Origin of the sequence: Pseudomonas sp. ef1 (assembly GCF_007293365.2) — a bacterium.
GTDB classification, from domain to species: Bacteria; Pseudomonadota; Gammaproteobacteria; order Pseudomonadales; family Pseudomonadaceae; genus Aquipseudomonas; species Aquipseudomonas siliginis.
On sequence record NZ_CM129815.1, the window covers coordinates 972,619 to 1,203,304 of the forward strand.

A 230,686-nucleotide genomic window follows, 5' to 3' on the forward strand; every position below is an offset into this window, starting at 1 on the left:
ATTGCTGGAGCGCGAGGATCAAGTCTTGGAAGGTACGCACGGCTGGCGTAGGCTGGCTCACGAAATTCACCTGTTTCTTGGGCTGCGATTTAAAGAGCGGGAGTATACCCGATTCGTTGCTGCGCACGCCCCCTGGAGCCTTATGCCACGCTGCTTTTGGTGTACCGAAGATCCGCTGTACATGGCTTATCACGATCAGGAGTGGGGCACGCCGCTGCGCGATGCGCAGGGTTTGTTCGAGTTGCTTTTGCTCGAAGGGTTCCAGGCCGGGCTGTCGTGGATCACTGTGCTGCGCAAACGCGAGCGTTACCGTCAGGTGCTGTTCGGCTTCGATGTGCAGCGCGTGGCGCAGATGAGCGATGCCGAAATCGACGAGCTCATGCTCGACTCGGGCATCATCCGCAATCGCCTGAAACTCAACGCCGCCCGGCGCAATGCCCAGGCGTGGCTGGCGCTGGAGGATCCGGTGGCGTTGCTCTGGTCATTCGTGGGCGACCAACCGATCATCAATCATTTCAAGGATCGCAGCGAAGTCCCGGCGATCACCCCCGAAGCGCTGGCAATGAGCAAAGCGCTGAAAAAAGCCGGCTTCACCTTCGTCGGTCCGACCATTTGCTACGCGCTGATGCAGGCCTCGGGCATGGTCATGGACCACACTCAGGATTGCGACCGCTACGCGCAGCTCGCCAACGCCGGTTAGAATGCCCGCCTCGCGCACAGCACAAAGATCAGGAGTGACCTGTGGAAAAGTTTAAAGGCGCCTTGCTGGTAGGCGCTCTGCGGCTGTTTGCCCTGCTGCCATGGCGGGCCGTGCAGGCCGTGGGTTCGGCGATCGGCTGGATCATGTGGAAGACCCCCAATCGTTCCCGCGACGTGGTGCGGATCAACCTGTCCAAGTGTTTTCCGCAGATGGATGCGGCCGAACGTGAGCGTCTGGTCGGACAGAGTCTGAAGGACATCGGCAAGTCGCTGACCGAAAGCGCCTGCGCGTGGATCTGGCCGGCGCAGCGCTCGATCGATCTGGTCCGTGAAGTCGAAGGCCTCGATGTGTTGAAAGACGCGCTGGCTTCGGGCAAAGGCGTGGTCGGCATCACCAGTCACCTCGGCAACTGGGAAGTGCTCAACCACTTCTATTGCAGCCAGTGCAAACCGATCATTTTCTACCGTCCGCCGAAGCTCAAGGCAGTGGATGAATTGCTGCGCAAACAGCGCGTGCAGCTGGGCAACAAGGTCGCGGCCTCGACCAAGGAAGGCATTCTCAGCGTCATCAAGGAAGTGCGCAAGGGTGGTGCCGTGGGCATTCCCGCCGACCCGGAACCGGCCGAATCCGCCGGGATTTTCGTGCCGTTTTTCGCCACCCAGGCACTGACCAGCAAATTCGTGCCGAACATGTTGGCCGGCGGCAAAGCGGTCGGTGTATTCCTGCACGCCCTGCGCCTGCCCGACGGCTCGGGCTACAAAGTGATTCTCGAAGCCGCGCCAGAAGCGATGTACAGCACCGATACCGCAGAGTCCTGCGCGGCGATGAGCAAGGTAGTGGAACGTTATGTTGCGGCGTATCCGAGCCAGTACATGTGGAGCATGAAACGCTTCAAGAAGCGTCCGCCGGGCGAGGCGCGCTGGTACTGAGCAACTTCGATGGGGTGACGGTTGATGCAGACGGGCTCGCCTTGCTCAATCGGTAGCTCAAGGCGCCTGCCGCTCAAGCTTTTTCAGGAATACCGTCATCTCCTTCTCGGCCTGTTTGTCACCGTGGGCGCGGGCCGCTTCCAGGCCTTGTTCCCAGGCCTGACGCGCAGCGGCGTGATCGCCTAGCGCCAGCTGCGCCTTGCCCAGCAGCTTCCACGCTGCCGAGTATTTCGGATCGAAAGCGACACAACGCTGAAAATGCTCGGCAGCCTTGGCGTTTTCACCCAAGTCCAGATAACCCTTGCCCAGACCGAAGCGCAGAAGCGCGTTATCCACACCCTTGGCGAGCATTTTTTCCAGGGATTCGAGCATTGGCGGATTCCTTTCTATTGTTCGTCAGAGAACCTGCGAGTCTGTCAAACCGCTTTCGCGAGCAGGCTCGCTCCCACATTTGGAATGCATTCCACTGTGGGAGCGAGCCTGCTCGCGAAGGGGCCATCACGGGCAACGCTGTCTTCAGGTCAGAAGAAGCTCAACCCCACATGAAACAGCTTCTCCACATCGCGAATATGCTTTTTATCCACAAGGAACAGAATCACATGGTCACCTGCTTCGATCACCGTGTCGTCGTGGGCGATGATCACGTTCTCGTTGCGGATCACCGCGCCGATGGTGGTGCCTGGTGGCAGGCCGATCTTCTCGATCGGTTTGCCGATGACCTTGCTCGATTTCGCATCACCGTGGGCAATCGCCTCGATCGCTTCCGCCGCGCCGCGCCGCAGTGAGTGCACGCTGACGATATCGCCACGGCGCACGTGGGCGAGCAAGGTGCCGATGGTCGCCAGTTGCGGGCTGATGGCGATATCAATGTCGCCGCCCTGGATCAGGTCGACGTAGGCCGGGTTGTTGATGATCGTCATGACCTTCTTCGCCCCCAGCCGTTTCGCCAGCAGCGACGACATGATGTTGGCTTCGTCATCGTTGGTCAGGGCGAGGAAGATATCGGCGTCGGCGATGTTCTCTTCCAGCAGCAGATCGCGGTCCGAGGCACTGCCCTGCAACACTACAGTGCTGTCGAGGGTATCGGAGAGGTAGCGGCAGCGCGCCGGGCTCATCTCGATGATCTTCACCTGATAGCGGCTTTCGATGGCCTCGGCCAGGCGCTCGCCGATCTGCCCGCCCCCGGCGATAACGATGCGTTTGTAGGTTTCGTCGAGGCGGCGCATTTCGCTCATTACCGCGCGAATGTCCTCACGGGCAGCGATGAAGAACACCTCGTCATCGGCCTCGATCACCGTGTCGCCCTGCGGCAAAATCGGCCGGTCACGGCGGAAGATCGCCGCTACGCGGGTTTCGACGTTCGGCATGTGCTCACGCAACTGGCGCAGTTGCTGGCCCACCAGCGGCCCGCCGTAATAGGCGCGCACCGCCACCAGTTGCGCCGCGCCTTCGGCGAAGTCGATCACCTGCAAGGCGCCGGGATGCTGGATCAGGCGCTTGATGTAGTTGGTCACGACCTGCTCGGGACTGATCAGCACGTCCACCGGAATCGCTTCGTTCTGGAACAGCTGTTCCTCGCGATTGAGGTACGACGCTTCGCGCACGCGAGCGATCTTGGTCGGCGTGTGGAACAGCGTGTGGGCGACCTGGCAGGCAACCATGTTGGTTTCGTCGCTGTTGGTCACCGCTACCAGCATGTCGGCGTCGTCGGCACCGGCCTGACGCAGCACCGACGGCAGCGAGCCCCGGCCCTGCACGGTGCGGATGTCGAGGCGGTCGCCGAGGTCGCGCAGGCGCTCGCCATCGGTGTCGACCACAGTGATGTCGTTGGCCTCGCTGGCCAGATGTTCGGCCAGCGAACCGCCGACCTGTCCCGCACCGAGGATGATGATTTTCATCCAGTCACTCCATGAATCCGTTTAGCCGCGCGCGGCGGCGATCTTGATCAGCTTGGCGTAGTAGAACCCGTCATGCCCGCCCTGCTGGGCCAGCAACTGGCGACCATGGGGCTGCTTGATGCCGGCCGCTGTGGCCAGGTCCAGTTCACGGGCACCGGGGGTGCGCGCGAGGAACGCGGCGATGACTTCGGTGTTCTCGGTCGGCAGCGTCGAGCAGGTGGCGTAGAGCAGGATGCCGCCGACTTCGAGGGTTTTCCACATGGCGTCGAGCAGTTCGCCTTGCAGTTGCGCGAGGGCGACGATGTCGTCCGGCTGGCGGGTCAGCTTGATGTCCGGATGGCGGCGTATCACGCCGGTGGCCGAGCATGGCGCGTCGAGGAGGATGCGCTGGAACGGTTTGCCGTCCCACCATTTGTCGATATCGCGACCGTCGGCAGCGATCAGTTCAGCGTTGAGGCCGAGGCGCTCGAGGTTTTCCTTTACGCGCACCAGACGCTTGGCTTCCAGATCCACCGCCACCACCCCGGCCAGTGCCGGTTCGGCTTCAAGGATGTGGCAGGTCTTGCCGCCAGGGGCGCAGCAGGCGTCGAGTACGCGCTGGCCCGGCGCCAGATCAAGCAGGTCGGCGGCCAGTTGCGCGGCTTCGTCCTGCACGCTGATCCAGCCTTCGGCGAAACCCGGCAGGCTGCGCACATCGGCAGCAGCTTCGAGGACGATGCCGTCGCGGCTGTAAACGCACGGCGTCGCGGCGATCCCGGCTTCGCCCAGCAACGCAAGATAAGCATCGCGGCTGTGATGACGGCGGTTGACCCGCAGGATCATTGGCGGATGCGCGTTGTTCGCTGCGCAGATCGCTTCCCACTGCTCGGGCCAAAATGCCTTCAGGGATTTTTGCAGCCAGCGCGGGTGGGCCGTGCGCACCACCGGGTCGCGTTCCAGTTCGGCGAAGATCGTCTCGCTTTCGCGCTGGGCATTGCGCAGCACGGCGTTGAGCAGACCTTTGGCCCAAGGCTTTTTCAGCTTGTCTGCGCAGCCGACGGTTTCGCCGATCGCGGCATGGGCCGGTACCCGGGTGTAGAGCAGTTGATACAGACCAACCAGCAGCAGCGCCTCGACATCGGCGTCTGCGGTTTTGAATGGTTTCTGCAGGAGTTTTTCCGCCAGTGCCGACAGGCGTGGCTGCCAGCGTGCGGTGCCGAAGGCCAGGTCCTGAGTGAAACCGCGATCGCGATCCTCGACCTTGTCCAGTTGCGTCGGCAGGGAGCTGTTCAGCGAGGCTTTGCCGCTAAGCACGGCGGCGAGCGCCTTGGCGGCAGCCAGACGCGGGTTCATTGCGCTTCCACCGCAGCGCCGAGCACGCTGCCGACGGCGAATTTCTCACGGCGGCTGTTGAACAGGTCACTGAAGTTCAGCGCCTTGCCGCCGGGCAATTGCAGGCGGGTCAGGCACAGCGCTTGTGCACCGCAGGCGACGATCAGCCCGTCTTTGCTGGCGCTGAGGATTTCACCCGGGGCGCCAGTGCCTTCGGCCACGGATGCGGCAAGCACTTTCAACGCTTCGCCATTGAGCGTGCTGTGGGTGATCGGCCATGGATTGAAGGCGCGGACCAGACGTTCCAGCTCCACCGCCGGACGTCTCCAGTCGATGCGTGCTTCGTCTTTGTTGAGTTTGTGTGCGTAGGTGGCGAGTTCGTCATTCTGCACCTCACCTTGCAGGGTGCCGGCAGCCAGACCGGCAATCGCCTGCACCACGGCGGGCGGCCCCATCTCGGCGAGGCGATCATGCAGGGTGCCGCCAGTGTCTTCAGCGCTGATCGGCGTGACGACCTTGAGCAACATCGGCCCGGTATCCAGCCCGGCCTCCATGCGCATCACCGTTACACCGCTTTCGGCATCGCCGTGTTCGACCGCGCGCTGGATCGGCGCCGCACCGCGCCAGCGCGGCAGCAACGACGCATGGCTGTTGATGCAACCCAGACGCGGAATATCCAGCACCGCTTGCGGCAGGATCAAACCGTAGGCGACCACCACCATCAAGTCCGGCTTCAGCGCGGCCAGCTCCGCCTGGGCGTCGGCATTGCGCAACGTCGGCGGCTGCAACACCTGGATATTATTTTCTAGGGCGAGTTGTTTGACCGGGCTTGGCATCAGTTTTTGCCCACGGCCGGCCGGGCGATCCGGCTGGGTGTAGACCGCGACGATCTCGTACGGGCTGCTCAGCAGGGCCTTGAGGTGTTCGGCGGCGAATTCCGGGGTACCGGCAAAAACAATGCGCAGTGGCTCAGTCATGAAAGGCGTCTCATATAAAGAAAAAGGCTTGCCGCAGCAAGCCTTTGAAGAGGGGCATCAAGCGTTCTGGCGGTGCAGCTTTTCCAGTTTCTTCTTGATCCGGTCGCGTTTGAGCGTGGACAGGTAATCGACGAACAATTTGCCGTTGAGGTGGTCGCATTCGTGCTGGATGCACACGGCGAGCAGGCCTTCGGCGATCAGTTCATAGGGCTTGCCGTCGCGGTCCAGCGCCTTGATCTTGACCTTTTGCGGGCGGTCGACGTTTTCGTAGAAGCCCGGTACCGAGAGGCAGCCTTCCTGATACTGGTCCATCTCCTCGGTCAGCGATTCGAACTCGGGGTTGATGAACACCCGTGGCTCGGTACGGTCTTCGGACAGGTCCATCACGACGATACGTTTGTGCACGTTGACCTGGGTCGCGGCGAGGCCGATGCCCGGCGCTTCATACATTGTTTCAAACATGTCGTCGACCAACTGACGCACTTCGTCGTCCACTACAGCCACTGGTTTGGCGATAGTGCGCAGACGCGGGTCCGGAAATTCGAGGATGTTTAAAATGGCCATAGGCTTCGATTGCTGCACACGTTGAGTAAAGTCGGGTCGATGGCCTGGCGGGTCCGAAGATGCAGGCTACCGTTGTGAAGCGTAGCTTCTGAAAAACAGAAGCGAGCCACGGGGGCTCTGACGATTCACGCGAATGCACATGATAAAGGGATTCACTGCATGAGGAAAACACTACTCGCCCTGATGCTTCTGGCTTCGGCCGGCGCCGCGCAAGGGCAAGTGCAACTCAGGGATGGTTTTCCACAGCAATACACGGTGGTTTCCGGGGACACGCTCTGGGATATCTCCGGCAAATACCTGCGCGAGCCCTGGCAGTGGCCACAACTGTGGCGGGCCAACCCGCAGATCGAAAACCCCAACCTGATCTATCCCGGCGACACGCTGACCCTCAGCTACGTCAACGGCCAGCCGCAGCTGACCGTCCATCGTGGCGAGTCGCGCGGCACCATCAAGCTCTCGCCACGGATTCGCACCAGCCCGGTGGCCGAGGCGATTCCGAGCATTCCGCTGAAATCGATCAACAGTTTTCTGCTGAGCAATCGCATCGTCGACAAGGCCGAAGATTTCGACAAGGCGCCGTACATCGTCGCCGGCGATGCCGAACGGGTGCTCAGCGGTACAGGCGATCGCATCTTCGCGCGCGGCCATTTCGATCCGGAGCAGCCGGTGTACGGCATCTTCCGCCAGGGCAAGGTCTACACCGACCCGCAGACCAAGGAATTCCTCGGCATCAACGCCGACGATATCGGCGGCGGCGAGGTTGTTGCCACCGAAGGCGACGTTGCCACTCTCGCCTTGCAACGCACCACCCAGGAAGTGCGCCTCGGTGACCGCTTGTTCGGCGGTGAAGAACGCTCGATCAATTCGACTTTCATGCCCAGCGCGCCGAAGCGTTCCATCGACGGCCTGATCATCGACGTGCCACGCGGCGTCACGCAGATCGGTGTGATGGACGTGGTTACCCTGAACAAAGGCAAACGTGACGGTCTGGCCGAAGGCAATGTCCTGGCGGTGATGAAAACCGGCGAAACGGTGCGCGACCGGATTACCGGCCAACCGCTGAAGATTCCCGATGAACGAGCCGGCCTGCTGATGGTGTTCCGCACCTACGACAAACTCAGTTACGGCCTGGTGCTCAACGCTTCGCGCTCGCTGGCGGTGCTCGACAAGGTGCGAAATCCGTAAGCTTGCTTAACAAGTTACCAACAGAGTTATCCACAGCTTGTTCCGAATGGTTCGGAGCATCGAACGATCAAGGATGATCCATTCATGTTGTCTGTCAGTACAGCCATTTCCCCGGCGGAACTGGAGGCGCGTCTGCGCCTGCACCGCATGCCGGATATCGGTCCCAAGCGTTTTGCCAAATTGCTCGAAGCCTTCGGCTCGGCGTCGAAAGCCCTCAGCGCGCCGGCCAGTGCATGGCGCTCGCTGGGGTTGCCGGCGGCGTGCGCCGAGGCACGGCGTTGTCCGACGGTGCGCGACGGCGCCAGCCACGCAATGCGCTGGCTAGAGCGCCCCGATCAACATTTGCTGATGTGGGACCAGGCGGACTATCCAGCGTTGCTGGCGCAGATTCCTGACCCGCCGCCAATGTTATTCGTCGCCGGCGATCCGTCGATTCTGGAAAAACCGCAACTGGCGATGGTCGGCAGCCGCCGCGCTTCGCGCCCGGGCATGGACACGGCGGCGGCGTTTTCTCGCAGTCTGGCCGGGGCCGGTTTTGTCATCACCAGTGGTCTGGCGCTGGGCATCGATGCCGCTGCCCATCAGGCTGCTCTGGACGTTGGCGGGTTGACCGTGGGGGTGCTTGGCACGGGCCTGGAGAATTTTTATCCACAGCGCAATAAACGCTTGGCTGAGGCGATGATTGCTTCGGGAAGCGCGGTGCTCTCGGAGTTTCCGCTGGACGCCGGACCAACCGCGAGCAACTTCCCCCGGCGCAATCGCATCATCAGCGGGTTATCCCTTGGCGTGCTGGTGGTCGAGGCCAGTGTTGCCAGCGGTTCGTTGATTACCGCGCGGCTGGCGGCAGAGCAAGGGCGCGAGGTTTATGCCATTCCGGGCTCTATCCATCACCCCGGCGCGCGCGGTTGTCATCAGTTGATTCGCGACGGGGCGGTGTTGGTGGAGACTATTGAACATATCCTCGAAGCGCTGCGCGGCTGGCAGCAACCGTTGTTATCCACAGCGCCGCCGCAGGCCGATCACCCGTTGCTGGCGCTGCTTCACGCCGCGCCGCACACCAGCGAGGCGTTGGCCGCGAGCTGTGGCTGGGCGTTGCCGAAAGTGCTGGCAACGTTGACCGAGCTGGAAATCGAAGGCCGTGCGGTATGCGAAAACGGTCGCTGGCTGGCGCGGTCGAGCTAGGTTTTACGATGAAGATCGGTAAACTGCGCGAAACCTGTTTGTGGAGAGTTTTTTCATGGTCAACAGTTGGCGTGTGCAACAAGCCGCGCGTGAAGTTCGCGCCGGCGCGGTGATTGCCTATCCAACCGAAGCCGTCTGGGGGCTGGGTTGCGACCCGTGGAATGAAGACGCGGTGGACCGCTTGCTGGCGATCAAGAATCGCTCGGTGAGCAAAGGGCTGATCCTGGTCGCCGACAATATCCGCCAGTTCGATTTCCTCTTCGAGGACTTCCCGCAGGACTGGATCGACCGCATGGCCAGCACCTGGCCGGGGCCGAACACCTGGCTGGTGCCGCATCAGAACCTGTTGCCGGAATGGGTCACAGGCGTGCATGACACCGTGGCGCTGCGAGTCAGCGATCACCCGCAGGTGCGCGACTTGTGCTCGCTGGTCGGGCCGCTGATCTCGACATCGGCCAATCCACAGGGGCGACCGCCGGCGCGCACGCGTTTGCGCATCGAGCAGTATTTCCGTGGGCAGGTCGATCTGGTGCTCGGCGGCAGCCTTGGCGGGCGCAAGAACCCCAGTGTGATCCGCGACCTGGCCACCGGTAACGTCGTTCGTCCTGACTGACGCCATTCTTTTTATTTTTTGCGGACTCCTCGGCGCTATTGACGAGGAGTTTTGCGCATGCCCGCAGTTTATTCCTGCACTCGTTTAAAACTTATCCGTTGCCATTGTTCTTGCATGCGTCAGACGGTTCTTCGACTCTGCAATATCTGTAAGTTTTCCCACGCGATTATCAGAACGCGTGCAGTGGCGAGATTTTCAAAAGCATCCATTCTTTCAATGTGCTTGATACAACTTCGAAATGTTAATGGCTGCGGAGAAGTAATGGATATTACGGATTTACACCTCAAGGATTATCTGCAGGGCTTTCAGGAGACACTCAAGAATCAACAGGCCGACTATCGTGTGGCCATTCTTGAGGCGGGGTCGGACGCCGGAGAATTCGAGCGTTTCATTGGTCGGCAGTTTCGCCTGCGATTGCAGCATTACATGCTCACTTCCAGAGCCCGGGCGCTGGAAACCCGTTTGGCGATCACCTCGCGCAGTACGCACTTCTTGCTCTACCAGCGAGATCAACTCATTGCAGTGCTGCGGGCAACCCCGGCGCCGTTCGAATGGGCCTCACTGGCGCAGCATCATGTGTCTCCCACTGTGGCATTGGCTCGGCATGTCGAATTCAGTCGCTTGATTACCCATTCCCAGCAGCACCGGCCGGTGTCGATCAATGGCCTGCTCGCCACCGCCGCCGAATGGGCGATCGATCGCGGATATCAGGGGGTAACGGCCTTGTGCAGATCGCCACAGCGGCAACTGTTTCAGCGCTTCGGCCTGACACCGATCGCTTCGCACGCTATGCATATCGAGCAGCGTGCCCGGGGCGATTATTGGCTGTTGTCCGCCGAATGGCGGCAAATCCTGATGGCCCTGGATCAGCCTGTGAACATGAACGTGCATCAGCCGGAGTATCGTGATGTTCATAACCGTCAGTATTGATCCGCCAATAATCGAAGAGTGGGCAGAGAAATGGCTTGTATACGAGTCGAAGAAGTTGCGCAGGAAGTTTTCCGGTCGTAGGCCAGCGGCGAAGAAACTTCACCGGAAGATGTACTTGATATAGCTGAAAGATACTCGGCGAACTCATGGAAGAGTTCACCGAGTATCAACTTGAAGCGTTATGGCAACAGAATCGTGGAACCGGTAGTGCGCCGTGCCGACAGTTCGGTTTGTGCTTTTGCCGCATCGGCCAATGCATGGCGCTGGCTGATGTCGACCTTCAGCTTGCCGCTGATGATCATCTCGAACAGCTCGTCGGCCATGCGCTGCAGGTTCTCGGCGTTGTTGGCGTAGGTCGCCAGCGTAGGCCGGGTGACGTACAACGAGCCCTTCGCGGCAAGAATGCCCAGGTTGACGCCGTCGACTGCGCCCGAAGCATTGCCGAAACTCACTACAAGGCCACGTGGTGCCACGCTGTCCAGGGACGTGAGCCAGGTGTCCTTGCCGACGCCGTCATACACCACCGGGACTTTCTTGCCGTCAGTCAGCGCCAGCACGCGCTCGGCAACGTTTTCATGGCTGTAGTCGATGGTCGCCCAGGCGCCGTTGGCCTTGGCCAGTTCGGCCTTCTCCTTCGAGCTGACGGTGCCGATCAGCTTCACGCCCAGCGCTTTGGCCCATTGGCAGGCCAGAGAGCCGACGCCACCGGCTGCGGCGTGGAACAGAATGGTTTCGCCGCCCTGCAGTTGGTAGGTCTGGCGCAGCAGGTATTGCACGGTCAGACCCTTGAGCATGACCCCGGCGGCAGTTTCGAAACTGATTTCATCGGGCAGATGCACCAGATTGTCCTGCGGCAGCACATGCAGCTGGCTATAGGCGCCGAGCGGGCCGCTGCCGTATGCCACGCGATCGCCGACCTTGAAACGGGTGACTTCGCTGCCCACCGCATCGACCGTGCCGGCGCCTTCCGAACCCAGGCCGGACGGCAACGCGGGCGGTGCATAGAGGCCGCTGCGGTAATAGGTGTCGATGAAGTTCAGGCCGATTGCCTGATTGGCCACGCGCACCTGATTCGGCCCGGGCGCAGCGGGTTCGTAGTCTACATATTCGAGCACTTCGGGACCGCCGTGGGCGCGGAACTGGATACGCTTTGCCATCTGTCTGCTCTCCTTGGGTCGTTGCTAAGCCCTCTATCCAACTCCCCTGCTTGATCTTCGTCAACTGCGGCGCGCCGGTCTGCGATGGTATGCTACGCGCCCATTTGCGCCGCCCGCCTGCCGGGGCGCCGCCCGATTCAAGGTGAAGCCATGACGACCCGCACCGACGCCGTAAAGGCCTATCTGCTCGATCTGCAAGACCGCATCTGCGCTGCACTGGAAACCGAAGACGGCGGCAAATGCTTCGTCGAAGACGCCTGGACCCGGCCGGCGGGCGGTGGCGGGCGTACCCGTGTGCTGGAAAACGGCACGCTGATCGAAAAGGGCGGCGTCAATTTCTCCCACGTGTTTGGCAGCGGCCTGCCGCCATCGGCCAGCGCCCATCGGCCGGAATTGGCCGGGCGTGGTTTCGAGGCGCTCGGTGTGTCGCTGGTGATCCACCCGCACAACCCGCATGTGCCGACCTCCCACGCCAACGTGCGCTTTTTCATCGCTGAAAAAGAAGGCGAAGAACCGGTCTGGTGGTTTGGCGGCGGTTTCGACCTGACCCCGTATTACGGCGTTGAGGAAGATTGCATTCATTGGCACCGCGTCGCCGAGCAAGCCTGTGCGCCGTTCGGTGCGGACGTCTATCCGCGTTACAAGGCCTGGTGCGACACCTATTTCCATATCAAGCATCGTCATGAGCCACGGGGCATTGGCGGTCTGTTCTTCGACGATCTGAACGAGTGGGATTTCGACACCAGTTTCGCCTTCATGCGCGCCATCGGCGATGCCTATATCGAGGCCTACCTGCCGATCGTGCAACGGCGCAAGATCGACGCCTTCACTGCCCAGCAGCGCGAATTCCAGGAATTCCGCCGAGGCCGCTACGTCGAATTCAACCTGGTTTACGACCGTGGCACGCTGTTCGGTCTGCAATCGGGTGGCCGCACTGAATCGATTCTGATGTCGCTGCCACCGCAAGTGCGTTGGGGCTATGACTGGAAGGCCGAGCCGGGCAGCGCAGAAGCGCGCCTGACCGATTACTTCCTGCAGGATCGCGACTGGCTGGCCGAGGCCTGAGGACGGGTGATGGATCGTTACGTCGTTTTCGGTAATCCGATCGGCCACAGCAAGTCGCCGATGATTCACCAGTTGTTCGCCGAACAGACCGGCCAGCGCCTCGACTACAGCACGCTGCTGGCGCCGCTGGATGATTTTGCCGGCTGCGCCAAGGCGTTCTTTCGCGAAGGGCGCGGCGCCAATGTGACGGTGCCGTTCAAGGAAGATGCCTACCGTCTGGCCGACAGCCTGACCGCCCGCGCGCAGCGCGCCGGTGCGGTGAACACCTTGAGCAAACTGGACGATGGCTCACTGCTCGGCGACAACACCGATGGCGCAGGCCTGGTCCGCGATCTGACGGTGAATGCCGGGTTCAGCCTGACCGGTAAGCGCATCCTTTTGCTCGGCGCTGGCGGCGCGGTGCGCGGTGCGCTGGAGCCATTGCTGGCGGAGAAGCCGGCCTCGGTGATCATCGCCAATCGCACCGTGGACAAGGCTGAACTGCTGGCCGAGTTGTTCTGCGACCTCGGGCCGGTGTCGGCCAGTGGTTTCGACTGGCTGCGCGAGCCGGTGGACGTGATCATCAACGCCACCTCCGCCAGCCTGACCGGTGACGTGCCGCCGATTGCGCCAAGCCTGATCGAGCCAGGCCAGACGCTGTGCTACGACATGATGTACGGCAAGGAACCGACCGCGTTCTGCCGCTGGGCCACTGAGCACGGCGCGGCGCTGGCGATGGATGGTCTGGGCATGCTCGCCGAACAGGCAGCCGAGGCATTCTGGCTGTGGCGTGGCGTGCGCCCGGATACCGCGCCGGTACTCGCCGAGCTGCGACGCCAACTGGCCCTTTAAGCTTTGCTCCCACATTGAAATACGATCAATGTGGGAGCGAGCCTGCTCGCGAATCGCATCACCACCGCGATATCAGATCAATCCTCAAACCTGATCGGGCACTTCTCCGCCCCCTCCAGCTTCCTCAACTCCTCCACCACCGGCGGCCGCGCCCGGCGTAAGGTCAGGCTGCGACCCTGGCCCAGCAGGCGTCGCGCTTCCTGATGCAGCATCTCCACCCCCGAATAATCGATGAAGTTGATCTGCTCTGCCTCGATCACCACCCGTGCGCCATGCAGGCGTTGCAGGCGCACTTGCAGGTAATGGCTGGCGCCGAAGAAGATCGAACCACCCACGCGCAACACATCGTCGTCACCATCGCGCCAATGCTGCACCCGTGGTTGCGAGGTGCGCTTGAGGTAGAAAAACAACGACGCCAGCACCCCGGCGTAGATCGCCGTCTGCAATTCCAGCAGCAAGGTCGCAAGACAGGTCAGGGCCATCACCACGAACTCGGCGCGGCTGACCCGTAGCAAAGCGCGAATGCCCCGGTGATCGACCAGACCCCAGGCAATCAACAGGATGCTGCCGGCCATGGCCGGGATCGGAATGTGTGCGATCAGCCCGGCGCCGAACACCGCGAACAGCGCCACCCAGATCGCCGAGAATACCCCGGCCAGCGGCGAGCAGGCCCCCGCCTCATAACTCAATCCCGAACGGGTAAACGATCCGGCTGAGAGCGACCCGGAAAAGAACGCACCGACGATGTTCGACAAACCCTGTGCGCGGACTTCCTGATTGGCATCGAGCAACTGCTGCGACCGCGCCGAAATCGAGCGGGCAATCGACAGGCTGGTGACCAGCCCGAGCATGCCCACTGCCACCGCGCTTGGCAGCAGGCGCAGGATAACCTCCAGATCCAGCGGCAGCGTACTGAACGGCGGCAGGCGTCCGACGAAAGCGCTGACCAGATGCACATGGCCGAACATCGCGGGCCAGATCCACACCAGCAGACTGGCCAGCACCAGCGTGATCAACAGCGTCGGCCAGCGCGGCAGGAGTTTTTTCAGGGCCACGCCGACGATCACTGTAGCGACGCCGAGCATCAGCGAGGGCTTATCCACAGCCCCCAGATGTCGCAGCAGATCCATCAGGCTGGCGAGCGCCGTGGTGTTGGGCGGCAATTCCAGCCCGAGCAGATTGGGCAATTGCCCGATGGCGATCACCACGGCGGCGCCGAGGGTGAAGCCGAGCACCACCGAATGCGAAACGAAATTCACCAGTGCGCCAAAGCGCAGCAAGCCGAGCAACCACTGGAAAATCCCCGCAAGGAACGTCAGCAGCAGGATCAGAGTGATGTAGTCCTCGGACGCCGGCACCGCGAGCGGGCTGACGCTGGCGTACAGGACAATCGAAATCGCCGCCGTCGGGCCGCAGATCAGATGCCATGACGACCCCCACAGGCAGGCGATCAACACCGGGATGATCGCCGCATACAGGCCGTATTCCGGTGGCAGTCCGGCAATCAGCGCGTAGGCAATCGACTGGGGCAAGGCGAGAATCGCACCGCTGAGGCCGACGATCAGGTCCCGCCCGACGCTGGCGCGGGTTTGCCGTGGCAACCAGCTCAGGAAAGGAAAAAGTGAACGGCGGCTGGGGAAGGCCATGGGTCCTCGCGGTTGGGGTTTTTCAGGCAAGCCTATCAGGACACAGCAATCATTGTGGCGAGGGGATTTATCCCCGATGGGCCGCGAAGCGGCCCCAAACCCAGAGTTCTCGGTGAGTCAGGTATATCGAGTTCATGGATCTTGCGACTGCTTCGCGGCCGATCGGAGCTACATCCCCTCGCCACAGGTAAGTGGTCGGCAGTCAGATAGCATTACAGTTTGGCCTTCACCGCCACCAACGCATCCTTGCCATCCACCGTTTTCACCCCGTCCAGCCACTTGTCCAGCACCGCCGGATTGGCCTTGATCCATGCCTTCGCCGCTTCGGCATTGCTGATCTTCTTGTTCACCACCTCGGCCATGATGCTGTTCTCCATGTCCTGGGTGAATGCCAGATTGGTCAGCAACTTGCCCACATTCGGGCAGGCCTCGGCGTAGCCCTTACGGGTCAGGGTGAATACGCTGCCGGTGTCGCCGAAGTATTTTTCGCCGCCCTTCAGGTAACGCATTTTCAACTGCACGTTCATCGGGTGCGGGGTCCAGCCGAGGAAGGTGACGAATTTCTGTTTCTTCACCGCCCGCGACACTTCGGCGAGCATCGCCTGTTCGCTGGACTCGATCAGCTTCCACTGGCCCATGTTGAAGTCGTTCTTCTTGATGATCTCCTGCAGCGAAATGTTCGCCGGCGCGCCTGAGCCGATGCCGTAGATCTTCTTGTCGAACTTGTCGGCGAATTTGTTCAGGTCGGCAAAATCATGCACACCCGCTTCCCAGACATAGTCGGGGACGGCGAGGGTGAATTCGGTGCCTTCCAGGTTCTTGGCCAATTGCGTCACATCACCGGTGGCGACGAACTTGTCATAGAAGCCCTGCTGCGCCGGCATCCAGTTGCCGAGGAACACGTCAACCTGGCCATCCTTCAAGCCGCCGAAGGTGATCGGCACCGCAAGGGTGTCGACTTTGGCCTTATAGCCCATGCCGTCCAGCAGAAACCCGGTGATGGCATTGGTCGCGGCGATGTCGCTCCAGCCCGGATCGGCCATCTTCACGGTTTCGCAGCTTTGCTCGGCGAACGCCGAGGCGCTGCTCAATGCGATCAGGCCGACAGTGACAGCTGTGGATAACTTGCGCATGGACTTCCCCTTAACATTTTTGGTTTTGGCAGGGTTGTGGATAACGGGCCTTGCGCTCCAGATCATCAAGGTCGATGTGGTTGCGCATGTACTGCTGACTGGCATCGACCAGCGGCTGGTGATCCCAGCTCTTCAACTTGCCGATGGTTAACGCATCGGCGACGAAACGGCGTCGGCGCTGGCTGGCCAGTACGTCCCGATGGATTGCCGGAATGTCCCACTTGGCCCGCGCTTCGGCGAGAAAGTCTTCGAACAGCTGACGATGTTGCGGCGATTGGCTCAGTTCCTCTTCCTCGCGCGGATCGTTATCCACATCGAAGAGTAGGCACGGGTCGCTTTCGCTGTAGATAAATTTGTAGGCGCCCCGGCGAATCATCATCAGCGGGCTCACAGTGCCTTCGGCCATGTATTCGCCGAACACCTCGTCATGCCCGCCCTGCCCTTGCAGGTGCGGCAGCAAGGAACGGCCGTCCAGCGGCAGGCCCGGCTCAAGCGTGCCACCGGCCAGATCCACGAAGGTCGGCAGCAGGTCGGCGGTGGATACGGCGGCGCTGACCCGGCCGGCCTCGAATTGTCCCGGTGCGCTGATCAGCAGCGGCACCCGCGCGGCCATCTCGAACCAGTGCATTTTGTACCAGAGGCCTTTCTCACCGAGCATGTCACCGTGGTCACCGGAGAAGACGATGATGGTGTCATCGATCAACCCGGTTTCCTCGAGGGTTTGCAGCAGTTTGCCGACATTGGCATCGATATAGCTGCAAGCGCCGAAGTAGGCGCGACGGGCATCGCGGATCTTATCCACAGGCAGAGGCTTGTCCCACAGGTCGTAAACCTTGAGCAGACGTTGCGAGTGCGGATCGAGTTCGTCCTGGTTCAAGGCTGTAGGCAACGGGATATCGGCATCGTCATACAGATCCCAGAAAGCCTTGGGAATCGTGTACGGATCGTGAGGGTGGGTCATCGACACGGTCAGGCAGAACGGTTGCTCGCCGTCCTCGCGAATGTGATCGAAAAGATATTGCTGCGCCTTGAACACCACCTCTTCGTCGAAATCCAGCTGATTGGTGCGCACGCACGGCCCGGCCTGCAGTACCGAAGACATGTTGTGATACCAGCTCGGCCGCACGTCCGGCTCGTCCCAGTTCACCGCCCAACCGTAATCGGCCGGGTAGATATCGCTGGTCAGGCGTTCTTCATAACCGTGCAGCTGGTCCGGCCCGCAGAAATGCATCTTGCCCGACAGCGCGGTGCGGTAGCCGAGACGCCGCAGGTAATGCGCGTAAGTCGGAATGTCGGCAGGGAAATCAGCGGCGTTGTCGTAGGCGCCGATCTTGCTCGGCAACTGGCCACTGACCAGGGTGAAGCGCGACGGCGCGCACAGCGGGCTGTTGCAATAGGCAGCATCGAACACCACGCCTTGGGCGGCGAGGCGGGACAGATTCGGCAGTTTGATCGGCGATGGGCCGTAGAACGGCAACATTGGCGCGGCCATTTGATCGGCCATGATGAAAAGAATGTTCTTGCGCTTCATGTGATCGCGTCATTCCATGTTGAATATTTATGCGAGAGTGCTGCGATCGAGCATGGATTCCATGCCTGTTCCGGTAAAGCCCGCGCCGGACAATGACTAGGATAAGTACAGCTTATGTATGACGCCCTCGGTGACCTCTCCCTCGATCTGCTGCGCACCTTTGAAGCGGCGGCCCGCTATCGCAGTTTTACCGCTGCTGCGGTGGAGCTTGGCACCACGCAGCCGGCGATCAGCCAGCAGATAAAACGTCTGGAGGAGCAGATCGGCACACGCCTGTTCGATCGGATCTACCGGGGCATCGAATTGACAGAGGTTGGCGCCCTGCTTTTCGAGCAAGTTAGCCTGGGTTTGCAGAATATCGACGCAGGATTAAGCGCAATCTGCGCTCAGCAGCAACATGAAGTGCTGCAAGTGGCCACGGATTTCGCTTTCGCCGCTTATTGGCTGATGCCGCGCCTGCATCGCTTCCATGAGGCCAATCCGCACATTGATGTCAGCCTGGTCACCAGCGAGCGCAACCACAACATGCTGCGCACCGACATCGACGTGGCGATCCTGTTTGGCGATGGTCGATTCAAGCAGGGTGAGAGCCATTGGCTGTTCAGCGAAGAAGTGTTCCCGGTGTGCAGCCCGCTGCTGCTCAAGGAGCGTTCATTGCCGTTGCCCGCGCAGGCCCTGCTGGAATTGCCGCTGCTGCATCTGCGTGGTGAAAACAGCAGCAACTGGTTCGACTGGAGCGGGCTGTTCCGTCAACTTGGCCTGACCACGCCGCCAGCGCCGGGGCAATTGCGCTTCGACAATTACACGCTATTGATCCAAGCGGCGATCGGCGGGCAAGGCGTGGCAATCGGTTGGCGCCACCTTGTGGATAACTTGCTGGTGCAGGGTTTGCTGTGCCGACCGCTGGCGGAAACCACGCTGTCGCGGCTGGGGTATTACGTGGTGTTACCGCAACGCAAACGTCGAGGTTTGTTGATTCAAGAATTTGTTGATTGGTTGATGGCGGAACAGGCCAGCAGTGCCGAATCGCTTAACGGTCTGGCCCTGCCCTCGATTGCGGTGTGAAGAGCAAAAGATCGTCCGATCTTTTACGAATCAGAAGCCGCCACAAAATTCACATGCTGCCCCACATGCAGGTTCAACCGCAGTTCATCGGCAATCCCCACCGCGACACGGTTCAAGCGTTCCAGCGGTTCGGCCAATCCCGGTTCGAGATTGCCGCCGACCTGACTGAAGTGCTCGATGGTCAATCCGGCCACGCCATGGGGCGCATTGACCAGGGTCCAGCGCAGTGAGCTGCTTTGTACCGCCTCAAGGATTTCTTCGGCGGCGTGACGCTGCAGACGCTCGTCATTGTCAGGCTCGTCGAGCACACCGAAGTTGCCGACCAGAAACAGGCGCGGCACGCTGGCCAGTTGCAAACCTTCGACCAAGGCGTCGACTGCCAGCACCTGTTCGACCGGCCCCAGCGTTACCGAGCGCTCGACATGATCGCTGCTGAACGGCAACCCCGGAGCATCGAGCAGGCAGATCACCGCCGAGCTGCCGGCGACGCTCTGATTGACCCGCTCGGCATCGAACAGATCGCCGGTCTTGGTGCGCAATCCCGGACGCGGCGCGAGTGCAGTGAGATCGTCGAGAATGGCTATGACTTCGTGTTGGCGGCGCAGCAATTCAGCCATCAACGCACCGCCCAGGCTGGCCATGGCACCATAGAGCACCACTTTCACCACTGGGGTCTCGGCATTTTTCATGGCTGTTTTCCTTATTGTTGTCCTATATGACCTGTGACGGTGTAAACAGCCAAGGGTTCGAACCGATTGAGAGGCGACACGATGCAAGGGATCAAGGGTTATCACGCCCATGTCTATTTCGACGCACAAAGCATCGACCAGGCGCGGGCCTTGTGCGAGCAGGCCGCGCAGTTGTTTGCGCTGAAAATGGGCCGCGTGCATGAACGCCCGGTGGGGCCGCACCCCGACTGGAGCTGCCAACTGGCTTTCGGTTCCGAGCTGATCGGCGAGGTGCTGCCGTGGCTGGCGCTTAACCGCAAGGGGTTGGTGGTGTTCCTGCATCCGGACACTGGCAACGACCTGCTCGACCACACCGAACGGGCGATCTGGATGGGCGCGGTGCGGCCGCTGGATCTGTCGATTTTTTAACCAGGTGCTTGGACTGAACTGATAACGAATATGTCCAGACTGCCAGCCAGCGTTGTCTATCCGTTCCCTCGTATCGCTTCTCGTCCCGTATTCATTGGCTGTCGCTGCATCCGACCGCCGGTTGACCATTCATTCATCGCTTTCGGTCGCGAAAGGTAGCTGAAAGCTTCCCCGATTAGGATCGCCCCACTCCCGGCAACAGACCGGTTGGCCCAAGCCCTGTGTTTTTTCCACAGGCCCGGCCCAATTAACAACAACAATGGTGATTCTGATGTCTTCTGCAACCCGCCGTTTCTCCCGCTTCCTGCTGGTCACTCCGCCCGTACGCCTCGCGCCTCCCGTTCTGCGCTGATCCTGCCCGATCCGCTCATTCAACTAGCCGCGCTACGCCTGGAGTATTCCCATGCTGACTTTCCTTGGCTTCGCCATGGTCATCACGTTCATGTTCCTGATCATGACCAAGCGCCTGTCCGCGCTGATCGCCCTGATCATCATCCCGATCCTGTTCGCCCTGTTCGGTGGTTTCGCGCCGAAGATCGGCCCGATGATGCTTGAAGGCATCACCAAACTGGCGCCGACCGGCGTGATGTTGATGTTCGCCATTCTGTATTTCGCCCTGATGATCGACTCCGGCCTGTTCGACCCGGCCGTGCGCAAGATCCTCAAACTGGTCAAGGGCGACCCGCTGAAAGTTTCGGTCGGTACCGCCGTTCTGGCGCTCGTCGTTTCCCTCGATGGTGACGGCGCGACCACTTACATGATTTGTGTGGCTGCGATGCTGCCGCTGTACAGCCGCATCGGCATGAGCCCGCGAATCATGGCCGGTCTGATCATCCTCGCCGGTGGCGTGATGAACATGACCCCGTGGGGCGGTCCGACCGCCCGCGCGGCGAGTGCCCTGCATGTCGATCCGTCGGACATTTTCGTACCGATGATCCCGGCGATGGCCGCCGGTGTCTTGGCGATCCTGGTCATTGCCTACTTCTACGGCAAGCGTGAACGTGCCCGTCTCGGCGAGTTGCACCTGGTTGGCGACGAGATCGATCACAGTGAAATCAGCGTCTCGCAATTCCCCGACGCACGCCGTCCGAAGCTGATCTGGTTCAATGGCGCACTGACTTTCGGCCTGATGTGCACGCTGATCGGCGGCCTGTTGCCGCTGCCGGTGCTGTTCATGGTGGCGTTCAGTATTGCGATGATCGTCAACTACCCATGCCTGCAAATGCAGAAGGATCGCGTCGCCGCGCATTCCGGCAGCGTGCTGGCAGTGGTCGGGCTGATCTTTGCGGCCGGTATCTTCACCGGTATCCTGTCGGGCACCGGCATGGTCGATGCGATGTCGAAGAGCCTGTTGGCGGTGATTCCGGAATTCCTCGGCCCGTACCTGGCGGTGATTACGGCGCTGGTGAGCATGCCCTTCACCTTCTTCATGTCCAACGATGCGTTCTATTACGGTGTATTGCCGGTGCTGACCGAAGCGGCCAGCCACTATGGGATCACTGCGGTGGAAATGGCCCGTGCCTCGATCGTCGGCCAGCCCGTCCACTTGCTGAGCCCGTTGGTGCCGTCGACCTATCTGTTGGTGGCGCTGGCCGGCATCGATTTCGGTGATCACCAGCGTTTCACCCTGAAATGGGCGATCCTGGTGTGTATCTGCATTCTGATTGCTGCACTGCTGTTGGGGACTTTCCCGCTGTTCAGCACTCTATAAGCCCAAGACTCACCGTTACGGGTCCCGGCTTCGCGGTTTGAAGCCCGGACCTGTTTCGGTTTAACACTCGCTCAAAGGAATACACATGGATTGGCTGACCAACCCCGAAATCTGGGTTGCCTTTTTTACCCTGACCGCCCTGGAAATCGTCCTCGGTATCGATAACATCATCATGATTTCGATCCTGGTCAGCCGCATGCCGAAACACATGCAGCAGCGCACGCGGATCTTCGGTCTTGGCCTGGCCATGGTCACCCGGATCCTGTTGCTGCTGTCGATTACCTGGGTCATGCGCCTCACTGCCGACCTGTTCGAAGTGTTCGGCCAGGGCATTTCCGGCCGCGACCTGATCCTGTTCTTCGGTGGCCTGTTCCTGTTGTGGAAGAGTTCGCAGGAGATGTACCACGCGCTGGAAGGTGAAGATGAAAGCGACGACGCGCCATCGGGCAAGGGCGGCAACTTCCTCTACACCATCATCCAGATCGCGATCATCGATATCGTCTTCTCGCTGGACTCGGTGATCACTGCCGTCGGCATGGTTTCCCACGTGCCGGTGATGGTCGCGGCGATCATCGTGGCGGTGCTGGTGATGATGCTGGCGTCGGGCAAGATCAGCGAATTCATCGACAAGCACCCGTCGCTGAAAATGCTCGCGCTGTCGTTCCTGCTGGTGGTCGGTACCGTGCTGATCGCCGAATCGTTCGACGTGCACGTGCCAAAAGGCTACGTCTACTTCGCCATGGCGTTCTCGCTGGCGGTTGAGGCTATCAACATCAAACTGCGCGGCGCGATGGCCCGGAAAAAGAAACAGCAGGATCCGGTGAAACTGCGCAAGGATGTCCCGGGCCAATAACCCGGTAGTCCCGGCAGCACGCTACACCCCTGTGGGAGCGAGCCTGCTCGCGAAGACGGAGTGCCAGTCGACAACAATGTTGGCTGGCCCACCGCTTTCGCGAGCAGGCTCGCTCCCACATTTGTTTGTGCAGCATTCAGGCACCGCGGACCCTGTGGGAGCTGGCTTGCCAGCGATAGCGGAATGTCAGGCGACATCAATGTTGGTTGTGCCGACGCCATCGCTGGCAAGCCAGCTCCCACAGGGGCGGCGTTGATTTAAATGGGAGTGTATGAAGCGCTTCTCATGACACTTTTGTTTCAATCCACGCTTTAGCTGTGCAATGCTGGCGCCGAGACCGTTCGCCAACTACAGCTTAAGTATCAAGAACGTAGAAACCGCGCGGTGCCTTCCACTTGCCCCTCTGGGGCGCTGCTACTACAGGGGGTCTGCATGCTCACCCTGCTCAATCTGCTGTCCGCCGTCGCCCTGTTGATCTGGGGCACGCACATCGTCCGAACCGGCATCCTGCGGGTTTATGGCACCAATCTGCGACATGTCATCGGCCAGAACATGTCGAAGAAATGGCTGGCGTTCATCGCCGGTATTCTCGTCACCGCCATGGTGCAGAGCAGCAACGCCACGGCGATGCTGGTCACTTCGTTTGTCGGTCAGGGTCTGATGGCGCTGACCCCGGCGCTGGCGACCATGCTTGGCGCAGACGTCGGAACCGCTTTGATGGCGCGGGTGCTGACCCTCGATCTGTCGTGGCTGTCGCCGCTGCTGATCTTCCTCGGGGTGATCTTCTTTCTGTCGCGCAAACAGACGCGGCTCGGGCAGATGGGCCGAGTGTCGATCGGGCTGGGGCTGATCATTCTCGCCCTGCAGTTGATCGTCGAGGCCGCTGCGCCGATCACTCACGCGCAAGGGGTGAAGGTGATTTTCGCCTCGCTGACCGGCGACATCCTCCTCGACGCCCTGGTTGGCGCCCTGTTCGCGATGATTTCCTACTCCAGCCTCGCCGCCGTGCTGCTCACCGCCACGCTGGCCGGGGCTGCGGTGATCAGTTTGCCGGTGGCGATCGGTCTGGTGATCGGCGCCAACATCGGCAGCGGCATTCTCGCCTTCATGAGCACCAGCATGCAGAACGCCGCCGGCCGCCAGGTCGCGCTGGGCAGTCTGCTGTACAAATTGATCGGCCTGCTGCTGATCATCCCGGTGCTCGACCCGCTGGTGCACTGGATCGACAGCCTTGATTTCAGCCCGCAGGAAATGGTCATCGGCTTCCACCTGCTCTACAACACCGCGCGCTGCCTGATCCTGCTGCCGAGCGTCGGGCCGATGGCGCGGCTTTGTGCGTGGCTGCTGCCGGAGCGGCCGGAGGCCAACGGCGCCGCCAAGCCGCGCCATCTCGACCCGACCGCGCTGGTCACGCCGAGCCTGGCGCTGGCCAATGCCGCGCGGGAAACCCTGCGCATGGGCGATCTGCTCGACAACATGCTCGACGCCTCCCTCGATGTGTTGCGCGGCAAGCAGACCGCCGTCACCCAGGAGATGCGCCGACTGACCGACGACATCGAAGCGCTGTACAGCGCGATCAAGCTGTATCTGGCGCAGATGCCCCGCGAGGATCTCGGCGAGCACGACAGTCGGCGCTGGGCCGAGATCATCGAACTGGCGATCAACCTCAAACTCGCCGCCGACCTGATCGAGCGCATGCTGCGCAAGATCCAGCAGCAGAAGACTTCGCAGCGCCGTTCGTTTTCCGAAGAAGGCCTGGAAGATCTTGCCGGGCTGCAACAGCAACTGATCGCCAACCTGCGCCTGGGCCTGTCGGTGTTTCTCAGCGGCGACCGCGAAAGCGCGCGGCAGTTGTTACGGGAGAAACGCCGCTTTCGTGCGCAGGAACGGCGTCTGGCCCACGCCCACGTCAGCCGTTTGCAGCGCAAAATCGTGCAGAGTCTGGAGACCAGTTCGCTGCATCTGGAATTGATTGCCGACATGAAACGGCTCAATTCACTGTTCTGCAGCAGCGCCTATGTCGTGCTGGAAACGGCGGACACTGGCGCGCTGGCGGTGGATGACATGGCCGACATTACGCATTCGCCTTGAACGTCTGGGGCTGGGGCCAGTCAGTTACAGTGGTTCAGCCTTGAGACCGTCATCGCTGGCAAGCCAGCTCCCACAGGGTTTTACAAGCGCCGCAGATCCTTGTGGGAGCTGGCTTGCCAGCGATGGGGCCCTGACTGACGACACGGATCTCCAAATCAGCCGTATGGAAGCCTGTTATGCGTTGCCTGTTGTTTGCCTGTCTGTTGCTCGGTTCCCTGCCCGCTTTTGCCCTGGATCGGTTTCAGGTTGAAGGCTATGCGCTGCCCAATGGTTTGCAGCTGATGCTCAAACCCGGCACCGAGCGTGGACATGTGGCGATCCGGCTGGTGGTCGGCGTCGGCCTGGATGACTTCGACTGCAACGAGAAAGAGCTGCCGCATTTGCTCGAACACCTGCTGTTCAGCGGTATCGACGCCACTGGCGAAGGCGGCCTGGAAGAACGCATGCAGGCGCTGGGCGGGGACTGGAATGCGTTCACCAGCAATGCCGACACCACGTTCGTCATCGAGGCCCCGGCGAAAAACCAGCGCAAGGTGCTCGACCTGCTGCTCGCGCTGCTGACCCAGACACGCATCGACGACAACGCAATCAACGCGGCGAAACGAGTGGTCGAGCGTGAGGACGGCGGGCATTACACCAAACTGCAACGTTTCCTCGACCGTCAGGACCTCGGTCATACCGCGAGCAATCAACTGGCTGTCGAGCTGGGACTGAAATGCCCGCAGCGCGCCGAGGTCGGCCATCTGACCCAGGAGCAACTGGAGAAGGTGCGCAAGGCCTGGTACGCGCCGAACAACATGACCCTGATCGTCGTCGGCGAACTCGACAAACTGCTGCCGGCCTATCTTGAGCGTACCTGGGGTGAGCTGGAGCCGGTCGAGCCGAGCGAACATCGGCCGCTGCCGGACATCCGCACCAGTGCCGCCCATGAACGCACCCTCACCCGTGGCTTTATCGGCGACAGCGCCAAGCTGCACTGGCTGGTGCCGGAACCGGTGCTCGACGATCAGTACGATCAGACGTTCGACATTCTCAAGGATTACCTCGACTGGGCGCTGTACCGGCAGATTCGTCTCAACCATGGCTTGTCGTACGGGCCGTGGGCCGAGCGCGAAGTGTTCGGCGGTGTCGGCTTCATGAGCCTCAACGCTGACCTGGATCGCGATGACGTCGACGAAGCCATCCAGGTGCTTGAAGACCTCAAGGCCGACCTGCTGCAAAACGGTCTCGACCCGAGCACCTTCGCCCGCATCAAGCAAGCCGCCATCGCCCACCAGGCCTGGGCCGTGCAGGGCAACAGCGCACTGGCGGACTATTACTGGAGCGCGCTGGCCGACTATCAGGATGGCCGCTTTGCCAATCCCGCGCGGGAGCTGCAAGGGGTGACGCTGGAAGCGGCGAACAAGGCGATGCGCGAGCTGCTGTTGCAGCCGGGGTATATCCGGATCGAGAAGCCGTTGATCAGTGATGATCAGGTGTTGTGGCTGGCTGCAGGCGGGGTCGGTCTGGTGCTGCTGATGTTGATCGGCTGGCGTGTGTATCGCCGCCACAAAATTGCTGGAAGCCATTAATCCTGTGGTGAGTGAGCACTTGTGGCGAGGTGATTTATCCCCGATGGGCTGCGCAGCAGCCCCAATAAGGGCAGCTCGGTATATCCAGACAAAATTCGCTCGCAGGATCTACGACGGCTGCGCCGCCGATCGGGGGTAAATCCCCTCGCCACAGGGGGTCATGCGGCGTTAACCTTTCCGGGATTTTCCCCATATCGTCGTGAACCGCCAAAATGCCAAAACTGACCCTCCTTATCCAGCGCCTTCTCGAGCTGATGAAGCGCTACCCCGGGTTGATCGCGGCGGGTGGTTTCATTTCCGGGGTCGGCAGTTTCATCCTCGTCGATCGCCAACAGGGCCTGGCCAGCTGGATCACGGTGATCATGCTGCTCAGCTGGATCTGGCTGATGCTGGAAAACACCCTGACCGGCCTGTTCACACGGATCTTCAAGCGCGAGATTCCCCAGCCGCTGCTGCGCTACGCGACGCAGATGATCCATCAGGAAAGCCTTTTTTTCGTTCTGCCGTTCTTTTTCATCACCACCACGTGGAACAGCGGCCAGTTTGTCTTCACGGGGCTGCTCAGCGTTGCCGCACTGATCTCCATCGTCGATCCGCTGTACTACAAATGGCTGGCGCCACGGCGCTGGGCGTTTCTCGCGCTGCACACCCTGACCCTGTTCGCCGCCCTGCTCACTGCGTTGCCGGTGATCATGCACCTGACCACTGCGCAGAGTTTCAAATGGGCGCTGGGGATTGCCGTGCTGCTGTCGTTCCCGAGCCTGGCGTCGATCTTCCCGATCCGCACGGTGCGTAATGCCCTGGCGATTCTGTTCATTACTTTCGGCATCGGCGGCGTCGGTTGGGCGCTGCGTTCGTGGGTGCCGCCGGCAACGCTGTGGATGACCGACGTAGCGATCAGCACGCAGTTGCAGGATCGCACCCCCGGCGCCAGCCTCGACACCGTCAGTGCCGAGCAGATCCGCAGCGGCGGGCTCTACGCCTACACTGCGATCAATGCGCCGCGCGGACTCGATGAGCGGATTTATCACGTGTGGACCTTCAACGGCAAAGAGGTCGACCGCATCGCCCTCGACATCCATGGCGGGCGCAAGGAAGGCTACCGGGCGTGGACGCACAAGCAGAATTTCCCCGGCAACCCGGCGGGCAAGTGGCAGGTACGGGTGCTGACCGAGGATGGGCAGTTGATCGGCGTGCTGCGTTTCGCAATTACCGACAGCACACCGGCCAAAGAAAAGTAATCCGGTTCGTGCTATTACGTAGGATCTCGTAACGGCCGTACAAGCACGGAGCTTATGACCAGCAGCCCAACCCCCGGCAGTGCCCACCTGGACACCGCGCTCAGCCCTGCCCGCCTGCGGGTCAGCGGCGACTGGACGCTCGCCCACTACACCGCGCTCAAGCATCTGAGCGAAAAGCTCCGCGGCCAGTACGACGCCAACACTTCCATCGATCTGAACGGCCTCGGAGCCCTCGACACCGCCGGCGCCTCGTTGCTGGTCGAGCTGCTCGGTTCCGAGCGCTTGGGCAAAACCGCCGAACACCCCGATTGCACCCTTTCGACGGCTGATCGCGCCTTGCTGCAAACCGTGTATTGCTCGCTGAGCGATTTCTGCGTGCCTATCAAGGAGCCGGAAGTCAGCGTCAGCGTGCAACTGCTGACGCGCATCGGCCGCGCAGTGGATACGGTGTGGAAAGACACGATGCAGCTGCTCGGCTTCGTCGGCCTGATCCTCGAAGTCATCACCCGTGGTCTGTTGCGGCCCAAGCGCTGGCGTATCACGCCGATGATCGCGCACATCGAGCAGACCGGTCTCGATGCCGCGCCGATCGTGGCCCTGCTGACGTTCCTGGTCGGCGCGGTGGTGGCATTTCTCGGCGCCACGGTGCTGGCCAGTTTCGGCGCGACGATTTTCACTGTGGACCTGGTCGGCTTCTCGTTCCTGCGCGAATTCGGCGTGTTGCTCACGGCGATCCTGATGGCCGGGCGCACCGCCAGTGCATTCACCGCGCAGATCGGCTCGATGAAGGCCAACGAAGAAATCGACGCGATCCGCACCCTTGGCCTCGACCCGATCGAGTTGCTGGTGGTGCCGCGCGTGCTGGCGCTGCTGGTGGCGCTGCCGATGCTGACGTTTCTGGCGATGCTCTCGGGGATCGTCGGCGGCGGTGTGGTCTGCGCGGTGTCGCTGGACATCTCGCCGGCGATGTTCCTCTCGCTGCTGCAATCGGACATCGGCATTCAGCATTTTCTGGTCGGGCTGGTGAAGGCGCCGATCTTCGCCTTCCTGATCGCGGCAATTGGTTGCCTGGAAGGCTTCAAGGTCAGCGGCAGCGCCGAATCGGTCGGCGCGCACACCACCTCCAGCGTGGTCCAGTCGATTTTCGTGGTGATCGTGCTCGATGCGGTGGCTGCGCTGTTTTTCATGGAGATGGGCTGGTGAGTCGTCTACCCCGCGCGCCCTCGGAGGCGGTGATCGAAGTCCGTGGCCTGTGCAATCGCTTCGGCCCGCAGAGCGTGCACGAGAACCTTGATCTGGACGTGTACAAGGGCGAGATCCTCGCCGTGGTTGGCGGTTCCGGTACCGGCAAATCGGTGCTGCTGCGCAGCATTGTCGGACTGAATCGGCCCAGCGAAGGCATGGTCAAAGTCTTCGGCCAGAACCTGCCGAACCTGGCCGAGCATGAACGCTCGCTGATCGAAAGGCGCTTTGGTGTGCTGTTCCAGAAAGGCGCGCTGTTCTCGTCGCTGACCGTGACCGAGAACGTCGCCCTGCCCCTGATCGAACACGCCGGCCTCAGCCGTCACGACGCCGAGCATCTGGCGGCGGTGAAACTGGCGCTGGCCGGGCTGCCGTTGTCGGCGGCGGATAAATACCCGGCGTCGCTGTCCGGCGGCATGATCAAGCGCGCGGCACTGGCGCGGGCCCTGGCGCTGGATCCGGACATTCTGTTTCTCGACGAACCCACCGCCGGCCTTGATCCGATTGGCGCGGCGCAGTTCGATCAATTGATCCTGACCCTGCGTGATGCGTTGGGGCTGAGCGTGTTTCTGGTGACCCACGACCTCGACACGCTGTACACCATCACCGATCGCGTGGCGGTGCTGGCGCAGAAGAAAGTGCTGGTCGCCGGCCCTATCGACGACGTCTCGGAAACCGCCGACGCGTGGATTCACGAATACTTCCACGGCCCGCGCGGCCGCTCGGCGCTGGACACCGCCAAACTGCTCAACGAGGTCTGATATGGAAACCCGAGCCCATCATGTGTTGATCGGCCTGTTCACGGTGATCGTCGTGGCCGGCGCCCTGCTCTTCGGCCTGTTTCTGGCAAAGTCCAGCGTCGACACCGAGTTCAAGGATTACGAAGTGGTATTCAACGAGGCGGTCAGCGGTCTGTCCAAGGGCAGCTCGGTGCAGTACAGCGGCATCAAGGTCGGTGACGTGGTCAGCCTGCGCCTCGACCCGCAGGACCCGCGCCGGGTGCTGGCGCGGATTCGTCTGGCGGGCGACACGCCGGTCAAAGAAGACACCCAGGCCAAGCTGGCACTGACCGGCATTACTGGCACGTCGATCATCCAGCTCAGCGGCGGCACACCCGAGAGCCCGAAATTGCGCGGGCACGACGGCAAGCTGCCAACGCTGGTCGCCTCGCCCTCGCCTATCTCGCGTCTGCTCAACGACAGCAGCGACTTGATGACCGGCATCAGCGCCCTGCTGCAGAACGCCAACCACATGTTCTCCGCGGAAAACGTCGAGCGCGTGAGCAAGACCCTCGCCCATCTGGAACAGACCACCGGCACCATCAATGACCAGCGCGGCGACATCAAGCAAGCCATGCAGCAACTGGCAACGGTCGGCAAACAGGCCGGCAGCATGCTCGAGCAGACCTCACTGCTGATGCGCAACGCCAACGGCCTGCTCAACGATCAGGGCAAGCAGGCTTTGGGCAGTGCCGAACAGGCGATGAAGTCGCTGGAGCAAAGCAGCGTGACCATCAATGGCTTGCTCAGCAAAAACCAGAATTCGCTGGATAACGGCATGCAGGGCCTCAACGGCCTGGCCCCGGCGATTCGCGAACTGCGCGAGACGCTGACCTCGCTGCGCGCCATTTCCCAACGCCTTGAGGCCAACCCCAGCGGCTACCTGCTGGGCAGCGACAAGAACAAGGAATTCACCCCATGAAGCTGACTCGAATCGCCCTGCTCGGCGCTGGCCTGACCCTGATCGGCGCGTGCTCGATCTTGCCCAAGTCGGAACCTTCGGATGTCTACCGCCTGCCCGCTGCACCGGCGCCCGCCTCGGCCAGCCCGGCGACGGTTCAGTCGTGGTCGCTGCGCTTGAATAAATTGCAGGCCAGCGAAGCGCTGAACCGGCCGAGCATTGCCGTGATTCCGCAGGGCGATGTGATCAGCAGCTACAAGGGCTCGCGCTGGAGCGATCCGGCGCCGGTGCTGCTGCGCAATCGCTTGCTTGATGGCTTCGCGCGGGATGGTCGGGTGACGCTGCTGAGCACCGACGACAGCAACTTCCAGGCGGATCTTGAACTGGGCGGTAGCTTGCAGGCCTTCCAGACCGAATATCAGGGCACCCAGGCCGGCGTTGTGGTGCGGGTTGATGCGTTGCTGGTGCGTGGTTACGACCAGCGCATCCTCGCCAGCCGCCGTTTTGAAGAGCGCCAGTCGTTGAATGATGTGCAGGTGCCAGCGGTGGTCGCCGGGTTTGGCCAGGCCAGTGATCGCCTGACCACCAAGGTCGTCGCGTGGGCCGTCGACCAAGGCCAAAAGCTCGCCCCCCAAAACCTTAAGCCCGACACAACCCCTGTGGGAGCGAGCCTGCTCGCGAATGCGGAGTGTCATTCACATTGATGTGGCTGACACGACGCCTTCGCGAGCAGGCTCGCTCCCACAGTGGATTTGTGGTTAGCCGAAGAACCAGTAGCAGACGCCGATAGCGCCAACCACACCAGCAAACTCCGCCAGCAACGCACACCCCACTGCATGCCGCGCGCGCTGAATCCCCACCGCGCCGAAGTACACCGCCAGCACATAGAACGTGGTTTCGGTACTGCCCTGCACCGTCGCCGCGACCAGCGCCGGGAAGCTGTCGACGCCGGAGGTCTGCATGGTCTCGATGAGCATCGCCCGCGCGGCGCTGCCGGAAAACGGTTTGACCATCGCCGTCGGCAGCGCATCGACGAAGCGCGTGTCCCAGCCGGCCCACTCGACCAGATGACGAATACCGTCCAGGCCGAAATCCAGCGCACCAGAGGCGCGCAACACGCCAACCGCACAGAGCATCGCCACCAGATACGGCAAGAGGTTCTTCGCCACATCGAAGCCCTCTTTCGCGCCTTCGACGAACGCCTCGTACACCTTGACCTTGCGCAGCGCGCCGATCAGCAGAAACAGCATGATCAAGCCGAACAACGTGAGATTGCCGAGGATCGACGACAATCCCGCCAGCGCCGTTGCAGATAGTGTGCCGAGCAGGGCCATGAAGCCGCCGAGAATCAGCGCGCCGGGCACCAGATAGGCGAGCACCACCGGGTCCCAGATGCGCAGGCGTTGCATGAAGGCAACGGAGAGGAAGCCGACGATGGTCGAGCAACTGGTCGCCAGCAGAATCGGCAGGAACACCAGCGTCGGATCCGGCGCGCCTTGCTGGGCGCGGTACATGAAGATGGTCACGGGCAGCAGGGTCAGCGACGAGGCGTTGAGCACCAGAAACAGGATCTGCGCGTTGCTGGCGATGGTGGCGCTGGGGTTGAGCTCCTGCAGCGCTTTCATGGCTTTCAGGCCGATCGGTGTGGCGGCGTTGTCCAGGCCCAGACCGTTGGCGGCGAAGTTCAGCGTGATCAGGCCAAGGGCAGGGTGGCCGGCCGGGACTTCCGGCATCAGCCGCAGAAACAGTGGGCCGAGCACCTTGGCCAGCCACTCGACGATCCCGGCCTTTTCGGCGATGCGCAGAAAGCCCAGCCACAGGGTGAGGGTGCCGAACAGCAGCACCATGACTTCGACCGACAGCTTGGCCATGGCGAAAATGCTTTCCACCATCGCCGCAAAAATCCCGGCGTTGCCGCCGATCAGCCACTGCGCCAGTGCCGACACGGCTGCCACGATGAAGAAGCCAAGCCACAGGCCATTAAGCATCAGTCAAATCCCCCGAAGAATGCGGCGAATGATAGCGGGGTCACCAGAAACGACAAACCCCGGATTTCTCCGGGGTTCGTATGGATCTGCCGCCCCCCGATTTACTGGGTGGCCTCAATCTACTGTAGGAGCTGCCGAAGGCTGCGATCTTTTGATTTTGTTTTTTAAAAGCAAGATCAAAAGATCGCAGCCTGCGGCAGCTCCTACAGGGGGGTGTCAGTTCTTGGAGATTTCGCCAGACGGCAGTTTTTCCTTGCTGCGCCAGTGCGGCAGGGAATTCCAGTAACGCTCGCCCTTGGCGTCGTCGTACATGCCTTCCCAGCGCGCGATAACCAGCACTGCCAAGGCATTACCGATCACGTTCAGTGCAGTACGCGCCATGTCCATGATGCGGTCGACACCAGCGATGAACGCCAGGCCTTCAAGCGGGATGCCGACGCTGCCCAGAGTCGCCAGCAGCACCACGAAAGACACGCCCGGTACACCGGCGATGCCTTTGGAGGTGACCATCAGCGTCAATACCAGCAGCAGTTGCTGGCTGATCGACAGGTCGATGCCATACAGCTGGGCAATGAAGATCGCCGCGATCGACTGGTACAGGGTCGAGCCGTCGAGGTTGAACGAGTAACCGGTCGGTACCACGAAGCTGCAGATGGCTTTCGGCGCGCCGTAGGCTTCCATCTTCTCGATGACACGTGGCAGCACGGTTTCCGAGGAAGCAGTGGAGTAGGCCAGCACCAGCTCATCCTTGAAGATGCGCATCAGCTTGAGCACCGAGAAGCCGAACAGCTTGGCGATCAGGCCCAGTACCACGAAGGCGAAGAAGGCGATGGCGACGTAAACCAGAATCACCAGTTTCGCCAGCGGCAGCAGCGAGGCGAAGCCGAAGTTGGCCACGGTCACCGCGATCAGTGCGAATACGCCAATCGGAGCGTAGTTCATGATCATGTGGGTGACTTTGAACATGCTTTCCGAAACGCCCTGGAACATCTTTACCAGCGGCTCGCGCAGGTCCGACTGCAGGCTCGACAGGCCGAGACCGAACAGTACGGAGAAGAAGATGATCGGCAGCATTTCGCCGCGAGCCATGGCCGCGAAGATGTTCGACGGGATCAGGTTGAGGATGGTCTCGATGAAGGCATGTTCATGCTGCACTTCGGCGGCGGTCGCCTGGTACTTGGAGATATCCACCGTGCCCAGGGTGCTCATGTCGATGCCGGTGCCCGGATGGAACACGTTGGCCAGCACCAGGCCGACGACGATGGCGATGGTGGTGACGATTTCGAAATAGATGATGGTCTTCAGGCCGATACGCCCAAGCTTCTTGGCGTCGCCGACGCCAGCGATGCCGACGATCAGCGAGGAAATGACGATCGGGATCACGATCATCTTGATCAGACGGATAAAGATATCGCCTGCCGGTTGCAGGACGTTGCTGATCCACCAGGCCTTCTCGGCGCTGAAGTGGTTGAGCAACGCACCCAGTGCAATCCCCAGAACCAGACCGATGAGGATCTGCCAGGCGAGGCTGATTTTTGCCTTCTTCATTATCTTTACCCTTACTTGCGTTTGACTCAGGCACATGCAGGAACTGGAACGCTCATCAGCGGAAAAGTCTGTGCATCTGCCTCCGTATAAGGTGCCCCGAAGCGCGTGTTTACGGCTCTTCGGCAGGCGAAAAAAGGCGCAACTATTCCGATGCAAGGTGGCGCCGTCTAATGCCGTAAACGCCTACCCTATGCCGAATCGGCATGAGCTTTTTCAATTGAAACTGGCGTCCCAAGCGGTTCGATTGTGACATTTCAGCCGGCATAAGTGCCGTGAACCGGCCATTACAGCTTAGGGTGGTCAAATTTTGTACAGCGGGAATTGGCGGAAATTTCCAGAAAAACTCCAAATCGAAAGACTAGGAGTCACACGAATCGAGCGCGATCTTTGTCGATATACGGTCGTCAGGAAACACCGCGAAATGTTTTTCCGCACAGTGTCGACGATTCAAAGAAGGGGATTGGCGCGCTGGATCAATGGTTTAGCTGATTCAAAGCCCAGCGCAGATTCGTCAGACCATCGGGTCGACGAACCTGCGGCGCAGCTTTTACCCTGACCCGGCCCTTGCGCAGGTACTCCCTGTACCCGTAGGTCACTCCGACCCTGCATCAGTCAGAACGTCCCGGCCCCCTGGTCATGCGCCGACCCTCATCGGGCGGCGCAATGGAAAGCAGCGGGGCGCTGCTTTCGTGTTCGAAACCTTTGCGCGTCCTGCGTCAGTACCACTTAGGATCTTTCTTCAGGGTTTCCATCAGCAGATCCTGCATGCCCTGATCAGGTTTACCAAAGAAGCGATAAGTCGCGTGGCGCGTCGGCGACTTGTCCTGCGGCAGACCTTCCGGCACATCGACCAGCATGGCGTAGGCGTCATCCTTGTCGAAGCTGAAGGCCACGATCAACCGGTGATTCAGGCACTTGTCCTGACTCTCGCAGAGCGGGCCGACCAGATACTGATCACCATCTTCCGTAACGGCGTGCATCTGTTGCTCGGAAGTGCCGGACAGGTTGATCACCCATTCCGGTACGCGCTCTTCCTTTTTGATCACGCCTTCCCAGGTTTCACGGTACTGCGCGTCGGAGGCGAGCAGTTCGTTGACCCGGGTCTGGCCGTCATTGGCCGCCATGGCCATGGCACTGCCGCCCAGAAGCAGGGCGGCGGCCAATGTCTTGAGACCGATCATCGTTAACCTCGGCCGCGACGGCCAAAGAAGAAGGAAGCGATGAACATCACCAGGAACACGACAAAGAGAATCTTGGCGATACCCGTGGCGGTGCCCGCGATACCACCGAAGCCCAGAACGGCGGCGATGATGGCAATGATCAAGAATGTAATTGCCCAGCTCAACATGGTGATTCTCCTTACTTCTCTATTTAGGGGTGTTTCCGGTTTCCGGCGCTACGCGCCCGAATGTATTCAATGACTTAGAAAACCCAGCGCTCTTCCCGTGGCAATTGATCCAGAGGTTGCGCCTGGTCGACATCGATCATGTGCATCGAAGCGTTCTCGGCCTGGCTGCTGCTCACGGCACTGAAGTGCGTCTGAGTGCTGTGCTGCATCGAAATCAGCGGCTCGGGTTTACGGCTGTTTTCCCAGCTCATGTACTGCTGGCAGACGATCAGGGTGATCAGCAACGCCAGTACACCGAACAGACCTTGCTGGATCTGCAGTGGCGAAATACGTACTTGGGCGGCGATTGGGCGAGTCATCCTGTGTTCCTCACGCTTGTTCTGTTGGGGCAGTGCTGTTCTGCCCGGGCTGAGTGAGGTATTGCAGCCTGCATGCCAGTTTTTTGATGTCAGAAAATATCAATAAAAACAATAAGTTACGCACTCTTCGGAATTTTCCTGCGACGCATCCTGCACGATGGCTCTTCTGCGGTCGTGCGCAATGCACGATTATTTCGTGGGAAATTTCGATGATATGGAATTGCTACCGGTACGCAGATGTCAGAAGAGGACGCAGGATCTGCCCTGCAAAACGCCGAATGTTTTAAAACTCAACGAAATCAACGAATTGGCCGTTATGGCAGTAGAGAGCTACCCTCCTATGGCTGGTATCGTTCAGAATCAACCATGCAACTTGCCCGATTTTTCCGGGACTAACCCAAGACTAATCACTATGGAGCGTAGGAAAAATGGAATCTGCCACTGAGCAACAAGGCCGCATTCTGCTGGTGGACGATGAATCCGCCATCCTGCGTACGTTTCGTTATTGCCTCGAAGACGAAGGCTATACGGTAGCCACCGCCAATAGCGCGGCCCAAGCCGATGCTTTGCTGCAACGTCAGGTCTTCGACCTGTGCTTCCTCGATTTGCGTCTGGGCGAGGACAACGGTCTCGACGTTCTTGCACAGATGCGCATTCAGGCGCCGTGGATGCGCGTAGTGATCGTCACTGCCCATTCGGCGGTCGACACCGCTGTTGATGCCATCCAGGCTGGCGCCGCCGATTATCTGGTCAAGCCGTGCAGCCCTGATCAACTGCGCCTGGCCACCGCCAAGCAGCTGGAAGTACGCCAGCTCTCCGCGCGCCTTGAAGCGCTGGAAGGCGAGATCCGCAAACCGAAAGACGGCCTCGATTCCCACAGCCCGGCGATGAAAGTCGTACTGGAAACCGCACGGCAGGTCGCAAGCACCGACGCCAACATTCTTATCCTTGGCGAGTCCGGCACGGGTAAAGGTGAACTGGCCCGTGCGATCCACGGCTGGAGCAAGCGCGAGAAGAAGTCCTGCGTCACCATCAACTGCCCGTCGCTGACTGCCGAGTTGATGGAAAGCGAGCTGTTCGGCCATAGTCGTGGCGCGTTTACCGGTGCCAGTGAAAGCACCTTGGGGCGTGTTAATCAGGCTGATGGCGGCACGCTGTTTCTCGACGAGATCGGCGACTTTCCTCTGACTTTGCAACCAAAATTGCTGCGCTTCATCCAGGACAAGGAATACGAGCGGGTCGGCGATCCGGTCACTCGCCGCGCCGATGTGCGCATCCTCGCCGCCACCAACCTCAACCTCGAAGACATGGTCCGCGACGGACGTTTCCGCGAAGACCTGCTCTATCGTCTCAACGTCATCACCCTGCATCTGCCGCCATTGCGCGAGCGCGCCGAAGACATCCTGACCCTTGCCGATCGCTTCCTCGCACGCTTCGTCAAAGAGTACGCACGCCCAGCGCGCGGCTTCAGCGATGAGGCGCGCGAAGCATTGCTCGGTTATCGCTGGCCGGGCAACATTCGCGAGCTGCGCAACGTGGTCGAGCGAGCAAGCATCATCTGCCCGCAGGAACGCGTGGAAATCAGCCACCTGGGCATGGCCGAACAACCGGCCAACAACGCGCCACGGGTCGGCGCGGCACTGAGCCTGGACGAGCTGGAGAAAGCGCACATCGGCGCGGTGCTGGCCACCGCCGGCACCCTGGACCAAGCGGCGAAAACCCTCGGCATCGACGCCTCGACCCTGTATCGCAAACGCAAGCAGTACAACCTGTGAGCACTGCGCGATGAAACTGGCGATCAAGCTGCGCACGCGCCTGTTCCTGAGTATTTCTGCGTTGATCACCGTGGCCTTGCTCGGGCTCTTGCTCGGGCTGGTCAGCGTGATGCAGATGGCCGGGTCGCAGGAAGCGCTGGTGCGCAGCAACTTTGTCACTCTGGATCTGGGCCTCAAGCTGCGCCAGACCCTCGGTGATCAATTGATCATCATGCTCGCCGAGAAGCCCGATCCCGTCGCGTTCGAAGCGTCCAAGCAGCACTACTTCGAGTTGCTCGACCAAGGCATCGCCCAGCAGCAGGAGGGCGATGGCCAGCCTTACGGTTTCCGCCAGGCCAAGGCCGATTACCTGAACTTCCTCGCCTCATTCGATGTGACTGCAGAAGCGGCGAAGAACGCCAGCACCAGTGCGGATTTCCGCGAGCGCTTCAATATTCTCCGTAATGGGTTGATTGCTGAGCACAAGCACGCGCTGGACAGTATCAATAAGGTGCAGCACGCCGCTCGCGAACGCGCCCTGCTGATAGCCGGGCTGCTTGGCCTGGTCGGGCTGGCAGTGCTGATCATCGGTTTTGTCACGGCGCAGGGCATTGCTCGGCGCTTCGGCGCACCGATCGAAGCGCTGGCCAAGGCTGCCGACAACATCGGCCAGGGCAACTATGACGTGACTCTGCCGATTTCCACGGCCATGGAAGTCAACCTGCTGTCGCGACGCTTCGGCCTGATGGCCGAGGCGTTGCGCGAACACCAGGCGATGAATGTCGACGAACTGTTGGCCGGTCAGCAGCGCTTGCAAGCGGTGCTCGATAGTATCGACGACGGTTTGTTGATGATTGACCGCCAGGGTCAGCTCGAACACCTCAACCCGGTGGCTCAGCGCCAGTTGGGCTGGGAAGATGATCGACTGGGCCAAGGCTTGGGCACCGCGCTCGGCCGCCCGGAACTGGATGCGCAACTGCAATTGGTCCTGCGCGGCGGCACGCTGGAGCGGGCGCCGGAAGATCTGAGCATCGAAGTCGATGGCGAATCGCGCCTGCTGACTTACAGCCTGACGCCGGTCAGTCATACCCAAGGGCATATTCTCGGTGCGGTGATGGTGCTGCACGACGTCACCGAGCAACGCGCGTTCGAGCGCGTGCGCAGTGAGTTTGTCTTGCGCGCTTCCCATGAACTGCGCACGCCGGTCACCGGCATGCACATGGCCTTCGGACTGTTTCGCGAGAGGGCGAAATTCCCGGCTGAATCGCGCGAAGCTGACCTGCTGGATACGGTCAACGAAGAAATGCAGCGGCTGATGCAATTGATCAACGACTTGCTGAATTTCTCGCGCTACCAGAACGGTCTACAGAAACTCACCCTGGCGCCATGTTCCATTGAGGACCTGCTGGAGCAGGCGCAGCTGCGCTTTGCTGACGTGGCTGCGGCCAAAGGTGTTGCGCTGAACGTCGAGATTCAAGGCCCGCTGCCGAGGTTGCAGGCTGATCAGGCGCAACTCGATCGCGTCCTCGACAATCTGATCGACAACGCCTTGCGCCATACCGCCCGCGACGGCCAGATCCGTCTGCAGGCGCGCCGCCATGGCGAGCGGGTGATCATCAGCGTCGAAGACAATGGCGAGGGCATTGCCTATGGGCAGCAGGGGCGGATCTTCGAACCGTTCGTGCAAGTTGGACGCAAGAAGGGCGGTGCCGGCCTTGGCCTGGCGCTGTGCAAGGAAATCGTCCAGCTGCACGGCGGGCGCATGGGCGTCTACTCGCGGCCTGGGCAGGGCACCCAGTTCTACATGGCGCTGGCCGTTTAAGCCTCGTCGTCCATACGCCGCCCGGCCAGGCGTCGACCTCGGGTGATCAGTTCGATGAATTGCACGGCGCTCAAGGCGTGGGCGAACAGCCAGCCCTGACCGAACTTGACCCCCTCACTGCTGAGCAGCGCTGCCTGGGATTCCAGCTCGATGCCTTCGGCAATCACTTTCAGATCCAGCGCCTGCGCCATGTGAATGATGTGCGGAGCGACGCCGCTGCTCGCCGCGTCATGGCCCAGCGCATCGATGAACGCCTTGTCGATCTTCAGGCAGTCCACCGGCAAGGTCTGCAGATAGGCAAGGCTGCAATAGCCGGTGCCGAAATCATCAATCAGCACCTGATGGCCAACGTCGCGCAAGGCTTGCAGGTTTTCCCGCGCCACCACTACATCGATCAGACCGCGTTCGGTGACTTCGAAGGCTATCTGCCGCGCGGCGACACGGTGCAGCGCCAGCAGTCGCGCCATGACCTGGCCGATGCGCGGCACCATGACGTCGCATGCCGCGAGGTTCACCGAGATATACAGCTGCGGATTGGCGCGCAGTAACTGGCCCAGTTGTTCGAGCAGACGCTGCAACACGAAGTCGGTCATCTGCCGGATCTGCCCGGTGTTCTCCGCCATCGGAATGAACAGGTCGGGGCTGGTCAGGGTGCCGTCCGGGCGCCGCCAGCGCAGCAGCGCTTCGGCGCCGACGCAGTTGCGGCTGTCGAGGTCGAAGATCGGCTGATACAGCACCTGCAACTCACCCCGGCGGATCGCTCCGTGCAGCTCGGCATCCAGTGACTGGCGCTGACGCACCAGCAGCAAGGTCAGAAAGCCGACAACGGCGCCGGCGATCAGGCACACCGGCAACAGCCACCACCACACAGCCGGGACGTGCATGCCCGTGCGCGGCGTGATCAGCACCAATTGATATTCCGGGTTGTCGGTGGGCATGCGATAGATCAGCCGCGTTTGCGTGACTTGCAGCGCATCACGGCTCTTCGGGGGCCAGGGTTCGGTCGGTGGCCAGGTCTGTGCGGTGCCGAGCACCGGAATCGCGCGAGTGCCGTGATCGAGTACCACCAGCAGGCTGCTGCCGGGCGACAGATCGACCATGTCGGTCAAATGTCCGCGCGAGGTAGCGACACGGAAGTTACCGCGCCCGAGCATCAGTGCCGCGCGGTTTTCATCGGGTTCGGTGGTGGTATTCAGCCAATAGCTGTAGGTCGGGCCCTGAATGTCCGGCGCGCGCACCAACGACAGACCTTCCTGGCGCGGACGGTTGGAGCAGAATCGCGAAGCGTCCATATATGCCGCTTCATAGACGAAGCGGTAGTTGAAGGTGACTTGCTGCAGGGTCGCGATCATTTCTTCGTCGCAGCCACGCAAGGGCTGGGCTTCAAGATCGTCGAGACTTTCGCGCAACTGGCCGAACAATTGTTCGAGGCGAGCGAGGAAACGCTCGCCCTGGGCGTTCATTTCCTGGCTCTCGCGCATTTCCATCTGGCGTATCGCTGCGAACATACCGCCGGCGATCAACAGGCTGGCGCTGAGGACAGCCGCGATCATCGCCAAAAAAGCAGGGCGATAAAACCAGCTACGCAGCGTCTCTCGGGTCGCAGCCATCAAGGATTTTCCGAAGAATTACCATGAGTTATAGCTGCTGATTGCGATTTCGCCCTGACCGTCGGGCGGGCGTCATTATTTTGTCTGATTGAGGACCAGAAGAAGTGCTGCGGTTTGCGCATCCGGCGTCCCGTCGAAGCGAGCAGGGCGGTAATGCATCTGGAACGCGGCGAGGACATGGCGCGTGGCGACGTCCAGTTCGCCGGTTTGCGGCGTGTCGTAACCCAGGCGCGCAAGTTGCGCCTGGAACCAGCCGATCTCCGGCAACGGGTTGCTGTTGAACACCGCCTGCTGACGCGCCACAGCTTGCTCGTTCGGCCACAGGCCAAGGCCTTCGGCGGCGAGACGTTTCCAGGGGAACAGTGGCCCCGGATCAAGCTTGCGCAACGGCGCGATGTCGCTGTGACCGATGATGTGCCGCGGGCTGATGCCGTTGCGCTTGCTGATGTCCTTGAGCAGCGTAATAAGCGACTGGATCTGCGCTTCGCTGTACGGATACCACAGGCGCCCGGTCGGGGTGTCCTTGTAGCCGGGATTGACGATTTCGATGCCGATGGAGCTGGAGTTCAACCAGGTGCGGCCTTGCCATTGACTCTCGCCGGCGTGCCAGGCCCGTTGGTTTTCGTCCATCAGCTTGTAGATTGTGGCGTTCTTGTCATCGCCGATCAGGTAATGGCTGCTGACGTCGCCATGGGTCAGCAATTGCAGCGAACGCTCCAGCGACGCCGAGGTGTAATGCACCACGACAAACTGGATGCGGCTGTCGTAATTGGCCGAAGGGTGGCTGGTGTCATAGCGCGGGCCGCTGGCGCAACCAGCGAGGACGAGCAGCGAGGCAACAAGGGCAAAGAATTTCATGGCAGAGGACAATACGCAGAAGACAGTAATGCAACAGTGTAACGTACCGGTTTGGCCAGCGTCCGCCAGCGGGCGGAATTAAACAAAATGGAACAATTGCGTTAGCCGAGCTCCACTCGGTTGCGTCCGGCGTTTTTTGCCCTATACAGCGCCTGATCGGCTCTTTTCAACACAAGATCGCTGTGTTCTCCGACCCTGAACGATGCCAGTCCCATGGAAATCGTAATGGTCACTCGCTCGCCCTTGAAATGAAACGGGCAGGCTTCGATCGCCGCGCGCAGGGTTTCCAGCAGTTTTGCGCCAACCGCTGGCGGCGTCGCCGGCAGCAACAGCACAAACTCTTCACCGCCGAAACGAGCGATGAAATCCGAGCCGCGCAGGCGTTTGCGCAATACCGTGGCGATGATCTTCAGCACTTTGTCGCCCGCCAGGTGGCCGTAGCTGTCGTTGATGCGCTTGAAATGATCGAGGTCGAGCATGGCCAGGCTAAGGGTGTTGCCGTGCTGCTGCCATTGCTGGATTTCATGCTCCAGGCGTTCACTCCAAGCCGCGCGGTTAGGCAGGCCGGTCAACGGATCGATAAGGGCTTTCTGCCGCTGTTCCTCAAGGTGTTCGCGGAAACCCAAGGCTTCCTGCTCCATATGCGCGACCCGCTCCGACAGGCTCTTCAGCCTGGCGGCGACTTCCTGCTCGCGGGCGTCGCGCTGCTTCTGGTGCTGATCCATCGTTCCCAGCAGGCCTTCCAGATGATTCTCCAGCACATGCTTGAGGTCATCGAGGTCGGCTGCTTGCTGGACGCTGCTCTGCAAGCCGTCGACCTGCTCGCGAATCTGCGTGTCCATGGCCCGCGCCGCCGAGCTGTTGTCGGCATGCCCTTCGCTGGCCGCTTGCAGGTTGCTCTGGAACGCTTCAAGGCGTTCGTTGAGCTGTTGCAGATAGGCTTCGAATTCATGCTGCCCGCTGTCGGTAATCGCCAGCATCAAGGTCGCCAGATCGTCGAGGATCGGCAACAGTTCGTACCAGTTCAACCCGTGTTTGAGCCGTTCGCGCATGGCTTCGGCTTGCGGCCGGTGACGCTCGGGCAGGGTCAGGTCATCGAGCAGGCCGATCAGCGTGTCTTCGATGTGTCTGGCCACGGAGCTGTAGGACGGCTCCGGGGAATCCGGCAGCGCGAAGAGGATGTCGTGTTCCGACTGCTCCGGGTCGATGGCGGCCAAGGCCTGAGCGATCGGCTCGGGCAGGGGCAGGCTGTCGAGAATCAGCGGCGACGTATCGCCGGGATGGATCAATTCATCGGGGTTGAACGCCTCGGCTGCTGGCGCAGCGACGGTCATCTCGGCGTCCGCGGCGGGTTCAACTCGCGCTGGCTCGGATTCAACGACGACCACAGGCGCAGCGAACGCAATGACTTGCGGCTCATCAGGCGGCGTCTGGGCGGGCGTTTCGATGATGGTCTCGGGCGCTGCGATCGCTGGCTCCGCGTTGGCCACCGGTGCCGATTGCGCAGGCTCCGGTTCAGGCTGCTGAGCTTCGACCAGCTGCGGCACTGGTGTTGCTGGTATGTCGGCCGCCGGTGCAACGGTTTCTTCACTGTCGCGACTACCAAACAAACGCTGCAACAACCCCGGCCGCCCCGGCTCGGCAGGCGTTTCCAACTGACTCAAGGCCTTGCCCTGCAAGCCACTGAGTTCGCTCAGCAGCAGTGGCATTTCCCGCGCCTGACCGACGCGGCTGTCCAGTTGTTTGGCAAATTTCTTCAGCGGTTGCGCGACTTCGCGCGGCAGCGGCAAAGCCTGCAACTGGGTGACCAGCGCGGTCAGCGCGGTGCTGACCTGATCAATGCGGGTCTCACGGCGCTGCTCGGAGTCGAGCACGGCTTTTTCCAGGCGCGGCAGCAGGGCGGCGAGGCCGGCGTCCATGTCATCGGTACGCACCACTTCGCGCATTTCTTTCATGCACTGATCGACGACCTTGTCGGTGCCCTCGGCCGCCAGCGTGCTGCGCACCAGACCGCGCCGCAGCAGGTCCAGTCGCGCGGCCCAGCGGCGTTCGAGCTTGTCCTGCTGTTCGATGCTCTTGAGGTACTTCTCTTTCCAGCGCTGGGCGTCGTCGCTCATTCACAGGTTCCGCGAGGGGCAGGGCTCAACGCGGGCAATGCGTCGGCCGTGAGCGAACCCGGCAGACGAATTTCCACCGCGACCGGCAGGTGATCGGAAATGGGCTGGGCCAGTACCTCGACCTTTTCCAGGGTCAGGGTCGGGCTGAGCAGAATATGATCAAGGCAACGCTGTGGGCGCCAGCTGGGGAAGGTCGCTTCCACCTGCGGGGCCAGCAGGCCGAGATCGCGTAATGGCGAGTGTTCGAGCAGGTCGCTGGCATGGGTATTCATGTCGCCCATCAGCACCTGATGCTTGTAACCGCTGATCAAATCACGAATGTAGGCCAGTTGCAGGCTGCGCGTCCGCGCGCCGAGGGCCAGGTGCATCATTACCACCACCAGCGCTTCCGGACCTTCGCCGAAACGCAGCAGGATCGCGCCGCGACCTTTCGGGCCGGGCAGCGGATGATCCTCGATCGCCCACGGCTTCAGGCGACTGAGCACGCCATTGCTGTGCTGGGCCAGTCGACCGAGGTTGCGATTGAGTTGTTGATACCAGTAGGGAAAGGCGCCGAGATGGGCCAGATGTTCGACCTGATTGACGTAGCCCGAACGCAGGCTGCCGCCATCGGCTTCCTGCAGCGCGACCAGATCGAAGTCGCCGAGCAGGTCACCGATCTTCTGCAGATTGCCGGAACGCCCGGTGTGCGGCAGCAGATGCTGCCAGCTGCGGGTCAGGTAATGCCGATAGCGCTCGGTGCTGATGCCGACCTGAATGTTGAAACTGAGCAAGCGCAGACGCTGGTCTGCGGGCAGGCCCGTAGACGCCAGATGATGCTCGTTGACCTGCGGATCATGCAGGCCAACGATGCGTTCGGACTTCCAGCGGCGCATGGCGAATGCCGCGCTTAGTTGGCAGCAGCCTTGTTCGCCGCTCGCTCTTTGGCGACCAGATCGTCAGCCAGCTTCAATGCTTGCTCGGCACCACCGGCAGAGCCGATGTCGAAGCGGTATTTACCATTGACGATCATGGTTGGCACGCCAGTGATTTCGTACTTCTTCGCCAGCTCACGGGCCTTGACGATCTGGCCTTTGATAGCGAACGAGTCGAAAGTGGCGAGGAACTTGTCCTTGTCCACGCCTTGAGTGGCGAGGAAGTCAGCCATGTCGTTCTTGTCGGTGAGCTTCTTGTGTTCTTTCTGGATCGCGTTGAACACGGCGTTGTGCACCTGGTGCTCGACACCCATGGCTTCCAGAGTCAGGAACATCTGGCCGTGAGCGTCCCATGGGCCGCCGAACATGGCGGGAATGCGCACGAAGTTGACGTCGGACGGCAGTTTTTCAACCCATGGATTGATCACTGGCTCAAAAGCGTAGCAATGCGGGCAGCCGTACCAGAACAGCTCGACCACTTCGATCTTGCCAGGCTTTGCCACCGGCACCGGATTGGCCAGTTCGACATAAGGGGCGGCAGGGGCTTCAGCGGCCTGGGCGGTGACGCCGAACAGGCTGGCAGCGACGAGGGCGGCGCTGATGATCAGATTACGCATGCTTTACTCCTGAACAATTTGGGTCGCCTCGCTCGACCTGTTGCGACACAGATCCTGGCGGGCATGAGTGCTGTAGTGTAACGGCAGCGGCCACAAAAAAGGGCGGCCAAAGCCACCCTTTTTATACTTGCTGCGAAGGATTAATCGAGCGTTAACGTGGCCGGCGCTGCGCGCCTCGTTCAGCCCTCGAATCAGGGCCTCAGTGCAGGCCCTGGATGTAGCTGGAAACCGCAGCGATGTCTTCGTCGCTCAGCTTGCGCGCGATGGTGCGCATGGTCATTGCGTCGCCGTCGTTGGCGCGACCGCCTTCTTCCTTGCGGAAATCGGTCAGTTGCTTGGCGATGTATTGAGCATGCTGGCCACCCAGATGCGGGAAGCCTGCTGCAGCATTGCCGGCACCGTTCGGCGAATGGCAGCCGGTGCAGGCTGGCAGGCCTTTTTCCAGGTTGCCGCCACGGAACAGCGCTTCACCGCGAGCGACGATCTTCGGATCGGCGGCGCCGACACTGCCTTTCTGACTGGCGAAGTACGCAGCGATGTCGGCCAGATCCTGATCATTCAGGTTGGTCAGCAGCCCGGTCATTTCCAGCACCACGCGCTTGCCCGACTTGATGTCGTGCAATTGCTTGTCGAGGTAGCGTTCACCCTGACCTGCCAGTTTCGGAAAGTTTGGCGCCATGCTGTTGCCGTCCGGGCCATGGCAGGCCCCGCAAACGGCAGCTTTGGCCTGGCCTGCTGCGGCATCGCCGGCAGCATGGGCGATACCTGAAATTCCCACGGTCAACAGCAGACTCACGATCAATTTGTTCATCAGCTAATCCAACTACGGCTAAGGGTTAAGTTATGGACCGGGCTTACTCTCGCTCATCCACAGGATGATGGCCTGGTAATCCTCGGCACTGCAGTCCATGCACAAACCACGCGGCGGCATCGCCTTGAAACCCTGGGTCACGTGTTGCACCAGCGTCCCCATACCTTTCGCCAACCTCGGCGTCCAAGCTTCCTGATCGCCTCTTGCGGGCGCCATGGGTAGTTGGCCGGAATGACAGGCACCACAAACACGGTTGTACACAGCTTCCGGATCCTGTGTAGCCTGTGCGCTGTAAAGCGGCATCAAGACTCCGGCAGCCAGCAGCCATTTCGTCATAAAACGACCTTTTCAGGGTTGAGAGCGTTCTGCGTTCTAATGCGCAATCAAAGTCTGTCGCTCTCGTGAGCTTCATCCTTCGCTGGGACAAAGCACACACAAAATCTGCGGCATTATATACTGGCGTCACTGAAACGGAAGCGACACCGCGTTCCGCGCCCAATCCCGGCGCCGCCCACATCGGAAATCCCATGCAACTCAAGAATCCCATCCTCGGCCTGTGCCAACAGTCCACGTTCATGCTCAGTGCCGCCAAAGTCGATCAATGCCCTGACGACGAAGGCTTCGAAGTGGCGTTTGCCGGTCGTTCCAACGCCGGCAAATCCAGCGCGCTGAACACCCTGACTCACGCCAGCCTGGCGCGCACCTCGAAAACTCCGGGTCGCACACAGCTGTTGAACTTCTTCAAGCTAGACGAAGATCGCCGTCTGGTCGACCTGCCGGGCTACGGTTATGCAAAAGTACCGATCCCGCTCAAGCAACACTGGCAGCGCCACCTTGAGGCTTACCTCGGTGGTCGGGAGAGTTTGAAAGGTCTGATTCTGATGATGGACATCCGCCATCCGATGACCGACTTCGACCTGCTGATGCTCGACTGGGCCGTCGCCGCCGGCATGCCGATGCACATTCTGCTGACCAAAGCCGACAAGCTCACCTACGGCGCAGCCAAGAACACCCTGCTGAAAGTACAGTCGGAAATCCGCAAGGGCTGGGGCGACTCGATCACCATCCAGTTGTTCTCCGCACCAAAACGCATGGGCCTGGAAGAGGCCTACACCGTATTGGCCGACTGGATGGAACTGGCAGACAAAAACACCGAGACCGCAGCCGAGTAAGACAATTTCAAAACTGACTGTGGTGCTGTCAGGCAAGGCGAAAGCACCGCTAAAAAGCGGAGTTTAGGGTACCTAAATGAGCATTTTTAGCGGTGCTTTTAACGCAGCATGACGGCATCACAGCCAGTTTTGGGGCAAAAAAAGCCCCGGACTTCATTGGGGAGGGAGAAGTTCCGGGGTTTAAGTTCCGAACCGCTAGGGCGGGGTTCAGATATCTGCCAACACTTAACACAACATAGGAGCATCGAAGGGCTTCACCAGCCATTCAGTACCTCTGAGTGTTCGGTCGACAGATTAGTTCAGATTTTTTTCAAAAAGCTTTGGAATAGCCTCAAGCATTTATCGTTCTAAGCCGGTTTACGGGGCTTGCCGCGACCTCGCGTCGCGGCACCTCTACAAACTCAGTGCGCCTCATCCCAGTTGTTGCCCACGCCAACTTCCACCAGCAGCGGCACATCCAGTTTCGCCGCTTCGCTCATGTGCGTACGAATTTCGGCACTGACCTGCTCGACCAGATCCTCGCGAACCTCCAGCACCAGTTCGTCGTGCACTTGCAGGATGACCCGCGCATCCAGCCCCGACGTGGCCAGCCAGTTATCCACAGCCACCATGGCTTTCTTGATGATGTCTGCTGCCGTGCCCTGCATCGGCGCGTTGATCGCTGTGCGTTCTGCAGCGGCGCGTTCCTGCGGCTTGTTCGAGTTGATCTCCGGCAGGTACAGGCGACGACCGAAAAAAGTTTCGACGTAACCCTGATCCGCCGCCTGCGCGCGGGTGCGCTCCATGTATTCGCGAACGCCTGGATAACGAGCGAAGTAAGTGTCGATGTAAGCCTTGGCGGTCTTGGTGTCGACGCCGATGTCCTTGCCGAGCTTCTGCGCGCCCATGCCGTAGATCAGACCGAAGTTGATCGCCTTGGCGCTGCGGCGCTGGTCCGAGGTCACTTGATCAAGCTCGACCTTGAATACTTCGGCAGCGGTTGCAGTGTGCACGTCGAGATTGTTGCGAAAGGCGTTCATCAGGCCTTCGTCGCGGGACAGGTGCGCCATGATCCGCAATTCGATCTGCGAGTAGTCCGCCGCCAGTAGTTTATAGCCCTTCGGCGCGACGAACGCCTGACGAATGCGCCGGCCTTCGGCAGTGCGTACCGGGATGTTCTGCAGGTTCGGATCACTGGAGGACAGGCGTCCGGTCGAAGCCACGGCCTGGTGATACGAGGTGTGGATGCGCCCAGTGCGCGGGTTGATCTGTTCGGGCAGGCGATCGGTGTAGGTGCTTTTCAGCTTGCTCATCGAGCGGTGCTCCATCAGCACCTTCGGCAAGCGGTGATCGTCTTCGGCGAGTTTCGCCAGCACTTCTTCAGCGGTGGACGGCTGGCCTTTGGCGGTTTTCTTCAGCACCGGCAGGCCGAGCTTTTCATAAAGAATCACGCCCAGCTGCTTCGGCGAGCCGAGGTTGAATTCTTCCCCGGCGATTTCGAAGGCTTCACGCTCCAGCGCGACCATTTTGTTGCCCAGCTCGATGCTCTGAATGCCGAGCAGTTCGGCATCGACGAACGCGCCCTGGCGTTCGATGCGCGCCAGTACCGGTACCAGCGGGATTTCGATGTCGGTCAAGACGCTGGCCAGGCTCGGAATCGCGCTGAGCTTGTCGAACAGGATCTGGTGCAGGCGCAGAGTGATGTCGGCGTCTTCGGCGGCATACGGCCCGGCCTGTTCCAGGGCGATCTGGTCGAAGGTCAGTTGCTTGGCACCTTTGCCGGCGATGTCCTGGAAGCTCACCGTGGTGTGGTCAAGGTACTTCTGCGCGAGGCTGTCCATGTCATGGCGGGTTGCGGTGGAGTTGAGTACGTAGGACTCAAGCATCGTGTCGAAGGCGATGCCGCGCACGCTGATGCCTTCACTCTGATCGCCGCCAATGGCGCAGTTGGCCAGAATGTTCATGTCGAACTTGGCGTGCTGGCCAACCTTGAGTTTGCTCGGGTCTTCCAGAATCGGCTTGAGTGCGCGCAGCACGGTGTCGCGATCCAGCTGCTCCGGCACGCCGATGTAGGAGTGGGTCAGCGGGATGTACGCAGCTTCGTTGGCCTGTACGGCGAACGACAGACCGACCAGTTGCGCTCGCTGCGCGTCGATGCCGGTGGTTTCCGTGTCGAAGGCGATCAGCTTGGCGTTGCGCAGTTTTTCCAGCCAGACGTCGAAGCGGGCCTGATCAAGGATGGTTTCGTAGGCGGCCTCGGCAGGGGCAGCAGATGCCTCGGCTTGCGGGGCGCTGAACAGATCATGGGCGGGCGCAGGTTCGGCCGCCGCGCTCAGTTCCAGACGCTTGGCATCGCGATCCAGATCATTGAGCCAGCTCTTGAATTCCAGCAGGGTGTACAGCTCGTAGAGTTTGGCCGGATCTTCCTGGCCCATCTGCAGATCATCGAGGCCGATATCCAGCGGCACGTCGACCTTGATGGTCGCCAGTTGATAGGACAGGAAAGCCATTTCCCGATGCTCTTCGAGCTTGGCCGGCAGGGTTTTTGCTCCACGGATCGGCAGGGTCGGCACGATGTCGAGGTTGGCGTACAGCTCGGTCAGACCGCCGTTGACGCCGACCAGCAGGCCGGACGCCGTCTTCGGGCCGATGCCCGGAACGCCCGGAATGTTGTCGGAGGAATCGCCCATCAGTGCCAGATAATCGATGATCTGCTCCGGTGCGACGCCGAATTTCTCCTTCACGCCTTCCACATCCATCGAGCTACCGGACATGGTGTTGACCAAGGTAATGTGGCCGTCGACCAGTTGCGCCATGTCCTTGTCACCGGTGGAGATGATCACCGGGCGATCTGCTGCCGCACTGCTGCGGGCGAGGGTGCCGATCACGTCGTCGGCTTCGACGCCGTCGACGCACAGCAGCGGGAAGCCGAGGGCGATCACGCTCTGGTGCAGCGGCTCGATCTGCACGCGCATGTCATCGGGCATGCTCGGCCGATTGGCCTTGTATTCGGCGTACATCTCATCGCGAAATGTTCCGCCCTTGGCGTCGAACACCACGGCGAAGGGGCTGTCCGGGTACTGCTTGCGCAGACTCTTGAGCATGTTCAGCACGCCTTTGACCGCACCGGTCGGCAGGCCTTTGGACGTGGTCAGTGGTGGCAGTGCATGAAAGGCGCGGTACAGGTAAGACGAACCGTCCACCAGGACGAGGGGGGCTTGGCTCATGAGCAGGATCAACCTTTTCGGCGGGTCCGGCGCTAGAATAGCGGGACCGTTGACGACAAAGGGACAAGGTTATCATGCGTACGTTAAATCGCTTGCTGCTGGTCGGGTTGATCGCTGTCTCACCACTGGCCGCGATCGCGGCGGATGATGCGCCGGGCGGCGACCCCGAGGTCACCATCCGCACGGAGGGCGACAAGACTATTCAGGAGTACCGTCAGAACGGTTTCCTGTATGCGATCAAGGTCACGCCGAAGGGCGCGCCGCCGTACTTTCTGGTGCGCGCCGACGGAACGGATGCCAACTTCATCCGCTCGGACCAGCCGGATATGCTGATCCCGTCATGGAAGATCTTCGAATGGAAGTAGGTTTTTAATTCACCCGGCGCCGCCGTTGCGGCGCCCGTACTGGCAGTCAAGACATGTCTGTGTTCACTCCCCTGGCTCGGCCCGAGCTGGAAACCTTTCTCGCCCCTTACGGGCTCGGCCGCCTGCTTGATTTCCAGGGGATCGCCGCCGGCAGCGAAAACACCAATTTCTTCATCAGCCTGGAGCAGGGCGAGTTTGTCCTGACCCTGGTCGAACGCGGCCCGGTGCAGGAGATGCCGTTCTTCATCGACCTGCTCGACGTGCTGCACGAAGCCGAACTGCCCGTGCCTTACGCCCTGCGCACCACCGACGGCTTGGCCCTGCGTGAACTCAAAGGCAAACCGGCGCTGCTGCAACCGCGTCTGTCGGGCAAGCACATCAAGGTCGCCAACGCCCAGCATTGCGCCCAGGTCGGTGAGTTGCAGGCGCATCTGCATCTGGCAACCCAGGGCGAGCGCATGATCAAGCGCAAGACCGATCGCGGCCTGGACTGGATGCTGGAGGAGGGCACTGAATTTCTCTCGCACCTGAGCGATGAGCCGCGTGCCTTGCTGCAAAAGGCGCTGGATGAGATCACCGAGCGCAAAGAGAAGATTCTTGCGCTACCTCGCGCCAATATTCACGCCGATCTGTTCCGCGACAACGCCATGTTCGAAGGCACCCACCTGACCGGGCTGATCGACTTCTACAACGCCTGCTCGGGGCCGATGCTGTACGACGTGGCGATCGCGTTGAATGACTGGTGTTCGGACGAGGAGGGCGTGATCGATGGCCCGCGCGCCCGGGCATTCCTCGGTGCCTACGCGGCGCTGCGGCCGTTCACGGCGGCGGAGGCTGAGCTCTGGCCAACGATGTTGCGTGTGGCTTGTGTGCGGTTCTGGCTGTCACGCCTGATCGCCGCAGAGCAGTTCGCCGGGCAGGACGTGTTGATTCACGATCCGCAGGAATTCGAGCAGCGCCTGGCGCAGCGGCAGCAGGTCAATACACCGTTGCCCTTCGCCCTCTGAGTAGATTCGCCAAGCAAACACGAACCTGTGGGAGCGAGCCTGCTCGCGAAGGCGGCGGCCCGTTCAGCATTTTTGCTGACTGACCAACCGCTTTCGCGAGCAGGCTCGCTCCCACAGGGTTTGTGTTGTTACAGCGACTCCAGGCACCCGGCCAGATCATTGCCCAACTTTTCCAGCACCTGCTCATAGCCCTGAGCCGTCGCCGGCGTATAACCACCCAACGCATCCAGCTCGGCGAGTTTCACCGGCAAACCGGCCACCAGGGTTTCCGCCAGGCGCGGACGCAACGGCGGTTCGCTGAACACACAGGTCTTGCCTACTTCCTGCAAACGCTTGCGCATCGCCGCGACATGCTGGGCGCCGGGCTGTACTTCGGCGGCCACCGCGAACACGCCCGCGTGCTTCAGGCCGTAAGCGTCTTCGAAATAATCAAACGCCTCATGAAACACGAAGTACGGCTTGCCTTCGACATTGGCCAGACGCGTCTTCAAGCGCTGATCCAGCGCATCCAGACGTTCATCGAAGGCTTTGGCATTGCTCTGATAGCGCTGGGCATTGGCCGGGTCGGCGGCGCTGAGGTCGGCGGCCATTTTGTCAGCGATCACCCGCGCATTGACCGGTGACAGCCACAAATGTGCATCCAGCGAGCCGGGGCGATGATCGTGATCATGCTCGTCGGCTTCTTCGGCATGGGAATGGTTGTCCGCGCCGAAATGCCGCAGCTTGAGCCCCGGCAGATCCTGCACAGCGACGCTCGGCAGGCTGCGACCGCCGAGTACGCGCGGCAGGAAACCTTCCATGTCCGGGCCGATCCAGTAGAGCAGATCGACCGACTGCACCTTCCGTACGTCGGATGGGCGCAGGGCGTAATTGTGTGGGGAGGCACCCGGCGGCAGCAGCACCTCGGGAATCGCCACGCCGTCCTGCACGGCAGCGGCAATCAGCTGCAACGGTTTGATACTGGTGAGCACTTTGACCTCGGCCTGAGCCGTACCGATCAGCAGAAAACTGGCAACAAAAGCCACAAAAACAGAAAAAAGTCGGGACACGATGACCACTCAAGGAAGCGAGAACGGGTAACATAATAACGTCTCCAGCAAATCTCGTCGCCGCTCATGCCTATTACACCGATTGCCAGCCGTCCCCACGACCACTCCCATTGCGTGCACAGCGCTCTGTCCGAGGCCGATACCTTGTGCGCGCAGAAAGGTTTGCGTCTGACTGCCCTGCGCCGCCGTGTGCTGGAACTGGTCTGGCAAAGCCACAAGCCGCTGGGTGCCTACGACATCCTCGCGGTGCTCAGCGAGCAGGACGGCCGCCGCGCCGCGCCGCCTACCGTGTACCGCGCACTGGATTTCCTGCTCGAAAACGGCCTGGTCCATCGCATCTCGTCGCTCAACGCCTTCGTTGGCTGCGTGCATCCTGAACACGCGCATCAGGGCCAGTTCCTGATCTGCCGCGAGTGCCACGCCGCCATCGAACTTGAGCAAAAAGTGATCAGCGACGCGATCATCAGCAGCGCCAAAGACGTGGGTTTCATCGTCGAAGCGCAGACGGTCGAAGTGGTTGGTCTGTGCGCCGGTTGCCAGGGGGCCTGATGAGCAACGCGCTGATCCGTCTGGAGCAGGTCGCCGTCACGTTTGCCGGGCAGACCGTGCTGGACAACATCGAGCTGAGCGTCGAGCCGGGGCAGATCGTCACCCTGATCGGCCCCAATGGCGCCGGCAAGACCACGCTGGTACGCGCCGTGCTCGGGCTGTTGAAGCCGAACAGTGGCAGCGTCTGGCGCAAGCCGAAATTGCGCGTCGGTTACATGCCGCAGAAACTGCATGTTGACCCGACGCTGCCGCTGTCAGTGCTGCGCTTCTTGCGCCTGGTGCCTGGCGTCGATCGTTCGCGTGCCTTGGCCGCGTTGAAGGAAGTTGGCGCCGAACACGTGATTGACAGCCCGGTGCAGAGCGTTTCCGGCGGCGAAATGCAGCGCGTGCTGCTGGCTCGGGCACTGCTGCGTGAGCCAGAGTTGCTGGTGCTCGACGAGCCGGTGCAGGGCGTCGACGTGGCCGGGCAGGCCGAGCTGTACAGCCTGATCACCCGTCTGCGCGACCGCCACGGTTGCGGCGTGCTGATGGTGTCCCACGATTTGCATCTGGTGATGAGCACCACCGATCAGGTGGTCTGCCTCAATCGTCACGTCTGCTGCTCCGGGCATCCCGAGCAGGTCAGCGGCGATCCGGCATTTGTCGAGTTGTTCGGCAAGAACGCGCCGAGTCTGGCGATCTATCACCACCATCACGACCACGCCCACGACCTGCACGGTTCGGTGGTCAAAGGTCCGCTCGGCGGGCAACCTCATGTTCATGGAGACGGCTGCAAGCATGGCTGATTTTCTTTTGTATGCCCTGCTAGCAGGTCTGGCCCTGGCGCTGGTGGCCGGACCGCTCGGCTCGTTTGTGGTGTGGCGGCGCATGGCCTATTTCGGCGATACGCTGTCCCACGCTGCGTTGCTTGGCGTGGCGCTGGGCTTTCTGCTGGACGTCAGCCCGACGGTGGCGGTGACGGTCGGTTGCCTGCTGCTGGCGGTGCTCTTGGTGACGCTGCAACAGCGTCAGCCACTGGCGTCCGACACCCTGTTGGGAATTCTTGCACCGAGCACCCTCTCTCTCGGCCTGGTAGTACTAAGCTTCATGCATGAAGTGCGGATCGACCTGATGGCCTATCTGTTCGGCGACTTGCTGGCAATCAGTCCGAGCGATCTTGCGTGGATTCTCGGTGGCACCGCGGCGGTGCTGGTGTTGCTGGTGACGCTGTGGCGACCGCTGCTGGCGGTCACCGTGCACGAAGAATTGGCGCGGGTCGAAGGCCTGCCGGTTGCGGGTTTGCGCTTGGCGCTGATGCTGTTGATCGCGGTGGTGATCGCCGTGGCGATGAAAATCGTCGGTGTGCTGCTGATCACTTCTCTGCTGATCATTCCGGCGGCTGCGGCACAGCGTCACGCCCGTTCGCCGGAGCAGATGGCCTTGGGCGCGAGCCTGCTGGGCATGCTCGCGGTGTGCGGCGGGCTGGCGTTGTCGTGGTTCAAGGACACCCCGGCGGGGCCGTCTATCGTTGTGACGGCAGCCGCGCTGTTTCTGTTGAGTTTTGTTCTGCCCCGTCGTGGGGTGTAGACTTGGCCGCTTTTTGCGCAATTAGAGAGTCGCAGGAATGAAGCCGTTCGCCTCCCGTTATCTGCTCCTTGTCGCATTTTCAGTGCTGCTGGGCGCCTGCCAAAGCACGCCGCCGGTGGCTCAAGTCCCGGACGCGCGGGCTACGGCCATCGCGCAGCTGGAGCAAAGCCTGGCCAGCAGCGAACTGGCCACCGCCGAAGACCAGTTGGCCGCCTTGCAGGCCGCTACCCCCAACGATCAATCCCTTGAGCAGTACCAGCGGCAACTGGCCGAGGCGTATTTGCGCCGCAGCCAGATCGTCCTGCAGAAAGGCGATGTCAACGCTGCCGCCACCGCGCTCAGCCGCGCCCGTGCTCTGATGCCCAAGGCGCCAGCGCTGACCGGCGGCGTCAACGGCGCGATCACCGAAGCGCGCAAGGCCGAGCTGGAAAAGGCCGAGGCCGCGTTGCTGGCTGCCGAAGCCAGGCCGAAAGCCAAGGTCATCGACCCGACCGCCGAGAGCACCACTGTTGCGTTGAACATCGGCGATATTCACAAGTTGCAACGACAACTCGATGCGATCGCCGCCGATGTGGTGAATTACGAATGTGCCGTCAGCATTCAGGCGCCGCGCACCGCGGATTATCCGTGGCTGGCGACGTTGCTGAGCAAGCGAGTCAAGAAGCTCGATCCTGATTTTGATTTGCAGATCGAGAAGCAGATCTTGCGCACAGTGCCGGCGCAGATGGTTTTAAGCCCGCGCAAGCCATAAAAAGCTTCGCGAGCAGGCTCGCTCCCACAGGTGCAACAGCGTACCTGTGGGAGCGAGCCTGCTCGCGAAAGCGTCCTCTCAACCAATAAAGATCTTAAGCCGGAATAGCCTTGGCCTTAGGCTCGCGCGCCCACACCCGGTGCTCGCCGATCGCGGCGAAGAACGGTTTGGTCAGCGCCCCTACATCCGCGCCCTGCAACAACCCCGCATCCGCGTCGAGCTTCAACAAGTCCTGCAACTGCTTGGCCTCGCCGTGCAGCGCGATCGCCTTGAGATGCTTGTAAGCTTCGAGCAGATAATGCAACGCCACGCCGTCACCGCTCAACGCGGTAATCGACGCCGCGCCACCCGGTACGAACACCGCATCGAACGCAATTGAAGGCATGCCTTCCATCGACGCATCCACCGGCAATGCCTTGCCGTCAGCGGTCTTCACTGGCGCCGAGGTCGGGCCGAGCAGTTTCGCGTGGGCGCCTTCGGCTTCAAGTGCTTTCTTCATCGCATCGATGGCTGCAGCATCAACGCCGTTGGCCGCGAGAATCGCCACTTTGCGCGTCTTGATGTTGCCCGGCAGCAGGTTGGCCTGGCTCAGCGCTGGCGATTGCTCCAGCGAGGTCTTGCGCACTTCGACCGTGCCTTTGGCGGGTGCCGGCAAACCAAGGTTTTCAGCCACGCGTTTGGCCAGGGTCAGGTCGATATTGGCGAGGATCTCGTTCACTTCACGGGCACGGATGAACTCACGTTCGACCTTGCCCAGCTCGAAGCTGTAGGCAGCGATGATGTGCTCTTTCTCGTGGTCGCTCATGCTGTTGAAGAACAAGCGGGCCTGGGAGAAGTGATCGCTGAACGACTCGCTGCGCTGACGGATCTTCGCTGCGTCGATGCGCTCCGGGTAGCTCTCGAAACCACCGTCCTGTGCCGCTGGCGGGGTTTCTTTTGGCCAACCGCCGTCGATCGAGTTCGGCTCGTACGAGGCACGCCCCTTGTCGATGGTGGTGCGGTGTTGCGCATCGCGCTGGCCGTTGTGGAACGGCGCCACCGGACGGTTGATCGGCAACTCATGGAAGTTCGGCCCGCCGAGTCGGCTGATCTGCGTGTCGGTATAGGAAAACAGCCGACCTTGCAGCAACGGGTCATTGGAGAAGTCGATACCCGGCACAATGTGGCCAGGGCAGAAGGCGACCTGCTCGGTTTCGGCGAAGAAGTTGTCCGGGTTGCGGTTCAGGGTCATTTTGCCCAGCGGCGTAATCGGGACGATTTCTTCTGGAATGATCTTGGTCGGGTCGAGAATGTCGAAGTCAAAATCGTGTTCGTTCTCTTCTTCGACGATCTGCACGCCCAGTTCCCATTCCGGGTAATCACCCATCTCGATCGCTTCCCACAGGTCGCGGCGGTGGTAGTCGGTGTCCTTACCGGCGAGCTTCTGCGCCTCGTCCCACACCAGCGAACAGGTGCCGGCGGTAGGGCGCCAGTGGAATTTGACGAAGCGTGATTTGCCCTCGGCGTTGATCAGGCGGAAGGTGTGTACGCCAAAGCCCTGCATGCTGCGCAGGCTTTTCGGGATCGCCCGGTCGGACATCGCCCAGATGACCATGTGCGCCGATTCCGGTACCAGCGAGACGAAGTCCCAGAACGTATCGTGAGCCGAGCCGCCGGTCGGGATTTCGTTGTGCGGCTCGGGTTTCACCGCGTGGACGAAGTCCGGGAACTTGATCGCGTCCTGAATGAAGAACACCGGCATGTTGTTGCCGACCAGGTCGAAGTTGCCTTCGTCGGTAAAGAATTTCACCGCAAAGCCACGCACGTCACGCACGGTATCGCCGGAACCACGTGGCCCTTGCACCGTAGAAAAGCGCACGAACACTGGCGTCTTCTTGCCCGGATCCTGTAGGAAACCGGCCTTGGTCAGCGCTGCATGGTTCTCGTAGGTCTGAAAGAACCCGTGCGCGCCAGTACCACGCGCATGGACGATACGCTCCGGAATGCGCTCATGGTCAAAGTGCGTGATCTTTTCACGCATGATGAAATCTTCCAGCAGCGAAGGCCCGCGCGGCCCGGCTTTGAGGGTGTTCTGGTTGTCCGCGATCTTCACGCCCTGATTGGTGCGCAGCGCCTGACCGGTGGCGTCGGAACGGAATTCTTCCAGGCTGTCGAGCTTGGCATTGGTGTTGGCGCGATCCGGGGTATCGGTCCCGGCCATTTCGCTTTTAGCAGGTGCAGGCTTTTTGATGCTCATCAGACGTAAACTCCTCGTTTGGCCCCGGATGCCTTCCGAAGACCCTTGAGTGATTCCCGGGCACGGCACCCAGGGGTTTCAAGTCGCTTAAGTAGTGACTGATGAGCGTTTCAGCCGTTCCGTTTATCTGACCTTTGATCGCGTTATTGCCAAATTGAAGGTTAATTGCGAAATAAATGCTAAGAACCTCTATACGGACAGGCTAAAATGCGCGCCCGGCTAACCGCTGATCCTTTTCCAACGCGCCCCACAAGGTTCGCTACGTGATCGAGTTTCAAAACGTCCACAAGACTTACCGCGTTGCCGGTAAGGATATTCCCGCGCTGCACCCGACCAGTCTCGCCATCGAGAACGGCCAGGTGTTCGGCCTGATTGGCCATTCCGGTGCGGGCAAAAGTACCCTGCTGCGTCTGATCAATCGCCTGGAAGATTCCAGTGGCGGCAAGATCATCGTCGACGGCGAAGAAGTCACCGCACTGGACGCCAACGGCCTGCGCCGTTTCCGCCAGCAGGTCGGGATGATCTTCCAGCACTTCAACCTGCTCGCCTCCAAGACCGTCGCCGACAACGTGGCCTTGCCGCTGACCTTGGCCGGTGAGTTGTCGAGCAGCGAAATCAACCAACGCGTGGCCGAGTTGCTGGCGCGGGTCGGTTTGTCCGACCACGCGAAAAAGTACCCGGCGCAACTGTCCGGCGGTCAGAAGCAGCGCGTCGGCATCGCCCGTGCGCTGGCGACCAAGCCGAAGATTCTGCTGTGCGACGAGGCCACCAGCGCCCTCGACCCGCAGACCACCGCATCGGTCCTGCAACTGCTGGCAGAAATCAATCGCGAACTGAAACTGACCATTGTCCTGATCACCCACGAAATGGACGTGATCCGGCGCGTCTGCGATCAGGTCGCGGTGATGGACGCTGGCGTGATCGTCGAGCAGGGTCCGGTGGCCGATGTGTTCCTGCATCCGCAGCACCCGACCACCAAGCGTTTCGTCCAGGAAAGCGAGCAGATTGACGAGAGCGAGCAGCGTGACGATTTCGCCCACGTGCCCGGGCGCATCGTGCGTCTGACCTTCCAGGGCGAGGCGACCTACGCGCCGTTGCTCGGTACCGTCGCCCGGGAAACCGGCGTCGACTACAGCATCCTCGCCGGTCGCATCGACCGCATCAAAGACATTCCGTACGGGCAACTGACCCTCGCTGTCACCGGCGGCGACATGGAGGCGGCGTTTGCCCGCTTCACCGCCGCTGACGTTCACATGGAGGTGTTGCGCTAATGGCTGATCTGATGAGTTTCTTCGCCAATATCGACTGGTACGAAATCTGGCTGGCGACTGGCGACACCATGCTGATGCTCGGCGGTTCGCTGCTGTTCACCGTGCTGCTCGGCCTGCCGCTGGGCGTGCTGCTGTTTCTCTGCAGCCCGCGTCAGTTGCTGGAGAACCGTGGCCTCTACGCCGTGCTGTCGCTGGTGGTGAACATCTTGCGTTCGCTGCCGTTCATCATTCTGCTGATCGTGATGATCCCGTTCACCGTGCTGATCACCGGCACCTCGCTGGGTGTGGCCGGGGCGATCCCGCCGCTGGTGGTGGGTGCTACGCCGTTCTTCGCGCGTCTGGTAGAAACCGCGCTGCGCGAAGTCGATCGCGGCATCATCGAAGCGACCCAGTCGATGGGCGCGACCACGCGGCAGATCATCATGAACGCCCTGCTGCCGGAAGCCCGTCCCGGCATCTTCGCAGCGATTACGGTGACAGCGATTACACTGGTGTCCTACACGGCGATGGCCGGTGTGGTCGGCGCCGGTGGTCTGGGCGACCTGGCGATCCGTTTCGGCTACCAGCGTTTCCAGACCGACGTGATGATCGTCACCGTGGTGCTGCTGTTGATTCTGGTGCAGGTGCTGCAAATGGTTGGCGATCGCCTGGTCGTGCATTTCTCGCGCAAATAAGCGGTTTTTTAATCAAGAGGCGCGGGCCATTCGCTGGCGGGCGCCCTCACAAGGAGTTAGCTGAATGAAAAAACTGATCGCTGCTTTCGCCGCTGTTGCGGCGTTTTCGGCCCACGCCGAGACCCTGACCGTTGCCGCCACTCCGGTGCCGCACGCGGAAATCCTCGAGTTCGTCAAACCGGCCCTGGCCAAGGAAGGCGTGGATCTGAAGGTCAAGGTCTTCACCGACTACATTCAGCCGAACGTACAGGTCGCGGAAAAGCGTCTGGACGCGAACTTCTTCCAGCACCAGCCGTATCTTGATGAGTTCAACAAGGCCAAGGGCACTGATCTGGTCGCTGTGACAGGCGTGCATCTGGAGCCACTGGGCGCATATTCGAGCAAGATCAAGGATCTGAAAGACCTGCCCGGCGGTGCCAACGTGGTGATCCCGAACGACGCCACCAACGGCGGCCGTGCGCTGTTGCTGCTGGCCAAGGCTGGCGTGATCACTTTGAAGGACCCGACCAACATTCTGTCGACCCTCAAAGACATCGAGCAAAACCCGAAAGACCTGAAATTCCGTGAACTGGAAGCCGCGACCATTCCGCGCGTGCTGACCCAGGTCGATCTGGCGCTGATCAACACCAACTATGCGCTGGAAGCCAAGCTCGATCCGTCCAAGGATGCGCTGGTGATCGAAGGCAACGACTCGCCATACGTGAACATCCTCGTGTCCCGCCCGGACAACAAGGACAGCGATGCGATGAAGAAACTGGCGGCTGCGCTGCACAGCCCGCAAGTGAAGCAGTTCATTACCGAGAAGTACAAAGGCGCGGTATTGCCGGCGTTCTGATTCAGGTTGCTGCAATGAAAAAGGGGCGCATTTGATGCGCCCCTTTTTTTGCCTGGAATATGATCTGTGTGGGAGCGAGCCTGCTCGCGAATACGGTGTGTCAGTCAAAACAGATGTTGAATGTGCTGGCCTCTTCGCGAGCAGGCTCGCTCCCACATTGGACTGGTGTTGATCCTATTTTCGCTCAAGCATCGCCGGCAACTGCGCCACCAGCTTGGCATTGTTCAACGGCGCGCGAATAAACCCGCGCTGCGTGCCGTCCGGGCCGATCACCGCAAGGTTGCCGCTGTGGTCCACGGTGTAATTCGGCTTGCTGGTATCGGCGGGAATAAACGGAATGCTCACCGCATTCGCCACCTTCTGCAGCTCTTCGATAGATGAAGGCGTCAGGCCAATGAACTGCGGATCGAAGTAGCCCAGGTACTGTTTCAACTGCTTCGGCGTGTCGCGGTTGGGGTCGACGCTGACCAGTACGATCTGCAATTTATCCACAGCCTCTTTCGGCAATTCACTCTTGATCTGCCGCAGTTGCGCCAGGGTGGTCGGGCAGATGTCCGGGCAGAAGGTGTAGCCGAAGAACAACAGACTCCACTTGCCTTTCAACTCATCGATTGCAACCGGTTTGCCGTCCTGATCGGTCATGGTCACGTCCGGCAGGTTGCGGCTCTGCGGCAGCAGGATAATGCCGGCGTCGATCAGCGCAGTCGGGTCGCCCTGGCCTTTGCCGCTGAGCACTTTGTTGACGGTAAGCCCGAGGATCAGCGCGATCACGGCGACGAGGATGAAGACGGTTTTCTGGGTTCGGGTCATAGGTTCAACAGTAAGTAGTGGTCTACGAGCAGGGCGATGAACAACAGGAACAAGTAATAAATAGAGTACTTGAAGGTATTGATCGCCGCGTGCGGCCGAGTGCCACGGTACAGCACCACGGCCCATTGCAGAAACCTTGCACCCAACGCCAGCGCACAGACCAGATACAGCACGCCGCTCATGTGAATCACGTAGGGCAAGAGGCTCACTGCCAGCAACACAAAGGTGTACAGCAGAATGTGCACTTTGGTGTAGTGCTCGCCATGGGTCACCGGCAGCATCGGAATGTCGGCCTTGGCGTATTCCTCCTTGCGATGAATCGCCAGCGCCCAGAAATGCGGCGGGGTCCAGGCGAAGATGATCAGCACCAGCAACAGCGGTTCGGCGCTGACATGGCCGGTGGCGGCGGTCCAGCCAAGCAGCGGTGGCGCGGCGCCAGCGAGGCCGCCGATGACGATGTTCTGCGGCGTCGCGCGTTTGAGAAAACCGGTGTAGATCACCGCGTAACCGAGCAGCGAGGCGAGGGTCAGCCACGCGGTCAATTGATTGGTGAAAGTCAGCAGCAGGGCTTGGCCGAGCAGCGCCAGCACCAAGGCGAAGGTCAACGCCGCCGCAGGTGAAACCCGGCCTTCGGCCAAGGGACGTTTGTGCGTGCGCGCCATTACCGCATCGATGCGCCGATCGACCACATGATTGACCGCCGCCGCACCACCGGCACACAAGGCGATGCCCAGATTGCCAAACACCAGCACTGTCCACGGTACGCCCGCGCGGGTGGCGAGGAACATGCCGACCAGCGAGGTGATCAGCATCAGCACCACGACTTTCGGTTTGGTCAGCTCCAGATAATCGCGCCACAGCGCTTGCGCCGCACGCTCGCCGATCAGACTCGCCATGGCGTTTCTCCTTTCAATGCGATGGGCGCAACGGCAGGTTTGTGCGCACTCAAGCGCCAGCGCGCCAGCACCGGTTGGCTCACCCGCAGCAGGCTGGTGCGGGCGTGGTAATTGACCAGTACCAGCGTCAGCAATAACGCCGCACCGCCAGCGTTATGGGCGACGGCCACCGGCAGCGGCAGATGAAACAGCACGTTGCTGATGCCGAGGGTGATCTGCGCCGCAAGGGCGATCAGCAGCAAACCGGCCAATCGGGTCATGCCTACCGCTTTCAACTGCCAGGCCAGACCGAGCAGTACGACCGTCACCAGCAGAGCGCCGATGCGGTGGGTCAGATGAATCGCCGTGCGCGCGTCGCTATCGAGTTGTCCGCCGAGATAATTCGGGCCGATGTGCTGGGTCAGGTGGAAACCATTGGCGAAGTCCGCCGGCGGCAGCCATTGACCATGGCAGGTGGGGAAGTCGATGCAGGCCACCGCTGCATAGTTGGAACTGACCCAGCCGCCCAAAGCGATCTGGCCGATCACCAGCAGCAGCCCCGCTGTCGCCCAGTATTGCAGGCGTTTGGGTACCGTCAGCGCCGGCAGCACGCCGGACAACCTCAGCGTCAGCAGGAACAGCAGACTCAACGTGGCAAAGCCGCCGAGCAAGTGCCCGGTGACCACTTGCGGCCAAAGCTTGAGCGTCACCGTCCACATACCGAACGCCGCTTGGGCGATGACCACCGCCAGCAGAAACAGCGGCAGTTTCAGCGGCTGGCCCGGATGGCGCCGGTTGACCCAGGCGCGCCCGGCCAGCACTGAAATCAGCAAACCGAGGGTGCCGGCGAAGTAGCGGTGAATCATCTCGTTCCAGCCCTTGTGCGCCTCCACTGGCGCGTCAGGGAAGTGCAGTTCGGCATGGGCCAGTTGCGCCTCGCTTTTCGGCACGCTGATAAAGCCGTAGCAGCCTGGCCAGTCCGGGCAGCCGAGGCCGGCGTGGGTCAGGCGGGTGTAGGCGCCGAGCAGCACTACAATCAGTGCCAGCAGGGTGGCAAACAGCGCGAGGCGAAATCCAGGTTTGGCCATGACGATGCCCTCATCCGATGTTCGACAGTTTCAGCAGATGCCGCAGGTCGTTAAGCAGATCCTTGCCCTTCACATTCGGCTCGTAGCGCAGCACCAGATTGCCGTGCGGATCGACGATCCACAGCTGCGGCACGGCTTTGTCGCCGGTGGTCCTGATGAATACGCCGGCATCCAGCGGATAGCGCTGCAACTGCGGATATTCACGGTCGAGCTTGGCGGCGTAATCGGCGCTCAACGGTTGCGCGGCGGCGAGGGCGTGGCTGGCGCGGCCGGCTTCGCGGCCGAGGCTGATCTGGATCTGCCGCGCCAGATAAACCAGTTGCTGGCAATCGACGGCGCAATCCTTCGGCGCCGTGACCAGAATCTGCCAGCGCTGCTCATCGGCCTGCACGCCGAGGTCGGCGCGGGTCTGGCCGTTGCCGATCAGCTCGCCGTGATAGCTGCGTCCTTCCGGCACCCAGAACTGCAATTTGTACATGCCGGTGGCGAGCAACATCGGCCCGACCACGCCAAGCACGATCAGCAACAACTGAATGCGCCCGCGCCGGCGGCTGGGAACGGGTTTGGCCTCAGACATGCTGGGTGGATTCATGGCGCTTCCCATGGCGTTTCTCCTTTGCGTTGTGCCAGCCCAAATAGAGGTAAAGACCGAGCAGGGCCGTGGCCATGGCGAACCATTGCACGGCGTAGCCGAGGTGTTTTTCCGGCCCCATCGCGACCACCGGCCAATCGGTCTGATAGCTGACCGGGCCGGGTTCGGCGCGTAATTCGTAGGCGAAGCCGTCGCGCTCCAGGGTTCGCCACAATTTGCCCGGCTCGACGGCGGTGATGGTCTGCGGCCAGACACTGCTGACCGGATCGGCGTGCAACTGGAACGTTGCGCCGGGGGCGACATAGACCCAGGCGTCGAGCGTCAGCGCCTCGGCGGGTGTCGTGAATTGCGGCGGCACACGCCGGTCGGGCCAAGGCAGCCAGCCGCGATTGACCAGCAGCCACAGACCGCTGCGTTGATCCTGAAACGGTTGCAGCAATTCAACGCCGACCTTGCCGCCACGCTGGCGGTTGTCGAGCAACAGGGTATGGGCGGGGTCGAACTGGCCGTGCAGGCGCACGCGGCGGTAAGCCGGGTCGGCGCTGGCGAGCAGTTCACTGCTCGCCAGCGGTTCGGCCACGCGACGTTCGGCATAACTGGCCAGCAGCGCGGTTTTCTCCGCGCCCCGGCCCAGTTGCCAGAAGCCCAGCGCAACCATCAGCGGCAGCAACAGCGCCACCACGACAGTGGGAATCACGCCCGGGCGAAAGCGCTTCATGGGCGCGCCATAAAGTCAGTCATCGCGATCGCTATACTCAATTGCATCGCCTGTCCCCCGGAGCCTTGCCATGTTCAAAGCAGCGATCGTCCTGATGCTGATTGCCACGGTCGTCAGCCTGTTCAGCGGCCTGTTTTTCCTGGTCAAAGACGACAGCAGCTCCAATCGCCTGGTCATCGCCTTGAGTGTTCGGGTGGCACTGGCCGTGGTCACCGTCGGCCTGATGGCCTGGGGTTTCTACAGCGGCCAGTTGGTGTCCCATGCGCCGTGGTAGACGCGAGCGGCAAGCTGCAAGCGGCAAGCTACAAGTTGGAAGCCATCCCGCTTTGACTTGAAGCTTGCCGCTCGCCACTTGCAGCTGCTGTCAAAGCACATAAACGAAGAAGAACAAACCGATCCACACCACATCGACGAAGTGCCAGTACCAGCTCGCCGCCTCGAAACCGAACTGGTGCTCGTTGTCGAAGTGGCCCTTCATGATCCGCATCAGCATCACGAACAGGATGATCGTGCCGATGGTCACGTGGGCGCCGTGGAAGCCGGTAAGCATGAAGAACGTCGCGCCGTAGATGCCCGAGCCGAGGGTCAGCCCCAGCTCTTGGTAGGCGTGGATGTATTCCTCGGCCTGGAAACCGAGGAACGCGATGCCCAGCAGTACGGTGATCGCCAGCCACAGTTTCAGTGCACCGCGATGGCCTTTCTTCAGCGCATGGTGGGCGATGGTGATGGTCACGCTGGAGCTGACCAGCAGGATCGTGTTGAGCAGCGGCAGGCCCCACGGGCTGATGACTTCTTTTGGCGGCGGGAACAGTTTCGGATCAGGTGTGTGCAGCAGCGGCCAGACAAATTCGAAGTTCGGCCAGAGCATGTGCGCGATGCCTTTCGGCCCCTCACCGCCCAGCGCCGGCCCGGACACATGGCGCACATAGAACAGCGCGCCGAAGAAGGCGACGAAGAACATCACCTCGGAAAAGATGAACCAGCTCATGCCCCAGCGGAACGAGCGGTCCAGCTGCGGGCTGTACAGCCCCGCGCGACTTTCCTTGATCACCGCACCGAACCAGCCGAACAGCATGTACGCCAGCAGCAGGCCGCCGACGAAAAAGATCAGCGGGCCGTGGGAATCCGGGCGTGCAGCCTTGAGATCGTTGAACCAGGTGGCGAGGCCGTACACGGTGACGAACATCCCGAGCGTGGCGATGATCGGCCATTTGCTCTGGGCCGGGACGTAATAATGCTCATGAGTTGCCATTTATTGTTCTCCTTATCGGCCACGCTCAACCGCCAGTGTTAACAGCCACCGGCGGATGTCGGGCGGTGATATCGAACAGCGTGTAGGACAGCGTCAGGTGCTTCACTTCCTTGGGCATGTCGCGGTCAACGATGAAACGCACCGGCATCTCGATCTGTTCACCGGGCTGCAGCACCTGCTGGGTAAAACAAAAGCATTCGGTCTTGTGGAAAAACGCCGCGGCGTTGCTCGGCGCAATACTCGGCACCGCTTGCGCACTCATCGGTTTGTCGGTGGGATTGCGTGCGATGAACACCATCTCGTTGACCGCCCCAGGGTTGGCGGTCAGCTCGTCGTGTTTCGGGTAAAAGTCCCACGGCATGTCGGCAGTGTTGGTCGAGAGAAACTGCACGCGCACCTGGCGCGAGGTGTCGACCACTTGCTCGCCCGCATACTGGCCGCCGGTCTTGCCGTTGATGCCGAAGGCTTTGCACATCACGTCGTAGATCGGCACCAGGGCGAAACCGAAGATGAACATCGCCACTACCACCAGCAGCAGGCGGGTGACGAGCTTCTTCAGCGAGATCGAGTCAGCCATGGTTCATGCCTCCCTCGTGTTCCCTGGTGGCCGGTGATGCTGTGGTGAGGGGATAAATCCCCTCGCCACGGGGGATCTGTGTACATCCACAGAAGATCTGTGAGCATCCACTGGGGATCTGTGCCTCTGCACACATTGCAAAAAACAGGAGGTGTTCATTTCACTTCCGGTGGCGTGGTGAAGGTGTGATACGGCGCCGGCGACGGCACGCTCCACTCCAGCCCTTCGGCACCGTCCCACGGTTTGGCCGGGGCCGGTGCGCCGCCACGGATGGTCTTGATGACGATGAACAGGAAGAAGATCTGCGTGGCGCCAAACATGAACGCGCCGATCGACGAGACCATGTTGAAATCGGCGAACTGCAAGTTGTAATCCGGAATCCGTCGCGGCATCCCCGCAAGGCCGACGAAGTGCATCGGGAAAAAGGTCAGGTTCATGCCCACGAACGACAGCCAGAAATGCAGCTTGCCGAGGGTTTCGTCGTACATGTGCCCGGTCCACTTCGGCAGCCAGTAATAGGCCGAGGCGAAGATGCCGAAGATCGCCCCGGGCACCAGCACATAGTGGAAGTGCGCGACGACGAAGTAGGTGTCCTGGTACTGGAAGTCCGCCGGGGCGATTGCCAGCATCAGCCCGGAAAAACCACCGATCGAGAACAGGATGACGAACGCCACGGCAAACAGCATCGGCGTCTCGAAGGTCATCGAACCCTGCCACATGGTGCTTGCCCAGTTGAACACTTTCACACCCGTCGGCACGGCGATCAGCATGGTCGCGTACATGAAGAACAACTCGCCCACCAGCGGGATGCCGACCACGAACATGTGGTGCGCCCAGACGATGAACGACAGGAACGCGATGCTCGCCGTGGCGTAGACCATCGAGGTGTAGCCAAACAGCGGTTTGCGCGCGAAGGTCGGGATGATCTGGCTGACCGCGCCGAACGCCGGCAGGATCATGATGTACACCTCGGGGTGGCCGAAGAACCAGAACACGTGCTGGAACAGCACCGGGTCACCACCGCCGGCAGCACTGAAGAAACTGGTGCCGAAGTGGATGTCCATCAGCATCATCGTCACGCAGCCGGCGAGCACCGGCATTACTGCGATCAGCAGAAACGCGGTGATCAGCCAGGTCCACACGAACAGCGGCATTTTCATCAGGGTCATGCCGGGAGCGCGCAGGTTGAGGATGGTCGCGACTACGTTGATCGCGCCCATGATCGAACTGATGCCCATCAAGTGGATGGCGAAGATGAAGAACGTCACGCTTTCCGGCGCGTAGGTCGTCGACAGGGGCGCATAAAAGGTCCAGCCGAAATTCGGTCCGCCGCCCGGGGTGAACAGCGTCGACACCAGCAGCAGAAACGCCGCCGGCAACAGCCAGAAACTGAAGTTGTTCATCCGTGGCAGGGCCATGTCGGGCGCCCCGACCATCAGCGGGATCATCCAGTTGGCGAGGCCGACGAAGGCCGGCATCACTGCACCAAAGACCATCACCAGACCGTGCATGGTGGTCATCTGGTTGAAGAATTCCGGCTGGACGATCTGCAGGCCGGGCTGGAACAGCTCGGCGCGAATGACCATGGCGAACGAGCCGCCGAGCAGGAACATGCAGAAGGCAAACCACAGGTACAGCGTGCCGATGTCCTTGTGGTTGGTGGTCAGCACCCAGCGCATCAGGCCTTTGGCGGGGCCGTGGGCGTGGTCGGCGTGACCGTGGTCATCGATGACAGCGCTCATGGCCGGTCTCCTTCACGAAAGTGGACGGGGCAGGCCAGGGCGCGCTGCCCCGACCGGTTCACTGAATACGCAATTGACCGGCTCATTTGCTTTCCGCCTGTTTCAGCTCCAGCACTTCTTTTGGCGTGACCATGTCGCCCTTGTTGTTGCCCCAGGCGTTACGTTCGTAAGTCACGACCGCTGCGATATCGACTTCCGACAGCTGTTTGCCGAACGCCGCCATGGCGGTGCCCGGTTTGCCGTGGTAGACGATGCTCAGGTGATCCTTGATCGGCCCGGTGGCGATTTTCGAGCCCTTGAGTGCCGGGAACATCGGCGGCAGGCCCTGGCCTTCGGCCTGGTGACAGGCCACGCAAGTGGTGTGGTAAACCTTGTCGCCGCGCTCCTTGAGCTCGTCGAGGGTCCATTCCTTGCTGGTCAGTTCTTTGAGCTGTGCGGCTTCGGCCTTGCGCTCGGCGAGCCATTTTTCGTAGTCGGCCTGCTCCTTGACCTCGACCACGATCGGCATGAAGCCGTGATCCTTGCCGCACAATTCGGCGCACTGGCCACGGTAGAGGCCGGGTTTGTCGATGCGCGTCCAGGCTTCGTTGACGAACCCGGGAATCGCATCGCGCTTGACTGCAAATGCCGGCACCCACCATGAGTGAATGACGTCAGCCGAGGTCACCAGAAAGCGCACCTTGGCGCCGATCGGCAGCACCAGCGGCTTGTCGACTTCGAGCAAGTAATGCTCGCCCTTGGCTTCTTTGTTGTGAATCTGTTCGGCGGGGGTGGCCAGGTTACTGAAGAACTCGACGTCCTGGCCCAGGTATTTGTAGTGCCACTTCCACTGATAACCGGTGATCTGGATATCGATGTCCGGCTCGCTGGTGTCGTACATCTTGATCAGCGTCGCAGTGGCCGGGACGGCCATGGCCACCAGAATCAGCAGCGGCACGATGGTCCACATGATCTCGACGCCGGTGCTTTCGTGGAATTTGGCCGCGACCTGGCCGGTAGAGCGGCGGTGCACCATCATCGACCAGAACATGGCGCCGAAGACGATGATCCCGATCACCACACAGATCCAGAAAATGGTCATGTGCAGGTCGAATACTGCGTGACTGATTTCAGTCGCTCCAGGCGCCATATTCACAGTCCATGCCGCGTTGGCCGGGCTGAAAATCGACCACAACAGGAGGCCCATCCAGACATGTGGATGTCGCATCATTGCGGGTTCCCCTTATCGTTCTTGTTATCCCGCCGGCGTATCGCCTGCGGCAAGGGAGCGGCTGCATCAGACTACGAACTTGAATCGCCGGGCCTTGCTGCGGGTGCAGTCGGGCGTCATCAGCTAACTCCATTCATTGGCGAGTATAGACAGCGCCCGGGATTTGCAACCCGGGCACGTAAATGAGCTGAAACACCCGGCGCTTGCGTTCAAGTGCCCGAATGGAGAAGGATGCAGACGAGTGGTGGCGAATGGATATAACGCAGCTGCATCAAGGATGAAATAATTATGACAAATGCGTCTTAGCGTTTTTCGTAAGCCAGCTAAGTTATGTCTTCCCTATTTCATTGCCTTGTTTCCTGGAGTTTTCATGAACACCGCCGCATTGCGCGAGCAGATCCAACAAGCCCAACAGCACGAAAAAGACACCGGCCTGCTGACCCGTCAGCTGGAAAGCAAGTTGCCTCACCTGCACCCGGCGATCCAGTTGCCGGAAGCCGACGCCCAGGGCGTGCTGACACGTTTTGTCGCCGCCTACATCGATGAAGTACCCGATCTGCTGGATGCAGCCAATGAAGTCGCCAGGGAAGCCGGCATCGAATCGCAGATCAAACCGGTGCTGAAGATCGCCGAGCAGTATTTCCTCCAGCCGCCGGCGATCATGGCCGGACATGTCGGCCTGGACAGCCTGCTCGACGAGGCCTATCTGGCACACCGTTTTGTCGAAGAGGTCAACGACCTGTACATCAAGCACTTCGGCCAGCCATTGATCCCCTTGGACATGACGGTCGCCAACCTGATTGCTCACCAATTGATCGGTGAGGAATTTGCCAACCAACTGGACGAAGCGGTGCATCACGCGATTGACGAGATGCTCAACGAGGAAAGTTTTGCCCTGGAATCGGTAGAAGCCTACCGCGAAAAACTCAGCAGCCCGGACACTGGCGCGGCGTGGAAACGCTGGCCGTGCATGAGCCGCCGGTTGGGTGTGGGGCTTGAGCTGGATCAGCCTGCTGCCTGAGTCATACACAATCCAATGTAGGAGCTGCCGCAGGCTGCGATCTTTTGATGTTGTTTTTAAAAATCAAGATCAAAAGATCGCAGCCTGCGGCAGCTCCTACAGGGGTCGAGTCAACCCGGAGATTTAAGCGGCTGAGCCAATCCCGGTATTGGTCCGCACCCGCCCCTCAAGCCGTCGCTTCAACCCACGCGATTCGATCAACAGCTTCGACCCCTTCGCCGCATTCGCCCGGCCCCATTCCTCAAGCAACTCCAGACACGAATGGTCGATGTAGCTCAGGTTGTTGAGCGGCACATGCACTGTGGTGCCGTGAGGAATGCTGCCCAGCACCTGGGTCAGCGCCGGCACTTTGAGGAACGTCGCCGCGCCGACCAGACGCAGTTCCATCTCGCCGTCCTGCGGCAGGTCGATCAGGCTGATCTTCAAGCGCGAAGCCTTGAACGCCAGCTTCAACATCGTCAGGCCGAAACCGATCAGCACACCGGTGAGCAGATCAGTGAAGATGATCGCCAACGCTGTAGCGGCGTAGGTGAACATCGGCATCCGCCCGTACCGACCCAGACTACGGAAGGCTTTCAGGTCGACCAGTTTGAAACCGGTATACACCAGCACGCCCGCCAGGCTCGCCACCGGAATGCTTTGCAGCACGCTCGACAGCAACAGCACGAATGCCAGCAGCCACAGGCCATGGAAAATCGTCGAGTAGCGTGTGGTCGCACCGGCCTGGACGTTGGCCGAGCTGCGCACGATCACCCCGGTCATCGGCAGCGCGCCGACCAGACCGCAGAGCATGTTGCCGACACCTTGCGCCGACAGTTCACGGTCGAAGTCCGAACGCACGCCGCTGTGCATGCGATCCACCGCCGCAGCGGACAGCAGGGTTTCGGCACTGGCGATGAACGCTACGGCGAACGCGGCGATCAGCAGCGTCGGGTCGGCCAGATTCATCAGGTCGGCCGGCTTGAGCCAATCGATCGCTTCGGCCAGGTTCGCCGGTACCTCAACGCGCTTGACCTGCAACGCCAGCATCAGGCTCGCCACCGTCGCCAGACCCACACCGAGCAATGCGCCGGGAATGAAGCGCAGCGAATGCGGACGGAATTTTTCCCACAGCCACATCACCGCAATCGTCGACAGACCGAGCAGACCCGCCTGCCAGCCCAACGATGGCAAGGCCTGCGCCACGGCCGCCGGGAACGCCGTGAGGTTGTCCAGCCCGGAAGGCTGCGGCTTGGCATCGAGCATCACATGGATTTGCGAGAGCACAATCAACACGCCAATGCCCGCGAGCATGCCGTAAACCACCGCTGGCGCCGTGACCCGAAACCAGCAGCCAAGCTTCAGCCGCCCGGCGACCAGTTGCAGAAAACCGGCGAGCAGCAGGATCGGTCCGAGCATCTCGACGCCATGCTGGCGCACCAGCTCGAAAACCAGCACCGCCAGACCCGCCGCCGGACCGCTTACCTGCAACGGCGAGCCCGCCAGCCAACCGACCACCAGTCCGCCGATGATGCCGGTGATCAGACCTTTTGCCGGCGGCAGCCCTGAGGCAATCGCGATGCCCATGCACAGCGGCAGGGCGACCAGAAACACAACCACGGAAGCGAGCAGCTCCCGTGGCAACACAGCTTTCAATTGAGCCGCACGCATGGCGATTCTCCCGAAGTTTTCTTCAGGCGTGGCGAGGCCGGACCGCTGAATCAGCGGCCGGCGTCATACCACACAGATTGTTGGGAAGATTTAGAAGCGCGCTTTGGGCGTCGCCACAGGAATCGGATGGCTGCCGTCGAGAGGCAGGAAACGACCCTGGTCCGCGTCGTAAGCTTTGATTTCGCTGGTTTCGATGTTGTAGACCCAGCCATGGATGAACAGATGACCGTTCGCCATGCGCGAGGCTACCGAAGGATGGGTACGCAAGTGCTGCAGTTGGGCGATGACGTTTTCCTCGGTGAGGATCGGCATGCTGTCTTTTTCGTCGGTGCAGTTGCAGTTGTCGTGCACCATGGTTTTTGCGACTTCAGCGTGGCGCAGCCAGGCTTTGACCGTCGGCATTTTTTCCAGGCTGTCGGGGTTGAGTACCGCGCGCATGGCGCCGCAATCGGAGTGGCCGCAAATGATGATGTGCTGCACGCCCAGCGCCAGTACCGCGTATTCGATCGCGGTGGAGACGCCGCCGTTCATCTGACCGTAGGGCGGCACCACGTTGCCGACGTTACGGGTAACGAACAGATCGCCCGGTGAGCTCTGGGTGATCAGCTCTGGAACGATGCGCGAGTCGGCGCAGGTGATGAACATCGCCTTGGGCGCCTGAGCGGTGGCGAGCTTCTTGAACAGTTCTTCCTGCTGCGGAAAAACGTCATGGTGAAAGCGTAAAAAGCCATCAACGATCTGTCGCAGTGCTGCATCGGCGGATTGTGCTTCAGGGCTTTGCGCCGAGGCAGCCAACGACTGTTTATCCTTGTCACTCATGATTCATCCTCTTGTGCGGATTCAGGGAGTCTTCCCCGGTATTCCGGTATGAAGCCAGTGGCTGTTTAAACCATCCGGGTCATCCCGACCCGTCAGTCACTCGATGAACAAGGTAGCCGCCGAAACTTAACTGAAACTGAATCAAACGCTCTAGAACGTGTGTTCCAGGTCACAAAAAACGTGACTGGCGTGTTTCGGCGGAAGGATTCCAACCCGTCAACCCAAAGCCAATTGTCGCTAAATCAACGACATCTGGCGACCCGGCGGACAGAAGGCCGAGCAGTCGAGGTTATAGCCCTCGCGTTTGTTCAGGCCAAGCTTTTTGATGGCCTTGGCAAATCTTTGTGCGAGCAGGTCTGCAAACGGTCCTTCACCGCGCATGCGCGCACCGAAACGGCTGTCGTAGAGTTCGCCGCCGCGACTCTGGCGGATCAGGCTCAGCACATGGGCGGCACGTTGCGGATAGTGCGCCTGCAACCACTCCTCGAACAGCGGCGCGACTTCCAGCGGCAGGCGCAGCATCATGTAGGCAGCGCTTTGCGCACCGGCCGCGTGGGCCTCGTTGAGCAGGCTTTCGATTTCACTGTCATTGATCATCGGAATCATCGGCGAACACAGCACGCCGACTGGAATGCCTGCTTCGCGCATCACCCGGATCGCGCGCAAGCGTGCCTTGGGTGCAGCGGCGCGCGGTTCGAGGGTGCGTTTGAGTTCATCGTCCAGGGTGGTCAGGCTGATCATCACCGACACCAGCCGTTGCTGCGCCAACTCGGTCAGCAAATCGAGATCGCGCAGAATCAGCGAACCTTTGGTGACAATGGTCACCGGATGCCGGTAACGCAGCAGCACTTCCAGAGTCTGACGGGTGATTTTGTATTCGCGCTCGATGGGCTGATACGGGTCGGTATTGGAGCCGAGATTGATCGGCGCACATTGATAGCCGGGTTTGCTCAGCTGTTCCTCAAGGACCTGGGCGGCATTGGTCTTGGCAATCAGGCGGGTTTCGAAATCCAGGCCCGGTGACATGTCCCAATAGGCGTGGCTGGGGCGTGCGTAGCAATAGATGCAGCCGTGTTCGCAGCCGCGATAGGGATTGAGCGAACGGTCGAAGGGCAGATCCGGCGAGGTGTTGCGGCTGATGATCGATTTGGCCTTCTCGATGATCACTTCGGTGTTTTGCGTCTCTGGCACTTCCTGATACCAGCCATCGTCCTCGGCCACCGAACGACTGGGCGCAAAGCGGTTGTGCGGGTTGGTCGCGGTGCCGCGACCGCGAGGTGGCAATGGAATAGACATGAAAACGCCCCGATACTGTATATGCGCACAGTATCGGGGCGATCGTCATCTGGCTAGTGCCATCGGGCGAGTGGTCAGTTGTGTTGCGTCACTTGGCCAAGATCGTCACCGGAGGTCTGCTTCATATCCTCCGTACGCAACTCGGCAACATCGGCAGCTTTCACTGGCGCACCCTTGTTGCCCCAGCTGCCACGAATGAAGCTCACCACATCCGCGACTTCCTGATCCGACAGGCGCCAGGCGAAACCGGGCATGGTGAAGGTCGATGGCGCGGTGTGCGTTGCCGGCAAAGTCCCGCCCTTGAGCACGATGTGGATCAGCGATGTCGGGTCATCCGTCTGCAGCACCGGATTGCCCGCCAGCGCCGGGAACACCCGGGTGTAGCCATGACCATCGGTACGGTGGCAGGCTGCGCAGTTGTCGATGTACACCGACGCGCCGCGTTGGCTGTCGTCGCCGTTCCACAGCGCTTTGGCCACTTTCTCGTCGTACTGATGCGGCTGATCCGCCGGGTCATTGGCCGGCAGTGATTTGAGATAACGGGCAATCGCGGTGAGGTCGGCGTCGCTCATGTACTGCATGCTGTGGGTGACCACATCGCTCATGCCGCCGAACACTGCGCTGCGATCACTGCGCCCGGTCTTGAGGAACTGCACCAGTTGTTCTTCGCTCCAGCTGCCGAGGCCATCCTTGTGATCGCCGCGCAGGCTCTTGGCGATCCAGCCTTCCAGCGGCGCACTGCCGGCGAGGAATTCGCTGCCGTCCGCCGCGCTCAGGGATTTTTCCTGCATGGTCAGCGCGCGCGGGGTATGACAGGCACCGCAGTGGCCGAGACCTTCAACCAGATATGCCCCGCGATCGATCACCGGATCGTCCGACGTGGCCTGGTAATCCTCGACCTTCGGCGCGAACAGCCAGCGCCAGCCCATCAGCGGCCAGCGCATGCTCAACGGCCAGGGAATATCGCTGGCCTTGTTCTCCTGCGCCACCGGTTCGACGCCGTGCATGAAGTAGGCGTACAGCGCCTGCATGTCGGCCTGGTTGACCCGCGCGTAGGACGGATAAGGCATCGCCGGGTACAACGTGCTGCCGTTTTTGGCCACACCGTGGCGCACGGCCTGATCGAAGTCTTCGAAGCTGTAGTCGCCCAGACCGGTCTTGTCCGGGGTGATGTTGGTCGAGTAGATCGTGCCGATCGGCGTCTCCATTGGCAGACCGCCGGCGAACGGCTTGCCGCCCTTGGCCGTGTGGCAGGCCACGCAGTCACCGGCGCGGGCAAGGTATTCGCCTTTTTTGATCAAGGCTTGATCAACTTCAGCCGCATGGATAGCGGCGCTGCCAAGCAGCGCCAGGGTCGCGATAACGAAAGTTTTCATGGTCATCGCTCCTTAAGCCTGCACCAGCGGGCCGGGGTTTTTCAGGTACTGCTCGCGGATCGCTTTTGCCGACCAGTAGGTCAGCGCCGCCACCAGCCCGGTCGGGTTGTAGCCCAGGCCCTGCGGGAACGCCGAGGCGCCCGGGACGAACACGTTGTGCACGTCCCAGCTCTGCAAATAGCGGTTCAGGGCGCTGGTCTTCGGATCGGTGCCCATGATCGCGCCACCGTTGAGATGGGTGGTCTGGTACGAAGCGGTGTTGAAGTGGTCGCCGACCTGCTTGCCGATCACTGCAATGGCTTTCGGGCCCATGGCTTGGGCGATCTTGCCCATTTTCTCGACCATGAAGCGGTTCATCTTGATGTCGTTTTCCTGCCAGTCGAAAGTCATGCGCAGCAGCGGCAGGCCGTAGGCATCGCGGTACACCGGATCGAGATCGAGGTAGTTGCCACGGTAGGACTGATGCGCGCCGTGGGCGTCCATCGACACCTGGTGGGTGTAGTAATCGGCGGTGGCGCGTTTCCATGCGCTGCCCCAGGCCGGTGTGCCCGGCGGGTTCGAGGTGCCGGCAATCGGTCGACTGCCAGCCTGGTTGACCCACATCGGCGAACCGCCGACGAAGCCGTGCGGGCCGTGGTCGAAGTTGTCGGCGTTGAAATCGTCCACCGCCACGCCGTTGCCGCCAGCGCCGATGAAGTTGTTGGTGTGGGTGTCCTTGTCGAAGAACGCCTTGATGGTCGCCATGTTCTGGTAGGCGAAGTTACGCCCGACCACGCCTTCGCCGCTGATCGGGTCGTACGGTTTGCCGATCCCGGACAGCAGCATCAGACGCACGTTGTGCAACTGGAATGCGCCGAGGATCACCAAATCCGCCGGCTGCTCGATCTCGCGGCCCTGGCCATCGATGTAGGTGACGCCGGTGGCTTTGCTTTTCGTGCTGTCGAGATTGACCCGCAGCACATGGGAGTTGGGCCGCAGCTCGAAATTCGGCAGGGGCTTGAGCGCCGGCAGAATGTTCACGTTCGGCGAGGCTTTGGAATACATGTAGCAGACGTAGCCGCTGCAGAAACCGCAGAAATTGCACGGCCCCATTTGTGCGCCGTAGGGATTGGTGTACGGCCCCGAAGTATTAGCCGAAGGCAGGTTGTAGGGTTTGTAACCGACTTCTGTGGCCGCTTTACCAAACAGCTGTGCGGATACGGTGTTTTTCTGCGCTTCAAGCGGGAACGGATTGGAGCGATCCGCCGCATAAGGGTTACCGCCCTTGCCCTGACCGACCAATTGGCCCTTCACCGTCCAGGCCTGGCCGGAGGTGCCGAAGACTTTTTCCGCGAAGTCGAAAAACGGTTCCAGCTCTTCATAGCTGACGCCGAAATCCTGAATGGTCATGTCTTTGGGGATGAAGCTTTTGCCGTAGCGTTCTTCGTAGTGGCTGCGCATACGCAACTCGATCGGGTCGACACGAAAGTGCACGCCCGACCAATGCAGCCCGGCGCCGCCGACGCCATTCCCCGGCAGGAACGCGCCCAGCTGGCGGTTGGGCAGGGCGATGTCGTTGACGCTGTGGCGAATGGTCACCGTCTCTTTGGAGATGTCCTGAAAGAGTTTCTTGCGCACGCTGTAGGTGAGTTCGTCGATCACCTGCGGATAGTTGCCGTCGGGGTAGGTGTCCTGCATCGGCCCGCGCTCCAGCGCCAGCACGTTCAGACCCGCCTCGGTGAGCTCCTTGGCCATGATCGCGCCGGTCCAGCCAAAACCGACGATGACTGCATCAACCTTCTTCATTACCGTTGCCATGCTTACGCCCTCTCGCCGCGAATCGACACTGCCGGGAAGGGGTATTGCTCGTTGCGTTCCACCCAATCCATGAAATCGGCGCGGGCGCCGGGGAAACCGATCATGGTCCAGCCGACCATGCCTTTATTGCCACCGTGGATCGGGTCGCAGAAGAAACCTTCCTTGGTGTTTTGCAGCAGCAGATTGAAGAAGATCTTCGCCGGCACCGCATCGAACTGCGGCTTGCCGGCTTCCAGTTGCTTGAGCAAATCGTCTCGGGTAGCGCTGTCTTGCCCGGCAAATGTTTTACCGCTCAGACCTTTTACCCACTGATCCGTGGCGGCGATGCCGAGGCGATAGATGTCTTTGGGCACCAGTTTGCTCTGCCAGCCCATCTCGGGTGCGGCGTCGGCATTGAACGGGCCTTGCATGTACCACAGGGCACCGGCGGCGTACGGGGTGTTCATCTGGCGGTCGATGTATTCCGGCACGCCGGCTTCAAGCGCGCCCGGGCCTTGCGCGTCGTTGGGGATCAACTGGGCGACGGCGGCGTTGATGAATGCCCATTCTTCAGCGGTGAAAAAGCTCGGCTGATAGTCACCAGCGACAGAGGCCGGTTTTGCTGCGGCCGGCGCCGGTGTGCTTTCAGGTGCGGCTTGCAGCACGCTGCTGCCCAGGCCGGTACCGGCAAGCGTGACCACCGGAATCAGGGTCAGGGATTTGCGCAAGAACTCACGCCGCGGGTTGTCTCGATCTTGATCAGACATGGGGGGCACCTCATCAGGCATAGAAGTCAGCCGCTTCTGCGAGCAGCTCGAGGAATTTTGCGTTGCGACGATCAGGGTCCGGTCGGGTAAAAGCCGTTCCCTCTGCAACATCATGTGACAAATGGTAGCAGGCTAAGCATCAAGAAAAACCGTTTGCACGGAAAAAAGCCCGGCGAGGCGCCGATTCACGTTTCTTTGACGGCCGGCTCACGGCGTATTGACCGCTTGATAGCGAAGATGCAATTCCTCCCATGAAGATTGCCGAAACGGTCAGCCCAGCATGTCTCGAGTGCGCTTTTTCCCCGCGTTATGTTTTTCGCTTGTTGCACTGTTGCATGGCATTGCCGCCCGGGCGGCCGACGCCACGCCCACTCGCCCGGCCGAGTGGGCGCAGCCGGTTGAGGCGCAGTTCAACCTGTTCCGCATGTCACCGACGCTGTATCGCAGCGCCTTACCCAGCCGCAGTGCGGTGCCGCTGTTGAACGATCTACATGTCGTCACGGTGATCAACTTCCTGCCTGACGCTGATAGCGACTGGCTCTCCGCGCCGGGCATCAAGCAGGTGCAACTGCCGTATCGCACCAATCACGTCGACGACAGCGATGTGCTCAAGGCTCTGCGCGCGATTCAGTCCGCCGAAGCCGACGGCCCGGTGCTCATGCACTGCAAGCACGGTTCTGACCGCACCGGTCTGATGGCGGCGATGTACCGCGTGGTGGTGCAGGGCTGGAGCAAAGAGCAGGCGCTCAAGGAAATGACCGAGGGCGGTTTTGGTGACAGTCAGCATTTCCACGACAGCGTGCGCTACGTGATGCAGGCCGATGTCGATCGGTTGCACGAAGCCTTGATCAATGGCGAATGCAGCACCAGTGCATTCGCCATGTGTTCGATGAAGAGCTGGTTCGACTCGGCCCACGTTCAGCGTTGATCAGCTCAAGCGGCTGGCGCAGGAAACAGTGCGCTGTCGATGGGTTTTCCGAGAAAGGCTTGCAGTGCGGCGGGCAGTGCCTGCCTGTCCCCCGAGAGCAGGTGTTCGCGCATGTCGCGGCCCGTCTGTTCGTTGAACAGACCTTCACGTTCGAAGCGCTTGAACGCCTCGCTCGCCAGCACACCCGACCATTTGTAGGCGTACAGCGAAGCCTCATAACCGGTAACCAGATAATCGCAGCTGTTGGCGAAGCGGCAGTAGGCCGGGATGGACAGGTGCGCGAACTCACTTTGCACATCCTCGACTACTTGCTGAACGGTGCGACCGTCACCGTGACAGCGGTGCAGTTCGAAGTCGACCAGCGCGTTCAGCAACAGCATTGCCGTCTCCCGGCTGCGCTGGATGCCTGTGGCGGAAAACGCGGTATTGGCCTGCGCTTCGGACAGACGCTCACCGCTCTGGTGATGCGTACCCAGCCAGCGCAGGAATTGCCCGGATAACGCCCATTTTTCGAACAGTTGCCCGACAAACTCGGCAGCGTCGCGGCTCAGATGCGAAATGCCGGCCAGGTTGTAATGCGGCGAACGCGTCAGCACGTGATGCAGGCAATGGCCGAATTCGTGTAGCAGAACGCGCAGATCCTGCGGATCCAGCAGGTAAGGTTGCCCGTTTTCCGCTGCCGGGTAATTGCATTGAAGCGAGGCAATCGGCAGTAATGGTCGGCCTTCGGCGGTGATCCGTCGATTGCGCAGTACACCGGTCCAGGCATAGTCGTTGCCCGCGTCGCGGTGGAACGGGTCGATGTAGATGTAGCCAACCGGTTGCTGACGCTCGCTGATTTCGAACAGGCGAACATTTTCTGCGAAACGCTCGTGGACGGTATTTTCGCTGATGCTGATGCCGAACATATGCTCGCTGAAGCGGCAGAGGCTATGCAGTGTGGCTTGCAGCGCGAAGAACTCGCGCAGGTCCTGCTCCGCGCCGCCGGACTGCTTCAGGCGTAATTGCTCGGCGAGGAAATCGTGATCCCACGCTTCTAGCTGTTCAACCCCGTGCTCGCGGGCCAAGGCCTGCAAATCATCGGTCTCGCCCGCCAGTGACACGGCATTGCGGGCGATCTGCTGGCGCAGAAAACGGCCAACCTGATCGGTACCGGTAGCCATACGGTTGTGCAGCCGCAGGTGGGCAAAGTTGTCAAAACCCAAGAGCCGGGCTTTGGCATGACGTGCGGCCAGCAGCGTCTGCAAAACCGGCCCGTTATCGAAGCGACCGGCCTGTGGCCCCTGATCCGAAGCGCGGGTGCACCAGGCTTTGAAATACTCCTCGCGCAGTGCGCGGTGTTGTGCCCGCTTCATGACCTGCTGGTAAGTGTTCTGATCCAGGGTCAGCCGCCACCCGGGCAGGCCGGCCTTGTCGGCATTGGCGGCCAGATGCGCCTGCGTTTCGGCCGGCAGTCCCGCCAATAGCGCGGCATCGTCGATGTCTTTGCTCCATGCAGCGTTGACCGATTTGAGGTTGCTCATGAAGCGCTTTTCCAGCAGATCGATTTCGCCGTTCAATCGCGCCAGATCCTTGCGCTGCGCACTCGACAATTCGCTTCCCGCCAAGTGAAACCGGCGCAGGATTTTCGCCAGCGAGGCTTTGCGTGCATCACTGAAGCTGGCGGCTATGGAGCTCTGTGCCAATCGTTGATAAACCTGGAGCAACTGTCGATTGCCGGCCTTCGCAGTCTTGTAACGCTGCGCGGCGTGCGTACTCAGGGCTTCCTGCATCAACCACTGGGGCTCATCGGCATGACTGATCGAGAGGAATTCGATGATCGCCATGGTTTCATCCAGGCGCGCATCGGCTTCATCGATGGCAATTACCACGTCGTCCCAGTTGGGATGATCGACCTGAGTGGCGATGACGTTTTCGATGATCAGCAGGTTGTCGGCAACGATGCGCTCGACTGCTGGCAGCAGATGTTCGGCGCGTATCGCCGCCCAGGGCGGCAACTGCCAATGTTGCAGGAGTGGGTTGGTGTCAGGCATGGCGTCTTCCGTGAGAGAGGGCTGGATTGGCCAGCCTAATCAGGAAGCGCAGAGGCAAGGTGGTGGATAGATACCGCCACCTGCCGACGATGATCGGCAGGCAGCGGTCGTTGTCATTGTTGCTCGTCGGGCTTTTTCTTCAACTTCGGGTTGGGGAAGAACTGCACCGCCTGAACCTTTTTGTCGGCGGCAGGCTTCAGCGCGCTGGTATTGACCCGCGTGCCCAGCTCTTTGGGCACCGACAGGCCTTGCTCGTTGAGCGTGTCGGAGTAACCGCAGGCCACGCATTCGCGGTGCGGCACGCCGTCTTCGTTCCACATCATCAACTTGTCCGGCTCGCTGCACGCCGGGCAGACCGCCCCGGCGATGAAGCGCTTCTTGGTGATCACAGGGCCGTCGCTCATGCTGCCGCGTCCTCACTCAGCCCGCTGTGGCGCAGCAGCGCGTCGATCGACGGCTCACGGCCACGGAAGTCGACGAACAGCACCATCGGTGCCTGCGAGCCGCCGCGCGCCAGAATCGCTTCGCGGAACGCACGACCGGTTTCAGCGTTGAGCACGCCGTCCTCCTCGAATTTCGAGAAGGCGTCGGCGGACAACACTTCGGCCCACTTGTAGCTGTAGTAACCGGCTGCGTAACCACCGGCAAAAATGTGCGCGAAACTGTTGGGGAAGCGGTTGTAAGCCGGTGGACGCATGACCGACACCTCGTCACGCACGCCATCGAGCACTTGCGCCACGCTGCGGCCATCGCCGTGGGTGGCGTGCAGTTCGAAGTCGAACAGCGAAAACTCCAGCTGACGCACCATCATCAGCCCGGACTGGAAATTCTTCGCCGCGAGCATTTTTTCCAGCAGGTCCTGCGGCAGTGGCTCGCCGGTCTCGTAGTGGCCGGAGATCAGCGCGAGGCCTTCCGGCTCCCAGCACCAGTTTTCCATGAACTGGCTTGGCAGCTCGACCGCATCCCAGGCCACGCCATTGATGCCGGATATGCCAGCGTGTTCGACGCGGGTCAGCAGGTGATGCAGGCCGTGGCCGAACTCGTGGAACAGGGTGGTCACTTCATCGTGGGTCAGCAGCGCAGGCTTGCCGCTGTCGGCCGGGGTGAAGTTGCACACCAGATTGGCCACCGGGCTTTGCAGCACACCGTCGACGGTGCGACGACGGTCGCGGGCGCCGTCCATCCATGCGCCGCCACGCTTGTTGGCGCGGGCATACAAGTCGAAAAAGAAGCGGCCGACGTGCTGACCGTTTTCCTTGATCTCGAACAGGCGTACGTCCGGATGCCAGGTGTCGAAGCCTTTCTGCTCTGCGATCTCGATACCGTACAAACGCTGAACGATGGCGAACAGGCCGCTCAGGACTTTATCGATCGGGAAGTAGGCACGCAGGGTTTCCTGAGCAACGCTGTAACGCTGCTCGCGAAGTTTTTCACCGTAGAAACCGCTGTCCCAACTTTGCAGATCGGCGCAGCCCTGTTCGGCGGCGTAAGCGCGCAGCTGTTGCAGATCCTGCGCGGCGAACGGCTTGCTGCGCTGGGCCAGATCCCGCAGGAAACTCAGCACCTGATCACTGGATTCGGCCATTTTCGTCGCCAGGCTCAGTTCAGCGAAACTGGCGAAGCCCAGCAGTCGGGCCAGTTCCTGGCGCAGGTCGAGGATCTCTTCCATCACCGGACCGTTGTCGTTCTGCCCGGCATTCGGGCCTTGATCCGAGGCACGGGTGCAGTAGGCGGCGTAGACTTCTTCGCGCAGCGCGCGGTCTTGCGCGTAGGTCATCACCGCGTAATAGCTGGGGAATTCCAGAGTGATCAACCAGCCATCCAGACCTTTGGCCTGGGCGGCGGCAGCCATTTGTGCCTTGGCCGAATCGGTCAGGCCGGCGAGGGCGGCTTCATCGGTAATGTGTTTGGTCCACGCCTGAGTGGCGTCGAGCAATTGATTGGAGAAGCGGCTGCCGAGCTCGGACAGCTTGCTCTGCACTTCGGCGTAACGTTTCTGCTCGGCTTCCGGCAGGTCGATACCCGACAGGCGGAAATCGCGCAGGGCGTGTTCCAGAATGGTTTTTTGCGCGACGTCGAAACTGGCAGCTTCCGGACTGTTGGCCAGCGCTTCATACGCCTGGAACAGTTCGCGGTTCTGGCCCATTTCGGTGGAGTAGGCGCTCAGGGCCGGCAGGCACGACTCGTAGGCTTCACGCAATTCGGCGCTGTTGCACACGGCGTTAAGATGGCTGACCGGGCTCCATGCCGCACCGAGGCGATCGTTGAGTTCGTCCATCGCCAGCACCAGACCGGCCCAGGTAGGGTTCTTGCCCTGGGTCTTGAGAATTTCGGCGATGGCGGCGCGGTTGTCCGCGAGGATGGTTTCGATGGCGGGCAGGACGTGTTCGGCACGGATCGTGGAGAACGGCGGCAGGTCGTAGGACTGCAAAAGAGGGTTGTTCACGCTCACGGTTGGCACCTTGGCTGGAAGAAACATGCGCCCATCTTAATTACAATCGACACTCACCGCAGCTATCGGCGACAGAGAGAGAACTAATCGTGTCCCTTCGCAAATATCAGAATCACACCCCCCGCTTGAGCAACGGCGCATTCGTCGACGGTTCGGCGGTGGTGATCGGCGACGTCGAAATTGGCGCAGACAGCTCGGTCTGGCCGCTGACGGTGATCCGTGGCGACATGCACCGCATCCGCATCGGTGCGCGCACCAGCGTGCAGGACGGCTGTGTGCTGCACATCACCCACGCCGGCCCGTTCAACCCGGACGGTTTTCCCTTGCTGATCGGCGATGACGTGACCATCGCCCACAAGGTCATGCTGCACGGCTGCACCGTTGGCAGCCGCGTATTGATCGGCATGGGCAGCATCGTCATGGACGGTGCCGTGGTGGAAGACGATGTGATCATCGGCGCCGGCAGCCTGGTGCCGCCGGGGAAGCGCCTGCAGAGCGGCTTCCTGTATGTCGGCAGCCCGGTCAAGCAAGTGCGGGCGCTGACCGACAAGGAAAACGCCTTCTTCACCTACAGCGCGGCGAATTACGTCAAGCTCAAGGACCTGCATCTGGCCGAAGGCTACGACCAGCTCTGAATCGCCTTACACCTGCTCGGGAATTTCCATGCATTACCAGACTGTACTGTTCGACCTCGATGGCACCCTGACCGACCCGCGTGAGGGCATCACCCGCTCAATTCAATTTGCCTTGGCCAATCTCGGCATCGACGAGCCGGACCTGAGCAAACTCGAACATTTCATCGGCCCGCCGCTGCTGCAAGCGTTCATGCAGTTTTACAACTTCGACGAGGCCAAGGCCTGGGAAGCGGTGAATTTCTATCGCGAGCGCTTCAAGGTCACCGGCCTCTATGAGAATCGGGTGTTCGACGGGGTCACGCCGTTGCTGGAAACCTTGAGCGGGCAGGGGCGGCAGTTGTACATCGCCACCTCCAAACCGTGGGTGTTCGCCCGCGAGATCGCCCGGCACTTCGACTTCGCCCGGCATTTCAAAGTGATCTACGGCAGCGAGCTGGACGGCACGCGGACTAACAAGGTTGAGCTGATTGCGCATCTGCTTGAGGAAGAACGCCTGGACCCGGCGCAGACCCTGATGATCGGCGATCGCAAGCACGACCTGATCGGCGCGCGCAGCAATGGTCTCGATGCAGCGGCGGTGGGCTATGGGTTCGGCAGTTTTGAAGAGTTGAATGCCGAGGCGCCGGCTTATCACTTTGAAACTTTGGAGGCGTTGCATCAGGCGTTTTTGCAGCGCTGATGAAATAGCCTTCGCGAGCAGGCTCGCTCCCACAGAGGCACCGCGATCCAATGTGGGAGCGAGCCTGCTCGCGAAAGGGCCGTTATGCCGAAGGATTCCTTAGGACTTGGCCAACGTTTTCAGCGCCGCCTTACGCTCATCAACCGGCAATCGCCCCAACCGCTCAACCTCGGCATAAAACCTCAGCCAATCCTCACCCACTTGGTTGAACAGCGCCGCAAACGCCGGCACCCACTGGTCATACAGCCCGAACGGCAACAGTCGCGCGTTGTTCAGCGGCGCATTGACCCAGGCGTCATAGCGCTTGTCCCCGGCCCACTGACTGTCGCGCGTTACCCGATACTCCCGGCGCAAGCGCTCGAATTCAGCTGCTTTGCGCTCACGCATCTGCTCAACCGACAGCGGCTGCGCATACAGCTTCTCCAGTCGTGAACGCGTGGCGAGTACCAGTTCGATGAATTGGTCACGCTGCTTGAGCCTCGCATCCGACTCTGCCGGTAGCCCGCGAAAGGCGCGCCATTGCCGCGTACCTTCCTGCTCGACAAACGTGGCGAATGACTCGTTGAACTCGGTGTCGTCCTTCACATAGAACTTCTGGTGCGCCAGCTCATGAAAGATCAGCGTGGCCAGTCGCTCATCGCCCCAGCCCATCATCGAATTGAGGATCGGGTCATTGAACCAGCCGAGCGTCGAGTACGCCTCGACCCCGCCGATCGACACGTCCATGCCCTGCAAGCGTTGAATCGCCGCTTCGCCACGGGCGGCGCTCTGGCTGTAGTAGCCGCGATAGGCCACGCAGCCGGCAATCGGGAAGCAGTGATTTTGCGGCGTGAGGGAAAATTCCTTGGTGGCGAACACATTCCACACCACGAACGGGCGACCGAGGTCGGCGTACAGACGATAGCTCCGGTTGTCCGGCAGGTGCAGATGCTCGCTGGCGAACGCGCGGGCCTTTTGCGATTGAGCCAGATGCGCGCGCAATCTGGCATCGCGGCTTGGGTCGGCAATGACCTTTTCCACTGGCTCCCGCGCGCGCAGCAATTGCAATTGTCCGCTGGCCAACTGGCTGTAGTAGCTGACGCTGGCGCAACCGTTGAGCAACAAAACCAACACACCCGGAAACAAAATCGGAAAAACGCGATCAAGTAACCCAAGGCTGGAAAACGGCCTGATCAAAATAAGAAATTCCCCGGAAAGTCTGCCCCAAGACTATCCCGCCTCAAGGAGCACCGCTATGCGCATGTTCATGCTGACAGGAGGCCTGCTGACGCTGGCCGGTTGTGCCGGATTCGGAATGCCCGACCCCGACCCTTCGCAAGCCTGGATCGATCTTGACGCTCGCCAACACGACACGGCGCTGCAAGCCGTTCAAGTCGATGCCACCCAGGCCATCGACAAACGCTATTTCGAAGTGCAGCCCGGCAGCCATGAGCTGAAGGTGCGCTATCAATTCCCGGTCGAGGCCACCAATATCGGCCCGAATGCCGAACCGTTGTGGCGCGATTGCCAGATGAGTGTGAAATTCAAGGACTTCAACGCCGGCCAGCGCTATCAGCTGCAGGCTGGCAGCATCGGCTTCCGGCCTTGGGCCAAGCTGTATGACGAACAGCGCAAGGTTGTCGGTCAGGGCACACCGGCGGGCTGTCAGAGCAGTTGATCGGCGCTATGCTGGAAATCCCGTCTAAGGATATCGATCATGCGCAAGTTGACGACATTGCTGGCCGCCAGTGTGCTCGCCGGTTGTCAGAGCCCGTTGCCGGCGGCCGATCCAGACAAAGCCTGGGTCGACTTCGCCATGCCTACCCCCGGCGGCAAAGTGCTGATGGCCGAGCGCCTGGATAAACAGCGCTTGCGCGACGGACGGTTTTTTCAGGTGACGCCCGGTAGTCATGAGCTCACCGTGCGCTTTGACTTCGAAGTATTCGGGGGTGGTCAGGGCATGGATACCGATCCGCAAGAGCGGCTGTGTTACATGACCGTGCCCTATGAACACTTCGAGGCCGGGCAGCGTTACCGCCTTGAGGCCCGATCGCTGGCCTTCACGCCAAGTGCACGCTTGATCAATCGTCAGGGGCAGATCGTTGCCAACGAGCGGCAGATCAATTGCGTGCCGTGATAGGCAATCAGCTATCGTTTCTCTGATAGATGATCCGCTTGGTGCCGTTCTCGCAGGTACCGACGATCATGGCCGAGTCGTGCTGCTTCGCCTCTTCTGCCGTGATGATTTCCAGGGTGTACGAGGGGATCGCCTTCGCCTGAATTTTGACCTCGATTTCCTTTCTGAGCTTTTCGCAGTCCTTGGGGGCTGCGAAAGCGGAAGTGGCCAGTGCACTGCAAAGGATCGCCAAGCCAATACGTTTCATCGATGAAGCTCCTTGAGGCAGCGCGCACGGGCGTGCGCTGAAGCTGCTGTCGATTATTCGACCACAATTCTGCAGAGCGGGTTCTGACTTTGCTCACACCTTGTATTAATTGCCGGCCGCTGAGCTGGTTTCGAGACTGCGTTCGCGAGCAGGTTCGCTCCCACACTGGATCTGCGCCGTGCACAAATCCCCTGTGGGAGCGAGCCTGCCCGCGAAAGCGTCAGCCCTGCAAACGCCCAATCAGCTGACCAGCGAAGATTCGAGGGTGATCTTCGCGTTCAGCACCTTGGAAACCGGGCAACCTTCCTTGGCCTTGTTGCTCAGTTCTTCAAACTGCTGCTGAGTTGCGCCTGGAATCTTCGCCTTGAGAATCAGCTTTACCGCAGTGATTGCGAAGCCGCCGTCAACCTGATCGAGGGTGACTTCAGCGTTGGTATCGATGCTGTCTGCCTTCAGGCCGGCATCGCCGAGAATCATCGAAAACGCCATGGAGAAGCAGCCGGCGTGAGCCGCGCCGATCAGTTCTTCCGGGTTGGTGCCCTTGCCGCCCTCAAAGCGCGCCTTGAAGCCGTACGGTGCTTCCCGCAGTACGCCGGTTTCGGTGGAGATCGAGCCGAGACCGGTTTTCAGATCGCCTTCCCAATGCGCCGATGCCTTTTTCACGATAGCCATGTCTGCCTCCTCAAATGTGGCGCGGAACGCCGCGCCGTCGCGGTTTTTACTAGCAAGGCTTCTGAGGATAGACGGCGGAACAAAGTTCAGCCTGGCTGAATCGTTGACTTTTTTAGTAGGAAATTTCGTCGCCGCTATTGAATCTCGGGTATATGCCCTCATTCCATAAAACACGCTTATGGATTTGGCAGGTTTTCGCTCGCAAGAAAAACCTGCCTCCCCACCCGGAGATGCAGGTTCATGAAAAAACTGTCCGACGTAAAATTTTCCACCCTCGACTTGGTGCCGGTACGCGAAAACGGCAGCGCTGCGCAATCGCTGCGCAACTCGCTGGACCTGGCGCAGCATGCCGAGAAATTCGGCTACACGCGCTTCTGGGTCGCCGAACATCACAACATGGACGGCATCGCCAGTTCGGCAACTTCGGTGTTGCTCGGCTATCTGGCCGGAGGCACGTCGACGATCCGCGTCGGTTCCGGCGGGGTAATGCTGCCCAACCATGCGCCGCTGGTGATCGCCGAGCAGTTCGGCACCCTCGAGAGCCTGTACCCGGGACGGATCGACCTGGGTCTGGGTCGCGCGCCCGGCTCTGACCAGATGACCGCCCGCGCCTTGCGCCGTGAGCGCTCGGGCAGCGCTGACGACTTCCCTGAAGACGTTGCCGAACTGATGCGCTACCTCGGCCCGCGCACCCCGGAGCAACGGGTGATCGCCATGCCCGGCACCGGCACCAACGTGCCGATCTGGCTGCTCGGCTCAAGCCTGTTCAGTGCGCAATTGGCGGGTGAGCGCGGCTTGCCTTACGCCTTCGCCTCGCACTTCGCGCCGCGCTTCATGCACGAGGCGATCCGCATCTACCGTAACCACTTCAAACCGTCGGCGGTGCTCGACAAACCGTACGTAATGCTCGGCGTGCCGCTGGTGGCAGCGGATACCGATGAGCAAGCCGATTATCTGGCGACGTCGGTGTACCAGCGCATTCTTGCACTGATGCGTGGCCAGAGCCTGGTGCAGCGTCCGCCGGTGAAAACCATGGACGGTCTGTGGCTGCCCCATGAACGTGAAGCGGTGGGCGATTTCCTCGGCCTCGCCATGGTCGGCGGCCCGCAGAAGATCCGCGCCAAACTGGAAGTGTTGATCGAGCAGACCCAGGCGGATGAGCTGATTTTCACCAGTGATCTTTACGAACACGCCGATCGCATCCATTCCTACGAATTGCTGGCCCAAGTCATGAAGGGATAACGCGAACCCTTGTAGGAGCTGTCGAGTGCAACGAGGCTGCGATCTTTTGATTATGATTTGAAATCAAGATCAAAAGATCGCAGCGTCCCGCAGCTCCTACCCGGAAAATCATCGTCCACAAAAAAAGCCGACGCATCCGCGTCGGCTTTTGTATTTCAGGCGCGCTCAACCTCGCTTGTAGACGATTTCCTTGCTGCCGCCTTCGCAACTGCCGACGACGTCGCCATCAGCCGCCGCACCCTTGTCGACAACTTCCAGCGAATAACCGGATACGCCTTTGGCGTCGAGCTTCGCGGCGATTTCGCTTTTCAGCTCTTCACATGGCTTGCCGGCTGCAAACGCACCACCCGCAAGGCTCAACAAACCTACTGCCAACATGAACTTCTTCATCGGTCGCACTCCCTGGTCGGATTGAATGAGGCGGGCATCGGGTCATCCACCCGATGCGCTCACCTTGTAGCGCTTTGCCATTCCCTATGGCACTCGGCCAGCGCGCAAGTTCAGAAGACTAGCTCAAACTCAGCTGGCGGCAATCTTGAAGCCGACTTTCAGCGTTACCTGAAAGTGCGCCACCTGGCCGTTTTCGATGTGGCCACGGGTTTCGGTCACTTCAAACCATTCCAGATTGCGCAGGGTTTTGTTGGCTTCGGCCAGTGCGTTGTTGATGGCGTCTTCGATGCTGGTGGTGGACGAACCGACCAGCTCGACTTTCTTGTACGTGTGATGCTCACTCATGGCGTTCTCCTTGGGTTGGAATGGCGTGTGAAATTGAGCCTAGCAGGCAATTGCACTGTTGATTTCGGCGCCTCTGCGCTGCCGAAGTTCAGAATTTCTGCACTTTCTCGAAGTGGTGAAGTCCCAACCAACACACGCCACTCATCACCAATGCAGGAGAGCCACCATGGCCAACACCTCTTTACGTAAAGCCTCGTTGCAAAGCATGGAAGCCGAGATCGAGAGTCTGCTCAAATCGTTGGAAAGCTTGAAAGACGATGCTTCGGACGAGTCGCGCAAGACCCTCAAGGCGCTGAAAAGCAATGCCGAAAGTGCACTGAAACATTCCCGTCATCTGCTCAGCGACGCGTACGAAGAAGTCAAAGTGAAAACCCGCGAGACCGGCATTGCCACTCGTGACTATGCGCAGGAACACCCATGGACCACGGCTGGCGTGGCTGTCGGTGCAATCGGTCTGCTCGCTGCCTACTTTTTGTTCAAGCGCGGTGAGTGATCAGGCTGGCGCAGCTCGTTTTTGAGCCACTGCGCCAGTTGCCGGGCGCGCCCGTCCGCGGCGCGCTTGGGTAGCCACAACGCCAGTTGCGCCGGGGTTTCGCAGAAGCCCCATGGCGCAACCAGGCGTCCTGCCTTCAGATCTTCCATTACCAACGGCTCCGGTGCGATTGCCACGCCGAGACCTGCAACAGCCGCCTCCAGCAAATAATACAAATGCTCAAAACCTTGCCCGAGCTTCAACGCCTTGGGATCGAGGTGGTTTTGCTGCGCCCAGCTGGGCCAGGCTTGTGGGCGAGAGGTGGTGTGCAGCAAGGGCTGCTTGAGCAATTCTGCGCCAGGAGCGTCGTGCAGGTTCTGATAACCGCTGAATAACGGGCTCATCACCGGGCCGATGCGTTCTGCCGCCAGCTCGTAGACCTGCATATCGGCCGGCCACGGTGGCTCGGCGAACAGCAACAGCGCATCAAGGCCCGGGCGCCGAGGGTCGAGATCGCCTTCACCGGCCGACAGGTGCAGTCGCAGATCAGGCAAATCGGCATTCAACCGCCCCAGGCGGGGAATGAACCAGCGCGCCAGCAGGCTCCCGGAACAGCCAAGCACGAATGGCGCATCGGCAGTGCTTTGCGTGAGTTCGGCGCAAACACTGCGCAACCGATCGAACGCCTCTGCGCTGGCATCGCGCAGACGCACGCCGGCATCTGTGAGTTTCAAGCCGCGTCCGTCCTTGACAAACAGGCTCACGCCGAGATGTTCTTCAAGCGCTTTCAGCTGGCGGCTGACCGCGCCGTGAGTGACATGCAGCTGCTCGGCAGCCTGACTGACGCTGTTCAGACGGGCGGTGGCCTCGAAGGCGCGCAAGGCATTAAGCGGGGGAAGGTCGTGGCTCATGGTATCTGTGAGTTTTCCTGACAGGTTGCGGCGATCTTATCGGTTTTCAGCCTGGAAAGTCAGGGGTAGAGTGGTCGTCATTGTCTTCTGACCGAATTCACCTGGAGCGACCCATGACCCAGACTTCGAATACCTCTGATCTGCGTAACGGCCCTGACGCCAACGGCCTGTTCGGTGCGTTCGGTGGCCGTTATGTAGCGGAAACCCTGATGCCGTTGATCCTCGACCTAGCCCGCGAATACGAAGCGGCCAAGGAAGATCCGGCATTCAAAGAAGAATTGGCCTACTTCCAGCGTGATTACGTCGGACGTCCAAGCCCGCTGTATTTCGCCGAACGCCTGACCGAATTCTGCGGCGGCGCGAAGATCTACCTCAAGCGTGAAGAGCTGAACCACACCGGCGCGCACAAGATCAACAACTGCATCGGCCAGATTCTGCTGGCACGGCGCATGGGCAAGAAGCGCATCATCGCCGAAACCGGCGCCGGTATGCACGGCGTGGCTACTGCCACCGTTGCTGCGCGTTTCGGGCTGGACTGCGTGATCTACATGGGCACCACTGACATCGAACGTCAGCAGGCCAACGTCTTCCGCATGAAGCTGCTCGGCGCTGAAGTCATTCCGGTCGTGGCTGGCACCGGCACCCTGAAGGATGCGATGAACGAAGCCCTGCGTGACTGGGTGACCAATGTCGACAACACTTTCTACCTGATCGGCACCGTAGCCGGCCCACACCCTTATCCAGCAATGGTCCGCGACTTCCAGGCCGTCATCGGCAAGGAAACCCGCGATCAGCTGCAGGCTCAGGAAGGTCGTCTGCCGGACAGTCTGGTGGCGTGCATCGGTGGCGGTTCCAACGCCATGGGCCTGTTCCACCCGTTCCTTGATGACAAGAGCGTGGAGATCATCGGCGTCGAAGCGGCGGGTTATGGCATCGAAACCGGCAAGCACGCGGCCAGCCTGAACGGCGGTGTGCCGGGCGTGCTGCACGGCAACCGCACCTTCCTGCTGCAGGACGACGATGGGCAGATCATCGACGCCCACTCGATTTCAGCTGGCCTCGACTATCCGGGCATCGGTCCTGAACACGCCTGGTTGCATGACATCGGCCGCGTCCAGTACACCTCGGTAACCGATGACGAAGCGCTTGAAGCGTTCCACAAATGCTGCCGTCTGGAAGGGATCATTCCTGCCCTGGAAAGCGCCCACGCTCTGGCCGAAGTGTTCAAACGTGCACCGAAGCTGCCGAAGGATCACCTGATGGTGGTCAACCTCTCGGGCCGTGGTGATAAGGACATGCAAACCGTAATGCACCATATGCAACAGTCGCAGCAGGAGAAACACTGATGAGCCGCCTGCAAACCCGCTTTGCCGACCTCAAGCAACAGAACCGCGCCGCGCTGGTGACCTTCGTCACCGCTGGTGATCCTGACTACGACACTTCGCTGGCAATCCTCAAAGGCCTGCCTGCCGCAGGTGCCGACGTGATCGAACTGGGCATGCCGTTCACCGATCCGATGGCCGATGGTCCGGCGATCCAGTTGGCCAACATCCGTGCACTGGGCGCCAAACAGAATCTGGCGAAAACCCTGCAAATGGTTCGCGAATTCCGTGAAGGCAACAGCGACACGCCGCTGGTGTTGATGGGTTACTTCAACCCGATCCACAAATTCGGCGTCGAGCGTTTCATCGCAGAAGCCAAGGATGCCGGCGTCGATGGCCTGATCGTGGTCGACATGCCACCAGAGCACAATGAGGAACTGTGCGACCCGGCGCAGGCTGCTGGCCTGGACTTCATCCGCCTGACCACGCCGACCACCGACGACGCGCGTCTGCCGCGTGTGCTCAACGGTAGTTCCGGTTTTGTCTACTACGTGTCGGTCGCGGGTGTCACCGGCGCCGGTGCAGCGACTCTGGAACACGTGGAAGAGGCGGTTGCACGTCTGCGTCGGCATACCGACCTGCCGATCAGCATTGGCTTCGGTATCCGTACACCGGAGCAGGCTGCGGCCATCGCGCGTCTGGCTGACGGTGTGGTGGTGGGCTCGGCGTTGATCGATCACATCGCCAGTGCCGATACGCCTGAGCAGGCCATCGATGGCGTGTTGAGTCTGTGTTCGGCGCTGTCCCAAGGCGTGCGCAAGGCTCGCGTCTAAAGCCGCAGGGGAAAACCAAAAGGCTTCAGAACATGGGTTCTGAAGCCTTTTTTGTGCTCAGGGCAATTGCAGTCCGCCCGAAGCCTTGTGCAGTTTGCGCAGATGCTCGCCAATCTGCTTGACGTTGGCCTCGCTGGCGGCAATCTCGGCGGCGCGCTTGGGTTCAAGCAGCTTGCGCACTTCGGTATCGAGATCGCCGGACAGGGCGAGCAGCTTCTTCTGCCGTTGGCTGCTTTCCGCTTCCAGTCGGCCAAACTCGCTCGGCTGCGGTAGTCCGTAACCTTTGGAGTCGAGCAGTTCCGCCGGGCGGCTGAGGAAACCACTGTTGGCGAGGATTTCCTGCAAGGTCGCGTTGGCCTTGTCCATGCCGCCGTTCTCCAGCTCGCGGGCGCCGAGGTAGCGTTGCTTGACCTCGTCCTGGGCCAGCAACAACTGCCGGCGGAAACTGGCTTGCTCCAGCAGCAACAGCGCCGCGCTGGTGCGCAGGTCGGCGCGGTCGAACCATTCGCGGCGTTGCTCAGCGCTGAGTGACAGCCAGTCTTCGACAGTGGTCTGCTTGATCGGCAGCTGCTTCTTCAATACATCGAACATCGCTTGATAGCGATCGCGGAACGAGTCGAAGCGGTAACCCAGACGCAGCGCTTCTTTCGGATCGTCGAGCACACTGGTGTCGGCCAGACCACGGCCCTTGAGCACTTCCAGCAAGCCGTTGGGCATGATGCTGTCGAGGCCGACCAGTTGGCTGTTATTGCTACCGCTGCGCAACAGTTTCAAGCCTTCCACCGCGCAGTTGTTGGAGAGGAAGAAGTAATTGCCGTCGTAACTCCAGTGCATCTCGGCGGCATGTTCGACCACGCCCTCGATCTCCTCGCGAGACAGGTTCAGCGGCACTGAAGCGAGGCTGCGCAGCTCGGTCTTGGTGTATTCGTCGATCACCTGTGCCAGCGGCAACACGAACAGCCGCGACGGGTATTTGCCGACCAGTCCGTCCCAGCTCGACAGCTGCACATCGCCAACGAAGGCGCGATAGGACAGCACCAAGTGTTGATCGAGATCGAGGCGGCAATCCGGGCCGCGCGGGCGACCGGGGGCGCAGATCACCAGGCGCAACATGCTGTGGCCCCAGCGACTGACCCAGTTCTGATTGGCCTCGGCCAGCAGGTAATCGACAGCGTAGACGCGCTCCGGATCGACTTGCCCCAGAGGCTGCTTGGCGAAGTCATTGCCCGCATTGAGAAAGGCAAAGCTCTTGCTGCAGGTGTCCTGCGCTGGCGGCGCCCAGCCGAAATGTTCCTTGTAGTAGCGATACAACGCCGGGCGGCGGCAGGCGTAGCTCGGGTCGAGGAGGAAGTACTCCATGTTGACCGCAACGAACTCCTTGGGGCTGGAAATCTCGTAGAGATCCGGGCTGCGCGCGATCTGGCGGTTGTGTTGTTCACGCTCGCCACGGCGGCCGACGTACTGTTGCCACCCGGCCAGGTCAAGCAGGCGCGGGTCGTCGCTGATGGTGAAGCGCCGACGGTTCTGCCCGCGACACTCATCGGGAATACCGATCAGCCCGGCGCTGTTGAAGCGTCGGGTGCAGCGCTGGATCAACGTGCGTTCGGCGCTTGGCCATAAACGCGCGCGGTCGTAGATATGCGTGATTTCGTGCAGCACTGTGGCTAGCAGTTCCTGGCGCACAGTGCCGTGGGGGCGATTTGTTTTCTCTTTCGCCGCGCTGCCATCGGTGAGAGCTGCGAGAAGCTTGCGATTCAGATCAAGTTCGGCAACCAGCGTCGCCTGCCCGTAAGCATTGGCCGGCATGTCGTCGGTCCAGCCGACATCGATACGCCGATCCAGCCGCTCGATGAAGCTCGGCGGCAGTTTCGCCATGGCCTCATCAATCAGCGCCTGACTGGCCTGTTGTTGAGCGGGGCTCAGACCCTCGGTCTTGAGCCGCAATTGCAGGCCGGCGTGGGCGCTGTTGCCAAGCAGCAACAACGCCCCGGCCAGCAGCCAGGCGCCAACGGACCTCACAGTGCGAGGATGGCTTCGGCGAGTACCTGATCACTGGCGTCGCGCGCTTCCGGCACCCGTGTACGCAATGTGTTGAGAGCGGCCTCGAGGTGCGCGCCACGGATGTCGCCGTTGCTGGCGACGAAACTGGCGGCGTCGTCGTGGGCTTCGCGGATGATTTTCGAATCGCGAATCGACGTGGTGGTATCGGAAGTGAAATCGATGCTGCGCTGGGAGGCACGAACGATGATGTTACTGGTGGCTACCAGGGTGTGCGCCTGGGCCACATCGGCCAACACAAACAGGCCAAGGGCGGCAGCAATCAGCGGGCTACGCATGGAACGACTCCGGAAGGACAAGGATAACTATTGGACGAGAATTGCCTCTGCCAGTTCAAGGTCGCTGGCATGAAGTTTCGGCCGGGTTTTGCGCAGGTAATGCAGCGCGGACTCCAGCCGTGCGCCTCGCCATTCACCGTCACTGGCGACGAAGGCGGCCGCGTCATCATGGGCGGCGCGCAGCAGTTTACGGTCGAACGGCGCAGAAGACACCATGCTGGTGGCGTAACCGCTGACAACCGTGCCTTGGGTCGATGCATTGAAAGCATCGAAGGCGTTGACAGACATCGCCCAGCAGGCGGTGAATAGAGTAGAAGAGATGAGCAAAGTTGGAAGAAAGCGCATGGGACTCGACAACTGTTAGCGAGCCTGAAGGCTAGCGCAAATGCCCGGGCCAGAGCCAGCGTTGAAACATCGGGACACGGCTGGCGTGTCCCGCAATACCGCAAGCGATCAGAGCGTCAGAATGGCCTGAGCCAATTGGGCATCGGTGGCATTGAGTTGTGGCGCCTGATGGCGGATGTGATCGAGCGCGCTTTCCAGTTTCACACCACGGATATCGCCTTCGCTGGCCACGAAGCTGGCGGCATCGTCGCGGGCGGCGAGGACGATCTTGTCGTCACGGAACGAGGAGGTCACATCGGAAGTGGCGTCGGAAGTGGCTTTCAGCGCGCCGACGATCGAGTCGGTGGTGACGATGAAACTGGTAGCACTGGCGTTGGCAGCCACGGCCAGCAGGGCGGCGGCACTGAGCAGGCGAAGACGGGTCATGATGTAACTCCTTTGGATAAACCGTAGTGAGAGGTGGCTCGGTATCTGAGGAGTCAGACGCCTGTTGCGCAACGTTCGCCACGTTCTGCATGGATATTAGGCTGCCAAATCCGGTTCGCCCAGTGGTGGCCAGTGATACTCCAAAGGTTCTGCATAACTGTACTGGTGTTATTTGAGGCTTTCGTGAATTGTACCTGTACTCATTCAGTTATGCGTTTTAGAGCATTCAAGGCCCTGAAACGACAAAACCCGTCGTGGTTGCCCACGACGGGTTTTGCTTGTGCAATTCGGGCTGCTGGCGGTGGGTCTGACGACCAGAGCCAGCGACGCTGCTTAGCGCCAGAACGGCTTGCTCAGCTCTTCGTAGCGTTGTGCTTCGCTGATACCGGCGTCGGCCAGCAGACGCGAATCCAGACGGGCCAGTTGGTGGCGGCTGGAGATGCGGCGCTGCCACAACATCAGGTTGGCGATAACGCGCAGAGGCAGGGAAGCCTGGGTGTTTACAGCTTTGTCTTCGAAGAACAGTTCGGAACTGAGTGTACGTTCCATGGTTGACATCCTTCCGCTTGTGGCGGGATCAGGTAGTGGTTTGACTGGTGCCCATGATCCTCTCGTTTGGATAGTCTCTGTAGATACAGTTCATTTGTATTGTGAGTGAGCAGTTAACTGTTTATGGATGGTGTACGGGTCGAAATTGGGCAAACTGTACCTGTCTGCACTTGATTGGTGCATTTCGGCTCGTATCAGGGGGTTGGGTAGGAGTTTGCGGTAGGAAAAGACCGGTACAGCAGTACAGTTTTTGGTGATCGTGTTCTTTGCGAACATCCACCGACGCAAAACTGTGTTTGCCTCGGTGGTTATCTGTGTGAATCACACCGTCAGCATGCGCCCGGTTTCTTCCAGGTTCATATGCCAGCTCAGGGCTTCGCGCAGAATATGCGGGGTGTGACCGCCGATTGCACAGGCAGCGCTGAAGTAATCATTCAGTGCCTGGTGGAAGTCCGGATGCACGCAGTTGTCGATGATCACTCGTGCACGTTCCCGTGGCGCCAGGCCACGCAGGTCGGCGAGGCCGACTTCGGTCACCAGAATGTCGACGTCATGCTCGGTATGGTCGACGTGGCTGACCATCGGCACCACGCTCGAAATCGCGCCACCCTTGGCAATCGATTTGGTCACGAATACCGCCAGATGCGCATTGCGTGCGAAGTCGCCGGAACCGCCGATGCCGTTCATCATCCGCGTACCGCAGACATGGGTGGAGTTGACGTTGCCATAGATGTCGAACTCCAGCGCGGTGTTGATGCCAATGATGCCCAGGCGCCGCACCACTTCCGGGTGATTGGAGATCTCCTGCGGCCGCAGAATCAGTTTGTCCTTGTACTTCTCCAGGTTGCCGAACACGTCGCTGTTGCGGCGCTCGGACAGGGTGATCGAACTGCCCGAGGCGAAGCTCAGCTTGCCGGCATCGATCAGGTCGAAGGTCGAGTCCTGCAGCACTTCCGAGTACATGGTCAGGTCTTCGAACGGCGAGTCGATCAAGCCGCACATCACCGCGTTGGCGATGTTGCCAATCCCGGCTTGCAGCGGGCCGAGCTTGTTGGTCATGCGCCCGGCCGCGACTTCCTGCTTGAAAAAAGTGATCAGGTGTTCGGCAATGGCATTGGTGTCAACGTCCGGTACCGATACTGTGGATGGCGAGTCCGATTGCTGAGTGATGACAATCGCAACGATCTTCTCCGGTGGAATCGGGATCGCCGTGCTGCCGATGCGATCGTCGACTTTCACCAGCGGGATTGGCGTCCGCGTCGGGCGGTACGTCGGGATATAGATGTCGTGCAGGCCTTCGAGGTTGGCGTTGTGGGCCAGGTTGATCTCGACGATCACTTGTTTGGCGAAGATCGCGAAGCTGGCCGAGTTGCCCACCGAAGTGGTCGGCACGATATGGCCTTGTTCGGTGATGGCGACTGCCTCGATGACGGCAATGTCCGGCAGCTTCAATTGCTGGTTGCGCAACTGCTCGACCGTTTCCGAGAGATGCTGGTCAATGAACATCACTTCACCGGCGTTGATTGCCTTGCGCAACGTGCTGTCGACCTGAAACGGCATGCGCCGCGACAGCACACCGGCCTCGGTCAGTTGCTTGTCGAGGTCGTTGCCCAGGCTGGCGCCAGTCATCAGGCTGATCTTCAGCGGCGTGACCTTGGCGCGCTCGGCCAGTGCGTGGGGAACGGCCTTGGCTTCGCCGGCGCGGGTGAAACCGCTCATGCCGACGGTCATGCCGTCCTCAATCAGAGCAGCGGCGTCGGCAGCGCTCATCACTTTATCCAACAACGAAGGCAGGCGAATACGGTCACGGTACATGGATTATTATCTCGGGCAACGAGTAGCAGGATGCGCAGTCTAGTGAATTTGGCCGGCGCCTGTCCCGCTACCAAGGTCGCAAACGAGGCCTCTATTTCGCGGGTTTGCAGTAAAACACCGTTACCGGATCTGCAACAACGCGGCAAATTGTCCAGCGTCTGGCGCAAACAAAAACGCCCCGACAAGTCGGGGCGTTCGCTATTGCAGTGGTGAATTACTCGACCGCTTTGACCATGTCTTCGATGACTTTCTTCGCATCGCCGAAAACCATCATGGTTTTGTCCAGATAGAACAGTTCGTTGTCCAGGCCGGCGTAGCCGCTGGCCATCGAGCGCTTGTTGACGATGATGGTCTTGGCCTTGAACGCTTCGAGAATCGGCATACCGGCAATCGGTGACTTCGGATCGTTCTTCGCGGCCGGGTTGACCACGTCGTTCGCCCCGAGCACCAGCACCACATCGGCCTGACCGAACTCGGAGTTGATGTCTTCCATCTCGAACACCTGGTCGTAAGGCACTTCGGCCTCGGCGAGCAGGACGTTCATATGCCCAGGCATCCGACCGGCCACCGGGTGAATCGCGTACTTCACGGTTACGCCGCGATGGGTCAGCTTCTCGGTCAATTCCTTCAGTGCGTGTTGTGCACGGGCCACTGCCAGACCGTAACCCGGGACGATGATCACGGTGTCGGCGTTGGTCAGCAGGAAGGTTGCGTCGTCAGCCGAGCCGGATTTCACCGGGCGGGCTTCCTGCGCACCGGCAGGACCCGCATCTGCCGTATTGCCGAAACCGCCGAGCAGTACATTAAAGAAGGAGCGGTTCATCGCCTTGCACATGATGTACGAGAGGATCGCACCGCTCGAACCCACCAGCGAGCCGGCAATGATCAGCATCGAGTTGTTCAGCGAGAAGCCGATCCCCGCCGCCGCCCAGCCGGAATAGCTGTTGAGCATCGACACCACCACTGGCATGTCAGCGCCGCCGATCGGGATGATGATCAGCACGCCCATCACGAACGCCAGCGCCAGCATCAGTGCGAACGCCGTAAGGTTGCCGGTGAACATGAAAGTCAGACCGAGAACCAGCGTTGCCAGACCCAGAATCGCATTGAGCTTGTGCTGGCCACTGAACTGTACCGGTGCGCCCTGGAACAGGCGGAACTTGTACTTGCCCGAGAGCTTGCCAAAGGCAATCACCGAACCGGAGAAAGTGATCGCACCGATTGCCGCACCGAGGAACAGCTCCAGACGGTTGCCCGCCGGGATCGCATCGCCCAGCTGTTTGACGATACCCAACGACTGCGGCTCAACTACCGCCGCAATGGCAATGAACACCGCCGCGAGGCCGATCATGCTGTGCATGAACGCTACCAGTTCCGGCATCTTGGTCATTTCAACGCGCTTGGCCATGATCGAACCGGCGGTGCCGCCGACCAGCAGGCCGACGATCACATAACCGATGCCAGCCGTGGCCAGTTCAGCGCCCAACTTATAGATGAGGCCGACCGTGGTGATGATGGCCAGTGCCATGCCAAGCATGCCGAACAGGTTGCCGCGCCGCGAGGTGGTCGGGTGCGACAGGCCTTTGAGGGCCTGGATAAAGCAGATCGACGCGATCAGGTAGAGCGTCGTCACGAGATTCATGCTCATTACTTCGGCGCCTCTTCTTTTGCTTTCGGGGCTTTCTTTTTGAACATCTCAAGCATGCGGCGAGTGACCAGGAAGCCACCGAACACATTGACCGCCGCCAGTGCCACAGCCAGCGTGCCCATGGTCTTGCCCAACGGCGTGACTGTCAGCGCAGCGGCGAGCATGGCGCCGACGATCACGATCGCCGAGATCGCGTTGGTGACTGCCATCAACGGCGTGTGCAGCGCAGGTGTAACGTTCCAGACCACGTGGTAACCGACATAAATCGCCAGCACGAAGATGATCAGGTTGTAGATACCGGGGGAGATAAGCTCTTCCATCGTCTGAATCCCTGCTTAGGCGTTTTTGCGGATGACTTGGCCGTCGCGGCACATCAGGCACGCGGCGACGATGTCGTCTTCGAGGTTGACGTCGAACTGGCCTTCCTTGGTGAACACCAGCTTGAGGAAGTCCAGCAGGTTGCGTGCGTACAGCGCCGAAGCATCGGCAGCGACTTCACCGGCGAGGTTGGTCGGACCGACGATCGTCACACCGTTTTCCACAACGACCTGATCGGCGACGGTCAGCGGACAGTTGCCACCCTGAGCGGCCGCGAGGTCGATGACCACCGAGCCCGGCTTCATCTGCGCCACGGTCTCGGCGCTGAGCAGCGTCGGCGCCTTGCGGCCCGGAATCAGCGCAGTGGTGATGACGATATCGGCCTGCTTGGCGCGCTCGTGCACGGCCTGGGCCTGACGCTGCATCCAACTCGCCGGCATCGGCCGCGCGTAACCGCCGACACCGACGGCGCATTCGCGCTCTTCATCGGTCTCGTAAGGCACGTCGACGAACTTCGCGCCGAGGGATTCGATCTGTTCCTTCACCGCTGGGCGCACGTCGGACGCTTCGATCACCGCACCCAGGCGTTTCGCCGTGGCAATCGCCTGCAAACCGGCCACGCCTGCACCAAGAATCAGCACCCGCGCCGCTTTCACGGTACCCGCAGCAGTCATCAGCATCGGCATGAAGCGTGGGTAATAGTGAGCCGCGAGCAACACCGCTTTGTAGCCGGCGATATTCGCCTGCGACGACAACACATCAAGACTCTGCGCCCGCGAGGTGCGCGGCGCCGCTTCGAGGGCGAACGCGGTAATGCCGCATTCGGCCATCTTCGCGATGGTCTCGTTGTTGAACGGGTTGAGCATGCCCACGAGCACCGTGCCGCGCTTGATCAGCGGCAGTTCGGCATCGCTTGGCGCGACCACTTTGAGAATCAGCTCGGCGCCAAACGCGTCATTGGCGCTGCCAATGCTTGCGCCGGCCGCTTCATAGGCACTGTCGACGACACTGGCTTTGACGCCAGCGCCGCTTTGCACAGTGACCTTATGGCCTTGGCTGATCAGCTTCTTGATGGTTTCCGGGGTTGCAGCAACCCGTGTTTCACCGGTCTGGGTTTCGAGAGGAACACCAATGTGCACGTCAAATCTCCTGCGTGATCTTATTGAGTAAACCCATGCACTACGGATGGTGCGACTGGGGCGGCCGATCAGCACGATCCCGCCGAATCAGGACGGGGCGCGGCATTTTGCAGGCGAACTTTATGCCCTTCAAGGGATTATGACGGGTGACGGAAAATTAACTACAAGTCATGCCGTGACCGAATGTCGCAGATGGCCGGTTGAACCCCTTGCAGGCCGTGCCCTGCAAGGATTCTGGCTGAATTTGAAAAAATTTCGCATCGGTGGCGTGAATAGGCAGCAATGAGTCGCCATTAGAGGCTCAAAGCCACGTGTTTGGCTGCTTGTGGGACGTCTGTACGACTTTCGGATACAGTCTGCTCAGAAGCGACAAATAGTTATATCTGTAGGTCTTTGGTTTTTCTGACTACGGGGTTAGGTATTGCGCAAAGCCTTTATTCTTCTAGGCTGTAGCTCTGCGCTTGATTTACCAGCCAGTCACGAAATGCCTTCAGCGATGCCGATTCGACCTTTCGCTCCGGAATCATCAGGTAATAGGCCTTGATGCTGGAGAGCGCTTGAGAGTTGGCAACCACCAGACGTTTCTCTGTCAGCTCGCGCTGAATCAGAAACGGCGGAATCAGCGCAACGCCCATGTCGTGCATGGCTGCCTGGGCAAGCATGGAGAAAAGCTCGTAGCGTGGACCTGTCATGTCGCGAGGGATATTCAGTTGCTGCGAGTTGAACCATTGGCGCCAGGCGTAAGGTCGGGTGGTTTGCTGCAGCAGCGGTAGTTCAGCGATGGCTTGCGCTGTCAGATGCTTGCGATCGCCGAGTAGGGCGGGGCTGCACACCGGCATCGGATTCTCGCCCATCAATCTGTGGGATTCGGTACCCGACCAATCGGCATCGCCGAAGTAGATCGCGGCATCGAATTCGGTGTCGGCAAACAGGAAAGGTCGGGTGCGGTTCGTCAGGTTGACGGTCACTTCCGGGTGCTTGAGCTGGAAATCCTTGAGCCGTGGCAGCAGCCATTGCGTGCCGAAGGTCGGGACGACGGCGAGCTCGATAACGTTGGTGCCCTGCTGGCCCATCACCGAGAGGGTGTCGCGCTCCACTGCATCGAGCTGAGTCGCCACCCGACGGCTATATGAAAGACCCGCCTCGGTCAGTTTCACTCCACGTCGCGAGCGTCGGAACAGTTCCACGCTGAGGAAATCTTCCAGGCTGGCGATCTGTCGGCAAATGGCGCCTTGGGTGAGCGACAGTTCTTCAGCAGCACGGGTAAAGCTCTCATGGCGGGCGGCAGCTTCGAAACTGATCAGGGCGGCGGTGCTGGGGATCTTCCTGCGCATGTACGTCAACCTCACTAATGCGCCGCATAAAAGGCTATTCGCGACGGTACGGAGTGAGAAATTAGCACAACAGAATGCGAAATCCTCGTTTGCCCCGACGGCGAACCGCGCCTAGGATCAATGCCACGTTAATTCATCCGATTGCGAGGGCACACTCATGGGCGGTAAAGCTAGCTTCAACTGGATCGATCCCCTGCTGCTGGATCAACAGCTCACTGAAGAAGAGCGGATGATCCGCGACACCGCCGCGCAGTTCGCTCAACAGAGTCTCGCCCCGCGTGTGCTCGAAGCTTTCCGTCATGAGAAGACCGACCCGGCAATCTTCCGCGAGATGGGTGAAGTCGGCCTGCTCGGTGCGACCATTCCAGAGCAATACGGTGGCAGTGGTCTGAATTACGTCAGTTATGGCCTGATTGCCCGTGAGGTCGAGCGCGTCGACTCTGGCTATCGCTCGATGATGAGCGTGCAATCCTCACTGGTGATGGTGCCGATCAACGAATTCGGTACCGAAGCACAGAAGCAGAAGTATCTGCCGAAACTGGCTTCCGGCGAATGGATCGGTTGCTTCGGTCTGACCGAGCCGAACCACGGTTCCGATCCGGGCGCGATGATAAGCCGGGCGCGCAAAGTCGATGGCGGCTACAGCCTGACTGGCGCGAAGATGTGGATCACCAACAGCCCGATTGCTGACGTATTTGTGGTCTGGGCCAAGGATGATGCCGGCGATATCCGTGGATTCGTTCTGGAGAAAGGCTGGAAAGGTCTGAGCGCTCCGGCGATTCACGGTAAGGTCGGCCTGCGCGCTTCCATCACCGGCGAGATCGTCATGGACAATGTGTTCGTGCCGGAAGAAAACATCTTCCCGGACGTCCGAGGTCTGAAAGGTCCGTTCACCTGCCTCAACTCCGCACGCTACGGCATTTCCTGGGGGGCGCTGGGCGCGGCCGAGTTCTGCTGGCACACCGCGCGTCAATACACTCTGGATCGTCAGCAATTCGGTCGACCGTTGGCCGCGACTCAACTGGTACAGAAGAAACTCGCCGACATGCAGACCGAGATCACTCTGGCGCTGCAAGGTTGCCTGCGCTTGGGCCGGATGAAGGACGAAGGTACCGCCGCCGTTGAAATCACTTCGATCATGAAGCGCAACTCCTGCGGCAAGTCGCTGGATATTGCGCGGATGGCGCGCGACATGCTCGGTGGCAATGGTATCTCCGATGAGTTCGGCGTGGCCCGCCATCTGGTCAACCTGGAAGTGGTGAATACCTATGAAGGTACCCACGACGTTCACGCGCTGATCCTCGGGCGTGCGCAAACCGGTCTGCAGGCGTTCTATTAATAGGAGAGCGGACCATGGGCGCGCTGTCGCATCTGCGGGTACTGGATTTATCGCGAGTGCTGGCCGGGCCTTGGGCCGGGCAAATCCTCGCCGACCTTGGCGCCGAAGTGATCAAAGTCGAGCGCCCGGGCAATGGTGATGATACCCGCGCCTGGGGTCCGCCCTTCCTTAAAGACGCTTACGGCGAGAACACGTCGGAAGCGGCTTATTACCTCTCGGCAAACCGCAACAAGCAATCGGTCACCATCGACTTCACTCGCCCTGAAGGGCAGAAGCTGGTGCGCGACCTGGCGGCGAAGTCGGACATCCTGATCGAGAATTTCAAGGTGGGCGGTCTGGCGGCCTATGGTCTGGACTATGAGTCGCTGAAGGCGCTCAACCCGAATTTGATCTATTGCTCCATTACCGGCTTCGGTCAGACCGGGCCTTATGCCAAGCGTGCGGGCTATGACTTCATGATCCAGGGGCTCGGCGGCTTGATGAGTCTGACCGGCCGACCCGAAGGAGACGACGGTGCCGGTCCGGTGAAAGTCGGTGTCGCTCTCACGGATATTCTTACTGGGCTGTATTCAACGGTGGCGGTTCTCGCGGCGTTGGCTCATCGCGATCACGACGGTGGTGGCCAGCACATCGATATGGCGTTGCTGGATGTGCAGGTCGCGTGTCTGGCGAACCAGGCGATGAACTACCTGACCACGGGCAATGCGCCAAAGCGTCTGGGAAATGCGCATCCCAACATCGTGCCTTATCAGGACTTTCCTACGGCGGATGGTGACTTCATTCTTACCGTGGGTAATGACGGGCAGTTCCGCAAGTTCGCAGAGGTGGCTGGCCAACCGCAGTGGGCGGATGATCCGCGCTTCGCGACCAACAAGCTGCGGGTAGCGAACCGCGCGGTGCTGATCCCGTTGATCCGCCAAGCTACGGTCTTCAAGACGACGGCCGAGTGGGTTGCACAACTGGAACAGGCGGGCGTGCCTTGTGGGCCGATCAATGACTTGTCGCAAGTGTTTGAAGATCCCCAGGTGAAGGCGCGCGGTCTGGCTATCGAGCTACCTCATGCATTGGCGGGGATGGTGCCTCAGGTGGCCAGCCCGATTCGATTGTCGGAGACGCCCGTTGAATATCGTCATGCGCCTCCTTTATTAGGTGAGCACACATTAGAAGTTCTGCAGCGGGTGCTGGGTCTGGGGGCCGGCGCGGTGGCTGCATTAAAGGAGGAAGGCGTCCTTTAAGTCTTCTTCTATATAGAAGAAGCTCTTTTCTCATTTGATTGGATGTTTTTTAACCAATACGCAAGTTATTGAAAGAAAAGCGAAATTAACGGTTGACGGCAGATTCCAGAGGTCTATAATTCGCCCCACTTCCGGCGCAGTCGAAACGGAAAACTCCTTGAGATTCAAAGAGTTACGCAGTTTTCGACAGCGGCTTGCTTCAGATCATCGAAGCCTGGAAGGAGTTGAAAGAGCAGTGATGTGTAGCTCTTTTAACGGTTCGATCTTCTCGGTCGAAAGCGGAGAAAAAGAGGTGTTGACAGCAGCGATTAACGCTGTAGAATTCGCCTCCCGCTAACGAGAGATCGGAAGCGCAAGTGGTTGAAGTTGTTGAAGAATTCTTCGAAACTTCTGAAAATAATCACTTGACAGCAAATGAGGCTGCTGTAGAATGCGCGCCTCGGTTGAGACGAAAGATCTTAACCAACCGCTCTTTAACAACTGAATCAAGCAATTCGTGTGGGTGCTTGTGCAGTCAGACTGATAGTCAACAAGATTATCAGCATCACAAGTTACTCCGCGAGAAATCAAAGATGTAACCAACGATTGCTGAGCCAAGTTTAGGGTTTCTTAAAAACCCAAAGATGTTTGAACTGAAGAGTTTGATCATGGCTCAGATTGAACGCTGGCGGCAGGCCTAACACATGCAAGTCGAGCGGATGAGAGGAGCTTGCTCTTGGATTCAGCGGCGGACGGGTGAGTAATGCCTAGGAATCTGCCTGGTAGTGGGGGACAACGTTTCGAAAGGAACGCTAATACCGCATACGTCCTACGGGAGAAAGCAGGGGACCTTCGGGCCTTGCGCTATCAGATGAGCCTAGGTCGGATTAGCTAGTTGGTGAGGTAATGGCTCACCAAGGCGACGATCCGTAACTGGTCTGAGAGGATGATCAGTCACACTGGAACTGAGACACGGTCCAGACTCCTACGGGAGGCAGCAGTGGGGAATATTGGACAATGGGCGAAAGCCTGATCCAGCCATGCCGCGTGTGTGAAGAAGGTCTTCGGATTGTAAAGCACTTTAAGTTGGGAGGAAGGGTTGTAGATTAATACTCTGCAATTTTGACGTTACCGACAGAATAAGCACCGGCTAACTCTGTGCCAGCAGCCGCGGTAATACAGAGGGTGCAAGCGTTAATCGGAATTACTGGGCGTAAAGCGCGCGTAGGTGGTTTGTTAAGTTGGATGTGAAATCCCCGGGCTCAACCTGGGAACTGCATCCAAAACTGGCAAGCTAGAGTATGGTAGAGGGTGGTGGAATTTCCTGTGTAGCGGTGAAATGCGTAGATATAGGAAGGAACACCAGTGGCGAAGGCGACCACCTGGACTGATACTGACACTGAGGTGCGAAAGCGTGGGGAGCAAACAGGATTAGATACCCTGGTAGTCCACGCCGTAAACGATGTCAACTAGCCGTTGGGAGCCTTGAGCTCTTAGTGGCGCAGCTAACGCATTAAGTTGACCGCCTGGGGAGTACGGCCGCAAGGTTAAAACTCAAATGAATTGACGGGGGCCCGCACAAGCGGTGGAGCATGTGGTTTAATTCGAAGCAACGCGAAGAACCTTACCAGGCCTTGACATCCAATGAACTTTCCAGAGATGGATTGGTGCCTTCGGGAACATTGAGACAGGTGCTGCATGGCTGTCGTCAGCTCGTGTCGTGAGATGTTGGGTTAAGTCCCGTAACGAGCGCAACCCTTGTCCTTAGTTACCAGCACGTAATGGTGGGCACTCTAAGGAGACTGCCGGTGACAAACCGGAGGAAGGTGGGGATGACGTCAAGTCATCATGGCCCTTACGGCCTGGGCTACACACGTGCTACAATGGTCGGTACAAAGGGTTGCCAAGCCGCGAGGTGGAGCTAATCCCATAAAACCGATCGTAGTCCGGATCGCAGTCTGCAACTCGACTGCGTGAAGTCGGAATCGCTAGTAATCGCGAATCAGAATGTCGCGGTGAATACGTTCCCGGGCCTTGTACACACCGCCCGTCACACCATGGGAGTGGGTTGCACCAGAAGTAGCTAGTCTAACCTTCGGGGGGACGGTTACCACGGTGTGATTCATGACTGGGGTGAAGTCGTAACAAGGTAGCCGTAGGGGAACCTGCGGCTGGATCACCTCCTTAATCGACGACATCAGCTGCTGCATGAGCTCCCACACGAATTGCTTGATTCATTGAAGAAGACGATAGAAGCAGCTTTAAGCTCCAAGCTGATAGCTCTGAGCTAACAGTTACAAGCTCGAAATTGGGTCTGTAGCTCAGTTGGTTAGAGCGCACCCCTGATAAGGGTGAGGTCGGCAGTTCGAATCTGCCCAGACCCACCAATTTTGTTATGGGGCCATAGCTCAGCTGGGAGAGCGCCTGCCTTGCACGCAGGAGGTCAGCGGTTCGATCCCGCTTGGCTCCACCATAAACTGCTTCGAAGTTTGAGAGTTTAGAAATGAATATTCGCACTGAATATTGATTTCTAGTCTTTTGATTAGATCGTTCTTTAAAAATTTGGGTATGTGATAGAAAGATAGACTGAACGTTACTTTCACTGGTAACGGATCAGGCTAAGGTAAAATTTGTGAGTTCTCTTAGTTGAGAAATTCGAATTTTCGGCGAATGTCGTCTTCACAGTATAACCAGATTGCTTGGGGTTATATGGTCAAGTGAAGAAGCGCATACGGTGGATGCCTTGGCAGTCAGAGGCGATGAAAGACGTGGTAGCCTGCGAAAAGCTTCGGGGAGTCGGCAAACAGACTTTGATCCGGAGATGTCTGAATGGGGGAACCCAGCCATCATAAGATGGTTATCTTGTACTGAATACATAGGTGCAAGAGGCGAACCAGGGGAACTGAAACATCTAAGTACCCTGAGGAAAAGAAATCAACCGAGATTCCCTTAGTAGTGGCGAGCGAACGGGGACTAGCCCTTAAGTGGCTTTGAGATTAGCGGAACGCTCTGGAAAGTGCGGCCATAGTGGGTGATAGCCCTGTACGCGAAAATCTCTTAGTCATGAAATCGAGTAGGACGGAGCACGAGAAACTTTGTCTGAATATGGGGGGACCATCCTCCAAGGCTAAATACTACTGACTGACCGATAGTGAACTAGTACCGTGAGGGAAAGGCGAAAAGAACCCCGGAGAGGGGAGTGAAATAGATCCTGAAACCGTATGCGTACAAGCAGTGGGAGCAGACTTTGTTCTGTGACTGCGTACCTTTTGTATAATGGGTCAGCGACTTATTTTCAGTGGCGAGCTTAACCGAATAGGGGAGGCGTAGCGAAAGCGAGTCTTAATAGGGCGTCTAGTCGCTGGGAATAGACCCGAAACCGGGCGATCTATCCATGGGCAGGTTGAAGGTTAGGTAACACTGACTGGAGGACCGAACCGACTACCGTTGAAAAGTTAGCGGATGACCTGTGGATCGGAGTGAAAGGCTAATCAAGCTCGGAGATAGCTGGTTCTCCTCGAAAGCTATTTAGGTAGCGCCTCATGTATCACTGTAGGGGGTAGAGCACTGTTTCGGCTAGGGGGTCATCCCGACTTACCAAACCGATGCAAACTCCGAATACCTACAAGTGCCGAGCATGGGAGACACACGGCGGGTGCTAACGTCCGTCGTGAAAAGGGAAACAACCCAGACCGTCAGCTAAGGTCCCAAAGTTATGGTTAAGTGGGAAACGATGTGGGAAGGCTTAGACAGCTAGGAGGTTGGCTTAGAAGCAGCCACCCTTTAAAGAAAGCGTAATAGCTCACTAGTCGAGTCGGCCTGCGCGGAAGATGTAACGGGGCTCAAACCATACACCGAAGCTACGGGTATCACCTTCGGGTGATGCGGTAGAGGAGCGTTCTGTAAGCCTGTGAAGGTGAGTTGAGAAGCTTGCTGGAGGTATCAGAAGTGCGAATGCTGACATGAGTAACGACAATGGGTGTGAAAAACACCCACGCCGAAAGACCAAGGTTTCCTGCGCAACGTTAATCGACGCAGGGTTAGTCGGTCCCTAAGGCGAGGCTGAAAAGCGTAGTCGATGGAAAACAGGTTAATATTCCTGTACTTCTGGTTATTGCGATGGAGGGACGGAGAAGGCTAGGCCAGCTTGGCGTTGGTTGTCCAAGTTTAAGGTGGTAGGCTGAGATCTTAGGTAAATCCGGGATCTTAAGGCCGAGAGCTGATGACGAGTTACCCTTTGGGTGACGAAGTGGTTGATGCCATGCTTCCAAGAAAAGCTTCTAAGCTTCAGGTAACCAGGAACCGTACCCCAAACCGACACAGGTGGTTGGGTAGAGAATACCAAGGCGCTTGAGAGAACTCGGGTGAAGGAACTAGGCAAAATGGCACCGTAACTTCGGGAGAAGGTGCGCCGGTGAGGGTGAAGGACTTGCTCCGTAAGCTCATGCCGGTCGAAGATACCAGGCCGCTGCGACTGTTTATTAAAAACACAGCACTCTGCAAACACGAAAGTGGACGTATAGGGTGTGACGCCTGCCCGGTGCCGGAAGGTTAATTGATGGGGTTAGCTAACGCGAAGCTCTTGATCGAAGCCCCGGTAAACGGCGGCCGTAACTATAACGGTCCTAAGGTAGCGAAATTCCTTGTCGGGTAAGTTCCGACCTGCACGAATGGCGTAACGATGGCGGCGCTGTCTCCACCCGAGACTCAGTGAAATTGAAATCGCTGTGAAGATGCAGTGTATCCGCGGCTAGACGGAAAGACCCCGTGAACCTTTACTATAGCTTTGCACTGGACTTTGAATTTGCTTGTGTAGGATAGGTGGGAGGCTTTGAAGCGTGGACGCCAGTTCGCGTGGAGCCATCCTTGAAATACCACCCTGGCAACTTTGAGGTTCTAACTCAGGTCCGTTATCCGGATCGAGGACAGTGTATGGTGGGTAGTTTGACTGGGGCGGTCTCCTCCTAAAGAGTAACGGAGGAGTACGAAGGTGCGCTCAGACCGGTCGGAAATCGGTCGTAGAGTATAAAGGCAAAAGCGCGCTTGACTGCGAGACAGACACGTCGAGCAGGTACGAAAGTAGGTCTTAGTGATCCGGTGGTTCTGTATGGAAGGGCCATCGCTCAACGGATAAAAGGTACTCCGGGGATAACAGGCTGATACCGCCCAAGAGTTCATATCGACGGCGGTGTTTGGCACCTCGATGTCGGCTCATCACATCCTGGGGCTGAAGCCGGTCCCAAGGGTATGGCTGTTCGCCATTTAAAGTGGTACGCGAGCTGGGTTTAGAACGTCGTGAGACAGTTCGGTCCCTATCTGCCGTGGACGTTTGAGATTTGAGAGGGGCTGCTCCTAGTACGAGAGGACCGGAGTGGACGAACCTCTGGTGTTCCGGTTGTCACGCCAGTGGCATTGCCGGGTAGCTATGTTCGGGAAAGATAACCGCTGAAAGCATCTAAGCGGGAAACTTGCCTCAAGATGAGATCTCACTGGAACCTTGAGTTCCCTGAAGGGCCGTCGAAGACTACGACGTTGATAGGTTGGGTGTGTAAGCGCTGTGAGGCGTTGAGCTAACCAATACTAATTGCCCGTGAGGCTTGACCATATAACACCCAAGCAATTTGCTGACCTGAAAAGGCACCAGATTGCGGTGTGTGAAGACGAAACGAACCGAAAGTTCGAAGTTCACAAACACCAGCTGTCACATACCCAATTTGCTGAAGCGAGGCCATCTGGTCACGAGTCAGTACCCGAATTTCTTGACGACCATAGAGCGTTGGAACCACCTGATCCCATCCCGAACTCAGCAGTGAAACGATGCATCGCCGATGGTAGTGTGGGGTTTCCCCATGTGAGAGTAGGTCATCGTCAAGATTAAATTCCGAAACCCCAATTGCGAAAGCAGTTGGGGTTTTGTTTTAGTAGAAGTTCCTGTTTTTGCTGGCTTGTTACCGTGTTGACGGGCCAGATAAAGAATTTCTTGACGACCATAGAACATTGGAACCACCTGATCCCATCCCGAACTCAGAAGTGAAACGATGTATCGCCGATGGTAGTGTGGGGTTTCCCCATGTGAGAGTAGGTCATCGTCAAGATTGAATTCCGAAACCCCTGTCTGCTAACGCAGACAGGGGTTTTGTCATTTAAGCGTGTACGAAAGATCATGCCGTTCTGCGAGTCTTGCTGCTGCGTCTTGCCCGCCACTTGCGCCACCAGATATAAACGCCCGTCCCTGACAACCCCGCAATCAACACACCCAGTACCGCGATCATTACCTGCCCTGTCACCCCGATGATCCGTCCCCCATGTATGGGCAACTGAAGTCGATAGAACTGCTCTCCGAGCGTGCCCTGTCCCGCGATCTCCTGTCCCAATAATCGGCCATCGGTACCGTGAAAGAACAACCAGGATTTTCCATGTGCGTCCGTATCGTGCTCTCCAAACCCTGCGCCGTAGAAGTTGTATTCAAAGCTGTAATACAACTCGCCGATTGCCGCCGTCAGTCCTAATCGTTTCCCTTGCTGCAATGCCCTTTCGTACGCTTGTTGATAACTCAACTGTGTCGTCCCCAGTTGATTGGCGGGCATTCGTCCTCTGGCTTCATAAACGCTCGGCTCGATGGGCGAAAACAACGAAACTGCAGGCTTGAACACCTGGCTCGGCAAGTTCATCGCCACGCTGCTGACGGCGATCGGTAACAGCAGCAGCCACAACCACAATCCTCCGGCGCGATGCAGGTCGAAGTTCAAGCGGTAGGCATGCCCGCCTTTGACCTTCCAAGCAGTCGCCCACTTCTTCCAGAAGGGCTTGCCGCGCGGCAAGGTCAGGAACAATGCGACAAAGCAGTCGATCACCCACGCGATCGCCACCCCACCCATCAACAGCAATCCCCAGTTACCCTGCAATGTCAGGTTGTAGTGAAACTCCAGAATGAACGGGATGAAGTTCTCCCGCTGAAAACAGCATTCACCCCAGTAGCGCGCGCCTTTTTGCTCCGCGCTGATCGGGTCCAGATAGAACACCTGATTGCGCTCATCGAACGGCTGGCCCGTCGCCGGATCTTTACGCGGAACGGCCGCCAGCAGCGCCGTATGCCCCGTCTCATGGGGATACTCCATGTACCAGACTTGCAGTTTCGGATGTGCAGTCTGCACCGCTTCTACCAACGCGCCGGGCGGCAGGCGCTCACCCACTGACGTCGCTTTATAGAATTGCGGATTCAGCCATTCATCCAGTTCATGATTGAACGCCAGCACACTGCCTGTAAGGCCCGCCAGCAATAGAAACACCGCAATGGTCAGGCCGATATATCGATGCAATAAAACCAGAAACGCACGCATACAGAACACCCCCGAAGAAACGACAAAGCCAGCCCCTGATAGCATGGGCTGGCTTTTTTATGCACAGGACACGGCTTTAGAACTGATAGCTAACGGTCGCCGCTACGTTGCGTTCTTCGCCCATGTAGCAGAAGTTCAGACTGGCGCAGGACGCGACATAGGATTCATTGGTCAGGTTGTTTGCGTTGAGTCGTACATCCACACCTTTCAAGCCGACCTTGCCTAGGTCATAACCAATCGAGGCGTCGAACAGCGTGTAAGACGGCACCCTCATCGTGTTTTCCGCATCGGCCCAGCTGTAGCCGATATATCGCACGCCGCCGCCCAGGCGAAGACCATCAAGTGCGGCGCTGTCGAATTTGTAGTCAGCCCACAGCGAGGCCATGTGACGCGGCGCCTGAGTCGGTGAGTTGCCCTTGTTCTCGATGACATCGGTCGGCGTGCTCAAGGTGCTGATCATCGATTTGGAATATTCGATATCAGTGAAGGTGTAACTGCCGAGCACTTTCAAGTTATCGGTCAGTTGCATGTGCGCTTCCAGCTCCAGACCTTGCGAGCGCACAGCGCCGACCGAGCGATAGAAGTTTTCCTGCGGCAGTTTGGTCGCGAGGTTTTCCTGGTCGATGCGGAACAGCGAGGCGCTGAACAGATTGTCGGTGCCCGGCGGCTGGTACTTCAAACCGACTTCCCACTGTGTGCCATCGGTAGGAGCCAGTGGGTTGCCGGCGCTGTCGGCATAGGAGTTCGGGTTGAAAGACTCGGAGTAGCTGATGTATGGCGCCAGACCGTTATCAAACAGATATAAAGCGCCGGCACGCCCAGTGAGTTTCGTGCGCCGATCATTGATCTCTGTACCAACCGGACGCCCCGCTTCGGCGATGCGGTTTTCATCGGATGTCTCGACCCAGTCCTGACGCAGGCCCAGCGAGAAGCGCCACTTGTCCATCTCGATCAGGTCTTGCAGGTACACACCGGTCTGTTCGAGGCGACGCAGATAGCTGGTCTCGCCGTACATTTCGATCGCCGAGTTGCCGTATACCGGATTGAACGCATTGATCGGCGCCAGTCCACCACTGGTCCAGTCGACCACGGTTTTGCGCCGTTGATAATCCGCGCCCATCAGGACTGTGTGCTTGGTCGCGCCGGTGAAGAATTCGGCCTGCAGCATGTTGTCGACGATAAACGCATGCAGGCGCTCATCACCGCCGGTGTAATAACGGTTCAGTTCATTGCTGGTCGGAGTGGTCCAGCCATAGGCGTAGACCTGATCCATGTTCACTTTGGAATCGAGATAGCGGAAGTTCTGCCGGGCGGTGAAGACATCGTTGAAGCGATGTTCGAACTGATAGCCAAACGACTGCTGGTCACGGGAGTAGCCATCGATCCCCGGCTCGCCCTCGAAGAAGCGCGGCGAGATGCGCTCGCCATTGCGCTGATGGACTGTGCCGTCCGCCGGAACGCCGCCGTGATAGCCGCCGTCCGGATCGTGCTGCAGATAGGCTTGCAGAGTCAGCGAGGTGTCTTCGCTGAAATCGACGCTCAGCGTCGGCGCAAGGGCGAAGCGTTTTTCCTTGTTATGGTCGAATTGCGTGTCGGACTGATCGCTTAGTCCGGTCAGACGATAGGCAATGCGCTTGTCGTCATCGACCGGACCGCTGAAGTCAAAACCAACCCCACGCTGGCCTTGCGTCCCCACTGTCGCCTGCACCTGATGGTAGGCCTCATACAACGGCTTTTTGCTGGTCAATGCGACCAGGCCTCCGGGCGAGCTGCGACCGTACAGCACCGATGACGGGCCTTTGAGAATGTCCACACGCTCAAGGAAATACGGATCGACCTGCATGGTGCTGTAGGTGCCGCTGTCGCCCATCGACTTGAGGCCGTCGAGGTAGATGTTGTCCACCGAGCCGTCGTTGAAACCGCGCATCGCCACGTAGTCGTAACGGTGCGTAGCGCCATACGGGTTGGTCAGCACGCCCGGGGCGTAGCGCATCGCTTGCGAGACGGTCTGCGAGCCTTGGTCATCCATTTGCTCGCGCGTGACCACCGATACGCTTTGCGAGGTTTCCAGCAATGCGGTACTGGTCTTGGTGGCGATCTGGCTGTGCGTGGCGTTGTAGCCGGCCATGCTGCCCAGCGCGTTGCCGAGGGCAAAACCTTTGATATCAGTGGTCGGCAAGGCCAGTGCTTCGCTTTCAGCCAGCGGGCGCAGAATGTAGCTGCTGCCGTCCTGGCTGACGGCTTCCAGTCCGGAGCCGCCGAGCAAATGGCTCAAGGCCTGGTCGGTCGAATATTCACCCTGCACGCCGGGTGATTGCTGACCTTGAGTCTGTTGCGGTGTCATCGCCAGGGTGATACCGGCCTGCCGGGCAAACTGATTCAACGCCTCGCCCAATGGCCCGGCAGCAATGTTGTAGCGGTGGCTGATCTCGGTGCCGGTGTTGGCGGCCAGACTCAGGCTCGGTAACACGCTGACGCCCAGCGCGGTGGTCAGCAGTGCCGCCCGAACCGCATGGCGCAGCAGTGTCGATTCTGCAGTGAAATTCAGAGGGTTCTTACAAGTGGCGCGGACAGTCATTGTGGATTTCCGTAGGCAGTCGCGGGGGCTGAGTTGAAGTGCTTACTGACTAAGCCGGACTGCCTGCGAAAACCCGCCAAAAAATGTTCAGACCGCACGCTCCAGAGTCACCCACCAACGGGTGCGATAACGCAATTGCACCGGCAGCGTCTGCGGCAGGACCGCCAGCAGCCTGTCGGTGTCCTCCAGACGGAACACCCCAGAGAGGCGCAAGTCTGCGATATCCGCCGCGCAACTCAGAAACCCCGGGCGATAACGGGCGACTTCAGCAAGAAAATCACCCAGGCGCATATTGCGCGTGACGATCAAACCGTCGAGCCAGGCGCCCGCATCCATATCCGGCGTCGGCGCAGCGCGCAAACCGCTTTGGTCGACCAGAAAACTTTGCCCGGCGAGTGCTTCGAGGGAATGCCCACCTGCGTGAACCACCACCCGCCCACGGGTTACGCTGAGCCGCGTGCACTGATCTTCCTGACGCAAAATGAAACGCGCATCGACCGGCGCATAAGTGCCGTGGCGATTCTGTATGCGCAGCGGTCGATCGGCCGCCGCGCCTTCGTCAGAGCCACCGCAGGTAACGATGATCTCGCCACGGGTCAGTTTGATCAGGCGCTGCTGCGCGGTGTAATCCAGGTCTACGGCGCTGGCGGTGTTGAGTTCGATGCGCGTGCCGTCGGGCAACTGGAAACCGCGCCGTTCGCCGGTCGCCGTCGCGTAGTCGGCGCGCCATTGCTGCCAAGCGGCGCTGTCCTTGGCCAGCCACGCGGCGGAGCCCATCAACAGCGCGCCCGACAACAACTTCAAGGCCTGGCGTCGGCCCAGCCCCTGCGCACTGTTTTCCAAGGTATTGAAAGCGACCTGCGCACCCGGCACGGCGCGCAGACTGGAGCTCAATTCGGCTTGCAGCGACTGTACCCGCTGCCAGGCGATTTCATGTTCGTGATGCTCGGCGCGCCACTGCTCGCATTGGCGAGTCAGCCGCGAATTGCCGTGGTTATTGCGCAGCCGCAGCAGCCAGTGAATCGCTTGCTTGACCACGTGGTGACGCGGTTCGACGCGGCGACCGAGTGAGAGATTATCCACAGGCATCAGCTTTCATATCGCAACACATAGCAGTGATACAGCGCATCGGCGACGTATCGTTCCACTGAACGTACCGACACGCCCAACTGCTCGGCGATCTGTTTGTGAGTCAAACCTTCGCACTGCGCCAGGAGAAACGCCTGACGCACTTTCGGCTTCAACCCCTCAAGCATGCGCGCAATGCTTTCCAGCAGTTCCAGCACCAACGCGCGCGATTCGGCGTCAGGTACTTCGCCTTCAGGCAAATGAGCAATGGTTTCCAGATAGGCCCGCTCGATTTCCTCGCGACGCCAATGATCGATCACCAGGCCGCGCGCGATGGTCCGCAGGAAAGCGCGAGGCGCTTTGAGTTCGAGGCGTTCAGTACGTTGCAGCAGGCGCAGGAAAGTGTCCTGAGCCAGATCCGCCGCATCCGCTGCGTTGCCCAGCCGCGCGCGCAACCAGGCATTGAGCCAGCCGTGATGACTACCGTAAAGCGCCTGTACGACCAACTCAGGTGAAGACATGACACGCCAGCCCGAACGTCACAAATGATAATTAGTCGCATTGTCATCAAGGGTTACAGATTTTGCAACCGTCGTCCCTATGGCGGTTGTGAAAAATTCCCTCGCAGCCGCTCTGGCACGCCGTTCGGCGGGAATCCTGTCCTAAATCCGTCCATTTCTCACGCGGCCCTAAGATTTCTCCGCCGTTGGCCGACAGACTGGTGAGAAATGCGTGCACCAAAGTAGAGCGGCCAGAAGAACGCTGCCTGCGCTGTACATGGAATGTTGCAACCGGAACGCATCCCCACTTTTGGCATAAGAAGTCCCATGAAATGAATCTCAAGTTCAGCCATAAAATCCTCCTGGCCGCTTCGGGCGTCGTCGTCCTGGCGTTCGCGTTGTTCACGCTCTACAACGATTACTTGCAGCGAAACACCATTCGCCAGAACCTGCAGTCTTCCGTGCAGCAGGCCGGTGACCTCACCGCCAGCAGCGTGCAGAACTGGATGAGCGGACGGATTCTGGTGCTGGAAAACCTCGCGCAGAACGTTGCCCATCAAGGCAGGAATGCCGACTTGCCGGGTCTTGTCGATCAGCCGGCCTTCACGTCGAACTTCCAGTTCACTTACGTCGGCCAGGCCAACGGTGTCTTCACCCAGCGCCCTGATGCGAAGATGCCGGACGGTTACGATCCGCGTCAGCGGCCTTGGTACAAGCAGGCCGTGGCCGCCGACAAAACCATGCTGACCCCGCCGTACATGGCGGCCGTCGGTGGCCTGGTGGTGACCATCGCCATGCCGGTGAAAAAGGACGGTGAATTGCTCGGTGTGGTCGGTGGTGACCTGAGCCTGGAAACCCTGGTGAAGATCATCAACTCGGTGGACTTCGGTGGCCTCGGCCATGCGTTTCTGGTCAGTGCTGACGGTCAGGTGATCGTCAGCCCGGACAAAGATCAGGTAATGAAAAACCTCAAGGACATCTACCCGAACACCAGCGTGCGCATCGAGAAGGGCAACCAGAACGTCGTGCTCAACGGTCAGGAGCGCATTCTTTCGTTCACCCCGGTCAGCGATCTGCCGAATGCGCAGTGGTACATCGGTCTGTCGATCGATCGCGATAAGGCCTACGCCGCACTCAGCCAATTCCGCACTTCGGCGTTGATCGCCATGTTTGTCGCGGTCGCGGCGATTGCTTTGCTGCTGAGCCTGTTGATCAACGTGTTGATGCGTCCGCTGACCACCATGGGCCGCGCGATGAAAGACATCGCCCAAGGCGAGGGCGATCTGACCCGGCGTCTGGTGGTCGAGAGCAAAGACGAGTTCGGTGAACTGGGCAGCGCGTTCAACCAGTTCGTCGAGCGCATTCACGCTTCGATTTCCGAAGTGTCGTCGGCGACTCGTCACGTTCACGACTTGTCGCAACGGGTGATGGCGTCGTCCAACGCTTCGATCGTCGGTTCCGACGAGCAAAGTGCGCGCACCAACAGCGTGGCGGCGGCGATCAATCAGCTGGGCGCGGCCACTCAGGAAATCGCGCGCAACGCGGCGGATGCTTCGCAGCACGCCAGTGGCGCCAGCGAGCAAGCTGACGACGGTCGTCAGGTGGTCGAGCAAACCATTCAGGCGATGACCGAGCTGTCGCAGAAGATCAGCCTGTCGTGCACGCAGATCGAAACCCTGAACGCCAGCACCGACAATATCGGCCACATTCTCGATGTGATCAAAGGCATCTCGCAGCAGACCAACCTGCTGGCGCTCAATGCCGCCATCGAAGCCGCGCGTGCCGGTGAAGCCGGGCGCGGTTTTGCCGTGGTTGCCGATGAGGTGCGCAACCTTGCGCATCGCACCCAGGAATCGGCGGAAGAGATCCACAAGATGATTACCTCGCTGCAGGTCGGCTCGCGTGAGGCGGTCAGCACCATGAACGCCAGCCAGGCGTCCAGCGAGCAGAGCGTGGAAGTGGCGAATCAGGCCGGTCTGCGTCTGGTCAGCGTGACCCAGCGCATCGGCGAAATCGACGGTATGAACCAGTCGGTGGCCGCTGCGACTGAAGAGCAGACTGCGGTGGTGGAAACGCTGAACGTCGACGTCAACCAGATCAACCTGTTGAACCAGCAGAGCGTGGCCAACCTCAACGAAACGTTGAAGGATTGTGATGCGTTGTCGCAGCAGGCGAACCGGTTGAAGCAGTTGGTCGACAGCTTCAAGATCTGATTCACAGATCGCAGACCGCGTTATCGTTCTTCGCAAGCAGGCTCGCTCCCACAGGGAAATGCATTCCAAATGTGGGAGCGAGCCTGCTCGCGAAAGCGGCGGTTCAATCACCGCCAAACCGATGCCTTAAACAAACAACTTCAAGACATTCCCCATCGCATCATCGGCAAACCCCTGCACGAATTCACTGAATCCCGGCAACGCCTCTTCCCCACCGCAAGCCGGTTCGGCAATGATCGTCCAGGTCGCTCGCGACTTCCCTTCGCTCAGCGATTCCACCTGCATTGCCGCCCACAGATTCGCCACCCCCAGGGTGTTGTAAATCGTCGTCCAGGTCATGCGCTGTGCCTGTTCATCGCGCGAGTTGAGCTGTTCGACCACGACGTTGCCGTCCTTGAAGATTTTCTTGCGCAGCGAAGACACGCCCTCGCCGGTCATTTCGGTGTGTGACAGCGCCGGAATGAATCGATCGAAGCCAGCGAAATCGCCAACGATCGCCCAGACTTTTGCCGCGTCCGCCGGCACTTCCACCGACGACACAACGTGGCAGCCTTGCGGGTTTTTGATCAGGGTGTCGGGTTGCAGATTGCTCATGGTGTTGCTCCTTGTGGATGAGTCAGATGAAGTTGATTTGTTTCAGGTAGTCGCAGCCGCGACGCAGCAGCGCCGGGGATTTCTGCGGGTAGTGCGCGCCCATCTGCTGCACGCCGGCCTCGGCGTTGGCGTGGCCGATCAGCGAGATGTCGCCGATGTCTTCTTCAAAGCCGTTGAGGTAGAAACCGAGCACGCCGAACAGCGCGTTGTCGGCGTCGACCCGACTCAGTTGCTGTTGCCAATCGGCGACGCTGACCAGCGCAAACTCGCTGCCGGTTTCGCGGAACGACGCGACGTAGGCATCCCAGCTCAGCGGCTCGGGATTGTGCAGATTGAACACCGCGCGATCCGCTGAATAACGGCTGGCATGGAAGGCGATGAAGCGGGCGAGAAAGTCCACCGGCATCAAGTCGAAATTCAATGCAAAGGCCGGCACCTGACCGAGCTGGATCGAGCCCTTGAGCATCAGCATCAAACGGTTCTTGTGAGGCTGGCAAACGCCGCTGAGGCTGTTGAAGCTGATGTTGCCGGGGCGATATAGATTGACCCGAACACCCCGCTCGCGCGCCCGTTCGAGAATGCGTTCGCCGACCCATTTCGACAGGTTGTAGCCGTTGCGAATGTAGATCGGCGGCGTCGCGGCGGCGGGCAGTTCCAGCACCCGACCGGCATCATCCACGGTGCTGGATGCCGATAGCGTCGAGACAAAATTGAAGACCTTTTTGCGCTGCCCTTCGCACAGCTTCAGCAGGGCGAAAATCGGCTCGACGTTGTCCGCCGCCAGGGACTCGTAATCGAGCACGTGGTTGACGTTGGCGGCGTTGTGCACCAGTGCGCCGAACTCGCGGTCCAGGCGCTGATAATCCTCGTCGCCCAGGCCCAGTTGCGGACGGCTGATATCAGCTGCGTAAACTCGCACACGGCTCAGGTCGAGGTGCTCCTGCCGGTTCTCGCGCAGTGCCTGAGCGAAGCGTTGCGCCGCCGTTTGCCCGGCGCTATCACGTACCAGACAGGCGACCTCGCTGGCGCCCCAACCGAGCAGCGCTTCGACGATGTGCACGCCGACAAAACTGTTGGCACCGGTGACGATGACCTTGTGCACATCGCCCATGCGGCTGATCGGTAACGGTTCGATATCCAGCTCGCGCTCGGCGTCGGCCATGGCCTGAGCGCTGAGCACGGCGCTGTCATCGCTGCCGCGCACCAGCGTCGCCAGTTTGCTGATGGTCGGCTGTTCGATGAAGCGATTGATCGAAATGCTTCGGCCGAATTCCTCACGCAAGCGCAGCAACATCCGCGACAGCAGAATCGAATGACCGCCGAGATTGAAGAAGCTTTCGTCAGTGGAAATGTCGCTGGTCGGCAGTTCCAGCAATTCGGCCCAGATCTCCAGAAGCAGCGCTTCGTCAGCATTGGCCGGCAGGCATCTCGCAGCGTTGTCCTGTACCGTCACCGGCAATGCCAACAGCGCCTTGCGATCGACTTTGCCGTTGCTGGCGAACGGCATCTGCGCCAGTTCAGTCCATGCCACCGGCTGCATGTAGTCCGGCAGAAATTGCCGGGCATGCGCCTTCAATTCATCGCGGGCAGTCTCGGTTTGTGGCTGGGCGAGGAACGCCAGAATGCGCCGCTGATTGTCGATGACCACGGCAATCTGCCGATACAAGCGGCTCTCGCGCAGGCAGCGCTCGATCTCTTCCGGCTCGACGCGAAAGCCACGGATTTTCACCTGATTGTCGCGCCGCCCGCACAGCTCGATACCGTGCTCGCCCCACTTGGCCATGTCGCCGCTGCGGTAGGCGCGCAAGGTCTCGCCGCCGGGCAGCGACAGGCTCAGATAACGCTCGGCGGTCTGTTGCGGATTGTTCAGGTAACCGAGGCAGACACCGGGGCCGACGATGAACAGCTCACCGACGGTTTGATCGGGCACCGGTTGCAGATCGTCGTCGAGAATCAGCACCCGACTGTTGGCGATTGGCCCTCCCAGCGTGCGGTTGCTGTCGCTCGGTTTGAGCTGGCGCGCGGTGATCAGCACGGTGGCTTCGGTCGGGCCATACAGGTTGTGCAGGGTGCCTTGGCGGGTCAGTTGCTCGATGACGTACGGCTCGCAGACATCACCGCCGGTCATCACCTGCACGCCCTCCAGTTGCTCCAGTGGCAGGATGCTCAACAATGCCGGCGGCAGGAAGGCGTGGGTCAGTTGCCGTCGGCGAATCAGAGCAACCAGCTGCAATGGATCGCGGCGCTGGGTGTCGTCGGGCACGACCAGTTCCGCCCCTGCGAGCAGGCTGGGGAAGATGTCGATCAGCGACGAATCGAAGCTCAGCGATGAAAACTGCAACACCCGACTCTCGGCGCGCAACTGCACGTAGTCGGCGTACCACGCGGTGAAGTGGGCGAGATTGGCCTGGCTGAGCAGCACGCCTTTCGGATGCCCGGTGGTACCCGAGGTGTAGAGCGCCATGCACGGCGCATCGAGCTCCGGGCGGTGCTGCATCAGCGGCCGGTCGAGAGCGGCGTTCGGCGCTTCGATGCCACTGACATCCAGCCCCGCCATCGATTCGCTGAGCGCCTGCTGTCCATCGTGAAGCAACAGCACCGCGCCGGCGTTTTCCAGGATGTATTGCTGACGCGGCAATGGATGGCTCGGCTCCAGCGGCAAGTACACCGCGCCGCTTCCGAGAATCGCCAGAATCGAGGCGAACAGCGCCGGGCTTTTACCTTGGCAGACAGCGACCACCCACGGCTGCGGATGTTGCTCGAGCAAGGGCAGCAGGCGCTGTTGAATCGCGCGGCTGTGGGCGTGCAACTGGCGGTAGTTGATGGACTGTCCGCCGTGGTGCAGGGCAGGTCGTTCGGCATGCTCGATCAGGCTCTGTTGCAGGCGCTTGATCAGCGGGATTTGCGCCTGCTCCAGCAGCGCCGGGTTTGCCGTGTCATTGAGACGGTGGACATACGCCAGTTTGTCGATAAACAGCAGGTCTTCCAGGCGTTCGAAATCCGGCGCGATCAGCGCAGGAGCATGGCGGAAATAATCGGCATCGCGGGAAAAGCGGCTGACCAGCAACGCCACCTCATCGACCACATGGGCAAGCGCTCGTTGGCGTAGCGACTGACCGTTGCCGGACGGATCATCGCCAATCGGCACACGGCTGATCAGCGACGAGCCGAGAAAGCACAGCAAGTCGAGGGTCGGCAGGCCGCCATGGTCTTGCGCGGCGACACCCAGGCGCAGGTGCAGATGCGGGATCGCGCAGAAGTCGCCGGCAGCGATAAAGCCATCGTCGATGATCAGATCCACCGCCGTTTGAGCCACGCCGCTGCGGGTCACAGCATGGCCATGCTGTTCGAGCTCCCGGGCCAGATCGGTCATGGCCTGGCTGGCGCCGGTGAGCAAAATGTCGAGACGTTTCATGTCAGCCTCCTCAAACCAGATAGTCGCGCAGGGCGTGCTGCACGCACGGTGTGTCGAGCAGCGAGCTGTTGTGGAAAAACCTGACGATGTTGCCCACCAACGGGTGGTGGCGATTGATCGGGAAGGCCAGTCCGGCGATTTCTTCGCGCAGACAATGGCGCGTGGTTTCGCTGACCGGCAGCGCATCGATCAGGCGCAAATCGAAGGACTTCTGGATGTCGTTGGTCAGGTAATGGCCGATGAACACCGGCAGAATCTGCGCGATGGTTTCGCGGTCCGCGTCGCTGGCGGTGTGCCAATAGATGCGCACCATCCGCGCCCAGAAACTCGAGTGGCGACCTTCGTCGAGCAAGTGGTCAGCCATCAGGCCCTTGATCGACGGCTTGACCGAATCGTCGCGGGCGAACGCCGCGACATCACCGGTCACGGTGTTTTCGGCGATCGCCACGCAGATCAATTCGACCGCGCTGCGCAGGTGTTGCGGGGCCAGCGCAACGGCGGCGGGAATCGCCCGGCTCAGCTCGATTTCATCGGGCAATTGAATCGGCTCGATACCGGTCAGCGCGACCGTCTGCTGCATGAAGTCCATGGCCACCAGCGCGTGGTAATCCTCATCGACCACTACGGTCATCGCGTCGTAGCGACAGGCGAACGGGAATGCCACGGCGAAGCGATTCTTGGCAATGCTGCGGGCGGTCTTGTCGACGATTTCCGTCTCGAAAATCACTACGTCGTTGATGAATTTGTACAACGTCTGCACCAGGGCGAAATCACGTTGTTGCGGGCATTCACGCAGGAAGGTTTCGCTGAGCACCAGCGGCTGGCGGCTGAGTGGATAGATCAAGCGCTGATCGTCTTCGAGCAACCGCCGGGGACGGGTGCGGATGGTCGCGCGGCTTTCCCAGGCGTCGGCGAAGGATTGATAGTCGGCAGCGTTCATTGGGCCACCTCGGCAACTTCCACGCCCATGCTCAAGCGCAGCCCGTCCCACAAGGCGATGCGGCTTTCCACGGCAGCGATCGCGCTGGCGTAAACCTCGGCTGCGCGCTGCGGATCGCCGTCCACCAGACGCTCCAGCAACTGTTCGGCGGCGGGGCCGTGATCTTCGGAATCGACTTCGATATGCCGTTGCAGGTAGTAGCGAAAGGTCGGTGCCTGTTCGATGCCGATGCCCCAGTCATCGAGGATGCGCTGGAACATTGTCGGAATGACGCTCTCGCGACCATGCAGGAACGCGGCGGCGACGCTGTGTCCCGGCGCCTCCAGGGCAATGCGCAAGGTATCGCGGACAAACTGCGCGGCCGCCGGGTCGACGTCGACGCTCTGCAACGCGACGTCATAACTCACGCCTTCCTGCTGCAGGGCGACAAAGCGCTCTACCGCCGTGGTGCTCGCGCCGACTTCGCGCATCGCATCCAGGTACAACTCGAAGTGGCTGTAGTGGCCGGCATCGAGGCGATCGTCTGATTCCTCGCCCAGCACGATCTCGTTGATCAACCGAGCGGCGTGGGGATCGCGCGGTGGCAACCAGGGTAAACGCGTACAGGTCAGTTCCTGTTGCAGGCGCTTGGTCAGCGACATGAAGTCCCATACGGCAAATACATGGGTTTCCATGAAACGACGTAATACCGATAACGAAGTAATCTCGGAAAAGATCGGGTGAATACTCAGTTCGGCTTTCTTCAGGGCGAGTTGCTGCTTAGTAGGCATCATGATGTCCTTTATCATTGATATGAAGTGCACGGTTCTTTGTAATTGCTTTAAACGGTCGAGCAAGTTGGGTAGGAACTTGTCCGGGCAATAGCTTGATTGCGCTGTAACGCCGTTGCGGCGCCACGGTTGCTACATCTGCTGCGTAAGGTATGCCGCGCTGAACGGCGACGTTCAAACCTGGCGAGAGAAAAACTAATACAGGGCAAATGTATTTAACAAGTTTATTTTCAATTATTTTAAGTTGGTTGTTTTTTGAATATGAGAGTTGCCGATAAAACTTTCGGATCAAGTTTTATTTGGGCGTGGTTACTCCTTTCGGCTAATAACGGCCAAAATCGATAACAAGAGTGAATGCCTCACTCGAAGCAACTTTTAATTAAGGGAAGTTTATGAATTCAAAGGGGGCGAAAGTTGGCCGGGACCGGCGCCATGACTTCCTGTTTCCCGTGACAAGGCTCCTTCCGTAGGTTCCTGTTGCGGGGACTGTGCCGTCAGGGCGGCGCGTCCCCGTTCTGTAGGGGTGGCGCTGGAAGAGTGCGGGTAAATTGCCGTCAGGGCTATTACCGATTGGTCATCGGCGGGCAGCGGAAACGCGTCGGCAGGGTCGGGGCGGGCGCCAGCGGGCACGCCGATCCGCTGCCAGAGCCGGCAGCAGAGCGGTCGCGAAGATTTGTAAGGGGATTATTCGACGTACGAGATATCAGCGCGCGGTGTGGCGCTTCTGTGCGGCGGGAGTCGCGAGGTAGCGGGTGATGACCTCAACGCCACGGTTGAGGTGCTGCTCCAGCATTTCGAGCGAGCGCGGGATGTCCCGCTCGATCACGGCCTGGAGCATGGCGCGATGGTCATCCTGGGACAGCTTGCCCAGGCCCATGGCTTCCAGATTGAAACGCAGAAAACGTTCTTCTTCGTTCAGACCGTCTTCCACCAGACGCAGCAGTCGCTGATTGGGCGCCTTGCTGTACAGGGCCATGTGAAACAGACGGTTGAGGCGGCCGATTTCGTTGTAGTCGCGCTGCGTTTCCAGTTCTTCGATGTAGCCGGCGGCGAGTTGATGCTCGGCCTCAGTCAGCAGCGGAATGGACTGCCGCAATGCCTCGGATTCGAGCAAAATGCGCAACTCGTAGGTTTCAGCGGCATCGCCCTGGATCAGCGGTGCGACTACGGCGCCTTTGTGCGTGGTGACGCTGAGCAGCTCTTGCGCTTCGAGCTGACGCAAGGCTTCGCGCACCGGCATGCGGCTTACCCCGAACAGATCGGCCAGATCCTGCTGGCGCAGCGCAGTGCCACAGGGCAGGCGGCCATCGAGAATGGCCGAGCGCAGGGTTTCTTCAATCACCGACCGGGCCAGATGCGCAGGAATCGGTCCTTCGACTTTGATGCTGTGCAGCGGTTTGGGCTTCTGAGTCACGACAACACACCCTGTAGGTCGCAATATTTGGATCCAAATGACACTAGTGATTGCTCTACAGGTTGTCAAACCTTGTAAAACGTTGCGCGGCAATCTCAAGTCTAGCGGGTCTTCGATGATCTCACGGTGCCATTGTTTTTTGCCGGGCTAAGCTTCACCATCAAACGCTTCCTTTCTGTCCTTCTGGAAACCTGCAGTGGCGGTACGTTTCGCGATCCCTCGGACCTTGCGCTGGCTTGGCTGCGCATTGCTGCTGGCCGGCGTCATGCTGGGCGGTCTGCACGCCGATTGGGATTTTTCCGCGATCAGCCGCAAGGCCACTGCTCTTTATGGGCCACTGGGCGCCGGGCAGCAGCGCATCGATGCCTGGCAGAATCTGCTGGCGACGCAGAAGCAGGCCAGTGAGATGGACAAGCTCAAAGTGGTGAACCTGTTCTTCAACAAGCAGGTGCGTTACGTCGAAGACATCGATCTGTGGCGCGAAGTGGATTACTGGGAAACCCCGATCGAAGCGCTGTGGAAGGGCGCCGGCGACTGCGAAGACTACGCCATCGCCAAGTATTTCAGCCTGCGCCATCTCGGCGTTTCCAGTGACAAGCTGCGCATCACCTACGTCAAGGCGCTGCGGCAGAACCGCGCGCACATGGTGTTGACGTACTATGCGACCCCCGATGCCATGCCGCTGGTGCTCGACAGCCTGATCGATCCGATCCAGCCGGCGTCGCAGCGGACCGATTTGCTGCCGGTCTACTCTTTCAATGCCGAAGGTCTGTATCTGCCAGGCGCCAAGGGTAATAAAAAGGTCGGCGACACCAAACGCCTGTCGCGCTGGCAGGATGTGCTGAAAAAAATGCAGGCCGAAGGTTTCCCGGTCGAGACGACTAACTAGGAGCACGCGCTCAGATGTCTTTGTTCAAACAGCTGTTGATCGCTATCTGTCTGTTCCTGGTCGTGGCCTTCACCGGCAGCTTCATGGTCAGCCTGGAGAGCTCGCGCACCCAGTACGTCAACCAGTTGCGCTCCCACGCACAGGACGCGGCGACGGCGCTGGCGTTGTCGCTGACGCCGAATATCGACGACCCGGCGATGGTCGAGTTGCTGGTCAGTTCGATTTTCGACAGCGGTTATTACGCGAGCATCCGCGTGGTCGACGTGAAGACCGAGCAGACCATTGTCGAGCGCAGCGGTACCCCGGCGGTGAGCAATGTGCCGGACTGGTTCGTCAAACTGATCGGCCTCGAGCCGGCCGGTGGCGATGCGCTGGTCAGCCGTGGCTGGGAGCAGGCGGCGCGGGTCGAGGTGGTCAGCCATCCGATGTTCGCCGTGGCCAAGCTATGGCAGAGCGCACTGGGCAGCCTTGGCTGGTTGCTGATCTGCGGCGCATTGAGTGCGGTGCTCGGCGCGCTGTTGCTGCGTCGGCAGTTGAGGCCGCTCGATTACATGGTCCAGCAGTCCCATGCGATTGCCCGCCGCGAGTTTCTCAGCCTGCCGGATCTGCCGCGCACGCCTGAATTGCGTCGCGTGGTGCAGGCGATGAATCAGATGGTCGAGAAGCTCAAGACGCTGTTTCAGGAGCAGGCCGAGCGCAGTGAAAAACTGCGTACCGAGTCCTATCAGGACAACCTCACCGGCCTGGCCAACCGTCGTTATTTCGAGATGCAACTGAACAACCGTGTGAGCAACCCGGAGCAGGCCAGTTCCGGTTATTTGCTGCTGTTGCGGGTCAAGGATCTGGCCGGGCTCAACCAGCGTCTCGGCGGCCAGCGTACCGACCAATTGCTCAAGGCTGTCGGTGAGCAACTGACCCGCGAGTGCGCCAGATATCCACAAACCCAGGACTTGGTCACGCGCATTCGCGGCGGTGAATTCGCCGTGCTGGCGCCGGGGCTGGTGCGTGAGGAAGCGCTGCAACTGGCGCAGAATCTCGACAATGCATTGAGCAGCCTGCATGCCACTGGCGCGACCGATGTGCCGGCGGTGGCTTCGATCGGGCTGGCGCCCTTCGCTCACGGCGACTCCCCGCAAGCGGTGCTGACACTGGGCGATCAGGCACTCGCGCAGGCCGAAGGGCAGGGCGAGCAGAATTGGGCGTGCATCGATCAGAGTCTGGTGGCGGAGGTCGGTGACGACCATCACGCTTGGCATCGACTGCTGGATCAGGCTTTGAGTCAGCAGCGTTTCGAGTTGTATTTCCAACCGGTGGTCGCCGCGCAGGACACGCAACTGGTGCTGCATTACAAGGTCCTGTCGCGCTTGCTCGACGAGCAGGGCCAGACCATTCCCGCCGGGCGCTTTCTGCCGTGGCTGGAGCGCTTCGGCTGGACCGCGCGACTCGATCGGCTGATGCTCGAACGCGTGCTTGATCAGATGAAAGGGCACGAGGATTCGCTGGCGCTGAACCTGTCCTCGGCGACGCTGGCCGACCCGCAGGCGCTGAACAAGGTCTTCGAGATTCTGCGCGCGCATTCCAATCTCGGCGCGCGTCTGACTCTGGAAATTGGCGAGGAGCAGTTGCCTGAACAGGCGGTGCTGGAGCAGTTGACCCGACGCCTGCGCGAGCTCGGTTTCTCGCTGAGCCTGCAACGCTTCGGCGGGCGCTTCAGCATGATCGGCAACCTGGCGCGGTTGGGTCTGGCGTACTTGAAGATCGATGGCAGCTACATTCGGGCGATCGATCAGGAGAGCGACAAGCGCCTGTTCATCGAAGCGATCCAGCGCGCGGCGCACAGCATCGATCTGCCGTTGATTGCCGAGCGGGTCGAGACTGAAGGCGAGCTGTCGGTGATTCGCGAGATGGGCTTGTATGGCGTGCAGGGGCAGTTGCTCGGTGAGCCGAAGCCCTGGAAGTAAACCTGGAGCGTGATCGTTTCCACGCTCTGCGTGGGAATGCAGCCCGTGACGCTCTGCGTCACAACGGTGACGGGCCGTGATAACTGAGTTGCGGTCGGAACGCGGAGCGTCCCTTGATGCATTCCCACGCGGAGCGTGGGAACGATCAGTGTGGGAGCGAGCCTGCTCGCGAAAGGGCCAGTCCAGTCGGTGAAGATCCAGGATCAGATCAACCCGCCCTCATCCTCATCGATCAACTGGCTCAACCCGCCCAGCGCTTCACGTGCCTGGGTACGATCCATCAGTTTGGCCTGGGCCGCCGCTGGCAGGTCAGTGACGCGGATCACGCCTTTCTGGGTCAGCACCTGAATCAGGTCGTCGAGTACCCGAATCATTTCAAAGTCGCTCTGCTTGAGCTGTTTGAGGCTGTTTTCCACGGCTTCGTTGGCGTACCACGCCTGAATCTCATGGTTATCGGCGGGCAGCGTTTCCGTGGCCTCGGCGTACGCCGCAGCTTCCACGCGAATCAACTGGCCTTGCGCATCGCGTTGCACGTAAAACATTGAGCATCCCTCACAAATGAACAGCGTCATGCTGTCAGCAGCATAGCCAACTGCGCGCCAGTATGCGGGGCGCCGATCAAATCGTCACCGCTGCGTTGCCAGCAAACGCGACGGCCGCCTCACAGGAGGCGGCCGTCGTTGTTTCAGCCTCAGCTGTTGTTGTGATCGACCTTGATGGTCGGATCGCTGCCGGCAATCAGGTTGTGCAGGTTGGCGCTCGCCCAGTTGTTGCCTTCCAGTTTGATCGTCACGTCCGGCGTGGCCGCAGCGGCATCGCCCGAGTTGAATTTGCCCGCCGAGCTGACTTGCAGCGACGACGTGCCATCCACTGTGGTGATCTTCAGGAAGTTGTCGATCGTGCTGCCGGTCTCGCCCTGCAACAGGTCGCGCAGGTCGATGCGGTCGCCTTCGCTGGCTTTGAAATCCTTGATCACATCGCTACCGGTGTCGCCTGATTTCCAGACGAAGGTGTCGCCACCGGAACCGCCAATCAGGATGTCATTGCCCTGACCGCCGATCAGCGTGTCGTTGCCGGTGCCGCCGAGCAGGATGTCATTGCCTTTGCCGCCGTCGAGCAGGTCGGTGCCGCCCGAGCCGAACAGGATGTCATTGCCTGCGCCACCCAGCAGCGTGTCGTTGCCATCGTGCGCGCCGGATACATCGAACGCCTGATAGTGCTCGGTGATGTACTGGTGCACGTTGCTGGTGGTGACTTTGCTGACATCGACGCCGGTCTCTTTGGCGACGAACGCCTGCATCGCCTGGTAACCCTCGCCGGCAATGCCGTTGAAGCTGACCAGATCGCCGAACAGGATGTCGTTGCCTTCGCCACCATTGACGGTGTCGTTACCCGGCATCGTCGCTTCGGTATGGCCGATGATCGAGTTGGCCAGATCCTTCGGATCGATGTTGGTTTGCGGCGTTTTGTCCGAATCGTACGGCTTGAGGTCGTTGAGGCTGACGTCGTTGTTCAGGCCAATGGCTTCGACGCTCGACAACCCGCTCAACAAGGCAAAGCCGCTGGTCGAGTTGCTGGTCGTCGACGAGTTGGTGCTGTTGCCGGTACCCGCGAGGTTCGACAATTCATAAGTACCGTCGCCCTGCGCATGAATCGTGCCCAGAGTCTCGCTGCTCCAGCCCCACCACGAGTTGTAGGTTTGCAGCACAACGCTGCCGGCACTGTTGATGGTCAGGTAGTGCGAGTTGTCGATGTAGGTGCTGAACGTGTCGCCCTGCTTGTAGTTGCTGGTGTTCACCACGCTGTCGAGTTTCACGTTGCCATACAGCGTCGGGTTGGTCTGCTCGCCGGTCTGGTAGTAAGTCGGCTGGCCGTCGGTGATGAAGTACGTGAGGTTCTTCGCCCCGGTGTTGGCCACTGCGTCGGCGCTCTGGAACCAGTTGGCCGTGGTCTTGAACACGTCCTCATAGTTGGTACCGCCGCCGGAGCCCATCGAGTTGAGTACGGCTTTGAGCAAGGTCAGCGCATTCGGGTCGTTGAGATTCACCGACACCGACTTGTTGACCTGGGTATCGAAGTCCACCAGGAAGATGTTCACCGTGCCCGAGTTGCTGCCGCCCAGGCTTTGCTTGAGGCTGTTGAACACCGAGGTCAGCGAGTCTTTCGCGGCGTTCAGCGACGAAGTGCTCATGCTGCCCGAGCTGTCGACCATGAACGCGATGTTGTAGTTGGTGCCCGGCACCACGGTCAGGCCGCCGATGTCAGCGACGATGATGTCGTTGGCGTCGGTGCCGATGACGTTGTCATCACCCGAGGTGGCGGTGACCGCGTTGTACACCGCAGGCACTACCGTGACCGGAATGGTCGCGGTGCTGCTCGCGGAGCCACCGACCTGTTCGGTGGACGTCGAGGTCACGGTCAGGTTGAACTGGCCGTTGTAGTAGGTCGGCGGAGTCACGGTCAGAGAGCCGAGGTTCCAGCCGGTGACGTTGGCTTCGCCATTGCTCGCGGTAACGGTGAAGGTATGCCCCGCGCCATCGCTGAGCACCGAACCGACCGGTGCGCCGCTGATCTTCACGCTCAGGGTTTCCGAGCCGTCGGTGTCGGTCAGCGCGGTGCTGATTGCCGACAGTTTCACCGTGGTGCCTTCAGCGCCGGTGTTGAGCTTGTAGCCGTCGTAATAACCTTCGCCGTTGGTGCCGTGCAGATCGGAGACGGTCACGCCCGAGTTGATCAGATCCTGCACACCGGTGTAGATCGGCACGCCGGCGTTGCTGAGGTCAATCGGCGTGCCGCCGTTGACCGACAGGTTGACGTCGTAGCTGCCCGGGCCGCTCTGATTGTGGTGGTAGATGTCGAGCGTGTAATAACCGCTGGTGGTCGGGGTGAACGAACCATTGATCGCACCGCCCGCGCCCCAGGTACCCGACGCCACGTTCTTGCCGCCGATGGTGATCAGTAGGCTGTCATCGGCCACGCCGCTGAAGCTGTAGGTCTTGCCGGCTTCCAGGTAGATCAGGCCAGAGGTCTTCGACGCCGTACCGGCGGCGACACTGCCGTCAGACTGCACGTTGGTGACGTTGCCGCTGGAGTTCGGTTTGCCGGCGGCGTCGATCACGTTTTTCAGGGTGGTCGAATTCGCCCCGCTGCCGTCAGTGCCCAGCCCCGAGAGACCGGTCCAGACTTCCTTGATCAGGCCGGTGGATTTAACGCTGTTATCAGCCACGGCTACGGTCGGCGCATCCGCCACTGGCGTGATGTCGATCTTCACCGTGCCGGTGCTGCCCAGCGCCTGGCCATCGGTAGGCTGGAACTTGATCTGTGCGTAGTCCGCCTGATTGTTGCCCAGACCGGTGCCGCCGTAACCGTTGGTGCCCGACTCGTTGGCATCCGGCAGGAAGCGCAGCTTGCCGGCGTCGATGTCGGCCTTGCTGAAGGTCTGGTTGTTGGCAACATCCTTCCAGGTCGAGCCGTCCAGATACTGCAGTTTGCCCTCGCCCGGCAGCTGCGTGATCTTGATACCAAGGCTGCTCGCCGGGCTGTCGACATCGCTGACGCCAAAGGTCGACCAGCCGAGTACCAGCGGCGTGTCTTCGGTGCCGGTGACATTGTTTGGCGCAGCGACCGGTGCATCGTTGACCGCCACCACGTTGACCGTAGTCGTCGCGGTGTTGGAGTAATTGCCGCCATCAGTCACCGTCACGGTGATGACGCGTGGCACGGTGCTCGGGTTTTCGCTGCTGTTGGTGAAGCTGATGTTCTTGATGGCCTGCATGTAGTCGGCCAGGGTCGCGTTACCCGAGAGGGTCAGGGTCACCGTGCCGTTGGTGCTGTTGGCATTGATGGTGATGCCGTTGACGCTGTTGCCCAGATTCAGCGCATCGCCGTCCTGACGGTTGGTCAGAACCACAGTGGCGCCGGTCAGCATCGTGCTGTCCGGGTCGGTGATGCTGATGTCGGTGTCAGCGATCGACACGCCGGCGCCCGGGGTGTTCTCGGTGAACGTCACCTTGTAATCGGCACCGGTCGCACCGCTGGAGTTGTTGGCGTCCAGATCGAGCACCGGTGGCGCATCGTTGTCGATGATCGAGGTGCTGACGCTGCCATTGGTGCTGCTGACCGCGAGGTTCTCGAAGTTGCCGCCGGTAGCCGAATCGATCTTGACCACGAAGTTCTCGGTGCCTTCGGTGATCTTGTCATCGAGGGTGGCGACGTTGAACTGCGCGCTGCTGGCGCCCGCCGGGATCTTCACGGTGTACACGCCGGTGAAGTCCGAACCGTCGGCAGCAGTGCCGCTGTAGACGATTTTCAGGGTCACTTCGGTCTGCGCCGGGTGATTGAGGCTCACGGTATAGCTGGCGGTCTGGCCTTCGGTCACCGAGCTGCTGCCAGTGATGCTGACGGTGGTGGTGTCGACGGTGTCGGTGACGCTGGTCACCGCTGGCGTGGTGCTCGGTACCAGTTTTTCGAAGTTGCCACCGGTGGCGCTGCTGATGGTCGCCTGCACGGTGCCGGCGTCTTTGTAGACGTCGTCAGCTGGCGCTGGAACGTTCACGGTGCCGGTGGTTTCGCCCGCTTTGATGGTGATCACGGCACCGTTCGACAGGGTCACGGTCACAGGCGATCCTGCGGCGTTGGTCAATGTCGCGGTGTAAGTGATCTGGCCACCTTCGGCCACGGAGCCGGTTGCGCTCAGTGACAGATTGGTGGTGTCGACGGTGTCGGTCACGGTGGTGCTGACCGGAGTCTTGTCGGCGACGAGATTTTCGAAGTTACCGCCGCTGACGTTGGTGATCGAGTTGGTGATCGGAGCGTTGCCGGTCAACGCATCGTTCGGTGCGACGGCAGTTACCGTGCCGGTGGTCTGGCCGACGGCGATGGTGATGTTCTGGCCGTTGGCCAACGTCACGACAACTGGCGAACCGGTGACTGGCGCGCCGACGGTCGCGGTGTAGACAACGTTGCCGCCTTCGGCCGCTGTGGCGGTTGCGCTCAGTTTTACGGTGGTGGTGTCGATGGTGTCGGTGACGCTGGTCACTGCTGGCGTGGTGCTCGGTACCAGGTTTTCGAAGTTGCCACCGGTAGCTTTGCTGATGGTCGCCTGCACGGAGCCGGCGTCTTTGTAGACGTCGTCGGACGGGGCCGGAACGGTTGCGGTGCCGGTGGTTTCGCCAGCCTTGATGGTGATCACGGCGCCGTTCGACAGGGTGACGGTCACAGGCGAGCCAGCGGCGTTGGTCAGTGTCGCGGTGTAGGTGATCTGGCCACCTTCGGCCACGGAGCCGGTTGCGCTCAGTGACAGATTGGTGGTGTCGACGGTGTCGGTCACGGTGGTGCTGACCGGAGTCTTGTCGGCGACGAGGTTTTCGAAGTTGCCACCGGTTACGCCAGTGATCGAGTTGGTGATCGGAGCGTGGCCGGTCAGTGCATCGTTCGAAGCAACAGCGGTTGCAGTGCCGGTAGTCTGGCCGACGCCGATGGTGATGGTCTGGCCGTTGGCCAAAGTGACCACCACTGGCGAACCTGTGACTGGCGCGCCGACGGTGGCGGTGTAAGTCACGGTGCCGCCTTCAGCCACCGAAGTATCGGCGGTCAATTTGACGGTCGAGGTATCGATGGTGTCGGTGACAGTCGTCACCGCTGGAGCAGTGCTCGGTACGAGGTTCTCGAAATTGCCACCGGTAGCGCTAGTGATCGTCGCCTGGACGGAGCCGGCATCTTTGTAGACGTCATCGGAAGGTGCCGGAACAGTTGCGGTGCCGGTGGTTTCGCCAGCCTTGATGGTGATCACAGCACCGTTCGACAGGGTCACGGTTACTGGCGAGCCAGCGGCGTTGGTCAGTGTCGCGGTGTAAGTGATCTGGCCACCTTCAGCCACCGAATTGCTGGCACTGAGCGACAGATTTGTCGTGTCGGTAACGTCGGTGACAGAAGTCGAGACCGGAGTTTTGTCGGCCACCAGATCTTCGAAATTGCCGCCGCTGACGTTGGTGATCGAGTTGGTGATCGGAGCATTACCGACCAACGCATCGTTCGCAGCAACAGCGGTTGCGGTGCCGGTAGTCTGACCGACGCCGATGGTGATGGTCTGGCCGTTGGCCAGAGTCACGACCACAGGCGAGCCAGTAACTGGCGCACCAACGGTGGCGGTGTAAGTCACGGTGCCGCCTTCAGCCACCGATGTATCGGCGGTCAGTTTGACTGTCGAGGTATCGATGGTGTCGGTGACAGTCGTCACGGCTGGAGCAGTGCTCGGTACCAGGTTCTCGAAGTTGCCACCGGTGGCGCTGGTGATCGTCGCCTGCACGGAGCCGGCATCTTTGTAGACATCATCGGACGGGGCCGCAACGGTTGCGGTGCCGGTGGTTTCGCCTGCTTTGATGGTGATGACAGCACCGTTCGACAGGGTCACGGTTACAGGCGAGCCTGCGGCATTGGTCAGGGTCGCGGTGTAGGTGATCTGGCCACCTTCCGCCACCGAATTGCTGGCGCTCAAGGACAGATTTGTCGTGTCGGTAACGTCGGTGACAGAAGTCGAAACTGGAGTTTTGTCCGCCACCAGATCTTCGAAATTGCCGCCGCTCACGCCAGTGATCGAGTTGGTGATCGGAGCGTTGCCGGTCAGCGCATCGTTCGCAGCAACAGCAGTTGCAGTGCCAGTAGTCTGGCCGACGCCGATGGTGATGGTCTGGCCGTTGGCCAGAGTTACCACAACTGGCGAGCCGGTGACCGGAGCGCCGACGGTGGCGGTGTAAGTCACGGTGCCGCCTTCAGCCACCGAAGTATCGGCGGTCAGTTTGACGGTCGACGTATCGATGGTGTCGGTGACTGTCGTCACGGCCGGAGCAGTGCTCGGTACCAGGTTCTCGAAGTTACCGCCGGTAGCGCTTGTGATCGTCGCCTGCACCGAACCGGCATCTTTGTAGACGTCATCGGACGGTGCCGGAACGGTCACATTACCGCTGGTTTCGCCAGCCTTGATGGTGATCACAGCACCGTTCGACAGGGTCACGGTCACTGGCGAGCCAGCGGCGTTGGTCAGCGTAGCGGTGTAAACGATCGAGCCACCTTCGGCCACGGAGCCGGTCGCGCTCAGCGACAGGTTGGTGGTGTCGGTAATGTCCGTGACAGAAGTTGAAACTGGAGTTTTGTCCGCCACCAGATCTTCGAAGTTGCCGCCGCTGACGTTGGTGATCGCATTGGTGATCGGCGCATGGCCGGTCAGCGCATCGTTCGCAGCAACAGCGGTTGCAGTGCCAGTAGTCTGGCCGACACCGATGGTGATGGTCTGGCCGTTGGCCAGAGTTACCACAACTGGCGAGCCGGTGACCGGAGCGCCGACGGTGGCGGTGTAAGTCACGGTGCCGCCTTCAGCCACCGAAGTGTCGGCGGTCAGTTTGACGGTCGAGGTGTCGATGGTGTCGGTGACCTGGGTGATCGCAGGCGTAGTGCTCGGAACGAGGTTCTCGAACTTGCCACCGGTAGCGCTAGTGATCGTCGCCTGCACAGAGCCGGCGTCTTTGTAGACGTCGTCGGACGGTGCAGGAACGGTTGCGGTGCCGGTGGTTTCGCCAGCCTTGATGGTGATCACAGCGCCGTTCGACAAGGTTACGGTCACTGGTGAGCCAGCAGCATTGGTCAATGTCGCGGTGTAAGTGATCTGGCCACCTTCAGCCACCGAATTGCTGGCGCTGAGCGACAGATTGGTGGTGTCGTTAACATCCGTAACAGTGGTCGAAACCGGTGTTTTGTCCGCCACCAGTTCTTCGAAGTTGCCGCCGCTCACGCCTGTGATCGAGTTGGTGATCGGCGCGTTGCCGGTGAGCGCATCGTTCGGAGCAACAGTGGTTGCGGTGCCAGTGGTCTGGCCGACGCCGATGGTGATGGTCTGGCCATTGGCCAGAGTCACAACCACTGGCGAGCCGGTGACTGGCGCGCCGACGGTGGCGGTGTAAGTCACGGTGCCGCCTTCGGCGACCGAAGTATCGGCGGTCAGTTTGACGGTCGAAGTGTCGATGGTGTCGGTGACCTGGGTGATCGCAGGCGTAGTGCTCGGAACGAGGTTCTCGAACTTGCCACCGGTAGCGCTAGTGATCGTCGCCTGCACAGAGCCGGCGTCTTTGTAGACGTCGTCGGACGGTGCAGGAACGGTTGCGGTGCCGGTGGTTTCGCCAGCCTTGATGGTGATCACAGCGCCGTTCGACAAGGTTACGGTCACTGGTGAGCCAGCAGCATTGGTCAATGTCGCGGTGTAAGTGATCTGGCCACCTTCAGCCACCGAATTGCTGGCGCTGAGCGACAGATTGGTGGTGTCGTTAACATCCGTAACAGTGGTCGAAACCGGTGTTTTGTCCGCCACCAGTTCTTCGAAGTTGCCGCCGCTCACGCCTGTGATCGAGTTGGTGATCGGCGCGTTGCCGGTGAGCGCATCGTTCGGAGCAACAGTGGTTGCGGTGCCAGTGGTCTGGCCGACGCCGATGGTGATGGTCTGGCCATTGGCCAGAGTCACAACCACTGGCGAGCCGGTGACTGGCGCGCCGACGGTGGCGGTGTAAGTCACGGTGCCGCCTTCGGCGACCGAAGTATCGGCGGTCAGTTTGACGGTCGAAGTGTCGATGGTGTCGGTGACCTGGGTGATCGCAGGCGTAGTGCTCGGAACGAGGTTCTCGAAGTTACCGCCGGTAGCGCTTGTGATCGTCGCCTGGACGGAACCGGCGTCTTTGTAAACGTCATCGGACGGTGCCGGAACGGTCACATTACCGCTGGTTTCGCCAGCCTTGATGGTGATCACAGCACCGTTCGACAGGGTCACGGTCACTGGCGAGCCAGCGGCGTTGGTCAGCGTAGCGGTGTAAACGATCGAGCCACCTTCGGCCACGGAACCGGTCGCACTCAGCGACAGGTTGGTGGTGTCGGTAACGTCCGTGACAGAAGTTGAAACTGGAGTTTTGTCTGCAACCAGATCTTCGAAATTGCCGCCGGTCGCGTTAGTGATCGAGTTGGTCAGCGGAGCATTACCTGCCAACGCGTCGTTCGGCGCGGTGAAAGTCGCAGTCCCGGAAGTCTGACCAACAGCGATAGTGATGTTCTGACCATTGGCCAGAGTCACAACCACAGGCGAGCCGGTGACTGGCGCGCCGACGGTGGCGGTGTAAGTCACGGTGCCGCCTTCAGCCACCGAAGTATCAGCAGTCAGTTTGACGGTCGAAGTGTCGATGGTGTCGGTGACTGTCGTCACGGCCGGAGCAGTGCTTGGTACCAGGTTCTCGAAGTTGCCACCGGTAGCGCTGGTGATCGTCGCCTGCACGGAGCCGGCGTCTTTATAAACGTCGTCGGACGGTGCAGGAACGGTTGCGGTGCCGGTGGTTTCGCCTGCTTTGATAGTGATGACAGCGCCGTTCGACAAGGTGACTGTCACAGGCGAGCCTGCGGCATTGGTCAGGGTCGCGGTGTAAGTGATCTGGCCACCTTCCGCCACCGAATTGCTGGCGCTCAAGGACAGATTTGTCGTGTCGGCAACGTCGGTGACAGAAGTCGAAACTGGAGTTTTGTCTGCAACCAGATCTTCGAAATTGCCGCCGGTCACGCCAGTGATCGAGTTGGTGATCGGAGCATTCCCGGCCAACGCATCGTTCGCAGCAACAGCGGTTGCGGTGCCAGTAGTCTGGCCGACGCCGATGGTGATGGTCTGACCGTTGGCCAGAGTCACGACCACAGGCGAGCCGGTGACTGGCGCGCCGACGGTGGCGGTGTAAGTCACGGTGCCGCCTTCAGCGACCGAAGTATCGGCGGTCAGTTTGACCGTCGAAGTGTCGATGGTATCGGTGACATTGGTCACCGCTGGAACCGCGCTTGGCACCAGGTTCTCGAAGTTACCGCCGGTCGCACCCTCGATGGTCACTTCGACTTTGCCGGCATCTTTATAGACGTCATCTTTCGGTGCGTCGACGGTCACGGTGCCGGTGGTTTTGCCTGCATCGATAGTGATCGTGGCGCCGTTCGACAGGGTCACGGTCACCGGTGTGCCGGCCGGGTTGGTCAGCGTTGCGGTGTAGGTGATCTGGCCGCCTTCGGCGACCGAATCGCTGGCGGTCAGGTTCAGATTGGTGGTGTCGGTGGTGTCGGAAACCACGGTGTCTGCGGACTTGCCGTCGACCACCAGTTTTTCGTAATTGCCACCCGTGGCGCCATCAATGGTCACGCTCAACGAGCTGCCGCCCGCCAGCGGGCTGTTCGGCGCGACGTAGTTGACGCTGCCGGTGGTTTCGCCAACGGCGATGGTGATGGTCTGGCCGTTGGACAGGCTGACGGTGACCGGCGAACCGGTCACTGGCGCGCCCACGGTCGCGGTGTAGACCACGGTTTCGCCTTCAGCGACGTTCGCAGTGGCGCTCAGCGACACGGTGGTGGTGTCGATGGTGTCGTTGACCGTGGTCACCGCCGGCGCTGTGCTGGTGACGAGGTTTTCGAAGTTGCCGCCGGTTGCGCTCTGGATGGTCGCTTCAACGCTGCCGGCGTCTTTGTAGACGTCGTCTTTCGGTGCATCGACGGTCACGGTGCCGGTGGTTTTGCCGGCCTCGATGAGGATAGTCGCACCGTTCGACAGGGTCACGGTGACCGGTGTGCCGGCGGCGTTACTCAGGGTTGCGGTGTAGGTAATCTGGCCGCCTTCGTTCACCGCGCCGGTCGCGCTGAGCGACAGGTTGGTGGTGTCGACGGTGTCGGTCACGGTGGTGCTGACCGGGGTCTGGTCGGCGACAAGATTTTCGAAATTACCGCCGCTGACGTTGGTGATCGAGTTGGTCAGCGGCGCGTGGCCGGCGAGGACGTCGTTCGGCGCGGTGGTGCTCACGCTGCCGCTGGTCTTGCCGACTTCGATAGTGATGTTCTGACCATTGGCCAGGGCGACGACCACAGGCGATCCGGTGACCGGCGCACCGACGGTGGCGGTGTAGGTGACGGTGCCACCTTCGGCCGCGGTTTCGGTGGCGGTCAGTTTGACCGTCGAGGTGTCGACGGTGTCGGTGACATCGGTGACCGCTGGCGTGGTGCTTGGCACCAGGTTTTCGAAGTTGCCGCCGGTGGCGTCCTTGATCGTGACTTCAACTTTGCCAGCGTCTTTATAGACGTCGTCGGCAGGTGCCGGAACGGTGACGGTGCCGGTGGATTTGCCGGCCTCGATGGTGATCACCGCGCCGTTGCTCAGATTAACGGTCACCGGGGTACCGGCCGGGTTGCTCAGGGTCGCGGTGTAGACAATCGAACCGCCCTCGGCCACGGAACCGGTCGCGGACAGCGACAGGTTGGTGGTGTCGGCGACGTCGGTTACCGAGGTCACCGCCGGGGTTTGGTCGGCGACGAGATTTTCGTAATTGCCACCACTGGCGCCGTCGATTTTCACGCTCAGAGTGTTGCCGCCGGCCTGTGCATCGTTCGGCGCGGTGAAGTTGACGCTGGCGCTGCTGGCGCCGACCGGAATAGTGATGGTCTGGCCGTTGGACAGAGTCACCAGCACTGGCGAACCGGTGACCGGTGCGGTCACGGACGCGGTGTAGACAACCACGCCGCCTTCTACCGCGCTGGCGCTGGCGGTCAGCGCAACGGTGCTGTTGTCGATGGTGTCGGTGACATCAGTTACCGCAGGCGTCTTGTCGATCACCAGATTTTCAAAGTTGCCGCCGCTGGTCTTGGTGATGCTCGCATCGACCTTGCCGGCGTCCTTGTACACATCATCGCCAGGCGCAGCGACGGTCGCAGTGCCAGTGCTCGCACCCTTGGCAATGTTGATCACCGCGCCGTTGCTCAGGGTCACGCTCATGGCGGTGCCGGCCGGATTGCTCAGGGTGGCGGTGTAGACGATCGAGCCGCCCTCGGCAACGCTGCCGGTGGCGCTCAGGCTGATGTTGGTGGTGTCGACGGCGTCGGTGACTTTGGTCACCACAGCCGAACGATCGGCCTCGACGCGCTCGAAATTGCCGCCGCTGTGGCTGGCGATCGCCGTCCGCACGTTGCTGCCATCGATGTACGGGGTGTTGGCGGGCGCCGGGAAATTCACCGAGCCGCTGGTCGCGCCAGCGGCAATGTTGATCACCGCGCCGTTGGCCAAGGTCACGGTCATGGCCGAGCCGGCCGGGTTGCTCAGGGTCGCGGTGTAGGTGATCTGGCCACCTTCGCTGACGGTATCGCTGGCAGTCAGGGTCAGTGCGGTTGTGTCGACGGTGTCGTTGACCGTGGTGCTGACCGGGGTCTTGCTGACGTCGAGTTTCTCGAAGTTGCCGCCGCTGGCATCGGTCATGGTTACGGTGAGCTTGCTGACGTCCTTGTAGACGTCATCGCTCGGTGCGGCAATCGTCACCGAACCGCTGGTCTTGCCGGCTTCGATGGTGATGGTCTGGCCATTGCTCAGGTTGACGGTCACCGGCGTCTGCGCGGCGTTGGTCAGCGTTGCGGTGTAAGTGATCGTAGAGCCTTCGAGCACATAGCTTTCTGCGCTGAGGGTCAGGTGCGTGGTGTTGACCGTGTCGGCAACATTGGTCACCGCAGGCGTAGTATCCGGCACCAGATTTTCGAAGTTGCCACCGGTGGCGTCCTTGATGGTCACTTCGACTTTGCCGGCGTCTTTGTAGACGTCATCGGCAGGTGCCGGAACGGTCACGGTGCCGGTGGTCTTGCCGGCTTCAATGGTGATGACCGAGCCGTTGCTCAGATTCACGGTCACAGGCGCGCCGGCCGGGTTGCTCAGCGTAGCGGTGTAGGTGATCTGCCCGCCTTCGTTGACGTTGCCGGTGGCAGTCAGCGCGACGCTGGTGGTGTCGACGGTGTCGGTCACAGTGGTGCTGACCGGGGTCTTGTCGGCGACCAGATTTTCGAAGTTGCCGCCGCTGACGTTGGTGATCGAGTTGGTCAGCGGTGCGTGACCGATCTGCACGTCATTCGATACCGGGGCGGTAACGCTGCCGGTGGTCTGGCCGACGGCGATGGTGATGTTCTGGCCGTTGGCCAGGGTCACGACAACTGGCGAGCCGGTGACGGGTGCGCCGACAGTGGCGGTGTAGGTGACGGTGCCGCCTTCAGCGACCGAGGTGTCGGCGGTCAATTTGACCGTCGAGGTATCGATGGTGTCGGTGACTTGAGTGACCGCTGGCGTGGTGCTCGGAACGAGGTTCTCGAAGTTGCCGCCGGTGGCGCTGGTGATGGTGGCCTGCACGGAACCGGCGTCTTTGTAGACGTCGTCGGACGGAGCCGGGAAGATCACATTACCGCTGGTTTCGCCTGCCTTGATGGTGATGACGGCGCCGTTCGACAAGGTCACGGTCACTGACGAACCAGCAGCATTGGTCAAAGTGGCGGTGTAAGTGATCTGGCCGCCTTCAGCGACGGAAGCGGTCGCACTCAGCGACAGATTGGTGGTGTCGGCAACGTCGGTGACGGTGGTCGAAACTGGAGTTTTGTCCGCCACCAGATTTTCGTAGTTGCCACCGCTTACGCCAGTGATCGAATTGGTCAGCGGAGCGTTGCCGGTCAAGGCATCGTTCGGTGCGGTGTAGGTGATGGAGCCAGTGGTCTGGCCGACGCCAATGGTGATGTTCTGGCCGTTGGCCAACGTCACGACCACAGGCGAACCGGTGACTGGCGCGCCGACGGTGGCGGTGTAAGTCACGGTGCCGCCTTCGGCAACCGAGGTGTCTGCGGTCAGCTTCACCGTCGAGGTATCGACGGTGTCAGTGATTTCGGTCACTGCTGGCGTAGTGTTCGGCACCAGATTTTCGAAGTTGCCGCCGGTGGCGTCCTTGATGCTGACTTCGACCTGGCCGGCGTCTTTGTAGACGTCATCGGCAGGCGCTGGAACGGTAACGGTACCGGTGGTTTTGCCGGCATCAATGGTGATCACCGAGCCGTTGCTCAGGGTCACGGTTACCGGGGTGCCGGCCGGATTCGTCAGCGTGGCGGTGTAGGTGATCTGGCCACCCTCGGCCACGGAACCGGTGGCGCTGAGGCTCAGGCCAGTGTCATCCACCGAATCGGTGATGGTGGTGACCGCAGGCGTGTTGCTTGGCACCAGGTTTTCGAAATTGCCACCGGTAGCGCCAGTGATCGTGGTGCTGACGGTGCCGCCATTGTTGTAAACGTCATTGGCCGCAGTCGGCACGTTCACGGTGCCAACGGTTTCGCCGGCCGCGATGGTGATGGTCGAACCGTTCGACAGGGTGACGGTCACCGGCGTCTGCGCCGGGTTGGTCAGTGTCGCGGTGTAAGTGATTTGACCGCCTTCAACGATATTGTTGGTCGCAGTCAGGGTCAGGCCGGTGTCATCAACCGAATCAGTGATAGTGGTGACTGCAGGCGTGTTGCTTGGCACCAGGTTTTCGAAATTGCCACCGGTTGCACCAGTGATCGTGGTGCTGACGGTGCCGCCATTGTTGTAGACGTCATTGGCCGCAGTCGGCACGTTGACGGTGCCCACGGTTTCGCCAGCCGCGATGGTGATGGTCGAGCCGTTGGACAGAGTGACGGTTACCGGGGTTTGCGCCGGGTTGGTCAACGTTGCGGTGTAAGTGATCTGACCGCCTTCAACGATATTGTTGGTCGCTGTCAGGGTCAGGCCAGTGTCATCCACCGAATCGGTGATGGTGGTGACCGCAGGCGTGTTGCTTGGCACCAGGTTTTCGAAATTGCCACCGGTAGCGCCAGTGATCGTGGTGCTGACGGTGCTGCCATTGTTGTAGACGTCGTTGGCCGCAGTCGGCACGTTGACGGTGCCCACGGTTTCGCCGGCCGCGATGGTGATGGTCGAACCGTTCGACAGGGTGACGGTCACCGGCGTCTGCGCCGGGTTGGTCAGTGTCGCGGTGTAAGTGATTTGACCGCCTTCAACGATATTGTTGGTCGCAGTCAGGGTCAGGCCGGTGTCATCAACCGAATCAGTGATAGTGGTGACTGCAGGCGTGTTGCTTGGCACCAGGTTTTCGAAATTGCCACCGGTGGCGCCTGTGATCGTGGTGCTGACGGTGCTGCCATTGTTGTAGACGTCATTGGCCGCTGTTGGCACGTTGACGGTACCGACGGTTTCGCCGGCCGCGATGGTAATGGTCGAGCCATTCGACAGCGTGACGGTGACCGGAGTTTGCGCCGGGTTAGTCAGCGTCGCGGTGTAAGTGATTTGACCGCCTTCAACGATGTTGTTGGTCGCGGTCAGGGTCAGGCCAGTGTCATCGACCGAATCTGTGATCGTGGTCACGGCTGGTGTGGTGTTAGGCACCAGGTTTTCGAAGTTGCCGCCAGTTGCGCCAGTGATGGTGGTGCTGACGGTGCTGCCATTGTTGTAGACGTCATTGGCCGCTGTGGGCACGTTGAGGGTGCCGACGGTCTCGCCGGCAGCAATGGTGATGGTCGAGCCGTTGGACAGAGTGACAGTTACCGGGGTTTGCGCCGGGTTGGTCAGGGTGGCGGTGTAAGTGATCTGACCGCCTTCAACAATGTTATTGGTCGCAGTCAGGGTCAGGCCGGTGTTGTCGACCGAATCGGTAATCGTGGTGACCGCAGGCGTGTTGCTTGGCACCAGGTTTTCGAAATTGCCGCCGGTTGCGCCAGTGATCGTGGTGCTGACGGTGCCGCCATTGTTGTAGACGTCGTTGGCCGCAGTCGGCACGTTGACGGTGCCGACGGTTTCGCCGGCTGCAATGGTGATGGTCGAACCGTTGGACAGAGTGACGGTTACCGGGGTTTGTGCCGGGTTGGTCAACGTCGCGGTGTAAGTGATCTGGCCGCCTTCGACGATGTTGTTGGTCGCGGTCAGCGTGAGGCCGGTGTTATCAACCGAATCTGTGATGGTGGTAACGGCTGGTGTCGGGTTCGGCACCAGATTTTCGAAGTTGCCGCCGGTAGCCCCGGTGATCGTGGTCGTAACGGTGCTGCCATTGTTGTAAACGTCATTGGCTGGGGTCGGCACGTTGACGGTGCCGGTAGTCTGGCCAGCGCCAATGGTAATGGTCGAGCCGTTCGACAGCGTGACGGTTACCGGAGTTTGCGCCGGGTTGGTCAAAGTCGCCGTATAGGTAATCTGGCCGCCTTCGGTCACGCTCGAACCAGCCGTCAACGTGACGGTAGTGGTGTCGACGGTGTCGGTGACTTGCGTGGTCGCCGGGATAGTCGGCGGGGTCACGGTGATGCCGTTGCCGCCGCTGGTGCCAGTGACGGTCACGTCGATCTGGGTCGGGTCGTTATAGACAGTGTCGTTCGGTGCCAGCGGCACGTTGACGGTGCCGGTGGTGGCGCCGGCGGGAATGACGATTACTGCGCCGTTGGACAGGGTGATGATCAGGTCGGTCAGCGGCGCCTGGGTCAGGGTCGCGGTGTACACCAGCACGCCGCCGGCTTCGGTGATGGTCGGCGTGGCGCTGAGGCTCAGGGTCGAGTCACGCAGTGCGTTGGTGGTGGTGTCGGTGGTCAGGCCGCCGGTGGTGTCCTGCGCGACTTGCCCGGCAGAATTGATGCCCGCCGTGGGGAAGCCAATGGTCGGATCGACGCGGCCAGCGGTGGCGTCGAGCATGACGAAGCTGTGACCACCACCGGCCGCACCGCCGGTACCTGCGGCGGTCGGGCCGGCCGCGGTGGATTCGAGTGCGGTGGTCGGGTCGACACCGGCGGCGATGGCTTGCTGCAGTTCTTCTACAGAAGGCGCAGCCTGCGCCGTGGCTTCGGCCAGGTCAGTGCTGGAGTCAGGCGAGCTGGCGCTCCACTGGGTGTCACGGCCCAGATCGAGCATGCGGCCATCGGCCAGTTCCAGCGACACCGCGCCGGACAGACCGGTATCGATCTGGTCGCCGACATACAGGCGATCGCCTTCAACGAGTACGCGACGCACGCCCTCTGGGGACACCACGAAAACCTGACCGACAATGCTTTTGACGACGGCAACAACACTGCTCATTGAAGACTCTCCGGGGTGTCACATTCAGTTGACTTCCATGGACCTGACGGGCGTCGGCGCCACTTCAGTCTGGACGTACTTTCTATAAATGGATAACTTATTGACGCTGTATTTCCGTCAATAATCTGGCTATAAATTATCGCGATTAACTTTATGCCAAACTATTGACCTTCTGGGAGCCATCCTAAACAATCGCCCCACTAATGTCACATTGATATTTCCGCGGCGACCTGTCCTTCAGCCTGTCATCCAGTTCCTGTTTTGAACTTTCCGACATACGGTCTTTCGGGTTGCCATCATCCGACGCAGCACCACGTTTCTGCTGTGATTCAAGACAAGAAGTTCCGGGAAAATTCCAACCATGCGTTCGCTTTTGCTCCTTGCCGCTCCCTTCGCTCTCGCCGCCTCTTTTGTACAAGCACAATCCTTACCAGAAGCCATGCAACAAGCGCTGGATGTCCATCCGGAGATTCAGGCGGGGGTCAACAGTCGATTGGCGGCGGATTATCAGTTAAAGGCTGCGAAAGGGGGATACCTGCCCAAGGTCGATCTGCTGGGCGGTTATGGCCGTGAAGGCACTGACAGTGTGACCACGCGAGCGAACGGTGGAAGCAATCACTGGGAGACGTTGAACCGCAGCGAGTCAAGTTTACGTCTCTCGCAAATGGTTTTTGACGGTTTCGCGACGTCTAACGAAGTTGCGCGTCAACAAGCCAACGTCAGCTCCCGTGCTTACTCACTGCTGGGCACTTCCGAGCGTACTGCACTGACTGTCGCCCAGGTGTATCTGGACGTGCTGACCCGTCGCGAATTCGTGCGTCTGGCCGAGGAAAACCTCAAGAGCCACCAGCGCATCTACGATCAGATCCAGCTACGCACCCAGCGCGGTGTCGGCAGCGGTGCCGACCTTGATCAGGCCGAAGCCCGTATGGCCCAGGCCCGCAACAACCTGATCACCGAGCAGACCAACCTCGCCGATGCGGAAACCAACTTCCTCAGCGCCGTCGGCCAGATGCCCGACCAGCTCGAGCGCCCGGCGCCGTTCATGGCGATGATGCCGGCCAACCTCAATGAAGCCCGCGCGCAAATGCTGGAAAACAGCCCGATCCTGCGTTCCGCCGAGTCGGACATCGCCGCTGCCGAGAAGCAGTTCGCCACCGCCAAATCGACCTTCTACCCGCGTTTCGACGCCGAACTGGGCCGCTCCGCCGACAACGATCTCGATGGTCAGAACGGCCACAACAACGAATGGCAGGCCATGCTGCGCATGCGTTTTAACCTGTATTCCGGCGGCAGCAACAGGGCCGATCTGGAATCCAAGTCGTACCTGGCCAACCAGGCGCTGGACATCCGCAACAACGCCCTGCGTCAGTTGAATGAAGAGCTCGGCCTCGCCTGGAACGCGCTGAACAATGCCAACGCCCAAGTGCCGATCGCCCAGCAATACGTCGATCGCAGCACCTCGGTGCGTACCGCCTACCAGCGTCAATTCAGCCTCGGCGAACGCACCCTGCTGGACTTGCTCGACAGCGAGAACGAGCTGTTCACCGCCTCGCGACGTCTGGCGGAAATCAAGAACATTCAGTTATTTACTCAGTACCGAATCAAGGCGACCATGGGCCAATTGCTCAAAAGCCAGGGAGTGGTCGCGCCGTTGGCATCCGTTGTGCAGAACGACGTGAAGCCCAAGGTCCAGCTGCCTGGGATGAACTGAGTTATCCCTTCCAACTGTTAAAGAGTGTCGAGCGTGGAATCAGAAGTCAGTCGAGTTCAACTCAGCCATGATCCACGCGCGTTGCATGACGATCCGTTGCTGGATGGTCTGCTCGCCCTGTGCATGCTGCACCAGAAGCCTGCCAGCGCGGCGATGCTGACCACCGGCCTGCCGCTGCCCAAACAACGTTTGAGTGTCGAGTTGCTGCCGCGCGCAGCGGCTCGCGCCGGGCTGCAGGGGCGGGTGTTGCAGCGCAAACTCGAAGAAATTCCGGCGATCGCCATGCCCGCGCTGTTGCTGCTCAAGGATGGCCGCAGCGCCGTTCTGCTCGGCTGGCAGGGCGACAATGAAGCACGCGTGCTGCTCAGCGAAAGCGATGGCGGCGAATCGGTGGTCAGCCGCGAACTGCTGAGCGACGATTACACCGGCAAAGTGTTCTTCGCCCAGCCGCAGCACAAATTCGACGTCAATCACGGCACGCTGATCCCGCGTGCACGCTCCTGGTTTCGCGACACCCTCAAGCGTTCGCGCTGGCTGTATGCCGATGCGATCGCCGCCAGTTTTCTGATCAACATCATCGCCATGGCCGCGCCGCTGTTCGTGATGAACGTCTACGACCGCGTAGTGCCGAACCAGGCCGAAGCAACCCTTTGGGTGCTGGCGCTGGGCATCACCGGCGCTTACATCTTCGACTTGATCCTCAAGAGCCTGCGCAGCCTGTGCCTGGATCTGGCCGGGAAGAAAACCGACCTGATCATCTCCGCCACGCTGTTCGAGCGAATTGTCGGCATGGCGATGAAATACCGCCCGGCGCGGGTCGGCAGCTTTGCCCAGAACATCCATGAGTTTCAGAGCCTGCGCGACTTTCTCGCGTCGCTGACCCTGACCAGCCTGATCGACCTGCCGTTCACCATCCTGATTTTCATCGTCATCGCCATTCTCGGCGGGCATCTGGTGTGGATTCCGGTGCTGGCTTTCCCGATTGCCCTGCTGATCGGCTACGCCTTGCAGAAGCCGTTGATCGCGACCATGGAACGGACCATGGCGCTGGGCGCCGAGCGCCAGTCGAGCCTGATCGAAACCCTCGCCGGTCTGGACGCGGTCAAGGTCAACAACGCCGAAAGCGAGCGCCAGTATCAGTGGGAGCAGACCATCGGCACCCTCAGCCGCCTAGAGCTGCGAGTGAAAATGCTCTCCGGTCTGGCGATGAACATCACCTTGCTGATCCAGCAACTGGCCGGGGTGATCATGATCGTCTTCGGCGTTTACCAGATCATCGCCGGCAACCTGAGCATGGGCGGGCTGATTGCCTGCTACATGCTCAGTGGTCGTGCGCTGAGCCCGCTGGCGTCGCTGTCCGGCCTGCTCACGCGCTATCAACAGGCGCGGGTGACCATGACTTCGGTCGACCAGATGATGGAGCTGCCGCAGGAGCGCAATTTCGAAGAGCGTCCGCTAAGCCGCAAGGTTTTGCAGGGTGCGATCGAATGCCGTCAGCTCAGCTTCACCTACCCGGACCAGCAGAACCCTGCGCTCAAGAACATCAACCTGGTCATCCGTCCCGGCGAGAAGATCGGCATCATCGGCCGCAGCGGCTCGGGCAAGAGTTCGCTGGCGAAACTGCTGGTGGGCCTGTACCAACCGGACGACGGTGCCTTGCTGGTCGACGGCGTGGACATCCGCCAGATCGACGTCAGCGAACTGCGCTACAACATCGGCTACGTACCGCAGGACATTCAGCTGCTGTCCGGCACCCTGCGTGACAACCTGGTGTCCGGCGCGCGTTACGTCGAAGACGAGCTGGTGCTGCAAGCCGCCGAACTGGCCGGCGTCCACGAATTCGCCCGTCTGCACCCGCAAGGCTACGAGCTGCAAGTCGGCGAGCGTGGGCAAAACCTCTCCGGCGGTCAGCGGCAGAACGTCGCCCTGGCCCGGGCGCTGTTGCTCAATCCACCGATCTTGCTGATGGATGAGCCAACCAGTGCGATGGACAACACCGGCGAAGAACGCCTCAAGCACCGCCTCGCAGCAGTGATTGAAAACAAGACCGTGGTGCTGGTCACGCATCGGGCATCGCTGTTGTCGCTGGTCGATCGCCTGCTGGTGATCGATCGCGGGCAGATTCTCGCCGACGGCCCGAAAGCCGCCGTGATGGAAGCGTTGAAGAAGGGGCAGATCAGTGTTGCTTAAGTCCGGTGTCAAGGAGTCGATCCGTCGCTACTTCAAGGGCTCTGCCTCGCTGCAGGGCCAGCCGCTGCCGGAGGTCAACAAGGCGCTGATCGAAGACGCCCCGCGCGTCGTGCGCCTGACCATCTGGGCGATCATCGGCTTCTTCGTGTTCCTCATGCTCTGGGCCAACTTCGCCGTAATCGACGAAGTGACCAAGGGCGACGGCAAGGCGATTCCGTCGTCGAAGATTCAGAAAATCCAGAACCTGGAGGGCGGTATCGTCTCCGAGCTGTTCGTCAAGGAGGGCCAGATCGTCGAGGCCGGCGCGCCGCTGATTCGTCTCGACGACACACGTTTTGCTTCCAACGTCGGCGAAACCGAGGCTGATCGCCTGTCGATGTTGCTGCGGGTCGAGCGTCTGAGCGCGGAAGTCGATGATCGTCCGCTGAATTTCCCCGAGGACGTGCTCAAAGCCGTGCCGGGCCAGGCGAAAAGCGAAGAGTCGCTGTACATCAGCCGCCGTCAGCAGTTGCACGATGAAATCGGAGGCTTGCAGGAGCAGTTGATCCAGCGTCAGCAGGAGCTGCGTGAGTTCAGCTCCAAGCAGGCGCAGTACCGTCAGCAGCTCGGCTTGCAGCGTCAGGAAATCAACATGTCCGAGCCGCTGGTGGCGCAGGGCGCGGTCTCGCCGGTGGAAGTGTTGCGCCTCAAGCGTGCCGAAGTGGAAACCCGTGGCCAGCTCGACGCGACCACGCTGGCCATTCCGCGCGCCGAATCGGCGATCAAGGAAGTGCAGCGCAAGATCGACGAAACCCGCGGCAAATTCCGCAGCGAAGCGCTGACCCAACTCAACGAAGCGCGCACCGATCTGAACAAGGCCCAGGCCACCGGCAAGGCGCTGGAAGACCGCGTCAGCCGTACGCTGGTCACCTCACCCGTGCGGGGTATCGTCAACAAGTTGCTGGTCAACACTATCGGCGGTGTGATCCAGCCGGGCAGCGACATGGTCGAAATCGTGCCGCTGGACGACACCCTGCTGGTCGAAGCCAAGATCCGCCCGCAGGACATCGCGTTCCTGCATCCGGGTCAGGAAGCGATCGTCAAATTCACCGCCTATGACTACACCATTTATGGCGGCCTGAAGGCACAGCTGGAGCAGATCGGTGCGGATACCATCACCGACGAAGACAAGAAAACCACTTATTACGTGATCAAGGTGCGCACCGAGCGCAGCCACTTGGGCACGGATGAAAAGCCTTTGCTGATCATTCCCGGGATGGTCGCTTCGGTGGATATCATCACTGGCAAGAAATCGGTGTTGAGCTATTTGCTCAAGCCGATCATTCGCGCGCGGGCTGAGGCGTTGCACGAGCGCTAGATCTTCGGTGGCCTTGCTGGCCTCATCGCTGGCAAGCCAGCTCCCACAGTTATGTGTGTTGAACAAATATCTGGAGTCCATATTAGGACCCTGTGGGAGCGGGCTTGCCCGCGATGGCGTTCGCTCAGACCCTACATATCTGTCGGTAAGTGACACAAATCGTCACTCCACCCCCTCACCATTCGCCATATCGTTATTCATTAACGGTATTTAATTTCCAATTCTTATAGCTATAAAGTCACCCACCTGCGTACCTGCCGACCAATCGGCGCGCCGCACGACCTGAACCGACACGCAATCCAGCGTGAGTGTCTGATCGACGAGCGCGTCCGTGAGCGCGCCGTGCGTGGGAGATGATTGATGTCCGCCGCTACTGCCACCGAAAGCGCCGCAACTGCCGCGCCGCAAATCTTCGAAATTCGCCCCTTCAGCGGTGCCGTCGGCGCCGAGATCGTTGGCCTTGACCTCAGCCGGCCGGTCAATGATCAGGACTTCGCGCGCATTCACCGCGCGCACCTGGATCACCACGTCGTGGTCTTTCGCGATCAGCAGATCACCCCGCAACAGCAAATCGATTTCAGCCGCCGTTTCGGCGTGTTGCAGATCCACGTGCTCAAACAATTCCTGCTGGCCAATCACCCGGAAATCCTCATCGTTTCCAACATCATCGAGAACGACCAGAACATCGGTCTCGGAGACGCCGGCAAGTTCTGGCATTCCGATCTCTCCTATAAAGAGCTGCCAAGTCTCGGCTCGATGCTGCACGCCCAAGAACTGCCCGCCGAGGGCGGCGACACGCTGTTTGCCGACATGCACAAAGCCTGGGACAACCTGCCGGCTGCGTTGCGCAATGCGGTTGAAGGGCGCTTTGCCGCGCATTCCTACACGGCGCGCTACAGCGAAACCAAGTTCGAAGGCAACTGGCGCCCGACCCTGACCCCAGAGCAACTGGCTCAGGTCGCCGAAGTGGTGCATCCGGTGGTGCGCACCCATCCGGAAAACGGCCGCAAGGCCTTGTTCGTCAGCGAAGGCTTCACCACGCGCATCATCGGTCTGCCGGAAGACGAAAGTCGTCAGTTGCTCGGCGAACTCTTCGCTCACAGCGTGCTGCCGCAAAATATCTACCGCCATCAATGGGAGCCGCATGATCTGGTGTTCTGGGACAACCGTTCGCTGATCCATCTCGCCGCCGGCTGTCCTGCGCACCTGCGCCGCAAGCTGTATCGCACGACCATTCAGGGCGATGCGCCTTTCTGATTTGCCGGAGATCGACCATGAACGCCCCTTTGCCAGGCCACGCGGCCAGCAACCCGATCGCCCACAGCGAAGCGTTGCTGGCCGTCGATCACGTCAGCCTCGAATACCGCACGCCGCAGCGAGTGGTGCGCGCTACCCATCAAGTCAGTTTCGCCGTCGACCCGGCTGATCGGTTCGTCCTGCTCGGCCCGTCCGGTTGCGGGAAATCGACCTTGCTCAAAGCGGTCGCCGGATTCATCCAGCCCTGCGAAGGCGAGATCCGCCTGCAAGGCCAGCGTGTCGATGCGCCGGGGCCGGATCGCATTGTGGTGTTTCAGGAATTCGACCAGTTGCCGCCGTGGAAAACCGTGAAGCAGAACGTGATGTTCCCGCTGCTGGCCTCGCGCACCTTGAACAAGAAAGACGCCGAAGAGCGTGCGCTACACTACCTGGAAAAGGTCGGTCTGGCGGCGTTTGCCGACGCCTATCCACACACCTTGTCCGGCGGCATGAAGGCGCGGGTGGCGATCGCCCGGGCGTTGGCCATGCAACCAAAAATTCTTTTGATGGACGAACCCTTCGCTGCACTCGATGCGTTGACCCGCCGCAAGATGCAGGAAGAGTTGCTGCTGCTCTGGGAAGAGGTGCGCTTCACCTTGTTGTTCGTCACCCATTCGATTGAAGAAGCCCTGGTGGTGGGCAATCGCATCCTCTTGCTGTCACCGCATCCAGGCCGGGTGCGCGCCGAAGTGCACAGCCATCAATACGATCTGCACAGCCTCGGCGGCGTGGCGTTTCAGGAGTCGGCGCGGCGCATTCATCGTCTGCTGTTCGATGAGGGCCAGGCGCCGGAGACCGAACGTGATCACGACTTCAACGACATTCGCATCGCCTATTGAGCGGCCAGGAGGACTACCCGATGAGCCATTCATCATCCGTGCGTGAAGAATTCGAAACCGTGCTCGAGCCGCTGACCGCAGTGCCGGTCGAGCGCGAGTTGCCGCTTGGCACGCGCCTGTGGCAACAGGGCTGGTTGCGCAAAAGCCTGATCCTGATTGTGCTGGCGATCATCTGGGAGGTGGTCGCGCGGATTCAGAACAATGACCTGATGCTGCCGAGTTTTCTGCAAACCGCGCAGGCCCTGTTCGACGGGCTGCTCAGTGGCGAGTTGCTGGCCAAGGTGTGGATCTCGCTGGTGGTGCTGATCAAAGGCTACCTGATCGGCATTGTCCTCGCCTTTGCCCTGACAACATTGGCGGTCTCGACCCAGTTGGGACGTGATCTGCTCAGCACCATGACTTCAATGTTCAACCCGTTGCCGGCGATTGCCCTGCTGCCGCTGGCGCTGCTCTGGTTTGGCTTGGGGCAGAACAGTCTGATTTTCGTGCTGGTGCATTCAGTGTTGTGGGCGTTGGCGCTGAACACCTATGCCGGATTTCTCGGTGTGTCCGAGACGCTGCGCATGGCCGGGCGCAACTATGGCCTCAAGGGTTTGCGCCTGGTCTTGTTCATCCTGATCCCGGCGGCACTCCCGTCGATTCTCGCCGGTTTGAAGATTGGCTGGGCGTTTGCCTGGCGTACGTTGATCGCGGCCGAATTGGTGTTTGGCGCGACCAGCGGCAAGGGCGGGCTGGGCTGGTACATCTTCCAGAATCGCAATGAGCTGTACACCGACAAGGTGTTTGCCGGGTTGGCGGTGGTGATCCTGATTGGCCTGTTGGTGGAGAATCTGGTGTTTGCCACCCTTGAGCGGGTGACGGTGAAGCGCTGGGGTATGCAGCGCTGAGGTCTTCGTTGGCTGGGCCGGCCTCTTCGCGAGCAGGCTCGCTCCCACATGAGAACGCATTCCAGGGTGGGAACGAGCCTGCTCGCGAAGAGTCCAGCGCTGGCCTCGTCCCTCTTATGGGATGTTTGTTAGCATTGCGCCCGGATCAATCCAGATCAGCCAAGAGTGCTCAGCATGCAACTCCCGGACATGAACCTTCTGGTCGCCCTCGATGCTTTGCTCGACGAGGGCAGTGTGGTCGGCGCGGCGCGGCGGATGAACCTCAGCCCGGCGGCCATGAGCCGCACGCTGACGCGGATTCGCGAAGCCATCGGCGATCCGATTCTGGTGCGCGCCGGGCGTGGCCTGGTGCCGACCCCCAAAGCCCTCGAACTGCGCGAACAGGTGCGCGACGTGGTCGAGCAGGCGGCGCTGCTGTTTCGTTCCGCCGACAGCGTCGAGCTAGGCACCTTGCGTCGACGTTTCAGCATTCGCGCCAATGATTTCTTCGTCGGCGTTTACGGCGGCAAGCTGTTCGATACCCTCGACCAACTCGCCCCGCATTGCGAATTGCGCTTCGTCCCGGAAGGCGACGGCGACGATGAGGCACTGCGCGAAGGGCGCATCGATCTGAGCGTCAGCAACACCCGTCCGCTTACGCCGGAAGTGAAAGTGCAGAACCTGTTCTCCACGCATTTCGTCGGCCTGGTGCGCGAGAATCATCCGTTGCTCGATGGCGAAATCACCGCTGAGCGCTACGCCGGTTTTTCCCACATCAGCATGTCGCGCCGGGGCATCGCTCGCGGCCCGATCGATACGGCGTTGAACGCACTGGGGCTGGAGCGCCGGGTGGCGGTGATCGCGCCGAGTTTCCATGCAGCGATGTTTGCCTTGCCCGACTCCGACCTGATCCTGCCGGTGCCCAAGGAAGCCCTGCTCAGCGTGCGGCGGCTGGGCCTGAAACTGCGTTCATTCGACCTGCCGATTCCACTGCCCATGCTGATGCTGACCCAGGCCTGGCACCCGCGCTTCGACAAGGACCCGGCCCACCGCTGGCTGCGCGAAACCCTCAAGACCTGCTGCGATGAAACATGGCTGGCGGCACAGCCGTAAATCATCAGGCACCATCGAATCCCTGTGGGAGCGAGCCTGCTCGCGAAGGCGTCGAGTCAGTCACCTCAATGGCGGCTGGTCCACCGCTTTCGCGAGCAGGCTCGCTCCCACATAGGCATTCACCGTTGTGTCTGATGCACTTATAACCTGCCAATAAGTCAATTTTCGTCAGCATCAAGCCCCACTAAAATGCTCCGGTATTTCACCCCCGGAGCTTTTCATTCATGACATCCCTGACGGTCACGGCGCCTCTCGCCGCGACCAGCCCGGCGGCGGCGGCTGCGCCACCGGTGTTCGGGGCGCGGATCATCATTGGTCTGGTCGGCGTGCTGTTGGCCGTGCTGGTCTCGGGCCTCAACGAGATGGTCACCAAAGTCGCACTCGCCGATATTCGCGGCGCGCTGCACATCGGTTACGACGAAGGCACCTGGCTGGTCGCCAGCTACACCGCCACGTCGGTCGCAGCCATGGCCTTCGCGCCGTGGTGTGCGGTGACCTTCTCGCTGCGCCGCTTCACGCTGTGCGCCATCGGTCTTTTTACCGTGCTCGGCGTGCTGTGCCCGTTCGCGCCTAATTACGAAAGTCTGTTGTTGATGCGCATCCTCCAGGGCCTCGCCGGTGGTGCATTGCCGCCGATGCTGATGACCGTCGCGCTGCGCTTTCTCCCGGCCAACATCAAACTCTACGGACTGGCCGGCTACGCACTGACTGCGACTTTCGGCCCGGGACTCGGCACGCCGCTGGCCGGTCTGTGGACTGAATACGTCGGCTGGCAATGGACCTTCTGGCAGATCATCGTGCCGTGCCTGATCGCCATGGCCGCAGTGGCTTACGGATTGCCCCAGGATCCGCTGCGCTTGGAGCGCCTCAAGTCGTTCAACTGGAAAGGCCTGCTGCTGGGCTTTCCAGCGATCTGCATGCTGGTGATCGGTCTGTTGCAGGGCAATCGACTGGACTGGTTCGAGTCGAACCTGATCTGTGGATTACTCGGTGCCGGTTCGCTGCTGCTGGTGGCTTTTATGATCAATGAATGGTCGCAGCCGATTCCGTTTTTCAAGCTGCAGATGCTCGGCATCCGCAACCTGCTGTTCGCCCTGATCACCCTCGCCGGGGTGTTGATCGTGCTGCTGGCGGTGGTGTTGATTCCGTCGAGTTATCTGGCCCAGGTGCAGGGTTATCGTCCGGCGCAAACCGCGCCGATCATGCTCATTGCCGCGCTGCCGCAGTTGATCGCGCTGCCATTGGTGGCGGCGCTATGCAACTTGCGCTGGGTCGATTGCCGCTGGGTGCTTGGCATTGGTTTGAGCATGCTCGCGCTGTCCTGCCTCGGTGGTTCGCACCTGACTTCGGCGTGGATTCGCGATGACTTCTACGTCCTGCAATGGCTGCAGATTTTCGGCCAGCCGATGGCGGTGTTGCCACTGCTGATGTTGTCGACCGGTAGTATCACGCCGATGGAAGGGCCGTTCGCGTCGGCGTGGTTCAACACCGTCAAAGGTCTCGCCGCAGTGGTCGCCACCGGCGTGATCGAAGCGCTGACCACCGCGCGCCTGCATTTCCATTCGACCATGTTGGTCGACAGCCTGGGCAATTCGCCGCTGGCCGATCACAGCGATTCGGGCCTCGCTCACCGCGTGCACGAGCAGGCGGTGGTGCTGACTTCGTCCGATTTGTACCTGTGCATGGCGGGCGTCGCCGTGGCTTTGATCCTGCTGATTTTCTGGCTGCCGACGCGGATTTATCCGCCGCGCGCGCCGACCTGATCGCTGTACTGAAACTGAAGGTTTTTTATGACTCAATCCAAGCAAAAACTCGCGGTGGCCGTGGCTGCCGCGCTGGCGGTGGGCGTGCTGGTGTACCTGGCGATGCCCGGGCTGTTCGGCCAACGCACCGAGCAAACCACCAATGACGCCTTCGTCTCCGCCGACTACACGCTGGTGGTGCCGCGCGTGGCCGGGTTCATCAAGCAGGTGCTGGTCGAAGACAACCAGCAGGTCAAGGCCGGGCAATTGTTGGCGCTGATCGATGACCGTGATTTGCGCGCAGCGGCGCAAGCGGCGGACGCGCAAACCCTGGTCGCGCGGGCGCAATTGCAGAACGCCAATGCGACCCTTGAGCGGCAGGCGTCGCTGATCGCTCAGGCGCAGGCCGCTGTGGTTTCGGCCAAAGCGCAAATGGCCTTTGCGCAGCAGGAACTGAACCGCTACAACCACCTCGCCGGAGTCGGTGCCGGCACCGTGCAGAACGCGCAACAGGCGCGCACGCGCATTGATCAGGCTTCGGCGCGTCTCGATACCGCGACGGCGAAACTGGCGGCCGAACGCAAACAAGTCGAAATCCTCACTGCCCAGCGCAACGCCGCTGAAGGCAATCTGAAACACGCGCAGGCGGCACTGGAAATCGCCAGTTTCAACCTCTCTTACACGCGCATCACCGCGCCGCAGGACGGCATGATCGGCGAGCGTGCGGTGCGCGTCGGCGCCTACGTCACCCCGGGCAGCAAATTGTTGGCGGTGGTGCCGTTGCAGCAGGCCTACGTGGTGGCCAATTTTCAGGAAACCCAGTTGACCGACGTGCAGCCCGGGCAGGATGTGCAAGTCCGAGTGGATAGTCTCGGTGGCGAAGCCCTGACCGGCCGCGTCGAGAGCATTGCGCCGGCAACTGGCGTGACCTTTGCGGCGGTGAAACCGGACAACGCGACGGGCAACTTCACCAAGGTTGTGCAGCGGATTCCGGTGAAGATCGTGCTGGAACCGGGCCAGCCACTGGCCGAGCGGTTGCGGGTGGGGATGTCCGTCGAGGCGAGTATTGATACCGCCAGCTCAAAGGCGTCCGGACGCGAGGTGACGCAGCGATGATCGGTGTTGAATCGGTTGGCCTCATCGCTGGCAAGCCAGCTCCCACAGGGGTCATTGGCAGGCCGAACCATTTTGCACAACCTGCACAATCCTTGTGGGAGCTGGCTTGCCAGCGATGGGCGCATAGGCAGCAGCTCACCCTGAGTGCCTTGCTTGCAGTCAGCCTCAGCGCCTGCACCGTCGGCCCGGACTTCCAGAAACCCGAAGCCACCCAGCCTGCCGACTGGGCCAAACCGAGCCAATCCGCCCCGAGCCAGGCCGTGAGCGAACCCCTGAACGAACGCTGGTGGGAAACCTTCCACGACCCGCAACTTTCCGCGCTCACCCAGCGCGCGCTGAACAGCAACCTCGACCTGCAACTGGCCAGCAGCCGCCTGCAACAAAGCCGCGCCGCGCGCCAGGTGATCACCGCCGAGCGTTATCCGAACAGCACCGCCACCGGCAGCTACGCACGTAAACGCAACAGCGGCGAAGGCTTGAACGATCCATCGGGAAACAACGGCGATGAGGCTTTCAACCTGTGGGATGCCGGCATCTCGGCGTCATGGGAACTGGACTTCTGGGGCCGCGTGCGCCGTGAAACCGAAGCCGCTGATGCCAATCTCGAAGTGGCAGAAAACGACCGTCGTGACGTACTGCTGACCGTGCTCGCCGACACCGCGCAAAACTACATTCAGCTGCGCGGCGTGCAGAACACCCGCGCCGTCACCGCGCAGAACCTCGACGTCGCTCGCCACAGCCTGAAACTCTCGCAGCTGCGGCTGGCCGATGGCGTGGCGACCGACCTGGACGTCGCTGAAGCCGCCGCGCAAGTCGCAGCCATCGAGGCACGGCTGCCGGCGCTTGAGCAGCGTCAGGCGCAACTGATCAACGCGATCAGTCTGTTGATGGGCGAGCCACCGCAAACTCTCGCTCAAACGTTATCCACAGACGCGGCAGTACCGCAGTCGCCACTGCAAGTCGCCATCGGCCTGCCGTCGCAATTGGCCGAACGCCGCCCCGATATCCGCCAGGCCGAAGCGCGTCTGCACGCCGCCACCGCCAACATCGGCGTGGCCAAGGGCGATTTCTATCCGCGCATCACCCTGTCCGGCAACCTCGGTTCACAGGCCATGCAGCTGAACGATTTCGGTTCATGGGGCTCGCGTGCCTTTGCCATCGGCCCGCAATTCAGCTTGCCGTTGTTCGACGGCGGTCGCCTTCGCGGCATGCTGCAACTGCGCGAAGCCCAGCAACAAGAAGCGGCCATCGCCTACCAGCAGACTGTGCTGCGTGCCTGGCATGAAATCGACGACCAGCTGACCGCCTACAACGCCAGCCAGCGCCGTCGCGACAGCCTCGCCGAAGCCGTGCATCAGAACCAGATCGCCCTGCGTACTGCGCAACAGCAATACGTCGAAGGCGTGGTCGATTTCGTCAACGTCCTCACCGTGCAAAGCGCCTTGCTCGCCACGCAGGAACAATGGGTGGAAAGCTCGACCGGCGTCTCCCTGGCGATGGTCGGTTTGTACAAGGCGTTGGGCGGCGGGTGGCAATCGGTCTATCCGGCAGCGCAACTGGCCGCAGGCTCACCTGACGTCGCCAGACCCTGAACCCGCAGAGCCAGCTATGATCAACTCCATTGCAGCAAACGGCGCAACGCCGGACCTGAATTGCAGAGGAGTTGCATCATGGAAAATCCGCAGCACAGCCTGCCGGCCCTGTTCAAACAACTCGGCCTCGCCGACGACCCGACCGGCATCGACCAATTCATCGCCAGCCATTCGCCGCTCAAACCGGATTTGCATCTGGCTGACGCGTTTTTCTGGACGGAAAGTCAGGCGCAGTTTCTGCGCGAGGAGATTCTGGATGATGCGGATTGGGCGGAGGTGGTGGATCAGTTGAATGTGATGTTGCGGAAGGGGCGGGTGGGGTGATCATTGCGAAGTTTGTATCCTCGTCCAACGCCGCAGTTGTCCATTGGGTATAAATAGACCAAAATCACGTCCTAATTTGAGGTCCTTATTATGCAAAGCGTTCTTGCCGATATGGCTGTCAGTGTCTCTGAACTAAAAAAAAATCCTACTGCCGTGTTGAACGGTGCACATGGGGGGGCCGTCGCTGTCCTCAACCACAATCGCGTCATGGGTTATATGGTGCCGGCCGAAGTTTACGAAGCGATGATGGAGCGGCTTGATGATCTTGAACTGGCTGACATTGTTCGTTCGCGTCTCCACGAAACGCCCATTTCGGTAAGCCTGGATGACTTATAAGCTTGAGTTCCTGCCGTCTGCACACAAAGAGTGGAACAAGCTGGGTCATACATGCGTGAGCAATTCAAAAAGAAGCTAGGTGAGAGGCTGAAGCTTCCCAGAATCCCGGCTGACGCACTCCACGGCATGCCCGACTGCTACAAAATCAAACTCAAAGCCTCGGGGTATCGATTGGTTTACCAAGTCATCGACGAACGAGTCGTGGTTTCCGTGCTAGCGGTTGGCAAGCGCGAACGCAGCAGTGTTTACGATGCTGCCAGGAACCGTTGAACGAGCCCCCGCTTTATTCAAGTGGCCGATGTTTGTCGATGAGATTCTTGAGTGACCGGACTGGGCCACCAAAGTGTGGGATCAGTTGATGTATCGTCTGGCATGAGGCGCAGCATGTAAAAAAAATTGCGCGAAAAGGCTCAGATGTAAAAAAAACCTCCTTACTGTAAAAAAAATTTCGTTTTGTCCGTCGCATTAGATTTTTTCTTCGAAAAATTACAAATCCAACTCGTGGTACGCCTCGGCCAAGCGTGGGGAGATTTGTTTCAAAACTTGACTGAAATTCCCCTCCAATGCGATATTGATAGTTAGCAAACTAACAGTGTCCGTTATCCCGTGTCCGATTCCCTCGACAGTCTCCAGATGAACATCAGCAGCGCCATGGTGGTGGCCGCCCGGCATTGGCGGAAGATCTGCCAGACCACGCTGGTCAACTATGGAATTTCCGAAGCCTGCGCCGTGCCCTTGTTGATGATCGGGCGTTTGGGTGAGGGCGTGCGTCAGGTGCAAGTCGCCCAGGCTGCGGGGATGGAGAGTCCTTCGCTGGTGCGTTTGCTCGATCAGCTGTGCCACGCCGGTTACGTCTGTCGCACCGAAGATGCCCAGGATCGCCGGGCCAAGTGCCTGAGCCTGACCGATACCGGCCGCGAGCTGGTGCAAGCGGTGGAGGCCGAGCTGGTGCGCTTGCGGCATGAGGTGCTGGAAGGCATCGAGCGCAGCGATCTGGAAGCTACGCTTCGGGTACTCAGGGCTTTTGAGGCGGCGAGTTCGCCTGTGGTGGTCAATTCTTGAACGGTTTTTTCACTGGCATGCCGCCGGCCCGTGACTGGTTTTACGGGGTCCGTACCTTTGCAGCGTCGATGATTGCGCTGTACATCGCCTTGCTCATGCAAATGCCGCGTCCGTATTGGGCGATGGCCACGGTGTATATCGTCTCCAGCCCGTTTCTCGGCCCGACCAGCTCCAAAGCGCTGTACCGCGCGGCCGGTACATTTCTCGGCGCAGCGGCGGCGGTGCTGTTCGTGCCGATGTTCGTGCAGAGCCCGTATGTGCTGGTGGTGGTGATTGCCTTGTGGACGGGGATCTTGTTGTTCATATCCCTGCATCTGCGCACCGCCAACAGTTATGCGCTGATGCTGGCCGGCTACACCTTGCCGCTGATTGCCCTGCCGGTGGTCGATAATCCGCTGGCGGTGTGGGACGTGGCCGAGGCGCGTACCGAAGAGATTTTCCTTGGCATCGCCGTCGCGGCGGTGGTCGGTGCGATGTTCTGGCCGCGTCGGCTGGCGCCGGTGTTCAATGATGCCGTGAGCAAGTGGTTCGCCGATGCGACGAGCTACAGCCTGAAGTTTCTCAGCCGCGATGTGCAGCCGGAAGAAGTCACCGCGCTGCGCATGGCCATGGTCGCCAATTTCAACAGCCTCGAGTTGATGATCGGCCAGTTGCCCCACGAAGGCGCGCGGCCACAAACCGTGCGTAACACCAAGGAACTGCGCGGCCGGATGATTCACCTGTTGCCAGTGATCGATGCCCTAGAGGATTCGCTGTACGCCCTCGAACGCCGCACCCCGGAACTGGTGGAAAAATTCCAGCCATTGCTGACTGCGACCCGGGAATGGCTGGACCACGCAGACGCCAATCTCGAGCGCTGGCAAGCACTGAGAGATCAACTCGACGCGTTGCAACCGAGCGCCGAAGCGCTGGAGGAGCGCAAACAGTTGCTGTTCTCCAACGCGATTTACCGCCTCGGTGAATTCATCGATCTGTGGCAGGACTGCCGCAGCCTGCAGGATGCGATTCTTTGCGAGCGCCAGGACAGCTGGCGCGCGGTGTACCGGCACTGGCGCCTGGGCCGGTTGACGCCGTTCATCGATCGCGGGCTGATGCTCTACTCGGTGGCCTCGACCATTCTGGCGATCATCGTTGCTTCGGTGCTGTGGATCCTGCTCGGCTGGCCGGACGGTGGCAGCGCGGTGATTCTGGCGGCGGTGGCGTGCAGCTTCTTTGCCTCGATGGACGACCCGGCGCCGCAGATTTACCGGTTCTTTTTCTGGACCGGGATGTCGGTGCTGTTTGCCAGTCTTTACCTGTTTCTGATTCTGCCCAACCTGCACGATTTCCCGATGCTGGTGCTGGCGTTTGCCGTGCCGTTCATTTGCATCGGTACGCTGACCGTGCAGCCGCGTTTCTACCTCGGCATGCTGCTGACGCTGGTCAATACCTCGTCGTTCATCAGTATTCAGGGTGCCTACGACGCGGACTTTTTCGCCTTCGCCAACTCCAATCTGGCTGGACCGCTGGGGCTGTTGTTCGCATTCATCTGGACGCTGGTGGCGCGGCCATTCGGTGCCGAACTGGCGGCCAAGCGTCTGACCCGATTCAGCTGGAAAGACATCGTCAGCATGACCGAGCCAGCCAGTCTCGCCGAGCATCGGCAGTTGGGCGTGCAGTTGCTCGATCGGCTGATGCAGCACCTGCCGCGTCTGGCCCTGACCGGTCAGGACACCGGCATCGCCATGCGTGAAGTGCGTGTCGGTCTGAACATGCTCGATCTGCTTGCCTACACCCCGCGCGTCACCGGCGTGCCAAATGCCCTGTTGCGACAAGTGGTGGGCGAGGTCGGCGAGTATTTTCGCGCCTGCCTCAAAGCCGACGAACGCCTGCCGGCACCGAGCGGTCTGCTGATGACCCTCGATCGCACGCGCCGTGCGCTCAACGGCCAGGGTGACGATGAAACCCGTCTGCACCTGTTGCACGCCTTGAGCGGTCTGCGTCTGGCCTTGCTGCCCGGCGTCGAGTTCGTCTCCAGCGCCGAGCCCGAAGAACCGCTGCCCGATGGAGCGCCCCTATGATCGGTGACCTGGATATCAGCGGCATCTTCCTGCCGACCCTGCTGGTGCTGATGGGCATTACTTACGTGCTGTTTTTGTTGGTGCATGGCGTGCTGCAACGCCTGCACTTTTACCGTCTGGTCTGGCACCGGGCATTGTTCAACGTGGCGCTCTATGCCGTGCTGCTGTACGGCGTGGACTCACTCAGTCGATACCTGATGACATGAAAAAACCGTTTCTGACCATCGGTCGCGTGGTTCTGACCCTGCTGATCGTGACTTTTGCCGTTGTCCTCGTCTGGCGCATGGTGATGTATTACATGTTCGCGCCGTGGACCCGCGACGGCCACATTCGTGCCGACATCATCCAGATCGCTCCGGACGTGTCCGGGCTGATCCAGCAGGTCGAGGTAAAGGACAACCAGTTGATCAAGCGTGGCCAGGTGCTGTTCAGCATCGACCAGGACCGCTTCAAACTGGCCCTGCGCCAAGCCAAGGCCGCCGTTGCCGATCGCGAAGAAACCCTCGCCCAGGCGCAGCGTGAAGCCAAGCGTAACCGTGGCCTCGGCAACCTGGTGCCGGCCGAACAGCTGGAAGAAAGCCAGTCGCGGGTGGCCCGTGCGCAATCGGCGCTGGCCGAGGCGTTGGTAGCAGTGGACAGTGCGCAGCTCAACCTCGATCGTTCGGTAATCCGCAGCCCGGTCGACGGTTACGTCAACGACCGCGCGCCGCGTCCGCAGGAATTCGTCACCGCCGGGCGCCCGGTGTTGTCGGTGGTCGACAGCAATTCATTCCACATCGACGGCTATTTTGAAGAAACCAAACTCGACGGCATCCACGTCGGGCAATCGGTGGATATCCGCGTGATCGGCGACCGCGCCAGGTTGCGCGGGCATGTCGAAAGTATCGTCGCCGGCATCGAAGACCGCGACCGCACCAGCGGCAGCAACCTGCTGCCCAACGTCAACCCGGCGTTCAGTTGGGTGCGCCTGGCGCAGCGGATTCCGGTGCGCATCGCTTTTGATGAGGTGCCGGCCGACTTCCGCATGATTGCCGGGCGTACTGCCACCGTGTCGATCATCGACGACCAGCATGAGGAGCCGCAGCCATGAGCAGGGCCTGGTTGATCGCCGGGATGGGCGTGATGCTCTCGGCCTGTCAGATGGTCGGCCCGGATTATCAGGTGCCCGCCGACGCGGCGGTGCAGCGCAAGGATATTCAGGGTGAGCTGGCAGTCGCCGGCAAACCGGTGGTCTCGGCGCCGGTGCCAGCGGACTGGTGGCGGCTGTATAAAGACCCGCGCCTCGATCAACTGGTACAGCAGGCCATGGCTTCCAACACCGACCTGCGCGTGGCGGCGGCGAACCTGTCGCGGGCACGTGCTCAGGTGGATGAAGCCGAGTCCGCTGGCGGCTGGAGCGGCGGGGTGAAAATGGGTGCCCAACGTCTGCAGGAATCCGGTCAGGCGTTCCTGCTGCCGGAAAAAGTCCCGGTGGCCAACATCGCCGATATCGGTATCAGCGCTTCGTACCAGTTCGACCTGTGGGGCACCTTGCAGCGCGGTATCGAAGCGGCCAAAGCCAATGCCGATGCGACTCAGGCCGCAGCCGACACTGCGCGTATCACCTTGGTGGCGGACGTGGTTCGTGCTTACACCCAGGTCTGCGCAGCCAACGAAGAGCGGGAAATCGCCGAGCATTCTCTCGACCTGCAATCGCAGAGCACCACGCTGATCCAGCGTCTGCGTGACGCCGGGCGTGGTGACGAGACCCAGGTCACCCGTTCGCAGACCCAATTCAAATCCTTGCGCGCCGACTTGCCGCGTTATGAAGCGGCGCGTCAGGCTGGGCTGTTCCGATTGTCGATGCTGCTGGCCAAACCGGTCGAGCAGTTGCCGGCAGGTACCGCCAGTTGCGCCGAGTTGCCGAAGATCGCGCAATTGGTGCCGGTCGGTGACGGCGCTGCGCTGCTCAAGCGCCGCCCGGATATTCGTCAGGCCGAGCGGCGTCTTGCTGCGGCAACCGCCGGCATCGGCATCGCCACCGGTGAGCTGTACCCGGACATCAGCATCGGCGCGACCATCGGCACCGTCGGCATCATTGATGACCTCGGCGACCCGTCGACCAACCGCTGGGGCTTCGGCCCGTCGCTGAGCTGGAAAGTACCGACCAACGGCGCCCGCGCGCGCATCCGTGAAGCCGAGGCCAACACTCAAGGCGCGCTGGCGCATTTCGACGGCGTGGTGCTCAACGCCATCCGCGAGACCCAGACCGGTCTGGCCCAGTACAGCGCGCTGCTGCAACGCCGCGATGCGCTGGCCGAAGCCGAGCAGTCGGCGAAGCTCGCCGCCGAGCAGACGCACCGCTTCTTCCAGGCCGGCCGCGAGTCGTTCCTCGCCGACCTGCAAGCAACCCGCACCTACACCGATGTCACCGCGCAACTGGCCGGCGCCAACACCCAGGTCGCAATGAGCCAGATCGATTTGTTCCTCGCCCTGGGCGGTGGCTGGGAAAGCGGACGAACGAACACCTCGAGCGCCAGCAAACCCTGAGGCCGTTGCTATGCTTTGAAGTGTTGGAGGGGCGCCCCATGCCAAGCGCTCCTGCAATGCACATTGCTCGTGCTGGCCCAGGGGAAACAATAATGAAAAACCCTTACGCTCTCGGCTTCTGGTGCGCTCTGGTCGCACTGGTGCTGCTCTCGGCCACATATTTCTACGGGATCATGCTGGCCCACCAGATCGACACGGCAATGGTTTTCCTCGACAGCACCGTTGCGCTGATCGCGGTGATGGCGATCGTCGTCGTCGCGTGGACCTCGATTCAGCTGCAACGGGTCAAGAAGCGCCAGCTCGAACGGGGCAGGATGCTCGTGCTGATCTGGGACACCAAAGTCGCCCTGCGCCGGGTCGAAACCGTGTTCGACCGCTACTTCTGGGGTAGCTATTGGCAGCCCGGGCGAACCTTCGCCGAAGTCATGGGCGAGCTCACCGGCACGCCGCTGGAAAAAAGCCTCGAAGCCCTGAAGAAGCAATGCCTGGAACTCGACAAGCAGATCGCCGATGACGGCTGGCACTGGCTGAGCAACGCCCGCGAGCTGTCCGACGTCGCCACGGCCATGGCTCGTGAACGCTATCAACTGGATTTCTGCGATGTGCGGGCGGATACCACCGGCGGAGCGGTGATTGATCGCGACTTTGAAGTGCTGGTGTATACCTGGACCGCGCGGCTGAAGAGCTTTGATCATCAGTTGGATGAAATCGAGGTTCAATATTCCTGAAATCAAAAGATCGCAGCCTTCGGCAGCTCCTACAGGACAATCGGATTGCAAATGTAGGAGCTGCCGAAGGCTGCGATCTTTTTGCTCTCCCAAGTGTCCATAGACACTCTTTAACCTTTAAACATTGGGCCGTCGTCCGCGCCCGGTGCTAATCTCCACCGCTTAATTGCGCACAGTCGAGCCGCGACCCGATCCCGGGTTCAAGGAAGACGACTTCATCCACAGCCACGGAAACCGATCAGGTCATTCATGAATAAATCAGCAGGCGTGCTTCTCGGAATTGTTGTTGCCATCGGCGCGTTCAGCGCAGGCGGGGCCTGGTACACCGGGACCAAGATCGAAGGCGTACTGAACAACGCCGTGACCAACGCCAACAAAGAGCTGCAGACCGCCATGGCCGGCTCCAACGGCACCGCGTCGCTGGAACTGGTATCGCTGGAGCGCCACGCCTTCACCAGCACCGCGCACTATCGCCTCAAGGGCGAGGGCGAGATGTTCGGCGATGCGCCGGTCGAGCTGCTGTTCGTCGACCACATCGAACACGGCCCGCTGCCGTTCTCGCGTCTGGTCTCGCTGAAGTGGCTGCCGGTCATGGCCACCAGCAACTACGAGCTGGAAAAGAGCCCGTCCACGGAAAAATGGTTCGCCGCCACCAACGGCGCCGCGCCGCTCAAGGGCGTGACCAACATCGGCTACGACGAATCGACCACCAGCACCCTCAACCTGGTGCCGTTCGAAACCGCGCTGGATGAGCAATCGAGCCTGAAGTTTTCCGGTCTGAGCATGGACATCGCCGCCAGCGCCCAGGCGCAGAAGGTCAAGGCCGACGGTTACATGGACAACCTGAAACTGGTCACCGTGTCGCAAGACCAGGCGCCGGTGCAGGTCGAGCTCAACGGTCTGACCCTGGCCAGCAACCTCGCCAAGAGCAGCTACGGCTACTACACCGGGGAAAACACCCTGGAAGTGACCAGCAGCAAAACCACCTTCGGCGCCAAGCCGATGGTGCTGGGCGTGAAGAACTTCGAAATGAAGAACCGCACCGAAGAAAGCGGCAGCAACGCCTCGGGGCGTGCCGACTACAAAATCGGCGAAGTGACGCTCAACGACAAGAAAGTCGGTTCGGCGGCCATGGCCATGAGCCTGAAGAACCTCGACATTCCGTCGACCATGTCGCTGATGCAGATCTACCAGACCAAATTGCAGCCATACGAAAAAGCTGCCGCCGAGGCCGCCGCGCAGGGTTTGCCGGCACCGGAGCTGAATCTGACCGAAGCGGAAAACGCCCAGGTCAAAGCCGATCTGCAGAAGTTGCTGGCGGCCGGCCCGCAACTGGCGCTGGAGAACCTGTCGTTCAACACCGCCAACGGTGAAAGCCGCGCCAATCTGGTGATCGACCTGACCAAGCCGCAATCGATGGATCTGCCGCCGGATCAACTCGGCAAGCAACTGATCGCGCTGCTCGACCTGAACATTCAGGTATCCAAGCCGATGCTGGTCGATCTGCTCAGCGTGCAGGCGCAACTCGATGGCCAGACTGACGCCAAAGCCATCGTCGATCAGTCCAAGGAAGCGGCGGACATGTTCGCCGGCATGGCGGTCGGCTCGCAACTGGCTGTCGCCGACGGCACCAACGTGGTGACCAAACTGCATTACGCGGCCAATCAGGTCGAATTCAACGGCCAGAAGATGACCGTCGAGCAGTTCATCGGTTTCCTCATGAGCAAGTTTGCCGGCGTCACCCAAGAGCAATAAACCCAACCGCGCCCCCCCAGACGCCCGGCCCCTGTGTGAACAGGCGCCGGGCGTTTTGCTGTACGGATTTTGTACAGATGGACCGATTCTGAACAAATATTGCGTTGTGAAAATTCGCTCTCGCTTGCGTGCAGACTGCCTCACCAAGCTTGGCCGAAGGCTGTTTTTGTCGGCCACCGTTACGAATGGGCAAGGAGGGCATTGCGACCCGGCTGGCCATGTAAGGATGCTGACAAATGCCGCGTATTGATGGCCCTGTATTACATCGTGGTTTACGCCCTTTGTTCCGATTCGCGCTGTGCAGCCAGTTGCTCTGGCCGCTCCTGGCGTTGGCCGACACACCCTACGACGAGATGGTGCGCGATGCCCGGGCCGGGCATTACACGCCTGCGTTGACCGTGCTGCGTCAGGTGCCGCCTGGCCAGGCCAGCGACGGCCAGGTCAGCGATCATCTGCAAATCGCCAGTTGGGCCGGGCTCGATGCCGAAGTGGTCAAGGTCTATGAAACCCAAGGCCGTGACCGCGTTCTGCCGGTGCAGGCGCTGACTGCCGTTGCGCGTGCCTATCGCAACCTCAAGCGCTGGGATCAGGCCATCCAGGTGTACAACAAGGCGCTGGCGCTGGAGCCGGACAACGCCGACCTGCAACTGGGTCTCGCGCTGACCCAGGCCGATTCCGGCAAACCCGATCAGGCCGTCACCCGCGCCCAGGCGCTGGTCGCCGCCAAACCCGACGATCCGTCACGCCGTCTCGCCTTGGGCTACGCACTCGGTCGCGCCGGCAAACAGTACGACGCACTCTTCGAATACGATCAGGCCTTCATCCGCGCCGGCAACAAGCCGGAAGTTGCCCGCGAGTACGTGGTCGCCCTGCAAAAGGCCCGCCTGCCAGAGCCGGCGCTGCGGCTGGCCAGTCAACGTCCCGGCCTGATTGATCCGGTGACCTTGCGCCGCCTGGAAGGCGATCTCGCCGCCGAACGCGTGCGCCTCGCCGAACTGGCCACCCGCAGCGAAAAGGAACGCTACGTCATCGCCGACCGCGCGCTGGCCGATTACGACAAATTGCTCGCAACCTGGACCCCTGACGCCACTGCTCACGATGACGTGACGCGCTGGCGCATCGACCGCATGGGCGCGCTCAAGGCGCGGGCGCGCACCGCCGACGTCATCAGCGAATATCAAAAGCTGCAAGCCGAGGGCGTGGAGATTCCGACCTATGCCCTGCGCTGGGTGGCAGCGTCTTATCTCGATCAGCGTGAGCCCGAGACTGCCACCGATCTGTATCGCCAGGTGCTTTCGGCGCCGGACGCCGATGTCGGTGATCGTCTTGAGGACAGCACTGCGCTGTATTACTCCTTGCTAGAAAGCGACCGCGCCGATGAAGCGCGCAAGGTCGCTGAAGACGCAGCGAAAGCCCAGCGTCCGCGCGTCGAGCTCAAAGGTCTGCCCATCGGCAACCCCAACGATGAATGGATGGACGCCCAGCAACTCGCCGCCCAGGCCGGCACCTATGGTTCCGACCTGCCTCACGGTGAAGAGCGTTTGCAGACTCTGGTCGATCAGGCGCCGGGCAACCTTGGCTTGCGTCTGGCCCAGGCCGATCTTTACCTCGCCCGACAGTGGCCGCGCCGCGCGGAAAATCAGCTCAAGGAAACCGAAAGCATGGCGCCCCGCGATGCCGGCCTGGAAGTCGCTCAGGCGCGCACCGCGATGGAGTTGCAGGAGTGGCGGCAGAACGATGCGCTGGTCGACGACGTGGTCGCGCGCTATCCGGACAACCGCCAGGTGCAGCGCCTGGCTCGCGAGCGGGAAGTGCATGACATGGCCGAACTGCGCGTCGAAGCCTACGGCGGCAAGGCCAACGGTGGCGGCAGCGGCGATGCCGGTGCGGTCAGCGGCAGCCGTGATTTCGGTATCCAGAGCACGCTGTACAGCCCACCGATCAACGAAGACTGGCGTGTCTTCGCCGGGGCCGGTTATGCCACCGGTGATTTCGCCGAAGGCACCGGCCACCATCGCTTCCAGCGTGTTGGCCTGGAACGGCGCACCCGTGACATGACCCTCGAAGCCGAGGTGTCGAATCACGATTACGGCTTCGGTGACAAACAAGGCGCACGCCTGGCGATAGCCCGCGACATCAACGATCACTGGCAGTACGGCGGCAGCCTCGAATACCTCTCGGCGGAAACGCCGCTGCGCGCGCTCAACAGCGACATCAAGGCCAATGGCGGCAGTGCGTTCCTGCGCTGGCGCGCCAACGAAAGTCGCGAGTGGCGCGTGTCGGTCAGCCCGTCGCACTTCAGCGATGGCAACAACCGCGTCGAAGCCTTGGTGACCGGGCGCGAGGGTATCTACACCGCGCCGAACATTCAGGTCGACGCCGGCCTGGAAGTCGGCACCAGCCACAACTCGAAATCCGACGACGTGCCGTACTTCAACCCCAAGTCGGACTTCAGCGTGATGCCGCTGGTCAACGTCAACCACGTGCTCTACCACCGCTACGAGACTTCCTGGAGCCAGCAATTCCAGGCCGGCGCGGGCACTTACAGTCAGCGCGACCACGGCACCGGCGGCATGGCATTGCTCGGTTACGGCCAACGGTACGCCTGGAACGACGTGTTCGATGTGGGCGGCATGTTCAGTGTGATCAACCGGCCTTATGACGGTGATCGGGAAACTGATCTGCGTCTGCTTGTCGACCTCACTTTCCGCTTCTAGAAGAGTTTGAAGATGCCTTTTATCTCGCGTTTCATCCTTCTGCTGGGAGCGCTGCTGGTCAGCGCCTGCGCCCAGCAAGCCCCGGCCTTCGCGCCGCCCTTCGAGCGGCCGGTCGCGGCCAGTGAACAACCGTGGCCAAAAAACCACGTGCTCGGCATTGCCTACCACGATGTCGAAGACCGTGATCCTGATCAGGCCGTGGTGGCGGTGCGCACCGAGCGCATGATCGAGCAGCTCGCCTGGCTGCGCGAGAACGGCTACAAACCAGTGACCGTCGACCAGATCATGGCGGCACGCAAGGGCGGCCCGGAGCTGCCGGCGAGAGCGGTGCTGCTCAGTTTCGACGACGGTTACGCCAGCTTCTATACCCGCGTGCTGCCAGTGCTGCGCGCCTACAACTGGCACGCCTTGCTGGCGCCGGTCGGCACCTGGATCGACACGCCGCTCAATCAACCGGTGGATTTTGCCGGCACGCCGCGTAACCGTGAGAACTTCCTGACCTGGCAGCAGATCCGCGAAATTTCCAGGTCCGGGTTGGTAGAGATCGCCGCTCACACCGATGCCAACCACAAAGGCATCCTTGGCAACCCGCAGGGCAACCTGCAGCCGGCCGCCGCGACCCGGCGTTATGACCCGGTGACCAAACGCTACGAATCCGAAGCCGATTTCCAGGCGCGCATTCGCACCGACGTGAAAAACATTTCCGAGAAGATCCGCAAGGCCACCGGTTACAAACCACGCGTCTGGGTCTGGCCGTACGGCACCGCCGACGGTACGTCGCTTACCGTGGTTGGCGAGGAGGGCTACGAAATGGCCCTGACCCTGGACGACGGCCTCGACACCCTCGATAACCTGATGAGCGGGCCGCGCTTTCTGGTCGCCTCCGATCCTGATGGCGAGCATTTCGCCAACAGCATCGTCTCGGTGCAGGCCGAAGCGCCGATGCGCGTGGTGCATGTCGATCTCGACAACGTCTACGACCCGGACCCGGCGCAGCAGGACATCAACCTTGGCAAACTGGTGCAGCGCATGGCTGACCTGGGCGCCAGCACGGTGTTTCTGCAAGCCTTCGCCGATCCCAAGGGCGATGGTCTGGTGCACTCGCTGTACTTCCCCAACCGTCACTTGCCGATGCGCGCCGACCTGTTCGACCGCGTCGCCTGGCAACTGCGCACCCGTGCCCACGTGAAGGTCTTTGCGTGGATGCCGGTGCTGAGTTTCGAACTGGATTCGAAGCTGCCGCGTGTAACCCGCTGGGACCCGAAAACCGCCATCACCTCGGTCGACCCGAAGCAGTACAAACGCCTGTCACCGTTCAATCCGGAAGTGCGCAAGATCATCGGTGAAATCTATGAAGACGTGGCGCGGCTGACCTCGGTCGACGGCATTCTCTACCACGACGATGCGGTGCTCTCGGATTTCGAGGACGCCAGCCCGGATGCCCTGAAGGCCTACGCCGCTCAAGGTCTGCCAGGTTCGATTGCCGCGCTGCGCGACGATCCGGCGGCGATGCAACGCTGGACGCGTTTCAAGAGCCGCTACCTGATCGACTTCACCAACGAACTGACCGCGAAAGTCCGTGCGATTCGCGGCCCGCAAGTGCTGACGGCACGCAACATCTTCGCCGAACCGATGCTCAATCCAGAGAGCGAAGCGTGGTTCGCGCAGAACCTCGATGACTTCCTCGCCACCTACGACTGGACGGCGCCGATGGCCATGCCGTTGATGGAAAAACAGACGCTGGCCGAGTCCGGCCCGTGGCTGGAAGAACTGGTCGCCACGGTGAAGAAACGTCCCGGCGCGCTCAACCGCACCGTGTTCGAATTGCAGGCGCGTGACTGGAACCAGAAGGATCAGGCCGATATCGACGCCGTGCATCTGGCGGACTGGATGGGCCGGCTCAAGCGTCAAGGCGCCACCAGTTTCGGTTACTACCCGGACAACTTCCTCGACAACCTGCCAGACCTGAAAACCGTAAGGCCTGCACTCTCCAACAAATGGAATCCATAACATGCTGGATAGACTGTTAGCCCTGCTTGTTCTGGCGATTGTCCTTGGCGTTCCGCTGGGGCTGATCTTCCTCGTGACCGGCCAGTTCCTGATGTCGTTCGTGTTCTTCTACCCACTGTTCATGTCCGGGTTGTGGATCGCCGGCGGCCTGTATTTCTGGCTGCACTGGGAGCGCCACTGGCCATGGCAGGACGACACGCTGCCGCCACCGCTGGAAGGCGAACCGCTGATTTCGATCCTGATTCCTTGCTACAACGAAGGTGATAACGCTGCCGATACCATCCACGCGGCGCTGGCCCAGCACTACCCGAACATCGAAGTGATCGCGATCAACGACGGCTCCAAGGACAACACCGCCGAAGTGCTCGATGCGCTGGCCAAGGAAGATCCGCGACTGCGGGTTCTGCATCTGGCGGAAAACCAGGGCAAGGCTGTGGCTCTGCGCATGGGCGCGATCGCTGCGCGCAGCGAGTATCTGGTGTGCATCGATGGCGACGCCTTGCTCGCGCCGAACACTGCGGCTTATCTGGTCGCGCCGATGCTGGATAACGCACGCCTTGGCGCAGTGACCGGCAACCCGCGGATCCGCACGCGTTCGACCTTGATCGGGCGGGTGCAGGTCGGCGAGTTCTCCTCGATCATCGGTCTGATCAAACGTACGCAACGGGTCTTCGGGCGCATCTTTACCGTCTCCGGGGTGATCGTCGCGTTCCGCCGCACCGCGCTGAACCGGGTCGGATACTGGAGCCCGGACATGATCACCGAAGACATCGACATCAGCTGGAAGCTGCAACTCGATCACTGGAGCATCTTCTACGAACCGCGCGCACTGTGCTGGATCCTCATGCCGGAAACCCTCGGCGGTCTGTGGAAGCAGCGTCTGCGCTGGGCTCAGGGCGGCGCCGAAGTGCTGTTCAAGAACATTCGCGGCATCTGGCAGTACCGCCATCGCTACCTGTGGCCGCTGCTGTTCGAATACTGCCTGTCCACCGGTTGGGCGTTCACTTTCCTGCTGTCGGTGATTTTCTGGGGCATGGGCAAGTTCATGGTCATGCCCGACGCGATCGCCGTGGATCACCTGATGCCGCCGGCCTTCACCGGTCTGTTGCTGGCGTTTGTCTGCCTGGTGCAGTTTGCCGTCAGCATCGTCATTGACCGGCGCTATGAGCCGGGTCTGGGCAAGACCATGTTCTGGGTGGTCTGGTATCCGTTGGTGTTCTGGCTCGTCAGTCTGCTGACCACCCTGGTCAGTTTCCCCAAAGTGTTGTTCAGCCAACACAAAAAACGCGCGCGCTGGGTCAGTCCTGATCGGGGCATTCGCCCGCTGGGCGACGACCAGGAGGAAGTCATCAAATGAAAATTATCCGCACTCGCCAGCGGCCCTTTCTGGTGGTGATCGACGTGATCCTCACCGTCCTGGCCTGGGTTGGCCTGCTGTTCCTGCTGGTACGCGGGTTATGGCCGTTGATCGAAACCACCGGCGGGCCGCGCATCGATCATTCGGCGTTCGACGCCTTGGGCACTTTGCAGGTTTATATGTGGGTGGCGCTCGTCAACGCGGTGATCCTGATCGGTTGGGCGCGTTACCAGCAACGCAAAAGCCGCAGCTTCGCCCAGCGCCGTTTGCCGTCGCCGGTAATTGGTGATGAAGGTCTGAGCAAGAGTTTCAAGTTGTGCGACGAGCGTTTCCAGAAACTGCGCACGCCGGGGGTGATGACCATTCATAACGATCAGGACGGCGACATCAGCCATGTGGAAACGCATTTCTGGCCGGTACAGCAGCAGGCCCTGCCCGCGCCGCCAGGGCAACAGCGGGTGATCTTTCTGCATGCCGATGGCGATGATCAACGCGAGCCGGTGAACCGGCTGACGTGACCTCCAATGTAGGAGCTGCCGAAGGCTGCGATCTTTTGATTTTGCTTATGTAAAAACAAGATCAAGAGATCGCAGCCTCGTTGCACTCGTCAGCTCCTACAGGACCGGTGTCAGGCCTGAATCAGCGTCCAGGCCTCTTTGATCCGCAGAGGTTGCTTCATCCGCTCGGCCAGCAGCGCCATCGCGCGTTGCTTGTCGCAGGCCACCGCCGCAACGACGATACCGTCTTTTGCAAACAGGCCAATGAATGGCGGCTGTTCCGGCTCACCGCTGAACTCGACCTCGTCCCACTCCTGCGCGTGACCGAGATAGTCGTAGTTCTTGCCGAAGTGGTACGTCCAGAAGAACGGCACATCCAGATAATGCTCCTCGCCACCCAGCATGTTGCTGGCGGCAATCCGCGCGTGTTGCTGGGCCAGGCGCCAATGCTCGATACGAGTTGGCTGGCCGCTCAGCGGAAACGTGGCGATATCACCGATGGCCCATAAACCATCGCTCACGCGCATGCCGTCGTCGACACGCAACGATTGGTCTTCTTCCCTGGGCAATGATTCGAAAGGTTCAGTGGCCGGGTGAACGCCGACGCCGGCGAGAACCAGATCCGCTGCCAGGCGCAGACCGTTGTCGAGCAGCACGCCCTCGACCTTGTCCTCGCCAAGGATCTGCGTAGCCTCGTGTTCGCTGATGAACTTCACCCCGTGCTCTTCGTGCAGGGCGCGAATCGCCTTGCCCACGGCCTCGCCGAATTGCTTGGCAAACGGGATTGCATGGCGGGCAAGCACGGTAACGTCGAGGCCGTACTCGCGCAGGGCCGATGCGCATTCGAGGGCGATGAAACTGTCGCCGATGATCACCGCGCGCTGGCCAGGTTGAGCGGCGTTGATGATCTGTTCAGCCTGGGCTTTCGACCGCAGGACGAAAACGTTCGCCAGCCCGGCGCCAGGCAGCTTCAACGGATTGGGCGCGCCACCGGTGGCGAGTACAGCGGCGTCGTAGCGCAGGATGCCGCCGTTGTTCAAATGCAGCGTCTTGCCTGGGGCGTCGAGTGAAGTCACTTCGCCTTGCACACGTTCAATCCGTTGCGCTTGATAGAACGCCTCATCGCGCAGCGGCGGGACATCTTTGGGCGACATTTCCCCGGCGAGAACAAATTTGCTCAACACCGTGCGGTCGTAGCCGGCATCCGGTTCGCCATCGACCAGCACGATGCGTCCGCCGAAACCTTTCTCCCGCAGGACCGCCGCGCAAGCCGTACCCGCCGCCCCGGCGCCGACCACCACGAACGTTCTTGGGTCGTCAGCGGGCGGGGTGTGCGAATCGTGCAACGGCTGGTCATCGACCCACACTTCATCGCCGCGCAACTCCAGCGGATAGCGCTTGAGACTGTCCAACGATGGCGGCTCGCACAGGCCGCCGTCCTCGGCGCGGTAGGCGGCTTTGTGCCAGGGGCAGATCAACCTGCCGTGACACAACGCCCCCTCGGCCAACGGTGCGCCGGCATGTGGACACAGGCCCTGAAAAGCCCGCAACTCGCCGTTGGCACGCAGCAGGACGATCTTGCAGTCGCCGATTTCGACTTGCAGGCCACGGTCTTGCGGGACATCGGCGAAACGGGCGACACGGTGCAGGGACATTTTCGGCTTCCTCGCAGGCATTTCTCTTGTGAGTTGGCGGCGCCGCGCGAGGTTCAGCCATTTGCTACTGCCAAGGCACGAACGGTACGGCTATAGTTTGCGGGCCGACGACGGCCTCACTGCACAAGGTGCTCCCGGAATGACCCGATTGACCTCTCTCAACCCATGGCTGGCGGCCATCGCCGTGACCCTTTGCGTGCAGTTCCCGGCACAGGCCCAGGAGCGCTTCACCCTGAGCATCCCCGGCGTGTCGGATAACCGTCTGTTCACCTCGGCAGCGGCAAGTGACGCACCCGGCTGCGGCGGCAAGAACCAGTCGCCGGCGCTGAGCTGGAACGCCGGCCCGGCCGGTACCCAGAGCTACGCCATCGTCATGCACGACCCGGATGGCCAGAAAGGCTTGGGCGTCGATCACTGGATTCACTACGGCATCAAACCCACCACCCACCAGATCGCGGCCGGCGTCGGTGCCAAATCCGCCCTCGAAGGCGTCGGCGGCACCAACAGCAAAGGCAACACCCATTACATGGGGCCATGCCCGCCAGTGGGCGACAGCGCGCACCACTACATCATCCAGATCTACGCCCTCGACCTCGCTCCGGACGCCCTGCCTGCCGGCCTGACCCGCGCCGAGCTGATGGAAAAAATCAAAGGCCACGTGCTGCGTAACAGCAGCGCGGTGCGGCGTTATCACCGCTGAGGTTCGGCCGCTCCCGGGCGGCTGATTGCCCTGAATCCCCAGCCATTTGGCATTGCCCCGCGAAAACGCGCACTATCGAGCCATTGCCAATGCGCTGGAGGACACCGTGGCAGCAAAAATCGACCGCATCGCCCAGCTACTCAACTGCCCGGAAAAGGGCGAACAAATGCGGCGTGCAGTAACCGAGACACGTAAGGAGTTTCTGCTGAATCAGCCGGAAGACGACCTCGTTGAAGAAGACGAGGTATTTGACGAGGCTGAGGAGGAGGGGGATGACGACGATGAATATGACGAGTTTGACTGGACGACGGAGTGACGGCGTTCCAGCGATCCTGTCATCGCCCACAAAAAAGCCCCGGACCATCACAGTCCGGGGCTTTCTCGTTTGATTCATGGTGCACCAGGCGGGATTCGAACCCACGACCCCTGCCTTCGGAGGGCAGTACTCTATCCAGCTGAGCTACTGGTGCAGCGGGCGACATCATACCTAGGTCGGCTCGGGGCGTCCATGCCGGGTTTGGCGGGTTTTGTCAGTGTGCGTGTCGGCGCGAAATCGCTGCATTCCTTAAAGCGGTAACGTCCTGCAAAACCCTCGCTTGGCGCTTTGCCGGGGTTGATCTAAGGTTTTTCCTGCGGCACGGGTTTTCAGTACGTTGATCTGAAAAGCGGTATTTTTGTTCTTTTTTTCGAACGACCTATTGTCCTTTACCCCCTTTGAACCTACGATCCGTTTGAGATTTCAAACGCTCGTTGACGGGATGTTGCAGCGCAGGTGCGCCCGGTCGTGCACTGTTGATGCGCCACAATCCGCTCACTGATTTCCCTGACGGCAGCCTTGCGAGGCGCCTTTCTACAATCATAATTTGCTCCGCGCAGGCCGCGGTGCTGTTAAGGAAAGCCGACATGCAGCTTAAAGACACCCAGTTGTTCCGCCAGCAAGCCTTCATCGATGGCGCTTGGGTCGATGCCGACAACGGTCAGACGATCAAGGTCAACAACCCGGCCACCGGCGAAATCCTCGGCACCGTGCCGAAGATGGGCGCCGCTGAAACCCGCCGTGCCATTGAAGCTGCTGACAAAGCGCTGCCGGCCTGGCGTGCGCTGACCGCCAAAGAGCGTGCCGGCAAGCTGCGTCGCTGGTTCGAACTGATGATCGAGAACCAGGACGACCTCGCGCGCCTGATGACCCTCGAGCAGGGCAAGCCGCTGGCCGAAGCCAAGGGCGAAATCGTTTACGCCGCATCGTTCATCGAGTGGTTCGCCGAAGAAGCCAAGCGCATCTACGGTGATGTGATTCCAGGCCACCAGCCGGACAAGCGCCTGATCGTCATCAAACAACCGATCGGCGTTACCGCTGCGATCACTCCGTGGAACTTCCCGGCGGCAATGATCACTCGCAAGGCCGGCCCGGCGCTGGCCGCCGGTTGCACCATGGTGCTCAAGCCGGCTTCGCAAACTCCGTTTTCCGCTTTCGCCCTGGCCGAACTGGCTCAGCGCGCGGGCATTCCTGCGGGCGTGTTCAGCGTGGTCTCCGGCAGCGCTGGCGACATCGGCAGCGAGCTGACCAGCAACCCGATCGTGCGCAAACTGTCCTTCACCGGCTCGACCGAAATCGGTCGCCAGTTGATGGCCGAATGCGCCAAGGACATCAAGAAAGTCTCGCTGGAACTGGGCGGCAACGCGCCGTTCATCGTGTTCGACGACGCCGATCTGGATAAGGCCGTCGAAGGCGCGATCATTTCCAAGTACCGCAACAACGGTCAGACCTGCGTCTGCGCCAACCGTCTGTACATTCAGGATGCGGTCTACGATGCGTTCGCCGAGAAGCTGAAAGTGGCTGTGGCCAAACTGAAGATCGGCAACGGTCTGGAAGACGGCACCACCACCGGCCCGCTGATCGACGAAAAAGCCGTGGCCAAGGTTCAGGAACACATCGCTGACGCCGTGAGCAAAGGCGCCACCGTACTGGCGGGCGGCAAGGCGATGGAAGGCAACTTCTTCGAGCCGACCATCCTCACCAACGTGCCGAAAAACGCGGCCGTGGCCAAGGAAGAAACCTTTGGTCCGCTGGCGCCGCTGTTCCGCTTCAAAGACGAAGCCGAAGTGATCGCCATGTCCAACGACACCGAGTTCGGTCTGGCTTCTTACTTCTACGCGCGTGACCTCGGCCGTGTGTTCCGTGTCGCCGAAGCGCTGGAATACGGCATGGTCGGCGTCAACACCGGGCTGATCTCCAACGAAGTCGCGCCATTCGGCGGCATCAAGGCTTCGGGCCTGGGCCGTGAAGGCTCCAAGTACGGCATCGAAGATTACCTGGAAATCAAATACCTCTGCCTGGGCATCTAAGCCGGGAAAGAGATCGCTGCAAACGCAAAGGGCACGAGAGCGCTGTCCCTTTGCGTGGTTTCAAACAGGAAATTTCTCTGCGGCCAGGAACGCCGTGGCAGTCGATCATCGCATGCTGCCACCGCCGATTCCTCCCGCTTCATCCTTGAACCACGCCGCCCGATGAGCGGCGAATGAGGACTGTAATGAGCAAGACTAACGCTGAACTGATGGCCCGCCGCACCAATGCCGTACCTCGTGGTGTTGGCCAGATTCACCCGATCTTCGCCGAGTCGGCAAAGAACGCCACCGTGACCGACGTTGAAGGTCGTGAGTTTATCGACTTCGCTGGCGGTATCGCTGTACTGAACACCGGCCACGTACACCCGAAAATCATCGCCGCCGTGACTGAACAGCTGAATAAGCTGACCCACACCTGCTTCCAGGTGCTGGCCTACGAACCGTACGTTGAGCTGTGCGAAAAAATCAACGCCAAGGTGCCGGGTGATTTCGCCAAGAAAACCCTGCTGGTCACCACCGGTTCCGAAGCGGTGGAAAACGCCGTGAAGATCGCCCGTGCCGCCACTGGCCGCGCTGGCGTGATCGCTTTCACCGGCGCTTACCACGGTCGCACCATGATGACCCTGGGCCTGACCGGTAAAGTCGTGCCGTACTCGGCAGGCATGGGCCTGATGCCAGGCGGCATCTTCCGCGCGCTGTACCCGAACGAACTGCACGGCGTGAGCATCGACGATTCGATCGCTTCGATCGAACGCATCTTCAAGAACGACGCCGAGCCGAAAGACATCGCTGCGATCATCATCGAGCCAGTGCAGGGCGAAGGTGGTTTCTACGTCGCGCCGAAGGAATTCATGAAGCGTCTGCGCGCTTTGTGCGACCAGCACGGTATCCTGCTGATCGCTGACGAAGTGCAGACCGGCGCTGGCCGTACCGGCACCTTCTTCGCTATGGAACAGATGGGCGTTGCCGCCGATCTGACCACATTCGCCAAGTCCATCGCTGGCGGCTTCCCGCTGGCCGGCGTGTGCGGCAAGGCCGAGTACATGGACGCCATTGCGCCGGGCGGCCTGGGCGGCACCTACGCCGGTAGCCCGATCGCTTGCGCCGCTGCACTGGCAGTGATGGAAGTGTTCGAAGAAGAGCAATTGCTGGACCGCTGCAAGGCTGTCGGCGAGCGCTTGGTCACAGGCCTTAAGGCCATTCAGGCCAAGTACCCGGTGATCGGTGAAGTGCGTGCGCTGGGCGCAATGATCGCGGTCGAGCTGTTCGAAAACGGCGACAGCCACAAGCCGAACCCGACTGCCGTGGCCGCTGTGGTGGCCAAGGCGCGTGACAAGGGCCTGATCCTGCTGTCCTGCGGCACTTACGGTAACGTGCTGCGCGTACTGGTTCCGCTGACGTCGCCCGATGAGCAACTGGACAAAGGTCTGGCGATCATCGAAGAGTGCTTCTCTGAGCTCTGATCCGTTGGTGTGACTTGCTCGACAAAAACCCGCTTCGGCGGGTTTTTTTCGTCCCTTGAAACACATCGGACCTGTTTGCGCTGTATCGAATCGCCAGCATTGGCTAAGGTTCAGACATTGCAAGGAGAGCGCGCATGACTGCCGTTGATTTACCCGCCGTACCTCGGGTGTTGATTGCCGAGGTCGATCCCTGGTCCCGTGACCTGCTCAAACAAGTGCTACTCAATGTGCGCTGCGATGCGCGTCTGGATTTGTGTGCCGATGGCCAGCAGGCAATGTCGTTGCTCGCCGAGGTGCCCTATGACCTGGCCATCGTCGATTGGGAGCTGCCCGGCATCGATGGATTACATGTGCTGCGCAGCGTCCGGCAGCGCAAACGCAATCCGCCGCTGCCGTTCATTCTGACGAGCAGCCGCAACGACAGCGCCAGTGTGCGCGAAGCGATTCCGCTGGCGCCGACGGCGTACCTGACCAAGCCGTTGAATATGGAAGACCTGACCGAGCGCTTGCAGGGCTTGCTGCTCAACGCTGGCGAAGCGGTGGTTTGCGAAGTGCCGGCACTGGCGCCGGGCATGACCCTGTCGGTGTTCCTTGAGCGGCGTCGCGAGCAGGCCGATGGCGCGCCGCTGATGACCGACGTGCAAGTGGCGGTCAAGCGCAGCCTCAATCCCGAGGGGCTGGACCTTAAACTGCTGGAGGAAGAGGTGCGCACCGATCCGCAGATTACCGCCGTGCTGATCGCAGCCGCCAACAGTGCCGCGCAACACTACGGTGCGCCGGTGCAAACCCTGGCCCAGGCGCTGCACCGACTCGGCACCGGGCAGAGCATGAACCTGATTCTCGGGCTGGCGCTCAAACGCAGCGCGCGGCTCAGCGATCCATGCCTGGCGGATTACGCCGAGCGCTATTGGGAGCTGTCACTGCACACAGCGGAATACGCCCGCACGCTGGCGCGCCTGCTCGATCTGGATCAGGAGCGCTGCTATTGCGCCGGGATGCTGCATCGGCTCGGTGATCTGGCGCTGCTGCGCTGCTTGCAGGAATGGCAGCAGGCCGGCGGCGAGCTGGACGAGTTGCAGGAGGTGGGTGAAGCGTTGGCGAAGTTTGGCGCCTCTTATGGCTCGGCATTGCGCACCCGCTGGCGTCTGCCGCTGGAGTTGCGCGAGTTGATTGCTTCGGCCTACCAGCTCGGTGGTGGCGTTTACAGTCGCGAGGCGCTGGTGATGCACATGGCGGCGCAGATGGCGCGGCTGACCGAGCATGAAGGCGTTGAGGAACTGGCGAAGAGCCGGACGGCGCGGTTGCTCAAGATCGGCTTGCCGGAGTTGCTGCGGATGCGCAAATGACAGATCACCACATTCCAATGTGGGAGCGAGCCTGCTCGCGAAGGCGCCAGCGCAGGCAACATTTTTGTTGAAGGTGCTGGCCTCATCGCGGGCAAGCCCGCTCCCACAGGAATTGCGGCAGCCACAAAATACGGATCAGGCCGCAATAATCCGGTTCTTGCCCTGCCGTTTCGCCTCGTACATCGCCGCATCCGCGCGGGCGAACAGGCTGTCCAGGCTCTTGTCTTCGTCGGTGAGGTTGGTAAGGCCCTGGCTCACGGTGATGCTGAATGCTTGCCCGTCGTGGTTGAAGCGCAGTCGCTGGATTTCCTGCTGCAGTCGCTCTGCCACTTGCACGGCCATGTCCGGCGCACAGCCGGGAAACACCGCAGCGAACTCCTCACCACCAATCCGCCCGAACAGATCGCCACGGCGCAATGAGCCGCGCCCGCATTCGGCGATCCGTTGCAGCACGTTGTCGCCCTCGGGGTGGCCGTAGCTGTCGTTGATCACTTTGAAATCGTCGATGTCCAGCAGCAGGAAGGCCAGCGGTGTGCCTTGGCGCCGAGCCTCGGCGAACTCGCGGTGGGCACATTCGAAGAAGTGGCGGCGGTTGCTGCTTTGCGTCAGCACATCGGTGGTGGCCAAGCGTTGCAGCTCGGTTTCCATGTGTTTTTTGTCGGTGATGTCTTCGGCGATGCCGACGATGATCACCGGCTGCCCGGGCTCGTCCTGGCGATTGATAAAGCATTTGTCGCTGAGCCAGCGCACCTGGCCGTCGGCGGCAATGATGCGGTACTCGCGATCTTCCACCGCACCTCGGTGCAGGACTTCGGCAAGGCTTTGTTCGGCATACTCCAGATCATCGGGATAAATGCTGTCACGCCACTGGTTGTAGTCAGCCAGCACAAGCGCGGCGGAACGGCCGAAGATCCGTTCATAGGCCGGACTGACGTACAACACCTCTCGGGTTTCCCAGTTGAAAGCCCAGAGCACGGCGTTGACGCTGACCAGCAGCGAACTGATCAATTGTTCGCGCTCGCTCAGGCGCGCGACTTCGCCCTGCGCGTGCATCAGCGCCATCAGCGTTTGCGCGGCCTCGGGCCATTGAGTGAAGGACGTGTCTTTCTGGTTGTTGTTGACCATCGGCACAAATCTCAAAGGGCGCGCCGCAATGTCGACAACGGCCACAGGACAGCCCGCCGGGATGGCGAAGTGTCATTGAGATAGAGGATTTTCGGCGAAGTTCCCGGCCATTACCGAGTCCCGCCGGGCGGTGAGGGGTTGGAGCTGACGAGTGCAATGAGGCTGCGATCGTTGAGATCACAGCCTCGTTGCCGGTCAGGCAGTCGCAGGACGCAGCGAGTAGGTTTTCAGCTGATCAGCAAAATCCCGCAACGACTGGATGCCACTGGCCTCGGCCTCGTGAATCCATTCCTTGATGGCGGCCAGCATGTCGTGGCCATTGGAACTGGTCTTGACCCAGATCTGCTGCAAAGCCAGGCGCTTCTCGTAGATCACTTTCAAAGCATGGCTGTGTTCGAGCATGGTCTGGATGCGCAGGTGATGACGGTCTTCCAGCAGGCTGGTTTCCCGCGACAGCAGGCGTTTGGCCCGGTGGAACTGGTGGCGCACCGAATGATCGACCTTGGCCAGCTCTTGCTTGACCAGCGGGCCGATCACCAATTTGCGGTACTGGGCCATGATCTGGAAGCGGTTGTTGAGGATCGCCATGGCGGTGTCCATGTCCAGGCTGCCTTTGCCTTCGACGCGGTGGGCAATCGGTGCGACCCGCTGCACCTTGGCCAGACGCAGGAAGCAGAAGACCTTGATCCACGCCCAGCCGAGGTCGAATTCCCACTTCTTCACCGACAGCTTGGCCGAGTTGGGGTAGGTGTGATGGTTGTTGTGCAGCTCTTCACCGCCGATCAGGATGCCCCACGGCACCAGATTGGTCGCCGCGTCACGGCATTCGAAGTTGCGGTAGCCGACAGCATGGCCCAGACCGTTGATCACCCCAGCGGCCCACACCGGAATCCACATCATCTGGATTGCCCAGATGGTGATACCGATGGTGCCGAACAGCAGCAGGTCGATCACGCCCATGATCGCCACGCCCAGCAGCGGATAGCGACTGTAGACGTTGCGTTCGACCCAGTCTTCCGGGCAGTTCTTGCCGTAGATGCGCAGGGTTTCCGGGTTCTGCGCTTCGCTGCGGTACAGCTCGGCGCCGGTGCGCAGTACGGTGGACAGACCCTTGATGACCGGGCTGTGCGGGTCATCCTCGGTCTCGCATTTGGCGTGGTGTTTGCGGTGGATGGCAGTCCACTCGCGGGTGTTCTGCGCCGTGGTCAGCCACAGCCAGAAACGGAAAAAGTGCTTCAGACCCGCATTCAGCTCGAGCGAGCGGTGGGCCGAGTAACGGTGCAGATAGACCGTGACGGCGACAATCGTCACATGGGTCATCAGCAGGGTGACCGCGACCAGTGACCAGGCCGACAAGCCAAGAAAACCTTCGTACCACATAGGCTATAGGGCCCTCGATAAAGATAAAAACAGCCGTTGCATTATCACTAAGCACACAGATAAAACCAGTCGCCCTTTCAGATAAGAAGTCGCTGAATGTTTCTTCACCTATAATTCCAACCTTTTTGTAGGGACATGGACGACCGAATGTCTGCGACTTACCGCGATGCCTTGCGTGCAGCGCTGCTCTACCTCGTACTGGCCGCCCTGTGGCTGCAAGTTTCTGATCATTTATTAAGCAGATTCTTCGATGACTCCCGTGAGCTGACCCATTGGCAACTGATCAACGGTTATCTGCTGGCGACGATCAGCGCCGCGCTGATTTTCCTCGCACGGGCGCGGCTGTGCGGGTTTCTCGGCATCGGCGCGCATTTGCGCGAGCGCCACACCGACCGTGAGCGTCTGCGTCAGGCGGCCGCCGTGTTCGACTGCACTCGCGAAGGGGTGCTGGTTACCGACCACCGGGGCCTGATCGTCCACGTCAATCGGGCCTTTATCGAGATCACCGGTTATCGGCGCGACGAGGTCATCGGCCAGCAGCCCAGTCTGTTCAAGTCCGGCCATCATCCGCCGGGCTTCTATCAGGCGATGTTCGCTACCCTCGAGGCTGAAGGTGAATGGAGCGGCGAGATCTGGAACCGGCGCAAGACTGGCGAGATTTATCCACAGTGGCAAACCATCCGGGTGATTCACGATGATTCCGGCCGGCTCAGCCATTACGTGGCGGTGTTCTCCGACATCAGTGCGATCAAGGATTCCGAGTCCGAGCTCAAACACCTGGCGCATCACGATCCGTTGACCGATCTGCCCAATCGCCTGCTGTTCAGCGACCGCGCCGAACAGGCGTTGGCTTCCGCGCAGACGCACAAGCGTGGCTGCGCGCTGCTGATGCTCGATCTGGATCATTTCAAGATGATCAACGACAGCCTCGGGCATAACGTCGGCGATCGATTGCTAAAAGCGGTGGCGACGCGTTTGCAGGAACTGTTCGGCCACGGCATTACCTTGGCGCGGCTCGGCGGTGACGAGTTCGCGGTGCTCGCGGAAAGTTGTCCACAGCCGGCCCAGGCTGCCGCGCTGGCGCAACGGACTCTGGACGCCTTGAAGGAGCCGGTGCTGGTAGATGGCAATCAACTGTTCATCAACGCGAGCATCGGCATCAGCCTGTTTCCCAGCGATGCCCTCAGCGCCGAGCAGTTGTTACGCAACGCCGACAGCGCGCTGTTCAAGGCCAAAAGCAGCGGGCGCAATGGCTACGCGCTGTATACCGAAGAGCTCACCGCCCATGCCCAGCAACGGGTCGAAATCGCCTTCGAGCTGCGCCGCGCACTGGAGCAGGAGGAACTGCGTGTCTACTACCAACCGGTGCATGACTTGCAAAGCGGCCGTCTGGTCGGCGTCGAGGCACTGGTGCGCTGGCAGCATCCGCAGCGCGGTCTGGTGTCGCCGGCAGAATTCATTCCGATTGCCGAGCGCACCGGGCTGATCGCCGAGATCGATGCCTGGGTGATGCAGCAGGCTTGCCGACAGATGTGCCAATGGCAGCAGAGCGCCGTGGTGCTGGCGTTCGTCGCGGTGAATGTCTCCTCGCGGCTGTTTGCCCGGCGTGAGTTGTACCAGCAGGTGGCGCAGGTGCTGCACGACACCGGGCTGGATCCGGTCTATCTGGAACTGGAAGTCACCGAAAGCGCGGTGATGGACGATCCCGAAGTGGCGCTGGAACAGATGCATCGCTTGCGCGAGCTGGGTGTGCGTCTGGCCATCGATGATTTCGGCACGGGTTATTCCTCGCTGTTGCGGCTCAAGCGCCTGCCGGTGCAGAAACTCAAGATCGATCAGGGCTTCGTCGCCGGGTTGCCGTGGGATGAGGATGACGTGGCGATTGTCCGGGTGATCATTGCGTTGGCCCGCAGCATGGGCATGCAGGTCCATGCCGAGGGGATCGAGCAGGCTGAGCAGGCGGCATTTCTGTTGGCGCAGGAATGCGATCTGGGGCAGGGCTACTGGTTTGGGCGGCCGGTGTCTGCGGATCGGCTTGATTGGGCGAAAACGCCATTGATTGGCTGAAAAGGCCTATCAGGCTATCACCGACCTTGTGGTGAGGAGATTTATCCCCGATGGGTCGCGTAGCGGCCCCAAGAAATGGGACTGCTACGCAGTCCAACGGGGATAAATCCCCTCGCCACAAGTTCTTTTGACGACTTCAAATCAACGCAAACCCCTTGCCCTCTCTCATATTGTTTTCTGGTTATATAAACATTCTTAAATAGTCTTTTTAAGAATATCCATGTCTCTCTTATATTGCTCCCACGCCGAACGCAGTGCCGCCCACTGCCAGGCAAATCCCCTTCAAAGGAGCAGCACCATGAGCGCATCCCTTCGCAGCGTTGACGGTCAGGACGAAGCCACGATCTTGCGTGAAATCCAGAGTGCCCTGCGCGATCTGCGGTTCGGCGCAGTGGAGATCACTGTGCACAACGCGCAAGTCGTACAGATCGAACGCAAAGAGAAATTTCGTTTGCAGCAACCCGGTAAACAACCGGGGTGAGATCAAAAAATCGCAGCCTTCGGCAGTTCCTACAGGGGCTGCGTGCAGGAGCTGGCGAAGGCGGCGATCTTTCAACGCGATCCGATTCCAGCAATACATAAGAAAAAGCCATCACCAAGAATTCCAGGAGCTTTCACCATGTCGTCGATTCGCCGTTACGCTCTGGCCGCGCTGGTCAGTGCCGTGTTTGCCGGTTCCGCCGTTGCCAAGGATTACGAGCTGCTCAACGTGTCGTATGACCCGACGCGCGAGCTGTATCAGGAATACAACGCCGAATTCATCAAGTTCTGGCAGCAGGATCATGCCGACGACACTGTAAAAATCCAGCAGTCGCATGGCGGCTCGGGCAAGCAGGGCCGTGCGGTGATCGACGGTCTGCGTGCTGACGTGGTGACCCTGGCCCTGGCCGGTGACATCGACGAAATCGCCAAGCTCGGCAAGAGCCTGCCCGCCGACTGGCAGAAGCGTCTGCCGGAAGCGAGCACGCCGTACACCTCGACCATCGTGTTCCTGGTGCGCAAGGGCAACCCGAAAGGCATCAAGGACTGGGGCGATCTGGTCAAGAACGATGTCTCGGTGATCACGCCAAACCCGAAAACCTCGGGCGGTGCGCGCTGGAACTTCCTCGCCGCGTGGGCCTATGGCTTGAAAGCCAACGGCGGTGATGAAGCCAAGGCCAAGGAATACGTGCAAACCCTGTTCAAGCACGTGCCGATCCTCGACACCGGCGCCCGCGGTTCGACCATCACCTTCGTCAACAACGGTCAGGGCGACGTGTTGCTGGCCTGGGAAAACGAAGCGTTCCTGGCGTTGAAAGAAGACGGCGGCGCGGACAAGTTCGATATCGTCGTGCCGTCGCTGTCGATCCTCGCCGAACCGCCAGTGGCGGTGGTCGACAAGAATGCCGAGAAGAAGGGCAACGCGCAGATCGCCGAGGCCTATCTCAAGCACCTGTACAGCCCGGCCGGCCAGGAAATCGCCGCGAAAAACTTCTATCGTCCACGTGACAAGGACGTAGCGGCCAAGTACGCCCAGCAGTTCCCGAAACTGGAACTGGTGACCATCGACAAGGACTTCGGCGGCTGGAAATCCGCGCAGCCGAAATTCTTCAACGACGGCGGCGTGTTCGACCAGATTTATCAGGCGCAGTAATCTCGCCTTCAACCGGCCTGATGTCTGGGCACATGACATGTGGGACTGAGCTTTTGTGGTGAGGGGATAAGTCCCCTCACCACAGGGCTCACTCCCACATTGATGCGTTTTCAACCAGGGACTTTTATGTCGCGTCGTATCTCCCCCGTCATACCCGGCTTCGGGCTGACGCTGGGTTACACCTTGGTGTACCTCAGCCTGATTGTGCTTATCCCGCTGGCGGCGATGTTCGTCCACGCCGCCCAGCTGACCTGGGATCAGTTCTGGACGATCATCTCCGCACCGCGGGTGCTGGCGGCGTTGAAGCTGAGCTTCGGTACCGCGCTGTGTGCGGCGATCATCAACGGCATCATCGGCACGTTGCTGGCCTGGGTGCTGGTGCGCTACACCTTCCCCGGGCGCAAGGTGATCGATGCGATGATCGATCTGCCGTTCGCCCTGCCGACAGCCGTGGCCGGTATCGCGCTGACCGCGCTGTACGCGCCGGCCGGGCTGGTCGGGCAGTTCGCCGCCGACCTCGGTTTCAAGATTGCCTACACCCCGCTGGGCATCACCCTGGCGCTGACCTTCGTCACGCTGCCGTTCGTGGTGCGCACGGTGCAACCGGTGCTGGCCGATATTCCCCGTGAAGTCGAAGAAGCGGCGGCGTGCCTGGGTGCGAAGCCATGGCAGGTATTTCGCCACATTCTGGTTCCGGCACTGCTGCCCGCCTGGCTGACCGGTTTTGCGCTGGCGTTCGCGCGTGGCGTCGGCGAGTACGGTTCGGTGATTTTCATCGCCGGCAACATGCCGATGAAAACCGAGATCCTGCCGCTGCTGATCATGGTCAAACTCGACCAATACGATTACACCGGCGCTACCGCCATCGGCGTATTGATGCTGGTGGTTTCCTTCATCCTGTTGCTGCTGATCAACTTGCTGCAGCGACGCATCGAAACCCCATAAGGAGGCGCGAACATGTCCCAATCATCCATTGCGGCCGCCTCTTCGGCCAACGCAGCGCGGCGTGGCAGCGCCACTTCGCGCAGAGTCCTGATCGGTCTTGGCTGGCTGATCTTTTTCCTGTTTCTGCTGCTGCCATTGTTCATCGTCGTATCGCAAGGTCTGAAAAACGGTCTCGGCGCGTTCTTCACCGCGATTTTTGAACCGGACGCGCTTTCGGCATTGAAACTCACCGTGTTCGCGGTGCTGATTTCGGTGCCGCTGAACCTGGTGTTCGGCGTCAGTGCGGCGTGGTGCGTGAGCAAATACTCGTTTCGTGGCAAGAGCATGCTGGTCACGCTGATCGACCTGCCGTTCTCGGTGTCGCCGGTGATCGCCGGTCTGGTCTACGTGCTGATGTTCGGTGCGCAGGGCCTGTTCGGGCCGTGGCTGCAGGATCACGACATCCAGATCGTCTTCGCCCTGCCGGGCATTGTGCTGGCGACGATTTTCGTCACCGTGCCGTTCGTGGCCCGTGAACTGATTCCGCTGATGCAGGAACAAGGCACCCAAGAGGAGGAAGCCGCGCGCCTGCTCGGTGCCAATGGCTGGCAGATGTTCTGGCACGTCACCGTGCCGAACATCAAGTGGGGCCTGATTTATGGCGTGGTGCTGTGTACCGCGCGGGCCATGGGCGAGTTCGGTGCGGTGTCGGTGGTTTCCGGGCACATTCGCGGGGTGACCAACACCTTGCCGCTGCACGTCGAGATCCTCTACAACGAATACAACCACGTGGCCGCGTTCGCCGTGGCGAGCCTGTTGCTGATCCTGGCGCTCTTCATCCTGCTGCTCAAGCAGTGGAGCGAAAACCGTATCAACCGCCTGCGCGCCAGCGCCGCGGAGGAATAATTCATGTCGATCGAAGTGCGTAACGTCAGCAAGAATTTCAACGCGTTCAAGGCGCTGGACAACATCAGCCTGGATATCCACAGCGGTGAGCTGGTCGCGCTGCTTGGCCCGTCGGGCTGTGGCAAAACCACCTTGCTGCGCATTATTGCCGGTCTGGAAACCCCGGATCAGGGCAACATCGTTTTTCACGGCGAGGACGTTTCCGGCCACGACGTGCGTGATCGTAACGTCGGTTTCGTGTTCCAGCATTACGCCTTGTTCCGCCACATGACAGTGTTCGACAACGTCGCGTTCGGCCTGCGGATGAAACCGAAAAACCAGCGCCCGAGCGAAAGCCAGATCGCCACCAAGGTTCACGAACTGCTGAACATGGTGCAACTGGACTGGCTGTCGGATCGCTACCCGGAACAGTTGTCCGGTGGCCAGCGTCAGCGCATCGCATTGGCCCGTGCCCTGGCGGTGGAACCTAAAGTGCTGCTGCTCGACGAACCGTTCGGCGCCCTCGACGCCAAGGTGCGCAAGGAACTGCGGCGCTGGCTGGCGCGGTTGCACGAAGACATCAACCTGACGTCGGTGTTCGTGACCCACGACCAGGAAGAAGCGATGGAAGTCGCCGACCGCATCGTGGTGATGAACAAGGGTGTGATCGAGCAGATCGGCTCACCGGGCGACGTCTACGAAAACCCGGCCAGCGATTTCGTCTATCACTTCCTCGGCGATTCGAACCGCTTGCTGTTGAGCGACGACAACCACGTGCTGTTCCGCCCGCATGAGGTGTCGTTGTCCAGGCATGAGCTGGAAGATCACCATGCCGCTGAAGTGCGCGATATCCGCCCATTGGGTGCGACGACGCGGGTGACGCTGAAGGTGGAAGGGCAGACGGATCTGATCGAAGCGGAAGTGGTGAAAGACCACGACAGCCTGATCGGTCTGGCCAAGGGTGAAACCCTGTTCTTCAAGCCGAAGGTCTGGCAGAAAGTCGCCAATATTTAAAGGCAAAAGCTTCGCGAGCAGGCTCGCTCCCACAGGGAAAACTCATTCCAAATGTGGGAGCGAGCCTGCTCGCGAATACGATCTAGACAGCAGCGCGATTCGGATTGACCCGCACCACCCCCGCCCGCAACTCGATCTCTTGTTTCAATTCCTGCCGCATCCCGAGCAAGAACGCCAGCTCGGCCACGACAAACAACGGCCCGACAATCAGCCCGCTGATGTCATCGACAAACGCCGGTTTGCGCCCCTCATAGTGATGCCCGACAAACTGGATCACCCAGCCGATCACGAACATCGCCAGGCCGCTGCTCAGCCAGACCATGGTGCTCTGCTGCGCCAGTGCATGCCCGGCCCACACCGACAGCCCCATCAGTACTGTCATCAACACGCCAAGCTTCAACTCCAGACGCAGGTAAAACCACGCCGAGGCCAGCGCCACCACAACGGCTGGAGATATCCACAGCCCGCCCAGCGCCCACTGCGGCCGTGACAGCAGGACGGCCACCGCCACCACGATCAGCGGAATGCCGATAAAGTGGCTGGCAATGTTGCGCGGGTCGCGGTGGTAGGCGGCGTATTGACTGAGGTGGTCGACGAGGCTTTTCATTGTTGTTCCTCCAGTGGGGTTGAATGCATCATCCCTCGGGATCCGCGTTCGCTCTGTCGGGCAGGCGACACTCCAGGAGTGGTTATGCAAATTCGTGCACGGTTGCTCAGCGGCCAGTGGTTCAGTCATTTGCCTGCATCTTTTCAGGATAGCCTGCTGGCGCTGGCTCGGGAGCGGCGGCTGACGGCGGGACAACGACTGTTCCAGCGTGGCGATGCGCCGTGCGGTCTGTATGCAGTGCTCGATGGCGCCGTGCGCATCGGCGCGGTGAGCGAGCAGGGCAAGGAGGCGTTGTTGAGTCTGGTGGAGGCGCCGCACTGGTTCGGCGAAATCTGCCTGTTCGATGGCCAGCCTCGCACTCACGATGCCTATGCAGTCGGGTCGTGCACCTTGCTGAATGTTCCGCAAGCGGCGTTGCTCAAATTGCTCGACGAACAGCCGCAGTACTGGCGGCATTTGGCGCTGCTGATGAGCCACAAATTGCGCCTGGCCTTCATCAATCTCGAACAGCTGAGCCTGCTGCCAGCCCCGGCGCGTCTCGCCCATCGGCTGCTGATGATTGCCGAAGGCTACGGCGAACTCGACGCACCACGCCGGACGCTGCAACTGCCGCAGGAGCAGCTGGCGGCGATGCTGTCGCTGTCGAGGCAGACCACCAATCAGATCCTCAAGGATCTGCAGGGGCAGGGGATTATCGGGCTCGCATACGGCGAAATCGAAATTCTCGATGCGGTGAGATTGCGTGCCTTGGCCACGATCTGAAAACTGAAACCGATCCAATGTCGGAACTGGCACCTGTGGCGAGGGGATTTATCCCCGCTGGGGCGCGAAGCGGCCCTGAAAAAGGCACTGCTGCGCACTCCAGCGGGGATAAATCCCCTCACCACAAAGGCTCACTCCTACGAAGGATCTGCGTTTGGATTACGAACCGCGATAGGTCGAGAAACCGTACGGGCTCAGCAGCAGCGGGATGTGGTAGTGCTGATCGGTCTGCTTGACCTGGAAGATCACCGGAATTTCCGGGAAGAACGTCTCGTGCTTGATCTTCTGGTAGTACTCGCCGGTCTTGAACACCACGCGGTATTCACCGGCTTCGAATGGCTGTTTGGCCGGGAACAGTTCGGCGATCCGCCCTTGTTCGTTGGTGGTGCCTTGGGCCAGTGGCTGCCAGTTTTCGCCGACGTGTTTTTCCAGGGTGACGTTGATGCCCGGTGACGGCAGGCCGTTTTCCAGGTTGAGCACGTGCACGCTCAGCGGATTGCCGGCGGCCAGCGCCAGGCTGGAAACAGCGCTCAGGCTGAGCGCGGCGAGGGTCATGCGCAGGGTGGTCATGGTGGATCTCCTTAGTGGGAACGGGTGATGGTCAGGCCGGCTTTGTCGGCGGCGGCGCGGGCGCAGTTTTCGTCTTGCTCACCGCCGCCGGAACCGGCCACGCCCATGGCGCCGACCAGTTCGCTGCCGGCGAACAACGGAATGCCGCCGCCGAGCAAAAGCAATTCATCGAGGGTGTTGAGGTTGGCGGTTTCCGGGTTGCTGCGGGCGCGCTCGGCGAACAGCCGCGTCGGCGTCTTGGTCGACAGCGCGGTGTAAGCCTTGCGTTGGCTGGCGGCGGTGTTGTGCGGGCCAACGCCGTCACCACGCAGAGTCACCAGCAGGTTGCCGCCACGGTCGAGCACCGACACCGTGCCGGTGCAACTGCTCATCGCCTTGTCCGCCAGCCAGCGTGCGGTTTTCAGGTCGAGATCGGCGTGGCGCGGCAGTTCTGGCGTGGCACTTGCTGCGCCGCTGAGGCCGAGGATCAGGCTGGCGACAAGGTATTTGACGGTCATGGGCAGGCTCCGAATGGGGATGTCTGCACCTTAACCGGCGCACTTCGTCAGAACTCCGTCAGGCGGATTACAAGTTTGTAATGGGCAACGGCGCCGAACACGCCTAGCCTGTGTACCTGATCAATCGAGGTGTGCCATGCGTTTGCTGGTCGTAGAAGATGAAGCCAAAACCGCCAATTTCCTCGCCAAGGGCCTGGGCGAGTCGGGTTTCGCCGTGGACGTGGCGCTCAATGGCCTCGACGGCCGCTATTTTATCGAGCAACAGGAATACGACCTGATCATCCTCGACGTGATGCTGCCTGGCCTCAACGGCTGGCAATTGCTCCAGCTGATCCGCCAGCGCGGCGCCACACCGGTGCTGTTTCTCACCGCCAAGGACGCTATCGAAGACCGCGTGCGTGGTCTTGAGCTGGGCGCCGACGATTACCTGCTCAAACCCTTCGCCTTCGCCGAGTTGCTCGCGCGCGTGCGCACGCTACTGCGACGCGGGCCGATGCGCGAAGCCGAGTCGTACAGCATCGCCGACCTGGAAATCGACGTGCTGCGCCGCCGGGTCAGTCGCGGCGGCCAGCGCATTGCCCTGACCAACAAGGAATTCGCCCTCTTGCAGCTGCTCGCCAGCCGCCAGGGCGAAGTGCTTTCGCGCACGCTGATCGCCTCGCAAGTGTGGAACCTGAATTTCGACAGCGACACCAACATGGTCGAAGTCGCCGTCCGGCGTCTGCGAGGCCAAGGTTGATGATCCGTACATGCCGAAACTTATCCACACCGTGCGCGGCGTCGGTTATCAACTGGAAGCGCCAGACGATGTGGAGTAAGTCGATCGCCTGGCGATTGGCACTGGCCTTCGCCATGGTCTGCGCGCTGGTGCTGAGCGCAATCGGCGTGTTTCTCTACCGCTCGCTGGCCTCGGAATTGGCCTTTCGTGACGACATGGCCTTGCTCGGTCGCCTCGAGCAAGTGCGCGCCTTGCTCGCCGACAGCGACAGCCTCGACGCCTTGCAGGCACGGCCACGGCTGTATCAGAACATGCTCGGCAATCTCGACAGTCTGTTGCTGGTGCGCCGGGCCGACGGTTCCAGCGTGATCGCGATCAACCCGCGTCAGCGTGAACTGCCCGCGCTCAATGCATTACCGCGAGAGCAAATGCCGCAGCGCCGTGACGTGCTCACCTGGCAGGCCAGCGACGGCGCCGAATTGGCCTTGCTGTCCGGCCAGGCCCAAGGCCCCAACGGTGAAACCCTCACGGTGATCGCCGGCAAAGTGCTCAGCGAGCGCGAGCAGATGCTCGGCAGTTATCGCCTGCGTCTGTACCTGTCTGTCGGCCTCGGCGCGTTGCTCGCTTTCGCTCTGGGCCTGTTGCTGCTGCGGCGCGGCTTGCAGCCATTGCATCAGTTGAGCGAAGCCGTACGCAGCATCGATCTGCGCAGCCTCGATCGACGCCTGCCTACCGAGGGCACGCCGAGCGAACTGCGCGAGCCGGTGCACGCGCTCAACACCATGCTGGCGCGGCTGGACGACAGCGTGCAGCGCCTGTCGCAATTCTCCGCCGACCTCGCGCACGAAATCCGCACCCCTCTGCACACCTTGCTCGCCAGCAACGGCCAGGCCCTGAACCATCCGCGCAGCACGGCCGAATATCAGGAAGTGCTGGCCTCGAACATGGAAGAGTTCGAACGGCTCAAGCGCATGGCCGAGAACCTGATGTTCCTCGCCCGCGCCGAACAGGCCGAACGTGCGCTCAATCTGCACACACTGGACTTGCGCAACGTCGGCGACGAACTCTGCGATTACTTCGAAGCCCTGGCCGATGACCGCGACCTCCAACTGCAAAACCGCATGCACGGCGAATTGCTCGCCGACCAGCAACTGCTGCAACGCGCCCTCGGCAATCTGCTGGCCAATGCCGTACGCCACGCCGACCCCGGCACCCTGATCAGCCTGCAACGCCGCGATGAACCGGGTATGTGCTGGCTGCAAGTGCACAACCACGGCCCGGTCATCGCGCCTGAGCATCTGGGCAAACTGTTCGACCGTTTCTACCGCGTCGATCCTTCACGTGCGGAACCGGGAGATTCGGGTGGGCTGGGTTTGGCGATCGTGCAGTCGATCATGCAGTTGCATGGTGGGCAGGTGCGGGTGAGGAGTGACGCCGAAGGCACTGTTTTTGAGCTGGGGTTTGTGGTGGTCTGACGGCCTCTTCGCGAGCAGGCTCGCTCCCACAAGGAAACGCATTCCAACTGTGGGAGCGAGCCTGCTCGCGAAGGCGCTGGATCACACAATGGTGATTTCGGATCAGCGCAACCCATCGCGAAACTGCCCCGGCGTCATCCCGGTCCAGCGCTTGAACGCGCGGCTGAAGCTGCTGGTGTCAGCGAATCCCAGCAGATAGCTGACTTCACTCAAGGAACACTGCGGGTCACGCAGGTGCAGCAGCGCGAGATTTTCGCGGCTTTCGTTGAGCAGGGTGTCGAAGCGACAGCCCTCATCCGCCAGATGCCGTTGCAGGCTGCGCAGGCTCAGGTGCAAGGCTTGGGCGATGCGTTCGGCGCTCGGTTCGCCTTCGGGCAGTTGTTCTTCAATGGCATCGCGCACCTTGCGCTCCCAGGTCAGCGGTTTGAGCTGGGCGAGGGTGCGTTTGAGTACGGCTTCGTTGTGCTCGGCCAGTTCCGGGTTGGCGTCGTCGAGGTGGCTGTCGAAGTCGCCGAGGGCGAATTCCAGGCGGTCTTCGGCGGCGGAAAAATACACCGGCGCGCGGAAGACTTTGTGCCATTGCTGGGCATCGCTCGGTTCGGGGCGGCGCAAGTACACCGCCAGCGGTGCGTAGTCACGGCCGAGGCGATTGCGGCAGGTGCGCACGTAGATCGCCGTAAATGCGTCGATGGCTTCGAAGGCCGGCGCCGGGTTGCCGGGCGGAATTTTCAGGCGAAATTGATAACGGTCATTGCTACGGCTCAGCTCCAGTTCCAGCGCATCGCTGACCACCGGGTGATAGCGCACGATGCGCTCGAACACTTCGCGCAAGCTGCCGCTGGCCACTAGCGCATAACCGAGCGCGTGGAACGTGGTCGGGCTGACGAAACGCGACACGCGCAAGCCCAGCGCCGGGTCGCCGCTGGCTTCAACGGCGAGCGCCCACAGGCGCGTGGTACCGGATAGCGGATAGCGCGCATTGGGGTCGTCCATCAGCGTAGGGTCGAGCCCGGCCTGTTGGCACAAGGCAAGGCTGTCCAGCCCGAGCGCGTCGAGTTGTTTGCGCAAGGCGCGGGTCCAGCTGGCGAGGGAGGTCGGTTCCTTCATGCGGATTGGCGCGTCCGGTCAACAGGTTGGCGTTCTTGGCTAGCGCGGATCGAACCCCGGCAAGGCACGATGCATTCATCTTAGACCCGAGGATGGAAGCATGGACGGTACTTCTGCAAGCCCTGAACGACTGAATGCGGCGCAGCGCTCGGCACATATTCGCCAAGTGGTGTTGGCCAAGGGTGCGCAATTGCGTGAGCGCTACCCGATTCTTCAGCGTCAGGATGCCCTCGGTGCGGGGATTCTGGCGTTCGCGCTGGCCGGGATGATCGGCTCGGCGGCGCTGTACGCCACTGGCCATATGGCCTGGTGGGTGTGCCTGCTGCTCAACGGGTTTTTCGCCTCGCTGACCCATGAGCTGGAACACGACCTGATCCACAGCATGTACTTCCGCAAGCAGCGCGTGCCGCACAACCTGATGATGGGCCTGGTCTGGCTGGCGCGACCGAGCACGATCAACCCGTGGATCCGTCGTCATCTGCACCTCAACCATCACAAGGTTTCCGGCACTGAAGCCGACATGGAAGAGCGCGCAATCACCAACGGCGAGCCGTGGGGTTTTGCCCGTCTGCTGATGGTTGGCGATAACGTCATGTCGGCCTTTATCCGCCTGCTCCGCGCCAGGACCTGGGCACACAAGTGGAGCATCGGCAAGCGCGTGCTCAAGGTCTACGCACCGCTGGCGCTGCTGCATTGGGGAGCGTGGTACGTGTTTCTCGGCTTTCACGGGGCCAACGGCATCGCGCATTTGCTCGGCTCGCCCATCGAGTGGTCGGCCACCACGCTCTCGGTGATGCAGGTGATCGATATCGCCGCCGTGGTGATCATCGGCCCCAACGTGCTGCGCACTTTCTGCCTGCACTTCATCAGCTCGAACATGCATTACTACGGCGACGTCGAACCGGGCAATGTGCTGCAGCAATGCCAGGTGCTGAACCCGTGGTGGCTGTGGCCGTTGCAAGCGTTCTGCTTCAACTTCGGCAGCAGTCACGGGATTCATCATTTTGTCGTGAAGGAGCCGTTTTACATTCGTCAGATGACCGTGCCGGTGGCGCACAAGGTGATGCGCGAGATGGGTGTGCGCTTTAATGATTTCGGCACGTTTGGCCGGGCGAACCGGTTTGTGCGTCCGGCTGAGATGGTCAATGAAGAGGTGAGTTCAGCCCGGGCTTGATGGGTTGTGCTCAAAGGCCCCTTCGCGAGCAGGCTCGCTCCCACAGTTGGAATCCGGTTTCCTGTGGGAGCGAGCCTGCTCGCGAATACGATCTGTCAGACCCTATCAATCCGGCTGAAACGGCGAAGCACTGAGGATCACTCCGGTCTCTTCCACATACCGCTGCCAATGCCCGATCAAGTCAGTGAGTTTCTGCGGCTGACTCAACGCCAGATCATGAATCTCCCCTGGATCGCTCGCCAGATCATAAAGCTGCCAGGTCGCTGGCCCGACCGGTCCGGGAATCCACACGGCTTTCCACGACCCTTGGCGAATCGCCCGACGTCCGAACAATTCCCAACCGGTGACCGTATGCTCGTCATGCACCTGCGCGGTCTCGCCGGACAGGAAGCCCAGCCACGACTTGCCGCGCAGTGGCGCCACCGCTTTGCCTTTCCACTGTTTGCCCGGATGCCGCACGCCAGCCAGATCGAGAATGGTCGGGGTGATATCCATCACCGTGCCGAAACCATGGCTGATCTGCCCTTTGAGCGGCAGTTGCGGATAGTGCAGCAGCGCCGGCACGCGGATCCCGCCCTCGGTGGTGAAAGCCTTGAACAAGCGTGACGGCGCGGTTGCCACTTGCGCCCAGTTCGGCCCGTACCAGACGTAGGAATTGGCCCGGCCGATGTTGTCGAGGCTGTTGTCGTAATGCTGGTTGAGGTAGGTCATCAGCTCCGGGCCGAATTTGGGGAACGCTTCCAGCAGCGCGCCTTCGGCACCGTTGTCGGACATGAACAGGATGAAGGTGTTGTCGAGCTGGCCTTGCTGGCGCAGGTAATCGACGACCCGGCCGATGTTCCAGTCCATGCGCTCGACCATCGCCGCGTAGACCTCCATGGCTCGTGCGGAAATCTGCTTTTGCTCATCGCTCATCGCGTCCCACTGCGCGCTGAGCTGAATCAGCGGGTGCGGTTCGACGTCTGCCTCGATCAGACCCAGTGCCTTGAGTTTTTCCAGGCGTTCGAGGCGCAGCACTTGTGGGCCGGCGTCATAGCGGCCACGGTATTTCTCGACGATCTCGGCCGGTGCCTGCAGCGGCCAGTGCGGCGCGGAGAAGGGCAGGTAAGCGAAGAACGGCCGGGTCTGATCGCGTTCCTTGAGGTACTGCAGCAGCTTGTCGCCGAAGGCATCGGAGGAATAGAAATCCTTCGGCAACTCGTCAACAAACTGATCGTCCTCGATGTACAGCGCCGGGGTGGATTTCAGCAGGCCCGGCGTTTGCTCATCGTAGGTCGGCTCGAAACCATAGTGGTTGGCAGCGCCCGGCAACAGTGAAAACGAGCGCTCGAAACCGCGCGCATGGGGCGCCAGTTCAGCCTTCAGACCCAAATGCCATTTGCCGCTCATCAAGGTTTGATAGCCGGCCTCGCGCAGCAGCTCGGGCAGGGCGACGACGCGGTCATTCAGGTAGCCTTCGTAGCCAGGTTTGCCGATCAGTTCCGGGGTCAACGCTTCGGCCATGGTGCCGATGCCGGCGATGTGGTGATCGGTGCCGGTCAGCAGCATCGAGCGCGTCGGCGAGCAGGTCGGTGCGGTGTGGAAATCGGTCAGGCGCAGGCCGTTCTCGGCCAGCGCATCGAGGTTCGGCGTAGCGATTTCGCCGCCGAACGCACCGATGTCGGAAAAGCCTAGGTCGTCGGCCAGAATCACTAGAAAGTTGGGACGTTGCGGCATCGCGAAACTCCTGTTCAGCAGGCAATGAACGTCAGCGGCAGATCGCGGATCTGCACCGGTGCGCTCGGTTGGTAATGGTCATCACTGGTCAGCTCGTGCAGCAGTTCTTCGCGCAGCTGATGAAAGTCGTAACTGCTGCGCTGGCGCGGGTGCGGCAGGGCGATGTCGACCACTTGCTTGATCCGCCCCGGACGCGGCTCCATCACCACCACGCGATCGGCCAGAAAAATCGCTTCCTCGACATCGTGGGTCACCAGAATCGTGGTGATCTTTGCTCGTTCGCGGATTGCCAGCAGTTCGTCCTGCATTTGCTGGCGGGTCAGTGCGTCGAGGGCGCCGAAGGGTTCGTCGAGCAACAGGATTCGCGGGCTGGCGACGAGACCGCGAGCAATCGCCACGCGCTGCGCCATGCCGCCGGAGAGTTGATGCGGATAGGCCGCGGTGAAATCGCTGAGGCCGACCAGCTCGATAAAGTCTTTGATGCGTTGTTGTTTCTGCGCTCCGCTCAGCGGTTCATTGACCAGACCGAGGCCGATGTTGTCGGCGACCGTCAGCCACGGAAACAGACGATGTTCCTGAAAGACGATACCGCGCTCGCCGCCGATGCCGCTGACGGCCTTGCCATCGACACTGATCTGTCCGCGAAACTCGGTGTCGAGGCCGACCAGCAAACGCAGCAAAGTGGATTTGCCGCAGCCGCTGGAGCCGACGATGGCGACGAATTCGCCCTCGGCAATGTCCAGGTTGAATTCGCGAATCGCCTCCAGTTCGAAACCGTTGACGGCGAAGGATTTGCCTACGTGGTTGAAGCTGACAATCGGTGCGTTCATGCGTGTCTCCAGCGGGTCGCGCGAATTTCCAGGCGTTGGCCGATCAGGTTGAGCAGGGCGCCGGTGAGGCCGACCAGCAGCATGCCGGCCATGATCAGATCCATGCGCAACAGCTGCTGCGCGCCGATCATCTGGCTGCCGATGCCGCCATTGGACGGCATGAAATATTCAGCGCCGATGGTGCCGAGCCAGGCGTAGATCAGGCTCAATCGCAGCCCTGCGAAAATCCCCGGCGCAGCGCCGGGCAGCACCAGTCGACGCAGGCGCTGGCCGAGCCTCAGGCGCAGCACTTGCGCGGCTTCGTTGAGTTGCGGCGAGAGATTGGCGACGCTGCGCTGGGTGGCGACGAACAGCGGGAAGAAGGCGGCGAGAGCGACGAACACCCACTTGGCCAGTTCGCCGAGACCGAACCACGCGGTGAGCAGTGGCACCCAGGCGAAAATCGCAATCTGCCGCAGTGCGGCGAGTGTCGGGCCGAGCAGGCGTTCGCTGAAACGCGACAGGCCGAGGAGCAAGCCCAGGGCGAAACCGAGGCCGCCACCGATCAGCAAGCCGCCCAGGGTGCGGCTCAGGCTCAGCGCCATGCCGTTGACCAGCGTGCCGTCGAGCAGTCCGTCCCACGTCGTGCTCAGCACAGCCAAAGGGCTGACCAGAATATTTGCATCGACCCACTGTTGCTCGTTGGCCAGTTGCCAAAGCGCCAACAAGCCCAGCGGCAACAGCCACGGTTGCAGGCGTTGCCAGCCCTGATAGCGCGGGCCGCGAGTGATTTGCGCGGTGGCCGGGTGCGGCCAGTGCACCAGTCTGCGGTCGAGCAGGCCGATGCCGCGATCCATGGCCACACCGATCAGACCGATGACCACGATGCACACGAACACGATGTCGAGCATGAACAGCTGCCGCGCCCAGACCATCAGATAGCCGATGCCTTCACTGGAGGCCAGCAGCTCGACCGCCAGCAACGAGGTCCAGCCGGCGGCGAGTGCCAGGCGCACGCCAGCCATGAACGCCGGCAGCGCAGCGGGAAGCACCAGACGACGAATCAGCAGACGCGGCGGCAGGCGCAACACGGCGGCGGCTTCGCGCAGTTTCGGTTGCGCATCGCGCACGCCAACCAGTGTGTGCAAGGTCACCGGCACCACAATGGCCTTGATCAGCACCACCAGTTTCAGCACTTCGCCGATGCCGAAGAACACCATGAACAGCGGAATCCACGCCAGCGTCGGCACCTGCGCCAATCCAGCGAATGTCGGAAAAACCAGGCGCTCCAGACGTCGACTGAAGCCCAGTGCGGCGCCAAGCACCGCGCCGGTCGAAACGCCTGCCAACAAGCCCCAGAACAACCGTTGCAGGCTGATCCACAAATGACTCCACAACTCGCCTTGGGCCAGTTCCACAGCGCTGCTCCACACCAGCGATGGCGCCGGCAGGATCTGCTCGCTCATCCACTGATTGCGCGCGGCCAGCCACCACAGGACGAACAGGCTGACGGGTAGCAGCCAGGGCAAAAGGCGTTGATTCAGGCTCGGCCAGGTGCGACGGCTTTTCAGCGGCGGCGCGGCCAGCGGCAGGCTGAGCAGAGATTGACGGGCCATGGGTGACCTCCGTTGTCGGGTTGCATGGCGAACCGCTTTTCATGTGGGAGCGAGCCTGCTCGCGAAATGGCTGTTTAAGGCAGCATTGATGGCGGCTGGCATTGGCCTCTTCGCGAGCAGGCTCGCTCCCACATTGGGTTTCGTCATATATGAAACTGATCTAACAGCGTTGCGTTAGATGCTATCGGGAGATAAGCGAATCCATTTAAGGCTTGCCTGCTTACGCGCATCCAATGCATTCGAAGAATATTTTCGATGCTGTTAATGCATATCGCGCTGCAAACCGCACACGCCCTCGCTTAGCTCATATGGATATAAAAATGTGCATTTATAGTATTTAAGTGAAGGTGTGCATCCGGCCTACTTTCGGCTCCTCAGCGATCAAGGAGCCGCACCCATGAACCTTCCCTTCAAACGAATCATCAGCCTGCTGGCCGCCCCGGCGCTTGCAGGCTTTCTTGCGCTTGGCGCCCAAGCCGAAGAACTCAAGGAAATCCGCATCGCCGTGCCCGACCTCAGCGCCGGCACTCAACACAGCGGCGGCGGCATCGTCGATGTGCTGCGCGATCAGCAGATCTTCGAAAAGGCCTTCGCCGAGCAGGGCATCAAGATCCAGTGGAGTTTCTTCAAGGGCGCCGGGCCGGTGATCAATGAGGCGTTTGCCAATGGGCAGGTCGATCTGGCCTATCTCGGTGATCTGGCCGCCATCATCGGCAAGTCCAACGGTCTGGACACGCGCCTGCTCAGCGCGACGGCGCGTGGGGTCAAGCAATACCTCGGCGTGGTGCCCGGCTCGGGGATCAAGACCTTGCAGGATCTCAAGGGCAAACGCGTGGCGATCTTTCGCGGGACGGCGACGCAGCTGTCGCTCGATGCGGCGCTCGCCAGTCAGGGCCTGAGCGAGAAGGATCTGAAGGTCATCAATCTGGATTTCAACGCGGCGGTTTCGGCACTCGCGGCCAAGCAGATCGATGCCTCGTGGGGCAGCTCCGCGCTGAGTGCCTTGCAAGCCAAAGGCCTGGCGGAATTGCCGCTCAACACCAAGGACCTTGGCGGCGCTGGCAGCGTGCAGGCGGTGCTGCTGGGTAATGGCAAGTTTGTCGACGCCCATCCTGAGGTCATTGCGAAACTGCTCAAGGCGCAGCAGCAAGCGGTCGAGTGGCTGACGCAGGACAGCAACAAGGACGCCTATGTGCAGCTGGTATCAGGGCTGGCCAGTTATCCGCCGGTGATTCTTGCTCAGGATCTGAAGGATCAGAATCTCAGCGAGATTTTCCCGTCGACACTGGATCCGGTGTTCTTGAGCGGCCTGCAAGACAAGGTCGACCTGGCGGCGCAGCAGAAGCTGATCCGCAAGCCGTTCAAGGTCAGTGATTGGGTGGCGCCAGAGCTTTCTGCAGCCAGGCTTTAGCTTCCAGATCGTTCCCACGCTCCGCGTGGGAATGCAGCCGAGGACGCTCCGCGTCCTTTGTGACGCAGAGCGTCACGGGATTCATTCCCACGCAGAGCGTGGGAATGATCGGCGTGTGCCACGAAGGTTTTCAGACGGCGACGCTGACGTCCTGCCGATCCACCGCAATCAACGTCTCGATCATTGCCCTCGCTGCTGGTGATAGTCGAAACCCGGTGCGGCTGACGATGCCGCAACGGGCGTTCATGCTTTCGAGGTTCTGCGGCAGGTTGCGCCAGTGCAGCAGCACCAGCGAGCCCTTGGCGACATCCTCGGCAAACGCCTCCTCGGTACCGACACCTATCGCATTGGATTGCAGCACCACTTTGACCAGTGCCGGAAAGTGCTCGGTCTCGATGGTCGGCGAGAAATCGATGCGCCCGCTCAGGTTCGCCAGCAGCTTGCGAATGCCCGGCGGGATCAGTGTGGCGGCCAGCGGGTAGTCGAACATGTCGTTGGTCGACAGGCTTTCCTTGGCCAGCAACGGATGCCCCGGTCGGCAGAAAAACACGCCGCGCTTGGGCGTCAGCGGTTGCGTCTGGAAATTCGGGTCGGACTCGAAATGGCGGATGTCGGCGATGAAGAATTCGATCTCTTCGCGGCTCAGCGCACGGCTGAGTTTTTCCCAGTTATCCACTTGAAAACAGGTGCGCACTTTCGGGTGCGCATTGATGAACTGCGCCACCGCATCCGGCACCAGTTTCACTGCCGGCGCCGGGCCGCAGCCGAAGTGCACTTCGCCAGCGTCGAGCTTGGTCATCTGCGTCACTTCGGCGCTGAGCAAAGCTGCGCCCTGCACCAGGCTCAGGGCGTGTTGCAGCACCACCTGGCCTTCGGGCGTAGGGCGCAGATCCTTGTTGCCGCGATCGACCAGCACGCAACCGAATTCCTGCTCCAGCCCCTGAATGCTGCGGCTGAACGCCGGTTGAGTGATGCCCATGGCGTCTGCCGCACGGACAAAACTGCGGTGTTCGTTAAGGGCGATGAAGTAGCGCAACTGGCGAAGATCCATATGCTTTTCCGGCATCCTAAAAATAGCTCGAAGGCATTTGCGACGAGGGTTGCTTGAGGTTTTAAATGCAAGCTCTTATTCCGTCAACGAAGCATGTGATTATCTATTAGATGTAAATGGAATATAGATAGAGCGTTGTTTCGCTGCCGTCAAAACCGCAAGCCGTCGATGAGGGTCTTCCCATGAGCAATGCCGCACTCGCTGTAAAACCCGTTTCTCACGCGCTGGAAATTCACCCGGTGGCCGGTCGTATCGGTGCCGAAATCCGCGGCGTTCACCTGTCCGGTGAGCTGGACGCCGCCACTGTCGAAGCCATCCAGCAAGCCTTGGTCGAATACAAAGTGCTGTTCTTCCGCGAGCAGACGCAACTCGACGATCAGCGTCAGGAAGCCTTTGCCCATCTGCTTGGCGAACCGGTGGCGCACCCGACCGTGCCGGTGCGTGAAGGCACTCGCTACCTTCTGGAGCTGGACGGCGCCGAGGGCCAGCGCGCCAATTCCTGGCACACCGACGTGACCTTCGTTGATGCCTATCCGAAAGCATCGATCCTGCGCTCGGTGGTTGCGCCGGCATTCGGCGGCGATACGCTGTGGGCCAACACCGCGACCGCTTACAGCGGTTTGCCGAGCGAGCTGCGTGAGCTGGCCGACAAACTGACCGCTGTGCACAGCAACGAGTACGACTACGCCGGGGCGAAGCCGGACGTCTCGGCAGAGAAGCTGGAGCGCTATCGCAAAGTCTTCACCTCGACCGTCTACGAAACCGAGCACCCGGTGGTGCGCGTGCACCCGATCAGCGGCGAGAAGAGCTTGCTGCTGGGGCATTTCGTCAAACGCATCAAAGGTTATTCACAGGCCGATTCGGCACACCTGTACGGCTTGCTGCAGAGCCATGTGATCCGCCAGGAAAACACCGTGCGCTGGCGCTGGCAGGCTGGAGATGTGGCGATCTGGGACAACCGCTCGACGCAGCATTACGCGATTGATGATTACGGCACCCAGGATCGCGTGGTGCGCCGGGTGACGCTCAAGGGCGAGGTGCCGGTGGGGGTGAATGGGCAGCGCAGCCAGACCATCAAAGGTCGTGATTGAAGATCAAGAGCCCCTCACCCCAGCCCTCTCCCAGAGGGAGAGGGAGCCGACCGAGTTATCTCGCGTTATGCATCGACCTGAAAGACCTTATCGATTATGGATTCGGTGAAGCTGGATCAGGTCGGTGCACCTCTGAAATATCCCCCATTCAGTCCCCTCTCCCTCCGGGAGAGGGTTAGGGTGAGGGGCTCTTCCCGCTACCAAACACCAATCTGAACCACCTTCTCGGTTTCCGGTTCGCCATAACGAAACCGCTGCCCGCGCAAATCGATCTCCGGATGGCTGATCGTCGTCCGCCGCTTCAACCCCCTCATCCACTCAAACAGATATCCGGCATGCTCCTCGCGCACCGCCGCGTATGCCGGGTCCTCACCCAGATCATTCAGCTCCTGCGGATCATTCAACAGATCAAACAGCTGCGGTCTAAACCCGTCGTACGCCAGGTATTTCCAGCGCTCGCTGCGCACCATGGTCATGCGGCAACGGTCGATCGGCTGGCCGAGACGTTCCCGCGCCGGGGCCTGGAAGGCGTAGTCGTATTCGCTGATTGCATAGCGGCGCCAATCGGGATTTTCCCCGTGCAGCAACGGGATCAATGAACGCCCTTCAAGCCGATGCTCTGCTGCTGGCAATCCCAGTGCTTGAAGAAATGTCGGCAGCGCATCGATGGTTTCTGCCAAGCGCTCATCGACAGTGCCGCGAGTGACATCCGCCGCCCCCCGAGGATCGCGCACGATCAACGGCACACCCACCGCCTGCTCCAGCAAAAACTCCTTCTCGCCGAGCCAATGATCGCCGAGGAAATCGCCGTGATCGCTGGTGAACACGATCAACGTGTCATCCCAGCGCCCGTTGCTCTGTAGAAAATCGAACAGTCTCCCCAACTGATCATCCACTTGCTTGATCAGGCCCATGTAGGTGGGGATTACATTCAATCGTACTGAATCGCGGGAGAAGTTGCGGCTTTCCTCATGTTGGCGAAAGGCTGTGTATACGGGGTGTTTGCTGGCTTCGGAGAGCGTCGCGCGGATCGCTTCGAGAATCGATTTCGTACTGTACAGGGCGTGGTACGGTGTCGGTACGATGTAGGGCCAATGCGGTTTGATGTACGAGAGGTGTAAACACCAGGATTTCTCGCCTTGCTCGGTGATGAAGTCGATGGCGCGATTGGTAGTGTAGACAGTCTCTGAGTGTTGCTCGGGAATTCGTGCTGGCAAATTCGCATGACGCATTTTCCAGCCGCTGAGGATTTCACCGTTCTCGCCTTCGGCGGCATTCGCCCAGTCGTGCCAGGGATTCTTGCCATCGAAGCCCTGCGCGCGCAGGTATTGGGTATAGGGCGCGGATTCGCGCTTGTCGTCGAATGACGGATCGTCGGGGTAGATACCGTCGTGGCGCAGGTAGGGTTCGAAGCCGACCTCATTGAGCAACTCGGCTTGCGCGCTTTGCGGGTTGATCGCCAGCCGCTGCAAGGCGTCGACGTTGGCCGTCGCATGGGTCTTGCCGACCAGCGCGGTGCGGATGCCGTGAGGTCGCAGGTAATCGCCGATCGTCAATTCATCCAGCGGCAACGGCACCGCGTTCCAGGCAACTTGATGGCTGCTCACATAGCGCCCGGTGTAGGCCGACATCCGCGACGGGCCGCAGATCGTGCCTTGGGTGTAGGCACGGCTGAAACGCACCCCTTGAGCTGCGAGGCGATCGATATTCGGTGTATGCAGATGCGGGTGTCCGTAGCAGGACAGGTAATCGCGGCGCAGTTGATCGCACATGATGTACAGCACGTTGCGCACGGGGTTGGATGGGGTGGGCATGGAGTTCACCGGTCAGTGGGACAGGTGAGGGTTTTCGCTGTCGGTGAGGGTGTTCGGCAAGTGCATTTGGGGAATGAGTTTTATGCAGGGTATGCATTGGTGCCTGCGCTGCCGCTATCGCCGGCAAGCCAGCTCCCACAGGTAATGGGGGGTTCACATTATTTGTGCTCGGCGTGAACCATGTGGGAGCTGGCTTGCCAGCGATAGCGGTGGATCAGACAGCGAGATTCTGCAGCGAACAAACCTCCTCATCATGCTGATCAATCTCTTTGATCTGCTCGATCATCGCTTCGGCTAACGGTGACAACCGATACCCGGCGCGGCTGACAATCCCATAGCGGGTGTACAGCTCCTCCAGATCATCCGCCAGGCCTTCGATCTTCAAACAGACCAGCTCACCCTTGGCCAGATGCAGCGCATCGGAATACGCGCCGACAATTCCGATCGCCTCCGAACGCAGCACCACGCTCAACAGCGTCGAACCGTTTTCGCATTCCACATTCGGGGTGAAATCAGGGCGGCCGCTGAGGTCGACGATGACCTTGCGCAGGTTCGGCGGGCGAATGCTTACGGCCAGTGGATAACTCAGCAATTGCTCGGCAGTGATGCGTTCAAACGCCGTCAGTGGATGCCCGGCGCGGCAGCAGAAATGCCATTTGCGTGCCCGCAAGCGGTAGGTCTGGTAATCCGGATCGGCCTCGAATTGCCGGGTATCGGCGACGAAGAATTCGAACTCTTCGCTGAGCAGGCGTTTGCTCAGGCTCTGCCAGTCATCGACCAGAAACTGTACGCGCGCCTTCGGGTAGCGGCCGATGAATGCGCCGATCGCGCGCGGGATCAATCCGGCGGCTGGCGCCGGCCCGCAACCAAAGCGCAATTCCCCGGCCTCGAGGCCATTGAACTGGCTGATCTCATTGGCCATCTGCTGCGCACCGCTGACCAGTCGCCGCGCATGTTCGAGCAGCACATGGCCCTGTTTGGTCGGCGGCAATTCCTTGCGCCCACGGTCGACCAACTGGCAGCCGACGCTGTGTTCCAGTGCTTGGATGCTGCGGCTGAATGCCGACTGCGACAGGTTCACCGCCTGCGCGCCAGCGACAAAGCTGCGTTGCTCAACCAGAGCGATGAAGTGACGCAATTGGCGCAAGTCGATATGCATTTTTCACATAAAAAATATCCGGGAAATGCATTGGATATGCATTAGGTCGACTCCTTATAAAGGCAATCTCTTATGCAGTAAATATTTGTAAATCCATAAATAAATAACTGAAAAGAATATGCAGCACTGAAGATGTCTGTGTGTTTTTTGACCAGGAGCCGCGCCATGAGTCCGTTGAATCTCGCGTTACCCCCATCTCCCCGACGGCTCAAACGCCTGCCTTTGGCGCTGTTGCTGGCAGGCAGCGCCAGCTGGACTCACGGCTATGCCGCCGAAGCCGAAACCCCTCCGCCCGTCCCCGCAGACACAGCGGCGGCCAACGGTTCGCAGCTGGAAACCGTGACCGTCACCACGCGCCGCCGCGAAGAAAGTTCGCAAGACGTGCCGACGCCAATGAGCGTGGTCAGCGGGCAGAATCTGGAGACGCAACGGGTTTACCGGATTCAGGATTTGCAGCAACTGGTGCCCAGCGTCAACGTCGCTTACATGCATGCGCGGCAGTCCAGCGTGTCGATCCGTGGCCTCGGTAACAACCCGGCCAGTGATGGCCTGGAAGGCAGCGTTGGCCTGTACATCGATAACGTTTATCTGGGCCGTCCGGGTATGGCAGTGTTCGACTTGATGGATATCGAGCAGCTTGAGGTCTTGCGCGGGCCGCAGGGCACGCTGTTCGGCAAGAACACCACCGCCGGGGTCATCAATATCAGCACCCGCGCGCCCAGTTTCACGCCTGAGCGCAGCATCGAAACATCGGTCGGCGAGGACGGTTATTTCCAGACCAAGGGCACGATTTCCGGGCCGCTCAATGATGAGTTGGCCGGACGTTTTTCCGCCTATCGCACGCGCAGTGACGGCGACATCAAGAACGAATATGACGGCCACGACCTCAACGGCGGCTCCCGCGAGGGCTTCCGCGCGCAGCTGTTGTTCAAGCCCAATGAAAATTTCAATCTGCGCTGGATCGGCGATTACAACGAAGAAGATTCCAGTGCCGGCACCCGCGTGCTGTACAACACCGGGCCGACCATCAACGGCGTCAATCTTTATGAATCGCGGGCCAGCGCGGCCGGGGCGACGCTGGTCAACGGCCGGCATCGCAAGGTCAATCTCGATAACGACCAGCACGTCACCGTGCATCAGGGCGGCACGTCGGTGGAAGCCAATTGGACGTTGCCGAGCGACTTCACCCTGACGTCGGTCAGCTCTTATCGTTTCTGGAATTTCACCCCGCGCAATGACGATGGCCTCAACGTGCCGGCCAGTTACAACGCCGGCGTGTCGGTGGAAGACAAACAGTATTCGCAGGAATTTCGCCTGGCCTCTCCCAAGGGCGAGTTCTTCGATTATGTGGTCGGCGCCTACTATTTCGGCTCGGACCTGGACAACAAATCCTTCGCCTATTACGGCCCGCAAGCGGATATCTGGAACGGCACGCCGGCAGGCGCCCTGGCCAACGTCAGCAGCGTCGGCAACGGCCATATCAAGACCGACAGTTTCGCCCTGTTTGCCCAAGGCACCTGGCACCTGAGCGAGCGGCTGGATTTCACCGCCGGGGTGCGTGGCACCTACGAGGAGAAAAACGCCTCGGTCAGCCGCAACGCGCCGCTCGGTGGCGTGGCGGTGGCGGGTGCGGCAGCCAATGCGCGTCGGGGGCGTGCCGGCGTCTACGATTCCGGAGACTTGAATCAGTACAGCTCCAGCCCCTCGGGACTGCTCAACCTGAGCTATCGCATCACCGACGATGTGCTCGGTTACGCTACGCTGTCCCACGGCGAGAAATCCGGCGGGGTCAACCTTGCGGTCGGCTCCGCACCTACCGCTGGCGCCGACTCGTTATTGATCGGCACCGAGCGCGCCAACAACGCCGAACTCGGCTTCAAAAGCACCCTGTGGGATCGCCGCCTGCAACTCAACGCCAACGTGTTCTGGACCCAGGTCAACGCTTACCAGACCAACGCCTACGACGCCGCCAACCGCGTGCAATACCTGACCAACGCAGGCTCGGTGCGCTCGCGCGGCATCGAGTTCGAAAGCACCTTGGTGCCGCTGCGTGGCCTGACCCTGAATTTCAACGGCTCCTATAACGACGTCAGCTACCTCTCGTACAAGGATGCGCCATGCCCGCCGGAGGTCAGCCAGGCCCCGGGTGCGCCGGCCTCCTGCGATCTCAGCGGCCATCAAGTGGTCGGCGCGTCGAAATGGATCGGCAACGCCAACGGCGAATACAAATGGAATCTGGATAACGGCTTCGAACCCTACGTCACCGGCAGCTATGCGTTTCGCTCCAAAGCGGTGGGCACGGTCGAGGATTCCGATTACGGGCAGATACCCAGTTACGCGGTGGTCAACCTTTCCACCGGCCTGCGCGGCGATTTCAATCAGGGCCAGTGGGATGTCTCGCTGTGGCTGAAAAACGCCTTCGACAAAACCTACTACACGACTCTGTGGACCGGCGGCAACGGCGGCTATGAAGGCCTGCTCGGCACCCCGCGAACCCTCGGCGTTACCGGTCGCTACGACTTTTAATTGAGCTTTCAAGGCGCTGACCTGGACATGGCCGTTCAACCAATCCTCAGCGGCGCCGGCAAGCAGACGCAGCTGATCGACAGCGACGGCGGCAATCGCGCCTAACATCGGCATTCAGCGAACCAAAACCAGCCTTTTAAGGCGTTAACGGATGCCGTAGCCGAATACTTTTCATGCGGTAAAAGCATGGCGTTTATGGCAGATCGCTGCAGCCCTTGTAGTGCGCGGCTTCGGTAAAAACGGACGATTTGTATATTCCTTGAAGGCCTATGGATAACGTTAAAGATTACTTTCGGTGATAAGCGTCCACAGCCAATGATTGCCCCATCGACTACGCCGTGGGGGCTTCAAGAATGGCGGGTCGATCGCTTTGGCTCGTAGAACGGAAAGAGACCGCAGGGAGTTGAACAATGGGCAATGTCCAGACCGCCGCCAGCGCAGGGGAATTGCTGTGGCGGCACACGCCGAGTGGCGAACTGGTCGATCTTGGCCGGCCGCACCGGGTGCCGTTGGGGCAGTTGCGTTTGCAGCGTGCGCCCAAGGGCATTTTGAGTCGGCGCGAAACCCTTCTGCTCGGTGTGCTCGCGTTGATTGTGCACGGTGCGGTGATTTATTGGGTCAGCCAGAAACCGACGCCGGTGCTGCCGGTGGTACCGCCGGAAATTCCGCCGATGACCATCGAGTTTTCACGCCCGGCTCCGCCCGCGCCGCCGGTTGTGGTGCCGCCACCACCGGCGCCCGTGGTCGAGCCGCCACCGCCAGTGGAGGACGAGTTGGCGGTGAAACCGCCGCCGCCCAAGCCGATCGCCAAACCCAAACCGGTGGTGAAACCGCCGCCCAAACCGGCGCCGAAGGCAGTAGAGCAACCGCCAGCGCCAGCGAAACCCGCAGCCCCGGTCGCCGCTCCAGCGCCTCCTGCGCCACCGGCACCGGCGCCTGTTACTCCGGCTTCAGCCAACGCTGCGTATCTGAAAAATCCGGCGCCGGAATACCCGTCGCTGGCCCAGCGGCGCGGTTGGGAAGGCACGGTGTTGTTACGGGTGCATGTGTTGGCCAGCGGCAAACCGGGCGAGATCCAGATTGCCAAAAGCAGTGGTCGGCAACAGCTCGACGATGCGGCGCTGAATGCCGTCAAGCGCTGGAGTTTCGTCCCGGCCAAGCAGGGTGATGTCGCCCAGGACGGCTGGGTCAGCGTGCCCATCGATTTCAAGATTCATTAAACCGAAACCAAATTCGCGCGAAATGTTTACACGAGGGAACACATCATGACGTTACTGGCATCTCCACTGGAATCCATCGAAAGCGCGGTGATCTGGCTGCTGGTGGTTTTTTCCGTTGCCACTTGGGGCCTGGCGTTGCTCAAGGCTGTGCAGTTCGGTCGTCTGAAAGCGCAGGATCGGCGCTTTCACAAACGTTTCTGGGCGGCGTCGAGTCTGGATGCCGCGGCAGAGTTGAGCGAAACCCAGCCCGGCGCCGCAGCGCGAGTGGCGCAGGCTGGCTATGCAGCGATCCAGGTGGGCGAGGCGCCGCAGGCGAATGATCTGAGCCAGGCGATCAACCATCAGGATCGCCTCGAGCGTGCCTTGCGCCAGCAGATCGTCCGCGAACGGCGTTCGCTGGAAACCGGTCTGGCGGTTGTCGCGAGTATCGGCAGCACCTCGCCGTTCATTGGTCTGTTTGGCACGGTGTGGGGAATCATGGAGGCCTTGAAAGGCATCAGCGCCGCCGGTTCGGCGAGCCTGGAAACGGTGGCCGGCCCGATCGGTGCGGCACTCGTCGCGACCGGCGTGGGGATCGCCGTCGCGGTGCCGGCGGTGCTGGTTTACAACTATTTTTTGCGAAGGCTGAAACTGACCGCCGCGGATCTGGATGACTTCGCCCACGACTTCTACAGCCTGGCGCAGAAGAGCGCGTTCCGCGTGCTGATCCACCCGACCGCACACAAAGTGGCAACGTCGGGCAACGCGGCAAAAGTGAAGGAGGCGTCCTGATATGGCCTTCTCCACGCAAGACACGGATGAGGTGCTCAGCGAAATCAACGTGACGCCGCTGGTAGACGTGATGCTGGTGCTGCTGGTGATGTTTATCGTCACCGCGCCGCTGCTGACCAACGCGATCCCGATCAACCTGCCGAAGACCGAAGCGGTGGCGCCGGTCGAGCAGAAGGATCCGCTGGTGGTGAGCATCGACGGCGTCGGCAAACTGTTTATCAACAAGGACGAGATTCAGCCCGACTTGCTCGAATTCAACCTCAAGTCGGCCAAAGCCAAGGACCCGGAGATGCGCGTGCAATTGCAGGCCGATGACGGGGTGAATTACGGCGAAGTGGCGCGTGCCATGGCTTCGATCGAACGGGCGGGGATTACCAAGTTGTCGGTGATCACCGCGCGGTGACAGATTTTCGTTTTTTCGGGGCCGTCTCCTTGGCAGGGTGCGGCCCTTTTTTTGCGTTCAGTTTTTGAAAAGCCCCTCACCCTAGCCCTCTCCCGGAGGGAGAGGGGACTGACCGGGTTGTCTGGCGGCTATACACCGATATGAGAAATCCAGTCGAACTCAAGATTTGAAGAGCCTGAAGATCAGCTCCCTTTCCCCCTCGCTCCTTGGGGGAGAGGGCTGGGGTAAGGGGGAAGAATCTCACGCCCTACACAGATCACATATTCGATACAGGTCTTAATAAATAGCTTCTTATTCCTTAACGAATATAACTCCTCTCCCTATACTCGACCCGGAACAGACACGACGCAGGAGAGCTTCCCCATGCGCAACGAATCAATCCGCTACCTGATTGTGCCGGGCTGGCAAGGATCGCCAGAAGATCATTGGCAAAGCCATTGGCAGAACAGCCTGCCGAACAGCGCACGGGTGGAACAGGCCGATTGGCTGACGCCGCGCCGTGAGGACTGGGTCGCCGCGCTGGCCGAAGCGATTGCCGCCGACAGCACGCCAGTGATCCTCATCGCTCACAGCCTCGGCTGCATCACCGTTGCCCACTGGGCGGCGACTGCGCCGCTGCAATATCTGCGTCAGGTGCGCGGGGCGTTGCTGGTTGCGCCCGCCGATGTCGAGCGTCCTGCATGTGCGCCGGCACTGCGCAACTTCGCACCGATTCCGACCGATCTGTTGCCATTCCCCAGTCAGGTCGTCAGCTCCGACAACGACGCCGCCGTCAGTGCCCCGCGCGCGCTCGAACTGGCACGCAACTGGGGGGCGGAGGCGGGGATTCTTGCCGGTGCCGGGCACATCAACGTCAAGTCCGGGCATCAGCGTTGGGAGCAGGGTTTCGCCTATCTCTATCGCCTGCAAAACCGCCTGGAAGACCACGCCCGCCGTCGCGCCTGATCTAATTTTTCAACGCCCCCGTCGGCTGGCGGTTTTGGGCGGGAGCCTGCCATGAGTTTTGAAACCTTCGGTCAGCCCTTGCTGACCTTTCCCGATGCGGAAAAAAGCCCTCTGAGCATTCGCGCCAAGGCCCTGGTGTTCGTCGACCCACGCTCGCGGCAATTGCGCGAGGAATTGGAGCAGTTGGCTCCGCGTTCGATTTCAGTGTTGATTCGCGGTGAGACTGGCACCGGTAAAGAGCTGCTCGCCCGGCATATCCATCGCGCCAGTGACCGCAGCGGTCTGTTCGTTTCGGTGAACTGCGGCGCGATCAGCCCGACCTACGCCGACGCCGAACTGTTCGGCTACGCCGCCGGCAGCTACAGCGGTTCGGCCAGCAGCCGCGCCGGCTGGTTCGGTTCGGCCAACGGCGGCACCTTGTACCTGGATGAGATCGGCGATTTGCCGCTGCCGATTCAGGTCAAGCTGCTCGCAGCGCTGGAAAATCACGAAGTCACCCGCGTCGGTGCGCATCAGCCGAGCCCCGTGGATGTGCGCCTGGTGGCGGCGACCAGCATCGATCTGGCCCAGGCCGTGGACGCGGGAAAATTCCACGAGCGTCTCTATCACTATCTCAGCGAGGGTCATCTGGAGCTGCCGGCGTTGCGCGCGCGGACCGGCGACATTCTCTCGCTCGCCGAGTATTTCCTTGGCATCTACAGCCAGCGTCTTGACCTGCCCGTACCGCTGATCAGCGAAGCGGCGCAACATGTGCTCGAACAACACAGTTGGCCGGGCAACACTCGCGAACTGGAAAACGTCATTCACTTTGCCCTGCTGGTCAGCACCGGCGACGAGATCCTGCCGGAACATCTGAATCTGCCGCCGGTGCTGACGCAGATCGAAAGCCAGATCAAACAGATCCTGACCACCGGCTCCCCCGCTGACCAAGCCGCGCTCAAGCAACTTCTGGCGGACGCCAAACTTCTGTAGGAGCTGCGGCACGCTGCGATCTTTTGATCTTCAGCTGTCTCAAAGCCTTGAAAATCAAAAGATCGCAGCCTTCGGCAGCTCCTACAGTTGAGGTAGAGCTGTATGAACAAAATGGAATATGAAGCTGAATAAACGTTATTGTCCGGGAATAAAAAATCCGGGTATTGTCCGCCTCACGCCAGCGATATCACTTCACTGGCACACGTATTAAATGCCGTCGTCGATGACGACCGTGATTTTCGATAAGGACACTGCATGAAAAAGGTTCTGTTGTTTACCGCATTGGCGGCTGCGCTGACGGCTTCTTTCGCCAACGCCGGCGAGAAACTGGTGGTTGCCGCAACGCCGGTGCCCCACGCTGAAATCCTTGAGCTGATCAAACCGACCCTGGCCAAAGAAGGCGTCGATCTGGAAATCAAGGTCTTCACCGACTACGTGCAGCCGAACGTACAGGTTGGCGAGAAGCGTCTGGACGCCAACTACTTCCAGACCAAGCCGTATCTGGACAGCTTCAACCAGGGCAAATACAAGGATGACAAATCCAAGTACCTGGTGACCGTTCAGGGCGTCCACGTTGAGCCGTTCGGTGGTTACTCGAGCAAGTACAAGACCCTGGCTGAACTGCCGGACGGCGCCACCATCGCCATCCCTAACGAAGGCAGCAACAGCGGCCGCGCCCTGATCCTGCTGCAAAAGGCCGGCCTGATCGAACTGAAAGATCCGAAAAACGCTTTGGCAACGCCAAAAGACATCGCCAAGAACCCGCACAACTTCAAGTTCAAGGAACTGGAATCGGCCCTGCTGCCGCGCGTTCTGAAAGAAGTTGATCTGGACATGATCAACACCAACTACGCGCTGGAAGCCAAGCTCAACCCGCAGAAAGATGCGCTGGTGATCGAAGGCGCTGACTCGCCATACGTGAACTTCCTGGTGGCCCGTGAGGACAACAAGAACAGCGATGCGATCCAGAAACTGGCCAAGGCCCTGACCAGCCCGGAAGTCAAAGCGTTCATCGAGAAGAAGTACAGCGGCGCGGTATTGCCGGCGTTCTGATCTGACTTGAGTGAATCCGCTTCAGACGTGAAAACGCCGATGGCCAGTGATGGTCATCGGCGTTTTTGTGTGTGCGTTTCAAGCCGTTGAAAGGATCGTTCCCACGCTCTGCGTGGGAATGCCTCATCGGACGCTCCGCGTTCGGCTCTTAATGGGACGCGGAGCGTCCCGGGCTGCATTCCTTTGCTGCGCGTGGGAACGATCAAAGGCTCAGGCCACCTGCGTATTCAACGCCCGGCGCAACGCCCTGAGCAATTTCACGATGTCCTGCGGATCCAGCCGCTGCGGCACTTTTACGTCCATGTTGTTCTTCCTTGTGGTGGATGGGCCGGAGAGTCTGGCCAAAAGCTGTGGGTCCTTGGAGGTCTTTCCTGAAAAAAAGATCCGTCCTACAGCGCAAGGAAAAATAGCCGTCTTATTCCTTCCCGGCAAACCCGCAGAACATTGTTTTAAGCAAGCGATTGTGCCGTCACCGCTCAATCCGGCCAATGCCACGCCGGCTCATCCAGCACCCGCTGCCCGACGATCCCGGTTTGCCCCAGCGTCTTTTCCAGCACGATGCAATTGCATTCCGGGTCTTCCTGCAACGCCGAGATCAAACGCCGTGCATGGGATACGACCCACACCTGACACTGCTCCGAAGCGCGAATGATCAGCCGTGCCAGCGCCGGCAGCAAGTCCGGGTGCAGGCTGGTTTCCGGTTCGTTGAGCACCATCAGCGATGGCGGTCGCGGGGTCAGCAGGGCGGCGATCAGCAGCAGATAACGCAAAGTGCCGTCCGACAGTTCTGCCGCTGACAGCGGTCGCAACAAGCCTTCCTGATAAAACTCGATAGCGAAACGGCCACCGGCCAACAGTGCGATATTCAGCCGCGCGCCGGGAAACGCATCGCTGATCGCCGCGCTCAATGCTTGCGGATCGCCAATCTCGATAATGGTCTGCAAGGCTGCCGCCAGATCACGGCCGTCGTGGTGCAGCACGGGTGTGCGCGTGCCCAGTTGCGGCTGCCGAACCGGCGCGTCGGCATCGCTGCGAAAGTGATCATAAAAGCGCCAGCGCCGGATGAATTCGCGCATCTGGAACACTTCCGGCGAGCTGCGCAGATTGCCGACCTGATCGAACAGACTGTCGAAGTTCGGCGTGTGTTGCGCCAGCACATCCCAGGCGCGACCTTCGCGGGCGCGGATCATCGGGCCGTTGCGGTCGACCAGCAGGCTTGCCGGGCGAAACACCGGGCCGGCCCAGATGCACTCACGCTTGATTTCCGGGTCGAGGGAAAAGCATGAAGTGCTCGGCTCCGGCAGGCCCAGGCCGATGGCGTAACTGAAATCCTCGCCGGCGAATCCCAAGCGCAACCTTTTCACGCCTTGGCGCACCGTCGGCTCGATCGCCACTTCACCGTTGCGCATGCGTCGGCTGATGGTTTCCGGCCCGGCCCAGAACGTCGATTCCAGCCCGCCCTCACGCGCCAGTGCATTGACCACACCGCCCTGGGCGGTTTCCGCCAGCAGGCGCAAGGCGCGGTAGAGGTTGGACTTGCCGCTGCCGTTAGGCCCGGTAATCAGGTTCAGGCGCCCGAGCGGAATCACCAGTTTGTTGATCGAGCGGTAATTGGCCACCGCCAGGGTGTTGAGCATGAAATCCTTCTCCGGGTCACTGCGATACGCGCGCAGCATACCTTTAATGAGATAAATCTGGTGTTGGCGTCCGCAACCGTGGAACCCTGTTCTAAGCTCTGAAGTCGTATCGTCTCGACAGCAGCATTTAAGGCCAAGGAGTGTGCATGGCGGGTCCCGGATTGAAAGTGCTGATGGCCGTGAGCGCCATGGCGTTGCTCACCGCTTGCGGCGACAAGAAGCCTGCTGAGGAATACTTGCCACGGGTCTTTGTGCAAGAGGTCGAACCGGCCAACTACGCCGCAGCGGTGACCCTTACCGGTGATGTGCAGGCGCGGGTGCAGACCCAGCTGTCATTTCGCGTCGGCGGCAAGATCATCCAGCGCATGGTCGATGTCGGCGACCGCGTCACGGCCAAACAGGTGCTGGCCAAACTCGATCCGAAGGATCTGCAGACCAACGTCGATTCTGCTCAGGCCCAGGTCGTCGCCGAACAGGCCCGCGTGAAGCAAGCGGCAGCCGCTTTCGTGCGTCAGCAAAAACTCCTGCCCAAGGGCTACACCAGCCAGAGCGAATACGATTCGGCACAAGCCGCGCTGCGCAGCAGTCAGAGCGCATTGAGCGCGGCGCAGGCGCAGCTGGCCAACGCCAAGGACCAGCTCGGCTACACTGCGCTGATCGCCGATGCACCCGGGGTGATCACCGAGCGCCAGGCCGAAGTCGGCCAGGTAGTGCAGGCCACCGCGCCGATTTTCAGCCTCGCCCGCGATGGCGACCGCGACGCGGTGTTCAATGTCTACGAATCGCTGCTGGCCGAGCGTCCGTCCGATCGCTCGATCGTGGTCAGCCTGCTCGACAATCCCGAGATCAAGACCACCGGCACCGTGCGTGAAATCACGCCGTCGGTGTCGGCGCAATCGGGCACCGTGCAGGTCAAGGTCAGCCTCGACAAGCTGCCGCCGGGCATGCAACTCGGTTCTGTGGTCAGCGCCACCGCAAAAGGCACCGGCAAATCGGCGGTGGAACTGCCCTGGTCGGCGCTGACAAAAAACGTCAGCGACCCGGCGGTATGGCTGGTCGATGACAAGGGTGAAGCGCAGTTGCACACGGTCACGGTCGGTCGCTACCTGACCGGCAAAGTGATCATCAGCGAAGGTCTCAAGGGCGGCGAGAAAGTCATTGTCGCCGGCGGCCAGTTGCTGCACCCCGGCATGAAAGTCGAGATTGCCGAAAACACCTACAAGGATCTGCAACCGGGAGCGCAGCCATGAAGCGCCTCGGACTGTTGTGCATGGCGCTGCTGCTGGGCGCCTGCTCGGAAAAGGAAACCCCGCCGGAACCGGTACGTCCGGTGCTGTCGGTCACGGTCAAAGCGCTCAACGAAGAAAGCCTCGGACGCTTTGCCGGGAGCATTCAGGCGCGCTACGAGAGCAACACCGGTTTCCGCGTCGGTGGACGCATCGCCAGCCGCAACGTCGATGTCGGCGCCGAGGTGCAGAAGGGCACCTTGCTCGCCACCCTCGATCCGTCCGACCAGCAGAACCAGTTGCGCTCGGCCCAGGGCGATCTGGCGAGAATCCAGGCGCAACTGATCAACGCCCAGGCCAATGCACGTCGTCAGCAAGCGCTGTTTGATCGCGGCGTCGGTGCGCAGGCGCAACTGGACGTCGCCAATACCGATCTGAAAACCACTCAGGCCTCGCTCGATCAGGCCCGCGCGGCGGTCAGCCAGAGCAAGGATCAACTGAGCTACACCGAGCTGCGCTCCGATCACAAAGCCGTGGTCACCGCGTGGAACGCCGAAGCCGGGCAAGTAGTAACTGCCGGCCAACAGGTGGTGACGCTGGCGCAACCGGACATCAAGGAAGCGGTGATCGATCTGCCCGATACGCTGGTCGATCAGTTGCCCAGCGACGTGGTGTTCTCGGTGGCCGCGCAACTCGACCCGAGCATCAACACCACGGCGATCATCCGCGAGATCGAACCCCAGGCGCAAAGCGCCACGCGCACCCGCCGCGCGCGCCTGACCCTGTCGGATACGCCGGACGGTTTCCGCCTCGGCACCGCGATCAGCGTGACCCTCAGCTCGGCGATCAAGCCGCGCATCGAACTGCCGGTGACGGCGTTGCAGGAAGCCGACGGTAAAACCCGGATCTGGGTGATCGACACGCAGAACAAAACCGTCAACCCGCGCGACGTCAGCGTGGTCAGCCGTGGCGACAACAGCGTGGTGCTGGCCGGTGGCGTGCAAAACGGCGAGCGCGTGGTCAGCGCCGGCGTCAACAGTCTCAAACCCGGACAATCGGTAAAACTTGACGAGGACAGTCAATGAAAGGCTCTTTCAACCTCTCCGAATGGGCCTTGAAGCACCAGTCATTCGTCTGGTACCTGATGTTCGTCGGGCTGCTGATGGGAGTGTTCTCGTACTTCAATCTCGGCCGCGAAGAAGACCCGTCATTCACCATCAAGACCATGGTGATCCAGACCAAATGGCCGGGCGCGACCCAGGAAGAAACCCTCAAGCAGGTCACCGACCGCATCGAGAAAAAACTCGAAGAGCTCGATTCCCTCGATTACGTGAAAAGCTACACCCGCCCCGGCGAATCGACGGTGTACGTGTACCTGCGCGACACCACCAGCGCTGAGGACATTCCGCAAATCTGGTACCAGGTGCGCAAGAAGATCGACGACATTCGCGGCCAGTTTCCCCAGGGCATTCAGGGGCCGGGGTTCAACGATGAGTTCGGTGACGTGTACGGCTCGGTCTACGCCTTCACCGCCGACGGCCTGACCATGCGCCAGTTGCGCGATTACGTGGAACAGGCGCGGGCCGAGATCCGCAACGTGCCGGGGCTGGGCAAGATCGAAATGGTCGGCCAGCAGGACGAAACGATTTACCTGAACTTCTCCACGCGCAAACTTGCCGCGTTAGGTATCGACCAGCGCCAGGTGGTGCAGAGCCTGCAATCGCAGAACGCAGTGACTCCGGCCGGGGTGATCGAGGCGGGGCCTGAGCGGATTTCCGTGCGCACCTCGGGCCAGTTCGAGTCGGAGAAAGATCTGGCCGAGGTCAATCTCAAGCTCAACGATCGCTTCTATCGTCTGGCCGACATCGCCGAGATCAGCCGTGGCTACGTTGATCCGGCGACACCGGAATTCCGCTTCGACGGCAAACCGGCGATCGGCCTGGCGATTGCCATGCAGAAGGGCGGCAACGTTCAGGAATTCGGTAAAGCGCTGCATGAGCGCATCGACCAGCTCACCGCAGATTTGCCGGTCGGCGTCGGCGTGCACACCGTTTCCGATCAGGCGGTGGTGGTGGAAGAGGCCGTCGGCGGTTTCACCAGCGCGCTGTTCGAAGCGGTCATCATCGTGCTGGTGGTGAGCTTCATCAGCCTCGGCGTGCGCGCCGGTCTGGTGGTGGCCTGCTCGATTCCGCTGGTGCTGGCGATGGTCTTTGTGTTCATGGAATACAGCGGCATCACCATGCAGCGGATTTCCCTCGGCGCGCTGATCATTGCCCTCGGTCTGCTGGTGGACGACGCGATGATCACCGTGGAAATGATGGTCACGCGCCTGGAAATGGGCGAGAGCAAGGAGCAGGCGGCGACGTTCGCCTACACCTCGACGGCATTCCCGATGCTCACCGGTACGCTGGTGACCGTCGCCGGTTTTGTGCCCATCGGCCTCAACGCCAGTTCGGCGGGTGAATATACGTTCACGCTGTTCGCGGTGATTGCCGTGGCGATGATCGTCTCGTGGGTGGTGGCGGTGTTCTTCGCACCAGTGATCGGCGTGCACATCCTCAGCGACAAGGTGAAGGCCCACGATGCCGAGCCGGGTCGCGTCGGCCGGGCGTTCAACGGTGGTCTGTTGTGGGCCATGCGCAATCGCTGGTGGGCGATCGGCGTCACCGTGCTGCTGTTCGTGCTGGCGGTGTTCTGCATGCGTTTCGTGCAGAACCAGTTCTTCCCCGCTTCCGACCGCCCGGAAATTCTGGTCGACCTGAACCTGCCGCAAAACGCCTCCATCGACGAAACCCGCAAAGCGGTGGACAAGCTCGAAGCGACGCTCAAGGGCGACCCGGACATCGTGCGCTGGAGCACTTACATCGGTCAGGGCGCGATCCGTTTCTACCTGCCGCTGGATCAGCAATTGCAGAACCCGTACTACGCGCAGCTGGTGATCGTCAGCAAGGATTTCGAAGCCCGCGAGGCACTCAGCCAGCGCTTGCGTGAGCGCCTGCACAAAGACTTCGTCGGCATCGGCAGCTACGTGCAGGCTCTGGAAATGGGCCCGCCGGTGGGGCGTCCGATTCAGTATCGAGTCAGCGGCAAAGACGTCGATCAGGTGCGCAAACACGCCATCGATCTGGCCACCGAACTGGACAAGAACCCGCACATCGGCGAGATCATTTACGACTGGAACGAGCCCGGCAAAGTCCTGCGCATCGATATTGCCCAGGACAAGGCGCGGCAACTCGGGCTGTCGTCCGAAGACGTCGCCAACCTGATGAACAGCATTGTCAGCGGCTCACCGTTGACCCAGGTCGATGACGATATCTACCTGATCAACGTGGTCGGTCGCGCGGTGGATTCCGAGCGCGGTACCCCGGAAACCCTGCAGAACCTGCAGATCGTCACGCCGAGCGGCACCTCGATTCCGCTGCTGGCGTTCGCCACCGTGCGCTATGAACTGGAACAACCGCTGGTCTGGCGTCGCGACCGCTTGCCGACCATTACCATCAAGGCCTCGGTGCGCGACGAGATTCAGCCGACCGATCTGGTGAAACTGCTCAAGCCGTCGATCGATGCTTTTGCCTCGAAACTGCCGGTCGGCTACAAGGTCGCCACCGGCGGTACGGTCGAGGAAAGCGGCAAGGCCCAAGGGCCGATTGCCAAGGTGCTGCCGCTGATGCTGTTCCTCATGGCAACGTTCCTGATGATCCAGTTGCACAGCGTGCAGAAGATGTTCCTGGTCGCCAGTGTGGCGCCGCTGGGGTTGATCGGCGTGGTCCTGGCGCTGGTGCCGACCGGCACGCCGATGGGCTTCGTGGCGATCCTGGGGATTCTCGCGCTGATCGGCATCATCATCCGCAACTCGGTGATTCTGGTGACGCAGATCGATGAGTTCGAGCAGAAAGGCTATGCGCCGTGGGACGCAGTGGTCGAAGCCACCGAACACCGGCGCCGGCCGATCCTGCTCACCGCAGCGGCAGCGAGCATGGGCATGATCCCGATCGCCCGCGAAGTTTTCTGGGGACCGATGGCCTACGCAATGATCGGCGGGATTGTCGTGGCGACGCTGCTGACGCTGCTGTTCCTGCCGGCGCTGTATGTGGCCTGGTACAAGATTCGCGAACCTGAAAAAAAATCTTCCTGAAGCAAAAGCAAAAATCGCAGCCTTCGCAGCACCTACAGGGAAACGCATTCCAACGTAGGAGCTGCCGAAGGCTGCGATCTTTTGATCTTCAATCAACTCGACGCCACACGCTCGCCAGCCAAGGCTGCTGCTCACGCGGTAACCCGGCGGGCCGGTAATAATGCTCCAGCTCCACAAACCCCGCCGCCGTCAGCAACCCGCGCCAGGCCTCGAGATCGTGATACGAGCCGTAGCGCGGCCCGTTCCAGCCCTCTTGGTTGTCGCCACGCGGATTGGAACTGAACAGCACGCCACCCGGTTTCAAGGTGCCGCGCAGTTGCCGTAGCACTTGCGGCAACACCTGCAGCGGCACATGAAACAGCACGGCGTTGGCGAAAATGCCGTCGAAGCGCTCGGCCGGCAGATCAAGCTTGAGAAAGTCCTGCTGCCAGACTTCGCAACCGCTGTCCTCGCGGGCCATGCGCGCGAATTCCTGTGAGCCATCAAGGCCGATCGCGACGTGGCCCATGCGCGTGAAGGTTTGCAAATCCCGCCCCGGCCCGCAGCCGAAATCGAGAATCGTGAAAGGTGCTTCACCGTGAATGTGGCGCAGCAAGGCCTCGATGTTCTGGCTGACATCGTGGTCGCGAGTGCCTTCTCGGAAATCCTCGGCCACCGAGTTGTAGTGTCCAAGGGTGGTGGCGGTGATCTGTTCGAGGTCGCTGGGCGTTTGCTTCATGATCGATGCTGTATTGGCGGTGTGAGGGCGGACTATAAGCCTTTTCACCGGCAAAAAAACGCCGCCTGCGCTGGGGCCAGTGCAGGCGGCAATGGGTGCCAGGCTTCAGTGCTGCTTCGCTCCCAGACAATCGATCGAGCGGTCCATCATCGCCTTGGCCATTTCCAGCAGATGCCAGACCGAAAACACCATGGCCCGATCCGCGCCCCCGAGCTGGTCACCGCATTGATGGACGGTCACCGAGGCGCAGCGCAGCAGATCGGCAACATACAGTTGGGCGTCCTCCAGCGTCACATCTTCGCTGATGCTGTAAACGCGTTTCTGTCCCGCCAACGTGACCTGATTGCCGGCCAGATGCGAGTCGACGGCGCGGCACAGTGCAGAGCGATCCTTGAGCAAATCCTCGGTGAACCGCTTGCTTGAGGTAAGGCTGAGTGGCGGATCGGCAAGATTTTTTTCCATGGGTAAACTCCTGACTTCAAGTGGGAGCCAACCATTTCGCGACTAAACGAGCAGGACGGCGGCTGCACGCGGATCAGTTGCCGGCCGGACAACTGAATCCAGTCACCGCAAAACAGTGACGACCGGAGATTAGCTACAGGATATTTCGGGTACAAGCGGGCAAATTATTCTAGGAATCGTCCTGCAAACCCGCGTGGTTCGGGCTGGCGAAACGACAAAAGTGGTGTAGGAAGCATCTGATTTTTGCGAAGGGCGTTGCCTAAGATATCGCGATCACAAGGGCCTGATTGATGGCCACCTGCCGCCATCGACCTTAGCGCTTATTCAGTCCTCGCGCCAGCCTGTCTGAATGACCGCATGGGTGCGCAAACCTGAATGCAACTGGTAGTTCTTACAGTATCGGGATGGAGAAAACTGGTTCAGTCTCAGCGTATAGACATCAGGGACTCGCGTAGCCGTGAATACCCGCCATGACACCGCCACTCCGACCTTGTCGGTCATTGACCCGCGCGCACTGGTGGTTCGCAGCGTTGCCTATTGCCGACACCCGGATAAAGCCGACATCGAATCGCGCATCACCCGGCAGATCTTTGATGAGGCAGGCCGTCAAGTAGCGTCGTGGGATCCGCGTTTGTACGGCGTTGCGCCCAAACCGAATCTGGCCACGATCTACGCGTTGAGCGGTCAAGCGTTACTCACAGACAGCGTCGACGCCGGTTGGCAGGTGCGGCTGTTGAATGAAGCGGGCTCGATGTGTTCTGGCTGGGATGCCCGGGGCAGTCAGAGTCACCGCCAATACGATGATCTGCAGCGACCGCTAGCCCTCACCGAGCAGGCGCACGAAGGGCAGCCTCACGTGGTCGAGCGCTGGACCTATGCAAAAGCCACCGATGATCACGCGCAGCACAACCAGTGCGGTCGACCAATCCGCCACGACGACCCGGCCGGCAATCGGCATTTCGATGGCTACGGCCTCGCTGGCGCAGTGGTGGTGGAGTCGCGACGCTTTTTGATCGAACTCGAGACGCCTGACTGGCCGCTCGAACCCGACCGGCGGGATGACTATCTCGAGGAAACAACCTACGTCACCCGGCAGACGTTCATTCCAACCGGCGAGTTGCAGCATCACACCGACGCGGTAGGCAACCTCCGGACCCAGCATTACAACATCGCCGGACAAGCTTGCGCGACCTGGCTGTTGCAGGCCGGCGAGGGCAGGCAGCCGAAGTGCCTGGTCAGCGCCATTCGCTACAACGCGCAGGGTCAGATCGAAAGCGAAACGGCCGGCAACGGCGTCATCGCCCGCGCCGAATACAGCCGCGATGACGGTCGGTTGCTGAGACTGCTCGCCAGTGTCGGCACGCATCCTCCGTTGCAGGATCTGAATTACGTCTACGATCCGGTGGGCAACATCGTCAGCCTGGAAGACAAGACTCAAGCCGTGTCCTGGCTCAACAATCAGCGCATCGATCCGGTCAGTCGGTATCGCTACGACAGCCTTTATCAACTGGTCGAGGCCAGCGGCTGGGAAGTCAGCCAGCCCAGTCATGGCCCGGCCTTGCCGGAGCTGCTGCCTACGCCGCTGGATCCTAATCAACGGCGCAACTACACGCAGAAATTCGACTACGACGCAGCGGGCAACCTCATCACTCGCCATCACAGCGGTGCGCCGGGTTTTTCGATGTACACCTCCCATCGCAACAACCGAAGCCTGATGCAGCGCGACGATGGTTCCTTGCCCGGGGAAGCGGAGATAGCGCTGGGATTTGATGCGGCGGGTAATCAGCTTGAGCTGCAGCGCGGACAGGCCATGACGTGGAACGTGCGCAATGAGCTGAGCCGCGTAGTGCTGGTTCAACGCGAGGCAGAGGTCGACGATTACGAATGCTTTAGTTATGACATTTCCGGACATCGTTCGCGCAAAGTGTTTATCCGACAGACTGCGGTTCGAATTCTGGATAGCGAGGTTCGCTATCTTCCCGGTCTCCAATTGCACCGACGTGCCGGAGGTGAAGAGTATCAAGTGATCGAAACCGGAGTCGGTCGAGCTTCGATAAAACTATTGCACTGGCCTTGCGCCAGAAACCCGGATCAACTGCGTTTCGGCTATGACGATCTCATTGGCTCCTCTACTGTGGAGCTGGATGATGAAGGCTGTGTTCTGACACTGGAGCAGTATTATCCCTTTGGAGGAACAGCCTGCTGGGCTGGCAGAAATGCGCAGGCGGCGACATACAAAACCGTCCGATATTCTGGCAAGGAGCGAGACGCGACGGGACTTTATTACTACGGCTATCGATATTACGCGCCTTGGCTACAGCGATGGATAAGTGCGGATCCGCAAGGGGACGGGTTGAATCTGTACGCAATGGTCGCAAACAATCCGACAAGCGCTGTCGATTCCGACGGTCTGAAGGGCAGCGATGCGCAGGATCGTTGGCGCAGAGCTTATGCGGGAATAGTGGCGTCAAGAGACGGTGTCTGGGTACGCACAGTGGCCCGGGGAATTGTGGCAGTCGATATTGTCGGCGGTAATGAATTGTTCAATCGGATGGGAATGAATTTGACTCGTCCGATCGTAGGCAATAGAAGCCTTGCCTACTTGTCGATTGATCCGACATTGCGAAGCAAAGTAGCGGGCGCCGAGACAGGTTTTCGTCTGAGCACGGCGTCGGGAGAGGATATCAAGGCGCAAGCAGCTATCCCGAGCGCGGGTGCCGTTGCCTATATCAACGGCGGTTTCTTCAATATGCGGAATCAGGCTAGCAGTAACGTTTCGCCGTTTGCACCGATTGGCCCAAGCAAGATCGGCGGTAAAAGTCAGATTTACGCCCCGGTGCCTTCAGACTATCGAAAGCATTTCGTGACAGTTCGAATGAGAGATGGATCGAGGATTGAATCCGGGCCTGTGCTTTCGCAAGGTGGGGAAGCGGTCTTCCCGGAAAGCCATTTGGGTCTCACCAAATTTCTCTTTGACCCGAAGAACAATCAGCCGGGCAAACTGGGTCATGCAGGTTCACCTAACATCCGCTCCGGCATCAGTTTGCCCTGCGGAACAGATAACGGGCAGCGTACGCGTTTGGCATGGGGCGGCAGTACCGGGCGCAGCGACACAGCGACTGGCTATACGATGCCCGAATGGTCCAGGGTAATGGCCAGGCTCGAGGGGATAAACGGTGCTGGTGGATGGTCGGTGAATCTTGATGGTGGTCATTCGGCGGGAATCGGCGTGGTTGGAACACACGACGAATTGCTTTACAGAAGGCCTGAAGAAGGATCATCCGTCCGATCCATCGCCAACTTCATCGCTTATTACGAAAAGCCCCACAAACAGGGATTTTTCAAAAAATGGTTTTCCTGAATCCTGGCGGTTGAGTCATTGAAAGAGGTTGACCTGTTAGTTTTTACAGTAGCGACTCGACCAGAATAAGCACAGTCTTGGTATCAAAGATGCCAAGGACTCACTCCAAATGGGCACTCGTCATGACACCACCACTCCGACCTTGTCGGTCATTGACCCGCGCGCACTGGTGGTTCGCAGCGTTGCCTATTGCCGACACCCGGATAAAGCCGACATCGAATCGCGCATCACCCGGCAGATCTTTGATGAGGCGGGGCGTCAGGTAGCGTCGTGGGATCCGCGTTTGTACGGCGTTGCGCCCAAACAGAATCTGGCCACGATCTACGCGTTGAGCGGTCAAGAGTTACTCACAGACAGCGTCGACGCCGGTTGGCAGGTGCGGCTGTTGAATGAAGCGGGCTCGATGTGTTCTGGCTGGGATGCGCGGGGCAGTCAGAGTCACCGCCAATACGATGATCTGCAGCGACCGCTAGCCCTCACCGAGCAGGCGCACGACGGGCAGCCTCACGTGGTCGAGCGCTGGACCTATGCAAAAGCCACCGATGATCACGCGCAGCACAACCAGTGCGGTCGACCAATCCGCCACGACGACCCGGCCGGCAATCGGCATTTCGATGGCTACGGCCTCGCTGGCGCAGTGATGGTGGAGTCGCGACGCTTTTTGATCGAGCTCGAGACGCCTGACTGGTCGCTCGAACCCGACCGGCGGGATGACTATCTCGAGGAAACAACCTACGTCACCCGGCAGACTTTCACTCCAACCGGCGAGTTGCAGCATCACACCGACGCGGTAGGCAACCTTCGGACCCAGCATTACAACATCGCCGGGCAAGCTTGCGCGACCTGGCTGTTGCAGGCCGGCGAGGGCAGGCAGCCGAAGTGCCTGGTCAGCGCGATTCGCTACAACGCGCAGGGTCAGATCGAAAGCGAAACGGCCGGCAACGGCGTCATCGCCCGCGCCGAATACAGCCGCGATGACGGCCGGTTGCTGAGACTGCTCGCCAGTGTCGGCACGCACCCTCCGTTGCAGGATCTGAATTACGTCTACGATCCGGTGGGCAACATCATCAGCCTGGAAGATAAAACCCAAGCCGTGTCCTGGCTCAACAATCAGCGCATCGATCCGGTCAGTCGGTATCGCTACGACAGCCTTTATCAACTGGTCGAGGCCAGCGGCTGGGAAGTCAGCCAGCCCAGTCATGGCCCGGCCTTGCCGGAGCTGCTGCCAACGCCGCTGGATCCTAATCAACGGCGCAACTACACGCAGAAATTCGACTACGACGCAGCGGGCAACCTCATCACTCGCCATCACAGCGGTGCGCCGGGTTTTTCGATGTACACCTCCCATCGCAACAACCGAAGCCTGATGCAGCGCGACGATGGTTCCTTGC

185 protein-coding genes, 3 tRNA genes, 4 rRNA genes and 3 pseudogenes (2 of these 195 running past the window's edge) are annotated in these 230,686 nt (G+C 60.6%); 107 read left to right on the forward strand and 88 right to left on the reverse strand.

Going from position 1 to position 230,686, the window contains the following annotated elements:
- On the reverse strand, nucleotides 1-61 hold the 5' portion of the coding sequence (gene glyQ / locus FEE99_RS04625; protein WP_003187265.1) for a glycine--tRNA ligase subunit alpha. It extends 893 nt beyond the left edge of the window; only the first 61 of its 954 coding nucleotides appear in the window; its start codon is at nucleotides 59-61; its stop codon lies off the left edge, out of view.
- Nucleotides 62-142: 81 nt separating this feature from the next.
- On the opposite strand from glyQ, the gene tag reads away from it, so the two are divergent.
- Both tag and FEE99_RS04635 read left to right on the forward strand, forming a co-directional pair.
- Entirely contained in the window at nucleotides 143-700 is a 558-nt protein-coding gene (gene tag, locus FEE99_RS04630; RefSeq protein WP_041476514.1) for a DNA-3-methyladenine glycosylase I, read from the forward strand.
- Between the two features lie 41 nt (nucleotides 701-741).
- Entirely contained in the window at nucleotides 742-1,629 is an 888-nt protein-coding gene (locus FEE99_RS04635; protein WP_039757181.1) for a lysophospholipid acyltransferase, read from the forward strand.
- Between the two features lie 57 nt (nucleotides 1,630-1,686).
- Here the strand turns inward: FEE99_RS04635 and FEE99_RS04640 are convergent, their stop codons facing one another.
- The 5 genes from FEE99_RS04640 to def form a co-directional block, all read right to left on the reverse strand.
- Nucleotides 1,687-2,001, reverse strand: a complete 315-nt coding sequence (locus FEE99_RS04640; protein ID WP_041476513.1) for a tetratricopeptide repeat protein — start codon at nucleotides 1,999-2,001, stop codon at nucleotides 1,687-1,689.
- A gap of 149 nt (nucleotides 2,002-2,150) precedes the next feature.
- Nucleotides 2,151-3,527: a Trk system potassium transporter TrkA gene (trkA, locus tag FEE99_RS04645; protein ID WP_041476512.1), complete on the reverse strand. Its 1,377-nt coding sequence runs from the start codon at nucleotides 3,525-3,527 to the stop codon at nucleotides 2,151-2,153.
- A gap of 21 nt (nucleotides 3,528-3,548) precedes the next feature.
- A complete protein-coding gene (gene rsmB, locus FEE99_RS04650) occupies nucleotides 3,549-4,859 on the reverse strand; it encodes a 16S rRNA (cytosine(967)-C(5))-methyltransferase RsmB (RefSeq protein WP_041476511.1) in 1,311 nt (436 codons plus the stop codon).
- On the reverse strand, nucleotides 4,856-5,815 hold the full coding sequence (gene fmt / locus FEE99_RS04655) for a methionyl-tRNA formyltransferase (RefSeq protein ID WP_041476510.1): 960 nt from the start codon (nucleotides 5,813-5,815) through the stop codon (nucleotides 4,856-4,858). The genes rsmB and fmt overlap by 4 nt, the downstream gene beginning before the upstream one ends.
- A gap of 57 nt (nucleotides 5,816-5,872) precedes the next feature.
- Nucleotides 5,873-6,379, reverse strand: a complete 507-nt coding sequence (def, locus tag FEE99_RS04660) for a peptide deformylase (RefSeq protein WP_041476509.1) — start codon at nucleotides 6,377-6,379, stop codon at nucleotides 5,873-5,875.
- A 159-nt stretch (nucleotides 6,380-6,538) separates the two neighbouring features.
- On the opposite strand from def, the gene FEE99_RS04665 reads away from it, so the two are divergent.
- The 4 genes from FEE99_RS04665 (at nucleotide 6,539) to FEE99_RS04680 (ending at nucleotide 10,289) form a co-directional block, all read left to right on the forward strand.
- A complete protein-coding gene (locus FEE99_RS04665) occupies nucleotides 6,539-7,564 on the forward strand; it encodes a LysM peptidoglycan-binding domain-containing protein (protein WP_041476508.1) in 1,026 nt (341 codons plus the stop codon).
- Between the two features lie 84 nt (nucleotides 7,565-7,648).
- Nucleotides 7,649-8,746, forward strand: a complete 1,098-nt coding sequence (gene dprA / locus FEE99_RS04670) for a DNA-processing protein DprA (protein ID WP_041476507.1) — start codon at nucleotides 7,649-7,651, stop codon at nucleotides 8,744-8,746.
- 55 nt (nucleotides 8,747-8,801) lie between these two features.
- On the forward strand, nucleotides 8,802-9,359 hold the full coding sequence (locus FEE99_RS04675; protein WP_039757175.1) for an L-threonylcarbamoyladenylate synthase: 558 nt from the start codon (nucleotides 8,802-8,804) through the stop codon (nucleotides 9,357-9,359).
- 57 nt (nucleotides 9,360-9,416) lie between these two features.
- Nucleotides 9,417-10,289, forward strand: a complete 873-nt coding sequence (locus FEE99_RS04680; RefSeq protein WP_237143803.1) for a hypothetical protein — start codon at nucleotides 9,417-9,419, stop codon at nucleotides 10,287-10,289.
- A gap of 179 nt (nucleotides 10,290-10,468) precedes the next feature.
- On the opposite strand, the gene FEE99_RS04685 is transcribed toward FEE99_RS04680, so the two are convergent.
- Complete coding sequence (locus tag FEE99_RS04685; protein WP_041476506.1) at nucleotides 10,469-11,446, reverse strand: quinone oxidoreductase family protein; 978 nt, start codon at nucleotides 11,444-11,446, stop codon at nucleotides 10,469-10,471.
- Nucleotides 11,447-11,596: 150 nt separating this feature from the next.
- Here FEE99_RS04685 and hemF point away from each other — a divergent pair, with 150 nt between their 5' ends.
- Complete coding sequence (gene hemF, locus FEE99_RS04690) at nucleotides 11,597-12,511, forward strand: oxygen-dependent coproporphyrinogen oxidase (RefSeq protein ID WP_041476657.1); 915 nt, start codon at nucleotides 11,597-11,599, stop codon at nucleotides 12,509-12,511.
- 9 nt (nucleotides 12,512-12,520) lie between these two features.
- Nucleotides 12,521-13,342 (forward strand): shikimate dehydrogenase, encoded by an 822-nt coding sequence (gene aroE / locus FEE99_RS04695; RefSeq protein WP_041476505.1) that lies wholly within the window; start codon nucleotides 12,521-12,523, stop codon nucleotides 13,340-13,342.
- 77 nt (nucleotides 13,343-13,419) lie between these two features.
- Here aroE and FEE99_RS04700 read toward each other — a convergent pair whose 3' ends face one another.
- The 3 genes from FEE99_RS04700 to betC form a co-directional block, all read right to left on the reverse strand.
- Nucleotides 13,420-14,988 carry a SulP family inorganic anion transporter gene (locus tag FEE99_RS04700; RefSeq protein WP_041476504.1) on the reverse strand — a complete coding sequence of 523 codons (1,569 nt, stop codon included), beginning with the start codon at nucleotides 14,986-14,988 and terminating at the stop codon, nucleotides 13,420-13,422.
- 212 nt (nucleotides 14,989-15,200) lie between these two features.
- Nucleotides 15,201-16,121, reverse strand: a complete 921-nt coding sequence (gene choX / locus FEE99_RS04705) for a choline ABC transporter substrate-binding protein (protein WP_041476503.1) — start codon at nucleotides 16,119-16,121, stop codon at nucleotides 15,201-15,203.
- A gap of 10 nt (nucleotides 16,122-16,131) precedes the next feature.
- Nucleotides 16,132-17,652, reverse strand: coding sequence for a choline-sulfatase (gene betC, locus FEE99_RS04710; protein WP_064361046.1), 1,521 nt, complete (start codon nucleotides 17,650-17,652; stop codon nucleotides 16,132-16,134).
- Between the two features lie 114 nt (nucleotides 17,653-17,766).
- Between betC and FEE99_RS04715 the strand changes: the two genes are divergently transcribed.
- Entirely contained in the window at nucleotides 17,767-18,717 is a 951-nt protein-coding gene (locus tag FEE99_RS04715) for a choline sulfate utilization transcriptional regulator (RefSeq protein WP_041476501.1), read from the forward strand.
- Between the two features lie 23 nt (nucleotides 18,718-18,740).
- Here FEE99_RS04715 and FEE99_RS04720 read toward each other — a convergent pair whose 3' ends face one another.
- On the reverse strand, nucleotides 18,741-19,406 hold the full coding sequence (locus FEE99_RS04720; RefSeq protein ID WP_041476500.1) for an NAD(P)-dependent oxidoreductase: 666 nt from the start codon (nucleotides 19,404-19,406) through the stop codon (nucleotides 18,741-18,743).
- An 81-nt stretch (nucleotides 19,407-19,487) separates the two neighbouring features.
- Between FEE99_RS04720 and FEE99_RS04725 the strand changes: the two genes are divergently transcribed.
- From FEE99_RS04725 to FEE99_RS04770, 10 genes are all read left to right on the forward strand, one after another.
- Nucleotides 19,488-19,814, forward strand: coding sequence for a DOPA 4,5-dioxygenase family protein (locus FEE99_RS04725; protein ID WP_041476499.1), 327 nt, complete (start codon nucleotides 19,488-19,490; stop codon nucleotides 19,812-19,814).
- Between the two features lie 403 nt (nucleotides 19,815-20,217).
- Nucleotides 20,218-21,525: a CitMHS family transporter gene (locus FEE99_RS04730; RefSeq protein WP_041476498.1), complete on the forward strand. Its 1,308-nt coding sequence runs from the start codon at nucleotides 20,218-20,220 to the stop codon at nucleotides 21,523-21,525.
- A gap of 85 nt (nucleotides 21,526-21,610) precedes the next feature.
- Complete coding sequence (locus tag FEE99_RS04735; RefSeq protein ID WP_041476497.1) at nucleotides 21,611-22,378, forward strand: TerC family protein; 768 nt, start codon at nucleotides 21,611-21,613, stop codon at nucleotides 22,376-22,378.
- Nucleotides 22,379-22,810: 432 nt separating this feature from the next.
- Nucleotides 22,811-24,469, forward strand: coding sequence for a Na/Pi cotransporter family protein (locus tag FEE99_RS04740; RefSeq protein ID WP_041476496.1), 1,659 nt, complete (start codon nucleotides 22,811-22,813; stop codon nucleotides 24,467-24,469).
- Nucleotides 24,470-24,645: 176 nt separating this feature from the next.
- Entirely contained in the window at nucleotides 24,646-26,040 is a 1,395-nt protein-coding gene (locus FEE99_RS04745; RefSeq protein ID WP_041476495.1) for a M16 family metallopeptidase, read from the forward strand.
- 212 nt (nucleotides 26,041-26,252) lie between these two features.
- Nucleotides 26,253-27,281 carry a DUF5924 family protein gene (locus FEE99_RS04750; RefSeq protein WP_041476494.1) on the forward strand — a complete coding sequence of 343 codons (1,029 nt, stop codon included), beginning with the start codon at nucleotides 26,253-26,255 and terminating at the stop codon, nucleotides 27,279-27,281.
- 54 nt (nucleotides 27,282-27,335) lie between these two features.
- Nucleotides 27,336-28,484 (forward strand): ABC transporter permease, encoded by a 1,149-nt coding sequence (locus FEE99_RS04755; protein ID WP_041476493.1) that lies wholly within the window; start codon nucleotides 27,336-27,338, stop codon nucleotides 28,482-28,484.
- Nucleotides 28,481-29,284, forward strand: coding sequence for an ABC transporter ATP-binding protein (locus FEE99_RS04760; RefSeq protein WP_041476492.1), 804 nt, complete (start codon nucleotides 28,481-28,483; stop codon nucleotides 29,282-29,284). Before FEE99_RS04755 ends, FEE99_RS04760 begins: the two co-directional genes overlap by 4 nt.
- A 1-nt stretch (nucleotide 29,285) precedes the next feature.
- Nucleotides 29,286-30,224, forward strand: a complete 939-nt coding sequence (locus tag FEE99_RS04765; protein WP_016772359.1) for an MlaD family protein — start codon at nucleotides 29,286-29,288, stop codon at nucleotides 30,222-30,224.
- Nucleotides 30,221-30,907 (forward strand): ABC-type transport auxiliary lipoprotein family protein, encoded by a 687-nt coding sequence (locus FEE99_RS04770; protein ID WP_447121754.1) that lies wholly within the window; start codon nucleotides 30,221-30,223, stop codon nucleotides 30,905-30,907. The genes FEE99_RS04765 and FEE99_RS04770 overlap by 4 nt, the downstream gene beginning before the upstream one ends.
- A gap of 54 nt (nucleotides 30,908-30,961) precedes the next feature.
- Here the strand turns inward: FEE99_RS04770 and FEE99_RS04775 are convergent, their stop codons facing one another.
- The 5 genes from FEE99_RS04775 to FEE99_RS04795 form a co-directional block, all read right to left on the reverse strand.
- Nucleotides 30,962-32,191, reverse strand: a complete 1,230-nt coding sequence (locus FEE99_RS04775) for a nucleoside recognition domain-containing protein (protein ID WP_041476489.1) — start codon at nucleotides 32,189-32,191, stop codon at nucleotides 30,962-30,964.
- A gap of 216 nt (nucleotides 32,192-32,407) precedes the next feature.
- Complete coding sequence (gene gltP, locus FEE99_RS04780) at nucleotides 32,408-33,739, reverse strand: glutamate/aspartate:proton symporter GltP (RefSeq protein ID WP_041476488.1); 1,332 nt, start codon at nucleotides 33,737-33,739, stop codon at nucleotides 32,408-32,410.
- 716 nt (nucleotides 33,740-34,455) lie between these two features.
- On the reverse strand, nucleotides 34,456-34,920 hold the full coding sequence (locus FEE99_RS04785) for an inhibitor of vertebrate lysozyme family protein (protein WP_016772356.1): 465 nt from the start codon (nucleotides 34,918-34,920) through the stop codon (nucleotides 34,456-34,458).
- A 2-nt stretch (nucleotides 34,921-34,922) separates the two neighbouring features.
- The gene (locus FEE99_RS04790) at nucleotides 34,923-35,087 is read right to left on the reverse strand and encodes a DUF1328 domain-containing protein (protein ID WP_003177151.1); all 165 of its coding nucleotides are present in this window, start codon (nucleotides 35,085-35,087) and stop codon (nucleotides 34,923-34,925) included.
- Between the two features lie 74 nt (nucleotides 35,088-35,161).
- Nucleotides 35,162-35,446: a hypothetical protein gene (locus FEE99_RS04795; protein ID WP_024014979.1), complete on the reverse strand. Its 285-nt coding sequence runs from the start codon at nucleotides 35,444-35,446 to the stop codon at nucleotides 35,162-35,164.
- Nucleotides 35,447-35,874: 428 nt separating this feature from the next.
- Between FEE99_RS04795 and algB the strand changes: the two genes are divergently transcribed.
- Nucleotides 35,875-37,221, forward strand: a complete 1,347-nt coding sequence (gene algB / locus FEE99_RS04800) for a sigma-54-dependent response regulator transcription factor AlgB (RefSeq protein WP_024014980.1) — start codon at nucleotides 35,875-35,877, stop codon at nucleotides 37,219-37,221.
- Between the two features lie 10 nt (nucleotides 37,222-37,231).
- Nucleotides 37,232-39,022: an ATP-binding protein gene (locus FEE99_RS04805; protein ID WP_041476487.1), complete on the forward strand. Its 1,791-nt coding sequence runs from the start codon at nucleotides 37,232-37,234 to the stop codon at nucleotides 39,020-39,022.
- Here FEE99_RS04805 and FEE99_RS04810 read toward each other — a convergent pair.
- The 7 genes from FEE99_RS04810 to FEE99_RS04840 all read right to left on the reverse strand — a co-directional run bounded on the left by FEE99_RS04810 (nucleotide 39,019) and on the right by FEE99_RS04840 (nucleotide 46,285).
- Nucleotides 39,019-40,632: an EAL domain-containing protein gene (locus tag FEE99_RS04810; RefSeq protein WP_041476486.1), complete on the reverse strand. Its 1,614-nt coding sequence runs from the start codon at nucleotides 40,630-40,632 to the stop codon at nucleotides 39,019-39,021. The two genes, FEE99_RS04805 and FEE99_RS04810, sit on opposite strands and share 4 nt — an antisense overlap.
- Before the next feature lie 75 nt (nucleotides 40,633-40,707).
- Nucleotides 40,708-41,490, reverse strand: a complete 783-nt coding sequence (locus FEE99_RS04815) for an N-acetylmuramoyl-L-alanine amidase (RefSeq protein ID WP_041476485.1) — start codon at nucleotides 41,488-41,490, stop codon at nucleotides 40,708-40,710.
- Nucleotides 41,491-41,591: 101 nt separating this feature from the next.
- Nucleotides 41,592-43,607 (reverse strand): diguanylate cyclase, encoded by a 2,016-nt coding sequence (locus tag FEE99_RS04820; protein WP_041476484.1) that lies wholly within the window; start codon nucleotides 43,605-43,607, stop codon nucleotides 41,592-41,594.
- Nucleotides 43,604-44,482, reverse strand: coding sequence for an endonuclease/exonuclease/phosphatase family protein (locus FEE99_RS04825; RefSeq protein WP_024014985.1), 879 nt, complete (start codon nucleotides 44,480-44,482; stop codon nucleotides 43,604-43,606). Before FEE99_RS04825 ends, FEE99_RS04820 begins: the two co-directional genes overlap by 4 nt.
- Before the next feature lie 14 nt (nucleotides 44,483-44,496).
- On the reverse strand, nucleotides 44,497-45,138 hold the full coding sequence (locus tag FEE99_RS04830; protein WP_016772349.1) for a thiol:disulfide interchange protein DsbA/DsbL: 642 nt from the start codon (nucleotides 45,136-45,138) through the stop codon (nucleotides 44,497-44,499).
- Between the two features lie 199 nt (nucleotides 45,139-45,337).
- Nucleotides 45,338-45,949, reverse strand: coding sequence for a c-type cytochrome (locus FEE99_RS04835; RefSeq protein ID WP_041476483.1), 612 nt, complete (start codon nucleotides 45,947-45,949; stop codon nucleotides 45,338-45,340).
- Nucleotides 45,950-45,979: 30 nt separating this feature from the next.
- Nucleotides 45,980-46,285 carry a c-type cytochrome gene (locus FEE99_RS04840; RefSeq protein WP_016772347.1) on the reverse strand — a complete coding sequence of 102 codons (306 nt, stop codon included), beginning with the start codon at nucleotides 46,283-46,285 and terminating at the stop codon, nucleotides 45,980-45,982.
- A gap of 191 nt (nucleotides 46,286-46,476) precedes the next feature.
- Between FEE99_RS04840 and yihA the strand changes: the two genes are divergently transcribed.
- Nucleotides 46,477-47,121 carry a ribosome biogenesis GTP-binding protein YihA/YsxC gene (gene yihA / locus FEE99_RS04845; protein WP_041476482.1) on the forward strand — a complete coding sequence of 215 codons (645 nt, stop codon included), beginning with the start codon at nucleotides 46,477-46,479 and terminating at the stop codon, nucleotides 47,119-47,121.
- 401 nt (nucleotides 47,122-47,522) lie between these two features.
- Here the strand turns inward: yihA and polA are convergent, their stop codons facing one another.
- Nucleotides 47,523-50,327: a DNA polymerase I gene (gene polA / locus FEE99_RS04850; protein ID WP_041476481.1), complete on the reverse strand. Its 2,805-nt coding sequence runs from the start codon at nucleotides 50,325-50,327 to the stop codon at nucleotides 47,523-47,525.
- 74 nt (nucleotides 50,328-50,401) lie between these two features.
- Between polA and FEE99_RS04855 the strand changes: the two genes are divergently transcribed.
- Both FEE99_RS04855 and FEE99_RS04860 read left to right on the forward strand, forming a co-directional pair.
- Entirely contained in the window at nucleotides 50,402-50,692 is a 291-nt protein-coding gene (locus FEE99_RS04855; protein WP_041476480.1) for a DUF2782 domain-containing protein, read from the forward strand.
- A gap of 53 nt (nucleotides 50,693-50,745) precedes the next feature.
- The gene (locus FEE99_RS04860) at nucleotides 50,746-51,699 is read left to right on the forward strand and encodes a homoserine kinase (protein WP_041476479.1); all 954 of its coding nucleotides are present in this window, start codon (nucleotides 50,746-50,748) and stop codon (nucleotides 51,697-51,699) included.
- A gap of 128 nt (nucleotides 51,700-51,827) precedes the next feature.
- Here the strand turns inward: FEE99_RS04860 and FEE99_RS04865 are convergent, their stop codons facing one another.
- Nucleotides 51,828-52,748 carry a zinc ABC transporter substrate-binding protein gene (locus FEE99_RS04865; protein ID WP_177326998.1) on the reverse strand — a complete coding sequence of 307 codons (921 nt, stop codon included), beginning with the start codon at nucleotides 52,746-52,748 and terminating at the stop codon, nucleotides 51,828-51,830.
- Between the two features lie 66 nt (nucleotides 52,749-52,814).
- Here FEE99_RS04865 and FEE99_RS04870 point away from each other — a divergent pair, with 66 nt between their 5' ends.
- The 4 genes from FEE99_RS04870 to FEE99_RS04885 are packed head-to-tail and all read left to right on the forward strand — an operon-like array spanning nucleotide 52,815 to nucleotide 55,614.
- Complete coding sequence (locus FEE99_RS04870) at nucleotides 52,815-53,297, forward strand: Fur family transcriptional regulator (RefSeq protein WP_024014990.1); 483 nt, start codon at nucleotides 52,815-52,817, stop codon at nucleotides 53,295-53,297.
- Complete coding sequence (znuC, locus tag FEE99_RS04875) at nucleotides 53,297-54,082, forward strand: zinc ABC transporter ATP-binding protein ZnuC (RefSeq protein ID WP_024014991.1); 786 nt, start codon at nucleotides 53,297-53,299, stop codon at nucleotides 54,080-54,082. Before FEE99_RS04870 ends, znuC begins: the two co-directional genes overlap by 1 nt.
- Nucleotides 54,075-54,863: a zinc ABC transporter permease subunit ZnuB gene (gene znuB, locus FEE99_RS04880; protein WP_016772340.1), complete on the forward strand. Its 789-nt coding sequence runs from the start codon at nucleotides 54,075-54,077 to the stop codon at nucleotides 54,861-54,863. The genes znuC and znuB overlap by 8 nt, the downstream gene beginning before the upstream one ends.
- Before the next feature lie 37 nt (nucleotides 54,864-54,900).
- Nucleotides 54,901-55,614, forward strand: a complete 714-nt coding sequence (locus tag FEE99_RS04885; RefSeq protein ID WP_041476477.1) for a PA5502 family lipoprotein — start codon at nucleotides 54,901-54,903, stop codon at nucleotides 55,612-55,614.
- 94 nt (nucleotides 55,615-55,708) lie between these two features.
- Here FEE99_RS04885 and katE read toward each other — a convergent pair whose 3' ends face one another.
- Nucleotides 55,709-57,850 (reverse strand): catalase HPII, encoded by a 2,142-nt coding sequence (gene katE / locus FEE99_RS04890; protein WP_041476476.1) that lies wholly within the window; start codon nucleotides 57,848-57,850, stop codon nucleotides 55,709-55,711.
- Between the two features lie 263 nt (nucleotides 57,851-58,113).
- On the opposite strand from katE, the gene FEE99_RS04895 reads away from it, so the two are divergent.
- The 3 genes from FEE99_RS04895 (at nucleotide 58,114) to FEE99_RS04905 (ending at nucleotide 60,630) form a co-directional block, all read left to right on the forward strand.
- Entirely contained in the window at nucleotides 58,114-59,121 is a 1,008-nt protein-coding gene (locus tag FEE99_RS04895) for a methionine ABC transporter ATP-binding protein (protein ID WP_016772338.1), read from the forward strand.
- Nucleotides 59,121-59,795: a methionine ABC transporter permease gene (locus FEE99_RS04900; protein WP_016772337.1), complete on the forward strand. Its 675-nt coding sequence runs from the start codon at nucleotides 59,121-59,123 to the stop codon at nucleotides 59,793-59,795. Before FEE99_RS04895 ends, FEE99_RS04900 begins: the two co-directional genes overlap by 1 nt.
- 64 nt (nucleotides 59,796-59,859) lie before the next feature.
- The gene (locus FEE99_RS04905; protein ID WP_041476475.1) at nucleotides 59,860-60,630 is read left to right on the forward strand and encodes a MetQ/NlpA family ABC transporter substrate-binding protein; all 771 of its coding nucleotides are present in this window, start codon (nucleotides 59,860-59,862) and stop codon (nucleotides 60,628-60,630) included.
- 174 nt (nucleotides 60,631-60,804) lie between these two features.
- Here FEE99_RS04905 and FEE99_RS04910 read toward each other — a convergent pair whose 3' ends face one another.
- Genes FEE99_RS04910 through FEE99_RS04930 form a run of 5 tightly spaced genes read right to left on the reverse strand, consistent with a single transcriptional unit; the run spans nucleotide 60,805 to nucleotide 64,713 of the window.
- A complete protein-coding gene (locus FEE99_RS04910; RefSeq protein WP_041476474.1) occupies nucleotides 60,805-61,440 on the reverse strand; it encodes an SCO family protein in 636 nt (211 codons plus the stop codon).
- A complete protein-coding gene (gene cyoE, locus FEE99_RS04915; protein WP_041476473.1) occupies nucleotides 61,437-62,336 on the reverse strand; it encodes a heme o synthase in 900 nt (299 codons plus the stop codon). The genes FEE99_RS04910 and cyoE overlap by 4 nt, the downstream gene beginning before the upstream one ends.
- Nucleotides 62,324-63,403 (reverse strand): COX15/CtaA family protein, encoded by a 1,080-nt coding sequence (locus FEE99_RS04920; RefSeq protein ID WP_041476472.1) that lies wholly within the window; start codon nucleotides 63,401-63,403, stop codon nucleotides 62,324-62,326. Before FEE99_RS04920 ends, cyoE begins: the two co-directional genes overlap by 13 nt.
- A 10-nt stretch (nucleotides 63,404-63,413) precedes the next feature.
- Complete coding sequence (locus tag FEE99_RS04925) at nucleotides 63,414-64,007, reverse strand: hypothetical protein (RefSeq protein ID WP_041476656.1); 594 nt, start codon at nucleotides 64,005-64,007, stop codon at nucleotides 63,414-63,416.
- Nucleotides 63,973-64,713, reverse strand: coding sequence for an SURF1 family protein (locus FEE99_RS04930; RefSeq protein ID WP_041476471.1), 741 nt, complete (start codon nucleotides 64,711-64,713; stop codon nucleotides 63,973-63,975). Before FEE99_RS04930 ends, FEE99_RS04925 begins: the two co-directional genes overlap by 35 nt.
- Nucleotides 64,714-64,783: 70 nt before the next feature.
- On the opposite strand from FEE99_RS04930, the gene FEE99_RS04935 reads away from it, so the two are divergent.
- The gene (locus tag FEE99_RS04935; RefSeq protein WP_016772330.1) at nucleotides 64,784-64,987 is read left to right on the forward strand and encodes a twin transmembrane helix small protein; all 204 of its coding nucleotides are present in this window, start codon (nucleotides 64,784-64,786) and stop codon (nucleotides 64,985-64,987) included.
- A 90-nt stretch (nucleotides 64,988-65,077) separates the two neighbouring features.
- Here the strand turns inward: FEE99_RS04935 and FEE99_RS04940 are convergent, their stop codons facing one another.
- The 4 genes from FEE99_RS04940 to coxB all read right to left on the reverse strand — a co-directional run bounded on the left by FEE99_RS04940 (nucleotide 65,078) and on the right by coxB (nucleotide 69,494).
- A complete protein-coding gene (locus FEE99_RS04940) occupies nucleotides 65,078-65,965 on the reverse strand; it encodes a cytochrome c oxidase subunit 3 (RefSeq protein ID WP_041476470.1) in 888 nt (295 codons plus the stop codon).
- A gap of 25 nt (nucleotides 65,966-65,990) precedes the next feature.
- Nucleotides 65,991-66,542, reverse strand: a complete 552-nt coding sequence (locus FEE99_RS04945; RefSeq protein ID WP_041476469.1) for a cytochrome c oxidase assembly protein — start codon at nucleotides 66,540-66,542, stop codon at nucleotides 65,991-65,993.
- 155 nt (nucleotides 66,543-66,697) lie between these two features.
- The gene (gene ctaD, locus FEE99_RS04950; protein ID WP_016772327.1) at nucleotides 66,698-68,284 is read right to left on the reverse strand and encodes a cytochrome c oxidase subunit I; all 1,587 of its coding nucleotides are present in this window, start codon (nucleotides 68,282-68,284) and stop codon (nucleotides 66,698-66,700) included.
- A gap of 82 nt (nucleotides 68,285-68,366) precedes the next feature.
- Nucleotides 68,367-69,494, reverse strand: a complete 1,128-nt coding sequence (coxB, locus tag FEE99_RS04955) for a cytochrome c oxidase subunit II (protein ID WP_016772326.1) — start codon at nucleotides 69,492-69,494, stop codon at nucleotides 68,367-68,369.
- A 370-nt stretch (nucleotides 69,495-69,864) separates the two neighbouring features.
- On the opposite strand from coxB, the gene FEE99_RS04960 reads away from it, so the two are divergent.
- On the forward strand, nucleotides 69,865-70,515 hold the full coding sequence (locus FEE99_RS04960; protein WP_041476468.1) for a hypothetical protein: 651 nt from the start codon (nucleotides 69,865-69,867) through the stop codon (nucleotides 70,513-70,515).
- A gap of 123 nt (nucleotides 70,516-70,638) precedes the next feature.
- Here FEE99_RS04960 and FEE99_RS04965 read toward each other — a convergent pair whose 3' ends face one another.
- The 6 genes from FEE99_RS04965 to FEE99_RS04990 all read right to left on the reverse strand — a co-directional run bounded on the left by FEE99_RS04965 (nucleotide 70,639) and on the right by FEE99_RS04990 (nucleotide 78,199).
- Entirely contained in the window at nucleotides 70,639-72,165 is a 1,527-nt protein-coding gene (locus FEE99_RS04965; protein WP_041476467.1) for a SulP family inorganic anion transporter, read from the reverse strand.
- Nucleotides 72,166-72,255: 90 nt separating this feature from the next.
- Complete coding sequence (locus tag FEE99_RS04970; RefSeq protein WP_016772323.1) at nucleotides 72,256-72,984, reverse strand: carbonic anhydrase; 729 nt, start codon at nucleotides 72,982-72,984, stop codon at nucleotides 72,256-72,258.
- Nucleotides 72,985-73,221: 237 nt separating this feature from the next.
- Nucleotides 73,222-74,280 carry a PA0069 family radical SAM protein gene (locus tag FEE99_RS04975; RefSeq protein WP_041476466.1) on the reverse strand — a complete coding sequence of 353 codons (1,059 nt, stop codon included), beginning with the start codon at nucleotides 74,278-74,280 and terminating at the stop codon, nucleotides 73,222-73,224.
- Nucleotides 74,281-74,354: 74 nt separating this feature from the next.
- Nucleotides 74,355-75,656 carry a c-type cytochrome gene (locus FEE99_RS04980; RefSeq protein ID WP_041476465.1) on the reverse strand — a complete coding sequence of 434 codons (1,302 nt, stop codon included), beginning with the start codon at nucleotides 75,654-75,656 and terminating at the stop codon, nucleotides 74,355-74,357.
- A 12-nt stretch (nucleotides 75,657-75,668) separates the two neighbouring features.
- A complete protein-coding gene (locus tag FEE99_RS04985; protein ID WP_041476464.1) occupies nucleotides 75,669-77,453 on the reverse strand; it encodes a GMC family oxidoreductase in 1,785 nt (594 codons plus the stop codon).
- A gap of 2 nt (nucleotides 77,454-77,455) precedes the next feature.
- Nucleotides 77,456-78,199 (reverse strand): gluconate 2-dehydrogenase subunit 3 family protein, encoded by a 744-nt coding sequence (locus FEE99_RS04990; RefSeq protein WP_041476463.1) that lies wholly within the window; start codon nucleotides 78,197-78,199, stop codon nucleotides 77,456-77,458.
- 280 nt (nucleotides 78,200-78,479) lie between these two features.
- Here FEE99_RS04990 and FEE99_RS04995 point away from each other — a divergent pair, with 280 nt between their 5' ends.
- Nucleotides 78,480-79,127 carry a phosphatase domain-containing protein gene (locus FEE99_RS04995; protein ID WP_041476462.1) on the forward strand — a complete coding sequence of 216 codons (648 nt, stop codon included), beginning with the start codon at nucleotides 78,480-78,482 and terminating at the stop codon, nucleotides 79,125-79,127.
- Between the two features lie 5 nt (nucleotides 79,128-79,132).
- On the opposite strand, the gene FEE99_RS05000 is transcribed toward FEE99_RS04995, so the two are convergent.
- From FEE99_RS05000 to prlC, 3 genes are all read right to left on the reverse strand, one after another.
- Nucleotides 79,133-81,160, reverse strand: coding sequence for a M3 family metallopeptidase (locus FEE99_RS05000; RefSeq protein ID WP_041476461.1), 2,028 nt, complete (start codon nucleotides 81,158-81,160; stop codon nucleotides 79,133-79,135).
- Nucleotides 81,161-81,273: 113 nt separating this feature from the next.
- Entirely contained in the window at nucleotides 81,274-81,564 is a 291-nt protein-coding gene (locus FEE99_RS05005; RefSeq protein ID WP_016772316.1) for a YheV family putative zinc ribbon protein, read from the reverse strand.
- Entirely contained in the window at nucleotides 81,561-83,612 is a 2,052-nt protein-coding gene (gene prlC, locus FEE99_RS05010) for an oligopeptidase A (RefSeq protein ID WP_041476655.1), read from the reverse strand. The genes FEE99_RS05005 and prlC overlap by 4 nt, the downstream gene beginning before the upstream one ends.
- Before the next feature lie 89 nt (nucleotides 83,613-83,701).
- Between prlC and FEE99_RS05015 the strand changes: the two genes are divergently transcribed.
- Both FEE99_RS05015 and FEE99_RS05020 read left to right on the forward strand, forming a co-directional pair.
- Nucleotides 83,702-84,247 (forward strand): gamma carbonic anhydrase family protein, encoded by a 546-nt coding sequence (locus FEE99_RS05015; RefSeq protein ID WP_041476460.1) that lies wholly within the window; start codon nucleotides 83,702-83,704, stop codon nucleotides 84,245-84,247.
- A gap of 28 nt (nucleotides 84,248-84,275) precedes the next feature.
- Nucleotides 84,276-84,926 (forward strand): HAD family hydrolase, encoded by a 651-nt coding sequence (locus FEE99_RS05020; RefSeq protein WP_041476459.1) that lies wholly within the window; start codon nucleotides 84,276-84,278, stop codon nucleotides 84,924-84,926.
- A 99-nt stretch (nucleotides 84,927-85,025) separates the two neighbouring features.
- On the opposite strand, the gene FEE99_RS05025 is transcribed toward FEE99_RS05020, so the two are convergent.
- Nucleotides 85,026-86,102, reverse strand: coding sequence for an aminopeptidase (locus FEE99_RS05025; RefSeq protein WP_041476458.1), 1,077 nt, complete (start codon nucleotides 86,100-86,102; stop codon nucleotides 85,026-85,028).
- Between the two features lie 58 nt (nucleotides 86,103-86,160).
- Between FEE99_RS05025 and FEE99_RS05030 the strand changes: the two genes are divergently transcribed.
- Entirely contained in the window at nucleotides 86,161-86,583 is a 423-nt protein-coding gene (locus FEE99_RS05030) for a PA0061/PA0062 family lipoprotein (RefSeq protein ID WP_041476457.1), read from the forward strand.
- 39 nt (nucleotides 86,584-86,622) lie between these two features.
- On the forward strand, nucleotides 86,623-87,042 hold the full coding sequence (locus tag FEE99_RS05035) for a PA0061/PA0062 family lipoprotein (protein WP_016772310.1): 420 nt from the start codon (nucleotides 86,623-86,625) through the stop codon (nucleotides 87,040-87,042).
- Between the two features lie 7 nt (nucleotides 87,043-87,049).
- On the opposite strand, the gene FEE99_RS05040 is transcribed toward FEE99_RS05035, so the two are convergent.
- Together FEE99_RS05040 and FEE99_RS05045 are read right to left on the reverse strand one after the other, a co-directional pair.
- A complete protein-coding gene (locus FEE99_RS05040) occupies nucleotides 87,050-87,289 on the reverse strand; it encodes a DUF1161 domain-containing protein (protein WP_041476456.1) in 240 nt (79 codons plus the stop codon).
- Nucleotides 87,290-87,529: 240 nt separating this feature from the next.
- The gene (locus tag FEE99_RS05045) at nucleotides 87,530-87,961 is read right to left on the reverse strand and encodes an OsmC family protein (RefSeq protein WP_041476455.1); all 432 of its coding nucleotides are present in this window, start codon (nucleotides 87,959-87,961) and stop codon (nucleotides 87,530-87,532) included.
- A gap of 240 nt (nucleotides 87,962-88,201) precedes the next feature.
- Between FEE99_RS05045 and FEE99_RS05050 the strand changes: the two genes are divergently transcribed.
- Nucleotides 88,202-89,203 carry an LLM class flavin-dependent oxidoreductase gene (locus FEE99_RS05050; RefSeq protein ID WP_041476454.1) on the forward strand — a complete coding sequence of 334 codons (1,002 nt, stop codon included), beginning with the start codon at nucleotides 88,202-88,204 and terminating at the stop codon, nucleotides 89,201-89,203.
- Between the two features lie 165 nt (nucleotides 89,204-89,368).
- Here the strand turns inward: FEE99_RS05050 and FEE99_RS05055 are convergent, their stop codons facing one another.
- A complete protein-coding gene (locus FEE99_RS05055; protein WP_016772306.1) occupies nucleotides 89,369-89,593 on the reverse strand; it encodes a DUF1161 domain-containing protein in 225 nt (74 codons plus the stop codon).
- 129 nt (nucleotides 89,594-89,722) lie between these two features.
- Nucleotides 89,723-89,938: a dodecin gene (locus tag FEE99_RS05060; protein ID WP_041476453.1), complete on the reverse strand. Its 216-nt coding sequence runs from the start codon at nucleotides 89,936-89,938 to the stop codon at nucleotides 89,723-89,725.
- A gap of 166 nt (nucleotides 89,939-90,104) precedes the next feature.
- Here FEE99_RS05060 and FEE99_RS05065 point away from each other — a divergent pair, with 166 nt between their 5' ends.
- Nucleotides 90,105-90,431 (forward strand): DUF883 family protein, encoded by a 327-nt coding sequence (locus tag FEE99_RS05065; protein WP_039757078.1) that lies wholly within the window; start codon nucleotides 90,105-90,107, stop codon nucleotides 90,429-90,431.
- Here FEE99_RS05065 and FEE99_RS05070 read toward each other — a convergent pair.
- Nucleotides 90,404-91,321 carry a LysR family transcriptional regulator gene (locus tag FEE99_RS05070; RefSeq protein WP_041476452.1) on the reverse strand — a complete coding sequence of 306 codons (918 nt, stop codon included), beginning with the start codon at nucleotides 91,319-91,321 and terminating at the stop codon, nucleotides 90,404-90,406. The genes FEE99_RS05065 and FEE99_RS05070 overlap by 28 nt on opposite strands.
- Nucleotides 91,322-91,434: 113 nt before the next feature.
- On the opposite strand from FEE99_RS05070, the gene trpB reads away from it, so the two are divergent.
- Together trpB and trpA are read left to right on the forward strand one after the other, a co-directional pair.
- Nucleotides 91,435-92,667, forward strand: coding sequence for a tryptophan synthase subunit beta (trpB, locus tag FEE99_RS05075; RefSeq protein ID WP_016772302.1), 1,233 nt, complete (start codon nucleotides 91,435-91,437; stop codon nucleotides 92,665-92,667).
- Nucleotides 92,667-93,476: a tryptophan synthase subunit alpha gene (gene trpA, locus FEE99_RS05080; protein WP_016772301.1), complete on the forward strand. Its 810-nt coding sequence runs from the start codon at nucleotides 92,667-92,669 to the stop codon at nucleotides 93,474-93,476. The genes trpB and trpA overlap by 1 nt, the downstream gene beginning before the upstream one ends.
- A 57-nt stretch (nucleotides 93,477-93,533) precedes the next feature.
- On the opposite strand, the gene FEE99_RS05085 is transcribed toward trpA, so the two are convergent.
- The 10 genes from FEE99_RS05085 to FEE99_RS05130 form a co-directional block, all read right to left on the reverse strand.
- Nucleotides 93,534-95,495 carry a DUF7844 domain-containing protein gene (locus FEE99_RS05085; RefSeq protein ID WP_041476451.1) on the reverse strand — a complete coding sequence of 654 codons (1,962 nt, stop codon included), beginning with the start codon at nucleotides 95,493-95,495 and terminating at the stop codon, nucleotides 93,534-93,536.
- Nucleotides 95,492-95,812, reverse strand: a complete 321-nt coding sequence (locus FEE99_RS05090; RefSeq protein ID WP_041476450.1) for a DUF2388 domain-containing protein — start codon at nucleotides 95,810-95,812, stop codon at nucleotides 95,492-95,494. The genes FEE99_RS05085 and FEE99_RS05090 overlap by 4 nt, the downstream gene beginning before the upstream one ends.
- Before the next feature lie 27 nt (nucleotides 95,813-95,839).
- Nucleotides 95,840-96,157 carry a DUF2388 domain-containing protein gene (locus FEE99_RS05095; RefSeq protein ID WP_041476449.1) on the reverse strand — a complete coding sequence of 106 codons (318 nt, stop codon included), beginning with the start codon at nucleotides 96,155-96,157 and terminating at the stop codon, nucleotides 95,840-95,842.
- 108 nt (nucleotides 96,158-96,265) lie between these two features.
- Nucleotides 96,266-96,583 (reverse strand): DUF2388 domain-containing protein, encoded by a 318-nt coding sequence (locus FEE99_RS05100; protein WP_016772298.1) that lies wholly within the window; start codon nucleotides 96,581-96,583, stop codon nucleotides 96,266-96,268.
- Between the two features lie 333 nt (nucleotides 96,584-96,916).
- The gene (locus tag FEE99_RS05105; protein WP_007911656.1) at nucleotides 96,917-97,132 is read right to left on the reverse strand and encodes a DUF1127 domain-containing protein; all 216 of its coding nucleotides are present in this window, start codon (nucleotides 97,130-97,132) and stop codon (nucleotides 96,917-96,919) included.
- A gap of 321 nt (nucleotides 97,133-97,453) precedes the next feature.
- Nucleotides 97,454-98,947 carry an acetyl-CoA hydrolase/transferase family protein gene (locus FEE99_RS05110; RefSeq protein ID WP_041476448.1) on the reverse strand — a complete coding sequence of 498 codons (1,494 nt, stop codon included), beginning with the start codon at nucleotides 98,945-98,947 and terminating at the stop codon, nucleotides 97,454-97,456.
- A 214-nt stretch (nucleotides 98,948-99,161) separates the two neighbouring features.
- A complete protein-coding gene (locus tag FEE99_RS05115; RefSeq protein ID WP_041476447.1) occupies nucleotides 99,162-100,595 on the reverse strand; it encodes an NAD(P)(+) transhydrogenase (Re/Si-specific) subunit beta in 1,434 nt (477 codons plus the stop codon).
- On the reverse strand, nucleotides 100,595-100,915 hold the full coding sequence (locus FEE99_RS05120; RefSeq protein WP_003220416.1) for an NAD(P) transhydrogenase subunit alpha: 321 nt from the start codon (nucleotides 100,913-100,915) through the stop codon (nucleotides 100,595-100,597). Before FEE99_RS05120 ends, FEE99_RS05115 begins: the two co-directional genes overlap by 1 nt.
- Before the next feature lie 15 nt (nucleotides 100,916-100,930).
- Nucleotides 100,931-102,052, reverse strand: coding sequence for a Re/Si-specific NAD(P)(+) transhydrogenase subunit alpha (locus tag FEE99_RS05125; RefSeq protein ID WP_041476446.1), 1,122 nt, complete (start codon nucleotides 102,050-102,052; stop codon nucleotides 100,931-100,933).
- Nucleotides 102,053-102,486: 434 nt separating this feature from the next.
- Nucleotides 102,487-103,386 carry a LysR family transcriptional regulator gene (locus FEE99_RS05130; protein WP_041476445.1) on the reverse strand — a complete coding sequence of 300 codons (900 nt, stop codon included), beginning with the start codon at nucleotides 103,384-103,386 and terminating at the stop codon, nucleotides 102,487-102,489.
- Nucleotides 103,387-103,543: 157 nt separating this feature from the next.
- Between FEE99_RS05130 and FEE99_RS05135 the strand changes: the two genes are divergently transcribed.
- The 8 genes from FEE99_RS05135 to rrf (FEE99_RS05170) all read left to right on the forward strand — a co-directional run bounded on the left by FEE99_RS05135 (nucleotide 103,544) and on the right by rrf (FEE99_RS05170) (nucleotide 112,034).
- Nucleotides 103,544-104,725 carry an acyl-CoA dehydrogenase gene (locus FEE99_RS05135; protein WP_024015035.1) on the forward strand — a complete coding sequence of 394 codons (1,182 nt, stop codon included), beginning with the start codon at nucleotides 103,544-103,546 and terminating at the stop codon, nucleotides 104,723-104,725.
- 14 nt (nucleotides 104,726-104,739) lie between these two features.
- Entirely contained in the window at nucleotides 104,740-105,960 is a 1,221-nt protein-coding gene (locus FEE99_RS05140) for a CaiB/BaiF CoA transferase family protein (RefSeq protein ID WP_041476444.1), read from the forward strand.
- 629 nt (nucleotides 105,961-106,589) lie between these two features.
- Nucleotides 106,590-108,126 (forward strand): 16S ribosomal RNA (locus FEE99_RS05145).
- A 123-nt stretch (nucleotides 108,127-108,249) separates the two neighbouring features.
- A tRNA-Ile gene (locus tag FEE99_RS05150) sits at nucleotides 108,250-108,326 on the forward strand.
- A gap of 10 nt (nucleotides 108,327-108,336) precedes the next feature.
- A tRNA-Ala gene (locus tag FEE99_RS05155) sits at nucleotides 108,337-108,412 on the forward strand.
- A 238-nt stretch (nucleotides 108,413-108,650) separates the two neighbouring features.
- Nucleotides 108,651-111,544, forward strand: a 23S ribosomal RNA gene (locus FEE99_RS05160).
- A gap of 153 nt (nucleotides 111,545-111,697) precedes the next feature.
- Nucleotides 111,698-111,813: ribosomal RNA gene (gene rrf / locus FEE99_RS05165) — 5S ribosomal RNA — on the forward strand.
- 105 nt (nucleotides 111,814-111,918) lie between these two features.
- Nucleotides 111,919-112,034: ribosomal RNA gene (rrf, locus tag FEE99_RS05170) — 5S ribosomal RNA — on the forward strand.
- The 16S, 23S and 5S rRNA genes sit together here with 2 tRNA genes alongside, the layout of an rRNA operon.
- A 66-nt stretch (nucleotides 112,035-112,100) precedes the next feature.
- Here rrf (FEE99_RS05170) and FEE99_RS05175 read toward each other — a convergent pair.
- The 4 genes from FEE99_RS05175 to FEE99_RS05190 form a co-directional block, all read right to left on the reverse strand.
- Nucleotides 112,101-113,279 carry a PepSY-associated TM helix domain-containing protein gene (locus FEE99_RS05175; protein ID WP_041479728.1) on the reverse strand — a complete coding sequence of 393 codons (1,179 nt, stop codon included), beginning with the start codon at nucleotides 113,277-113,279 and terminating at the stop codon, nucleotides 112,101-112,103.
- A gap of 76 nt (nucleotides 113,280-113,355) precedes the next feature.
- Nucleotides 113,356-115,857 carry a TonB-dependent siderophore receptor gene (locus FEE99_RS05180; protein ID WP_041479725.1) on the reverse strand — a complete coding sequence of 834 codons (2,502 nt, stop codon included), beginning with the start codon at nucleotides 115,855-115,857 and terminating at the stop codon, nucleotides 113,356-113,358.
- Between the two features lie 87 nt (nucleotides 115,858-115,944).
- Complete coding sequence (locus tag FEE99_RS05185) at nucleotides 115,945-116,946, reverse strand: FecR domain-containing protein (RefSeq protein WP_041479724.1); 1,002 nt, start codon at nucleotides 116,944-116,946, stop codon at nucleotides 115,945-115,947.
- Complete coding sequence (locus FEE99_RS05190) at nucleotides 116,946-117,446, reverse strand: sigma-70 family RNA polymerase sigma factor (protein WP_041479723.1); 501 nt, start codon at nucleotides 117,444-117,446, stop codon at nucleotides 116,946-116,948. Before FEE99_RS05190 ends, FEE99_RS05185 begins: the two co-directional genes overlap by 1 nt.
- Before the next feature lie 311 nt (nucleotides 117,447-117,757).
- Here FEE99_RS05190 and FEE99_RS05195 point away from each other — a divergent pair.
- Both FEE99_RS05195 and FEE99_RS05200 read left to right on the forward strand, forming a co-directional pair.
- A pseudogene (locus FEE99_RS05195) lies at nucleotides 117,758-118,735 on the forward strand (cache domain-containing protein); the annotation flags it as partial.
- Nucleotides 118,736-118,852: 117 nt separating this feature from the next.
- A complete protein-coding gene (locus tag FEE99_RS05200) occupies nucleotides 118,853-119,638 on the forward strand; it encodes a methyl-accepting chemotaxis protein (protein ID WP_370593577.1) in 786 nt (261 codons plus the stop codon).
- Nucleotides 119,639-119,764: 126 nt separating this feature from the next.
- Here the strand turns inward: FEE99_RS05200 and FEE99_RS05205 are convergent, their stop codons facing one another.
- The 5 genes from FEE99_RS05205 to FEE99_RS05225 all read right to left on the reverse strand — a co-directional run bounded on the left by FEE99_RS05205 (nucleotide 119,765) and on the right by FEE99_RS05225 (nucleotide 126,771).
- Entirely contained in the window at nucleotides 119,765-120,232 is a 468-nt protein-coding gene (locus tag FEE99_RS05205) for an SRPBCC family protein (protein WP_041479720.1), read from the reverse strand.
- Nucleotides 120,233-120,254: 22 nt separating this feature from the next.
- A complete protein-coding gene (locus tag FEE99_RS05210; RefSeq protein WP_041479719.1) occupies nucleotides 120,255-123,647 on the reverse strand; it encodes a non-ribosomal peptide synthetase in 3,393 nt (1,130 codons plus the stop codon).
- Nucleotides 123,648-123,657: 10 nt separating this feature from the next.
- Nucleotides 123,658-124,587 carry a diiron oxygenase gene (locus FEE99_RS05215; protein WP_041479718.1) on the reverse strand — a complete coding sequence of 310 codons (930 nt, stop codon included), beginning with the start codon at nucleotides 124,585-124,587 and terminating at the stop codon, nucleotides 123,658-123,660.
- The gene (locus FEE99_RS05220; RefSeq protein WP_041479717.1) at nucleotides 124,584-125,360 is read right to left on the reverse strand and encodes a DUF3050 domain-containing protein; all 777 of its coding nucleotides are present in this window, start codon (nucleotides 125,358-125,360) and stop codon (nucleotides 124,584-124,586) included. The genes FEE99_RS05215 and FEE99_RS05220 overlap by 4 nt, the downstream gene beginning before the upstream one ends.
- A gap of 700 nt (nucleotides 125,361-126,060) precedes the next feature.
- A complete protein-coding gene (locus FEE99_RS05225) occupies nucleotides 126,061-126,771 on the reverse strand; it encodes a GntR family transcriptional regulator (protein WP_041479716.1) in 711 nt (236 codons plus the stop codon).
- A 196-nt stretch (nucleotides 126,772-126,967) separates the two neighbouring features.
- Between FEE99_RS05225 and lapG the strand changes: the two genes are divergently transcribed.
- Together lapG and lapD are read left to right on the forward strand one after the other, a co-directional pair.
- Nucleotides 126,968-127,660: a cysteine protease LapG gene (lapG, locus tag FEE99_RS05230; RefSeq protein ID WP_041479715.1), complete on the forward strand. Its 693-nt coding sequence runs from the start codon at nucleotides 126,968-126,970 to the stop codon at nucleotides 127,658-127,660.
- A 14-nt stretch (nucleotides 127,661-127,674) separates the two neighbouring features.
- On the forward strand, nucleotides 127,675-129,621 hold the full coding sequence (lapD, locus tag FEE99_RS05235; protein ID WP_041479713.1) for a cyclic di-GMP receptor LapD: 1,947 nt from the start codon (nucleotides 127,675-127,677) through the stop codon (nucleotides 129,619-129,621).
- A gap of 203 nt (nucleotides 129,622-129,824) precedes the next feature.
- Here the strand turns inward: lapD and FEE99_RS05240 are convergent, their stop codons facing one another.
- Nucleotides 129,825-130,163, reverse strand: coding sequence for a hypothetical protein (locus FEE99_RS05240; RefSeq protein ID WP_016772279.1), 339 nt, complete (start codon nucleotides 130,161-130,163; stop codon nucleotides 129,825-129,827).
- Between the two features lie 149 nt (nucleotides 130,164-130,312).
- Complete coding sequence (locus FEE99_RS05245; protein ID WP_064361047.1) at nucleotides 130,313-146,551, reverse strand: LapA family giant adhesin; 16,239 nt, start codon at nucleotides 146,549-146,551, stop codon at nucleotides 130,313-130,315.
- Nucleotides 146,552-146,912: 361 nt separating this feature from the next.
- Here FEE99_RS05245 and FEE99_RS05250 point away from each other — a divergent pair, with 361 nt between their 5' ends.
- The 24 genes and pseudogenes from FEE99_RS05250 (at nucleotide 146,913) to pgaD (ending at nucleotide 175,772) form a co-directional block, all read left to right on the forward strand.
- Nucleotides 146,913-148,265, forward strand: coding sequence for a TolC family outer membrane protein (locus FEE99_RS05250; RefSeq protein WP_041477410.1), 1,353 nt, complete (start codon nucleotides 146,913-146,915; stop codon nucleotides 148,263-148,265).
- A gap of 33 nt (nucleotides 148,266-148,298) precedes the next feature.
- Nucleotides 148,299-150,455: a type I secretion system permease/ATPase gene (locus FEE99_RS05255; RefSeq protein WP_041477411.1), complete on the forward strand. Its 2,157-nt coding sequence runs from the start codon at nucleotides 148,299-148,301 to the stop codon at nucleotides 150,453-150,455.
- Nucleotides 150,445-151,812 (forward strand): HlyD family type I secretion periplasmic adaptor subunit, encoded by a 1,368-nt coding sequence (locus FEE99_RS05260; protein WP_024011116.1) that lies wholly within the window; start codon nucleotides 150,445-150,447, stop codon nucleotides 151,810-151,812. The genes FEE99_RS05255 and FEE99_RS05260 overlap by 11 nt, the downstream gene beginning before the upstream one ends.
- A 360-nt stretch (nucleotides 151,813-152,172) precedes the next feature.
- Complete coding sequence (locus FEE99_RS05265; protein WP_041477412.1) at nucleotides 152,173-153,069, forward strand: TauD/TfdA dioxygenase family protein; 897 nt, start codon at nucleotides 152,173-152,175, stop codon at nucleotides 153,067-153,069.
- A gap of 17 nt (nucleotides 153,070-153,086) precedes the next feature.
- On the forward strand, nucleotides 153,087-153,947 hold the full coding sequence (locus FEE99_RS05270) for an ABC transporter ATP-binding protein (protein WP_041477413.1): 861 nt from the start codon (nucleotides 153,087-153,089) through the stop codon (nucleotides 153,945-153,947).
- A gap of 20 nt (nucleotides 153,948-153,967) precedes the next feature.
- Nucleotides 153,968-154,834, forward strand: a complete 867-nt coding sequence (locus tag FEE99_RS05275) for an ABC transporter permease (RefSeq protein WP_041477414.1) — start codon at nucleotides 153,968-153,970, stop codon at nucleotides 154,832-154,834.
- Nucleotides 154,835-155,008: 174 nt separating this feature from the next.
- Nucleotides 155,009-155,926 carry a LysR family transcriptional regulator gene (locus FEE99_RS05280; RefSeq protein WP_016772273.1) on the forward strand — a complete coding sequence of 306 codons (918 nt, stop codon included), beginning with the start codon at nucleotides 155,009-155,011 and terminating at the stop codon, nucleotides 155,924-155,926.
- Between the two features lie 224 nt (nucleotides 155,927-156,150).
- Nucleotides 156,151-157,689 (forward strand): MFS transporter, encoded by a 1,539-nt coding sequence (locus FEE99_RS05285; RefSeq protein ID WP_041477415.1) that lies wholly within the window; start codon nucleotides 156,151-156,153, stop codon nucleotides 157,687-157,689.
- Nucleotides 157,690-157,716: 27 nt separating this feature from the next.
- Nucleotides 157,717-158,784 carry an HlyD family secretion protein gene (locus FEE99_RS05290; protein WP_041477416.1) on the forward strand — a complete coding sequence of 356 codons (1,068 nt, stop codon included), beginning with the start codon at nucleotides 157,717-157,719 and terminating at the stop codon, nucleotides 158,782-158,784.
- Entirely contained in the window at nucleotides 158,781-160,376 is a 1,596-nt protein-coding gene (locus FEE99_RS05295) for an efflux transporter outer membrane subunit (RefSeq protein WP_178089429.1), read from the forward strand. Before FEE99_RS05290 ends, FEE99_RS05295 begins: the two co-directional genes overlap by 4 nt.
- A 78-nt stretch (nucleotides 160,377-160,454) precedes the next feature.
- A complete protein-coding gene (locus FEE99_RS05300) occupies nucleotides 160,455-160,700 on the forward strand; it encodes a DUF2789 domain-containing protein (protein ID WP_041477417.1) in 246 nt (81 codons plus the stop codon).
- A 90-nt stretch (nucleotides 160,701-160,790) separates the two neighbouring features.
- A complete protein-coding gene (locus FEE99_RS05305) occupies nucleotides 160,791-161,036 on the forward strand; it encodes a type II toxin-antitoxin system Phd/YefM family antitoxin (protein WP_041477418.1) in 246 nt (81 codons plus the stop codon).
- A pseudogene (locus FEE99_RS05310) lies at nucleotides 161,026-161,306 on the forward strand (type II toxin-antitoxin system RelE family toxin). Before FEE99_RS05305 ends, FEE99_RS05310 begins: the two are co-directional and overlap by 11 nt.
- A gap of 363 nt (nucleotides 161,307-161,669) precedes the next feature.
- A complete protein-coding gene (locus FEE99_RS05315) occupies nucleotides 161,670-162,098 on the forward strand; it encodes a MarR family winged helix-turn-helix transcriptional regulator (RefSeq protein WP_016772266.1) in 429 nt (142 codons plus the stop codon).
- The gene (locus FEE99_RS05320) at nucleotides 162,095-164,158 is read left to right on the forward strand and encodes an FUSC family protein (protein ID WP_041477419.1); all 2,064 of its coding nucleotides are present in this window, start codon (nucleotides 162,095-162,097) and stop codon (nucleotides 164,156-164,158) included. Before FEE99_RS05315 ends, FEE99_RS05320 begins: the two co-directional genes overlap by 4 nt.
- Entirely contained in the window at nucleotides 164,155-164,364 is a 210-nt protein-coding gene (locus FEE99_RS05325) for a DUF1656 domain-containing protein (protein WP_016772264.1), read from the forward strand. The genes FEE99_RS05320 and FEE99_RS05325 overlap by 4 nt, the downstream gene beginning before the upstream one ends.
- Nucleotides 164,361-165,248 carry an efflux RND transporter periplasmic adaptor subunit gene (locus FEE99_RS05330; protein ID WP_016772263.1) on the forward strand — a complete coding sequence of 296 codons (888 nt, stop codon included), beginning with the start codon at nucleotides 164,361-164,363 and terminating at the stop codon, nucleotides 165,246-165,248. Before FEE99_RS05325 ends, FEE99_RS05330 begins: the two co-directional genes overlap by 4 nt.
- Complete coding sequence (locus FEE99_RS05335; RefSeq protein WP_041477420.1) at nucleotides 165,245-166,687, forward strand: efflux transporter outer membrane subunit; 1,443 nt, start codon at nucleotides 165,245-165,247, stop codon at nucleotides 166,685-166,687. The genes FEE99_RS05330 and FEE99_RS05335 overlap by 4 nt, the downstream gene beginning before the upstream one ends.
- A 92-nt stretch (nucleotides 166,688-166,779) precedes the next feature.
- Nucleotides 166,780-167,415 (forward strand): hypothetical protein, encoded by a 636-nt coding sequence (locus FEE99_RS05340; protein WP_041477421.1) that lies wholly within the window; start codon nucleotides 166,780-166,782, stop codon nucleotides 167,413-167,415.
- A 249-nt stretch (nucleotides 167,416-167,664) separates the two neighbouring features.
- Entirely contained in the window at nucleotides 167,665-169,170 is a 1,506-nt protein-coding gene (locus FEE99_RS05345; RefSeq protein WP_041477422.1) for a YdgA family protein, read from the forward strand.
- A gap of 236 nt (nucleotides 169,171-169,406) precedes the next feature.
- Nucleotides 169,407-171,887, forward strand: coding sequence for a poly-beta-1,6 N-acetyl-D-glucosamine export porin PgaA (pgaA, locus tag FEE99_RS05350; RefSeq protein ID WP_041477423.1), 2,481 nt, complete (start codon nucleotides 169,407-169,409; stop codon nucleotides 171,885-171,887).
- A 12-nt stretch (nucleotides 171,888-171,899) separates the two neighbouring features.
- Nucleotides 171,900-173,897, forward strand: a complete 1,998-nt coding sequence (gene pgaB, locus FEE99_RS05355) for a poly-beta-1,6-N-acetyl-D-glucosamine N-deacetylase PgaB (RefSeq protein WP_041477424.1) — start codon at nucleotides 171,900-171,902, stop codon at nucleotides 173,895-173,897.
- A gap of 1 nt (nucleotide 173,898) precedes the next feature.
- A complete protein-coding gene (gene pgaC, locus FEE99_RS05360; RefSeq protein WP_041477425.1) occupies nucleotides 173,899-175,254 on the forward strand; it encodes a poly-beta-1,6-N-acetyl-D-glucosamine synthase in 1,356 nt (451 codons plus the stop codon).
- Nucleotides 175,251-175,772, forward strand: coding sequence for a poly-beta-1,6-N-acetyl-D-glucosamine biosynthesis protein PgaD (gene pgaD, locus FEE99_RS05365; protein WP_041477426.1), 522 nt, complete (start codon nucleotides 175,251-175,253; stop codon nucleotides 175,770-175,772). Before pgaC ends, pgaD begins: the two co-directional genes overlap by 4 nt.
- A 110-nt stretch (nucleotides 175,773-175,882) precedes the next feature.
- Here the strand turns inward: pgaD and FEE99_RS05370 are convergent, their stop codons facing one another.
- Complete coding sequence (locus FEE99_RS05370; RefSeq protein ID WP_041477427.1) at nucleotides 175,883-177,406, reverse strand: FAD-dependent oxidoreductase; 1,524 nt, start codon at nucleotides 177,404-177,406, stop codon at nucleotides 175,883-175,885.
- A 139-nt stretch (nucleotides 177,407-177,545) separates the two neighbouring features.
- Here FEE99_RS05370 and FEE99_RS05375 point away from each other — a divergent pair, with 139 nt between their 5' ends.
- On the forward strand, nucleotides 177,546-178,106 hold the full coding sequence (locus FEE99_RS05375; protein ID WP_016772253.1) for a YbhB/YbcL family Raf kinase inhibitor-like protein: 561 nt from the start codon (nucleotides 177,546-177,548) through the stop codon (nucleotides 178,104-178,106).
- A 46-nt stretch (nucleotides 178,107-178,152) separates the two neighbouring features.
- Complete coding sequence (locus FEE99_RS05380; protein ID WP_081932405.1) at nucleotides 178,153-178,422, forward strand: hypothetical protein; 270 nt, start codon at nucleotides 178,153-178,155, stop codon at nucleotides 178,420-178,422.
- Nucleotides 178,423-178,499: 77 nt separating this feature from the next.
- Here FEE99_RS05380 and FEE99_RS05385 read toward each other — a convergent pair.
- A tRNA-Arg gene (locus FEE99_RS05385) sits at nucleotides 178,500-178,576 on the reverse strand.
- 433 nt (nucleotides 178,577-179,009) lie between these two features.
- Here FEE99_RS05385 and gabD point away from each other — a divergent pair.
- The 3 genes from gabD (at nucleotide 179,010) to FEE99_RS05400 (ending at nucleotide 183,261) form a co-directional block, all read left to right on the forward strand.
- Nucleotides 179,010-180,452, forward strand: coding sequence for an NADP-dependent succinate-semialdehyde dehydrogenase (gene gabD / locus FEE99_RS05390; RefSeq protein WP_024011131.1), 1,443 nt, complete (start codon nucleotides 179,010-179,012; stop codon nucleotides 180,450-180,452).
- Nucleotides 180,453-180,637: 185 nt separating this feature from the next.
- Nucleotides 180,638-181,915 carry a 4-aminobutyrate--2-oxoglutarate transaminase gene (gene gabT, locus FEE99_RS05395; protein WP_016772251.1) on the forward strand — a complete coding sequence of 426 codons (1,278 nt, stop codon included), beginning with the start codon at nucleotides 180,638-180,640 and terminating at the stop codon, nucleotides 181,913-181,915.
- Nucleotides 181,916-182,049: 134 nt separating this feature from the next.
- The gene (locus tag FEE99_RS05400) at nucleotides 182,050-183,261 is read left to right on the forward strand and encodes a response regulator (protein ID WP_041477429.1); all 1,212 of its coding nucleotides are present in this window, start codon (nucleotides 182,050-182,052) and stop codon (nucleotides 183,259-183,261) included.
- Between the two features lie 135 nt (nucleotides 183,262-183,396).
- Here the strand turns inward: FEE99_RS05400 and FEE99_RS05405 are convergent, their stop codons facing one another.
- Complete coding sequence (locus tag FEE99_RS05405; protein WP_041477430.1) at nucleotides 183,397-184,386, reverse strand: GGDEF domain-containing protein; 990 nt, start codon at nucleotides 184,384-184,386, stop codon at nucleotides 183,397-183,399.
- A gap of 195 nt (nucleotides 184,387-184,581) precedes the next feature.
- The gene (gene desA / locus FEE99_RS05410) at nucleotides 184,582-185,766 is read right to left on the reverse strand and encodes a delta-9 fatty acid desaturase DesA (protein ID WP_041477431.1); all 1,185 of its coding nucleotides are present in this window, start codon (nucleotides 185,764-185,766) and stop codon (nucleotides 184,582-184,584) included.
- Nucleotides 185,767-185,913: 147 nt separating this feature from the next.
- Here desA and dibA point away from each other — a divergent pair, with 147 nt between their 5' ends.
- From dibA to FEE99_RS05440, 6 genes are all read left to right on the forward strand, one after another.
- Complete coding sequence (dibA, locus tag FEE99_RS05415) at nucleotides 185,914-187,833, forward strand: phosphodiesterase DibA (RefSeq protein WP_041477432.1); 1,920 nt, start codon at nucleotides 185,914-185,916, stop codon at nucleotides 187,831-187,833.
- A 298-nt stretch (nucleotides 187,834-188,131) separates the two neighbouring features.
- Complete coding sequence (oscA, locus tag FEE99_RS05420; RefSeq protein WP_041477433.1) at nucleotides 188,132-188,314, forward strand: sulfur starvation response protein OscA; 183 nt, start codon at nucleotides 188,132-188,134, stop codon at nucleotides 188,312-188,314.
- 138 nt (nucleotides 188,315-188,452) lie between these two features.
- Nucleotides 188,453-189,466, forward strand: coding sequence for a sulfate ABC transporter substrate-binding protein (locus FEE99_RS05425; protein ID WP_041477434.1), 1,014 nt, complete (start codon nucleotides 188,453-188,455; stop codon nucleotides 189,464-189,466).
- 126 nt (nucleotides 189,467-189,592) lie between these two features.
- On the forward strand, nucleotides 189,593-190,411 hold the full coding sequence (cysT, locus tag FEE99_RS05430) for a sulfate ABC transporter permease subunit CysT (protein ID WP_016772245.1): 819 nt from the start codon (nucleotides 189,593-189,595) through the stop codon (nucleotides 190,409-190,411).
- 12 nt (nucleotides 190,412-190,423) lie between these two features.
- Complete coding sequence (gene cysW / locus FEE99_RS05435) at nucleotides 190,424-191,296, forward strand: sulfate ABC transporter permease subunit CysW (protein WP_041477435.1); 873 nt, start codon at nucleotides 190,424-190,426, stop codon at nucleotides 191,294-191,296.
- Nucleotides 191,297-191,299: 3 nt separating this feature from the next.
- Nucleotides 191,300-192,289 carry a sulfate/molybdate ABC transporter ATP-binding protein gene (locus FEE99_RS05440; RefSeq protein ID WP_024011135.1) on the forward strand — a complete coding sequence of 330 codons (990 nt, stop codon included), beginning with the start codon at nucleotides 191,300-191,302 and terminating at the stop codon, nucleotides 192,287-192,289.
- Nucleotides 192,290-192,371: 82 nt separating this feature from the next.
- Here the strand turns inward: FEE99_RS05440 and FEE99_RS05445 are convergent, their stop codons facing one another.
- Nucleotides 192,372-192,896: an Mpo1 family 2-hydroxy fatty acid dioxygenase gene (locus FEE99_RS05445; protein ID WP_041477436.1), complete on the reverse strand. Its 525-nt coding sequence runs from the start codon at nucleotides 192,894-192,896 to the stop codon at nucleotides 192,372-192,374.
- Between the two features lie 84 nt (nucleotides 192,897-192,980).
- Here FEE99_RS05445 and FEE99_RS05450 point away from each other — a divergent pair, with 84 nt between their 5' ends.
- Entirely contained in the window at nucleotides 192,981-193,658 is a 678-nt protein-coding gene (locus FEE99_RS05450; protein ID WP_041477437.1) for a Crp/Fnr family transcriptional regulator, read from the forward strand.
- Between the two features lie 159 nt (nucleotides 193,659-193,817).
- Here FEE99_RS05450 and uraH read toward each other — a convergent pair whose 3' ends face one another.
- Both uraH and FEE99_RS05460 read right to left on the reverse strand, forming a co-directional pair.
- A complete protein-coding gene (uraH, locus tag FEE99_RS05455) occupies nucleotides 193,818-194,228 on the reverse strand; it encodes a hydroxyisourate hydrolase (RefSeq protein WP_041477438.1) in 411 nt (136 codons plus the stop codon).
- Between the two features lie 11 nt (nucleotides 194,229-194,239).
- Nucleotides 194,240-194,725, reverse strand: coding sequence for a GlcG/HbpS family heme-binding protein (locus FEE99_RS05460; protein ID WP_041477439.1), 486 nt, complete (start codon nucleotides 194,723-194,725; stop codon nucleotides 194,240-194,242).
- Between the two features lie 136 nt (nucleotides 194,726-194,861).
- Here FEE99_RS05460 and FEE99_RS05465 point away from each other — a divergent pair.
- Both FEE99_RS05465 and FEE99_RS05470 read left to right on the forward strand, forming a co-directional pair.
- A pseudogene (locus FEE99_RS05465) lies at nucleotides 194,862-195,543 on the forward strand (heavy metal response regulator transcription factor).
- Complete coding sequence (locus FEE99_RS05470) at nucleotides 195,533-196,918, forward strand: heavy metal sensor histidine kinase (RefSeq protein ID WP_041477441.1); 1,386 nt, start codon at nucleotides 195,533-195,535, stop codon at nucleotides 196,916-196,918. The pseudogene FEE99_RS05465 and the gene FEE99_RS05470 overlap by 11 nt, the downstream one beginning before the upstream one ends.
- Before the next feature lie 102 nt (nucleotides 196,919-197,020).
- Here FEE99_RS05470 and FEE99_RS05475 read toward each other — a convergent pair whose 3' ends face one another.
- Nucleotides 197,021-198,025, reverse strand: a complete 1,005-nt coding sequence (locus FEE99_RS05475) for an AraC family transcriptional regulator (protein WP_041477442.1) — start codon at nucleotides 198,023-198,025, stop codon at nucleotides 197,021-197,023.
- 100 nt (nucleotides 198,026-198,125) lie between these two features.
- On the opposite strand from FEE99_RS05475, the gene FEE99_RS05480 reads away from it, so the two are divergent.
- A complete protein-coding gene (locus tag FEE99_RS05480; protein ID WP_041477443.1) occupies nucleotides 198,126-199,199 on the forward strand; it encodes a fatty acid desaturase in 1,074 nt (357 codons plus the stop codon).
- Nucleotides 199,200-199,304: 105 nt separating this feature from the next.
- Here the strand turns inward: FEE99_RS05480 and FEE99_RS05485 are convergent, their stop codons facing one another.
- The 3 genes from FEE99_RS05485 to FEE99_RS05495 are packed head-to-tail and all read right to left on the reverse strand — an operon-like array spanning nucleotide 199,305 to nucleotide 203,340.
- Nucleotides 199,305-200,915 carry an arylsulfatase gene (locus FEE99_RS05485; RefSeq protein ID WP_041477444.1) on the reverse strand — a complete coding sequence of 537 codons (1,611 nt, stop codon included), beginning with the start codon at nucleotides 200,913-200,915 and terminating at the stop codon, nucleotides 199,305-199,307.
- A 14-nt stretch (nucleotides 200,916-200,929) separates the two neighbouring features.
- A complete protein-coding gene (locus tag FEE99_RS05490) occupies nucleotides 200,930-201,745 on the reverse strand; it encodes an ABC transporter ATP-binding protein (protein ID WP_041477445.1) in 816 nt (271 codons plus the stop codon).
- On the reverse strand, nucleotides 201,742-203,340 hold the full coding sequence (locus tag FEE99_RS05495; RefSeq protein ID WP_041477446.1) for an ABC transporter permease: 1,599 nt from the start codon (nucleotides 203,338-203,340) through the stop codon (nucleotides 201,742-201,744). Before FEE99_RS05495 ends, FEE99_RS05490 begins: the two co-directional genes overlap by 4 nt.
- A 397-nt stretch (nucleotides 203,341-203,737) precedes the next feature.
- Here FEE99_RS05495 and FEE99_RS05500 point away from each other — a divergent pair, with 397 nt between their 5' ends.
- Nucleotides 203,738-204,751, forward strand: a complete 1,014-nt coding sequence (locus tag FEE99_RS05500; RefSeq protein ID WP_041477447.1) for an ABC transporter substrate-binding protein — start codon at nucleotides 203,738-203,740, stop codon at nucleotides 204,749-204,751.
- Between the two features lie 130 nt (nucleotides 204,752-204,881).
- Here the strand turns inward: FEE99_RS05500 and FEE99_RS05505 are convergent, their stop codons facing one another.
- A complete protein-coding gene (locus tag FEE99_RS05505) occupies nucleotides 204,882-205,802 on the reverse strand; it encodes a LysR family transcriptional regulator (RefSeq protein ID WP_041477448.1) in 921 nt (306 codons plus the stop codon).
- 182 nt (nucleotides 205,803-205,984) lie between these two features.
- Between FEE99_RS05505 and FEE99_RS05510 the strand changes: the two genes are divergently transcribed.
- A complete protein-coding gene (locus tag FEE99_RS05510) occupies nucleotides 205,985-206,893 on the forward strand; it encodes a TauD/TfdA dioxygenase family protein (protein WP_041477449.1) in 909 nt (302 codons plus the stop codon).
- A 197-nt stretch (nucleotides 206,894-207,090) separates the two neighbouring features.
- On the opposite strand, the gene FEE99_RS05515 is transcribed toward FEE99_RS05510, so the two are convergent.
- Both FEE99_RS05515 and FEE99_RS05520 read right to left on the reverse strand, forming a co-directional pair.
- Nucleotides 207,091-208,707 (reverse strand): alkaline phosphatase family protein, encoded by a 1,617-nt coding sequence (locus FEE99_RS05515; RefSeq protein ID WP_041477450.1) that lies wholly within the window; start codon nucleotides 208,705-208,707, stop codon nucleotides 207,091-207,093.
- Between the two features lie 214 nt (nucleotides 208,708-208,921).
- Nucleotides 208,922-209,866: a LysR family transcriptional regulator gene (locus FEE99_RS05520; protein WP_041477451.1), complete on the reverse strand. Its 945-nt coding sequence runs from the start codon at nucleotides 209,864-209,866 to the stop codon at nucleotides 208,922-208,924.
- A gap of 165 nt (nucleotides 209,867-210,031) precedes the next feature.
- On the opposite strand from FEE99_RS05520, the gene FEE99_RS05525 reads away from it, so the two are divergent.
- The 7 genes from FEE99_RS05525 to FEE99_RS05555 all read left to right on the forward strand — a co-directional run bounded on the left by FEE99_RS05525 (nucleotide 210,032) and on the right by FEE99_RS05555 (nucleotide 217,756).
- On the forward strand, nucleotides 210,032-212,392 hold the full coding sequence (locus FEE99_RS05525; protein WP_041477452.1) for a TonB-dependent receptor: 2,361 nt from the start codon (nucleotides 210,032-210,034) through the stop codon (nucleotides 212,390-212,392).
- Between the two features lie 410 nt (nucleotides 212,393-212,802).
- Nucleotides 212,803-213,612 carry an energy transducer TonB gene (locus FEE99_RS05530; RefSeq protein WP_041477453.1) on the forward strand — a complete coding sequence of 270 codons (810 nt, stop codon included), beginning with the start codon at nucleotides 212,803-212,805 and terminating at the stop codon, nucleotides 213,610-213,612.
- A gap of 45 nt (nucleotides 213,613-213,657) precedes the next feature.
- Nucleotides 213,658-214,383, forward strand: a complete 726-nt coding sequence (locus FEE99_RS05535; RefSeq protein ID WP_041477454.1) for a MotA/TolQ/ExbB proton channel family protein — start codon at nucleotides 213,658-213,660, stop codon at nucleotides 214,381-214,383.
- 1 nt (nucleotide 214,384) lies between these two features.
- Nucleotides 214,385-214,786, forward strand: a complete 402-nt coding sequence (locus FEE99_RS05540) for an ExbD/TolR family protein (RefSeq protein WP_041477455.1) — start codon at nucleotides 214,385-214,387, stop codon at nucleotides 214,784-214,786.
- Nucleotides 214,787-215,149: 363 nt separating this feature from the next.
- Entirely contained in the window at nucleotides 215,150-215,731 is a 582-nt protein-coding gene (locus FEE99_RS05545) for an alpha/beta hydrolase (protein WP_041477456.1), read from the forward strand.
- A 51-nt stretch (nucleotides 215,732-215,782) separates the two neighbouring features.
- The gene (locus tag FEE99_RS05550; protein ID WP_041477457.1) at nucleotides 215,783-216,703 is read left to right on the forward strand and encodes a sigma 54-interacting transcriptional regulator; all 921 of its coding nucleotides are present in this window, start codon (nucleotides 215,783-215,785) and stop codon (nucleotides 216,701-216,703) included.
- Nucleotides 216,704-216,958: 255 nt separating this feature from the next.
- The gene (locus tag FEE99_RS05555; RefSeq protein ID WP_041477458.1) at nucleotides 216,959-217,756 is read left to right on the forward strand and encodes a MetQ/NlpA family ABC transporter substrate-binding protein; all 798 of its coding nucleotides are present in this window, start codon (nucleotides 216,959-216,961) and stop codon (nucleotides 217,754-217,756) included.
- A gap of 476 nt (nucleotides 217,757-218,232) precedes the next feature.
- Here FEE99_RS05555 and FEE99_RS05560 read toward each other — a convergent pair whose 3' ends face one another.
- Nucleotides 218,233-219,393 (reverse strand): AAA family ATPase, encoded by a 1,161-nt coding sequence (locus FEE99_RS05560; protein WP_041477653.1) that lies wholly within the window; start codon nucleotides 219,391-219,393, stop codon nucleotides 218,233-218,235.
- Nucleotides 219,394-219,539: 146 nt separating this feature from the next.
- On the opposite strand from FEE99_RS05560, the gene FEE99_RS05565 reads away from it, so the two are divergent.
- From FEE99_RS05565 to FEE99_RS05575, 3 genes are read left to right on the forward strand one after another with little or no spacing between them, the layout of a single operon-like run.
- Nucleotides 219,540-220,643 carry an efflux RND transporter periplasmic adaptor subunit gene (locus FEE99_RS05565; RefSeq protein WP_041477459.1) on the forward strand — a complete coding sequence of 368 codons (1,104 nt, stop codon included), beginning with the start codon at nucleotides 219,540-219,542 and terminating at the stop codon, nucleotides 220,641-220,643.
- A complete protein-coding gene (locus FEE99_RS05570) occupies nucleotides 220,640-221,704 on the forward strand; it encodes an efflux RND transporter periplasmic adaptor subunit (protein WP_041477460.1) in 1,065 nt (354 codons plus the stop codon). The genes FEE99_RS05565 and FEE99_RS05570 overlap by 4 nt, the downstream gene beginning before the upstream one ends.
- Nucleotides 221,701-224,754, forward strand: a complete 3,054-nt coding sequence (locus FEE99_RS05575; RefSeq protein WP_041477461.1) for an efflux RND transporter permease subunit — start codon at nucleotides 221,701-221,703, stop codon at nucleotides 224,752-224,754. The genes FEE99_RS05570 and FEE99_RS05575 overlap by 4 nt, the downstream gene beginning before the upstream one ends.
- Nucleotides 224,755-224,842: 88 nt before the next feature.
- Here FEE99_RS05575 and FEE99_RS05580 read toward each other — a convergent pair whose 3' ends face one another.
- Both FEE99_RS05580 and FEE99_RS05585 read right to left on the reverse strand, forming a co-directional pair.
- Nucleotides 224,843-225,472, reverse strand: coding sequence for a class I SAM-dependent methyltransferase (locus FEE99_RS05580; protein WP_041477462.1), 630 nt, complete (start codon nucleotides 225,470-225,472; stop codon nucleotides 224,843-224,845).
- Nucleotides 225,473-225,577: 105 nt separating this feature from the next.
- Nucleotides 225,578-225,934, reverse strand: a complete 357-nt coding sequence (locus FEE99_RS05585; RefSeq protein WP_041477463.1) for a DUF6124 family protein — start codon at nucleotides 225,932-225,934, stop codon at nucleotides 225,578-225,580.
- A gap of 490 nt (nucleotides 225,935-226,424) precedes the next feature.
- On the opposite strand from FEE99_RS05585, the gene FEE99_RS05590 reads away from it, so the two are divergent.
- Nucleotides 226,425-229,295 (forward strand): RHS repeat domain-containing protein, encoded by a 2,871-nt coding sequence (locus tag FEE99_RS05590; RefSeq protein ID WP_237143804.1) that lies wholly within the window; start codon nucleotides 226,425-226,427, stop codon nucleotides 229,293-229,295.
- A gap of 109 nt (nucleotides 229,296-229,404) precedes the next feature.
- On the forward strand, nucleotides 229,405-230,686 hold the 5' portion of the coding sequence (locus tag FEE99_RS05595; protein ID WP_064361050.1) for an RHS repeat domain-containing protein. 1,526 nt of this gene lie beyond the right edge of the window; the window shows 1,282 of its 2,808 coding nt (coding positions 1-1,282); the start codon lies at nucleotides 229,405-229,407; its stop codon lies off the right edge, out of view.

Coding starts and splice junctions, on each gene's coding strand:
- choX (WP_041476503.1), bottom strand. CDS start 16,121: ATGCGCAAGTTATCCACAGCTGTCACTGTCGGCCTGATCGCATTGAGC.
- cysW (WP_041477435.1), top strand. CDS start 190,424: ATGTCCCAATCATCCATTGCGGCCGCCTCTTCGGCCAACGCAGCGCGG.
- FEE99_RS05175 (WP_041479728.1), bottom strand. CDS start 113,279: ATGCGTGCGTTTCTGGTTTTATTGCATCGATATATCGGCCTGACCATT.
- FEE99_RS05400 (WP_041477429.1), top strand. CDS start 182,050: ATGACTGCCGTTGATTTACCCGCCGTACCTCGGGTGTTGATTGCCGAG.
- FEE99_RS05535 (WP_041477454.1), top strand. CDS start 213,658: ATGACGTTACTGGCATCTCCACTGGAATCCATCGAAAGCGCGGTGATC.
- FEE99_RS04700 (WP_041476504.1), bottom strand. CDS start 14,988: ATGGCCTTCCCCAGCCGCCGTTCACTTTTTCCTTTCCTGAGCTGGTTG.
- FEE99_RS05105 (WP_007911656.1), bottom strand. CDS start 97,132: ATGGAACGTACACTCAGTTCCGAACTGTTCTTCGAAGACAAAGCTGTA.
- FEE99_RS04965 (WP_041476467.1), bottom strand. CDS start 72,165: ATGCGTGCGGCTCAATTGAAAGCTGTGTTGCCACGGGAGCTGCTCGCT.
- FEE99_RS05440 (WP_024011135.1), top strand. CDS start 191,300: ATGTCGATCGAAGTGCGTAACGTCAGCAAGAATTTCAACGCGTTCAAG.
- FEE99_RS04735 (WP_041476497.1), top strand. CDS start 21,611: ATGGATTGGCTGACCAACCCCGAAATCTGGGTTGCCTTTTTTACCCTG.
- FEE99_RS05510 (WP_041477449.1), top strand. CDS start 205,985: ATGAGCAATGCCGCACTCGCTGTAAAACCCGTTTCTCACGCGCTGGAA.
- FEE99_RS04885 (WP_041476477.1), top strand. CDS start 54,901: ATGAAGCCGTTCGCCTCCCGTTATCTGCTCCTTGTCGCATTTTCAGTG.
- FEE99_RS05185 (WP_041479724.1), bottom strand. CDS start 116,946: ATGCCTGTGGATAATCTCTCACTCGGTCGCCGCGTCGAACCGCGTCAC.
- FEE99_RS05265 (WP_041477412.1), top strand. CDS start 152,173: ATGTCCGCCGCTACTGCCACCGAAAGCGCCGCAACTGCCGCGCCGCAA.
- FEE99_RS05530 (WP_041477453.1), top strand. CDS start 212,803: ATGGGCAATGTCCAGACCGCCGCCAGCGCAGGGGAATTGCTGTGGCGG.
- FEE99_RS05040 (WP_041476456.1), bottom strand. CDS start 87,289: ATGAAACGTATTGGCTTGGCGATCCTTTGCAGTGCACTGGCCACTTCC.
- FEE99_RS05285 (WP_041477415.1), top strand. CDS start 156,151: ATGACATCCCTGACGGTCACGGCGCCTCTCGCCGCGACCAGCCCGGCG.
- FEE99_RS05135 (WP_024015035.1), top strand. CDS start 103,544: ATGGGCGGTAAAGCTAGCTTCAACTGGATCGATCCCCTGCTGCTGGAT.
- FEE99_RS04985 (WP_041476464.1), bottom strand. CDS start 77,453: ATGGCAACGGTAATGAAGAAGGTTGATGCAGTCATCGTCGGTTTTGGC.
- FEE99_RS04930 (WP_041476471.1), bottom strand. CDS start 64,713: ATGAAGCGCTTTCGCCCGGGCGTGATTCCCACTGTCGTGGTGGCGCTG.
- FEE99_RS04860 (WP_041476479.1), top strand. CDS start 50,746: ATGTCTGTGTTCACTCCCCTGGCTCGGCCCGAGCTGGAAACCTTTCTC.
- znuB (WP_016772340.1), top strand. CDS start 54,075: ATGGCTGATTTTCTTTTGTATGCCCTGCTAGCAGGTCTGGCCCTGGCG.
- FEE99_RS04665 (WP_041476508.1), top strand. CDS start 6,539: ATGAGGAAAACACTACTCGCCCTGATGCTTCTGGCTTCGGCCGGCGCC.
- FEE99_RS05110 (WP_041476448.1), bottom strand. CDS start 98,947: ATGTACCGTGACCGTATTCGCCTGCCTTCGTTGTTGGATAAAGTGATG.
- FEE99_RS05520 (WP_041477451.1), bottom strand. CDS start 209,866: ATGCATATCGACTTGCGCCAATTGCGTCACTTCATCGCTCTGGTTGAG.
- FEE99_RS04805 (WP_041476487.1), top strand. CDS start 37,232: ATGAAACTGGCGATCAAGCTGCGCACGCGCCTGTTCCTGAGTATTTCT.
- FEE99_RS05370 (WP_041477427.1), bottom strand. CDS start 177,406: ATGTCCCTGCACCGTGTCGCCCGTTTCGCCGATGTCCCGCAAGACCGT.
- FEE99_RS05060 (WP_041476453.1), bottom strand. CDS start 89,938: ATGAGTGAGCATCACACGTACAAGAAAGTCGAGCTGGTCGGTTCGTCC.
- FEE99_RS05405 (WP_041477430.1), bottom strand. CDS start 184,386: ATGGTCAACAACAACCAGAAAGACACGTCCTTCACTCAATGGCCCGAG.
- FEE99_RS05345 (WP_041477422.1), top strand. CDS start 167,665: ATGAATAAATCAGCAGGCGTGCTTCTCGGAATTGTTGTTGCCATCGGC.
- FEE99_RS05065 (WP_039757078.1), top strand. CDS start 90,105: ATGGCCAACACCTCTTTACGTAAAGCCTCGTTGCAAAGCATGGAAGCC.
- FEE99_RS05000 (WP_041476461.1), bottom strand. CDS start 81,160: ATGCCTGACACCAACCCACTCCTGCAACATTGGCAGTTGCCGCCCTGG.
- FEE99_RS05215 (WP_041479718.1), bottom strand. CDS start 124,587: ATGAACGCTGCCGACTATCAATCCTTCGCCGACGCCTGGGAAAGCCGC.
- FEE99_RS05100 (WP_016772298.1), bottom strand. CDS start 96,583: ATGACCCGTCTTCGCCTGCTCAGTGCCGCCGCCCTGCTGGCCGTGGCT.
- pgaC (WP_041477425.1), top strand. CDS start 173,899: ATGCTGGATAGACTGTTAGCCCTGCTTGTTCTGGCGATTGTCCTTGGC.
- FEE99_RS04830 (WP_016772349.1), bottom strand. CDS start 45,138: ATGCGTAATCTGATCATCAGCGCCGCCCTCGTCGCTGCCAGCCTGTTC.
- trkA (WP_041476512.1), bottom strand. CDS start 3,527: ATGAAAATCATCATCCTCGGTGCGGGACAGGTCGGCGGTTCGCTGGCC.
- FEE99_RS04945 (WP_041476469.1), bottom strand. CDS start 66,542: ATGGCTGACTCGATCTCGCTGAAGAAGCTCGTCACCCGCCTGCTGCTG.
- FEE99_RS04725 (WP_041476499.1), top strand. CDS start 19,488: ATGCAAGGGATCAAGGGTTATCACGCCCATGTCTATTTCGACGCACAA.
- FEE99_RS05070 (WP_041476452.1), bottom strand. CDS start 91,321: ATGAGCCACGACCTTCCCCCGCTTAATGCCTTGCGCGCCTTCGAGGCC.
- FEE99_RS04765 (WP_016772359.1), top strand. CDS start 29,286: ATGGAAACCCGAGCCCATCATGTGTTGATCGGCCTGTTCACGGTGATC.
- FEE99_RS05505 (WP_041477448.1), bottom strand. CDS start 205,802: ATGGATCTTCGCCAGTTGCGCTACTTCATCGCCCTTAACGAACACCGC.
- FEE99_RS05575 (WP_041477461.1), top strand. CDS start 221,701: ATGAAAGGCTCTTTCAACCTCTCCGAATGGGCCTTGAAGCACCAGTCA.
- katE (WP_041476476.1), bottom strand. CDS start 57,850: ATGAGCATCAAAAAGCCTGCACCTGCTAAAAGCGAAATGGCCGGGACC.
- FEE99_RS04680 (WP_237143803.1), top strand. CDS start 9,417: ATGCCCGCAGTTTATTCCTGCACTCGTTTAAAACTTATCCGTTGCCAT.
- FEE99_RS04755 (WP_041476493.1), top strand. CDS start 27,336: ATGACCAGCAGCCCAACCCCCGGCAGTGCCCACCTGGACACCGCGCTC.
- FEE99_RS05305 (WP_041477418.1), top strand. CDS start 160,791: ATGCAAAGCGTTCTTGCCGATATGGCTGTCAGTGTCTCTGAACTAAAA.
- FEE99_RS04790 (WP_003177151.1), bottom strand. CDS start 35,087: ATGTTGAGCTGGGCAATTACATTCTTGATCATTGCCATCATCGCCGCC.
- algB (WP_024014980.1), top strand. CDS start 35,875: ATGGAATCTGCCACTGAGCAACAAGGCCGCATTCTGCTGGTGGACGAT.
- cyoE (WP_041476473.1), bottom strand. CDS start 62,336: ATGGCGAGTCTGATCGGCGAGCGTGCGGCGCAAGCGCTGTGGCGCGAT.
- FEE99_RS05490 (WP_041477445.1), bottom strand. CDS start 201,745: ATGAACGCACCGATTGTCAGCTTCAACCACGTAGGCAAATCCTTCGCC.
- FEE99_RS05445 (WP_041477436.1), bottom strand. CDS start 192,896: ATGAAAAGCCTCGTCGACCACCTCAGTCAATACGCCGCCTACCACCGC.
- FEE99_RS04970 (WP_016772323.1), bottom strand. CDS start 72,984: ATGAGTGACAAGGATAAACAGTCGTTGGCTGCCTCGGCGCAAAGCCCT.
- FEE99_RS05495 (WP_041477446.1), bottom strand. CDS start 203,340: ATGGCCCGTCAATCTCTGCTCAGCCTGCCGCTGGCCGCGCCGCCGCTG.
- FEE99_RS05450 (WP_041477437.1), top strand. CDS start 192,981: ATGCAAATTCGTGCACGGTTGCTCAGCGGCCAGTGGTTCAGTCATTTG.
- pgaA (WP_041477423.1), top strand. CDS start 169,407: ATGCCGCGTATTGATGGCCCTGTATTACATCGTGGTTTACGCCCTTTG.
- FEE99_RS04730 (WP_041476498.1), top strand. CDS start 20,218: ATGCTGACTTTCCTTGGCTTCGCCATGGTCATCACGTTCATGTTCCTG.
- FEE99_RS04715 (WP_041476501.1), top strand. CDS start 17,767: ATGTATGACGCCCTCGGTGACCTCTCCCTCGATCTGCTGCGCACCTTT.
- FEE99_RS04750 (WP_041476494.1), top strand. CDS start 26,253: ATGCCAAAACTGACCCTCCTTATCCAGCGCCTTCTCGAGCTGATGAAG.
- FEE99_RS04835 (WP_041476483.1), bottom strand. CDS start 45,949: ATGAACAAATTGATCGTGAGTCTGCTGTTGACCGTGGGAATTTCAGGT.
- FEE99_RS05550 (WP_041477457.1), top strand. CDS start 215,783: ATGAGTTTTGAAACCTTCGGTCAGCCCTTGCTGACCTTTCCCGATGCG.
- FEE99_RS05335 (WP_041477420.1), top strand. CDS start 165,245: ATGAGCAGGGCCTGGTTGATCGCCGGGATGGGCGTGATGCTCTCGGCC.
- FEE99_RS05340 (WP_041477421.1), top strand. CDS start 166,780: ATGAAAAACCCTTACGCTCTCGGCTTCTGGTGCGCTCTGGTCGCACTG.
- cysT (WP_016772245.1), top strand. CDS start 189,593: ATGTCGCGTCGTATCTCCCCCGTCATACCCGGCTTCGGGCTGACGCTG.
- lapD (WP_041479713.1), top strand. CDS start 127,675: ATGTCTTTGTTCAAACAGCTGTTGATCGCTATCTGTCTGTTCCTGGTC.
- FEE99_RS04980 (WP_041476465.1), bottom strand. CDS start 75,656: ATGAAAACTTTCGTTATCGCGACCCTGGCGCTGCTTGGCAGCGCCGCT.
- FEE99_RS04810 (WP_041476486.1), bottom strand. CDS start 40,632: ATGGCTGCGACCCGAGAGACGCTGCGTAGCTGGTTTTATCGCCCTGCT.
- FEE99_RS05500 (WP_041477447.1), top strand. CDS start 203,738: ATGAACCTTCCCTTCAAACGAATCATCAGCCTGCTGGCCGCCCCGGCG.
- trpA (WP_016772301.1), top strand. CDS start 92,667: ATGAGCCGCCTGCAAACCCGCTTTGCCGACCTCAAGCAACAGAACCGC.
- FEE99_RS05480 (WP_041477443.1), top strand. CDS start 198,126: ATGGACGGTACTTCTGCAAGCCCTGAACGACTGAATGCGGCGCAGCGC.
- FEE99_RS04775 (WP_041476489.1), bottom strand. CDS start 32,191: ATGCTTAATGGCCTGTGGCTTGGCTTCTTCATCGTGGCAGCCGTGTCG.
- FEE99_RS05475 (WP_041477442.1), bottom strand. CDS start 198,025: ATGAAGGAACCGACCTCCCTCGCCAGCTGGACCCGCGCCTTGCGCAAA.
- FEE99_RS04640 (WP_041476513.1), bottom strand. CDS start 2,001: ATGCTCGAATCCCTGGAAAAAATGCTCGCCAAGGGTGTGGATAACGCG.
- FEE99_RS05565 (WP_041477459.1), top strand. CDS start 219,540: ATGGCGGGTCCCGGATTGAAAGTGCTGATGGCCGTGAGCGCCATGGCG.
- pgaD (WP_041477426.1), top strand. CDS start 175,251: ATGAAAATTATCCGCACTCGCCAGCGGCCCTTTCTGGTGGTGATCGAC.
- FEE99_RS05115 (WP_041476447.1), bottom strand. CDS start 100,595: ATGAGCATGAATCTCGTGACGACGCTCTACCTGATCGCGTCGATCTGC.
- FEE99_RS05485 (WP_041477444.1), bottom strand. CDS start 200,915: ATGCCGCAACGTCCCAACTTTCTAGTGATTCTGGCCGACGACCTAGGC.
- FEE99_RS05050 (WP_041476454.1), top strand. CDS start 88,202: ATGAAAAAACTGTCCGACGTAAAATTTTCCACCCTCGACTTGGTGCCG.
- FEE99_RS04855 (WP_041476480.1), top strand. CDS start 50,402: ATGCGTACGTTAAATCGCTTGCTGCTGGTCGGGTTGATCGCTGTCTCA.
- FEE99_RS05515 (WP_041477450.1), bottom strand. CDS start 208,707: ATGCCCACCCCATCCAACCCCGTGCGCAACGTGCTGTACATCATGTGC.
- def (WP_041476509.1), bottom strand. CDS start 6,379: ATGGCCATTTTAAACATCCTCGAATTTCCGGACCCGCGTCTGCGCACT.
- FEE99_RS05560 (WP_041477653.1), bottom strand. CDS start 219,393: ATGCTCAACACCCTGGCGGTGGCCAATTACCGCTCGATCAACAAACTG.
- FEE99_RS04815 (WP_041476485.1), bottom strand. CDS start 41,490: ATGAAATTCTTTGCCCTTGTTGCCTCGCTGCTCGTCCTCGCTGGTTGC.
- FEE99_RS04740 (WP_041476496.1), top strand. CDS start 22,811: ATGCTCACCCTGCTCAATCTGCTGTCCGCCGTCGCCCTGTTGATCTGG.
- FEE99_RS04910 (WP_041476474.1), bottom strand. CDS start 61,440: ATGACCCGAACCCAGAAAACCGTCTTCATCCTCGTCGCCGTGATCGCG.
- hemF (WP_041476657.1), top strand. CDS start 11,597: ATGACGACCCGCACCGACGCCGTAAAGGCCTATCTGCTCGATCTGCAA.
- FEE99_RS04905 (WP_041476475.1), top strand. CDS start 59,860: ATGAAAAAACTGATCGCTGCTTTCGCCGCTGTTGCGGCGTTTTCGGCC.
- FEE99_RS04785 (WP_016772356.1), bottom strand. CDS start 34,920: ATGATCGGTCTCAAGACATTGGCCGCCGCCCTGCTTCTGGGCGGCAGT.
- FEE99_RS04870 (WP_024014990.1), top strand. CDS start 52,815: ATGCCTATTACACCGATTGCCAGCCGTCCCCACGACCACTCCCATTGC.
- FEE99_RS05300 (WP_041477417.1), top strand. CDS start 160,455: ATGGAAAATCCGCAGCACAGCCTGCCGGCCCTGTTCAAACAACTCGGC.
- FEE99_RS05315 (WP_016772266.1), top strand. CDS start 161,670: ATGAACATCAGCAGCGCCATGGTGGTGGCCGCCCGGCATTGGCGGAAG.
- FEE99_RS04935 (WP_016772330.1), top strand. CDS start 64,784: ATGTTCAAAGCAGCGATCGTCCTGATGCTGATTGCCACGGTCGTCAGC.
- FEE99_RS05275 (WP_041477414.1), top strand. CDS start 153,968: ATGAGCCATTCATCATCCGTGCGTGAAGAATTCGAAACCGTGCTCGAG.
- fmt (WP_041476510.1), bottom strand. CDS start 5,815: ATGACTGAGCCACTGCGCATTGTTTTTGCCGGTACCCCGGAATTCGCC.
- FEE99_RS05330 (WP_016772263.1), top strand. CDS start 164,361: ATGAAAAAACCGTTTCTGACCATCGGTCGCGTGGTTCTGACCCTGCTG.
- znuC (WP_024014991.1), top strand. CDS start 53,297: ATGAGCAACGCGCTGATCCGTCTGGAGCAGGTCGCCGTCACGTTTGCC.
- FEE99_RS04720 (WP_041476500.1), bottom strand. CDS start 19,406: ATGAAAAATGCCGAGACCCCAGTGGTGAAAGTGGTGCTCTATGGTGCC.
- FEE99_RS04745 (WP_041476495.1), top strand. CDS start 24,646: ATGCGTTGCCTGTTGTTTGCCTGTCTGTTGCTCGGTTCCCTGCCCGCT.
- FEE99_RS05005 (WP_016772316.1), bottom strand. CDS start 81,564: ATGAGCGACGGCCCTGTGATCACCAAGAAGCGCTTCATCGCCGGGGCG.
- FEE99_RS05190 (WP_041479723.1), bottom strand. CDS start 117,446: ATGTCTTCACCTGAGTTGGTCGTACAGGCGCTTTACGGTAGTCATCAC.
- FEE99_RS05090 (WP_041476450.1), bottom strand. CDS start 95,812: ATGCGTAGCCCGCTGATTGCTGCCGCCCTTGGCCTGTTTGTGTTGGCC.
- FEE99_RS04990 (WP_041476463.1), bottom strand. CDS start 78,199: ATGTCTGATCAAGATCGAGACAACCCGCGGCGTGAGTTCTTGCGCAAA.
- ctaD (WP_016772327.1), bottom strand. CDS start 68,284: ATGAGCGCTGTCATCGATGACCACGGTCACGCCGACCACGCCCACGGC.
- FEE99_RS05180 (WP_041479725.1), bottom strand. CDS start 115,857: ATGACTGTCCGCGCCACTTGTAAGAACCCTCTGAATTTCACTGCAGAA.
- FEE99_RS04770 (WP_447121754.1), top strand. CDS start 30,221: ATGAAGCTGACTCGAATCGCCCTGCTCGGCGCTGGCCTGACCCTGATC.
- betC (WP_064361046.1), bottom strand. CDS start 17,652: ATGAAGCGCAAGAACATTCTTTTCATCATGGCCGATCAAATGGCCGCG.
- FEE99_RS05205 (WP_041479720.1), bottom strand. CDS start 120,232: ATGAGCAATCTGCAACCCGACACCCTGATCAAAAACCCGCAAGGCTGC.
- FEE99_RS05295 (WP_178089429.1), top strand. CDS start 158,781: ATGATCGGTGTTGAATCGGTTGGCCTCATCGCTGGCAAGCCAGCTCCC.
- FEE99_RS05095 (WP_041476449.1), bottom strand. CDS start 96,157: ATGCGCTTTCTTCCAACTTTGCTCATCTCTTCTACTCTATTCACCGCC.
- yihA (WP_041476482.1), top strand. CDS start 46,477: ATGCAACTCAAGAATCCCATCCTCGGCCTGTGCCAACAGTCCACGTTC.
- FEE99_RS05220 (WP_041479717.1), bottom strand. CDS start 125,360: ATGATGCCTACTAAGCAGCAACTCGCCCTGAAGAAAGCCGAACTGAGT.
- gabD (WP_024011131.1), top strand. CDS start 179,010: ATGCAGCTTAAAGACACCCAGTTGTTCCGCCAGCAAGCCTTCATCGAT.
- FEE99_RS04920 (WP_041476472.1), bottom strand. CDS start 63,403: ATGGCCAAACCTGGATTTCGCCTCGCGCTGTTTGCCACCCTGCTGGCA.
- desA (WP_041477431.1), bottom strand. CDS start 185,766: ATGTGGTACGAAGGTTTTCTTGGCTTGTCGGCCTGGTCACTGGTCGCG.
- FEE99_RS04995 (WP_041476462.1), top strand. CDS start 78,480: ATGTCTCGAGTGCGCTTTTTCCCCGCGTTATGTTTTTCGCTTGTTGCA.
- rsmB (WP_041476511.1), bottom strand. CDS start 4,859: ATGAACCCGCGTCTGGCTGCCGCCAAGGCGCTCGCCGCCGTGCTTAGC.
- gabT (WP_016772251.1), top strand. CDS start 180,638: ATGAGCAAGACTAACGCTGAACTGATGGCCCGCCGCACCAATGCCGTA.
- polA (WP_041476481.1), bottom strand. CDS start 50,327: ATGAGCCAAGCCCCCCTCGTCCTGGTGGACGGTTCGTCTTACCTGTAC.
- FEE99_RS04825 (WP_024014985.1), bottom strand. CDS start 44,482: ATGCGCCGCTGGAAGTCCGAACGCATCGTTGGCCTGCATGATCCGCAG.
- FEE99_RS05210 (WP_041479719.1), bottom strand. CDS start 123,647: ATGAAACGTCTCGACATTTTGCTCACCGGCGCCAGCCAGGCCATGACC.
- pgaB (WP_041477424.1), top strand. CDS start 171,900: ATGCCTTTTATCTCGCGTTTCATCCTTCTGCTGGGAGCGCTGCTGGTC.
- FEE99_RS05570 (WP_041477460.1), top strand. CDS start 220,640: ATGAAGCGCCTCGGACTGTTGTGCATGGCGCTGCTGCTGGGCGCCTGC.
- FEE99_RS05035 (WP_016772310.1), top strand. CDS start 86,623: ATGCGCAAGTTGACGACATTGCTGGCCGCCAGTGTGCTCGCCGGTTGT.
- FEE99_RS05120 (WP_003220416.1), bottom strand. CDS start 100,915: ATGGAAGAGCTTATCTCCCCCGGTATCTACAACCTGATCATCTTCGTG.
- trpB (WP_016772302.1), top strand. CDS start 91,435: ATGACCCAGACTTCGAATACCTCTGATCTGCGTAACGGCCCTGACGCC.
- FEE99_RS05250 (WP_041477410.1), top strand. CDS start 146,913: ATGCGTTCGCTTTTGCTCCTTGCCGCTCCCTTCGCTCTCGCCGCCTCT.
- FEE99_RS04900 (WP_016772337.1), top strand. CDS start 59,121: ATGGCTGATCTGATGAGTTTCTTCGCCAATATCGACTGGTACGAAATC.
- FEE99_RS05030 (WP_041476457.1), top strand. CDS start 86,161: ATGCGCATGTTCATGCTGACAGGAGGCCTGCTGACGCTGGCCGGTTGT.
- FEE99_RS04925 (WP_041476656.1), bottom strand. CDS start 64,007: ATGGGAAGCGCCATGAATCCACCCAGCATGTCTGAGGCCAAACCCGTT.
- dibA (WP_041477432.1), top strand. CDS start 185,914: ATGTCTGCGACTTACCGCGATGCCTTGCGTGCAGCGCTGCTCTACCTC.
- FEE99_RS05020 (WP_041476459.1), top strand. CDS start 84,276: ATGCATTACCAGACTGTACTGTTCGACCTCGATGGCACCCTGACCGAC.
- FEE99_RS05140 (WP_041476444.1), top strand. CDS start 104,740: ATGGGCGCGCTGTCGCATCTGCGGGTACTGGATTTATCGCGAGTGCTG.
- FEE99_RS04975 (WP_041476466.1), bottom strand. CDS start 74,280: ATGTCTATTCCATTGCCACCTCGCGGTCGCGGCACCGCGACCAACCCG.
- oscA (WP_041477433.1), top strand. CDS start 188,132: ATGAGCGCATCCCTTCGCAGCGTTGACGGTCAGGACGAAGCCACGATC.
- FEE99_RS05055 (WP_016772306.1), bottom strand. CDS start 89,593: ATGAAGAAGTTCATGTTGGCAGTAGGTTTGTTGAGCCTTGCGGGTGGT.
- FEE99_RS05525 (WP_041477452.1), top strand. CDS start 210,032: ATGAGTCCGTTGAATCTCGCGTTACCCCCATCTCCCCGACGGCTCAAA.
- tag (WP_041476514.1), top strand. CDS start 143: ATGCCACGCTGCTTTTGGTGTACCGAAGATCCGCTGTACATGGCTTAT.
- uraH (WP_041477438.1), bottom strand. CDS start 194,228: ATGACCACCCTGCGCATGACCCTCGCCGCGCTCAGCCTGAGCGCTGTT.
- FEE99_RS05555 (WP_041477458.1), top strand. CDS start 216,959: ATGAAAAAGGTTCTGTTGTTTACCGCATTGGCGGCTGCGCTGACGGCT.
- FEE99_RS05545 (WP_041477456.1), top strand. CDS start 215,150: ATGCGCAACGAATCAATCCGCTACCTGATTGTGCCGGGCTGGCAAGGA.
- FEE99_RS05045 (WP_041476455.1), bottom strand. CDS start 87,961: ATGGCTATCGTGAAAAAGGCATCGGCGCATTGGGAAGGCGATCTGAAA.
- FEE99_RS05240 (WP_016772279.1), bottom strand. CDS start 130,163: ATGTTTTACGTGCAACGCGATGCGCAAGGCCAGTTGATTCGCGTGGAA.
- FEE99_RS04940 (WP_041476470.1), bottom strand. CDS start 65,965: ATGGCAACTCATGAGCATTATTACGTCCCGGCCCAGAGCAAATGGCCG.
- FEE99_RS04960 (WP_041476468.1), top strand. CDS start 69,865: ATGAACACCGCCGCATTGCGCGAGCAGATCCAACAAGCCCAACAGCAC.
- FEE99_RS04795 (WP_024014979.1), bottom strand. CDS start 35,446: ATGACTCGCCCAATCGCCGCCCAAGTACGTATTTCGCCACTGCAGATC.
- gltP (WP_041476488.1), bottom strand. CDS start 33,739: ATGAAGAAGGCAAAAATCAGCCTCGCCTGGCAGATCCTCATCGGTCTG.
- FEE99_RS05200 (WP_370593577.1), top strand. CDS start 118,853: ATGGCGTCGTCCAACGCTTCGATCGTCGGTTCCGACGAGCAAAGTGCG.
- FEE99_RS04685 (WP_041476506.1), bottom strand. CDS start 11,446: ATGGCAAAGCGTATCCAGTTCCGCGCCCACGGCGGTCCCGAAGTGCTC.
- FEE99_RS05130 (WP_041476445.1), bottom strand. CDS start 103,386: ATGCGCAGGAAGATCCCCAGCACCGCCGCCCTGATCAGTTTCGAAGCT.
- FEE99_RS04820 (WP_041476484.1), bottom strand. CDS start 43,607: ATGAGCGACGACGCCCAGCGCTGGAAAGAGAAGTACCTCAAGAGCATC.
- dprA (WP_041476507.1), top strand. CDS start 7,649: ATGTTGTCTGTCAGTACAGCCATTTCCCCGGCGGAACTGGAGGCGCGT.
- FEE99_RS04840 (WP_016772347.1), bottom strand. CDS start 46,285: ATGACGAAATGGCTGCTGGCTGCCGGAGTCTTGATGCCGCTTTACAGC.
- FEE99_RS05585 (WP_041477463.1), bottom strand. CDS start 225,934: ATGGAAAAAAATCTTGCCGATCCGCCACTCAGCCTTACCTCAAGCAAG.
- FEE99_RS05325 (WP_016772264.1), top strand. CDS start 164,155: ATGATCGGTGACCTGGATATCAGCGGCATCTTCCTGCCGACCCTGCTG.
- FEE99_RS04675 (WP_039757175.1), top strand. CDS start 8,802: ATGGTCAACAGTTGGCGTGTGCAACAAGCCGCGCGTGAAGTTCGCGCC.
- FEE99_RS05470 (WP_041477441.1), top strand. CDS start 195,533: ATGTGGAGTAAGTCGATCGCCTGGCGATTGGCACTGGCCTTCGCCATG.
- FEE99_RS05580 (WP_041477462.1), bottom strand. CDS start 225,472: ATGAAGCAAACGCCCAGCGACCTCGAACAGATCACCGCCACCACCCTT.
- FEE99_RS05280 (WP_016772273.1), top strand. CDS start 155,009: ATGCAACTCCCGGACATGAACCTTCTGGTCGCCCTCGATGCTTTGCTC.
- FEE99_RS05245 (WP_064361047.1), bottom strand. CDS start 146,551: ATGAGCAGTGTTGTTGCCGTCGTCAAAAGCATTGTCGGTCAGGTTTTC.
- FEE99_RS05460 (WP_041477439.1), bottom strand. CDS start 194,725: ATGACCGTCAAATACCTTGTCGCCAGCCTGATCCTCGGCCTCAGCGGC.
- FEE99_RS05270 (WP_041477413.1), top strand. CDS start 153,087: ATGAACGCCCCTTTGCCAGGCCACGCGGCCAGCAACCCGATCGCCCAC.
- FEE99_RS05290 (WP_041477416.1), top strand. CDS start 157,717: ATGACTCAATCCAAGCAAAAACTCGCGGTGGCCGTGGCTGCCGCGCTG.
- FEE99_RS05540 (WP_041477455.1), top strand. CDS start 214,385: ATGGCCTTCTCCACGCAAGACACGGATGAGGTGCTCAGCGAAATCAAC.
- FEE99_RS05425 (WP_041477434.1), top strand. CDS start 188,453: ATGTCGTCGATTCGCCGTTACGCTCTGGCCGCGCTGGTCAGTGCCGTG.
- coxB (WP_016772326.1), bottom strand. CDS start 69,494: ATGATGCGACATCCACATGTCTGGATGGGCCTCCTGTTGTGGTCGATT.
- aroE (WP_041476505.1), top strand. CDS start 12,521: ATGGATCGTTACGTCGTTTTCGGTAATCCGATCGGCCACAGCAAGTCG.
- FEE99_RS05375 (WP_016772253.1), top strand. CDS start 177,546: ATGACCCGATTGACCTCTCTCAACCCATGGCTGGCGGCCATCGCCGTG.